At 53.0% G+C, this 229674-nt stretch carries 232 protein-coding genes and 4 tRNA genes (2 of these 236 cut by a window edge); 109 read left to right on the plus strand and 127 right to left on the minus strand.

Features of this window, described 5'->3' with window-relative positions:
- The 5 genes from fabD to yceD form a co-directional block, all read right to left on the minus strand.
- A protein-coding gene (gene fabD / locus V2154_RS12690; RefSeq protein WP_353502549.1) for an ACP S-malonyltransferase crosses the window boundary here: on the minus strand, positions 1-70 show its 5' portion. 863 nt of this gene lie to the left of the window's left edge; the window shows 70 of its 933 coding nt (coding positions 1-70); it begins with the start codon at positions 68-70; its stop codon lies off the left edge, out of view.
- Between the two features lie 18 nt (positions 71-88).
- A complete protein-coding gene (locus tag V2154_RS12695; protein ID WP_353502550.1) occupies positions 89-1042 on the minus strand; it encodes a beta-ketoacyl-ACP synthase III in 954 nt (317 codons plus the stop codon).
- 6 nt (positions 1043-1048) lie between these two features.
- Positions 1049-2083, minus strand: coding sequence for a phosphate acyltransferase PlsX (gene plsX, locus V2154_RS12700; RefSeq protein ID WP_353502551.1), 1035 nt, complete (start codon positions 2081-2083; stop codon positions 1049-1051).
- 62 nt (positions 2084-2145) lie between these two features.
- Complete coding sequence (gene rpmF / locus V2154_RS12705; RefSeq protein ID WP_013576249.1) at positions 2146-2313, minus strand: 50S ribosomal protein L32; 168 nt, start codon at positions 2311-2313, stop codon at positions 2146-2148.
- A 12-nt stretch (positions 2314-2325) separates the two neighbouring features.
- The gene (gene yceD / locus V2154_RS12710) at positions 2326-2850 is read right to left on the minus strand and encodes a 23S rRNA accumulation protein YceD (protein ID WP_034791386.1); all 525 of its coding nucleotides are present in this window, start codon (positions 2848-2850) and stop codon (positions 2326-2328) included.
- Positions 2851-2993: 143 nt separating this feature from the next.
- On the opposite strand from yceD, the gene V2154_RS12715 reads away from it, so the two are divergent.
- Positions 2994-3599 carry a Maf family protein gene (locus V2154_RS12715; protein ID WP_353502552.1) on the plus strand — a complete coding sequence of 202 codons (606 nt, stop codon included), beginning with the start codon at positions 2994-2996 and terminating at the stop codon, positions 3597-3599.
- A gap of 5 nt (positions 3600-3604) precedes the next feature.
- Here the strand turns inward: V2154_RS12715 and rluC are convergent, their stop codons facing one another.
- Positions 3605-4567 carry a 23S rRNA pseudouridine(955/2504/2580) synthase RluC gene (gene rluC / locus V2154_RS12720; RefSeq protein WP_353502553.1) on the minus strand — a complete coding sequence of 321 codons (963 nt, stop codon included), beginning with the start codon at positions 4565-4567 and terminating at the stop codon, positions 3605-3607.
- A gap of 590 nt (positions 4568-5157) precedes the next feature.
- On the opposite strand from rluC, the gene rne reads away from it, so the two are divergent.
- Positions 5158-8469 carry a ribonuclease E gene (gene rne, locus V2154_RS12725; protein ID WP_353502554.1) on the plus strand — a complete coding sequence of 1104 codons (3312 nt, stop codon included), beginning with the start codon at positions 5158-5160 and terminating at the stop codon, positions 8467-8469.
- Between the two features lie 75 nt (positions 8470-8544).
- On the opposite strand, the gene V2154_RS12730 is transcribed toward rne, so the two are convergent.
- Positions 8545-8832, minus strand: coding sequence for a putative quinol monooxygenase (locus tag V2154_RS12730; protein WP_353502555.1), 288 nt, complete (start codon positions 8830-8832; stop codon positions 8545-8547).
- 206 nt (positions 8833-9038) lie between these two features.
- Here V2154_RS12730 and pyrC point away from each other — a divergent pair, with 206 nt between their 5' ends.
- The 5 genes from pyrC (at position 9039) to V2154_RS12755 (ending at position 13190) form a co-directional block, all read left to right on the plus strand.
- Positions 9039-10088, plus strand: a complete 1050-nt coding sequence (gene pyrC, locus V2154_RS12735) for a dihydroorotase (protein ID WP_353502556.1) — start codon at positions 9039-9041, stop codon at positions 10086-10088.
- Between the two features lie 117 nt (positions 10089-10205).
- Positions 10206-10454: a DNA damage-inducible protein I gene (gene dinI, locus V2154_RS12740; RefSeq protein ID WP_353502557.1), complete on the plus strand. Its 249-nt coding sequence runs from the start codon at positions 10206-10208 to the stop codon at positions 10452-10454.
- A 335-nt stretch (positions 10455-10789) separates the two neighbouring features.
- On the plus strand, positions 10790-11044 hold the full coding sequence (bssS, locus tag V2154_RS12745) for a biofilm formation regulator BssS (RefSeq protein ID WP_353502558.1): 255 nt from the start codon (positions 10790-10792) through the stop codon (positions 11042-11044).
- Between the two features lie 181 nt (positions 11045-11225).
- Positions 11226-12344 (plus strand): N-methyl-L-tryptophan oxidase, encoded by a 1119-nt coding sequence (gene solA, locus V2154_RS12750; protein WP_353502559.1) that lies wholly within the window; start codon positions 11226-11228, stop codon positions 12342-12344.
- Positions 12345-12539: 195 nt separating this feature from the next.
- Complete coding sequence (locus tag V2154_RS12755) at positions 12540-13190, plus strand: LuxR C-terminal-related transcriptional regulator (RefSeq protein WP_353502560.1); 651 nt, start codon at positions 12540-12542, stop codon at positions 13188-13190.
- 58 nt (positions 13191-13248) lie between these two features.
- Here the strand turns inward: V2154_RS12755 and V2154_RS12760 are convergent, their stop codons facing one another.
- Complete coding sequence (locus V2154_RS12760; protein ID WP_353502561.1) at positions 13249-14286, minus strand: AI-2E family transporter; 1038 nt, start codon at positions 14284-14286, stop codon at positions 13249-13251.
- 410 nt (positions 14287-14696) lie between these two features.
- Between V2154_RS12760 and V2154_RS12765 the strand changes: the two genes are divergently transcribed.
- Positions 14697-15257, plus strand: a complete 561-nt coding sequence (locus tag V2154_RS12765; RefSeq protein WP_353502562.1) for a cytochrome b — start codon at positions 14697-14699, stop codon at positions 15255-15257.
- A gap of 24 nt (positions 15258-15281) precedes the next feature.
- On the plus strand, positions 15282-15860 hold the full coding sequence (locus tag V2154_RS12770; protein ID WP_353502563.1) for a YceI family protein: 579 nt from the start codon (positions 15282-15284) through the stop codon (positions 15858-15860).
- 71 nt (positions 15861-15931) lie between these two features.
- Here the strand turns inward: V2154_RS12770 and trhO are convergent, their stop codons facing one another.
- Positions 15932-16987: an oxygen-dependent tRNA uridine(34) hydroxylase TrhO gene (trhO, locus tag V2154_RS12775; RefSeq protein WP_353502564.1), complete on the minus strand. Its 1056-nt coding sequence runs from the start codon at positions 16985-16987 to the stop codon at positions 15932-15934.
- Between the two features lie 246 nt (positions 16988-17233).
- On the opposite strand from trhO, the gene V2154_RS12780 reads away from it, so the two are divergent.
- From V2154_RS12780 to mdtG, 3 genes are all read left to right on the plus strand, one after another.
- A complete protein-coding gene (locus V2154_RS12780) occupies positions 17234-18331 on the plus strand; it encodes an NADH:flavin oxidoreductase/NADH oxidase (RefSeq protein WP_353502565.1) in 1098 nt (365 codons plus the stop codon).
- 425 nt (positions 18332-18756) lie between these two features.
- The gene (locus tag V2154_RS12785) at positions 18757-19689 is read left to right on the plus strand and encodes a Kdo(2)-lipid IV(A) acyltransferase (protein ID WP_353502566.1); all 933 of its coding nucleotides are present in this window, start codon (positions 18757-18759) and stop codon (positions 19687-19689) included.
- A gap of 272 nt (positions 19690-19961) precedes the next feature.
- On the plus strand, positions 19962-21200 hold the full coding sequence (gene mdtG / locus V2154_RS12790) for a multidrug efflux MFS transporter MdtG (protein WP_353502567.1): 1239 nt from the start codon (positions 19962-19964) through the stop codon (positions 21198-21200).
- Position 21201: 1 nt separating this feature from the next.
- Here mdtG and V2154_RS12795 read toward each other — a convergent pair whose 3' ends face one another.
- Positions 21202-21393 (minus strand): hypothetical protein, encoded by a 192-nt coding sequence (locus V2154_RS12795; RefSeq protein WP_353502568.1) that lies wholly within the window; start codon positions 21391-21393, stop codon positions 21202-21204.
- A 221-nt stretch (positions 21394-21614) separates the two neighbouring features.
- On the opposite strand from V2154_RS12795, the gene V2154_RS12800 reads away from it, so the two are divergent.
- On the plus strand, positions 21615-22022 hold the full coding sequence (locus V2154_RS12800) for a MysB family protein (RefSeq protein WP_353502569.1): 408 nt from the start codon (positions 21615-21617) through the stop codon (positions 22020-22022).
- A gap of 16 nt (positions 22023-22038) precedes the next feature.
- Here the strand turns inward: V2154_RS12800 and V2154_RS12805 are convergent, their stop codons facing one another.
- The 3 genes from V2154_RS12805 to V2154_RS12815 all read right to left on the minus strand — a co-directional run bounded on the left by V2154_RS12805 (position 22039) and on the right by V2154_RS12815 (position 26507).
- Positions 22039-22269 (minus strand): YceK/YidQ family lipoprotein, encoded by a 231-nt coding sequence (locus tag V2154_RS12805; RefSeq protein WP_353503992.1) that lies wholly within the window; start codon positions 22267-22269, stop codon positions 22039-22041.
- 124 nt (positions 22270-22393) lie between these two features.
- Positions 22394-24979 (minus strand): glucans biosynthesis glucosyltransferase MdoH, encoded by a 2586-nt coding sequence (gene mdoH, locus V2154_RS12810; RefSeq protein ID WP_353502570.1) that lies wholly within the window; start codon positions 24977-24979, stop codon positions 22394-22396.
- Positions 24972-26507, minus strand: coding sequence for a glucan biosynthesis protein G (locus tag V2154_RS12815; RefSeq protein ID WP_353502571.1), 1536 nt, complete (start codon positions 26505-26507; stop codon positions 24972-24974). Before V2154_RS12815 ends, mdoH begins: the two co-directional genes overlap by 8 nt.
- Before the next feature lie 332 nt (positions 26508-26839).
- Here V2154_RS12815 and mdoC point away from each other — a divergent pair, with 332 nt between their 5' ends.
- Positions 26840-28024, plus strand: a complete 1185-nt coding sequence (gene mdoC / locus V2154_RS12820) for a glucans biosynthesis protein MdoC (protein ID WP_353502572.1) — start codon at positions 26840-26842, stop codon at positions 28022-28024.
- Between the two features lie 92 nt (positions 28025-28116).
- On the opposite strand, the gene V2154_RS12825 is transcribed toward mdoC, so the two are convergent.
- Together V2154_RS12825 and V2154_RS12830 are read right to left on the minus strand one after the other, a co-directional pair.
- Entirely contained in the window at positions 28117-29154 is a 1038-nt protein-coding gene (locus V2154_RS12825) for an HlyD family secretion protein (protein ID WP_353502573.1), read from the minus strand.
- Positions 29155-29215: 61 nt separating this feature from the next.
- On the minus strand, positions 29216-30838 hold the full coding sequence (locus tag V2154_RS12830) for an MFS transporter (RefSeq protein WP_353502574.1): 1623 nt from the start codon (positions 30836-30838) through the stop codon (positions 29216-29218).
- A 288-nt stretch (positions 30839-31126) separates the two neighbouring features.
- Between V2154_RS12830 and V2154_RS12835 the strand changes: the two genes are divergently transcribed.
- Both V2154_RS12835 and V2154_RS12840 read left to right on the plus strand, forming a co-directional pair.
- Entirely contained in the window at positions 31127-31891 is a 765-nt protein-coding gene (locus V2154_RS12835) for an IclR family transcriptional regulator (RefSeq protein WP_353502575.1), read from the plus strand.
- A 39-nt stretch (positions 31892-31930) separates the two neighbouring features.
- The gene (locus V2154_RS12840) at positions 31931-32383 is read left to right on the plus strand and encodes a universal stress protein (protein ID WP_353502576.1); all 453 of its coding nucleotides are present in this window, start codon (positions 31931-31933) and stop codon (positions 32381-32383) included.
- A 64-nt stretch (positions 32384-32447) separates the two neighbouring features.
- On the opposite strand, the gene V2154_RS12845 is transcribed toward V2154_RS12840, so the two are convergent.
- The 3 genes from V2154_RS12845 to V2154_RS12855 all read right to left on the minus strand — a co-directional run bounded on the left by V2154_RS12845 (position 32448) and on the right by V2154_RS12855 (position 33804).
- Positions 32448-32705, minus strand: coding sequence for a hypothetical protein (locus V2154_RS12845; protein WP_353502577.1), 258 nt, complete (start codon positions 32703-32705; stop codon positions 32448-32450).
- Positions 32706-33064: 359 nt separating this feature from the next.
- Positions 33065-33412 (minus strand): DUF2502 domain-containing protein, encoded by a 348-nt coding sequence (locus tag V2154_RS12850; RefSeq protein WP_353502578.1) that lies wholly within the window; start codon positions 33410-33412, stop codon positions 33065-33067.
- Between the two features lie 260 nt (positions 33413-33672).
- A complete protein-coding gene (locus tag V2154_RS12855) occupies positions 33673-33804 on the minus strand; it encodes a hypothetical protein (RefSeq protein WP_256594519.1) in 132 nt (43 codons plus the stop codon).
- Positions 33805-34032: 228 nt separating this feature from the next.
- Between V2154_RS12855 and V2154_RS12860 the strand changes: the two genes are divergently transcribed.
- Positions 34033-34245 carry a YccJ family protein gene (locus tag V2154_RS12860; RefSeq protein WP_034791438.1) on the plus strand — a complete coding sequence of 71 codons (213 nt, stop codon included), beginning with the start codon at positions 34033-34035 and terminating at the stop codon, positions 34243-34245.
- A gap of 61 nt (positions 34246-34306) precedes the next feature.
- Here V2154_RS12860 and V2154_RS12865 read toward each other — a convergent pair whose 3' ends face one another.
- Both V2154_RS12865 and V2154_RS12870 read right to left on the minus strand, forming a co-directional pair.
- Positions 34307-34570, minus strand: coding sequence for a hypothetical protein (locus V2154_RS12865; protein ID WP_353502579.1), 264 nt, complete (start codon positions 34568-34570; stop codon positions 34307-34309).
- Positions 34571-34798: 228 nt separating this feature from the next.
- The gene (locus tag V2154_RS12870; RefSeq protein WP_353502580.1) at positions 34799-35305 is read right to left on the minus strand and encodes a YlaC family protein; all 507 of its coding nucleotides are present in this window, start codon (positions 35303-35305) and stop codon (positions 34799-34801) included.
- 170 nt (positions 35306-35475) lie between these two features.
- Between V2154_RS12870 and V2154_RS12875 the strand changes: the two genes are divergently transcribed.
- Positions 35476-35952, plus strand: coding sequence for a GyrI-like domain-containing protein (locus V2154_RS12875; RefSeq protein WP_353502581.1), 477 nt, complete (start codon positions 35476-35478; stop codon positions 35950-35952).
- 6 nt (positions 35953-35958) lie between these two features.
- Here V2154_RS12875 and deoR read toward each other — a convergent pair whose 3' ends face one another.
- Together deoR and V2154_RS12885 are read right to left on the minus strand one after the other, a co-directional pair.
- The gene (deoR, locus tag V2154_RS12880) at positions 35959-36723 is read right to left on the minus strand and encodes a DNA-binding transcriptional repressor DeoR (protein WP_353502582.1); all 765 of its coding nucleotides are present in this window, start codon (positions 36721-36723) and stop codon (positions 35959-35961) included.
- Between the two features lie 95 nt (positions 36724-36818).
- The gene (locus V2154_RS12885; RefSeq protein WP_353503993.1) at positions 36819-37475 is read right to left on the minus strand and encodes a metallophosphoesterase; all 657 of its coding nucleotides are present in this window, start codon (positions 37473-37475) and stop codon (positions 36819-36821) included.
- Positions 37476-37758: 283 nt separating this feature from the next.
- Here V2154_RS12885 and V2154_RS12890 point away from each other — a divergent pair, with 283 nt between their 5' ends.
- The 3 genes from V2154_RS12890 to V2154_RS12900 all read left to right on the plus strand — a co-directional run bounded on the left by V2154_RS12890 (position 37759) and on the right by V2154_RS12900 (position 40099).
- On the plus strand, positions 37759-38025 hold the full coding sequence (locus V2154_RS12890; RefSeq protein WP_034791444.1) for a hypothetical protein: 267 nt from the start codon (positions 37759-37761) through the stop codon (positions 38023-38025).
- A 222-nt stretch (positions 38026-38247) separates the two neighbouring features.
- The gene (proP, locus tag V2154_RS12895) at positions 38248-39750 is read left to right on the plus strand and encodes a glycine betaine/L-proline transporter ProP (RefSeq protein ID WP_353502583.1); all 1503 of its coding nucleotides are present in this window, start codon (positions 38248-38250) and stop codon (positions 39748-39750) included.
- A gap of 169 nt (positions 39751-39919) precedes the next feature.
- Positions 39920-40099: a GDFGVC terminal motif YodC-like protein gene (locus V2154_RS12900; RefSeq protein ID WP_353502584.1), complete on the plus strand. Its 180-nt coding sequence runs from the start codon at positions 39920-39922 to the stop codon at positions 40097-40099.
- Positions 40100-40248: 149 nt separating this feature from the next.
- Here V2154_RS12900 and V2154_RS12905 read toward each other — a convergent pair.
- The 6 genes from V2154_RS12905 to uvrY form a co-directional block, all read right to left on the minus strand.
- Positions 40249-40334 (minus strand) — tRNA-Leu (locus V2154_RS12905).
- A gap of 11 nt (positions 40335-40345) precedes the next feature.
- Positions 40346-40419 (minus strand) — tRNA-Cys (locus tag V2154_RS12910).
- Between the two features lie 58 nt (positions 40420-40477).
- Positions 40478-40553 (minus strand) — tRNA-Gly (locus V2154_RS12915).
- A 147-nt stretch (positions 40554-40700) separates the two neighbouring features.
- The gene (pgsA, locus tag V2154_RS12920; RefSeq protein WP_353502585.1) at positions 40701-41249 is read right to left on the minus strand and encodes a CDP-diacylglycerol--glycerol-3-phosphate 3-phosphatidyltransferase; all 549 of its coding nucleotides are present in this window, start codon (positions 41247-41249) and stop codon (positions 40701-40703) included.
- Positions 41250-41305: 56 nt separating this feature from the next.
- Positions 41306-43141 (minus strand): excinuclease ABC subunit UvrC, encoded by a 1836-nt coding sequence (gene uvrC / locus V2154_RS12925; protein ID WP_353502586.1) that lies wholly within the window; start codon positions 43139-43141, stop codon positions 41306-41308.
- A complete protein-coding gene (uvrY, locus tag V2154_RS12930; protein WP_034791453.1) occupies positions 43134-43790 on the minus strand; it encodes a UvrY/SirA/GacA family response regulator transcription factor in 657 nt (218 codons plus the stop codon). Before uvrY ends, uvrC begins: the two co-directional genes overlap by 8 nt.
- Positions 43791-44540: 750 nt before the next feature.
- Here uvrY and V2154_RS12935 point away from each other — a divergent pair.
- From V2154_RS12935 to V2154_RS12945, 3 genes are all read left to right on the plus strand, one after another.
- On the plus strand, positions 44541-44765 hold the full coding sequence (locus V2154_RS12935; protein ID WP_034791456.1) for a DUF2594 family protein: 225 nt from the start codon (positions 44541-44543) through the stop codon (positions 44763-44765).
- Positions 44766-44918: 153 nt separating this feature from the next.
- A complete protein-coding gene (locus tag V2154_RS12940) occupies positions 44919-45089 on the plus strand; it encodes a hypothetical protein (protein WP_353502587.1) in 171 nt (56 codons plus the stop codon).
- 112 nt (positions 45090-45201) lie between these two features.
- Entirely contained in the window at positions 45202-45981 is a 780-nt protein-coding gene (locus V2154_RS12945; protein ID WP_353502588.1) for an AraC family transcriptional regulator, read from the plus strand.
- Here V2154_RS12945 and leuA read toward each other — a convergent pair.
- On the minus strand, positions 45978-47645 hold the full coding sequence (gene leuA / locus V2154_RS12950; protein ID WP_353502589.1) for a 2-isopropylmalate synthase: 1668 nt from the start codon (positions 47643-47645) through the stop codon (positions 45978-45980). The two genes, V2154_RS12945 and leuA, sit on opposite strands and share 4 nt — an antisense overlap.
- A gap of 184 nt (positions 47646-47829) precedes the next feature.
- Entirely contained in the window at positions 47830-48114 is a 285-nt protein-coding gene (gene iraP, locus V2154_RS12955; RefSeq protein WP_353502590.1) for an anti-adapter protein IraP, read from the minus strand.
- 215 nt (positions 48115-48329) lie between these two features.
- Between iraP and V2154_RS12960 the strand changes: the two genes are divergently transcribed.
- Together V2154_RS12960 and fabV are read left to right on the plus strand one after the other, a co-directional pair.
- Positions 48330-48533 carry a hypothetical protein gene (locus tag V2154_RS12960; RefSeq protein WP_353502591.1) on the plus strand — a complete coding sequence of 68 codons (204 nt, stop codon included), beginning with the start codon at positions 48330-48332 and terminating at the stop codon, positions 48531-48533.
- A 56-nt stretch (positions 48534-48589) separates the two neighbouring features.
- Positions 48590-49789: an enoyl-ACP reductase FabV gene (fabV, locus tag V2154_RS12965; RefSeq protein WP_353502592.1), complete on the plus strand. Its 1200-nt coding sequence runs from the start codon at positions 48590-48592 to the stop codon at positions 49787-49789.
- Positions 49790-49919: 130 nt separating this feature from the next.
- On the opposite strand, the gene V2154_RS12970 is transcribed toward fabV, so the two are convergent.
- A complete protein-coding gene (locus V2154_RS12970; protein WP_353502593.1) occupies positions 49920-50306 on the minus strand; it encodes a hypothetical protein in 387 nt (128 codons plus the stop codon).
- A gap of 1204 nt (positions 50307-51510) precedes the next feature.
- Here V2154_RS12970 and cycA point away from each other — a divergent pair.
- Positions 51511-52911 (plus strand): D-serine/D-alanine/glycine transporter, encoded by a 1401-nt coding sequence (gene cycA / locus V2154_RS12975; protein ID WP_353502594.1) that lies wholly within the window; start codon positions 51511-51513, stop codon positions 52909-52911.
- A gap of 121 nt (positions 52912-53032) precedes the next feature.
- Here the strand turns inward: cycA and rutR are convergent, their stop codons facing one another.
- Positions 53033-53704, minus strand: coding sequence for an HTH-type transcriptional regulator RutR (gene rutR, locus V2154_RS12980; protein WP_437342035.1), 672 nt, complete (start codon positions 53702-53704; stop codon positions 53033-53035).
- A 345-nt stretch (positions 53705-54049) separates the two neighbouring features.
- Between rutR and rutA the strand changes: the two genes are divergently transcribed.
- The 7 genes from rutA to rutG all read left to right on the plus strand — a co-directional run bounded on the left by rutA (position 54050) and on the right by rutG (position 59714).
- On the plus strand, positions 54050-55150 hold the full coding sequence (rutA, locus tag V2154_RS12985; RefSeq protein ID WP_353502596.1) for a pyrimidine utilization protein A: 1101 nt from the start codon (positions 54050-54052) through the stop codon (positions 55148-55150).
- On the plus strand, positions 55150-55914 hold the full coding sequence (rutB, locus tag V2154_RS12990) for a pyrimidine utilization protein B (RefSeq protein WP_353502597.1): 765 nt from the start codon (positions 55150-55152) through the stop codon (positions 55912-55914). Before rutA ends, rutB begins: the two co-directional genes overlap by 1 nt.
- Before the next feature lie 20 nt (positions 55915-55934).
- Positions 55935-56321 (plus strand): pyrimidine utilization protein C, encoded by a 387-nt coding sequence (gene rutC, locus V2154_RS12995; protein WP_353502598.1) that lies wholly within the window; start codon positions 55935-55937, stop codon positions 56319-56321.
- 29 nt (positions 56322-56350) lie between these two features.
- Positions 56351-57190: a pyrimidine utilization protein D gene (rutD, locus tag V2154_RS13000; protein WP_353502599.1), complete on the plus strand. Its 840-nt coding sequence runs from the start codon at positions 56351-56353 to the stop codon at positions 57188-57190.
- Positions 57175-57765, plus strand: a complete 591-nt coding sequence (locus tag V2154_RS13005) for a malonic semialdehyde reductase (RefSeq protein WP_353502600.1) — start codon at positions 57175-57177, stop codon at positions 57763-57765. The genes rutD and V2154_RS13005 overlap by 16 nt, the downstream gene beginning before the upstream one ends.
- Before the next feature lie 15 nt (positions 57766-57780).
- Positions 57781-58311 carry an NADH-dependent FMN reductase RutF gene (rutF, locus tag V2154_RS13010; RefSeq protein WP_353502601.1) on the plus strand — a complete coding sequence of 177 codons (531 nt, stop codon included), beginning with the start codon at positions 57781-57783 and terminating at the stop codon, positions 58309-58311.
- Between the two features lie 74 nt (positions 58312-58385).
- The gene (rutG, locus tag V2154_RS13015) at positions 58386-59714 is read left to right on the plus strand and encodes a pyrimidine utilization transport protein G (protein ID WP_353502602.1); all 1329 of its coding nucleotides are present in this window, start codon (positions 58386-58388) and stop codon (positions 59712-59714) included.
- Positions 59715-59808: 94 nt separating this feature from the next.
- Here the strand turns inward: rutG and V2154_RS13020 are convergent, their stop codons facing one another.
- Together V2154_RS13020 and V2154_RS13025 are read right to left on the minus strand one after the other, a co-directional pair.
- Positions 59809-60111, minus strand: a complete 303-nt coding sequence (locus V2154_RS13020) for a helix-turn-helix domain-containing protein (protein ID WP_034791537.1) — start codon at positions 60109-60111, stop codon at positions 59809-59811.
- Between the two features lie 11 nt (positions 60112-60122).
- Positions 60123-60464, minus strand: a complete 342-nt coding sequence (locus tag V2154_RS13025; RefSeq protein ID WP_353502603.1) for a type II toxin-antitoxin system RelE/ParE family toxin — start codon at positions 60462-60464, stop codon at positions 60123-60125.
- Positions 60465-60695: 231 nt separating this feature from the next.
- On the opposite strand from V2154_RS13025, the gene V2154_RS13030 reads away from it, so the two are divergent.
- The 5 genes from V2154_RS13030 to V2154_RS13050 all read left to right on the plus strand — a co-directional run bounded on the left by V2154_RS13030 (position 60696) and on the right by V2154_RS13050 (position 64196).
- Positions 60696-60771, plus strand: a tRNA-Asn gene (locus V2154_RS13030).
- A gap of 703 nt (positions 60772-61474) precedes the next feature.
- A complete protein-coding gene (locus tag V2154_RS13035) occupies positions 61475-61654 on the plus strand; it encodes a hypothetical protein (RefSeq protein WP_353502604.1) in 180 nt (59 codons plus the stop codon).
- 342 nt (positions 61655-61996) lie between these two features.
- Positions 61997-62068 carry an ectoine synthase gene (locus V2154_RS13040; RefSeq protein ID WP_353503994.1) on the plus strand — a complete coding sequence of 24 codons (72 nt, stop codon included), beginning with the start codon at positions 61997-61999 and terminating at the stop codon, positions 62066-62068.
- Positions 62069-62097: 29 nt separating this feature from the next.
- A complete protein-coding gene (locus V2154_RS13045; protein ID WP_353502605.1) occupies positions 62098-63342 on the plus strand; it encodes an MFS transporter in 1245 nt (414 codons plus the stop codon).
- Positions 63343-63497: 155 nt separating this feature from the next.
- A complete protein-coding gene (locus tag V2154_RS13050) occupies positions 63498-64196 on the plus strand; it encodes an RluA family pseudouridine synthase (RefSeq protein ID WP_353502606.1) in 699 nt (232 codons plus the stop codon).
- A gap of 27 nt (positions 64197-64223) precedes the next feature.
- Here V2154_RS13050 and V2154_RS13055 read toward each other — a convergent pair whose 3' ends face one another.
- Positions 64224-64763: a DUF2058 domain-containing protein gene (locus tag V2154_RS13055; protein WP_353502607.1), complete on the minus strand. Its 540-nt coding sequence runs from the start codon at positions 64761-64763 to the stop codon at positions 64224-64226.
- 130 nt (positions 64764-64893) lie between these two features.
- Here V2154_RS13055 and V2154_RS13060 point away from each other — a divergent pair, with 130 nt between their 5' ends.
- On the plus strand, positions 64894-67359 hold the full coding sequence (locus V2154_RS13060) for a type III effector HrpK domain-containing protein (RefSeq protein WP_353502608.1): 2466 nt from the start codon (positions 64894-64896) through the stop codon (positions 67357-67359).
- A gap of 63 nt (positions 67360-67422) precedes the next feature.
- Here the strand turns inward: V2154_RS13060 and V2154_RS13065 are convergent, their stop codons facing one another.
- Positions 67423-67896: a DUF805 domain-containing protein gene (locus V2154_RS13065; RefSeq protein ID WP_353502609.1), complete on the minus strand. Its 474-nt coding sequence runs from the start codon at positions 67894-67896 to the stop codon at positions 67423-67425.
- Between the two features lie 219 nt (positions 67897-68115).
- Between V2154_RS13065 and V2154_RS13070 the strand changes: the two genes are divergently transcribed.
- The 7 genes from V2154_RS13070 to fbpC all read left to right on the plus strand — a co-directional run bounded on the left by V2154_RS13070 (position 68116) and on the right by fbpC (position 77249).
- Entirely contained in the window at positions 68116-69084 is a 969-nt protein-coding gene (locus tag V2154_RS13070; RefSeq protein ID WP_353502610.1) for a D-2-hydroxyacid dehydrogenase family protein, read from the plus strand.
- Between the two features lie 133 nt (positions 69085-69217).
- A complete protein-coding gene (locus tag V2154_RS13075; protein ID WP_353503995.1) occupies positions 69218-69841 on the plus strand; it encodes a response regulator in 624 nt (207 codons plus the stop codon).
- On the plus strand, positions 69841-71370 hold the full coding sequence (locus V2154_RS13080) for an MASE1 domain-containing sensor histidine kinase (RefSeq protein WP_353502611.1): 1530 nt from the start codon (positions 69841-69843) through the stop codon (positions 71368-71370). Before V2154_RS13075 ends, V2154_RS13080 begins: the two co-directional genes overlap by 1 nt.
- A gap of 89 nt (positions 71371-71459) precedes the next feature.
- Positions 71460-72770 (plus strand): MFS transporter family glucose-6-phosphate receptor UhpC, encoded by a 1311-nt coding sequence (gene uhpC, locus V2154_RS13085; RefSeq protein ID WP_034791557.1) that lies wholly within the window; start codon positions 71460-71462, stop codon positions 72768-72770.
- Positions 72771-72812: 42 nt separating this feature from the next.
- The gene (locus V2154_RS13090; RefSeq protein WP_353502612.1) at positions 72813-73868 is read left to right on the plus strand and encodes an ABC transporter substrate-binding protein; all 1056 of its coding nucleotides are present in this window, start codon (positions 72813-72815) and stop codon (positions 73866-73868) included.
- Positions 73869-74073: 205 nt separating this feature from the next.
- On the plus strand, positions 74074-76152 hold the full coding sequence (locus V2154_RS13095; RefSeq protein ID WP_353502613.1) for an ABC transporter permease: 2079 nt from the start codon (positions 74074-74076) through the stop codon (positions 76150-76152).
- Positions 76153-76169: 17 nt separating this feature from the next.
- Positions 76170-77249 carry a ferric ABC transporter ATP-binding protein gene (gene fbpC, locus V2154_RS13100; RefSeq protein WP_353502614.1) on the plus strand — a complete coding sequence of 360 codons (1080 nt, stop codon included), beginning with the start codon at positions 76170-76172 and terminating at the stop codon, positions 77247-77249.
- A gap of 11 nt (positions 77250-77260) precedes the next feature.
- On the opposite strand, the gene V2154_RS13105 is transcribed toward fbpC, so the two are convergent.
- The 4 genes from V2154_RS13105 to V2154_RS13120 all read right to left on the minus strand — a co-directional run bounded on the left by V2154_RS13105 (position 77261) and on the right by V2154_RS13120 (position 82975).
- A complete protein-coding gene (locus tag V2154_RS13105; RefSeq protein WP_353502615.1) occupies positions 77261-77941 on the minus strand; it encodes an energy transducer TonB in 681 nt (226 codons plus the stop codon).
- Positions 77942-77966: 25 nt separating this feature from the next.
- Complete coding sequence (gene fhuB, locus V2154_RS13110) at positions 77967-79811, minus strand: Fe(3+)-hydroxamate ABC transporter permease FhuB (protein WP_353502616.1); 1845 nt, start codon at positions 79809-79811, stop codon at positions 77967-77969.
- Positions 79812-80009: 198 nt separating this feature from the next.
- Positions 80010-80894, minus strand: coding sequence for an ABC transporter substrate-binding protein (locus V2154_RS13115; RefSeq protein ID WP_353502617.1), 885 nt, complete (start codon positions 80892-80894; stop codon positions 80010-80012).
- Positions 80895-80896: 2 nt separating this feature from the next.
- On the minus strand, positions 80897-82975 hold the full coding sequence (locus V2154_RS13120) for a TonB-dependent siderophore receptor (protein ID WP_353502618.1): 2079 nt from the start codon (positions 82973-82975) through the stop codon (positions 80897-80899).
- A 221-nt stretch (positions 82976-83196) separates the two neighbouring features.
- Here V2154_RS13120 and V2154_RS13125 point away from each other — a divergent pair, with 221 nt between their 5' ends.
- Together V2154_RS13125 and V2154_RS13130 are read left to right on the plus strand one after the other, a co-directional pair.
- Positions 83197-83982 (plus strand): AraC family transcriptional regulator, encoded by a 786-nt coding sequence (locus tag V2154_RS13125; RefSeq protein ID WP_353503996.1) that lies wholly within the window; start codon positions 83197-83199, stop codon positions 83980-83982.
- A 198-nt stretch (positions 83983-84180) separates the two neighbouring features.
- A complete protein-coding gene (locus tag V2154_RS13130) occupies positions 84181-85446 on the plus strand; it encodes an MFS transporter (protein ID WP_353502619.1) in 1266 nt (421 codons plus the stop codon).
- Positions 85447-85521: 75 nt separating this feature from the next.
- On the opposite strand, the gene tmaR is transcribed toward V2154_RS13130, so the two are convergent.
- The 10 genes from tmaR to V2154_RS13180 form a co-directional block, all read right to left on the minus strand.
- A complete protein-coding gene (gene tmaR / locus V2154_RS13135) occupies positions 85522-85854 on the minus strand; it encodes a PTS system regulator TmaR (protein ID WP_034791570.1) in 333 nt (110 codons plus the stop codon).
- 144 nt (positions 85855-85998) lie between these two features.
- On the minus strand, positions 85999-87096 hold the full coding sequence (locus V2154_RS13140; protein ID WP_034791571.1) for an FUSC family protein: 1098 nt from the start codon (positions 87094-87096) through the stop codon (positions 85999-86001).
- Positions 87097-87456: 360 nt separating this feature from the next.
- Positions 87457-87729, minus strand: coding sequence for a hypothetical protein (locus tag V2154_RS13145; protein WP_353502620.1), 273 nt, complete (start codon positions 87727-87729; stop codon positions 87457-87459).
- Between the two features lie 113 nt (positions 87730-87842).
- The gene (locus V2154_RS13150; protein WP_353502621.1) at positions 87843-89012 is read right to left on the minus strand and encodes a tail fiber domain-containing protein; all 1170 of its coding nucleotides are present in this window, start codon (positions 89010-89012) and stop codon (positions 87843-87845) included.
- A 57-nt stretch (positions 89013-89069) separates the two neighbouring features.
- Complete coding sequence (locus V2154_RS13155; RefSeq protein ID WP_353502622.1) at positions 89070-89735, minus strand: hypothetical protein; 666 nt, start codon at positions 89733-89735, stop codon at positions 89070-89072.
- Between the two features lie 313 nt (positions 89736-90048).
- Positions 90049-93195, minus strand: coding sequence for a TipJ family phage tail tip protein (locus tag V2154_RS13160; RefSeq protein WP_353502623.1), 3147 nt, complete (start codon positions 93193-93195; stop codon positions 90049-90051).
- Positions 93196-93204: 9 nt separating this feature from the next.
- The gene (locus V2154_RS13165; RefSeq protein WP_353502624.1) at positions 93205-93732 is read right to left on the minus strand and encodes a tail assembly protein; all 528 of its coding nucleotides are present in this window, start codon (positions 93730-93732) and stop codon (positions 93205-93207) included.
- Positions 93681-94394 carry a C40 family peptidase gene (locus tag V2154_RS13170; RefSeq protein ID WP_353502625.1) on the minus strand — a complete coding sequence of 238 codons (714 nt, stop codon included), beginning with the start codon at positions 94392-94394 and terminating at the stop codon, positions 93681-93683. The genes V2154_RS13165 and V2154_RS13170 overlap by 52 nt, the downstream gene beginning before the upstream one ends.
- Positions 94394-95098 carry a phage minor tail protein L gene (locus V2154_RS13175; RefSeq protein ID WP_353502626.1) on the minus strand — a complete coding sequence of 235 codons (705 nt, stop codon included), beginning with the start codon at positions 95096-95098 and terminating at the stop codon, positions 94394-94396. Before V2154_RS13175 ends, V2154_RS13170 begins: the two co-directional genes overlap by 1 nt.
- 36 nt (positions 95099-95134) lie before the next feature.
- Positions 95135-95485, minus strand: coding sequence for a phage tail protein (locus V2154_RS13180; protein WP_353502627.1), 351 nt, complete (start codon positions 95483-95485; stop codon positions 95135-95137).
- Between the two features lie 59 nt (positions 95486-95544).
- Here V2154_RS13180 and V2154_RS13185 point away from each other — a divergent pair, with 59 nt between their 5' ends.
- Positions 95545-95772 (plus strand): hypothetical protein, encoded by a 228-nt coding sequence (locus V2154_RS13185; RefSeq protein WP_353502628.1) that lies wholly within the window; start codon positions 95545-95547, stop codon positions 95770-95772.
- A gap of 24 nt (positions 95773-95796) precedes the next feature.
- Here the strand turns inward: V2154_RS13185 and V2154_RS13190 are convergent, their stop codons facing one another.
- Entirely contained in the window at positions 95797-98421 is a 2625-nt protein-coding gene (locus tag V2154_RS13190; RefSeq protein WP_353502629.1) for a tape measure protein, read from the minus strand.
- A gap of 63 nt (positions 98422-98484) precedes the next feature.
- Complete coding sequence (locus V2154_RS13195) at positions 98485-98838, minus strand: hypothetical protein (protein WP_353502630.1); 354 nt, start codon at positions 98836-98838, stop codon at positions 98485-98487.
- 147 nt (positions 98839-98985) lie between these two features.
- On the opposite strand from V2154_RS13195, the gene V2154_RS13200 reads away from it, so the two are divergent.
- Positions 98986-99531, plus strand: a complete 546-nt coding sequence (locus V2154_RS13200) for a hypothetical protein (RefSeq protein WP_353502631.1) — start codon at positions 98986-98988, stop codon at positions 99529-99531.
- On the opposite strand, the gene V2154_RS13205 is transcribed toward V2154_RS13200, so the two are convergent.
- From V2154_RS13205 to V2154_RS13400, 41 genes are all read right to left on the minus strand, one after another.
- Complete coding sequence (locus V2154_RS13205) at positions 99532-100221, minus strand: DUF6246 family protein (RefSeq protein ID WP_353502632.1); 690 nt, start codon at positions 100219-100221, stop codon at positions 99532-99534. It abuts the gene before it with no gap.
- Positions 100222-100275: 54 nt separating this feature from the next.
- Entirely contained in the window at positions 100276-101016 is a 741-nt protein-coding gene (locus tag V2154_RS13210) for an Ig-like domain-containing protein (protein WP_353502633.1), read from the minus strand.
- A gap of 72 nt (positions 101017-101088) precedes the next feature.
- Positions 101089-101472 carry a phage tail termination protein gene (locus tag V2154_RS13215; RefSeq protein ID WP_353502634.1) on the minus strand — a complete coding sequence of 128 codons (384 nt, stop codon included), beginning with the start codon at positions 101470-101472 and terminating at the stop codon, positions 101089-101091.
- Positions 101469-101879 carry an HK97 gp10 family phage protein gene (locus V2154_RS13220; RefSeq protein ID WP_353502635.1) on the minus strand — a complete coding sequence of 137 codons (411 nt, stop codon included), beginning with the start codon at positions 101877-101879 and terminating at the stop codon, positions 101469-101471. The genes V2154_RS13215 and V2154_RS13220 overlap by 4 nt, the downstream gene beginning before the upstream one ends.
- Position 101880: 1 nt before the next feature.
- Positions 101881-102228: a hypothetical protein gene (locus V2154_RS13225; protein WP_353502636.1), complete on the minus strand. Its 348-nt coding sequence runs from the start codon at positions 102226-102228 to the stop codon at positions 101881-101883.
- A complete protein-coding gene (locus V2154_RS13230; protein WP_353502637.1) occupies positions 102225-102506 on the minus strand; it encodes a hypothetical protein in 282 nt (93 codons plus the stop codon). The genes V2154_RS13225 and V2154_RS13230 overlap by 4 nt, the downstream gene beginning before the upstream one ends.
- Complete coding sequence (locus tag V2154_RS13235; protein ID WP_353502638.1) at positions 102506-102904, minus strand: DUF7370 family protein; 399 nt, start codon at positions 102902-102904, stop codon at positions 102506-102508. The genes V2154_RS13230 and V2154_RS13235 overlap by 1 nt, the downstream gene beginning before the upstream one ends.
- A 62-nt stretch (positions 102905-102966) precedes the next feature.
- Complete coding sequence (locus tag V2154_RS13240; protein WP_353502639.1) at positions 102967-103260, minus strand: hypothetical protein; 294 nt, start codon at positions 103258-103260, stop codon at positions 102967-102969.
- Positions 103261-103269: 9 nt separating this feature from the next.
- The gene (locus tag V2154_RS13245) at positions 103270-104346 is read right to left on the minus strand and encodes a major capsid protein (protein WP_353502640.1); all 1077 of its coding nucleotides are present in this window, start codon (positions 104344-104346) and stop codon (positions 103270-103272) included.
- A gap of 12 nt (positions 104347-104358) precedes the next feature.
- Positions 104359-104814, minus strand: a complete 456-nt coding sequence (locus tag V2154_RS13250) for a gp53 minor capsid family protein (RefSeq protein WP_353502641.1) — start codon at positions 104812-104814, stop codon at positions 104359-104361.
- Between the two features lie 11 nt (positions 104815-104825).
- A complete protein-coding gene (locus tag V2154_RS13255) occupies positions 104826-106082 on the minus strand; it encodes a hypothetical protein (protein WP_353502642.1) in 1257 nt (418 codons plus the stop codon).
- A 12-nt stretch (positions 106083-106094) separates the two neighbouring features.
- Positions 106095-107045: a phage minor head protein gene (locus V2154_RS13260; RefSeq protein WP_353502643.1), complete on the minus strand. Its 951-nt coding sequence runs from the start codon at positions 107043-107045 to the stop codon at positions 106095-106097.
- Entirely contained in the window at positions 107008-108366 is a 1359-nt protein-coding gene (locus V2154_RS13265; RefSeq protein ID WP_353502644.1) for an anti-CBASS protein Acb1 family protein, read from the minus strand. The genes V2154_RS13260 and V2154_RS13265 overlap by 38 nt, the downstream gene beginning before the upstream one ends.
- 69 nt (positions 108367-108435) lie before the next feature.
- On the minus strand, positions 108436-108624 hold the full coding sequence (locus V2154_RS13270) for a hypothetical protein (protein ID WP_353502645.1): 189 nt from the start codon (positions 108622-108624) through the stop codon (positions 108436-108438).
- Between the two features lie 83 nt (positions 108625-108707).
- Positions 108708-109961, minus strand: a complete 1254-nt coding sequence (locus V2154_RS13275; RefSeq protein ID WP_353503997.1) for a PBSX family phage terminase large subunit — start codon at positions 109959-109961, stop codon at positions 108708-108710.
- On the minus strand, positions 109961-110377 hold the full coding sequence (locus tag V2154_RS13280; RefSeq protein WP_353502646.1) for a terminase small subunit: 417 nt from the start codon (positions 110375-110377) through the stop codon (positions 109961-109963). The genes V2154_RS13275 and V2154_RS13280 overlap by 1 nt, the downstream gene beginning before the upstream one ends.
- Before the next feature lie 3 nt (positions 110378-110380).
- Positions 110381-110575: a hypothetical protein gene (locus V2154_RS13285; RefSeq protein WP_353502647.1), complete on the minus strand. Its 195-nt coding sequence runs from the start codon at positions 110573-110575 to the stop codon at positions 110381-110383.
- A gap of 145 nt (positions 110576-110720) precedes the next feature.
- Positions 110721-111059, minus strand: a complete 339-nt coding sequence (locus V2154_RS13290) for a hypothetical protein (RefSeq protein WP_353502648.1) — start codon at positions 111057-111059, stop codon at positions 110721-110723.
- Positions 111060-111099: 40 nt separating this feature from the next.
- On the minus strand, positions 111100-111429 hold the full coding sequence (locus V2154_RS13295) for a hypothetical protein (RefSeq protein ID WP_353502649.1): 330 nt from the start codon (positions 111427-111429) through the stop codon (positions 111100-111102).
- A 101-nt stretch (positions 111430-111530) separates the two neighbouring features.
- Positions 111531-111947, minus strand: a complete 417-nt coding sequence (locus tag V2154_RS13300) for a lysis protein (protein ID WP_353502650.1) — start codon at positions 111945-111947, stop codon at positions 111531-111533.
- Between the two features lie 35 nt (positions 111948-111982).
- Complete coding sequence (locus V2154_RS13305; protein WP_353502651.1) at positions 111983-112468, minus strand: lysozyme; 486 nt, start codon at positions 112466-112468, stop codon at positions 111983-111985.
- On the minus strand, positions 112468-112671 hold the full coding sequence (locus V2154_RS13310) for a class II holin family protein (RefSeq protein ID WP_353502652.1): 204 nt from the start codon (positions 112669-112671) through the stop codon (positions 112468-112470). Before V2154_RS13310 ends, V2154_RS13305 begins: the two co-directional genes overlap by 1 nt.
- Positions 112672-113137: 466 nt before the next feature.
- Positions 113138-113971: an antitermination protein gene (locus V2154_RS13315; RefSeq protein WP_353502653.1), complete on the minus strand. Its 834-nt coding sequence runs from the start codon at positions 113969-113971 to the stop codon at positions 113138-113140.
- 119 nt (positions 113972-114090) lie between these two features.
- Positions 114091-114825, minus strand: a complete 735-nt coding sequence (locus V2154_RS13320) for a DNA cytosine methyltransferase (protein WP_353502654.1) — start codon at positions 114823-114825, stop codon at positions 114091-114093.
- A complete protein-coding gene (locus V2154_RS13325) occupies positions 114822-115427 on the minus strand; it encodes a recombination protein NinG (protein ID WP_353502655.1) in 606 nt (201 codons plus the stop codon). Before V2154_RS13325 ends, V2154_RS13320 begins: the two co-directional genes overlap by 4 nt.
- Complete coding sequence (locus tag V2154_RS13330; RefSeq protein WP_353502656.1) at positions 115399-115551, minus strand: protein NinF; 153 nt, start codon at positions 115549-115551, stop codon at positions 115399-115401. The genes V2154_RS13325 and V2154_RS13330 overlap by 29 nt, the downstream gene beginning before the upstream one ends.
- Entirely contained in the window at positions 115544-115828 is a 285-nt protein-coding gene (locus tag V2154_RS13335; protein ID WP_353502657.1) for a dATP/dGTP diphosphohydrolase domain-containing protein, read from the minus strand. The genes V2154_RS13330 and V2154_RS13335 overlap by 8 nt, the downstream gene beginning before the upstream one ends.
- Positions 115829-115830: 2 nt before the next feature.
- Positions 115831-116034: a hypothetical protein gene (locus V2154_RS13340; RefSeq protein WP_353502658.1), complete on the minus strand. Its 204-nt coding sequence runs from the start codon at positions 116032-116034 to the stop codon at positions 115831-115833.
- Complete coding sequence (locus tag V2154_RS13345; RefSeq protein ID WP_353502659.1) at positions 116027-116350, minus strand: phage protein NinX family protein; 324 nt, start codon at positions 116348-116350, stop codon at positions 116027-116029. The genes V2154_RS13340 and V2154_RS13345 overlap by 8 nt, the downstream gene beginning before the upstream one ends.
- A complete protein-coding gene (locus tag V2154_RS13350) occupies positions 116347-116766 on the minus strand; it encodes a hypothetical protein (RefSeq protein ID WP_100935338.1) in 420 nt (139 codons plus the stop codon). The genes V2154_RS13345 and V2154_RS13350 overlap by 4 nt, the downstream gene beginning before the upstream one ends.
- Positions 116766-117209, minus strand: a complete 444-nt coding sequence (locus V2154_RS13355; protein WP_353502660.1) for a recombination protein NinB — start codon at positions 117207-117209, stop codon at positions 116766-116768. Before V2154_RS13355 ends, V2154_RS13350 begins: the two co-directional genes overlap by 1 nt.
- Positions 117206-117415 carry a DUF7301 family protein gene (locus V2154_RS24915; RefSeq protein ID WP_437342004.1) on the minus strand — a complete coding sequence of 70 codons (210 nt, stop codon included), beginning with the start codon at positions 117413-117415 and terminating at the stop codon, positions 117206-117208. Before V2154_RS24915 ends, V2154_RS13355 begins: the two co-directional genes overlap by 4 nt.
- On the minus strand, positions 117416-117814 hold the full coding sequence (locus tag V2154_RS13360) for a hypothetical protein (protein ID WP_353502661.1): 399 nt from the start codon (positions 117812-117814) through the stop codon (positions 117416-117418). It abuts the gene before it with no gap.
- Positions 117811-118011 carry a hypothetical protein gene (locus V2154_RS13365; protein WP_353502662.1) on the minus strand — a complete coding sequence of 67 codons (201 nt, stop codon included), beginning with the start codon at positions 118009-118011 and terminating at the stop codon, positions 117811-117813. The genes V2154_RS13360 and V2154_RS13365 overlap by 4 nt, the downstream gene beginning before the upstream one ends.
- A complete protein-coding gene (locus V2154_RS13370; protein ID WP_353502663.1) occupies positions 118008-118256 on the minus strand; it encodes a phiTE_015 family protein in 249 nt (82 codons plus the stop codon). The genes V2154_RS13365 and V2154_RS13370 overlap by 4 nt, the downstream gene beginning before the upstream one ends.
- On the minus strand, positions 118253-118477 hold the full coding sequence (locus V2154_RS13375; protein ID WP_353502664.1) for a hypothetical protein: 225 nt from the start codon (positions 118475-118477) through the stop codon (positions 118253-118255). Before V2154_RS13375 ends, V2154_RS13370 begins: the two co-directional genes overlap by 4 nt.
- A 400-nt stretch (positions 118478-118877) precedes the next feature.
- Positions 118878-120227: a replicative DNA helicase gene (locus V2154_RS13380; RefSeq protein ID WP_353502665.1), complete on the minus strand. Its 1350-nt coding sequence runs from the start codon at positions 120225-120227 to the stop codon at positions 118878-118880.
- Entirely contained in the window at positions 120214-120732 is a 519-nt protein-coding gene (locus V2154_RS13385) for an HNH endonuclease signature motif containing protein (RefSeq protein WP_353502666.1), read from the minus strand. The genes V2154_RS13380 and V2154_RS13385 overlap by 14 nt, the downstream gene beginning before the upstream one ends.
- Position 120733: 1 nt before the next feature.
- Positions 120734-121591 carry a replication protein gene (locus tag V2154_RS13390; RefSeq protein ID WP_353502667.1) on the minus strand — a complete coding sequence of 286 codons (858 nt, stop codon included), beginning with the start codon at positions 121589-121591 and terminating at the stop codon, positions 120734-120736.
- Between the two features lie 180 nt (positions 121592-121771).
- On the minus strand, positions 121772-122101 hold the full coding sequence (locus tag V2154_RS13395) for a hypothetical protein (RefSeq protein ID WP_353502668.1): 330 nt from the start codon (positions 122099-122101) through the stop codon (positions 121772-121774).
- Positions 122102-122222: 121 nt separating this feature from the next.
- A complete protein-coding gene (locus tag V2154_RS13400; RefSeq protein ID WP_353502669.1) occupies positions 122223-122420 on the minus strand; it encodes a Cro/CI family transcriptional regulator in 198 nt (65 codons plus the stop codon).
- Between the two features lie 108 nt (positions 122421-122528).
- On the opposite strand from V2154_RS13400, the gene V2154_RS13405 reads away from it, so the two are divergent.
- Both V2154_RS13405 and V2154_RS13410 read left to right on the plus strand, forming a co-directional pair.
- Positions 122529-123245, plus strand: coding sequence for a LexA family protein (locus V2154_RS13405; protein ID WP_353503998.1), 717 nt, complete (start codon positions 122529-122531; stop codon positions 123243-123245).
- A 283-nt stretch (positions 123246-123528) separates the two neighbouring features.
- Complete coding sequence (locus tag V2154_RS13410) at positions 123529-123774, plus strand: hypothetical protein (RefSeq protein WP_353502670.1); 246 nt, start codon at positions 123529-123531, stop codon at positions 123772-123774.
- Between the two features lie 51 nt (positions 123775-123825).
- Here the strand turns inward: V2154_RS13410 and V2154_RS13415 are convergent, their stop codons facing one another.
- A complete protein-coding gene (locus V2154_RS13415) occupies positions 123826-124212 on the minus strand; it encodes a hypothetical protein (RefSeq protein WP_353502671.1) in 387 nt (128 codons plus the stop codon).
- Between the two features lie 450 nt (positions 124213-124662).
- Here V2154_RS13415 and V2154_RS24960 point away from each other — a divergent pair, with 450 nt between their 5' ends.
- The 19 genes from V2154_RS24960 (at position 124663) to V2154_RS13505 (ending at position 133111) form a co-directional block, all read left to right on the plus strand.
- Positions 124663-124920, plus strand: a complete 258-nt coding sequence (locus V2154_RS24960; RefSeq protein ID WP_496350367.1) for a transcriptional antitermination N peptide — start codon at positions 124663-124665, stop codon at positions 124918-124920.
- Positions 124921-124922: 2 nt separating this feature from the next.
- Entirely contained in the window at positions 124923-125105 is a 183-nt protein-coding gene (locus V2154_RS13420) for a hypothetical protein (RefSeq protein WP_353502672.1), read from the plus strand.
- 34 nt (positions 125106-125139) lie between these two features.
- A complete protein-coding gene (locus tag V2154_RS13425; RefSeq protein WP_353502673.1) occupies positions 125140-125352 on the plus strand; it encodes a DUF551 domain-containing protein in 213 nt (70 codons plus the stop codon).
- 189 nt (positions 125353-125541) lie between these two features.
- Entirely contained in the window at positions 125542-125775 is a 234-nt protein-coding gene (locus V2154_RS13430) for a hypothetical protein (protein WP_353502674.1), read from the plus strand.
- Between the two features lie 112 nt (positions 125776-125887).
- The gene (locus V2154_RS13435; RefSeq protein WP_353502675.1) at positions 125888-126196 is read left to right on the plus strand and encodes a superinfection exclusion protein; all 309 of its coding nucleotides are present in this window, start codon (positions 125888-125890) and stop codon (positions 126194-126196) included.
- Between the two features lie 79 nt (positions 126197-126275).
- Positions 126276-127310, plus strand: coding sequence for a hypothetical protein (locus V2154_RS13440; RefSeq protein WP_353502676.1), 1035 nt, complete (start codon positions 126276-126278; stop codon positions 127308-127310).
- Between the two features lie 240 nt (positions 127311-127550).
- The gene (locus V2154_RS13445) at positions 127551-127838 is read left to right on the plus strand and encodes a hypothetical protein (RefSeq protein ID WP_353502677.1); all 288 of its coding nucleotides are present in this window, start codon (positions 127551-127553) and stop codon (positions 127836-127838) included.
- The gene (locus V2154_RS13450; protein WP_353502678.1) at positions 127835-128764 is read left to right on the plus strand and encodes a recombinase RecT; all 930 of its coding nucleotides are present in this window, start codon (positions 127835-127837) and stop codon (positions 128762-128764) included. The genes V2154_RS13445 and V2154_RS13450 overlap by 4 nt, the downstream gene beginning before the upstream one ends.
- Positions 128761-129441, plus strand: coding sequence for a lambda exonuclease family protein (locus tag V2154_RS13455; protein ID WP_353502679.1), 681 nt, complete (start codon positions 128761-128763; stop codon positions 129439-129441). The genes V2154_RS13450 and V2154_RS13455 overlap by 4 nt, the downstream gene beginning before the upstream one ends.
- Positions 129442-129443: 2 nt before the next feature.
- Positions 129444-129872, plus strand: coding sequence for a single-stranded DNA-binding protein (locus V2154_RS13460; RefSeq protein WP_353502680.1), 429 nt, complete (start codon positions 129444-129446; stop codon positions 129870-129872).
- A 21-nt stretch (positions 129873-129893) separates the two neighbouring features.
- The gene (locus V2154_RS13465; RefSeq protein WP_353502681.1) at positions 129894-130355 is read left to right on the plus strand and encodes a hypothetical protein; all 462 of its coding nucleotides are present in this window, start codon (positions 129894-129896) and stop codon (positions 130353-130355) included.
- Positions 130352-130774: an HNH endonuclease gene (locus V2154_RS13470; protein WP_353502682.1), complete on the plus strand. Its 423-nt coding sequence runs from the start codon at positions 130352-130354 to the stop codon at positions 130772-130774. The genes V2154_RS13465 and V2154_RS13470 overlap by 4 nt, the downstream gene beginning before the upstream one ends.
- A complete protein-coding gene (locus V2154_RS13475) occupies positions 130767-130934 on the plus strand; it encodes a hypothetical protein (protein WP_353502683.1) in 168 nt (55 codons plus the stop codon). The genes V2154_RS13470 and V2154_RS13475 overlap by 8 nt, the downstream gene beginning before the upstream one ends.
- A complete protein-coding gene (locus V2154_RS13480) occupies positions 130927-131409 on the plus strand; it encodes a hypothetical protein (protein ID WP_353502684.1) in 483 nt (160 codons plus the stop codon). Before V2154_RS13475 ends, V2154_RS13480 begins: the two co-directional genes overlap by 8 nt.
- A gap of 82 nt (positions 131410-131491) precedes the next feature.
- Positions 131492-131746, plus strand: a complete 255-nt coding sequence (locus V2154_RS13485; protein ID WP_353502685.1) for a DUF3850 domain-containing protein — start codon at positions 131492-131494, stop codon at positions 131744-131746.
- Positions 131747-132040 (plus strand): DUF5405 family protein, encoded by a 294-nt coding sequence (locus V2154_RS13490; protein WP_353502686.1) that lies wholly within the window; start codon positions 131747-131749, stop codon positions 132038-132040. It begins immediately after the preceding gene.
- Positions 132040-132279: a DUF4060 family protein gene (locus tag V2154_RS13495; RefSeq protein ID WP_100935370.1), complete on the plus strand. Its 240-nt coding sequence runs from the start codon at positions 132040-132042 to the stop codon at positions 132277-132279. Before V2154_RS13490 ends, V2154_RS13495 begins: the two co-directional genes overlap by 1 nt.
- A complete protein-coding gene (locus tag V2154_RS13500; RefSeq protein WP_353502687.1) occupies positions 132276-132635 on the plus strand; it encodes a phage protein NinX family protein in 360 nt (119 codons plus the stop codon). Before V2154_RS13495 ends, V2154_RS13500 begins: the two co-directional genes overlap by 4 nt.
- Positions 132632-133111 carry a hypothetical protein gene (locus V2154_RS13505; protein ID WP_353502688.1) on the plus strand — a complete coding sequence of 160 codons (480 nt, stop codon included), beginning with the start codon at positions 132632-132634 and terminating at the stop codon, positions 133109-133111. Before V2154_RS13500 ends, V2154_RS13505 begins: the two co-directional genes overlap by 4 nt.
- 410 nt (positions 133112-133521) lie before the next feature.
- On the opposite strand, the gene V2154_RS13510 is transcribed toward V2154_RS13505, so the two are convergent.
- Positions 133522-134703, minus strand: a complete 1182-nt coding sequence (locus tag V2154_RS13510) for a tyrosine-type recombinase/integrase (protein ID WP_353502689.1) — start codon at positions 134701-134703, stop codon at positions 133522-133524.
- 180 nt (positions 134704-134883) lie between these two features.
- Between V2154_RS13510 and sbcB the strand changes: the two genes are divergently transcribed.
- Positions 134884-136314, plus strand: coding sequence for an exodeoxyribonuclease I (sbcB, locus tag V2154_RS13515; RefSeq protein ID WP_353502690.1), 1431 nt, complete (start codon positions 134884-134886; stop codon positions 136312-136314).
- Between the two features lie 708 nt (positions 136315-137022).
- On the opposite strand, the gene V2154_RS13520 is transcribed toward sbcB, so the two are convergent.
- Positions 137023-138402 carry an APC family permease gene (locus V2154_RS13520; RefSeq protein WP_353502691.1) on the minus strand — a complete coding sequence of 460 codons (1380 nt, stop codon included), beginning with the start codon at positions 138400-138402 and terminating at the stop codon, positions 137023-137025.
- Positions 138403-138886: 484 nt separating this feature from the next.
- Positions 138887-140320, minus strand: a complete 1434-nt coding sequence (locus tag V2154_RS13525; protein WP_353502692.1) for a glutamine synthetase family protein — start codon at positions 140318-140320, stop codon at positions 138887-138889.
- 338 nt (positions 140321-140658) lie between these two features.
- Here V2154_RS13525 and puuD point away from each other — a divergent pair, with 338 nt between their 5' ends.
- The 8 genes from puuD to V2154_RS13565 all read left to right on the plus strand — a co-directional run bounded on the left by puuD (position 140659) and on the right by V2154_RS13565 (position 150446).
- Positions 140659-141444 (plus strand): gamma-glutamyl-gamma-aminobutyrate hydrolase, encoded by a 786-nt coding sequence (gene puuD, locus V2154_RS13530; RefSeq protein ID WP_353502693.1) that lies wholly within the window; start codon positions 140659-140661, stop codon positions 141442-141444.
- Between the two features lie 825 nt (positions 141445-142269).
- Positions 142270-143910 (plus strand): TIGR04028 family ABC transporter substrate-binding protein, encoded by a 1641-nt coding sequence (locus V2154_RS13535; RefSeq protein WP_353502694.1) that lies wholly within the window; start codon positions 142270-142272, stop codon positions 143908-143910.
- 16 nt (positions 143911-143926) lie between these two features.
- Positions 143927-144871 (plus strand): ABC transporter permease, encoded by a 945-nt coding sequence (locus tag V2154_RS13540; RefSeq protein ID WP_353502695.1) that lies wholly within the window; start codon positions 143927-143929, stop codon positions 144869-144871.
- Complete coding sequence (locus tag V2154_RS13545; RefSeq protein WP_353502696.1) at positions 144868-145743, plus strand: ABC transporter permease; 876 nt, start codon at positions 144868-144870, stop codon at positions 145741-145743. Before V2154_RS13540 ends, V2154_RS13545 begins: the two co-directional genes overlap by 4 nt.
- Positions 145740-147392, plus strand: coding sequence for a dipeptide ABC transporter ATP-binding protein (locus V2154_RS13550; RefSeq protein WP_353502697.1), 1653 nt, complete (start codon positions 145740-145742; stop codon positions 147390-147392). Before V2154_RS13545 ends, V2154_RS13550 begins: the two co-directional genes overlap by 4 nt.
- A gap of 23 nt (positions 147393-147415) precedes the next feature.
- The gene (locus tag V2154_RS13555; protein ID WP_353502698.1) at positions 147416-148456 is read left to right on the plus strand and encodes a putative FMN-dependent luciferase-like monooxygenase; all 1041 of its coding nucleotides are present in this window, start codon (positions 147416-147418) and stop codon (positions 148454-148456) included.
- A 9-nt stretch (positions 148457-148465) separates the two neighbouring features.
- Positions 148466-149572, plus strand: a complete 1107-nt coding sequence (locus tag V2154_RS13560) for an alkylhydroperoxidase domain protein (protein WP_353502699.1) — start codon at positions 148466-148468, stop codon at positions 149570-149572.
- Entirely contained in the window at positions 149565-150446 is an 882-nt protein-coding gene (locus V2154_RS13565) for a VOC family protein (protein WP_353502700.1), read from the plus strand. Before V2154_RS13560 ends, V2154_RS13565 begins: the two co-directional genes overlap by 8 nt.
- Positions 150447-150848: 402 nt before the next feature.
- On the opposite strand, the gene V2154_RS13570 is transcribed toward V2154_RS13565, so the two are convergent.
- The 7 genes from V2154_RS13570 to yieE all read right to left on the minus strand — a co-directional run bounded on the left by V2154_RS13570 (position 150849) and on the right by yieE (position 159871).
- Positions 150849-151373 carry a P-loop NTPase family protein gene (locus V2154_RS13570; protein WP_353502701.1) on the minus strand — a complete coding sequence of 175 codons (525 nt, stop codon included), beginning with the start codon at positions 151371-151373 and terminating at the stop codon, positions 150849-150851.
- Between the two features lie 421 nt (positions 151374-151794).
- Entirely contained in the window at positions 151795-153768 is a 1974-nt protein-coding gene (gene cirA / locus V2154_RS13575) for a catecholate siderophore receptor CirA (protein WP_353502702.1), read from the minus strand.
- A 208-nt stretch (positions 153769-153976) separates the two neighbouring features.
- Positions 153977-154816: an ABC transporter ATP-binding protein gene (locus V2154_RS13580; protein WP_353502703.1), complete on the minus strand. Its 840-nt coding sequence runs from the start codon at positions 154814-154816 to the stop codon at positions 153977-153979.
- Complete coding sequence (locus V2154_RS13585; protein WP_034791619.1) at positions 154816-155898, minus strand: FecCD family ABC transporter permease; 1083 nt, start codon at positions 155896-155898, stop codon at positions 154816-154818. Before V2154_RS13585 ends, V2154_RS13580 begins: the two co-directional genes overlap by 1 nt.
- Before the next feature lie 46 nt (positions 155899-155944).
- Positions 155945-157105, minus strand: coding sequence for an ABC transporter substrate-binding protein (locus V2154_RS13590; protein ID WP_353502704.1), 1161 nt, complete (start codon positions 157103-157105; stop codon positions 155945-155947).
- Between the two features lie 227 nt (positions 157106-157332).
- The gene (locus V2154_RS13595; protein WP_353502705.1) at positions 157333-158811 is read right to left on the minus strand and encodes an amino acid permease; all 1479 of its coding nucleotides are present in this window, start codon (positions 158809-158811) and stop codon (positions 157333-157335) included.
- Between the two features lie 187 nt (positions 158812-158998).
- Entirely contained in the window at positions 158999-159871 is an 873-nt protein-coding gene (yieE, locus tag V2154_RS13600; protein ID WP_353502706.1) for a DNA-binding transcriptional regulator YeiE, read from the minus strand.
- Positions 159872-160153: 282 nt separating this feature from the next.
- Between yieE and V2154_RS13605 the strand changes: the two genes are divergently transcribed.
- Together V2154_RS13605 and nfo are read left to right on the plus strand one after the other, a co-directional pair.
- On the plus strand, positions 160154-161254 hold the full coding sequence (locus V2154_RS13605) for a YeiH family protein (protein WP_353502707.1): 1101 nt from the start codon (positions 160154-160156) through the stop codon (positions 161252-161254).
- Between the two features lie 100 nt (positions 161255-161354).
- Complete coding sequence (gene nfo, locus V2154_RS13610) at positions 161355-162206, plus strand: deoxyribonuclease IV (RefSeq protein ID WP_353502708.1); 852 nt, start codon at positions 161355-161357, stop codon at positions 162204-162206.
- A 73-nt stretch (positions 162207-162279) separates the two neighbouring features.
- Here nfo and fruA read toward each other — a convergent pair whose 3' ends face one another.
- From fruA to fruB, 3 genes are read right to left on the minus strand one after another with little or no spacing between them, the layout of a single operon-like run.
- Positions 162280-163983, minus strand: a complete 1704-nt coding sequence (gene fruA, locus V2154_RS13615) for a PTS fructose transporter subunit IIBC (RefSeq protein ID WP_353502709.1) — start codon at positions 163981-163983, stop codon at positions 162280-162282.
- Positions 163984-163997: 14 nt separating this feature from the next.
- The gene (gene fruK / locus V2154_RS13620) at positions 163998-164936 is read right to left on the minus strand and encodes a 1-phosphofructokinase (protein ID WP_353502710.1); all 939 of its coding nucleotides are present in this window, start codon (positions 164934-164936) and stop codon (positions 163998-164000) included.
- On the minus strand, positions 164933-166063 hold the full coding sequence (gene fruB / locus V2154_RS13625; protein WP_353502711.1) for a fused PTS fructose transporter subunit IIA/HPr protein: 1131 nt from the start codon (positions 166061-166063) through the stop codon (positions 164933-164935). The genes fruK and fruB overlap by 4 nt, the downstream gene beginning before the upstream one ends.
- Before the next feature lie 458 nt (positions 166064-166521).
- On the opposite strand from fruB, the gene V2154_RS13630 reads away from it, so the two are divergent.
- Positions 166522-167739, plus strand: a complete 1218-nt coding sequence (locus V2154_RS13630; RefSeq protein ID WP_353502712.1) for a sugar efflux transporter — start codon at positions 166522-166524, stop codon at positions 167737-167739.
- 21 nt (positions 167740-167760) lie between these two features.
- On the opposite strand, the gene V2154_RS13635 is transcribed toward V2154_RS13630, so the two are convergent.
- Positions 167761-168015, minus strand: coding sequence for a YkgJ family cysteine cluster protein (locus V2154_RS13635; protein ID WP_353502713.1), 255 nt, complete (start codon positions 168013-168015; stop codon positions 167761-167763).
- 231 nt (positions 168016-168246) lie between these two features.
- On the opposite strand from V2154_RS13635, the gene yeiP reads away from it, so the two are divergent.
- Positions 168247-168819, plus strand: coding sequence for an elongation factor P-like protein YeiP (gene yeiP / locus V2154_RS13640; protein WP_034791630.1), 573 nt, complete (start codon positions 168247-168249; stop codon positions 168817-168819).
- A gap of 279 nt (positions 168820-169098) precedes the next feature.
- On the plus strand, positions 169099-170568 hold the full coding sequence (locus V2154_RS13645) for a mannitol dehydrogenase family protein (protein ID WP_353502714.1): 1470 nt from the start codon (positions 169099-169101) through the stop codon (positions 170566-170568).
- A 41-nt stretch (positions 170569-170609) separates the two neighbouring features.
- Here V2154_RS13645 and V2154_RS13650 read toward each other — a convergent pair whose 3' ends face one another.
- On the minus strand, positions 170610-171350 hold the full coding sequence (locus V2154_RS13650; RefSeq protein ID WP_353502715.1) for an FCD domain-containing protein: 741 nt from the start codon (positions 171348-171350) through the stop codon (positions 170610-170612).
- 223 nt (positions 171351-171573) lie between these two features.
- The gene (locus tag V2154_RS13655; RefSeq protein WP_353502716.1) at positions 171574-171882 is read right to left on the minus strand and encodes a YmdA family protein; all 309 of its coding nucleotides are present in this window, start codon (positions 171880-171882) and stop codon (positions 171574-171576) included.
- Positions 171883-172151: 269 nt separating this feature from the next.
- On the opposite strand from V2154_RS13655, the gene V2154_RS13660 reads away from it, so the two are divergent.
- The 8 genes from V2154_RS13660 to yejF all read left to right on the plus strand — a co-directional run bounded on the left by V2154_RS13660 (position 172152) and on the right by yejF (position 182453).
- Positions 172152-173126 carry a CobW family GTP-binding protein gene (locus tag V2154_RS13660; RefSeq protein ID WP_353502717.1) on the plus strand — a complete coding sequence of 325 codons (975 nt, stop codon included), beginning with the start codon at positions 172152-172154 and terminating at the stop codon, positions 173124-173126.
- A 60-nt stretch (positions 173127-173186) separates the two neighbouring features.
- Positions 173187-173888 carry a phosphatase PAP2 family protein gene (locus V2154_RS13665; RefSeq protein ID WP_353502718.1) on the plus strand — a complete coding sequence of 234 codons (702 nt, stop codon included), beginning with the start codon at positions 173187-173189 and terminating at the stop codon, positions 173886-173888.
- Between the two features lie 449 nt (positions 173889-174337).
- Positions 174338-174922, plus strand: a complete 585-nt coding sequence (gene mepS / locus V2154_RS13670; protein WP_034791636.1) for a bifunctional murein DD-endopeptidase/murein LD-carboxypeptidase — start codon at positions 174338-174340, stop codon at positions 174920-174922.
- Positions 174923-175109: 187 nt separating this feature from the next.
- Entirely contained in the window at positions 175110-176693 is a 1584-nt protein-coding gene (gene pdeN / locus V2154_RS13675) for a cyclic di-3',5'-guanosine monophosphate phosphodiesterase PdeN (protein WP_353502719.1), read from the plus strand.
- A 204-nt stretch (positions 176694-176897) separates the two neighbouring features.
- The gene (locus V2154_RS13680; RefSeq protein ID WP_353502720.1) at positions 176898-178706 is read left to right on the plus strand and encodes an extracellular solute-binding protein; all 1809 of its coding nucleotides are present in this window, start codon (positions 176898-176900) and stop codon (positions 178704-178706) included.
- 9 nt (positions 178707-178715) lie between these two features.
- A complete protein-coding gene (locus V2154_RS13685; protein WP_353502721.1) occupies positions 178716-179810 on the plus strand; it encodes a microcin C ABC transporter permease YejB in 1095 nt (364 codons plus the stop codon).
- Entirely contained in the window at positions 179810-180856 is a 1047-nt protein-coding gene (locus tag V2154_RS13690) for an ABC transporter permease (RefSeq protein WP_437342005.1), read from the plus strand. The genes V2154_RS13685 and V2154_RS13690 overlap by 1 nt, the downstream gene beginning before the upstream one ends.
- Position 180857: 1 nt before the next feature.
- Positions 180858-182453, plus strand: coding sequence for a microcin C ABC transporter ATP-binding protein YejF (yejF, locus tag V2154_RS13695; RefSeq protein ID WP_353502722.1), 1596 nt, complete (start codon positions 180858-180860; stop codon positions 182451-182453).
- 11 nt (positions 182454-182464) lie between these two features.
- On the opposite strand, the gene V2154_RS13700 is transcribed toward yejF, so the two are convergent.
- A complete protein-coding gene (locus V2154_RS13700) occupies positions 182465-182809 on the minus strand; it encodes a YejG family protein (RefSeq protein WP_034791642.1) in 345 nt (114 codons plus the stop codon).
- Between the two features lie 438 nt (positions 182810-183247).
- Between V2154_RS13700 and V2154_RS13705 the strand changes: the two genes are divergently transcribed.
- From V2154_RS13705 to V2154_RS13715, 3 genes are read left to right on the plus strand one after another with little or no spacing between them, the layout of a single operon-like run.
- Entirely contained in the window at positions 183248-183865 is a 618-nt protein-coding gene (locus tag V2154_RS13705; RefSeq protein WP_353502723.1) for a sorbitol dehydrogenase family protein, read from the plus strand.
- On the plus strand, positions 183865-185520 hold the full coding sequence (locus V2154_RS13710) for a GMC family oxidoreductase (RefSeq protein WP_185689691.1): 1656 nt from the start codon (positions 183865-183867) through the stop codon (positions 185518-185520). Before V2154_RS13705 ends, V2154_RS13710 begins: the two co-directional genes overlap by 1 nt.
- Entirely contained in the window at positions 185517-186923 is a 1407-nt protein-coding gene (locus V2154_RS13715; RefSeq protein ID WP_353502724.1) for a c-type cytochrome, read from the plus strand. Before V2154_RS13710 ends, V2154_RS13715 begins: the two co-directional genes overlap by 4 nt.
- Positions 186924-186983: 60 nt before the next feature.
- Here the strand turns inward: V2154_RS13715 and V2154_RS13720 are convergent, their stop codons facing one another.
- Together V2154_RS13720 and idnO are read right to left on the minus strand one after the other, a co-directional pair.
- A complete protein-coding gene (locus V2154_RS13720; protein WP_353502725.1) occupies positions 186984-187727 on the minus strand; it encodes an SDR family oxidoreductase in 744 nt (247 codons plus the stop codon).
- Positions 187728-187737: 10 nt separating this feature from the next.
- Positions 187738-188502, minus strand: coding sequence for a gluconate 5-dehydrogenase (gene idnO / locus V2154_RS13725; RefSeq protein ID WP_353502726.1), 765 nt, complete (start codon positions 188500-188502; stop codon positions 187738-187740).
- A 201-nt stretch (positions 188503-188703) separates the two neighbouring features.
- Here idnO and V2154_RS13730 point away from each other — a divergent pair, with 201 nt between their 5' ends.
- The 3 genes from V2154_RS13730 to V2154_RS13740 all read left to right on the plus strand — a co-directional run bounded on the left by V2154_RS13730 (position 188704) and on the right by V2154_RS13740 (position 192279).
- Positions 188704-189687 carry a LacI family DNA-binding transcriptional regulator gene (locus V2154_RS13730; RefSeq protein WP_100935042.1) on the plus strand — a complete coding sequence of 328 codons (984 nt, stop codon included), beginning with the start codon at positions 188704-188706 and terminating at the stop codon, positions 189685-189687.
- A 183-nt stretch (positions 189688-189870) separates the two neighbouring features.
- Positions 189871-190794: a 2-hydroxyacid dehydrogenase gene (locus tag V2154_RS13735; protein ID WP_353502727.1), complete on the plus strand. Its 924-nt coding sequence runs from the start codon at positions 189871-189873 to the stop codon at positions 190792-190794.
- A 129-nt stretch (positions 190795-190923) separates the two neighbouring features.
- A complete protein-coding gene (locus V2154_RS13740) occupies positions 190924-192279 on the plus strand; it encodes an MFS transporter (RefSeq protein WP_185689685.1) in 1356 nt (451 codons plus the stop codon).
- Positions 192280-192331: 52 nt separating this feature from the next.
- Here V2154_RS13740 and V2154_RS13745 read toward each other — a convergent pair whose 3' ends face one another.
- Together V2154_RS13745 and rsuA are read right to left on the minus strand one after the other, a co-directional pair.
- Positions 192332-193540 (minus strand): Bcr/CflA family multidrug efflux MFS transporter, encoded by a 1209-nt coding sequence (locus tag V2154_RS13745; RefSeq protein ID WP_353502728.1) that lies wholly within the window; start codon positions 193538-193540, stop codon positions 192332-192334.
- Between the two features lie 171 nt (positions 193541-193711).
- Positions 193712-194419: a 16S rRNA pseudouridine(516) synthase RsuA gene (gene rsuA, locus V2154_RS13750; RefSeq protein ID WP_353502729.1), complete on the minus strand. Its 708-nt coding sequence runs from the start codon at positions 194417-194419 to the stop codon at positions 193712-193714.
- A gap of 331 nt (positions 194420-194750) precedes the next feature.
- Between rsuA and radD the strand changes: the two genes are divergently transcribed.
- Both radD and rplY read left to right on the plus strand, forming a co-directional pair.
- A complete protein-coding gene (gene radD / locus V2154_RS13755) occupies positions 194751-196514 on the plus strand; it encodes a DNA repair helicase RadD (protein ID WP_353502730.1) in 1764 nt (587 codons plus the stop codon).
- A 137-nt stretch (positions 196515-196651) separates the two neighbouring features.
- Positions 196652-196942 carry a 50S ribosomal protein L25 gene (gene rplY, locus V2154_RS13760; RefSeq protein WP_353502731.1) on the plus strand — a complete coding sequence of 97 codons (291 nt, stop codon included), beginning with the start codon at positions 196652-196654 and terminating at the stop codon, positions 196940-196942.
- Between the two features lie 220 nt (positions 196943-197162).
- Here rplY and yejK read toward each other — a convergent pair whose 3' ends face one another.
- On the minus strand, positions 197163-198167 hold the full coding sequence (gene yejK / locus V2154_RS13765; RefSeq protein ID WP_353502732.1) for a nucleoid-associated protein YejK: 1005 nt from the start codon (positions 198165-198167) through the stop codon (positions 197163-197165).
- A 262-nt stretch (positions 198168-198429) separates the two neighbouring features.
- On the opposite strand from yejK, the gene V2154_RS13770 reads away from it, so the two are divergent.
- Positions 198430-198657 (plus strand): YejL family protein, encoded by a 228-nt coding sequence (locus V2154_RS13770; protein ID WP_034791669.1) that lies wholly within the window; start codon positions 198430-198432, stop codon positions 198655-198657.
- Between the two features lie 24 nt (positions 198658-198681).
- Positions 198682-200466 (plus strand): LPS biosynthesis-modulating metalloenzyme YejM, encoded by a 1785-nt coding sequence (gene yejM / locus V2154_RS13775; RefSeq protein WP_353502733.1) that lies wholly within the window; start codon positions 198682-198684, stop codon positions 200464-200466.
- A gap of 19 nt (positions 200467-200485) precedes the next feature.
- Here the strand turns inward: yejM and V2154_RS13780 are convergent, their stop codons facing one another.
- Genes V2154_RS13780 through V2154_RS13795 form a run of 4 tightly spaced genes read right to left on the minus strand, consistent with a single transcriptional unit; the run spans position 200486 to position 204036 of the window.
- Entirely contained in the window at positions 200486-200986 is a 501-nt protein-coding gene (locus V2154_RS13780) for a protein disulfide oxidoreductase (RefSeq protein ID WP_353502734.1), read from the minus strand.
- Complete coding sequence (locus V2154_RS13785) at positions 200973-201575, minus strand: DsbA family protein (RefSeq protein ID WP_353502735.1); 603 nt, start codon at positions 201573-201575, stop codon at positions 200973-200975. Before V2154_RS13785 ends, V2154_RS13780 begins: the two co-directional genes overlap by 14 nt.
- Positions 201575-203614, minus strand: a complete 2040-nt coding sequence (locus V2154_RS13790) for a protein-disulfide reductase DsbD family protein (RefSeq protein ID WP_353502736.1) — start codon at positions 203612-203614, stop codon at positions 201575-201577. The genes V2154_RS13785 and V2154_RS13790 overlap by 1 nt, the downstream gene beginning before the upstream one ends.
- A 53-nt stretch (positions 203615-203667) precedes the next feature.
- Positions 203668-204036 (minus strand): copper resistance protein, encoded by a 369-nt coding sequence (locus tag V2154_RS13795; RefSeq protein ID WP_353502737.1) that lies wholly within the window; start codon positions 204034-204036, stop codon positions 203668-203670.
- A 190-nt stretch (positions 204037-204226) separates the two neighbouring features.
- On the opposite strand from V2154_RS13795, the gene V2154_RS13800 reads away from it, so the two are divergent.
- The 3 genes from V2154_RS13800 (at position 204227) to V2154_RS13810 (ending at position 207413) form a co-directional block, all read left to right on the plus strand.
- The gene (locus V2154_RS13800; RefSeq protein ID WP_034791675.1) at positions 204227-204469 is read left to right on the plus strand and encodes a DinI family protein; all 243 of its coding nucleotides are present in this window, start codon (positions 204227-204229) and stop codon (positions 204467-204469) included.
- Positions 204470-204733: 264 nt separating this feature from the next.
- Positions 204734-206509, plus strand: coding sequence for a penicillin-binding transpeptidase domain-containing protein (locus V2154_RS13805; protein WP_353502738.1), 1776 nt, complete (start codon positions 204734-204736; stop codon positions 206507-206509).
- 517 nt (positions 206510-207026) lie between these two features.
- Complete coding sequence (locus V2154_RS13810; protein ID WP_034791678.1) at positions 207027-207413, plus strand: helix-turn-helix domain-containing protein; 387 nt, start codon at positions 207027-207029, stop codon at positions 207411-207413.
- Between the two features lie 8 nt (positions 207414-207421).
- On the opposite strand, the gene V2154_RS13815 is transcribed toward V2154_RS13810, so the two are convergent.
- Positions 207422-207889 (minus strand): nuclear transport factor 2 family protein, encoded by a 468-nt coding sequence (locus V2154_RS13815; protein WP_353502739.1) that lies wholly within the window; start codon positions 207887-207889, stop codon positions 207422-207424.
- A 126-nt stretch (positions 207890-208015) separates the two neighbouring features.
- Here V2154_RS13815 and V2154_RS13820 point away from each other — a divergent pair, with 126 nt between their 5' ends.
- Positions 208016-208603 (plus strand): TetR/AcrR family transcriptional regulator, encoded by a 588-nt coding sequence (locus V2154_RS13820; RefSeq protein ID WP_353502740.1) that lies wholly within the window; start codon positions 208016-208018, stop codon positions 208601-208603.
- Between the two features lie 102 nt (positions 208604-208705).
- Here V2154_RS13820 and ompC read toward each other — a convergent pair whose 3' ends face one another.
- A complete protein-coding gene (gene ompC / locus V2154_RS13825; RefSeq protein WP_353502741.1) occupies positions 208706-209827 on the minus strand; it encodes a porin OmpC in 1122 nt (373 codons plus the stop codon).
- 861 nt (positions 209828-210688) lie between these two features.
- Here ompC and V2154_RS13830 point away from each other — a divergent pair.
- Positions 210689-212674 carry a DUF4034 domain-containing protein gene (locus V2154_RS13830; RefSeq protein ID WP_353502742.1) on the plus strand — a complete coding sequence of 662 codons (1986 nt, stop codon included), beginning with the start codon at positions 210689-210691 and terminating at the stop codon, positions 212672-212674.
- A gap of 42 nt (positions 212675-212716) precedes the next feature.
- Here the strand turns inward: V2154_RS13830 and V2154_RS13835 are convergent, their stop codons facing one another.
- The 5 genes from V2154_RS13835 to V2154_RS13855 all read right to left on the minus strand — a co-directional run.
- Positions 212717-213886 carry a beta-barrel domain-containing protein gene (locus tag V2154_RS13835; protein ID WP_353502743.1) on the minus strand — a complete coding sequence of 390 codons (1170 nt, stop codon included), beginning with the start codon at positions 213884-213886 and terminating at the stop codon, positions 212717-212719.
- Between the two features lie 17 nt (positions 213887-213903).
- Positions 213904-216120: a type I secretion system permease/ATPase gene (locus V2154_RS13840; RefSeq protein WP_353502744.1), complete on the minus strand. Its 2217-nt coding sequence runs from the start codon at positions 216118-216120 to the stop codon at positions 213904-213906.
- Positions 216121-216168: 48 nt separating this feature from the next.
- A complete protein-coding gene (locus tag V2154_RS13845; RefSeq protein WP_185689674.1) occupies positions 216169-217551 on the minus strand; it encodes a TolC family outer membrane protein in 1383 nt (460 codons plus the stop codon).
- A gap of 129 nt (positions 217552-217680) precedes the next feature.
- Complete coding sequence (locus V2154_RS13850) at positions 217681-221604, minus strand: beta strand repeat-containing protein (RefSeq protein WP_353502745.1); 3924 nt, start codon at positions 221602-221604, stop codon at positions 217681-217683.
- Positions 221601-229674, minus strand: the 3' portion of a protein-coding gene (locus tag V2154_RS13855; protein ID WP_353502746.1) for an Ig-like domain-containing protein. Its footprint extends 3179 nt past the window's final position; only the last 8074 of its 11253 coding nucleotides appear in the window; its start codon lies off the right edge, out of view; the stop codon is at positions 221601-221603. Before V2154_RS13855 ends, V2154_RS13850 begins: the two co-directional genes overlap by 4 nt.

Raw genomic sequence — 229674 nt, forward strand, 5'->3', positions numbered from 1 at the left:
CCGCTAAATCAGCCAACATCCCCAAGGCTTGAGAGCCCTGCCCAGGAAAAACAACTGCTATTTTTGTCATTTTGATTATCCTGTTAAATCAGAAACGTACCAGCGCCGAGCCCCAGGTAAAGCCACCGCCAAATGCTTCGAGAAGAACCAGTTGCCCGCGCTTGATACGGCCATCGCGAACGGCTTCATCGAATGCTGCAGGAACAGACGCTGCAGAGGTATTACCATGGCGATCGAGGGTCACGACGACTTTGTCCATGCCCATACCCAGTTTCTTAGCCGTTGCGCTGATGATGCGCAGGTTCGCCTGATGCGGAACCAGCCAATCAAGCTCTGAACGGTCAAGATTATTGGCCTCGAGAGTTTCTTCAACGATATGAGCCAATTCGGTCACGGCGACTTTAAAGACTTCATTGCCGGCCATCGTGACATAAGCTGGTTTTTCTGGCGCGGATTGATCTGGATAAGCCAGCGTCAACAAGTTGCCATAGTGACCATCGGCGTGCATGTGAGTGGAGATAATCCCCTGCTCTTCTGACGCGCCAAGCAGTACAGCACCCGCGCCGTCACCGAACAGAATCACGGTGCCGCGATCTTCCGGATCTAGCTTGCGCGACAAGGTGTCAGAGCCGATCACTAATGCATAGCGAACAGCACCGTTCTTGACGTATTGATCTGCAACGCTCAGCGCATAGGTGAAGCCTGCGCAAGCTGCTGCTAAGTCAAATGCCGCAGTATCTTTGATACCCAACATGTTTTGAATCTGACATGCCGAGCTTGGGAATGCGTGGGTAGATGAGGTTGTCGCAACAATGATCAGACCGACTTCGCTTGCGCTAACGCCTGCCATTTCAAGTGCCTTCTCTGCTGCATGCAGGCCCATTGTGGCCACAGACTCATCCGGTGCAGCGATACGACGTTCACGAATACCTGTACGGGTGACAATCCACTCGTCGGAGGTATCCACCATTTTTTCTAAGTCGGCATTAGTCCGAACTTGCACGGGTAAATAGCTCCCCGTACCGAGAATTTTTGTATACATGTACGATCAGTCACTCTTGGGTAATACAGCCTCAAGGCGCGCGGCTATCCGATGTGGAACTTGCCGCTGCACCGCCTGCACAGCCTGTTCGATAGCAACAGCGAACGCTCGCTGATTTGCTCCGCCGTGGCTTTTAATAACGATGCCCCGTAATCCTACTAAACATGCGCCATTATACTGGTCTGGATTGAGATGGCCGAAGCGCTTTGCTAATTTCTTCTGCAAAATACGGCCTAACCATTTCAGCCACCAAGCCTTCTTGCCACCCTCCCCAGAGGATTTTAACAGTGACAAAAACATCCTTATTACACCTTCCATGGTCTTGAGTGTGACATTCCCGACAAAGCCATCACACACCATCACATCAGTTTTACCGGTTAACAGCTCATTGCCTTCAAGATAGCCGATATAGTTGATAGCTGGCGTATTTTTTAAAATGGCTGCCGCGTCACGAATGTTATCCAGCCCTTTCGACTCTTCCTCGCCGATATTCAGCAAGGCTACGCGCGGGTTCTCAATGCCGATGACTTCTTCAGCCATCACAGAACCCATCACGGCAAACTGGACCAGCATCGTGCTGTCACATTCAACATTCGCCCCAAGATCCAACACCACCGTTTTACTACGCAGCTGATTCGGTAACACCGTCATCAGCGCCGGGCGTTCAATACCTTCCAGGGGCTTTATAACCATTTTTGCGAGTCCCATCAGTGCACCAGTATTACCAGCACTGACACAGGCCTGCGCGTCTCCACTCTTAATCAGCTCTAAGGCCACCCGCATTGAACTTCCTTTGCTGGCCCGGATAGCTTGCGATGCGCGAGCGTCGCTGGCTATAACTGATTCAGCAGGAATAATCCGAATTCGTTCTCTCAGAGAAGGATCGGCTTTAGCAAGGAAAGGCGTGATAGCGTCGGGATCGCCGACCAGAAGAAGATGGAGTTCAGAATTAGAGATCAGTGCCTGCAATGAAGCAGGCACTGTGACGGAAGGACCGAAGTCCCCGCCCATTACATCTAACGCAAGGGTTAGACGATTCAAGGTATCGCCTTGCTAGTACTTATCATGAGTGAGTTATCACGCAAATAAGTAGCAAGCAAATCTCAGCCGATTACCTTGCGACCGCGGTAGAAACCGTCGGCAGTGATATGGTGACGCAGGTGAGTTTCACCAGAAGTTTTGTCCACAGACAGAGTGGAAGTGGTCAGAGCATCGTGAGAGCGACGCATGCCACGTTTAGAACGGGTTGGTTTATTCTGTTGTACGGCCATGGACCTTACTCCTTAAGTACTTTTCTTTAAACTCGCTAATACGGCAAATGGATTTGGTTTCTCCGCCTCTTCAGGCAGTTTACCGAATACCATGTCCGCGTCGGACACTTCACAGTGTTCAGATTCATGTACCGGAACGACAGGCAAAGAAAGAATGATTTCATCTTCAATCATTGCCAGCAGATCAACTTCGCCAAAGTCGTCGACTTCGATCGGCTCGTACGCTTCCGGTAATGCCTCAGCCTGTTCATCATTGCGAACAGGGCTAAAACAATATGTTGTGTGAACCTGATGCTCAAACGTCTTACCACATCGCTGACATTCCAGAGTTACGAGAACTGCTGATTTGCCTTCGATAACGGCCAGCCGTTGATTGTCGATATTAAACGACAAAGATGTTTCCACATCAGAATCAACACTAACCACTGATGCCGCAACTCGTGTTACCTGATCAGGCGTGTAGACACCGGAGTAATCTAAACGCTTTTGGGCTGTACGAACCGCATCAACGGCCAAGGGTAATTTTACTTTTTGCATAGGGCGCGCATATTAACTTTGTAACGACATAGAGTCAAAGAAAAAGGCCTCAAAACCGCACCTTTCACCAATATTCGCTTCCACAGCGGCCAACAGTTTAAGATGTGCAAATAAATAACGCTACGCTTTGTGAAAAAATAATAATGCCAACTTTACCCCCTATTCTGCTCGCGTCGACATCAACCTACCGCCGCGCACTGCTGGAAAAGCTGAACCTTGAGTTTAGCTGTGCCGCGCCGAATATCGACGAGTCGCCCTATGCTAATGAATCGCCTGAAACTTTAGTCAAACGATTGGCCGAAGCCAAGGCGCGGGCTTTGATGCACTCGCATCCCAATCATTTGATCATCGGTTCAGACCAGGTCTGTGCAATCGAGGGAAAAATCACCGGCAAGCCACACAACTTTGAGAAGGCTAAACAGCAATTGCGCTTGGCTAGCGGCAAGGTTGTTACCTTCTATACTGGGCTGTCACTGCTCGATAGCCGCACTCAGCAAGCCGTTACCTTATGCGAACCCTTTGAGGTTTCCTTCCGGGCGTTAAGCGATGAAGAGATAAGCAACTATTTAGAGATGGAACAGCCTTACGATTGCGCGGGGAGTTTTAAGTGCGAGGGGTTGGGGATCAGTTTATTTAGCCAACTCAACGGCAGAGATCCCAATACGCTGATTGGTCTGCCGTTGATTGCACTGCTGGAACTGTTGCGCGCTAAGGGCGTGAACCCCCTGCTGCGCCAACAGTCAGTATAAAAGCATTAACCTTTGGCGGGTTTGAGACGCAGCTTCTTCAAGCAGTTGCGCAGTTTGGCATCCATTGGAGCCTCAATGCGCAACGTCTCGCCGGTACCAGGGTGCTCAAAACGCAAAGCAGCGGCATGCAGGAATAGGCGATTCAAACCCGTTCCGGCTAATTGTCCGTCAAAATCGCGATCGCCATATCTGTCGTCAAAAGCAATCGGGTGCCCCGCATACTGGGCGTGCACACGGATCTGGTGCGTTCTTCCAGTTACCGGGCTGGCTTTAATCAGCGTGGCGAACTCGTAGCGCTCTTCAATTTTAAAGCGGGTTTCAGAAGGCTTGCCTTCCGCACTCACCCTGACGATACGCTCACCGCTCTGTAAAATGTTTTTCAGCAAGGGGGCCTGTACCACTTTGCAGTGGGATTGCCATTCGCCCTGAACCAGCGCGAGGTAATCTTTCTGCATGCTTTTTAAACGCAGTTGCTCATGCAGCGAACGCAATGCCGAACGCTTTTTGGCCACCAGCAGAACGCCTGAGGTGTCTCTGTCAAGACGGTGCACTAACTCAAGGAAACGCGCGTCGGGGCGCAAAGCTCTTAAGCCTTCGATAACGCCAAAGCTCAACCCACTCCCGCCATGCACCGCGGTGCCGGAAGGTTTGTTGAGGATCAGCAGATGATCGTCTTCATAAAGGATGCAGTCAGCTAACGCGGCAACTTTATCGAGTTTGGCAGAGACCGGCGCTTCATCTCGCTCGGCAACGCGAACCGGAGGTACGCGCACTTCGTCGCCAGCCAACAGCTTGTATTCAGGTTTAATACGCTTTTTGTTTACCCGCACTTCACCCTTGCGCACGATGCGATAAATCATGCTCTTAGGTACGCCTTTAAGGATGTTGCGCAGGAAGTTATCTATGCGCTGTCCGGCTTCGTCTTCGGAAATGGGGATTAATTGTACAGATGGATTCTCAGTTTTCATGGGTCGCGATTCTAAATATCCGGCACGGTTCGCGCCACTGGTTTTTATGAGCTTAGCGTTTAGTTTATCAGCAACTGGGCTGGAAAACCCGACGAGCAGTAAGAATGAAGGGATAATCAATGCGGGTTACATCGCATAAGGATAAGAATCTTTACTGCAACTACTAAAGTCACCTTGCTATCACTGTGCATGCAATGGAATAATGAGGTCACTTTCCGCGTTCTTTTCCTTAAGTTAGGGAAAACGCAGGAATTATAGATTTGTCTGATCGAACAAAAGCGCAGCAATGGCGTAAGACGTAATGTGAAATCAAGCAATTAGCGGGCTGCGGATTGCAGCTTGGCCGGCAAATGGAATGAGATCTGTTAACCTAAATTCAGAAGCTATTCCCCTACTAAAAGTACTGCTTTCATAACGCTGGTATGGTTAATACGGCAAAAGCAGGCTTACCGAAATAATGCGCCCCTATGCAAGCGACAACCGTGAGGTTGACGACTTTGCGAGAAGACTCGGGGCCAACGGTTTATCCGGCCATGAGGTTATTTTGCCCGCAGCTCTGTCAATAATGCAAAAATAACGAGTAAGTTAAGATGAAAAGAATGTTGATAAACGCAACTCAGCAAGAAGAGTTGCGCGTTGCCCTTGTGGATGGACAGCGGCTCTATGATTTGGATATCGAAAGTCCGGGTCATGAACAGAAAAAAGCCAATATTTACAAGGGTAAAATCACCCGCATTGAACCAAGTCTGGAAGCGGCATTCGTTGATTATGGCGCTGAGCGACATGGTTTCCTCCCCCTCAAAGAAATTTCTCGCGAATACTTCCCTAGCAATTACTCCTCGCATGGCCGCCCAAACATCAAAGATGTTCTGCGCGAAGGTCAGGAAGTTATTGTTCAGGTAGATAAAGAAGAGCGTGGTAATAAAGGTGCAGCACTGACGACCTTCATCAGTCTGGCCGGTAGCTATTTAGTGTTAATGCCTAACAATCCTCGCGCTGGGGGTATTTCCCGCCGGATTGAAGGTGATGACCGAACTGAACTGAAAGAAGCGTTATCTTCGCTGCAACTGCCGGACGGCATGGGCCTCATCGTGCGTACCGCCGGTGTAGGTAAATCCGCTGAAGCACTCCAGTGGGATTTGACCTTCCGTCTGAAGCACTGGGACGCCATCAAAAAAGCCGCCGAAGGCCGCCCTGCTCCCTTCCTGATCCATCAGGAAAGCAACGTCATCGTGCGCGCATTCCGCGATTACCTGCGCCCAGACATTGGCGAAATCCTGATCGACAACCCTAAAATTCTCGATTTGGCTAAAGAGCATATCGCAGCCTTGGGTCGTCCAGATTTCAGCAGCAAAATTAAGCCTTACATCGGTGAAATCCCGCTGTTTAGCCATTACCAGATTGAATCTCAGATTGAATCTGCGTTCCAGCGTGAAGTGCGTCTCCCTTCCGGTGGTTCCATTGTTATCGACAGCACCGAAGCCCTAACCGCTATCGACATCAACTCCGCACGTGCAACGCGCGGCGGCGATATCGAAGAAACCGCATTCAACACCAACCTTGAAGCAGCAGACGAAATTGCTCGCCAATTGCGCCTGCGCGACTTGGGTGGCCTGATTGTTATCGACTTCATCGACATGACGCCAGTGCGCCATCAGCGTGAAGTTGAAAACCGTCTGCGTGATGCCGTTCGTCAAGACCGTGCTCGCATTCAGATTGGCCGTATCTCTCGCTTTGGTTTGCTGGAGATGTCGCGTCAGCGTCTCAGCCCTTCTCTGGGTGAGTCTACGCACCACATCTGCCCACGCTGTGCCGGTACCGGGACCATTCGTGATAACGAATCCCTGTCACTATCGATTCTTCGTTTAATCGAAGAAGAAGCGTTGAAAGAAAACACCAAAGAAGTTCACGCCATTGTTCCAGTGCCGATTGCTTCGTATCTGTTGAACGAAAAACGTGAATCAGTCAATGCGATTGAAAAACGTCAAGGCGGCGTGCGCGCAGTGATCGTGCCTAACGATCAGATGCAAACACCTCACTATTCCGTACTTCGCGTACGTAAAGGTGAAGAGTCTTCGGTACTGAGCTACTTGCTGCCGCAGATTCATGAAGCAGAGATGCTGCAACCTTCTGAAGATATGCCTGCTGAGCGTAAACGCCCAGAGCAGCCTGCACTTGCCGCATTTGCTCTGCAAAGCGAAGCGCCGCCAAGCTCTTTCGACCGTCCTGAAGCCGTTGAGCAGCCAGCAGCACCGACTCGCCCAGCCGCTGTAGCAGCGCCTGCTGCCGCTAAGCCGGGTCTGGTCAGCCGCTTCTTTAGCGGGTTGAAAGGTCTGTTCGCCTCTGAGCCGCAGGCTGAAGCTAAGCCAGTTGAAGTAGCGAAAGTTGAACCTGAAACCACAGAGAACGAAAATCGCCGTAACGGTGATCGTCGTAACCAGCGCCGTCAGGGCAATGGTCGTCGCGATCGCAACGGTGAGCGCGGTGAGCGCGGTGAGCGTGGCAATCGTGATAATCGCAGCGAAGGTCGCGAAAACAATCGTGATAACCGTGGCGAAGGCCGTGATAACCGCGAGAACAATCGCGAGCCGCGTGAAGATCAGCGTCGTAACCGTCGCAATCAAGAACCTGTCGTCGCCGCTGAAACCCGTAACGAAGAAGAAAACACCTCTTCTCGCGACGAGCAGCAGCAAGCTCCGCGCCGTGAGCGTGGCGATCGTTCACGTCGTCGTTCCGATGACAAACGCAAAAATACCCCAGAAGATAAAGTCCAAGAAGTTGTTGCTCAGGAAGTTGTCGCTAACGTTGTTGAAGAAACGGCTCAGGAAGATCGTCAGCCAACTCAACGTCGCCAGCGTCGTCAGCTTTCCCAGAAAGTACGCTTCGAGTCTGAAATCGATCATGAAGCTGAAGCAGCTGCCCAGCAGTTGATCACCGGCGTCATGCCAACGGTAACGCCAGCCGCGCAAGAAACACGCGCTGAGCCAGAAGTTGAGCAAACTGCCGCAGTCGAGACAGATGACAGTCAGAACGAAGGCGGCCGCGAAGGTGGTATGCCACGTCGCTCGCGTCGTTCACCTCGCCACCTGCGCGTCAGCGGTCAGCGTCGTCGCCGTTACCGTGATGAGCGTTATCCATCACAGTCACCGATGCCATTAGTGGGTGCGTTCGCTTCGCCAGAAATGGCATCTGGCAAAGTGTGGATCAGCTACCCAGTGGCTCAGGCCGCTGAACAGCAAGATGAACATGCAGCCGTGGTTGAGAAGGCCGAGACACTGACTAATCAGGTTGAAATTGCTCAGGAAAATACCCCTGCACCTGTCGTCACTGAAGTGGTTGAAGCGCAGAAACAACCTGCTGTTGAAACGCCAGTAGCAGAAGCACCAGCAGAAACTCAAGCTCCGGCAGTTGAAGAACCCGCGCCAGCAGTGGCTCCGGTTGAAGAAGTTGCTAAGCCTGAAGTCACAGAATCAGTGAATGCAGAACCAGAGGTTGTAGAGCAGCCTGTTGCTGACGAGCCAGTATTGGTTGAAGCAGAAACTGCTGAGCCAGTCGAGCCGACGCCAGTGGTTGAAGTTAAACCTGAAGCTCAGCAGCCTGTTGTTGTTGAACCAGTGGCTGTAGCGAGTGAGCCAAAAGTTGAAGCCGTCCAGCCAGCAGAAGTTAAAGCTCCAGCTCCGGCTGAGGCAGTCACTGCCGATGTGGTTGCTCCGCGCTTCAAACATCACGCTACCGCGCCAATGACCAAAGCGCCTGCTCCGGCTTATGTTCCAGAGCCTGCTCGTCAGAGTGACTGGGTGCGTCCAGAGTTCAACTTTGATGGTAAAGGTTCAGCGGGTGGCCATGCTGCAGCGACTACTGCAACAGCTCCGGCAACCAAGCCAGCAATGCCAACTGAGTAATAGGGCATTCTGGTCATGAAAAAACCCGCTTCGGCGGGTTTTTTATTGGTCATGATTCACGAGCTAAGAAGTGAATTAGCCGATTTTTTTCAGACGCTTGATGTCCAAACGAGAAACCTTTTTCTCGATAAAGCGCGCAAAACCTACCAAGTGTTCAGTTTCATTGTGCTGGGACAGAGCTTCTTGCGTGGCCCAGCGTTCATAGAAAATAAAAGTCTCGGGATGGTCGATATCCTGGTGTAAATCATACTGAAGGCAGCCTAACTCCTGGCGGCTATGCTCGATCAACTGGTGCATAGCGTCCGTGACTTCTTTCAGAAATTCAGGCTTAGCGACGACGGTAGCAACGACTCTGACTTCCATAACTTCTCCTTTAGCAGTAGCCTTTAAATATGGATGAAGATGAGGATTAGTGAAACCCTGCCCCTACTATGGCCCTCTGTTTGCCTCAATTTCAATGTTAACTTTATTAAACAGATGCAACTGAACAGTTTTCAGCTTATCCTTGTTCCCCGCCGTTAATGCATCTGAAATTCACGTATTGCTTTTCAACGCCGGAGCCCTGCCTGATGACCGCAACACCGCAAGTTTTGAAAATTCGCCGCCCAGACGATTGGCATATTCATCTGCGCGATGATGAAATGCTCGCTACCGTTTTGCCTTATACCAGTGAAGTTTTTGCCCGCGCCATCGTTATGCCTAATCTGACACCGCCGGTCACCAGCGTTGCAGCCGCAGTGGCTTATCGCGATCGCATCAACGCGGCTATCCCTGCTGGTCACAACTTCACCCCCCTGATGACCTGCTATTTGACGGACTCTCTCGACCCGGAAGAAGTTGCTCGTGGTTTTCTGGAAGGCGTGTTTACTGCCGCCAAACTTTACCCGGCTAATGCGACCACCAACTCACAACACGGCGTGTCCAACGTTAAAGCGATTTACCCTATTTTCGAGCGCATGCAATCGATTGGCATGCCGCTGCTGATCCACGGTGAAGTAACGCATAGCGACGTAGACATTTTCGACCGCGAAGCGCGCTTTATCGATGAAGTGATGGACCCTATCCGCACCCACTTCCCTGAACTGAAGATTGTTTTTGAACACATCACCACTAAAGAAGCGGCTCAGTACGTGCTCAGTGGCAATGAGTATATTGGCGCGACTATCACCCCACAGCATCTAATGTTTAACCGCAATCACATGCTGGTTGGCGGCATCCGCCCTCACCTGTTCTGCTTGCCGATTTTGAAGCGTAACGTGCATCAGCAGGCCCTGCGCGACGTTATCGCCAGCGGCTCTAATCGCTTCTTCCTCGGCACCGACTCAGCACCTCATACCAAAGGCCGCAAAGAGTCGAGCTGTGGTTGCGCGGGCTGCTTTAACGCCCCTCTGGCAATCCCTGCCTATGCCACCGTGTTTGAAGAGATGAATGCCCTGCAGCATTTCGAAGCTTTCTGCTCTTTGAACGGCCCGCGTTTCTACGGCCTGCCAGTGAATGAAGATTTCATCGAAATCACAAAAGTCGCCGTGACCCAGCCGGAAGAAATTGCCTTGGGTGATGAGACGGTGGTTCCTTTCCTCGCCGGGCAGACCTTGCAGTGGAAAGTCACTTCTTATTAAGTGAAAGTGCCGCCAGATGGCAGTTTCTCGTCTGGCGGTGACATAAATCCATGTACCCCTTGCTTACTGCATAATATGACTGTATAAATATACAGTCATATCAATTCAGGGGGTCATATGCGTGTTGAAGTCACAATCGATAAAACCAAACCTCTTCCAGCCGGTGCTCTAGAAGCGCTGTCAGGTGAATTTAGTAAACGAATAAACCAACAATTTTCTGACACCGACAACAAAGTTCAGGTTCGCTACGCCGGCTCTAATAACCTCTCCGTTATGGGTGCGCCGAAGACAGACCGCGATCGTATAGAAGAAATTCTGCAAGAAACCTGGGAAAGCGCCGACGAATGGTTTTCCACAGATGAATAACGTCATTGTCGCGATCCTGATTGGTCGCTCAATCTTAATTGCGGTATTAAAGGATAAATAATAATTAGGTTGATATATAACCAGGCTCTCAAGAGCAGTTTTCACCGGGCGTCGCTGTCCGGTTTTTTTCATTTGCCTTATTTCTAAGATTATTCCCTGTTTTAATTGTTTTCGTCCTCTTTATTCATCTTTCATCACACTTTTTTTACTGTTAAAAACATTTATAGCCCCCAAAAGCCTCCTTAAGTGTTTATACTTGAATTGCTCACCAGATAATGAGCCGCATTGATCCTCGTTAGTTACTCATGCTAGTCACTACAAATTAAGGGGTCTATATGGACAGAAATGATGAAGTTATTCAAACACACCCACTTGTGGGCTGGGATATCAGTACCGTCGACTCTTACGATGCAATGATGATACGTCTTCATTACCTGTCTTCAAAAGACCAACCGGCAGAAGATGCCAAAGTAGACAGAACATTGTGGTTAACGACAGACGTAGCGCGACAACTGATTAACATTCTCGAAGCTGGTATAGAAAAGATTGAATCGAACGAGTACGAGTACATTGACCATCGCAAACACTAGTTTTCACCTACCACTCTAAAAGCACCCTCACATTGATGTCAGGGTGCTTTTTTTTATGGCTCTCACCGCAACATCCGCACACTTAACCACACTGCATGGCCGGAGTTAACTTGCCTTTCGGTGAGCTATCTCTCTATTATGCCCAACAATATTTTCTTAAAAATCATCAGAGGAAGCTGAAATGCAATACGACCTCATTATTGTCGGCAGCGGTTCTGTCGGTTCAGCGGCAGGGTACTATGCAACGCGCGCCGGTCTAAAAGTATTGATGATAGACAGCGCCATGCCGCCCCATCAGGAAGGCAGCCACCACGGCGAGACGCGAATTATCCGTCACGCCTATGGCGAAGGTGCGCGCTACGTGCCGATAGTGCTGCGCGCCCAGCAGCTGTGGGATGAGCTGGCAACGCTAAGTGGCGAGAAGATTTTTCATCGCAGCGGCGTAATTAACATAGGGCCGCTGGACTCAGAATTCATCAACAATGTAAAAAGCACCGCCGTTGATTATCAACTGAATACCCAGTCGATGAGCGCCGAGGAGATCAGGGCTAAATGGCCTCTGATTGCTATCTCCGACGAATACTGCGGTGTGTTTGAAAAGGATTCGGGCTATCTGCAAAGCGAGCTGGCCGTTGCCGCTTATATTCGCCTTGCGCGCGAGGCAGGCTGTGCACAACTGTTTAAATGCCCGGTGGAATCGATAAGCTACAATGAGGATGGCGGCGTTACGGTCACTACTCATGAAGGCAGCTATCGTGCGCCGCGCATTGCTTTAACGGCAGGCACCTGGATTAAAACCCTGCTGCCAGAGCTGCCTGTTAGCCCGGTGCGCAAGGTGTTTGCGTGGCACCACGCCGATGGCCGCTACAGCGAAGAGAATCACTTCCCGGCGTTTACTTTCCAGACCCTCAACGGTGACCAATACTATGGTTTCCCGGCGGTAAAAGATGCCCTGAAGCTGGGCAAACACAATGGCGGTCAGCCGATCGCTGGCCCTGAAGGGCGTAAACCCTTCGGCAGCATCGCCGCAGACGGCACAGAAGTGTTCAATTTCCTGCGCCACCACCTGCCAGGCGTCGGCGTTTGCCTTCACGGCGCTGCTTGCACCTATGACGTGACTGCCGATGAAGATTTCATTATTGATACCCTGCCTGAGCATGACAATACGCTTATCATCACCGGTTTGAGTGGCCATGGTTTTAAATTCGCCAGCGTATTAGGTGAAATCGTTGCCCAATTTGGTGCAAACCAAAAAACCGAGTTTGACTTTACGCCTTTCTCGCTTTCGCGTTTTAACTAAAATCACTCAACTATTTTTCGGTTTTAATAACCAGAAAATATCGTCAAAAGGCCATTCAGCTAGCAAGAATGGCCGTTAATCTTATTCCCAAGCGTTTTCGAATTGACACATTTGCCATTATGAATCTATCCTTCCAATAGCTATCACAGGAGTGGTGGTTGTCGCGCAACGATTGCGCATGGACAAGGACGTTTTATGAAAATATTAATTATTGAACCCTGCGGCTTTACCCGTCTCGGAATACACTCTTTCTTATTCAATAACAATCAGATAGAAATTCTCGACTTTGTTAGCATAGCCGATGCTATTCCTCACATGACGCAATTTAACCCTGAGCTGGTGCTGATTAATATCACCCAGCTTTGCCAAAACTCGAAATTCTCGACAGAAATAAAAACCTTCCTCGATCTTCTGCAAGATACGGCAATGTTTTGTTATCTGGATTCGCAATATCCTGTCACTAACCATCCGGTACACATCACTAACGATGTTTATATTCTTAATAAACAGCTTGTGACGACCTTGTTGAAAACCATCGCTGAAGGTAGCACCTATTATCCGCCTTATAACACTCGCTGTATCTTTAGCGAGCAAGAAATACTGGTGATGAATTACTGGATGTCGGAAATGCCCAATCACAAGATTGCGCGCAAGCTTGAGATCAGTAATAGAACGGTATATGTGCATAAACGCCATCTGGCGCAGAAAATTAAAGTGAGAAACAGGCTCGAGTTCTGTTTTGTGTATAACTTTATCAAATACCTTTTTTGGCCGATCAACGAATCAGCTCGCGCGCCTATCAGTCGGCAGATAAAAGACGAAATCCTGACGCTCTACAAACAATAAAACACATAAAAAACAAAGAGAAAGACCTTTCTTTCTCTTTGTTTAGATCTCTTCAATTTTACTTGGCCGGCTTGCCATCCCCGAGCAGTACAGCAATCTTATGCCCCGCTACCGTAGGTTCAAATGCTATCTTGAGCACAATGGTTAGCGGCACCGAAAGCAGCATTCCTACCGGTCCCATCAGCCATCCCCAGAATATTAATGAAATGAATACAACTAAAGTGGATAACCCCAATCCTTTTCCTAATATTCTCGGCTCAACAATATTGCCAATAATAAGATTTATCGCCAAATAACCGGCAATTAAGGTTATCCCCTCACTGACACCATTAAATAAAAAAGCCTGAATGATCGGCGGAATGGCGGCAATTATCGAACCAATGTTAGGGATATAATTTAATGCAAAGGCTAATAAGCCCCAGAGAAAAGCAAAACGTACTCCGAGCAAAGCCAGCAATGCCCAAATCGTTAACCCGGTGGCTATGCTAATTAACGTTTTGATCACCAGATAGCGCGTCACGCTGTCTAAAGCGCGTTGAATACTTCCCGCTCCCTGTTCTCTGTTTTCGGATAACTGATTTAACTTGTAGGGCAACTGCGGCACTTCAAGCAGCATAAATACGACGGTCATGACCAACAGGAAAACGCCCGCCATGGCATTGGAAAGATGAGTGATAAGGCCACTAATCAGGTTGATGGCATAGCCAGGATCAAAATACCCGGCCAGCGTTTCAGAGGAAAACCCCAGCCCATTAATCTGTAAAAGGCTCTGCAAATCTTCGAACTTCTGCGAAATCAGGCCGCGGTATTGTGGCAGCGTGCGGCCAAAGTCATTGAGCGTCACAATCAGCATACTGGTAAGGAAAACCATCATCATGACGACAATGGCCGCGACTAACAGAACGGCCAGAGGGCGTGGAAAGCGAATTCGCTCCAGGCGAACAATCAGCGGGTTGAACACGAAAGCCAAAAACAGTGCCAGAATAAAAGGCACGATAATATCCGCCGCCGATTTGATCCCTGCGAAGATGATCACCAGCATGCCCATCATAATGGCGATCTTCAAACCCTTTACCGTCACCACGGACTTGGCCATTCATCTCTCCCTTTATTGCTTATATTGAGTCTCGTCACGCGATTAGCTGCTGATTTAATTAGTATGACTTATTTTCTTATGCCACTCCGGAATTTACATTTCAAAGAGTAGCATATCGCCAAATTAGCTATGCAAAACTAAAAAAAGAGGAAAAATTAGCGAAGAATGTGTTTTTTTATATCAAATATATTGATATATAAATAATTTTACCAAGCCTTGCAAAACCTGACAAAAAGCCAACCTTATCTGAATACCTATATTTAACACTGCGCCATTGAATAAAAACCATGAATCTTATTCAAATATAAAGAACAAGTTTAAATAAGTTAAATAGATTGGGATTTATTATTGATTAAATGTTTCCACATGTTTATTTTCATTTAAAGATGCTGCTTAATTAAGGAATTGCCGTGCAGTGGAAAAACACACCCGTTCAATTTGGCCATCTTTCCGTGCTGATGCATTGGCTGGTTGCTGTGGCTTTTTACGCCATGTTTGCCTTGGGGCTATGGATGGTCGGGCTGGGGTATTACGATGGTTGGTATCACCGTGCGCCCGAGCTGCATAAAAGCATCGGCGTCTGCGTTTTCGCGGTGATGGTCTTGCGTCTGGTTTGGCGTTTTCTCTCTCCGCCCCCTTCCCCGTTAAAAAGCTACAGCAAGGCAACACGCCTTGGTGCCTGGCTGGCCCACGTGGTGCTGTTTATTGGCTTGTTTACCATTTTGATCAGTGGCTATCTCATTTCCACTGCCGAAGGTCAGCCCATTAGCGTCTTTGGCTGGTTTGAGATCCCCGCCACCCTGTTTGGTTTGAACCAGCAGGCAGACATCGCGGGCGTGATTCATCTCTGGGTGGCTTGGGGCATCGTCATTGTTTCTGTACTTCACGGCCTTGCGGCGCTTAAACATCATTTTATTGACCGGGACATCACCCTAACCCGCATGCTGGGGCAACGGCCGCGTTCCGATTAACTTGTTGGATAATGGAGGATCATCATGTTCAAAAAAACCACTCTGGGCTTAACGCTGGCGTCTTTGTTACTCGCTGCTGGTAGCGCAACGGCGGCTAACTATAAGATTGATAAAGAGTGGCAGCACGCCTTTATCGAGTTTCGTATCAAGCACTTGGGTTACAGCTGGCTGTACGGCAGCTTTAATGATTTCGACGGCGGTTTTACCTTCGATGAGAAAGACCCATCGGCTGACAAGGTGAATGTCACCATTAATACCACCAGCGTCTTCACCAACCATGCCGAGCGCGACAAGCATTTGCGCAGTGACGAATTCCTTAATGTCACCAAGCACCCGCAGGCGACCTTCACCTCAACGTCGGTGACAAAAGAGGGTGATGGTCTTGCTGTCACTGGCGATTTAACGCTAAACGGCGTCACCAAGCCTGTAACTCTGCAAGCTAAGTTGCTCGGCCAAGGTAAAGATCCGTGGGGCGGCTACCGTGCAGGCTTTGAAGCGGCAGGGAACATCAAGCTGAAAGATTACGGCATCACGACCGATTTGGGACCGGCCTCGCAAGAAGTGGAGCTGATCATCTCGGTGGAAGGGGTTCAGGAGAAGTAATTTCGCCTGACAATCTCGCTAAAAAAAGGGCCTGTATCTGATACAGGCCCTTTTCACTTCATACTGGCAAATTACTGTTTTTCAGGTGCGGGAATGTGCATGGTGGTCTGCAACAGTCCTTTGGACTTATTGAAGACTTTGATGCCATTTTCCCGCCCGGCTCGCAGTGCGCGCTGCTCTTCTAGCGGCAATTTCAGCTCGGTCTGGCACATTTCGCTACAGCATCCCTCAAACTTGGCCGCGCAGCTCGGGCACTGGATGAACAGTAGATGGCAGCCGTCGTTAAGGCAGTTGGTGTGGCTGTCGCACTCGGCGCCGCACTGGTGGCAGTGGGCAATGACGTCGTCTGAAATGCGCTCGCCCATGCGTTCGTCAAACACAAAGTTCTTACCTTTGAATTTGACCGGCAGGCCCTGCTCTTTGGCACGACGGGCGTACTCAATGATGCCACCTTCAACGTGATAAACATTTTTAAAACCGTTATGCATCATATAAGCACTGGCTTTTTCGCAGCGAATGCCGCCGGTGCAGTACATGACGATTTTCTTCTCTTTATCTTCTTTCAGCATGTCCACCGCCATCGGCAGTTGGTCGCGGAAAGTGTCTGAAGGTACTTCAATCGCCTTGTCAAAATGGCCCACTTCATACTCGTAGTGGTTACGCATGTCGACAAACAGCGCGTCGGGGTCGTCAATCATCGCGTTGACTTCTTCGGCTTTGAGATATTGCCCGACGTTCGACGGGTCAAAGGTATCGTCATCAATGCCGTCAGCCACGATGCGATCGCGCACTTTAAGACGCAGAACCCAGAAGGATTTGCCATCGTCTTCCAAAGCGATATTCAAACGAATCTGGTCCAATGCGGGATGGCTAGCGAAAAGCGCGGTTTTGAACGCTTCGAACTGATTGTTTGGCACGCTGATTTGCGCGTTGATCCCTTCGTGTGCCACATAGATTCGACCAAATACATTCAGTTTGGTCAGGCAGACGTAGAGCATGTCGCGGAAGGCTTTTGGGTCTTCGAGATGGAAGTATTTATAAAAAGAAACCGTGGTACGCGGCTCAGTTTCAGCCAACATGCGCGCCTTCAGTTCCTCGTTAGAAATTCGGTTATGTAACACTGGCATGGTGTACTTTCCTGTCTTTCGAGGTTAATGCTTAGTTAATCAGCGGGGCTGGTAATGGACCACAGCACCACTTTTCGAGCGGCAACATCATACATTAAACCAACATTTTCGACATCTTCCGTTGCAAAATTTCGGTTAAAAGATTGAGGAAAGGCGGCAAGTGCTAAGGCAAAGCGCGGGAAATGGGATAACCTCAAATGAGTTAGGGTGAATTCTCAGCCATTAAACCAAGATAATGAGGAAACTATGAGTAAGCTTTTCCAACCCATCTCGCTAGGTAATCTGACATTAGCTAACCGCATTATCATTGCCCCGATGTGCCAATACTCTTCTGATAACGGCAAGGCAACAACCTGGCATCATGCTCATCTTGGGCAGCTCTCTTTCTCCGGCGCGGGGTTGCTTATCCTCGAAGCCACCGCGGTAGAAGCCATTGGCGGCATCTCGCCCCAAGATTTAGGTTTGTGGGATGACGAAACCGAAGCCGCCATGAAAGATCTGGTCGCTTCCCTTCGCGATAACAGCGACATTCCTCTCGGCTTACAGCTGGGCCACGCCGGACGCAAGGCCTCCTGCCACGTGCCGTGGAAAGGTGGCAAGCAGCTGACGAGGGAAGAAGGCGGCTGGCAGACCATCGCTCCTTCTGCCATACCCTTCGCAGATACCGATGCCACGCCAGAAGCCATTTCGTTAGAACGCATTGCCCAACTGAAAGCGGCTTATGTGGAATCCGCTAAAAGAGCTGACAGCCTGGGCTTTGACCTGCTGGAGCTGCACGGCGCGCATGGCTATCTGCTGCACCAGTTCCTGTCGCCACTCTCCAACCAGCGCACCGATAACTACGGCGGCTCGCTGGAAAACCGTATGCGCCTGCTGCTTGAAATCTATCAGGAAATTCGTCAGGCCTTTTCTGCCGACAAGCCTATCGGCGTGCGTATTTCCGCCACGGACTGGGTTGAAGGTGGCTGGGACTTAGAGCAGTCGGTGGTGCTGGCGAAAGAGCTAGAAAAGCTGGGTTGCAGCTATATTCACGTCTCCAGCGGCGGCCTGAGCCCGCAGCAGAAAATCACCATTGGCCCGAATTACCAAGTGCCCTTTGCCGAACGCATCAAGCAGGAAGTCAGCATGCCGGTGATCGCCGTAGGGCTGATAACGGAGCCAGATCAGGCCGAAGCTATTGTTGGCACAGGTCAGGCGGATATGGTGGCTCTGGCACGCGGAATTCTCTATAACCCGCGCTGGCCGTGGCACGCCGCGGCTAAACTTGGCGCAAAAGTTTCAGCACCGAAGCAATATTGGCGCAGCGAGCCGCACAATGTTAAAGGGTTATTCTGGTCAGAATAATCAGAGTTTAAGCGCATTATTATTAATAAGAGGGGCAACGCAAGTTGCCCTTTTTTATTGTAAAAACCAGCACACCTTCAATTTGTGTTAATTCAGCCTTTTTAAATCAAATTTTATGACGTGGAAAATTGACAAAATAGCGATGTCTGCCGATATTCAAACGATCTTAACCGCACGATGATTCTGGGGCTTGCTCACAAAAGCGGCACCCTTTGCGCTATTGATAGGCAGATAGCTAACAAATGAACTATTCATGCCGTTAATTTTCACCTGAAACCTAAAAAATGCCACAATACTTCACTTCGCTTAAGGGAATGACTCGCAGCGGCTATGAAAGCCGGGTTGTGGTGTGTTTTCTGTGGCTGGCTACTGCATATAGACAGAGCTTATATCTTCTTACTTCGACACATTGACGCAGAGATTTTATGACTCAGGTACCGACCTTTACACGTTCACTACTGCATCCACGTTATTGGATAACATGGCTAGGATTAGGCCTGCTTTACCTGCTGGTGCTTCTGCCGTACCCGGTTATTTATCGCCTGGGTACTGGGCTAGGCCGTTTTTCTATGCGTTTTTTAAGACGCCGCTTTAATATTGCTCAACGCAATCTCGAACTCTGCTTCCCAGAAATGAGCCCTGAACAGCGCGACCATATGGTGCTGAAGAATTTTGAATCCGTGGGGATGGGGCTGTTTGAAACGGGCATGGCGTGGTTCTGGCCAGACCGGCGTATTGAACGCTGGTTCAAAGTCAGCGGGCTTGAGCACATCCAGAAAGCGCGAGACAACCAGCAAGGCGTATTGCTGATCGGCGTCCACTTCCTGACGCTGGAACTCGGCGCGCGCATCTTCGGCATCCATAATCCGGGGGTTGGGGTCTATCGCCCGCACGATAACAAACTGATGGATTGGATCCAGACTAAAGGCCGCATGCGCTCCAATAAAGCGATGATCGACCGCAAAGACCTGAAAGGCATGATCCGCAGCCTGAAACAGGGTGACATCATCTGGTACGCGCCGGACCACGACTACGGCCCGCGCAGCAGCGTCTTCGTGCCCTTCTTCGCCGTGGACAAAGCCGCGACCACTACCGGGACTTACCTGCTGGCTCGCATGGGTAAACCGGCGATCATTCCGTTCACGCCGCGCCGTTTGGAAAACGGTAAGGGCTATGAGTTACTTCTTCATCCGGCAGTTGAAAACTTCCCGCTGGAAGATGAAGTGGTCGCTGCGGCTTATATGAATAAAGTGGTTGAGGATGAGATTCGCCTCGCGCCTGAGCAGTACATGTGGCTGCACCGTCGCTTTAAAACCCGTCCAGAGGGTGAACCTTCTTTATATCAAGCTCTCGAATAATGCCTGCGTTTTGCCGCCCAAGGTGCACTGCCTTGGGCTTTCCCAGCCCTGCCTCCTGCCCTCTGCGTAATACTTATCTCGCTAATCATTGATCTTTTGCAATGCAGCAAAATTCTTAAACCGGTATTTTATTTTCTGCGTTAACTTTTCCGTAACATCATTGATGTGACTGATTAATAGGCGCATAATTATCACACTAACGCATGATAGTTAATCCGCTCTGGCACTCGCCCGACAGCTCAGAGCCAATGGACCTTTCATATCGGTAATTTATGACATCGGAACCCGCAGCAGAAACGGCACCAGACCCTATAAATTGGAAGCGAAATCTCTTCGTTGCTTGGATAGGATGTTTCCTGACTGGCGCAGCATTCAGTCTGATCATGCCCTTCCTGCCCCTGTACGTTGAAACCCTCGGTGTAACCGGCCATGAATCCCTGAACATGTGGTCCGGCCTGGTGTTCAGCATTACGTTCCTGTTCTCCGCCATCGCCTCACCCTTCTGGGGCAGCCTGGCTGACCGTAAAGGTCGTAAAATCATGCTGTTGCGCTCTGCCCTCGGCATGGCGATTGTGATGGCCTTGATGGGTCTGGCAACCAATATTTGGCAGTTTCTGGTGTTACGTGCTCTGCTCGGCCTGCTCGGCGGCTTTGTGCCCAACGCCAACGCGCTGATTGCTACTCAAATCCCCCGCAATAAAAGTGGCTGGGCGCTAGGGACTTTATCCACGGGCGCGGTTAGCGGCGCTTTGATTGGCCCACTGGTCGGCGGGCTGCTGGCCGACAGCTACGGGCTTCGCCCGGTGTTCTTCATCACCGCCTTCGTGCTTTTCCTGTGCTTTATCATGACGTTATACTTCATTCGCGAACAGTTTATGCCGGTTAACAAGAAGGATATGCTGAATCGCAAACAGGTTTTCGCCTCGCTGAAAAATCCCAAGTTAGTGCTGTGCCTATTCATTACCACCATGATTATTCAGGTGGCGACGGGGTCGATTGCGCCAATCTTGACGCTGTACGTCCGCGAACTGGCGGGGAACACGCAGAACCTGGCCTTTATCAGCGGCATGATCGCCTCGGTGCCGGGCGTGGCGGCGCTGATGAGTGCGCCAAGGCTAGGTAAGCTGGGGGATAGGATTGGCCCGGAGAAAATTCTGGTGGCCATGCTGGGCGTGTCGGTGCTGCTTCTCATTCCGATGGCCTTTGTGCAGAGCCCGCTGCAACTGGGGATCCTGCGCTTTATGCTTGGCGCGGCAGACGGGGCGCTGCTGCCTGCGGTGCAAACTTTGCTTATCTATAACTGTACTAATCAGGTCGCCGGGCGAGTGTTCAGCTATAACCAGTCGTTCCGCGACGTGGGTAACGTGACCGGCCCGCTACTAGGTGCCGCCGTCTCCGCAAGCTACGGCTTCCGCACGGTGTTTTGCGTCACTGCCGTGGTGGTGCTTTTTAACGCCGTTTACTCCTACTGGAGCCTGCAACGCCGCCAACGCGAAGTGACGGCGGAGTAAATCAGACCGTCCAGTCGCGCCGCGCCAAGACCACGCGATAACCGTCAGCATCTACAAAGGTGCTGCCGGTTTCATCCCAATTTTCAAACTGTCCTAACAGCTCAAACCCCAACCCCTGCTGATACATCTGCGCGATGATCCGAATATTGTCGGTGGGGCGAGCAATGCGCAAAACGGCCTGCCTTGAAATCATGAGCGCCAATCTCCTTGTGGGTGAAGTGGTCTGAAAAAAGCAAAAAAACGGTTAATTTCTGCGTTATTAGCCGGTGAAAACTTGCAACCTCAGCCGTAGCGTCAACAATTAGTGAGTTAGAAAAACACACACAGAATTTTTATAACTCAGCCGTTAGCACCTAATAACTAACGCATTAAACATTATCCACTATCCTCGTCAAAGCAACTCAGGAGAAAAAGATGAGCATGTATGCAACCTTAGAAGAAGCCGTTGATGCCGCCCGGGAAGTGTTTCTTGAGGCTGCGCGAGACGCCACCGATAACGATGAAGAGGCAATCCCTGAACAGTTCAACCTGCAAAAGTATGTGATGCAGGACGGCGATATCATGTGGGAAGCTGAGTTCTTTACCCGCGATGGCGATGCCGTTGAGAGCACCAATTTCCGCAGCGGCGAGGCGGCTCAGGCTATTTTTGATGGCGACTACGACGCGCAAGAGCTGGAGGAGGAGTGGCTGGACGAAGGTACGCTCTACGAATGGGACGAAGGTGAATATCAGTATGAGCCGCCCTTAGATACCGAAGAGGGCAAAGCCGCGGCCGATGAGTGGGATGATGAGGATGATTACCCGGGCAAGGATATAGACTAACGCCCGAAGCAATCCCTCACTCATAAGGCCCGTGGCGGGCGTCAATCGGCAGCATGAATGTGTCGACAATCATCGACAGCGGAACGTCGATAATAGTGACATAGCGCCACGGGCCGTCTCGCACGTCCCACTGCACGCCCGGGTAGTATTGATTACCGTGCCCCTGCCCCGGAACGGTTCGGCTGATAATGCTGCCGCAGCCTGTCAGGGTAATGACCAGCGCCCCGAGGGCGACAGCGCGTAGCATTGAATGTCTTGTCACACCCTTCCCCGCTGATAAAAAACCACTCATAAAAAAGGCAGGATGCTGATGCATCCTGCCTTTTATCTCTCTCACCGTTGTGCTTTACAACAGCGTTAACTCAAGGCATTTAGACCGGCTTGGCTTCCAGAGTCTGTGTCTCAGGGAAAGCCTGAACGTTACGCGGCAGCTCGCTGTAGTAGGCGCTCCACGCGTGTTGATCAGGTTGAGTCCAGACCGCAGAGTGCAGACGTGCCATGATCACCGGGTCACTCAGCAGGACCAGGCGGTCTGCTTTGCTCAAGGCTTTCGGCCCGGTGTTGAATGCCTGCTCCAGACGATACTGACGGCCATTCTCAATGCTTGGGCGCAGCAGGTGACGCGAGGTCGCCATGGCCGTTGCCAGTGCATTGAAGCTTGGGTCAAATACCGCGTGCATGAAGCCGTTTTTCAGCGAACGAGAACGGTTCAACATCAGATATTCATCAGTCGCCACCAGCTCGCGCGGCGGGTTGTACTCTTCAGGGATCAAGAACAGTTTGGCTTTCTTGCTCTTAATACCCAGCGTTGCACGGCTCGACAGCACGGAAACGAACGGCGACAGAATCAGGGAGAAGACGATTGGCGCCAACCACCACAGGAAGCGCAGGTCCAGCCACGCCATCCCGCCAGCCCACACGGCACCCAACAGCAGTTGCGAACCGTGGCGCTTGAAGGCTTCGCCCCAAGGAGTGTCGTCATCATCACGCTGTGGAGAGTTCCACACCACTTCCCAACCCAAGAACGCGCTCACCACGAAGACGGTGTGGAACAGCATGCGCACTGGAGCCAGCAAGACGGAGAACAGCATCTCAAGCAGCATAGAGAAGAACAGACGAATGCCGCCGCCATACTCTTTCGCGCCCTTGGCCCAAATCAGCACAATACTCAGCAATTTAGGTAAGAACAGCAGCACCAACGTGGTAGAGAACAGGGCTATCGCCAGCTCAGGACGCCATTGCGGCCAAACCGGGAACAGCTGCCTTGGCTGCAGGAAGTATTGCGGCTCCATCAGTGTATGCACCACTTGCAGCGCGGTAGAGAGCGCCAGGAACATAAACCACAGCGGAGCAGACAGGTAGGACATCACGCCCGTCAGGAACACCGCGCGGTGCACCGGGTGCATGCCTTTAACTAAGAACAGACGGAAGTTCATCAGGTTACCGTGACACCAGCGGCGGTCGCGTTTCAGCTCGTCCAGCAGGTTCGGTGGCAACTCTTCATAACTGCCCGGCAGGTCATAAGCAATCCACACGCCCCAACCCGCGCGACGCATCAAGGCAGCTTCGACGAAGTCATGGGACATGATAGAACCCGCGAAGGAACCTTCACCCGGCAGCGGCGCAAGGGCGCAGTGCTCAATGAAAGGTTTCACGCGGATAATGGCGTTGTGGCCCCAGTAGTGAGACTCACCCAACTGCCAGAAATGCAGGCCGGCGGTGAACAGCGGGCCGTAAACGCGCGTCGCAAACTGCTGACAGCGCGCGTACAGCGTATCCATGCCAGACGCCTTAGGCGCAGACTGGATAATACCGGCGTTCGGGTTGGCGTCCATCAGACGCGCCAGGCCCGTCAGACATTCACCACTCATGACGCTGTCGGCATCGAGAATAACCATGTAGGCATATTCCCCGCCCCAGCGGCGGCACCAGTCATCAATGTTGCCGCTTTTACGTTTTACACGGCGGCGACGGCGACGATAGAAGATGCGGCCATGGCCATCAACGTCGCGACACACTTCCATCCACGCCTTTTGCTCGGCCACGCAGATATCCGGGTCGTAACTGTCACTCAGGACGTAGATGTCGAACTGGTCGAGATCGCCGGTGGCTTTCACGGATTCATAAGTCGCACGTAAGCCCGCGAATACGCGTTCAACGTCTTCATTACAAATCGGCATGATAAGCGCGGTGCGATTGTTCGGGTTCAGCGGCTCATTACCGGTCGTCGAGGCGGTAATACTGTATTTATCGCGCCCGATCAGCAGCTGTAAGAAGCCCATCAGCGCGGTCCAGAAGCCCGCCGAAACCCAACAGAACAGGATGGCGAACAGCACCAGAATCCCGGTCTGCAAGACATAAGGCAGTAACTGCAAGACGGATTGCAACCAGTCTTGATTCAACATATCTGCGGGGTCGATGAGCGCCCAGCCCTGATATGGCAAGATGGTTTTCATGTACCAGGTGGCGATGGCGGTTTGCACCAGCATCAACACCAGCAGAATGTAGCGACGCACTGAACCGGCGTGACGCCATCTTTTTTCCGACTCTGGCATTTCAGATGAGCCGTCGCGACGGGAAACGGTGCTGCGCCCCCGCAGACTGTCCCAAAAACGCCCTACCGGGTTGGTACGCCAAACATCAGGGAACATGCTGGAACGCTTCACCGGCGGCATGGCATTCAAAATGGTGCGGCCTTCGTTGTCTACTTCAGACAAGCTGCCGTTTTCCATGGCGTCTGGCCAGCTTCCTGCCACACGCGTCTTAACGGAAAGCAGAGGGGCATCAGCGTCGGAAACGTCAGTAGTCATCGTTGATTCACCGCCGATTTGGCGGTGAACGGTCGCAAAGGCTTCTCCCTCGGACTGAGGGAGTTGCTGAATTAGCGCCGCTTTCTGCTCTTCAGAGAGCGGCAAAGCCTTTACGTAATCTTGAGTAGAATGCGTTGACTTATTCATTGGCAGGCAGCTGATAGCTCCAAGTTTCACTCAGTGTTTTCTCGCCATTAACCAGAGAAGCGCGCATTTCGATTGGCTTCTTAGGATCTTTCACTTTCAGGCGCAGCGTTAAACGCCAGCCTTTAGTTACTGGATTATAGCGGACATTATTTTCTACCAGATCACCGTTGTCACCGACACTCACCTGCGAAGCGACCGGGGTGTCATCTTTCAGCGCTTTCAGGTTAGGGCCGACGAAGTCCACCAGGAACGCCACGCTACCGTCTGCATCACGCGTCAGGTTGGACTGCTTAACGTCCCCCGTTGAGCGCATGGTGCGCTGTACCCACGCCAGATCAGGAGAGTGCAATTTCTCTTCTTCACGGCTGAAGTGCAGGCGATAGTTCAGATCTAAAGGTTTACCCACTTCTGGCAACTGATCCGGAGTCCAGAAAGCCACGATGTTGTCATTGGTTTCATCAGCAGTTGGAATTTCCACCAGCTCGACTTTGCCTTTGCCCCAATCGCCTTTAGTTTCAACCCAGCCACTTGGACGCAGATCGTAACGATCGTCTAAATCCTCGAAGTTGGAGAAGTCACGGCCGCGTTGCAGCAGACCAAAGCCTTTTGGATTTTCCATGGTGAACTGACTCACGGACAGGTGTTTTGGATTATTCAGCGGACGCCAAATCCATTCACCATTGCCAGCCTGAATAGAAAGACCGTTGGAATCGTGCAGTGCCGGACGGTAATTCATCACCGGCGAAGGCTGGTTAGCACCAAACAAGTACATGCTGGTCAGCGGAGCAATACCCAGTTTGCCGACTTTGTCGCGCAGGTAAACTTTGGATTGCACGTCAACGGTCGCTTCTTTACCCGGGTAAACGTCGAGGCGATAAGCACCGGTTGCACGAGGAGAGTCGAGCAAGGCGTAAATGACTAAGTGCTTTTCATCTGGATTTGGGCGCTCAATCCAGAACTCACGGAAGCGAGGGAATTCTTCACCAGAGGCCAGCGCGGTGTCGATAGCCAAGCCGCGGGCAGACAGGCCATACACCTGACCTTTACCAATAACGCGGAAATAGCTGGCACCCAGCACGCTCATGATTTCATCATCTTTATCCGCTTTATTAATTGGATAAAGTACTTTGAAACCGGCAAAGCCGAGGTTTTTGACCGTGTCAGCATCATGCTTCACATTGCCAAAATTGAAATAGTCGGGATTGTATTTAATCTCTTTAACGGTATTGGCCGTCACTTCATTGATTTTCACCGGAGTGTCGAAGTACATCCCCTGATGATAGAACTCAAGCTTGAAAGGCGTGTTCTGGTTTTTCCAGTACGCTTTATCATGATTGAATTGAATTTGTTGATAATCCGCAAATTTCAAATCACGGAATTGAGACGGCAGGTTGCTTTTGGGAGCTTCATAGCCCTTGTCAGCTAACGCTTTTGCTTGTTTAGCTACATCATCAATAGAAAAAGCCCATGCAGATGAAGAAATCATGGACATCAACACTGCGGCACTCAGCAAACGGACTTTAGTCATACGTGGCCCTTTGGAAAAATTTTTACCCGGCACATCCCCTCCTTTACGTGCGCTTAACTCATTCAGTCTATTTTAATTGAACTGTCAGGTTTCCGACAACATGAGAGATTGATGGTTCATCCCATTGATGAACCGTTTAAGCACACAACGGCACAAGGATATCAATTCGTTGAAACTCCGGCTATGGAAACTTGTCCGATAACATAGTAGGTTCTTCCTTTGACGAATATTAAGCTAATGTAAGGATCGAAAACTTTTTCTTACCAGTCTCTAATTACCTGTTCGCGATTTAAGCACTAAAATCAGGATAAGCTTCATACAACGGATACGTAATGAAACCACAAACTCAACAGCGCGAGTTCTTTTTGGACTCTATCCGAGCCTATTTGATGCTGCTCGGCATTCCATTCCATATATCATTGATTTACTCCAGCCACATCTGGGCAGTAAACAGTGCTGTGCCGTCGGATGGACTGACCATATTTAATGACTTTATTCACGCCTTCCGGATGCAGGTGTTCTTTGTCATTTCGGGCTATTTCTCCTACATGCTCTACGAGCGCTATGACTCGCAGAAGTGGCTGAAGGTCCGCCTTGAGCGCGTGGCAATCCCGCTGGCCGCGGCTTTCCCGCTGATCACCCTGCCGCAGCTCTACTTCCTGATGAAGTTTACCGACAAGTTCTCGAACTGGGATCAGTTGGGCCTGTACCAGAAAATCAATATCACCGTGTGGGAAATGGTCTCACATTTGTGGTTCTTATTGACCTTGGTAATACTGACCAGCATCTGCTTTTACTTATTTAAATCGATTAAACAAATTAAGAATAATCGTATTTCCGCTATTAAGAATAAAACAAATAGCCTAGGAAAACTCTCAATTATATTTTTAATTATTGGCTTTATTTACGCAGCCTTTAATCGCGCGATTTATATTTTCGCCCCGGATTTACTCTCCAATGGCGCATTTAATTTCATCGTAATGCAGACGCTGTTTTACCTGCCATTTTTCGTGATCGGCGCCTTTGCCTACAAGTTTACCTGGCTAAAAGAGTTGTTCATCAAGCCGTCGGGATGGGCTGGCGTGGTCAGCCTGTTCCTGTTTGTGGCCTACATGTTTAACCAACACGTCAACACGCCGCAGCTTTACTCGATGGAGCTTGATGCCATTATCACCTCACTGCTGGGCATTTTGATGGTCAACGTGGTGTTCTCCTTCAGCCACTATGTCCTGAACTTCCAGTCGCCGTGGATAACCTATTTGGTGAACTCTTCCCTGTTCATCTATCTGGTTCACCACCCGCTGACGCTGATTTATGGCGCATTTATCACGCCGAAAATCAATAACGACTGGGTAGGCTTCCTGCTGGGGCTGGTGTTTGTCTTCGGTATCGCCTTTATGCTGTATGAGATCCACAAACGCATTCCGATCCTGCGTTTCTTGTTCTCCGGCAAGCCGCAGACCATGCATGAGAAAAGTGGCCATGGTCCCACCCCGCCGCAGAAACAGCATTCGTAATCACTCAGTTGACTGAGTGACACCACAAAAAAGGCGGCAGTGAAATGAATTCGCTGCCGCCTTTTTCTGAGGGATCCTTAAGATAAAACCTGTTAGCCCTTTGCCGCCGTATTGATGGTTGGTATCACTGACATACCGACTTTAAGCCGCTCTAAATCCTTTTGGCCCTGATCTAACAGGATTTTCACCGCCACCCGCTGAACCACTTTGGTGTAATTTCCCGTGGCGTTATCTGGCGCTATCGGCGAGAAAGTCACGCCGGTGGCCGGAGAGATGCTATCAACCTTGCCGGAAAACTCCACGCCCGGCAGTGCATCCACCTTGATGCTGACCCTCTGATTTGGCGTGACGTCCGCTAACTGCGTTTCAAGGTAGTTGGCAATAACAAAGGCCTGATGCAGCGGGACCACCGCCAGCACGCGCGTCCCGGCACTGACATAGCCACCCACCCGCACTGAACGCTGGCCGACGGTGCCGTCTATCGGCGCTTTAATTTGGGTATAGCTTAGATTCAACTTGGCCTGCGCCAACTGGCTTTTGGCGGAATCAATCGCGGCCTGAGCCTGCGCCTGTCCGGCCTTTAATACGTCAATCTGCTTTTCCGCCGCCTGAGACGCCGCTACGTCGCTCTGCTGCTGGGCGACTTTAGCGCGATAATTGGCATCCGACTGGTCACGCTGATCGGCCGTGCCTGAGCCATTTTGCAGCAATCGCTGGTAGCGCTCAGCGCTTTGGCGGGCATACACCAGATTGGCGTTATCCGCATTCACCTGCGCCTTGGTTTGCAGGATGGTTTGCTGCTGCTGGGCCAGTTGCGCGGTAAAACTCAGCAACTGGGCGCTGGCCGTTTCTAGATTAGCCTGAGCACTGAGCACAGCATTGCGATAGTCGCCGTCGTCAATCACCGCCAGCACCTGTCCGGCTTTCACCTGCTGGTTATCCGCCACCAGCACCTGCGAAATGGTGCCAGAGATGCGCGGCGCGACCAGCGTGGAGTCTGCCGAGACAAAGGCGTCATCGGTTTCTGGCTCGCCCTGACGGCTCAATACCCAGAATGCGGCGATCACCACCAGCACGATGATGGCGAAGGCCAGCAGCCAAACGGGGCGAATTGCAGATTTCTTGATCATTTTAATTTCTCTCGCGCATAATTTTTTGCAATAAATCAGTTATTTAATAATTTCTTCGGCCTTACGTCTGCTTCATCACTGACTGTGGCGGATAAGTTCGCTTAGCAACCACAAACGTCAGCAGTGCTAGCCCTACGGCAACCGCAATAAAGGCCAGATAGGTATCAGACAAGGCCAGCACTTGGGTTTGGTGCCTGACCTGCACGGCAAACTGCTGCATGAGTTCAGGTGACACCGCCGAACCGTCTTGATTCAGCGGCGCGAGGTGGCTGCCCGCCCCGTCATAAGGCTGGGAGAGTAAATAGCTATTGCTGCCGACGTGGTTGAGCAAAATATTGGAGTGCAGTTGTTGGCGATGGCTGAGGAAGGTTTCCATCATGGCGCCGGCAAAAATACTGCCCATGGCGCGGGTGACGTTGAACATCGCCGAGGCAAATGGCCCTTCCATCGGCTGCACCACGCTGGTCGCCCCCATCAGGATCGGCATGACCGCCATCGGCTGACCAAAGGCCTGCATCGCCTGAATGAGATAGAAGTTGTCGCGCGACCAGTCCGACGTCAGTTGGCTTCCCCAGTAGCAAGAAACCGCGAGCAGCGTCAGGCCGGCGGCCAAAATCCAGCGGCTATCAACCCAGCGCATGTTCAAAACGGCGGCGACAAGAGGGGCAAGTAACAGCTGGGGCAGGCCCACGCTGAGAGCCAAAGGCCCAAACTGCACTGCGCGGAAACCCTCAACCTGCGCCATATAGCCAGACGGAATAGCCGAGCCGGACAAAAACAGCAGCATCAGGCCAAACAGCGTCAGCAGACCGTGGGAAAGATTGTGGCGACGCAGCATCTGCAGTTTGAATAGTGGCAGCGGGTGATACCACTCGTTAGCCGCGAACAGCGTCAACAGGACCACTGCTGAGAAAAACATCAGGGTAATCAAGGGGGAATTGAACCAGTCCAGCCGCTCTCCCTGTTGCAGAGTTAGTACTAGCAAGGCCAGCCCGCTGCATCCGGTTAGCATGCCGATGGCATCAATCTGCTTGAATCTTTCCAGACGGATCGGGTCCTGCGGCAGTCCATAGCCAATCATAAAAATACCCACCACGCAGGGTGGAACGATCTGCCAGAAAACAAATTGCCAACCCACGGAGTCCGTCCACAGCGCCGCTAACGACGTGGCGACATTCGGCCCGAAGGTGGCGGTCAGGGCATAGGCGCTCAGGCCATATAATTTAAAGTGTGGCGGCAGAAAACGCAGTGCGACGGTCATCAGCAAAGGCGGCAAAGCCCCGCCAAAGGCGCCTTGGACCACGCGCAGTGCAATGAAAATCGGCAAATTCGGGGCAAAAGGGATGATAATCGCGATCAGCACAAAGCCCGCGGTGGTCGCCATTGCAAAGCGGCGAATGGAAAAGGTCATCGCCAGCCAGGGGGCTACCAGCATGGCCGCGACCTCGGCCGCCTGATAGCTGCCAATCAGCCACGAGCCCTGATCGCTGCTGATGCTCAATGCGCCGCGCACGTCTGCCAGCGCGATATCCGTCACGCGATCGTTCAATCCTGAACATAGTGACGCAATCAGCACGCCTACCATTCCAATGATCAGACGCAGGGTAAAAGGTTGGGCAACGGGAGGCGCAGGTGGCGGCGACACGCCGGGCGCAGGCCCGTTCATTAACATCGTCTGACTCATGTTTACGCGTTTACTCCGCGATGTGATCCATCGGTAAGGGATTAATTTTTCTGTAAAATACCCTGACTGATGGGAAGCGTTGGCAGGTGAAAAGTTATATTTATCACAGCGCGTTATAGGTGCTGCGCTTTTTAATGATGCACTGCATCGCAATGTGATACAGCGAGAAAATACTATAATACGGGACACTGTATTGCAATGTGATTAACGTTGTTTTCTCCGCGCCCAGCCATTACATTGGCAAAACTCGGCACGGCAAAAATTCGCCATGGATGAAAAGGACAAGTTATGAGTGATGACCATTCGGTCGATGAAGAGCGCAGTGGCGGTATTCAGGTCATTTCGCGCGCAGCAAAAATCCTTAATGCCTTAGGCAAGAACCCGCAGGGAATGAGCCTCGGCACCATCGCCAACGAAGTGCAGCTCCCCCGCTCGACGGTGCAACGCATCGTAGCGGCGCTGGCCGAAGAAGGTCTGGTGCGCTCAGAGGGCATGGCCGGTGTACGATTAGGCCCGACCCTGTTGCGGCTGGTGTCCACCGTGCATACGGATGTCATAGCTATCGCCTCCCCTTACCTCAAGCAGCTTAGCGACGATATTAATGAAACCGTCGCCCTGAGCCGCACCAGCGGCACCAAAATTGCCAATATTTACAACGTGGTGGCAGAGCGAGAACTGCGCGTGTCGCCGCGCGTAGGGCTGAACTTGCCTATCTACGGCACCTCGGCGGGCCGCGCCCTGCTGGCTTTGAAGACCGATGAGGAAATTCATAGCCTGCTCGGCGACACCTTTGAACCCGCCACTGAAAATACCGTACGCGACATTATAAGCTTGTTAGCCAAGGTGGCCCGAGTGCGGGAAACCGGCGTTTCGACCGAAACCGGCGAAACGGTCGAGGGGATTTCCACCATGGCGGTTTCACTCGACACCATCCTTGGCCGCTACGCGGTATCCGTTATCTTGCCCACCGCGCGGTTGAGCAGCAAAGAAGACGAAATGCGCCAAGCCCTGCTGAATTGCAAAGCCGCGCTGCTCTGTGAAATCGGCAAGTAATTAGGCTATTTGGAAGGCAGTAGCAGAAGGAGAAATCAAATGTTTGACACCATTTTGCTGGCCATAGATGGCTCGAGGCAGACGGAGTATCTGGTGGAATTAGCCTGCACATTGGCGACGGGCACGGCGTCCACGGTGTATGTCACCTGCTGTGTTGATGAGGCCTACGCGCTAAATAATCATCCAGTGGCTGACCAACTGGCCGCCGACTACGCCCCGGCGAACTATGAAGAAGGCAGCGCGCAGGCGTTGGTCCAACACACCTTAGCCAAACTTCGGGCGCGGTCGATCGACGCGGTGAGTAATATCATTGTCGGCACGCCGGAGGTGGCTCTGGTGGAAGAAGCGCGGATTAAAAATGCCTCAGTTATCTTGATGGGCCATCGCCATCAGTCGCTGTTTGGTCGATTACTCACGGGTTCGGTGAGTGCCGAAGTGATAGCCCATTCCCCCTGTCCGGTATTGGTGGAAGTTCGCGGCAATAAAGACTAACGCCAAAACTAAAAAAGCGCTCGGATGAGCGCTTTAGCGTGGTAATCAATAGGTTAATCTGTTCTCAACACTTCAACACGCCCATCTCTCTGGCCCATAGGCTGATCTGCTCCCGGTAGATATAGGAAATTTCATTCTCTAATAGCTGAGTGCTAGAAGGAGTGATCATCGCCAGACACGGGTAGGCTACCGGTTTGCTCTCAAACAAGAAATCTTCCAGTTCTTCATCGGTCAACAGGCTTTCGCCATGTATGCCATCAAGACGGAAATAGGTTTTCATCATCCAGTTGCGGTATTCAAAATCGCTTTTAATCATAAACATGAGGATGTTCTCAATGTTGGGAATATCACCTACATGCCTCTTTCATTAGAGCAAATCATGAGGTGAGAAATAATCGAGCCATCCGTTGCTGATCTGTGCAACAGAAAATTAACAATATAGCGACCAACTAGCAAGCAACATTTACGCCCGAAATGAAAAATAAATTCTTTATATAACAAAGAATTATGCACACACATCAATTGATAAACAGCATGAATTATTGAAAGAGAAACATATCGATTATGTTGCAAAGTAGATCTAAAGCGCCAAAAGAAGAAGAACAGAATTGACGTTACAAATGCCGCAGCATTCCCACCGCCAACCCTGTTCTCAAATTCTTGAATGGCAAAGAGATAATATTACCAGCGTCCCGGAGGCGGCCCTTCATGCCAGTAACCTGGAGGAGGCCCACGGTGCCAATAGCCAGGAGGAGGCCCCTCACGCCAATAGTGATCGTGATGCCAATAACGCGGCGGAGGCGGCGGTGCTGGCTCGTAGTACACCCAGTGACCATAGCCATTGTCGCGATAGTGGTGGTCCCACCAGCCTGGATCACGCCAGCCTCCGCCGTCCCAGTAATAACCCCGGTTATCACGATCGCCAATGTGCAAAGAGACGCCTGGAACATTTATGCCTATCTCAACGTTGGCATGAGCGAGAGCCGGTAAACTCAGCATGACAGCGAGAACTAACACTATTTTTTTCATTCGAAACCTCACGACCTGCTTATCAGGTAGGTTCAAATTACTGCCAGCTATCTTACTGTTCTATAGGAATTTATCCCATTTACTCAGCCCTCACACTCTCCTTACATTTGCATCAAAAACGACATAAAAAGCCTTTTCGCAAGGCTATAACACGCAAGGGATATTTCACTTTATGCTGTAAATTTCAGCCATAAAAAAAACCGCCGAGGCGGTTCTTTTATTGATATGTAAAGCAGATGTTTTGCGGCTTGGGGCTGAAATTAAATCTTGCAGCCTTCGCAGTCACTTTCATCCTGAACCACTTCAGGCACGGCAGAGGCCTTTTCGGCTGCTTTCTCTTCCGCTTTTTCTAATGCTGCATCAATGTCAAAATCAAAAATATCGTCGCTCATTCTCTTCACCTTAAATTATCCAAAGCCCGTTGAGTATAAACCACGGCCATAAATGACGCTCCTCTTTCTCAGCTCGCGGGCACATTTTGTCACCACATATAGTGCCTACCGACGGCAAAAACACCATGATGGACGTTTTGTGAGCGAACAGGTTTGCTTACCCCGCCATCGCCTACCATAGTTAAAGGGAGAGCTATTTTTAGTTTAAGCAAACCACGGGAGTGACAAATGACCACATCAAATATCAAAGCCTGGGCCAATACGCGTGAAACGTCACATGAGATTGCTGAAGCCATTTTCGAGCTAGCGGACAACGATGAAGTGCTGGCACAGAAGATTTGGGAAGAAGGTAATGATGAAGTTCTGCCAATCGCTTTCGCAAAAACTAAGGAAGATCACTTGTTCTGGGGAGAGGAGAAGATTGATCGTAAAAACGTCTAACTGGCGTTGAAAAGCTGGATATATCACCCCTGAGCTTCGCGCTCAGGGGTGAAAGCATTGCTTAGCTGTCGAAGCCAAACCCCATCTGGTGCGCCCACTCAAACACCTGCTCCTTATAGACGAAGCGAGGCTCACAAACGCCCGGCTGGCCCGGCGTTTGAATCATGACGGCGATACAGGGATAAGCCACCGGGCGCGCGTCGAAGATAAAATCATCAACTTCTTGATCAGCGAATTCAGAGGCTTCGCTCACCGCACTGACCTGAAAGATTTCTTCGATGATCCAGTTACGATATTCAAATTCATTGTTGATAAACGTCATCATACGCCCCCTTAAATGTCGATCTCTGCTTATTCTACCCGTGATCTCGCCATAACTCACCCCGGTGAGGCGATCAGGGCACATTTGGACACGCCATTCGGGCGTAAAAAGCAGCGCGCCAGACAGCAAAAAGCTGAGCTAACCTGCCTGAAAACCCAGAGGGTAATTATCTAAGACAGGTAAAACTCAGCTTATCAGAACCGCAGCAATGAGGTCAGAAGCAGTAAAAATTTAATGTGCGGCCTGCGCCGTGGTCGTGCCAGCAAACTGTAACTTGTCCTGACGCGCCAGGTCGTAAACGTCGTAGAAATCTATTGCCCCTTTATTACGCACGATAGCTTCGATCCGGTTTTTAATTCGCGCACTCACCTCGTTAGACGCCAGCAGCTGCTGAACCGCATCCTCTGAAATTTCGCGGCTGAAATACCATTCACCGTTATAGCAAACCCGCAGGTCAAGCACGCCGATATCTTCGTAACGATAAGTGGGTTTGATTTCCATCAGCAGCATTGCTGACATAAAGAGTAAAAATGCAGTGAAACCGATAAACCAACCGAGGCCCATATAGGGTGAAACGTACATCACCACCCCTACCAGAATATAACCAGCGAGCATAGCAAGGCACAGCCACGGGTGGTTGACGAAGAACTCGCTGTTGATTCTCGGCTTGCCGTCGCGACCTTCCAGACGGTTGATGCGCTCGATTTCACTATTTAATACATTTTTGATCACGTCCATCTCATAACCTCACGACAGGTACGACTATAATGCAAACTGATGACCTGATTTTATCATGGTCACTGTTATAGCACGTAGAGCAGTTATCTTCTGTTCCGGTTGAAACTGTTATACCCCAACCCCCTTCTAAAAGGACTCAACTCACTGGCATGTAACACAAGGAGTCAATCATGGCATTTATGATAGTCGAAAGACCGGCTAAAAAATTGGTTAGTTATCGGGTTATTGGCCCGTACGAAAAGTCTATTAAGGAAGGGTTTCGCCACTTAATGGACTGGACGGAACGCCATCATCAGAAGCATCTTGAGTGGTTAACCCTGTTCCATGACGACCCGGAGAAGACGCCGGCAGAGCAGCTTCGCGCAGACCCTTCCGTCTGCGTGGCGGATAATTTTATTCTTGATGATGCCGAAGGGCTTTGCCTGCAAACCTTGCCGGGCGGCACTTACGCGGCTTATCACACCACCATTGTGGACGGCAATTTCGCCAAAGCGTGGCAGGACTTCTATTACCACCACATTGCCGAAAGCGGCTACCGCGCCGATGGTAAAGCCTGTTTTGAGCACTACTTAAACGACGGCACGGCAAACGGAATTTGGGAGGTGGTATTTTACCAGCACGTCGAGAAGATCCCGACCATTCGCTGATATCCCTTAAACCACCAGCTCAACGTCTGCGTCATGGCAAAAATCGATGAAAGCCTGGGAAGGCAGAGCATCGGTAATTAACATATTGAATCGAGCTAAAGGTGCGATCGCCGCAGGTCGCACCCGATCAAACTTACTGCTATCCGCTACCAGAATGTTCTGTTCGGACTTCTCCATCGCCTGATGTTTCATCAGCAACTCATCGAAGTTAAAACAGCTCACACCATGTTGAATGCTGACCCCTGCCGCCGAGATAAAGGCCTTGTTCGGGCGAATATAGTCCAGCTCGTTGCTGCGGCCAATAGGCGTATAAATGCTGTTGCTGGCTTTAAACACTCCGCCGCATAAAATCACTTCGCAATGGGGCTTCTCCTGCAATGCCAAAAAGGTATTGAGAGAGTAACAAACGGCGGTAAAAACGCGCTCTTCGGGAATACTTTCAATGATATAGGGCGTGGTGGTGCCACAATCAAAAAACACCGTATCGTCGTTCTCCACCAAGGCCGCCGCCAGCGCGCCCAAACGACGCTTCTCCTCAACCTGACGCATCTTTTGTTCACTAACGAAGTAGTGCGTCGCCGGGCTATTCTTCGGATCAATCACGATATAGCCGCCCAACAGGATGACTGGCGAAGGCGCGGAGTTCAGGTCGCGGCGGATAGTCATTTCTGACACATCCAGCAACCGTGCGGCCTCTTTCAGATGAATTTTGTCGGCTTTTTTTAACGCCAGCAATAGGCGGTGGATACGGTCTTCGCGCTTATTTTCCATGATGTTATTTTATTTTTTCCCCTGCTCAGGCTGGCAGCCACTATACCGTTGCCCCGTGTTCACGGCAAACCACCGCCCCGCGCGGCGCCTGATTGCTATTGGATTTGTTGCAGCGTGAGGTATCCGCCGAAGACCGCGCCCGTATCGATATAATGCTGGTTGGCATATACCATAGGGTGCTCCACCGGCGTGTGGCCGAAATAGAACGCCTTGGCGCCCGTGATTTCAGTAAAACGCCCGGCAAGGGCGTGGTTTATGCGATCGCGATTCCAGATAACCTCGTAACCATCCATCGGCTTGCCAAATTCATAGCGATCGGAAAGATAATCCGCGTGGGCCACAACGATATTGCCTGACTCCGTATTCACTTCCAGCACATGAGGCAGCTCATCGGTCAGCTTGATGAGACGCCGCGCCTCCTGCTCTTGCGCACCTTCCAGCGCGTAAAACCACTCACCGCCGTTTCTCAACCAGCGCTCTATATTGGTTTCATTCAGAGCATCAATGGCCATTTGCTCATGATTGCCGCGCACGCAGGCAAACCAAGGCTCTTCAATCAGTTTTAAGCACCCCATAATGTCAGGACCGCGATCCACCAGATCCCCCACGGAAAGCAGCAGATCGCTGGCAGCGTCAAAGCGCACGCGGGCAAGCTGATCCTCCAACATTGAGAGACAGCCATGCAGATCGCCCACCACATAAATGTGGCGATACTCGGCACCTTCAATGCGTTGATAAATAATCGGGGTCATAGTTTTCAAGGCCAATCCATTATTATGGGTAATCTTTGAGTGTAACTGATCGGCATGTAACTGATGAATAGCCCAGCGATAGGAAATATTTTCACGCGTTTATTGGCCTTTTTTAACAACGCTGGAAACAGCCAAATGGCGCTGTATCAAGGCATACGGCTGAAACTCAGAATTGCCCTACACGTTGTCGCGCCGAAAATCCACTAATAAAAAAATTTCCGTGAAGTAATTGACGCCTTTTCGCGCTATACTGTGGCCCGCTCGGAGTAAAACCGGAGGTTTTATGAGTTCCACAGAAGCAAACACTCGTGATGAGTGCCCTTTGTGCCAAAGCACCAATAAGACGTCGGTTAACCTGTCGGCGAAAATCGTTACCGTGACCTGCACCTCTTGTGGCCGCTACAGTATTTTCCGCAAGACCATGGAAGAGATCTCGATAGACCGTAAGAAACGCGTAGCGTTACAGGCTTTCTTTACCAGCCAGCCTAACTACCATCTGCCTTTGTCCATCAGAGCGCTGAGCAATACTGATACATCGGGTGAAATCTAACCCTAAAAACGCCCCTCGGGGCTGTTTTGACCCTCTTCTGCTGCCCTTCCCCTGCAATACTTAACTCAAATTCATTTTGTGCTGCGACTGTTCACAAAATAGTCGCTCTTTGCACAAGCTTACAAAAGCGTCCTATAATGATTTGAAAAATCTAAAAAGTAGTTAGCAGCTCAATATCTCACGCTTTGCACCGTGGAGTTATTTGAACAAAGGACGTAATAAATGAGATTAAGAAAAAAACGCGTTAAACCGATGCAAATCAATGATATTACTATCATTGACGATACAAAATTGAAAAAAGCCATCACCGCCGCTGCGTTGGGTAACGCGATGGAATGGTTCGATTTCGGTGTTTATGGCTTTGTTGCTTTCGCATTAGGACAGGTGTTCTTCCCTGGTGCAGATCCCGGCATTCAGATGATCGCGGCATTGGCCACGTTCTCGGTTCCTTTCCTTGTTAGACCTCTGGGCGGTCTTTTCTTTGGGGCTTTAGGTGATAAGTTTGGTCGCCAGAAAGTCCTGTCGATCACCATTATCATTATGTCGGTCAGTACCTTCTGTATCGGCTTAATACCGGGCTACGCCACTATTGGTATCTGGGCGCCGATTCTGCTGCTATTAGCGAAACTGGCACAGGGCTTCTCGGTGGGTGGTGAATACACCGGCGCAGCTATCTTTGTTTCCGAATACTCTCCAGACAGAAAGCGTGGCTTCCTGGGCAGCTGGCTGGACTTCGGTTCCATCGCCGGTTTCGTCTTAGGTGCCGGTGTCGTTATCCTGATTTCCAGCATCGTCGGCGAGCAGAACTTCCTCGACTGGGGCTGGCGTATTCCGTTCTTCATCGCCGCGCCGCTGGGCCTGATTGGTATCTACTTGCGCCACGCTTTGGAAGAAACCCCAACTTTCCAGCAGCACGTTGATAAGATGGATACCGACTCGCGCAACAACATTGCCGAGCCGCCGAAGGTCTCTTTCCGTGAAATCTTCACCAAGCAGTGGAAAAGCCTGATTGTCTGCGTAGGTATCGTTATTACCACCAACGTGACCTACTACATGCTGTTGACCTACATGCCGAGCTATCTGTCACACAGCCTGCACTACTCTGAAGACCACGGCGTGTTGATCATCATCGCTATCATGGTCGGGATGCTGTTTGTGCAGCCGTTCATCGGTATGCTGAGTGATAAAATTGGTCGTAAACCCTTTATCATCACCGGTAGTATTGGCCTGTTCATTCTGGCGATCCCAAGCTTCATTTTGATTAACAGTGGCGTGATTGGCCTGATTTTCTGTGGTTTGCTGATGTTGGCGGTGCTGCTGAACTGTTTCATCGGCGTCATGGCGTCCACACTGCCAGCGATGTTCCCAACCAATATTCGCTATAGCGCACTGGCCATCGCCTTTAATATTTCCATTATGGTAGCGGGTATCACTCCAACCTTCGCAGCATGGCTGGTAGAGTCCACTCAGAACCTCTATATGCCTGCCTACTACCTGATGACGGTGTCGGTGATTGGTCTGGTTACGGGCGTGTTCATGAAGGAAACGGCTAACCGCCCACTAAAAGGGGCAACGCCTGCGGCGTCTGACAAAGCAGAGGCTAAAGAGATCCTACAAGAACACCACGACAATATTGAGCAGAAAATCGAAGATATTGATGCTCAGATTGCCGAACTCGAGACTAAGCGTAAAAATCTTATCGCCCAGCACCCTGAGATTAATTAATCCCACGACGGGTTGATGTGTACTCCAAGCCGGTCAGTGCAAGCTGACCGGCTTTTCTATGGCTGCTCCCCTTCCCCACTTCATCTCACTTAAAGATTCAGTGCTGGTAGGCATGGATTGTCCTATGATAAATCCTGATATTGTGAAGAGTTAAAACCAAGGAGACACCATGTTTAAGCCACAAGACGTTGTGCAATCAAAGACCGGCGGGCCAAAAATGATCGTGACCGCGGTAGAGGGAAATACGCTGCTTTGCGTGCGGGCAGACGACAGCGCCAAGAAAGAGATCAGCGTGCAGGCTGACTCCGTCAACCTGTACCACGAAGACGGCGATTTTGGCGTGTGCTGATTGCCCATAAAGAAGCGCATTGGATCTCTTGTCGATTCAATGCGTTATTTGCAGATGATTAGGTGAATTTTAGGCATAAAAAAACCACCCGAAGGTGGCTATAACGACATTACTACATATTGCTTTTGATTATTCAGCTAATTTTCCCATGGTACCCGGGACGAGACTTGAACTCGTACAGCCTAAGGCCGAGGGATTTTAAATCCCTTGTGTCTACCGATTCCACCACCCGGGCTCCGGGAAAATTGGAGGCGCGTTCCGGAGTCGAACCGGACTAGACGGATTTGCAATCCGCTACATAACCGCTTTGTTAACGCGCCTTTAATTCTTACTACTAATCTTGCACTTAAACAGATATCTGAACCTGTTTAATAAATTTGGAGCGGGAAACGAGACTCGAACTCGCGACCCCGACCTTGGCAAGGTCGTGCTCTACCAACTGAGCTATTCCCGCAATAATCAGAACTTGCTGATTTTTTTAACTATCTTCAGGCTTGCGCTTGGCTGCCGTCTGATGCGATGCATTCTACTTACCTGACGCAATGAGTCAATAAAATTATCCACACATAACGATCGTTTGACGGTTTTTAACTCAGTTTGATCAGGGTTCCAGCAAATCGTGACGCGCAGCGTTCAAATATTGGAACATTGACCAGAAAGTCAGCACCGCAGCAATGTATAAAGCACCGACGCCAACCCAAATAACGATGGCATCAGGACGCCAAAGCAGCGCCACCAGCGATAACATCTGCGCAGTAGTTTTCACTTTGCCAATCCAAGAAACCGCCACGCTGCTGCGTTTACCAATTTCAGCCATCCACTCGCGCAGGGCTGAAATAATGATCTCACGAGCAATCATGGTTGCCGCAGGCAGGGTTATCCACCAGGCGTGGAAGTATTCGGCCACCAGCACCAGCGCCATCGCCACCATGACTTTATCAGCCACAGGGTCGAGGAAGGCGCCAAAACGCGTGGTTTGCTTCCAGCGGCGAGCCAGATAACCATCAAACCAGTCGGTGATGGCCGCAAAAACGAAGATCAGCGCGCAGGCCATAGGTGCCCAGACATAGGGCAAATAGAACGCCAGCACGAAAAACGGGATAAGTACAACGCGAAACAGGGTGAGGCACGTCGGTATATTAAATTGCATGGCGTAGGTAACTGTCTGTCTTGTGTGGTTATTATGAGTATGTTGCTACATCGCTCTTAGGGTTTCAACGCATTATGGATCTTTTCTGCCAATGCGTGAGAAATACCCGGCACCTGTGCAATTTCCTCAATACTGGCATTCAACAATGGCTGAATGCCCCCCATGTATTTCAGTAAAACTTGCCGACGTTTCGGGCCGACGCCTTCTATCTCTTCTAATGCACTGGTATTGCGGACTTTAGCCCGTTTCTGCCGGTGGCCGGTGATCGCATGATTATGAGAATCATCACGAATATGTTGAATAAGGTGCAGCGCCGGCGAGTCAGAAGGCAGTGAAATCCCCTCGCCTTCTGGCACAAAGAACAGCGTCTCTAGGCCCGCTTTACGGTCAGCGCCTTTGGCGATACCAATCAGCAGCGGCTTGGATTTATCCCAGTCCACGTCGAGAGAAGCAAAAACGTCTTTTGCCATGCCCAACTGGCCTTTACCGCCATCGATAAAGATCACGTCAGGAATTTTTTTCTCTTCGAGCGATTTGCCATAACGTCGGCTCAGTACCTGCGCCATCGCCGCGTAATCATCGCCCGGCGTGATGCCGGTAATGTTATAGCGGCGATATTCGGAGCGTAATGGGCCATTAGCATCGAAAACAACGCAAGACGCCACGGTCTGCTCGCCCATAGTATGGCTGATATCGAAGCATTCCATACGGTTAATTTCCGACAAATGCAGCGTTTTGGCCAATTCAGCCATGCGCTGATGGATAGTCGACTGTTGGGCTAATTTGGTGGTGAGCGCGGTCGAAGCGTTGGTACGGGCCAATTTCAAATAGCGCGCGCGGTCGCCGCGCGGTTTGCTCTGAATCTGCACCTTGCGGCCAGCAAGCTCGCTGAGCGACTCCGCCAACAAATCTTTTTCCGGCAGAGTGAAGTCGAGCAGGATTTCCCCCGGCAGAGTGCGCGACTGGCTGCCCTGCAGATAGAACTGGCCGACGAAGGTTTGCACCACTTCGGCTAAATCGGTGCCGCCCGGCACTTTCGGGTAGTAACTGCGGCTACCCAATACTTTGCCTTGGCGAATAAACAGCACGTGCAGACAGGCCATGCCGGACTCGAAGGAGACGCCGATGACGTCCAAATCTTCGCTGTTACCCGACACAAATTGCCGTTCGGTGACGCGACGCACTGCCTGAATCTGGTCGCGAATGCGCCCAGCTTCTTCAAAATGTAATGCCTTGCTGGCCTCTTCCATTCTGGCAATCAGCTGAGTTAACACTTGCTGATCTTTGCCGGCCAAGAATAAACGCACGTATTCGACCTGTGCTTTGTACTCTTCCTCGCTGACCAAGCCTTTGACGCAAGGGCCAAGGCAGCGGCCAATTTGATATTGCAAACAGGGGCGCGAACGGTTGCGATAAACGCTGTTTTCACATTGGCGAATTGGGAAAAGTTTTTGTAGCAGTGCCAGAGACTCGCGCACGGCGTAGGAGTTGGGGAAAGGACCAAAATACTCGCCCTTGGCGTGCTTAGCTCCGCGATGAATGGAGAGGCGCGGATGATTATCAGCACTTAAGAAAATTAGCGGATAAGATTTATCATCGCGCAGCAGCACGTTGTAGCGAGGCTGATAGAGCTTGATGTAGTTATGCTCGAGCAGCAGCGCTTCGGTTTCGGTATGGGTGACGGTGACGTCAATTTGGGCGATATTTTTGACCAGAGTTTCGGTTTTGCGACTGGAAACCTGGACGCGGAAGTAGCTGGAAAGACGTTTTTTCAGGTCTTTTGCTTTGCCGACATAAATAACGGTGCCGCTGGCGTCGTACATCCTGTAGACGCCCGGTTGGCTGGTGACCGTTTTTAGAAAGGCTTTTGGGTCGAATCGCTCATCACTCACTGCCAGACAAAGTCTCCGCGTTAAACAAACCGTGCCGGATAGCAAGGTGGGTCAATTCAACATCACCGCTGATATTCAATTTACTAAACATCCGATAACGATAACTGTTAACGGTCTTCGGACTCAAGCTAAGTTGCTCCGAAATCTCATTCACCTTCTGACCCTTGGTGATCATCAACATAATCTGCAACTCACGCTCGGAAAGGCTGTCGAACGGCGTTTCTGACTGAGGTTCAATCTGGCTAAGGGCCATCTGCTGGGCGATATCAGAGGCGATGTAACGCTGGCCGGAATCAACTAAGCGAATCGCATTCACCACTTCTTGTGGCGCAGCGCCTTTGCTCAGATAGCCGGAAGCCCCCGCCTGCATCACTTTGGCTGGCAGTGGATTCTCAGTGTAGATAGTCAACATGATTATCTTAATATCTGGAGAAAAGCGGACGATTTTTTTGGTCGCTTCCAACCCGCCGATCCCCGGCATATTCATATCCATCAAAACAATATCAACATCATTGCTGCGACACCACTTCACGGCGTCCTCGCCACACTGGGCTTCACCCACAACTTTGATGCCTTTGATGTCTTCCAGAATGCGTCGAATCCCTGCGCGCACCAATTCGTGGTCATCAACAAGAAGAACGCTAATCAAAGAGAATTCTCCAAAAATAAAGGCGACACACAGTCATGTTTCATGGCTTGTCGGCAGGCGATATTACGTTATGCACGTCAATAAAGAACTTTGGACAGCTTGTAAACCAAGAGAGTGCAGCATTAACAGGTCTAATATGGGGCTGCTGACCTGGCTGTCAGACATTGACAGCGGATATAAATAAAACCTCAGAAATGTATGCTAATTTAATTAACAGCGACATTTTACTCCATACACCTGCGCTTGACCACGGAATGTCTGTAAAAAAATGCGAGATAGCATGTAAAAACAAGATGCCATCTTCACCAGCAACATTTCAACTAAAAATCTATAAAAATCAACAAGAAAAAATCCACTCTCACCATTAAAACAATAAGGTGTAAAACATTAACCAGCCATAGACAGTGAATCTAAGTGCGGTAAAAATTAACGCTCAATTAAACAACGGGGCTTACTGCTTCTATATCTATCATATGAAGATTTATTATTATTTTCCTCAGTAAATTCTTATGAATGCTAAATGAATAAAAATCCGTTTAGACATGAAAAATACTCAATCTCAAAATCAGTTCGAGTCTCTTTACCATCCTCACCCACCCTTGCCTGCACGTTTCTGCTGCCCTGCTCCAAAACACGCCCGTAACGAGCGGGGAATGAATGTGGTAGAATGGCCGCACTTTCTTTCAGGCTGCTGAAAACTGTCTGAAATATCATTATCTGATTGAGCTGGAAAACAGCTTTGGAGCCCAAATGAGTCAATGTGATTTTACCACTGAAGCCAACGTCGAAACTCTGGCCACGGAAGTTGCCTGTTTAAAAGCCACTTTAACGTTGATCCTCAAAGCCATTGGCCAGGCAGACGCGGGCAAAGTGATGCTCAACATGGAAAGATTTGCCGCTCAAATGGAAGATGAAAAACAGGCTGAGATCTTCAGAAACTCCCTGCAACAGATTAAGTTCGCTTACCGCCAGTAAGCCGTGACTGTCAGGCCCGCCGCGCTGCGGGCCTTCGCGGCTTCTAGCACACTTCCCTCCCTCACCTTCCCCCGCTTTCTGCTAAAATCTAACTTCAACTTTCTCTACCAGACCGTTTCTCCCGAGAGATGTCTTACAAATAGGATAAAAACGATGAGCGAGAATAAGAGCGAAAATAAAACCAAGGCTGATGAAGTTCATATCAGCGACGGATTGGCGAAATTGCACGAAGTTGCCGAGCAAATGACCGAAGAAGAGCTTCAGCAAAAAGCCGAAGAGGCCAAACAAGCTGTTGAAGAAGCGAAGAAAAACCGCCATAAATAAGTCCTTCAGTCACGGATAAAGCGCGATGCTATCGTTGGGCAGGGAGAGCGTCCCTGCCATTTCAGCCTGTTTAGCCCCAACGCGCTTTATTTTTAGCCCGGATAATCGACCGATGCAGCACACTTCCCCACTTTCACCTTTTCAATCCCTTGCTTCACGCGCGGTAGAATATCAACACGGCGAGTGCGAAGCCCCTCATAGCCACAGCTGCTCGCAGCTCATTCACACTTTGAACGGCGTGGTGGAAGTCAGTACCGAAATGGGGATTTGGATGGTACCGCCGGGGCGCGGGGTGTGGCTTCCGGCCCATGTCCGCCACGGGTTGCGCTTTATCGGCGGCGTCAAAGCCAGAACGGTGTTTGTTGACTCTCTGGCCCGCGCGGACCTTCCTTCGCAATGTCAGGTAGTTCAAATATCGCCTTTGCTGCGCGAGCTGATCTCCTCTTCTTTGGCAATTCCCGCAGACTACCTGATTGGCGGGCGCGAGGAGCGTGTGATGGAGTTGCTGCTCGATGAGCTGCGGCTGCTGCCGGTGCTGCCTTTACACCTGCCGGAGCCAAGAGATGCCGCACTGTTGGCGATTTGCCGTGAAATTCAGCAGGCTCTCTCTTACCCGTGGGAGTTAGAAGATGTGGCTGCACAACTGCAAATCAGCGGGCGCACCCTGTCGCGCCGATTTCAGCGTGAAACCGGCCTGCGGTTTAGTGATTGGGTTAGGCGAGCAAGGCTACTGGCGGGAATTAACGCCTTGGCGGCGGGAACCTCAGTCTTGGACGTGGCGCTAGAGCTGGGCTATGACAGCCCCAGCGCCTTTAGTGCGATGTTTAAACGCGCGCTGGGCGTATCGCCCAGCGACTATTTCTCTCTCGATTTCCCTCTGCCCGTCGCTTAATTCAAAAATTGAGCGACGGCGTTAAACAGGGCCTGCAACGAGGCGCTGGACACATCGCTATCAATCCCTACGCCGTAGAAGGTTTCCCCCTGCCTGCGCTGGCAACTGACGTACGCCACCGCGCGGCTGTGGCTCTGATGCCCCAGCGTGTGCTCGTGGTAATCGCCGATGTCGAGCTGCAAGTCAAAGTGCCCGCTCAGAGCATCCACCGCGCCGGACAACAGGCCGTTGCCGCTGCCTGACAATGTCAGATCCTGCCCCTGATATTTCACTCGGGCGCTGAAGTGGTACTGGTTTCGCTCATCGCTGCGGATGTCATAACCCAGCAGTTGCAGCACCGGCTGATCCACCAAGCCATAGCGCTGGCGGAACAGACGCCATATATCGCTGGTGCTCATCTCTTTGCCGGTGGTATCGGTTTCGCGCTGGACGGCTTTACTGAAGGCTATCTGCAAGCCGCGTGGCAATTTCAGACCATGATTTTGCTCGAGCAGCCATGCCGCGCCGCTTTTCCCTGACTGGCTGTTGACGCGGATCACCGCCTCATAGCTGCAGCCCACGTCGGCAGGGTCCAGCGGCAAGTAAGGGACTTGCCAGTAAGCATCGCCACGGCTGGCCTGAGCTGCGAAGCCTTTTTTGATTGCATCTTGATGAGAACCGGAGAAAGCGGTAAACACCAGCTCACCCGCATACGGGTGGCGCGGATGTACCGGCAGCTGGTTGCACTGCTCGACAATCTCCACCAGGCTCTGCAAGTTGCTGAAATCTAAGCCAGGCGAAATACCCTGCGTGTAGAAATTCAGCGCCAGGGTGACCAAATCCACATTGCCCGTGCGCTCGCCGTTGCCAAACAGGCAACCTTCTACCCGGTCGGCCCCTGCCAGCATTGCCAGTTCGGCACAGGCTACGCCAGTTCCACGGTCATTGTGCGGATGCACACTGATCGACACCCGATCGCGACGGCTAAAGTGACGACAGAACCACTCAATCTGATCGGCATAGATGTTCGGCGTGCTGACCTCGACGGTGGCGGGCAAGTTGATGATCATCGGGCGCTGGGCGTTGGGTTGCCACACTTCAGCCACGGCTTCGCAAATCTCTAAAGAGAATTCCAGCTCGGTAAAACAGAAGGTTTCCGGCGAATATTCGAAGGTCCACTGGGTTTGCGGATACTGTTCGCACAGTTGGCGAATCTGCTTAGCGCCGCGCACCGCCAGTTCGCGCGTTGCCGCTTTATCCTGATTGAAAACCACGTCGCGGAAAATCGGCGCCGTGGCGTTATAAAGGTGGACGATAGCGCGCGGCACGTCCTTTAACGCTTCAAAAGTACGCTCGATCAGGTCCGGGCGTGATGGCGTAAGCACCTGAATATAGACATCTTCCGGGATCGCGTTGTCTTCAATCAGCCCACGCACGAAATCAAAATCGGTTTGCGACGCCGAGGGAAAAGCCACTTCTATCTGCTTGAAACCACAGCGCACCAACACATCAAAGAACTGGCGTTTACGCTCGTTATCCATCGGTTCGGCGAGTGACTGGTTGCCATCGCGTAGATCGCTTGAACACCACTGCGGCACCTTATTCAGCACTTTTCCCGGCCATTGACGATCGGCCAGATTGACTGGCGGAAAGGAACGATATTTCTGAGAAGGGTCGACTAACATGGTAATTCTCCATTCAACACTGCTGGCCTCATGCCGCAGCCTGAAAAGAGTATGCCGCAAGCCGCCAGACGGCGCGCCTCGCTAACTGACAGTGACCCGTGAGAAACGGACAACCGGAAAAAGGGAGAGATGGGAGGGGTTGGGCAAACGAAATGGGCTACAGAATTCTGTAGCCCAAAGCGATTTACTCTTCTGCGTTTTCAGCCACAAAGCGTGTGACTTTTAATAAGCGATCAAAGTGGGAAAGAATGAGTTCCACGTCTGATTGTAGAATCTCATCCGACGATTTCGCCGCCGCTAAAACCGCATTGTGGATATTGGTTGAAATATCGTCCTTTGATTCTTTACTCACCGAAAGAACCAGAGCAGCAATAAGCAAGGATTGCGCTTCAACCTGAGCCACCAGCTCTTTAGCCTCTACTTCGACTTTGGACAGTTTGATCAGCACATCGATCATTAAATTTTTCATTTGGGCACCCTTGGTTAATTCTGCACAATCGAAATTAGCACCGAATCTTGCACAGCGGAAGTTAGCACTATCACACCCTGATGATATAACTTTTTCCTGCGCTATTTATGCCAGAAGCCTTCTAAATTCGCCACATTCTCCCCCGCTCACTTTGCGCTATGCTAAGTTGGAATTATGCTGGCATGAAACATCGCGGTCGTGCTAAGGGAGGCGGTATGATTTTCCAGAAAGGCAGCATCGTTAAGCATCAATCCGGCGAAATTAAGGGTGTTGTCACCAACATCTTTGAACCGCTATCGGGGGATGTTTCTTACTACATTGCGTGGGGCGATGGCACCATCAGCCTGCACCCTGAGAGTGAAATACGCTGGGCCAGCGTGGACACGCCAAAGGCCTTCAGAAATTTCTACGAGAAATAAGAGCCAATATTAAGTAATATTGTCTTCCTTTTATAAGCAACCAAGATAAACCATTCATGATAATCAAACCTAAAATTCGCGGCTTTATCTGTACGACCACTCATCCGGTAGGCTGTGAAGCCAACGTGCGTGAGCAAATTGCCTACGTGAAAGCGCAAGGCAAACTGAAAGACGGACCAAAACGCGTCCTGGTCATCGGTGCCTCTACGGGTTATGGGCTTGCCTCAAGAATTAATGCTGCTTTCGGTTCAGACGCAGCCACCATCGGCGTGTTCTTCGAAAAACCGGGTAGCGAAGCGAAAACCGGTTCTGCTGGCTGGTACAACGCCGCGGCCTTCGATAAAGCAGCCAAAGAAGAAGGTCTGTACTCTAAAAGCGTCAACGGCGATGCATTCTCTAACGAATGCCGCGACACCGTGATCAAGCTGATTAAAGAAGATCTCGGCCAAATCGATCTGGTCGTTTACTCACTGGCTTCTCCAGTGCGCAAAATGCCTGACAGCGGCGAGCTGGTGCGTTCAGCCCTGAAACCTATCGGCGAACCGTATCAATCTACCGCGCTGGACACCAACAAAGACAAGCTGGTTTCTGCCGTGGTTGAGCCTGCAAACGAGCAAGAAATCGCTGATACCATCAAAGTGATGGGCGGCCAGGACTGGGAGCTGTGGATCAACGCTCTGGCAGACGCTGGCGTGTTGGCGGACAACGCCAAGTCCGTGGCTTACTCCTACATCGGTACTGAGCTGACCTGGCCAATCTACTGGCACGGTACGTTGGGCAAGGCGAAAGAAGACTTGGATCGCGCAGCCCAGGCTATCGATACCAAACTGAAAGCCAAAGGCGGCTCGGCTAACGTTGCAGTACTGAAATCTGTCGTGACTCAGGCTTCTGCTGCGATTCCGGTTATGCCTCTGTACATCTCTATCGTGTTCAAAATCATGAAAGAGCAAGGTATCCACGAAGGCTGTATCGAGCAGATCCAACGCCTGTTTGCGACCAAAATGTACAATGACCAGACTCCATCCACCGACGACAAAAACCGTCTGCGCCTTGATGACTGGGAACTGCGTGACGAAGTGCAGAAAACCTGTGGCGAGATCTGGAAGCAACTGAACGATGACAATATCTATCAGCTGACTGATTACCAGAGCTATAAAGAAGAGTTCCTGCGCCTGTTCGGCTTCGGCCTGAAAGGCGTGGATTACGACGCTGACGTCAGCGCCGAAGTGAACTTCGACGTCATCGAATTAGTTTAAACGTTAATCGTTTAAACATTGAAAATGAATAAGCCTGCTTAATTGCAGGCTTTTTTTTGGCTGTTACAAAAAAAACCTCGCAATGGCGAGGTTTATTTTTCACTTTTATTCTATTTATATATCAAAAACGTTAAATCTTATGTTCTTTTTTATCAACGTCGATCATTAAATAGCTTAAAAGACCTCTGTCGGCATTTTTTCTAGCCATATCGTTATTGGCGATTAGATAAAATGACGTTGCGACATCATAAGGCGATTTTTCTGCTGGGTAGACGACAAACTGAAGAGGCTCCCCACCCTTAATTGGCGAGCATTGAATTTGCCATGAACCGTCTTTTTCAGCAGCAGGCAGGCATTTACTCATTCCAAAGCTATATGACATTTTAGAACTTACAGAGGCAACTGCGTCCTTTACATAAATTGGGGTTTTAGCACTTCCATAATTCCCGTATGCAAATGAAGCAACTAGTGCAAGTGGAATCACGCACAAAAACAATGGCTTAATTTTCATCATCATGATACCTGTAGAAAACACAAATAAGTGAGAGCGCGTACAGAATAATCCTAAATTTTTATGATTTCCACCACTATCATACAAAAAAGTTCAAGATTTATAACCATTGGGTGAAAGTGGAAATTTTAGAAGCTACTTAGGTTACAAAGCTGTCTATTGATAGTTTTTCTTACTAAATCTTTTTATAAAAGGGTTAACTTGAAGCGTAATCATCTAATAAATATTATAAAAATGATAACTTACATTTGCTTACAGGCACTCAACCCATAGACTCATCTCAACCTAGACCTGGCTTCACTGGTGATTTTTTCGTCACACAAAGTTCACATACATTCAAATCACTTCACATTGCAACTCCTGTGGGGTTGATCTCTGCGAAACACCGATCACAAGACTTTCACCACTAACCTGATATATGATTTTTTTGATTCAGCTTCGTTAATATTGGTATTCTTCGGTATAATGATGAATAATAAATACAGCCACTCAACTCAACTATTTAAATATAAATTAAATAAACATTTATCTGAAAAACCCAACAAATGAAATAAATCTCATACATCATGGAAATAACAAATCCTTAATATAATAAACGTTCACACTAGCTTTTTATTGCTTAATATTTACCCATTAAAGTTTCTTATAAAATAATAATAAACCAGCCCCTAACCTTCCCTTTAAGTAGTGCTTTTCTTCATAGTGTTATCTACCAAGCTCATTTCTTATGCCCCTGTTACAAGATCAAAAATATCAAAAATCTTATGCAATTGGCCTGTATCTATCCGGCATTCGAACAAATTTTTATAGAAAAATCAGTCGTCGCACCTGTCGCACCAGCATCATTGTGATGAATAATTACTCTGCCTCTAGGCCTACCTCGCGTTTTTCAATTATCTTGCAGTCATTCTCATAAACATTTGTGATTCCCATCACGTGTAAAACGCGTATTATTCGCGCCTGATGGATCGTGGGTTGTTTAATTAACAGACATTCATCATTTATGTAAAAAATACTATACGTTAGTTTCATCCTTAATTTTCACGTTGGTTATAATAAGCTACGTTTTAACATTAGTATTACAGCACTTATCGGTATTCATGACTGAGAAGTACGAAAAAGAGCCATTCAGAGCTCAATAGATGAGAAAAAGCGCGATATGGTGCAGCGTTCAGCGCTATTAGGGCGAAAAAACAGGAATCAATACAACATGCAAGACGAGTCTAAAATCCTCAGCAAGCCGGAAGAGGAAGGCGCAGATAACCTGCGGCGCAACCTCAGTAACCGGCATATCCAGCTTATTGCTATCGGTGGCGCTATTGGTACCGGCCTGTTCATGGGATCGGGGAAAACCATCAGCCTGGCGGGTCCATCCATCATCTTCGTTTATATGATCATCGGCTTTATGCTGTTTTTCGTAATGCGTGCGATGGGTGAACTGCTGCTTTCTAACCTTGAATATAAATCCTTCAGCGACTTCGCCGCTGACCTGCTGGGTCCGTGGGCGGGCTACTTTACGGGCTGGACCTACTGGTTCTGCTGGGTAGTCACCGGCATCGCCGACGTGGTGGCCATTACTGCTTATGCACAATTCTGGTTCCCCGGCTTGTCGCAGTGGATAGCCTCTTTACTCTGCGTTTTACTCTTGCTGAGCCTGAACCTCGCCACCGTTAAAATGTTTGGTGAGATGGAGTTCTGGTTCGCGATGATTAAAATCGTCGCCATCGTCGGCTTAATTATCACCGGCCTGGTGATGGTATTGACTCACTTTGAGACGCCAACCGGCTCGGTTGCCTCGTTCAGTAACTTGTGGAATGACGGCGGCTTCTTCCCCCACGGCATTAGCGGCTTCTTTGCTGGCTTCCAGATAGCGATTTTCGCCTTTGTCGGCATTGAATTAGTCGGAACGACCGCAGCCGAAACCAAAGATCCGGAGAAGTCTCTGCCGCGCGCCATCAACGCCATCCCGCTGCGCATCATCATGTTCTACGTTTTCTCGTTGATTATGATTATGTCAGTCACGCCGTGGAACTCCGTAGTGCCGGATAAGAGCCCGTTCGTCGAGCTGTTCGTGATTGCCGGCTTGCCCGCTGCCGCCAGCATTATTAACTTCGTGGTGCTGACCTCGGCGGCCTCTTCCGCCAACAGCGGCGTGTTCTCCACCAGCCGCATGTTGTTTGGTCTGGCACAGGAAGGCAATGCGCCGAAAGCCTTTGGTAAATTGTCCTCCCGCGCGGTGCCGTCAAACGGCCTGACCTTCTCCTGTATCTGCCTGCTGGGTGGCGTGGTACTGATTTATCTGATCCCCGACGTGGTGACAGTATTCACGCTGGTGACAACGGTTTCGGCCATTTTGTTTATGTTCGTTTGGACCATCATCCTCTGCTCGTATCTGGTATATCGCCGCCAGCGCCCGCAGTTGCATGAAAAATCCATCTACAAAATGCCGTTAGGCAAGTTGATGTGCTGGGTCTGTATGGCGTTCTTCGCCTGCGTGCTGGTGCTGTTAACCTTGCAGGATGATACCCGCCAGGCCCTGATGGTGACGCCGCTGTGGTTTGTGGTGTTGGCGGTGGGATATTGGATCCGGACAAGAAATCGAAAGGTCTGAATTATTTAACTCAACACTTTGTCTTTTAGATGTTTTGGTTTTGCTCCTTCCCCTTTCAGGAGGGGGAGGAGCAAGAAAAAACCACAAAATGATCTGGTCTAGTAAAAGTTTCAAAGGGTTTTCAAACCCGAATCCCCCCTATGATGATTCTTTGAATCCCCTGAACTGTTTGTTCAAAGAACGCCTCATCGTTGAGGGTTTTGCCGCTGATGGCTTCGACTTGCACGCTGAAATCCGCGTAATGCTGGGTGGTCGCCCAGAGCATGAATATCAAATGCAGAGGCTCGATGGGGGCTATCAACTCCTGCTTTATCCAGCCGCGAATGACGTCGGACTTATCCTCCACCAGCGTCTTGAGACTGCCGCCCAACTCCTGTTTCAACAACGGCGCGCCCTGCACCATCTCCAGACAGAACAGCCGCGAGGCTTGCGGGTGGTCGCGGGAGACGCAAAGCTTGAGGCGGATATACTCGCTGATGGCAGATAGCGGATGCTGCTCGGCGCGCAGGGCAATCAGCGGCGCGACCCACACGTCCAACAGCCCGCGCAGCACGGCGATATACAAATCCTCTTTTGATGGGAAGTAATACAGCAGGTTGGTTTTGGACACATCGGCGCGCTCGGCGACCTGATCCAGACTGGTACCGTGGATGCCGTACAACGAGAAAAACTCCAGCGCGGCAGCCATAATGGTGCTGCGCTTTGCCGCGACGGCTTTTGAACGCCGGGTCGGCGCTTTCTTCTGCTGCTCAATCTGCTGACTCACAACCTCTCCCGCCCCGCTTTCTGCAATATTCCGAGCATAACAAATGACTTTCACTGCGACTATCGTCAATCCCTTACCCCGTGAGCATTTCTGCAATTAACCACAAAGAGGTAACTTTTTAACAAAACCGCACCATTTTTGCCCACCTCTGCCTGTTTTGCGTGCAGTTAATTTTTACCAAATGGTCCGAATTAGACCAATTACTCCAGAAAACATGCTGCGTATTTTTCAACCGACTGAAAAATAAGCCGATTTAAAAACTGGCATTGGCTTTGCAATAGCTTCCTCGTCAATACGTTTTCACACAGCGCTGTCTGCCGTCCAAATGACTCAGGCAAGCCATTGTTAAGATTAACGAAATTGAGGTGAGCTATGAAAATCGGTGTCTTTATTCCCATCGGCAACAACGGCTGGTTAATTTCCTCTACTGCGCCGCAGTACCAGCCTACTTTTGAGCTGAATAAAACCATTGTGCAAAAAGCCGAACACTACAACTTCGACTTCGCGCTATCGATGATCAAGCTGCGCGGCTTCGGCGGCAAAACCGAGTTCTGGGAACACAATATGGAGTCGTTCACCCTGATGGCGGGCCTCGCCGCGGTGACTTCCCGCATTAAACTCTATGCCACCGCCGCCACATTAGTGATGCCACCGGCCATAGTGGCCCGCATGGCCGCGACCATTGACTCCATCTCCAACGGCCGGTTTGGCGTCAACGTGGTCACCGGCTGGCAGAAACCGGAATATGAGCAAATGGGCATGTGGCCGGGCGACGACTACTTCAGCCGCCGCTACGACTACCTGACCGAATACGTCACCGTGCTGCGCGACCTGTGGGGCACCGGCCACTGTGACTTAGACGGCGAGTTCTTCAAGATGGATGACTGCCGCGTCAGCCCACGCCCGCAGGCCGAGATGAAAGTGATCTGCGCCGGGCAGAGTGACGCGGGCATGGCCTTTTCCGCCAAACATGCCGATTTCAACTTCTGCTTCGGCAAAGGCGTCAACACGCCCACCGCCTTCGCCCCGACCGCCGCGCGGATGAAAACCGCAGCAGACGCCGAGCAGCGCGACGTCGCCTCTTATGTCTTATTCATGATCATCGCCGATGAAACCGACGCCGCCGCCCGCGCCAAGTGGGAACTGTACAAATCCGGGGCCGACGCCGACGCGCTGGCGTGGCTCACCGACCAGAGCAGCAAAGACACCAAGTCAGGCAGCGACACCAATGTGCGCCAGATGGCCGACCCAACCTCGGCGGTGAATATCAACATGGGCACGCTGGTCGGCTCCTATGCCAACGTCGCCAAAATGCTGGATGAAATCGCGACCGTCCCCGGCACTGAGGGCATCCTGCTGACATTCGACGACTTCGTAAACGGCATTGAAAACTTCGGCCAGTACATCCAACCGCTGATGAAAACCCGTCAAGACGTGCTGACTCACAACATTGAACAGAAAGAGGTGGCCTGATGACCGTGTTTGATCAATCGAAAGCTGACAACGTTGTTCGCCGCGATACCCAAAGCAGCGGCCAAGAAACACTATTAAAAGCTCGCCCGGAAACTATTGCGTTTACCCCGCAGCAGGCCGCGCTGATCGTGGTGGATATGCAAAACGCCTACGCCTCGCAGGGCGGCTATCTGGATTTGGCGGGCTTTGACGTGTCGGCCACCGGCCCGGTGATTAAAAACATCCAGCGGGCGATTGCCGCGGCGCGCTCGGCGGGCATCAAAGTCATTTTCTTCCAAAACGGCTGGGACAATCAGTATGTCGAAGCGGGCGGCAGCGGCTCGCCAAATTATCACAAGTCCAATGCACTCAAGACCATGCGAAAACGTCCGGAATTGATGGGAAAACTGCTGGCAAAAGGCGACTGGGACTACGACTTAGTGGACCAACTTCAGCCACAGCCGGGTGACATCGTGCTGCCGAAACCGCGCTACAGCGGCTTCTTCAACACCCAGCTCGACAGCCTGTTGCGCAGCTACGGCATTCATCATCTGGTGTTTACCGGCATTGCCACTAACGTTTGCGTGGAATCCACCCTGCGCGACGGCTTCTTCCTAGAATATTTCGGCGTAGTGCTGGAAGACGCGACTCATCAGGCCGGGCCGGACTTCGCGCAAAAAGCCGCGATTTACAACATTGAAACCTTCTTCGGCTGGGTGTCCAACGTCAATAGCTTCTGCGATGCCGTGGGTTATAGCGAGCAGCCGCTGAGTAAATCAGCCTGATAATAAATTGAGGAAAAATAATGCCTAAAAGCGCGATTATTCCAGCAGGCAGCGGCGTTCCGCTGGCTCCATTTGTTCCGGGCACTTTGGCCGATGGCGTGGTTTACGTCTCGGGAACCCTGCCCTTTGATAAAGACAACAATGTGGTGCATATCGGCGATGCCGCTGCGCAAACTCGCCACGTGCTGGAAATCATCAAAAAGGTGATTGAAACGGCGGGCGGCACCATGGATGACGTCACCATGAACTCCATTTTCATTACCGACTGGGCCAATTATGGCGCCGTGAATCAGGTGTATGCCGAATACTTCCCCGGCGAAAAACCCGCGCGCTTCTGCATTCAGTGTGGACTGGTTAAGCCGGACGCCCTGATAGAAATCGCCTCAATCGCCCATATCGGCAAGTGATAAACCCAAGTTCACCTAGGAGATTAACCATGTATTACAAAGTATTGGGTAAAGACTCTCCGTCGGTGGATACCGTTGTGCTGTCATCGGGGCTGGGCGGCGTGCACGGCTTTTGGCAGCCACAGCTGGCGATGTTAGCAGAGCAGTTTCGCGTGGTGCTGTATGACCAGCAGGGCACCGGCGTTAGTCAGGGCGAGGTGCCTGCGGGTTACAGAATGGAAGATATGGCCGACGAGCTGGCGGGGCTGCTGAATGAACTGCACATCGACCGTTGTCATATCGTCGGCCACGCGCTGGGGGGAATTATTGGGCTGCATTTGGCTCTGCGCTACCCTTCCCTGCTGCAAAGTCTGGTGGTGGTTAACGGCTGGGCCAGGCTTGATTCGCAAACCCGCCGCTGCTTCGAAGTGCGCCAAAACCTGTTATTAAACAGCGGGGTTGATGCCTATGTGCAGGCCCAGCCGCTGTTTCTTTATCCTGCCGACTGGCTTTCTGCTCATCGCGATTTGCTTGAGCAGGAGAGGCAGCATCAGGTTGCGCATTTTCAGGGGATGGAAAACCTGCTGCGGCGGTTAGAAGCGCTGATGACCTCTGACCTGACCGATTCGCTCAGTCAGGTGATTGCGCCGGTGCTGGCTCTAAGCAGTAAAGACGACCTGCTAGTGCCTTGGCATCAGTCGGTTTCGCTGGCGCAGGCCCTGCCCCACGGCGAGCATCAGCAGATGAATTACGGCGGTCATGCCATGAGCGTGACCGACAGTGACACCTTTAACCCCCTTTTATTGGCATGGTTGCAGACCCACGGCCTGCAAAACCAGAACCCCATTTCAAGCCTTAACCCGACGGAGATCCCATGGCCGAAGCATTAACCGCCAGCGCGCTGGCAACCCTATTCACCGAAGCCCGCACCCATAACGGCTGGCTGGAAAAGCCGGTTAGCGATGAACTGCTCCAGCAGGTTTACGAGCTGGCGCGCATGGGGCCAACCTCGGCCAACTGTAGCCCGGCGCGCATGGTGTTTGTGCGCAGTCAAGAGGCTAAGGAGAAGCTGGCTCCGGCGCTTTCCAGCGGCAATCTGGCTAAAACTATGTCCGCGCCGGTGACCGCCATTGTCGGCTGGGACCCCGAGTTTTACGAGGCGCTTCCCGAGCTATTTCCTCACGGCGACGCCCGTTCGTGGTTTACCTCCAGCCCGGAACTGGCCCATGAGACGGCATTTCGTAACAGCAGCTTGCAGGCGGCTTACCTGATCATGGCCTGCCGTTCGCTGGGTTTAGACACCGGGCCGATGTCCGGCTTTGACCCTACTAAGGTGGATGCCGAATTTCTGTCAGAGCTGGGCTGGAAGTCCAACTTCCTGATAAACATCGGCTATGGCGACAGCAGCAAAGTCTACGCCCGTCTGCCGCGCCTTGACTTTGACCGCGCCTGTAGGCTGGTCTGAAAAGGGAGAAACCTGATGCAAACGGCAACCCCACATCACCCGACCCTGCCGGTGGAAAAGCAGGATTTTCGCGATGCTATGGCGCGGCTCGGCACGGCGGTGAACATCATCACGACAGATGGCCCGGCGGGACGCGCCGGATTTACCGCCTCGGCGGTGTGCAGCGTGACCGACACCCCACCGACCCTGCTGGTGTGCCTGAATCGCTCGGCCTCGGTCTACCCGATGTTCAAACAGAACCACGTGCTGTGCGTCAACACGCTGGCCCATAACCATGAGTCGCTATCCAACCTGTTTGGCGGCAAAACGCCGATGGAACAGCGATTCGAGGCCGCCGAGTGGTCAACGCTGGCAACCGGCTCGCCCATTTTGAGCGGCGCGCTGGTCTCTTTCGACTGCAACATCACCCAAATCACCAGCGTCGGCACTCACGACATTCTGATATGCGAAGCCGTGGCGCTGGTGCGCAACGATGAAAGCCACGGACTTGCCTATTTCGACCGCCGCTATCACTCCTTAATGCGTGCGGCAAATTCAGGTTCTTAATGGTCCCTAACGCGCCTGTCAAAGCAGGCTCTTTTCACCTTTACTCGTGATGTTTTCTCACTGCGGAGCACAATATGGCGAATTCCTGGTTTCCAAAATGGCGTTTACGGCAGGGCAATCTGGATGGCGCCGTTGTCGCGCCGGATGAGCGTCTGCCCTTAGGGCAGACGATGGTGATGGGCATACAGCACACGGTAGCCATGTTTGGCGCGACGGTGCTCATGCCGCTGCTGATGGGCTTTGACGCCAACATGGCCATCCTAATGTCAGGGATTGGCACCCTGCTATTCTTCCTGGTAGTTGGTGGGCGAGTGCCTAGCTACCTTGGCTCCAGCGCCTCTTTTGTCGGGCTGGTGATTGCCGTGACGGGCTACAGCGGGCAAGGCGCCAACCCGAATATCGCCTTAGCCCTCGGCGGCATTATCGCCTGTGGCGCTGTGTATATGCTGATAGGCTTTGTGGTGATGGCAGTCGGGACGCGCTGGATTGAAAAGCTGATGCCGCCGGTGGTAACGGGCGCCGTGGTCATGGCGATCGGCCTGAATCTGGCACCCATCGCCATTCACAGCGTGTCCGCCTCTTCATTCGACAGCTGGATGGCGGTGGTCACCGTGCTGTGCATCGGCGCCGTGGCGGTATTTACGCGCGGGCTGGTGCAAAAGCTGTTGCTCTTGCTGGGGCTGGTCGCCGCCTACGCTATTTACGTAGTCGTCACTAACGGCCTGGGGTTAGGCAAACCGGTCGATTTCAGCATCATCTCGCAAGCCGCGTGGTTTGGCCTGCCGACCATGACTACCCCAACGTTTAGCACTCACGCCATGCTGCTGATCGCGCCGGTCGCGGTGATCCTGGTGGCCGAGAACCTCGGGCACATCAAGGCCGTGGCGGGCATGACCGGAAAAAATCTCGACCCTTATATGGGCCGCGCCTTTGTTGGCGACGGATTGGCAACCATGCTCTCCGGCGCGGTCGGCAGCAGCGGCGTGACCACTTATGCAGAAAACATTGGCGTCATGGCGGTCACCAAAATCTATTCCACGCTTATTTTTGTTGCCGCCGCCGCCGTTGCCATCGTTTTGGGCTTCTCTCCCAAATTTGGTGCAGTGATCCACACCATTCCCGGCCCGGTACTCGGCGGGGCATCCATCGTGGTCTTTGGTTTAATTGCGGTTTCAGGGGCGCGCATCTGGTTGCAGAACAAGGTTGATCTCAATGAAAACGGTAACCTGATAATGGTCGCAGTGACGCTGGTGCTAGGCGCGGGCAACTTCTCCCTGACGCTCGGCGGCTTCACGCTGGGCGGTATCGGCACGGCAACCTTCGGCGCTATCTTGCTCAATGCATTACTTAAAAATCGTCGACTCACAAAAACTGGCACAGAAGCTGCATTAAAAGGTAACTGACGACCTCAGTTTCTCCTTAGCTCATCAATTTTGATGATCACCGGCTGTTATTCGGTCCACCCGTCCGATTTAGCAGCCGGTTTTTTCTTTCTGCTCACACCACAAAGCTTGTATGTTTGCCGTCAGGCAGCTCGACATCAATGCGCAGTTTCCCGCCCATCGCTTCAACATAACGTTTCATGGTCGACAGCTTGATATCATTGCCGCGCTGCTCAATCGCCACCACCGAAGGCTGGCTAATTCCCATCGCCTTGGCTACCGCCGCCTGCGACATCGCCAACTGCTCGCGCAGGGCGTAGAGCTTCACCTCAAGCAGCATTTCATCAGCCGCCTCGGAGATGCGCTTTTGGCTTTCACTGCTGCGTGCAGCCAGTAAGTCTTGTAAATTTTTCGCCATTTTAATGCTCCTTATTCTTCCCGTAGATGCCTCAGATACGCCTGATCGGCAATGTGAAGCATCCGTTTGTAGAACTGCTTTTCCTTGCCCTTTTTGCTCCCCGCGCACAGTACAATGGCCTGGCGGAAAGGATCAAAAGCAAAGAAAGCACGAAGTGGCTCCCCTTTGTGCTGTATCCGCAACTCCTTCAAGTGCGGGTAACCCGAGCCACAAACAGTATCGACCAACGGCCTTCCGAGCTGCGGCCCTCCTCGACGAAGAGCTAATAAACCCGCAAGAACTTTCTCCTGAGTTCCATCATTTTGCTGATCAAACCATTGATCAAACAAATCCGTGGTTAGTACCGTCCACATGGCGCCACCTTTTATAGACTGTAATCTATATTCAGAGATTAACAAAGCACTAAAATAAGCCAAAGGAGGGGATGAGAAAGGGTTTGTTTTCACGCCATGCGAGGCGTATTCCAAATTACCACGCTATAAAAATCAACAACCTGACCAAAGACTCACCAAACAACATCTATTTTTCGTTAACCCTTTGACATGCCTGCGGGCAGTCGCTATTATTCGCCCCGTTCCAACGATTCCTCTGTAGTTCAGTCGGTAGAACGGCGGACTGTTAATCCGTATGTCACTGGTTCGAGTCCAGTCAGAGGAGCCATATTAGAGACGCCCGCTTAAGGAAACTTAAGCGGGCGTTTTGCTTTGGGATTTTTATGCCTATTTATGAATCACTTTTTAATTCAAAAAACTAGTGTGAAAATCTTTCCCATACGTTTTCAGTCTCCCTACACCGGAAAAATTCGCAGCCAGATTTTGTGTCACTTCAGATCGACTAGAAATGACCACCTGTAGCGCGTTCCTTATCAATACTGAAAGCTAGAATTTAAATACCCTTCAAAAATCGTCAAGATATCTGGTTATGAGGTTTATACCTATTAGGCGAATTCAGCTTCTCAGTGCTTCTCAATTTCAAATACAATATTAGTAGAAATAACCGCCCGCATTCTTTTATAGGTTAAATAGGTAAGTAAGGGATCCAATCTGATAGCAATTATATCAAGCTGATGTTTACCATATAAAGCCTTAAAAAATATCAACTAATTGTATATAAGCACACAAATTCCATTGATGAATCCCGGCAAGATAATCATACCGCGGATAATCCATCACCGATAATAATTCTTCTCCTAAAATTCAGCAAGTTAAGAGCCTACTCCCAAAATCAAGAAAATAAAACCCTATATTTAGATAAGGAATTGAGGGTAGTAATTTTGACAGAGGCTGAAAATCACATTAATTTTATTACATATCGAGTGAATAAAAAGCCAAATTAAATATTTAATCTTAAGCTAGGAGTTATCATGAGCGAAGTACAGGAGTCACCAATTAACTACATAGCGACGTATGAATCCAAAGTAAGGACATATCCACATAGCTTCCCTGAAATTTTTCATCATGTGAAAGGATCAATAGTATTTTCTGAGAGTGGTGATGAATATACGGATTTTTTTAGTGGAGTTGGCGCACTAAATTATGGTTAGAACAATTATTTAATTAAGAAAAATTTAATTGAATATATAACCTCTGATGGAATCACCGACTCTATCGATATGATGACATCAGCTAAAGAAATGTTTATAAAAACCTTACAAAAAACATCTTATCCCCAAGACACCTAGATTATAAAATATAGCATTAGTGGTTACGGACTTCTACCATTCTTAATTTTGATTAAGGAGAAATATGATACCTAGTCCCCAGGAGAACATAATGAGATATTAAGAGGAAATAACGATGCCTTTATCACTGCACACTCAGCAGTTGAAAAGTATTGGAAAGATAATCCGTTCATTAAGGAAATTGAAAATTCTTTATCAAGATATCTGTGCGTGTTTAATCCCCCAGTCACAGGCAATGAAGACCATGATGAAGATGGTTCATACAAACTATCTTGATTTTTTAATAAAATTTAAAAGAGGAAAATATGAAATTATCTGACACTTCAAAGCTAAAATTGATTGTAGTTATTGCATCTTTAACTATCTTTACAGCGGGTTCGTTTTCCACTCTTTCAGGATTACTAATCTCTCAGTTTCAGAGCAGTTTTGGATGGCCTCTAACTTACACAAGCTTTGGAGTGTCATTAAATATGATTCTGTATGGGTTAGTCGCCCCGTTCTCTATTTTCCTGATGGACCGATATGGAATTAAGAATATAACATATTTGGCACTTTTTTTGTTGGCAGCGGGAGCTTCAATCGCGCTCATCCCTAATCCGATTGTGTTTAACTTTGCATGGGGTGTTTTAGTTGGAAGCGGCACGGGTATGCTAACTATGGCTTATGGTGCGTATATTGCTCAAAGATACTTTAGAGAAAATCAAGGATTACCCGTCGGTATCATGACGGCCTCAGCAGTAGTTGGGCAGTTTGCACTACTCCCTCTATGGTCCCACCTTGCAGAATCAAAAGCATGGTTTTATCCATTAGCCGGTTGTGCCATCATTTCTTTTTTAGCAATAATAATGAATATCTTTAGCCCTATAACTACAAATGAAAAGGAAAAAAAATTAAAACAAAAAAATTCCATATCTGAAGTGTATTTCAACCTTGTCTATGGTTTAAAGTCTCCAACATTCTGGGTGATATCGCTGTTCTTTATGATATGTGGAGCAACAACAAATGGTTTGATGTGGAGCAACTTCATTCCCGCAGCACATGATCATGGTATGCATGCTACAGTTGCATCCACCATACTTCTTATTATAGGGTTCTCCAATATCATTGGTACGCTTTTGACTGGTTGGCTGACCGATAAAATAAACCCAAAACATATCCTGGCGGCAGTCTTCTTATTTAGGGCGGCGGTTTTATTTTGGCTTCCATTTATCTTAAATTCCAACCTAGACGTTAACCTGATCACTTTTGCAATTCTTTTTGGGATTTTAGATGTTGCCACCGTTCCGCCCGTGATTACTTTATGCAACAAAGTTTTCTCTGACAGAGGCCCAGCACTTTTTTCATGGACAAATGCTTTTCATCAGATTGGCGCCGGAGCAATGGCCTTTTTAGCGAGTTATCTAAGAATACGACTGGGCGATTACTTCGTAGTATGGATCCTCGCAGCAAGTATGTGCGTACTGGCTATTTTAATTGTTTATCTCTCTAAATATGATGGTTATCAACCTGAGCACACCGACAATAAAAATACAACCGAGACAAGTCCATAGCTGGGAACATCACACTTGTTAATCCTTATAAAATAGCAAAACGCCCGCTTAAGGAAACTTAAGCGGGCGTTTTGCTTTGGTGTTTTCGCCGACTGATTCGTCAGTTGGCTCAAAATTGGTTATCATCCGCCCCCCCTCTTCCTGCGGAAAGCCTGATGTCTACGATTATCGATACCTTTATCGCCCCGCCGTGCCACGACGAGATCGAGACGCTCTATCAGGACGAGCATCTGCTGCTGATCAATAAGCCTGCCGGGCTGCTGAGCCTGTCGGGTAAAAATCCGCTCAATCTCGATTCGGTCCATCATCGGCTGGTGCAGACATTCCCCGGCTGCACTCTGGTTCATCGCCTCGATTTCGGTACTTCTGGCCTGATGGTGATTGCCCGCAATAAGCCAATCAATGCCGCACTTTGCCAGCAGTTCAGTCAGCGCAGCGTGAGGAAAATCTACAGCGCCCTGCTCTGCGGGCATCTGGATGAAGATGAAGGGGTGATTGATGCGCCCATTGCCAAAGACCCGGCGCTGTTCCCGCTGATGTCAATTTGCGCCATTCACGGCAAGCCCGCGCGCTCCGGCTATCGGGTGATTGAACGCTTCTACCGTGAGTTAGAAAACGGCGCATTGCTGCCCTTGACGCGGGTAGAGCTGACGCCAGAAACCGGGCGCACGCACCAGTTGCGCATTCACTGTCAGCTACTGGGCCACCCCATTTTAGGCTGTGATTTGTATGGCGGCCTGCTGCTGCCGGGGACTGAACAGACACCTCGCCTGATGCTGCACGCCAGCGAGCTGCATTTTGTGCATCCCATCAGTGGAGAGAAAATCGAAGCCCGTCATGCCAGTCCTTTCTAAGCCACAACCTCCATACGCAACCCTTGATCACCACATCAAATCGTCGGGCACTTTAAAGTCAGCATACGGATCTTCTTCATCCTGCTCTTCCTGACTGAGCGCGCTGTTTAAAGCAATGCTGCCGGCGTCTCGCTGGGCAATTTTATCAGCGACGCTTGCAGGAATAATGGCGTACTGACTCTCACTCGGGTTATCGGTAACCCAACGAGCAATGGCGAGACGCCCGCTAATCAACTGGGCCTGAGTGACCTTATCAACCATTATTTTTTTGATAAGATTATTATCGGTGAAGTTAAAACCAATATCGCCTTTTGCAATATCAATTCTATTCATTTCAATCAGTTGTTTAACCTGAGCTTTATGTTCTTTAGATAACACAGCCTGTTTGTGTTGTTCATTTAACTGTTTATCACGCTCAAGCTGCGTTTTTTTATTTTCTTCCACCGCTTCTCTTGCCTCACGCGCCTGAACCCGTGACTTTTTAGCCGTTCTCTGAACTTTAGCCACCTTTTTGCTGGTCACTAATCCGGCTTTTAGCAGTTGCTCTTGTAAGGTCAGTTTTGTCATTTTCGTTTCTAAACTCGTTAAATAATTTCTGCGATTATAGCGGTAATTTTTGAGGCAGTGCTAGGTGGCGGAACTCCTCCGCCATTTTCACCACTCACTTAGCTTAGGAAGCTATTTGAGGTGAGTTAAAATGCGCGTATTGCCTTCCCAATCTGGTCCGACCTTCAATGGCTCAATTTCTTCGTCGGCTGATGAAACCTCTTTTGGAACCCAGCCGCCTGCCAGCACCTTGAACCGGGCAAGTTCGGGTTCAAATCTGTCAATTCAGTACGGTCAGACCAATAATCAGGCCAACAGCGCGGCGGCCGCCAATGATCCGGGCGATATTATCAACGAGCTGGCGTCGATGATTGCCGGTTTATTACGAAAAATGAGTGACGCGCAAAACGGCGCGGCTTCAGGCACTCCATCTGCACCGACTGGCACCCCAGCGCCCGCCAGCTCGGGTGTGAATGCGTCGCAGAGCGCAAGCCCGACTTCGGCTACTTCGGCAACTTCAGCCACCTCCGCCAGTTCGGCTAGCGCTGCAGCCAGTTCTACTGCCTCTTCGGCCGACGCTAACTTTATCGATAACTCGAAATACTCTTCTCCCGAGGAGTTAAAAAAGTATGCCCCGCTGGTGGCGAACCTGCCGCCAGACCAGCAGTTGCAAGCTGAAAAAGAGATGAATCGCCCAGCGGCGGCGGCCAAGATGGCGGCGGCCGGTGGCCCTGACGCCGCTCATGCCAAAGCCTTTATCGACGCCAACCCGGCGCTGAAAACCGCCACTGACGTCGGCAAGCACGGCGGCAAGCCTGATGGCAAAACCACCAACGGTGACTATGCCGCCTTCGCCAATAATATGGACAAAGCCCGCGACGCGGCGGTCAAAGACGTCACGGATTACCAGAAGGCTCACCCTAATGCCGATCCGCAGTCCTTGCAGATGGTAACCTCGGCGGCAACGCTGCGCGCCAGCGAACCTCTGGTGAAATGCGCCTCGCTAGACTCCAACGGCAAGGTTGATTCCTACATCACCGCCGACTCGCTGAAGGCCATTCAGCAAAATAATCCGGGCTTGTCCCCTGCTCTGCAGCAAGCGGCCAAAACCTTCTCCCAGCCCGGCTTCTTATACATGCTGGATCAGGGCGGGTTAGAAGGTAAAGATTTGGCGCTGCACAACCCGGATCAGAAAATCAGCGGCAGCAATATCGACAACTGGATCGCCAAGCAGGCGCCGACCAACAGCGGCGAGTTCGCCAGCATGATGAATGACGCGGCGACCCGCAACGCCGTGGCAAACGTGGATATCAGCAATCTCGGGGCCGACGTGTTCCAGAACCCGCAAAACTACAGCGGTGCGCAGAAAGCGGCGGTGTTGGTCAAACTGCAACAAACGCAGGGCCAAGTAGATGGCGGCAGCTCGCTGCGTAAAACCGACAAAACCTCGCAGGCGCTGCAAGATGATATCGCGCAATTGCAGAGCGACCCGGACGTGCAGAAGTTTATGGCGCAGGCCGTGCCTGGACAGGAAAAGATGATGATTGGCAATGACCCCGGTCTAAGCAAAGCGGTGAATCAATGCTATCAGGATCTGATTTCAGGCAAAACCATGGACCAAGATATGCAGGCCGCGCGCGACGCCGCCGCCAAGGCCAATGCCGGTAAGAAGCCGGAAGACCAGCAGCCGGTGGATTACAGCGACGCCATTAACAGCCTCAATTCAGAGCTGCAATTGCAGGGCGACCTTCAGGGCAAAGGGGCGAACCTGCCCACCACCGCGCAGGTGATCAACAGCCGCCCTGACCTCAAACAGCAAATTCAGACTTCCTACGAGCAGAACTTTACCCAAGGTCAGGCGGTAGAAAGTGGTCTGAAAAATAACAGCAAGGCCGATGCCAAAGACGTACTGGCGAGTGTCGATCAGAAGAAAGCCGCCTATGAAGATGCTATCCCAGACAGCGTGACGGCGGCCTCGGAAGATGGCTACGCCGAAGCCACCATGAAAGCCCTAAGCACCACCAGCAAAGGCATGAGCTTCCTCAACACGCTGAAGGACGCCGGCACCCTGCCTAAAGATAGCGATTTGACCAAGATGACCGGCAAAGAGATGTACTCGCAGCTGCGCGAAGGGGTGGAGAAGCAAACCAGCGAGATGGGGCTGAGCATGGCGAAAAGAGCCTCACTCAGTGGCAGCGGGATCATGAGCGTCGCGGGTCTGGCGTCGGTGTCTGAGCAGTTGAAATCGGGCGATAAAGCGGGCGCGGCGAAAACCATTTATGACGGCATCAAAGGCAGCTCGGAGCTGGGCAAACTCGGCTTTAACACCGCCGCCGAAGCCTTGGGCAAAGATGCTTCCGTGGGGCTGGGCCGTATCGCAGGCAGCGTGGCCGGTCGCGTGGCTGGCACGGTCGCAGGTGAAGCAGCCGGTGCTGCCGCTGCCGAGGCGCTGGGTGCAGCCGCCGGGCCGGTCGGCTGGATCGTCGACGCGGCGATGGGCTTAGGTTTCGGGATCAAAGCCATTATTGACGCGGTGAAAAAGCACAAAGATCAGAAAACCTTCGACCACAACGTTGACCCCACCCTCAAACAGTTTGGTATTCCCACGCCAAGCTAATGGAGGCAATCAGCACATAAAAAGGGGCCAAATCTGGCCCCTTCGCTTTTGCAAAAATGCGATTTATGGCGTGACCAACGCGGGTTCCGCCAGCGGCGCTGCCGTTTTCTTGCAGCACAAATACAGGACATAAATCAGTGGGATCCACGCCAGCGTGCCCAGCGTCAGCTTGGCGTAGACATACACCTGCGGCGAGGCGAAGTGCTGCAAGATAGTATTAATCAGCCGCAGTGCCAGTTGGATCAGATAAAGCATACCGAACCACCAGCCGGAACGATTGATGTCATGCATGCGACGGATGCCCACGGCCATAATCGGCACAATCACCGCCAGCAAAAATATCCACTGCGCCAGGCTGCCGTAGAAGATGGCGTTCGTCACCCCCACCAGCGTGGTGATGATGGCAACCGAGAAGCCCAACAGCACGGAAATCAGCATGCTGCCGAGCAAGAATACCCAAAACTCTTTTCTGGTTGAGCGACCACTAAAATCAACGTAGCGCTTCCAACCCTGTAAATAACATTGCCAGACCGTCATTCCTGACTCCTCTCCCCATTAATTATTACTATTATTTATTGATATAAGTGTTAACTCTGTTTTCGCTTCATTCTTTACCGCAACTTCCTCTCTGAGGGAAGCATTGCCTGTAATAACCGGCATTTTTGTGCCCATCCTTAGATGTTGGCTGGAATTATTTAGGTGGGGTGTTATATATCCTTTACTCGCTAATGAATCTTTTCCGCTAAGGATCGTCCGATGTCCGCCAAAATTCGCTGTGCCATTCTTGATGATTACCAAAACGTTGCCCTCACCTACGCCGATTGGTCTTCGCTGGACGATAAAGTCGATACCCAAGTGATTAACCAGCACATTGCTGATGAAGAAATGCTGGTGAAAACCCTCGCCGACGCCGAAATTGTGGTCATCATGCGCGAACGCACGCCTTTTACCGCCGCGCTGTTTGCCCGCCTGCCTAAGCTCAAATTGCTGATCACCTCAGGGATGCGTAATGCCTCCGTTGATCTTGAGGCGGCGAAACTGCACGGCGTCACGGTATGCGGCACTGGCAGCGGCGGCAGCGCACCGACGGAGCTGACCTGGGGGCTGATCCTCGGTTTGGCCCGCCATCTGGTCACCGAAAATAACGCCCTGCGCGACAACGGCACGTGGCAGAGCACCGTCGGACTAGGCCTAAGCGGCAAGCGTCTGGGCCTAATTGGACTGGGTAAAATTGGCCAGCAGATGGCCAAGATAGGCCACGCCTTTGGCATGAAAGTGGTGGCCTGGAGCCAAAACCTCACCGCCGAGCACGCGGCTAAACACAGCGTGGAGCTGGCGGCCAGCAAAGAAGCCCTATTGGCCACCAGCGACGTGGTATCGATTCATCTGGTGCTCAGCGATCGCAGCCGGGGACTGGTGGATGCCGCCGATCTGGCGCTGATGAAACCTTCCGCCCTGCTGATCAACACCTCGCGCGCCGCCATTGTTGACCAACCGGCGCTGATTGCCGCACTGCAACAGGGCAAAATCGGCGGCGCGGGACTGGACGTGTTTGACGTCGAGCCGCTCCCCGCCGAGCACCCTTTCCGCTCGCTGCCTAACGTGCTGGCGACGCCGCATATTGGCTATGTCTCAGACGACAATTACCGCATCTATTTCAGCGAAGCGGTCGAAAATATCGAATCATTCTTAGCGGGAAACCCAGTCAGAGTGCTGTCGATTTAACGATTACTCAGGATGGGTGAGCGAATTCTTAAATCAAATTCCGTTACCCACCCTGCATTTCCACATCTGCCAGTTGCCAGCGGCAAGCATTCATGACCATTATGTAAATTCCATTTACATTCAGTTACTCCAGATGATTAACGTTGCCCTAATTGATGACCACGTGGTAGTCCGCTCCGGCTTTGCTCAGTTGCTGGGGCTGGAATCTGACATCAAAATTGTCGGTCAGTACGCGTCGGCGGCTAACGCCTGGTCGTCGCTGCTGAAGATGAACATTGACGTGGCGGTGATGGATATCGCAATGCCAGATGAAAGTGGGCTAAGCCTGCTGAGCCGCCTGCGCCAGCAGCGGCCCAATTTCCGCGCCATTATTTTGAGCATTTACGACACCACCGCCTTCGTGCAAAGCGCGCTGGACGCCGGGGCCAGTGGCTATCTGACCAAGCGCTGCGGGCCAGAGGAGCTGGTGCAGGCCGTGCGCACCGTCCACGCCGGTGGCCGCTATCTCTGCTCCGACGCCCTGCTGGCGCTGCGCCAAAGTCAGCAAACGCCCAAGGCGCTGCAATCCCTCACGCCCCGCGAGCGCGAGATTTTCGACCTGCTGGTTAACGGGCTGAGCGTCAAGGCGATAGCCGAACAGCTGGAGCTAAGCCACAAAACCGTGCACGTTCACCGCGCCAACATCCTCGGCAAACTCCAGTGCGACACCACCATCGAACTGGTGCATTTTGCCATTCAGCACAGCCTGCTTGCCTAATGAGAAAGCTCGGTCTCACCCTTTTTCTGGCGATTTTCTACAGCCTCTGCTGGCTGGCGCTCTGGTCGATCAGCTTCTATCTGACCCAAAACGGCCAGCAGGCGATGTTGTTGCTGCCGCAGGGCTTGCGACTGGCGCTGATGACGCTACTGTCGCGGCGCTACTGGCCCGCCATGCTGCTCTCAGAGGCGGCAATTGGCGTCTGGCTGCACAGCGAACAGCTGCAAACCCACTGGATCATGCTGCTGTCGCCCCTGCTCAGCTTAATCCCCGCCGCGCTGGTGCAGCATCTGTGGCGGCGCTTTACCCTCTATTGGCAGCGGCTGTTGCTGCTACTCGGGGCAGTGGCGGGCAATAGCCTGTTGCAGATGGCGGTGCCGGGTTTATGGCTGAGCGCGACGCTGAGCCAAACCCTGCTGGCCTCCTTCACCGGCGGGATTTTGCTGACGCCTTTTATCTATCTGATTTACGAATATCTTAAACAGCAGCATCTGCAAAACCTGCTGGCGCAGGAGATCCCCGACCCGCCGCTGCGCACCTCGCTGCTGATTTGGTGCTCGTTGTTCTTCGCCCTCGCCGTTTGCCTGCAAATGAGTCTGGCCCCGGAGGTCGAGCGGCTGCTGATCATTTTGGTGTTTCTGCCCAACGTGGTGATGGCCTACGCCTTCGGCTGGCAGGGGGGCGTGCTGGCGGCGGTGCTTGGCAGCCTGATGATCACCGTCACCCGGCAGATGAGCGGCGCGTTTCACGATTTGCTCGAGCTGGAGCTGTTCCTCTCCACCCAGGCGCTGCTCGGCATTGGCTTGGGAATAGCCATCAGCCGCCAGCAGCAGCTGGCGTCGCATCTTAATCGCTACCGTTTGCAGCTAGAACAGGAGCTGGACACCCGCCGCCAGCTCACCGAGCGGCTGGTGCATACCGAAGAGGCGGTGCGCAAAGAGATTGCCCGCGAACTGCATGATGAGATCGGCCAGAACATCACTGCCATTCAGATTCAGGCCATGCTGGTGGACAGGAGCCCGCACGGCCCGGCCACCCACAGCGCGGCGAAGCAGATTGGCGAGCTGTCGCAGCGCATTCACCACACCACCCGCCAGCTGCTGCGCCAGCTGCGCCCGCCGGTGCTAGACGAGATGTCGCTGGATAAAGCCCTGCATCATCTGGCCAACGAGTTCGCCTTCTCCGAACAGGGTATCGACTTTCACCTCGACTATCGGCTGCCGGAGCTGCCTCGCGACGAAACCCTAACCTTCACGCTCTATCGGCTGGTGCAGGAGCTGCTCAACAACATCAGCAAACACGCCGAGGCCACGCAGGTGCGCATCTGCCTGACCGAGCAGCACCCAATGCTGGTGCTGGAAGTCAGCGACAACGGCAAGGGCTTTGCTCATCCCGTCAAAGAAGGGTTTGGCCTGCGCGGTATTGAGGAGCGAGTGCGCGCCTTGGGCGGCGAATGGCTGCTCGAACAGCGCAACGGCACCCACATAATTGTTAAGTTGCCCACAGATTTGCAAAGAACTCCCCCCTGACTAGGAATAATTCCTAGTCATCTAAAACCTTGTCTCATCCGCTGCAAAAATCACCTGCCTACACTCGGCGCATAAGGTTGGAGTAAACGATGTCCCAGATGTCAGCCTCACTTGTCGACAAAAACTATCGCTATTGGCGAGTTCACCTGCTGCTGTCGATGGTGATTGGCTACGCCGCGTTCTACCTGACGCGCAAAAGCGTCAATTTCGCGATGCCGGTGATGCAACTGGAACTTGGCCTGACCAAAGGCGACATCGGCCTGCTCGGCACGCTGTTTTATCTGGCTTATGGCAGCTCGAAATTTGTTTCGGGGATTTATAGCGATAAGACCGGCGCGCGCTGGTTTATGGGTGTCGGCCTGCTGATGACCGGGGTGCTGAATATCCTGTTCGCCTTCTGCCATTCGCTGACCGCGCTGCTGGTGGTCTGGACGCTAAACGGGTTCTTTCAAGGCTGGGGCTGGCCACCGTGCGCCCGATTGCTGACCCACTGGTATTCGCGCAATGAGCGCGGTTTCTGGTGGGGATGCTGGAACACCTCGATCAATATCGGCGGCGCGGCGGTGCCCCTGCTGTCCGGGCTTTTGGCCTCGATGTGGGGCTGGCAGGCGGCGCTGCTAGTGCCTGGCGTGGTGGCAATAGTGATTGGATTATGGCTGTGCCGCCAGCTGTGCGGCACGCCGCAACAGCAAGGTTTGCCGACGGTGGGCGCGTGGCGACGCGACCCGCTGGAGCTGCGGCAGGAGCAGCAAAGTCCGCCGATGAGCATGACGCAAATTCTGCGCCAGACCATTTTGCAGAACCGCACCATCTGGCTGCTCGGCGTCTCTTACGTGCTGGTCTACCTGATCCGCATCGCGCTAAATGACTGGGGCAATATCTGGCTGGCGGAGAATCACGGCGTCAATCTGCTGAGCGCCAACGCCACGCTGTCGCTGTTCGAGCTGGGCGGACTGCTCGGCGCGTTGTTCGCCGGATGGGGTTCCGACCTGCTGTTTCGCGGCCAGCGCGCCCCAATGATTTTGCTGTTTTCGCTCGGGCTGTTCGTCACGGTCACCGCCCTGTGGCTGGCGCCGGTCCACCACTTCGGCCTGTTGGCCCTGAGCTTTTTCAGTATCGGATTTTTTGTTTTCGGCCCGCAGATGCTGATCGGGCTGGCAGCAACGGAGTATTCACACAAAGACGCTGCGGGCACGGTGACCGGCTTTCTCGGGCTGTTTGCCTACCTCGGTGCCGCACTGGCGGGTTGGCCGCTGGCGGTGGTGATGCAGCATTACGGTTGGTCCGGCTTCTTCGCCGTGCTGACGCTGGCTTCGGCCTGCGTTGGGTTACTGCTGATGCCGATGATGATGGCGGGTATCAGTAAGCGCGAACTGAGCGCCGCGCCGCCGGACATATAACAAGGTTCTGTCCCACAACATAAGAAGAAAAGGTAAAACACCATGAAAAAACATCCCTCTCCTACCCTCTACAAATACTCGCTTTTGGCCGCCGCCGTGGCCCTCACCGCCTTCACCGGCGCGGCTCAAGCCAAGGGCCGCCTGGTGGTGTATTGCAGCGCCACCAACGCCATGTGTGAAGAAGAAACCAAAGCCTTCGGCGAGAAGTACGACGTGAAGACCTCGTTTATCCGCAACGGCTCCGGCAGCACGCTGGCAAAAGTCGAAGCGGAGAAAAAGAACCCGCAGGCTGACGTCTGGTACGGCGGCACGCTGGATCCGCAATCTCAGGCCGGTGAAATGGACCTGCTGCAAGCCTACAAGTCGCCGAACCTCGAGCAGATCATGCCGAACTTCCGCGACCCGGCGAAGCGCAAAGGCAACTACTCTTCTGCGGTGTACATCGGCATTCTGGGCATAGGGGTGAACACCAATCGCCTGAAAGAGAAAAACCTGCCAGAGCCAAAGTGCTGGAAGGACCTGACCAACCCGATTTATAAAAACGAAATCCAAATCGCCGACCCACAAAGCTCCGGCACGGCCTACACCGCGCTGGCGACCTTCTCCCAGCTGTGGGGCGAGGATCAGGCTTTCGACTACCTGAAACAGCTCAACGGCAACATCTCCCAATACACCAAGTCGGGCATCGCCCCGGCCCGCAATGCCGCCCGTGGTGAAACCGCGATTGGTATCGGCTTCTTGCACGACTACGCGCAGGAGAAAGAGAGCGGCGCGCCGCTGAAGCTGATCTCCCCGTGTGAAGGTTCCGGCTATGAGATTGGCGGTGTCAGCATCCTGAAAGGCGCGCGCAACCTGGACAACGCCAAGCTGTTCGTCGACTGGGCGCTGTCCAAAGACGCGCAGGAGCTGGCGTGGAAGAAAGGTCAGTCCTACCAAATTCTCACCAACACCACGGCTGAAACCTCGCCAAACTCGCTGAAAATGAGTGACCTTAAATTGATCAACTACGACATGGACAAGTACGGCGCGTCCGATATGCGTAAGGCGTTGATCACTAAATGGGTTAACGAAGTGAAGATGGGCAAAGCGACACAATAAGGCCCACGCGATTTATTGAGTGCCTAAAGCGCCTTCTCTTCAGGGGGAAGGCTGGGATGAGGCAGGCAACGCCAGAGATGCCATTTATACCCCAACCCAGCCCTTCCCTTACCAGGGGAGGGAGCAAAACTGCTCTTCTTTTAGAACGAGCAGAGTGGTTCTAACTCAGTTTTTTCTTTCAACACCTAAAATGTGAGGGGACAACATGTCTCATACACTCAGCCTGCCTGATATCCAGCGCCGCGACCCGATTTTCGCGTGGCTGGGGCTTATCCTGCTGGCCTTTGCACTGCTGCCAGCCTGGAGCCTCGACTATGGCTTGCTGGAATCCACCGCGGACGAAATTCTGGCGGCTTACGGCTGGTCGGGGCTGAACGTCAGCCTGCTGTGGCTGCTGTTGCCGATGGTTCTGCTGTTCCGCCCGCGCCACGCGCAGCGGCTGGAAGCTCGCCGTCGCCACCAGTTCGACGCCGCATGGTCAGTGTTCTGCGCGCTGTTTATGATTGTCAGCGCCACCTTAGTCGGGCGCGGCCTTGGCTACGGCAGCATCGGGATTTTCATCGCCCTCGGAGCGGTCTGCACGCTGGCACTGTCACGCCTTGAGTGGCTGGGCGGCGACCGTTTTGTGCTCGGCTCGCTGATTTGCATCATCGCCATGATTGGCGTGTTTATCATCTTCCCGAGCATTGCGATTTTCATCCCAATGTTCACCAACGACGCCGGAGAATTTGCGCCGCTGGCCTTTATGGCCGTGCTCGGCCAGTCGCACATCTTGCAGGTGATTTGGAACTCCTTCCTGCTATCCGTGGCGGTAGGAATTGGCTGTACCTTCTTCGGCTTAGTGCTGGCGATTTACACCACGCGCATTGCCAAGCGTTCGGCGATCATTGGCCGAGTGTTCTCGATTCTGCCGATTGTCACCCCGCCGTTTATCGTCGGACTGGGCGTCACGCTGATGATGGGCCGCTCGGGCTATGTCACTGAATTTATGGCTAACTGGTTTGGGCTGACCAACACTAACTGGCTGTACGGCTTTACCGGGATTTGGCTGGCGCAGGTGTTAGCATTTACGCCGATGGCCTTTATGATCCTCGACGGCGCGATTAAAACCATTCACCCCTCGCTGGAAGAAGCCTCATACACCCTGCGCGCCAGCCGCTGGCAGACCTTCCACCGCGTCTTCCTGCCGCTGCTGAAACCGGCGCTGGCTAACGCCTTCCTGATTGTTATCGTGCAGTCGCTGGCGGACTTCAGTAACCCACTGGTGCTGGGCGGCAACTTCGACGTGCTGGCCACGCAAATCTACTTCTACATTACCGGCGCGCAGCTCGACTATCAGGCCGCCAGCACCCTCGGGGTGATTCTGCTGGTGTTCTCGCTGCTGGTGTTCTGCGTGCAGTACATGTGGATTGGCAAACGCTCCTACGTCACCATTTCTGGCAAAACCTCCCGTGGCGACGTGCAGCCGCTGCCGGTGACGCTGGTGTGGGGCGTGACGCTGCTGCTGGCCATCTGGGTCGCCTTCAATGCCCTACTCTACGGCAGCATTTTCTACGGCAGCTTCACCGTCAACTGGGGCGTGGATTACACCCTGACCTTCGCTAACTTCACCAAGCTGTTTGGTCAAGGCTTTAGCGACGGGGCCTGGCCTTCGCTGCTCGACACCCTGCTCTACGCCGGTATCGCCGCGCCAATTACCGCGCTGTTCGGCCTGCTCATCGCCTACATCGTGGTGCGCCAGCAGTTCCGCGGCAAAAAGACCATCGAGTTCAGCACCATGCTGTGCTTCGCGGTGCCGGGCACCGTGGCGGGTATCTCCTACATTCTGGCCTTTAACAGCGCGCCGGTTTACCTCACCGGAACCGCCGCCATCGTGATCATTTCGATGGTGATGCGTAACGTGCCGGTGGGTATCCGCGCCGGTATCGCCGGGCTGGGCCAGTTGGACAAATCCCTCGACGAAGCCTCGCTCAGCCTGCGCGCTGGCTCGATGCGCACCGTGATGTACATCCTGCTGCCGCTGCTGCGCCCGGCGATTCTGTCGGCGCTGATTTACAGCTTCGTGCGCGCCATTACTACCGTCAGCGCCATTGTTTTCCTCGTGACGCCGGACACCCGCGTCGCCACGGCCTATATCCTTAACCGGGTGGAAGATGGCGAGTACGGGGTGGCTATCGCCTACGGCTCGATTCTTATCGTGGTGATGCTGGCGATCATTTTCATCTTTGACTATCTGGTTGGCGAAGCGCGCATTTCCCGCTCCAAAGCCAAAACCGGCCAATAATTCTGGAGTGAGCTGTTATGACAACGATTCTACAAACCGAGCGCCGCGCGCCGGTTGAAACCACCAAAAGCTTTGTTGAACTGAAAGGTGTCGCCAAGCGTTTTGGAAATAATACCGTGCTGGAAGGCCTGGATCTGGCGATCCCCAAAGGCAAAATGGTTACCCTGCTCGGCCCGTCCGGCTGCGGCAAGACCACCGTGCTGCGTATGGTCGCCGGGCTGGAGAAGCCAACCGAGGGCCGGATTTTCATTGATGGCGAAGACGTGACCGACCGATCCATCCAGCAGCGTGATATCTGCATGGTGTTCCAGTCTTATGCCCTGTTCCCGCACATGTCGCTGGGCGAGAACATTGGCTATGGCCTGAAAATGCTGGGAAGACCTAAGGCGGAAATTCGCGAGCGAGTGCGCGAGGCGCTCTCTCTGGTGGATTTAGAAGGTTTCGAAGATCGCTACGTGGACCAGATTTCCGGCGGCCAGCAGCAGCGCGTGGCGCTGGCCCGCGCCCTGATCCTCAAACCGAAAGTGCTGCTTTTCGATGAGCCGCTGAGTAACCTCGACGCCAACCTGCGCCGCAGCATGCGCGAGAAAATCCGCGAGTTGCAGCAGCAGTTCAACATCACCTCGCTGTACGTCACCCACGATCAGAGCGAGGCGTTTGCCGTATCCGATACCGTGCTGGTGATGAATAAAGGCAAAATTATGCAGATTGGCGCGCCGCAGGAGCTGTATCGCCAGCCCGCGTCGCGCTTTATGGCCAGTTTTATGGGCGACGCCAACGTCTTCCCGGCCGATCTGCATCGCGAAACCGTGGAGATCTTTGGCTACCACATCCCGAAACCGGCGGGCTTTGCCGACGGGCTGCAACAATGCACGGTGGGAGTTCGCCCGGAGGCCATCACGCTGGGCTTGCAGGGCGATGACAGCCAGCGCTGCTTCATCACGCACGTCGCCTACATGGGGCCGCAGTATGAAGTGACGGTGGAGTGGAACGGCCAATCGCTGCTGTTGCAGGTCAACGCTACCCAGCTCCAGCCGAGCGCCGGGGACCAGTTCTACCTGCAAATCCACCCTTACGGCATGTTCGTTTTAGTCTAAGAAAGCCGCCGTTAGCCCTCCAGCGCGAAAACTAACGGTACAATCACTTGGGCGGCCACCGGCTGGTCGCCCTGCTTCGCCGCAATAAACTTCCAACGCTTCACTGCCGCCACGGCAGCCTCGTCGAGGCGCGGATAGCCACTCGACTGGCTGACCGCCACCGACGCCGCCAGCCCGTTGGCGCTGACTTCCACCCGTAATCTCACCGTACCCTGCTCGTGCAGCTTTTTCGACAAACGGGGGTAGTCCGGCGCGGGGTTATTTAAGTAAGCCGCACTGAACTGCGGCGGCGTCACTACTTTGCTGGCCGCCGGGGCTTTGCTGAGGGCCGGAGCCTTGGGCGCAGTGGCGGGTTGCGCCTCGTGCTGCGGTTGGGGTTTTGGCGGGTGTTTCGGCTTCTCGTCATGCACCGGGCGCGGCTTGGGCTTTTCCGCCTTCGGCAGGCTTATGGCCGCCTTCTCCACCACCGGCGGCGGCGTTTTTTCTACCGGTTTAACCGGCTCTGGCGGCGTGGGGATAGGCTCTGGCTCATGCTGAGGCTCTGGGGCCAGTTGCACCATTTCGACCGCCATCAGCGGCGCGTTAATCTCAGCAACTTGCGGCGGGTTCATACGCAGAAACAGCAGCAGCCCGAGATGCAACAGCAGGACCACCGCTGCAATAATCAGCATTTTCAGGCCGCGTTTCGGCATGGGAGAATCTCCGGAAAAGGCGGATTCAGCTAACATGCTGCCGCCGATAAAGCAGGACGGCCAGCCACGGGCCGCCGAGTAGCGTTGCCATTAACCCGGCGGGTAACTGGCGTGGATAGAGGAGATTGCGGCTCAGCCAGTCAGCAAAAATCATCAACAGCGCCGCAATCATCACCGCTAGCAGCAGCTGGGCCAGCGGGCGTCGCGCCCCAAGCTGACGGGCGATGTGCGGGCCGAGCAGGCCAATAAACGACAGCGGCCCGACAATCAGCGTCGCAACGCCGGTCATCAGCGCCGCCAGCGCCATGACCGTCAGGCGGGCGCGCTGGGTGCGTAAACCCAGCGAGTGCGGCACCGACTCCAGCGGCAACAGCAGCAGGTAGCGCCGCACCAGCGGTGTAAACAGCAATAGAAGCAGCGCCAGAGCCAGCGCGGCGACGGCCATCGGCGTGGTGACGTAGTAGGTCGAGCCGGTCATCAGTTGGCGCAGCATGTTGGCCGCCATGCCGTTGTTGGTCATCACCACTCCCGCTACTGACTGGAAAATCGCGGTGATCGCCAAACCACTGAGCAGCACGCGCTGTGGGGTAAATCGCCCCTGTCGCGCCGTCCACAGAGTCAGTAAAAGTGTGATAAACGCGCCGACCGCGCTGCTCAGCATCATGCCCGCAATCCCGGCTGTTGGGATAATCAGCAGCATCAGCGTAATACCCAGCGACGCCCCCGCGCCAATCCCCAGCAGCTCAGGGCTAGCCATCGGGTTGGCGGTCACTCGCTGAATAATCACCCCGGCCGCCGCCAGCAGCACCCCGGCTGACATCGCGGCAATCATCCGTGGCAGACGGAATGGCAGCAGCGCCAGCACGTCGTGCCACGCGTCCCAGTGCCAGCCGTGCAGCGTGCGCCCCACCGCCAGCGACAGCACAATGCTCGCCACCAGCAGCAACAGCACCAGACCAAAGCGCGGCTTGAGAATACGTGCCTGACTTTGCGCCACCGTCTCCTTAATAGCTTGCAGCGAAATACTGCGGATGCGCGGCAGATACCACAGCAGTAGCGGGCCTCCGGCCAGCGCGGTCATCATGCCGGTCGGCAGCAGCATGCCGTTAATCCCCGTCAGTCGACTGACGCCCTGATCGGTCAGCCACAGCAAGCCTCCGCCAATCAGCGGCGACCAAAGCAGCCGTTGGCGCAGCTTGTGCGCTCCTGCCAGCGCCGCCAGATGCGGAGCCGCCAGCCCGATAAAGCCAATCACCCCGACGGCGCTGATAACCAAGCTGCTGATCGCCAGTGCGCAGAGGATAACCACGCTGCGCACCGCCACCGGCGACATGCCGAGGGAGCGCGTGACCTGCTCATTCAGCGCCATCAGGCCGAGCGGCCGCAACATCAGTAGCACCGGCACCACGCAAATCGCCAGACGCGGCAGCAGCCAGAACAGCGTCTGGCTGTTCTCCTGCACCAGCGAACCGCCGCCCCAGATGAAAATCGCCGCCAGCGACTGGTCGTAAATAATCGATAAAAGCAGAGAAACTGAGCCGCAATAGAGATTCACCAGCATCCCGGCGAGGATCAGCGCCAGTGGCGAAAACGCCTGCCGCGACGCGAGTACAAACACCAGTAGCATGGCCACCAGCGAGCCGCCCATGGCAAACCATTCGCGGCCCCACGCCAGCCACGCCGGAGCCGCCAAGCTGACCATAGTCAGGGCCAACGTTGCGCCGGACGCCACGCCGAGAGTCATGGGTTCTGCCAGCGGGTTGCGCAGCGCCTGCTGCATCACCACGCCGGTAAAGGCCAAGGCCATGCCGCAAAGAACCGCCATCCACTGGCGCGGTAGCCATCCACTGGCGCGGTAGCCACATGTCATGGGCAATAATCGGCTTGGCCCCCGCCAACAGGCTATCGGCGTGCCAAAGCTGGCTCCACTGGGCCACCGGCAACAGCTGTGAAAGCTGCTGCACGCTGAGCAGCAGCGCAGCGAGATAGAGCAAAATACACAGCCACAGCGGCGAATTTTTTAGTAAAGAGGTGGCGGGATGCGCCGGGCTTGTCAGCGGGATTTGGCTCATGCGCGACCTCGCTGTTGCAGGCCTAGCGCCAGAGATTCAGCAAAGCGCACGGCGGTGATCAGTGCGCCATTTTGCGGCAAGCCGTCAGGCAAGGTGATGCAGTTTTCCGGCTGCAAAAGCGGCAGGCTGCGCCACAGCGCCGAGCCGGTAATGTCGCTGATATCAGGCTGCGGATAGGAAGGCAGCAGCACCACGCGGCCACGGCCTCCGGCGGCGAGCAGGTCCACAGAGGTCATGGCGAGACCCTGCGCGCTGGTCGCCAACTGGCTGGCATTTTTCAGGCCGAGGCGTGTCAGCACGTCATCAAACAGGCTGCCTTTGCCAAACAGGTACAGATGCAAAATCTCCAGCGGATGGGCCAGATAGAGCGGCGTGTCGGCGAAAGGCTGAACCGCCAGCCGCGCTTTGTCCATCCGCGCATTCACGGCGGCGATGATCTGCTCGGCTCGCTCAGGTTGCCCCAGCGCGCCCGCCATTTGGCGCAAATTAGCCTGCGCCTGCTCGAGCGGAGAACTGCTGTAAGTGTTGAGCACCAACAGCGGCGCAATCTGCTCCAGTTGGGCTTTCGCCATCAGATGGCCGGGCGTCACCAGCAGCAGCGTCGGACGCAGTTCGCGCAGGGTTTCAAAATTGGGTTGGAATAGCAGGCCCACGTCAGCGACGTCGGCAGGCAGCGCGGGTTCGCCATACAGGCGGCGATACCACTGTGGCGCGGCCACGCCGACCGGCACCACGCCGAGCGCCAGCGCCATTTCGGTCAGGCCCCAGTCGAGGATCACCCAGCGCGGCGCGGGTCCTCCGGCGGCCAAGCTACAGAGAGGGGAAAGCCCCGAGCTTGCGCTCAGGGCCAGTGCGAGTTGCAGAAACTGACGACGATTCATGCTTACCACTGATAGCTCAGGGTCGCCAGATATTGGCGGCGCAGGCCGAAGTGACAGCCATTGTCCTGACAGTAGTTCAGGTACTGCTTGTCGGTCAGGTTTTGCACATTAAGCGCCAGTTGCCACGACTGCCAGCGGTAGCGCGCAACGGCGTCGAACACAGTGACCGCCGGGACTTTCAGGCTGTTTTGGCTGGTGGCATAACTGGTGCCGACATAGCGCGCGCCGCCGCCAAGGGTGACACCATCAAGCATGCCCGGCAGCGCGTATTCGGTCCATACCGCCGCCGTCTGGCGCGGAATGCCCACCGGATCCTTGCCCTGATTGCCAGTATTCGACGCCGTGACTTCCGGGTCGGTATAGGCATAGGAGCTGCTCACCAGCCATCGCGAGGTGATATTGGCTTTGGCTTCCAGCTCAAGGCCGCGCGAACGAATTTCGCCAGTCTGCACCGAGAAGTTCGGGTGATCCAAGTCCGCCGTCAGTACGTTTTGCTGGGTCAGGTCATACAGCGCCGCGGTGAATAAGGCGTCGAAGCTTTTCGGCTGGTATTTGATCCCCACTTCCGACTGCTTGCCCTTAGTTGGGCGGAAAACATCGCCGCTGAAGGTGGTTCCGGCCTGCGGCTGGAATGAGGTGGCGTAGCTGACATAAGGCGCGATGCCGCTGTCGAACAGATACATCAGCCCGGCGCGGCCGGTGGTGGCGTAGTCGGTTTGCTCTTTACGCGTGTCGTTATCCAGATCGTTGCTGTGGCTTTCAGCCTTGTCGTAGCGCCCGCCGAGGTTCAGCAGCCACTGATTCCACTTCATCTGGTCTTGGGTATAGAAGCCGGTTTGCGACATATACAGCCGCGAATGGTCTGTCAGCGCCGGGGTCTGCACCGGCGTGCTGTAATCCGGGTTGAGGTAGTTAAGGTCAGAGGCATCTCCGTAGCCGCTGTTTTGCGTCAAGTCGTCATGCACGTAATCCACGCCGAACAGCATGTCGTGATCCACCGGGCCGGTGTCGAACTTGGCCTGCAAATGGGTATCAACGTCGAAGTCTTTTAACTTCTCATTAATGTGCATGCTGTAGCGATGCACCTCCGGCGCGTTGGCAACCACGCCAAACGGATAAACCATGGTGTAGTCGCTGCGGGTCTGCATGTAGCGCAGGTTCTGGTGCAGGGTCCAGACATCATCGAAATGGTGCATGAACTCATAACCCACGCTCTCCTGCGAACGGCTATAGCTGTCGAAGCCCGGCTGACCACCGTAGAAGTTGTCAGAGATTTTGCCATTCGGGTTATTCACCAGCGTGCCTTGGACCGGCAATTGGTTGAAGAAACCGGCGTCCGGGTCTTTGCGGAACTGGCTGAGGAAGGTCAGGCTGGTGTTGTCATCGGGCTGCCACGTCAGGGCTGGAGCGATGTCGTAATGTTTATACTTGGTGTAATCCACCTGCGTGTCAGTCTTCGACGCGGTGCCGGTCAAACGCCCGAGCCAGTGCTGATCGTTGTCCAGCGAGCCGGACAGATCCAGCCCGCCTTCGGTCAGATTGTTGTTGCCGGTGGTGACATAGATTTCATGCAGCGGGTCCGCCGTCGGCCTTTTGCTGACCAGATTCACCACCCCGCCCGGACTGGCTTGACCATAAAGCACCGAGTTCGGCCCTTTGATCACTTCAATCTTATCCAGCAGGTAGGCGTCGTAGTTCGGGCGCGACCAGTAGGTCACGGTGGGCAAACGCAGCCCGTCGAGGTATTCATCGGCGTTGAAACCGCGAATGATGATGGTGTCGAAGCGGGTATCAGCCCCGCCCGCTTCCGACTGCACGCCACCCAGATAGCGCAATGCCTGCGACACGTTCTGCGCACCCTGCGCGGCGATCTGCGCCTGCGTCACCACTGACACGCTCTGCGACGTTTCAATCAGTGGCCGGTCAATTTTGGTCGCGCCGCTGGCTTTCTTGGCGACAAAATTGGTGCTTTCGTCACTGTCCGCCGTCGAGGAAACCGTCACTGAAGGCAGCACCGTGGTCGCGGCAGCGCTGGTCTGATTTTGTGCTGCGGCCTGCACTTGTCCTGCAATCAATGTCATCAACAGCGCCGCGCTGAGCGGTTTAAGCCTAAACCCGAATTTACCCTGCATGTGTGTCCCCGAAAATAAAACAATGACTCAATAATGAGGATACAAATGATAATCATTAAGTTTTAATTGAACAGAGGACGGGATAGAATGCTTGCGATGTTTGTTCGGGAAATAGCGCGAAACAGACAGAATTCGGCGAATTTAACGCAATTGATGAGCGATTGTTGGAAATGGACAAAATCTGGCGCAAAGGTTACGGGGTGGAGATACCACCAGCGGCCCCGCAGTTAGTGGCCCGCAGTCATTTTTACAGCAATCAGTCTCGCGAGAACTGGCATTCTCACTCCGCCGCGCAGCTGCTGTTTTGCACCCAAGGCGTGATACGCGTCCTGACCCCGCAAGCCTCGTGGACCCTCGGCCCGATGCGCGCTATCTGGCTGCCGTCGGACTGCCAGCACGAGCTGCACGCCCTTGGCGACATCACCACTTTCAGCCTTTATCTCGACCCGCATACCGCAAGCTCATTGTGGTTAAAATGCCGCACTTTGCAAGTTAGCCCTCTGCTCAACGAGCTGGTGCAGGCACTGCTGGTCGGGCAGTCTGCCACGCCGCCGAATGTCGCCCGCATTGCTCTTATCTCCCCGCTATTGCTCGACGAGTTGCGTCAGGCGCAGAACAGCACGGTGTGTAATTTGCCGCTGCCGACCGACCGCCGCCTGCGCAATATCTGCGAACTGATGCTGGCGACGCCGGAAAACAATGACACGCTGGAGCTGTGGGGTAACAAGGTGGGAGCCAGTTCGCGCACCCTCGCCCGGCTGTTCCGCGAGCAGACCGGGCTGACTTTCGCCCAGTGGCGCCAGCAACTAAGGCTGGCTGAAGCCGTAGGCCAGCTGGCTCAGGGCCAGACGGTGATGGCTATCGCCAACCAGTTGGGCTATCACAGCCCCAGCGCCTTTATCTCGATGTTCAAGAAGTCGCTGGGAGACACGCCGCAGCGCTACCTGCGCGCGTGAGCCTTCAGAACCTTTTATCCGTCACTCAGTAAAAATGAGTATTAAGCGTTTTTAACCGTTCGTGATATTTAACTATTCGTGATAAAAATATTCATTCGAATAGTTACCCCGCTATTAATACCAATAATTATTGTCTGGTCATCGGCAGGATTTTCCCTTTGCCGCTGTCAGCAAAATAGTGATTTTCAGGAACTGATCATGCCCCCACACCCCGAAAACTCGGCGTCGTTACTGCAACACCGCTCTTTTGTCGCCTTCTGGATAGCCCGCGCGGGTTCCAGCTTTGGGTTCCAAATCTTATCAATCGTGGTCAGTTGGCAGATCTATTCGATCACTGGCCGCGCCTTAGATCTCGGCCTCATCGGCCTCGCGCAGTTCTTGCCGTCGGTGACGCTGGCACTGGTGGCGGGCCACGTCGCGGATCAGTTTGACCGTCGGCGCATTGTGCTGCTGGGGCAAATTGTCGAATGGCTGGCAATTGCCACGCTGGCCGGGCTGGCCATTACCCAGAACATCAATGAAATCAGTATTCTTGGGCTAATTTTTCTTATTTCGACCGCGCGCGCCATGGAAGCGCCTTCGATGCAGTCCATGTTGCCCGCGCTGGTGCCGCCATCCATGCTGGCACGCGCCATGGCTGCCAACGCGGTGGCTGGGCAAGCGGCGGCCATGGTTGGCCCGGCAATTGGCGGTTTTTTGTATATTGCCGGTTCGGGTGCCGCCTACGCGGTATGCGCCGCGCTGTATCTGCTGTCGATTGTGATGGTCAGCCGCTTACAGTATGAGCAGGCACAGCCGAAGCGCGTTCCAGCCACCTTCGCCACGCTGTTTGCCGGTATTCGCTTTATTCGCAATCGCAAAGACGTGCTGGGCGTGATTTCCCTCGACCTGTTCGCCGTACTGCTCGGCGGCGCCACCGCGCTGTTGCCAATCTTCGCCAAAGATATTCTGCACACCGGCCCTTGGGGGCTTGGCCTGCTGCGCGGCGCGCCGGCGGTGGGTGGGCTGCTGGTCGGCTTCTGGCTTAGCCGCCGGGCGATGACCCGCAACGTCGGCATGATTATGTTTATGTCAGTGGCCGGTTTTGGTGTGGCAACCCTGATATTTGCCCTGTCGAGCACCCTGTGGCTGTCAATTATTGCCCTGTTCTTCCTCGGCGGATTCGACATGGTGAGCATGGTTATTCGCGGCGCACTGGTGCAGCTCGATACGCCGGACGACATGCGCGGGCGCGTCAGCGCGGTAAACTCGATATTTATCAACACCTCAAATCAGCTGGGCGAATTTGAATCCGGGCTGTTGGCCGCCTGGCTGGGGGCCGTTCCCGCCGCCGCGCTCGGCGGCGTGGGTACTATTATCGTGGTCGGCCTGTGGATGGCATGGTTCCCCAGCCTGCGTAAAAGGCAAAAGCTGGAGAATGAGAAGCCAGAAGAAAGCTCGGTAGCCCAGCCTGCTTCGGTCTGATTCAGCCTTCAATACAAAGCAAAAGGCCCTGTCATTAATGACAGGGCCTTGTTTATTTGGCGCTTTTACAGCGGCTTATTTGCTTTCGTTGGCTTTGATTTCGCCCATCGCTTTCAGCTTTTTAGACATCTCGCGGCGTTCTTTTGACAGGTCAGCATTACGGATGATGTAGTCATCAACGCGATCTTCATAGTCGCCGCGCATGCTGGCAATAATCGCCTGAATTTCGTCGATGCTCATACCCTGTTTGATGTAATCGCTCAGGTTGTCGAGCAGCAACACACGTTTCTGGTTATCACGGATTTTCTTTTCGTTATCAGCAATTTCGCGTTGCAGTTTGTTCTTGCGGCGGAAAATTCGTACGAACTCCAGTACGTCATGGAAACTCGGCTTGTTGATATTGTCCATTTTAACACCTTCGATTAAGTTACACAGATTCAGTGACTGACTGCCCGGAACGTAGGTTACAGCGTAGCAGGAAAAGCCTGCGCGTTCAGAACGAAAGTCCAATTGCTTTATCTTACCCGTTTTCATGGGCAGACAAAAATGCCATCACGCTTTCTCCAGCGGATTGGCGGGAATTTGCACCTCTTCCTTGCGCATGGTCATGGTTATCAGATCCCCCAACGCCTGCAATTGCTCGGCAACCTGCATGCTCAGCCACACATAGCCGTAGATTGGCGCTTCCAAGTGCTGGCTGGCGTTCATCTCTTGCATAAGCTGTTTCAGCTCTTCCACTGACTCATTCAACTGATGATTCAGCGCGCCTTCATCACCTTTCGTGCCATTGAGCAGCATATCACTGAGCTTTTCCAGCGAGTCGAGCATCAGCAACTGCGCGCTGCGCAAGCTGCGGGCATTGAGCATCAGGTAGTGGCTTTCGCGGGAACTCCAGTAGGCATCTGCCAGTAATTCCAGCGTACACAACAGGTTGCGGCTCAGGGTCTGAATGGCGTCAAAGACTTCGCGCGGGATATGCGACTCTTTACTGGCTGGCGCAAACAGGGCGCGCATCTTCACCATCTGGTTCATGGATTTTTTCAGCTTGCCTTCCAGATGGGGCCTTTCCAGCATGTTCGGCGACAGCCAGGCGCTGTAAAGCTTATTCAGCGAGGTCAGGTAATCCGCCATCTGCATGCGCCAGTGAATAAAGGCGCGCTGCGGGTAGATACTGGCGAAGAACAGCGCCAGCAAGGAGCCGAACACCACGTCCCCCGAACGCCACAGCGCGGTGTGCATGTCCCCCGGCCCCGCGCCGCAGACCACCGCCAGCGTTACGCCGATCAGCAACGCCATGTAGGGCCGCTTGCCGAGGGTCAGATAGCCACTGACGAACATCACCACGCCGCACCACATCAGCATTAAAGGCAGAGAATAAAGTTCGAGCCAAAGCGCAATCAGCCCGGACGCCGAGCCAAAAACCGTGCCCGCAATGCGCTCCGCCACGCGCTGTAACACATTGCCCCAGAAGGAGATCGGCCCCATCACCACCACTAAGGTGATCAACGGCCAGGTGCCTTCGGGGATCTCCGTCAGGCGCACAATCAGGAACGTCAGAATGAACGCCAGCGCGATCCGCAGTGCGTGCGTGATGCGGTAATTGCTATAAATCACGTTATCCAGCGGCGAGATTTTCTTGTCCAGACGCATGCGGTGCCCATTCAAAAAGCGGAAGAATCAATGGCGGGTAGTTTAGCCGAGTTGTGGTGGGGGATCACTGCGGTTTTACTGGGGTTGAATCAAACTTTAGTCGAATATCCAGCACATGCCGAAGCTTGACAGATTTCCCCATGACATCTGGCCGTCGAATGGTATCCTTAACGGCTGTTTGCTATGCCGCAACATCACTTTTCGCCGCGATTAAGGGTCAATTCCGCAATGTCAGACAAGCCGCAAAAAACCTTCTATTTTCATGATTACAGACATTGCCACTTAACTTGATGATTTATATTGGGTGTTGGAGCGCCAACTTCCATGTATGTACGCATTTATGTACGCAGACCGTAATTCTCACCCACTCACTAGCTTGAAATCATCAAGGCTATCGTCAAACACATCCCTGCCCTCCATGGCCCGCCGAATCGAAAACCAATACTCAATCCCCTGGCCAAGCGACACCGGATGCTCCAGCGCGAACTGAAAGAAGCCGTCCATAACCACGCCGAACCAGAAACCTCCCCCGTATCGCTTTTCACGCTGAAAGAATACGTACTGGCCCGGCGCGATGTATGCCTCATACTGCCCGCGACAGACGACGATGTAGTGATCTACTTTTCCACCCATGGTAAGCCTCAAGAAAATACTGATTATGCATACAGTATAATCATGCATTTTTTGTGTTGGGAAGTCTGATTTTGAATGATTGCGTTATGATGCTGATCGCTAAAGGAAGAAAACTATGAGGTCTGTTCAGAACTGTTAGTTAGATCGCCGACCTGTTTCTGTAGTGCTTCAATCATTGCCTGCTGAGCATGAATAGCACCAGTTAGCTTGGCTATCATAGCCACCTGATCTAATCCGTAAGCGCCTTCAGGATTAAACATATCAAATCCCTCCTGTAATCCTTTACCTGTAACGCAGTCTGGAGACACTTTAACAAGGTCGTTTGCTATAAAGCCAAGCATCTCATTTGATTCTTTGATAACACCTCTTGCGATGTACTTGAACTTTGCAGGAATCCACTCCATGACCTCCTGTAAGTAACCGGATGTTTCTTGATATCCAATGTCTTTTTTTAGGAACTTATCTGAAACTTTTCTTAGTGATATTGAGCCTAAATTTGATGAATCAACATATACCTGTACGTCGCCATCATAGAAAAAGTTCCAGAAATTAACGCCTGTTGCGCCCCCCGTCCCCCGTCTGGATCTGAATGAACCTTGTGAGTCAATCGGGTTTACTGAGAAAATGCCGGTTGAAGAAATTGAGGCTATATCTGTTGCGCCATTACTGAAAATTATATTTTTACCGTTAGCTTTTATTGTCGAATCAGCCGACAACGCAACCACCTCAGCGGTGAGAGTACCTTTAAATGTAGGGTTGTTAGTGGGCTGAACGCCTAAATTTTTTCGCGCATCGCCTTCATTCGTCGCTCCAGTTCCGCCCTGATTAATCGGTACAGCGCCGCTGACAAGTGATGCTTTATTCGACATATCATCAGTAAGTTTTTTAAGGCTACTGATGGTTACGGTCTGGCCGTTTGGCGTTGTTAGAGTGACACTCCCCGCACCAGTCATAATCTGTTGCCAACCATCCATTTGACTCTGGTAATAGCTGAGCTGAGCAGATAATCGCCGAGCGAAATCAGGTACCGAATCCGTGTAGAAAGAAGGAATTGCGTATACGGACGCTGATGCGGTCGTGCCAACAAAGTTATCCTTCAGCGTTAACTGGGTGTTGCTGTCTACTCGCAGAATCTCATAAACCTGAACTGTGCCAGCGGCAGGAACAAGTAGCATCTGCCCCGGGCCAATTCCCTGCTTATTGTCACCCCACAAAGTTCCAGTGCCGGTTACTGTCGCGCTGCCATTTGTAACTCTTACCGTTCCGTCTCTATACCAAGCCATATATTCTCCGGGAAATAAAAAACCCGCACTTGGCGGGTTTGATGAAATATTTATAATTCAGAATTTTGACACGTCTATAGCAAATATCTGATCTCTAGAGTTTGCGAAAGATATATTGCTCGCGCCTGTCAGGCTTGACCGCTGCATTGCTCTTATTCGTGTAGTAGACCCGTCAAAATAAGCACAAGTATCTATCGGGGATGATACAGGCCTAGGTAATCCGCCTGTGTTTACTATTCCAGTAATAACACCCATCACTTTAGGCATAACTGCCCACTTGCCGGATACTGTTACGTCGACCAGATAGCCGATATTTGTTCCGCCTATATCGCCGTAACTAGCGGGCGCAGGCATTACCTTCGTTTCGTTTGTCAGTATACACTGCTGGTTGCTGTTCCATATGGCGATCCCGTAAGAAGGTAGTGGCTGAGGTATCACGTAACCGAATATGTATATAGTCACATTCCCAACAGCACCTATGCCTTGAGAAGTCGCATAGCTTAAAACATACCCTCCGTTAATTTTTGACAACCAAAAAATAGTGTTAGTAACACTACCGTGTGCAGCTATCAAAAAAGGACTTGATGCGTTTACAGATAAATTGACAGATCCAGGTGATGAAGGGTTTATGTCTATTTTCTGCACTAAAGATATCGGTGTTGTTTGCGGTGTGGACCATACATTACCGTACTGGTCTACCAATGTTGCCCCAAATTCAGCCATTACGCCCTCACCATGTATACGACTAGCCACGCCTCGTCTGCCGTCATGGTGTTAGCTGAGAAGTCATTGACGGCGTTAGATATGGTCAAAGTGTTTCCGTTGAAGTTTAATTTTCTTCTTTGATCAGAGTAAGCATCGCCTGTTACGGGTGATTGTACAGCCTGCACTCTGAAACCGGGCGGCACGGTGTAGGCCCATGAACCGGACACTTGACCTGCGGATAGATAAACATGACCAAGTGTCATAACCTGTACGATACCTGTGTTGTTAGGGACGCCATTGGCGTCCCATGTCTGTATCCCGTACACTGCCACTAGAACACTCCTGTCAATCTTCCTATTTGCACCCTAAGAACACCATTACCGTCCTTAACACTTTGTGTTGAGTTGCTTATTTTCATGGCCCCCTCCCCGGCAGTTGATCCATTTAATTCAAATGACCCATCTGCACGCATAATCGTTCCTGATTGCCCCGCAACATAATTTGCAGAATACCAAGAGCCAACCTTTGCAAGAGTGAATGACGCGTAGTCAATGAATGCCTCTTTGATATACGTCTGACCATTTTTAATAACGAATGCTAAATCAAATGAACCATTATTTGGGTTATAAACACCGAAGGTGTCAGCGCTGAATAATGCATATGACTGAATTGCGCCACCACTTCCCTCTACGCCAAGCTGCATTCCCGCGCCATATTTAACGCCGTTGCTGTCAACCTGAACTTTTATACCCCACTGTGCAGATAGCTTCCCGTTCAAATCAGCAACAGCGGTAGAAACCTGCTGAACAGCAGCTGAGTTCTGGCCTGATATTGCCGTTAGCTGCTCAAATTTCTGCGCATATGCTGAATCATTGGTTGCTATTAGGGTAGTAATGCTGAGGAATTCGGCGGTGTTCTGCCCATCAACTACCCGCCTGCGCTGGATGTCAGCATCGTTGGCGATTGCTGTTTCGATGATTGCATCTGTGTTGGTGTCGATTTGGCTTGTGAGATTTTTGAATGCCTCCGAGCCTTTAATTCCCTCGTCAATGTAGTCAATAATTCCGGGGATATCAGATGATGCCTGCCCAGAAACTTCCACGAAGGTAGATACCCCAAAGGCGTTTCTTGTTCTGACATACACGTAGTAGGTTTTATCGGTTTTAAGGTTGTGAAGACTCCACTGATTCCCCCTTCCGAGGAACTGAGCCTGTGTTTCTATCAACGCAGGATTAGTTATCCTCACTTCACCAGAAAACCAAAACTCAAACGTGGTATCAGAGCTTGCCGTAATGCGCATTACCGGAACTATGCCAGCAGAGAGGAATCCCGGCGTCCAGATAACGCTGGATGGCGGCAGAGGTGCGCCAATAACAAGATTGACTTGCGTCTCAGCGCCCTTCATCCCGTTGTCGTTTCTTCCGCGAACCCCAAGGAAATAAACCCCTGCATTCAGACCGTAAAAGTCATAACGGAACTGGTCTGTTTCATACTGAGCAACAACCTTCCCATCTTCAGTGTAAACGTTAAGCTCAAACATCAACTTTCTGGTCGCCGTGGCGGTTTCCCAAGTTGCAGTTACCTGCACGGTTTCAGAATTGGTGTTGATGATCTTAAGGTTCTCAACGTTCGGAACTCGGTAGCCATTCAGAGTGTCAGTTGGTATTTCGAAAACTGCTCCGTTATCAACAACATCCTGTTTGTTTGGATCATGGAAGCCAACGGTAATTGAGTAAACAGAGTTGTTTTCAGTTTCTGAAATGCCAAGAACGCGCCACAATTGGGACTTTACGGCAGAGTTTGAAATGACAAATACGGTTCCATCGCGCACCCATGGCGGAACTGTTTTAAGGGTGATCACCTTCCCGGATACGCTAGCGATTTGATATTTAACCAGCTTGCCAGTACTGCCCATGATGGACATGGTGTCATTCGCTGTCGCAAGTGTGGAAACGTCAGCATCAACCGTTATAACCGCACCTGAGTGCGACATGATTCGTCCACCCAATCTTGCAGCGGTGTAGTTGTTGTCGATGATTTCGACTATATCGCCCGGAGTGAAACCAATTGCGTCGCGAGCCATCTGGAACGTCTGCTGCTTACCCTCTCTTTTGGCAGTTTCAAGCAACCACTTACCTGCCCGCCAAGCTTGTCCCCGAGTGGTACAACCAAACGCCTCAATCGTGGTTTCGTTATACTTTCCACTTGCAACAATCAGTTCATCATCTGCCACATATTCTTTAGCCTGCTGCCAACCATTATTTGGATCGGTCCATGAGACAACCACGGCATTAAAGCGCTCTGATTGCTGAGTGGAGCTACGGGTGAATTTTCCATCAACTACATTGGCATTTGTGATTGCGGCAATCGGGTCCTGCGGTGCGTCAATCATGACGGTAAGGCGCAAGCCATCCCAAAGCGCAATGCCACGGAACATGCCTGCAATCTTATCCAGAAGCTCCCTAGCGCTGGTTTGCTCAGTGATATAAGCGTTTAGGGTTAGGCGTGGCTCTTGCCCACCGTAGCCGTCATCTACAAACTGATCGCAATAGCGCGAAAGAACATAAAGAGAGCCATCATCGACATCGACATAACCAGCAACCTTAGCAAGACCAAAACGGTTATTCTTAACAAGCGCTCTGAAAAGCCATGCCGGATTATTCGTCCAAGCCTGCTTAAATCCGCCAGTCCAAATGCCAGTGTATGTTCGATTGATTGGGTCATAGTTATCAGGAACATCAACTATCAGCCCGCGAAGGTGATAAGTACGGCTTGGGGTATCCGTATACTGGTCGCGGTCGATTACTGCTCCAGCCATCGCTGAGAATGGGTATGAAAGGTTATCGTCTGTAATCTCAACGTAGCTATTCCAGACTGTGCCATTGCTTAACAGGTCGCTGGTGCTATCTGGCGTGATGCGACGAACCCTAACATCAAAAGGTTTGATATCCGGCGCGTCAATAACATGCGCTTCCAGATATGGCCCAGATATCTTGTTTGGCCCGATCGTTACCGTCTTAACGGTCTGGAATGGGCCATTCTGAGTCCTGACATCGATAGCCATGGTCACAGATGTGTTGCTTTGATTGCCCTTGGTGTCCTGCTGGACTAGCGAACTAACACCAATATTCAAGCGAACGCGGGTTACATCCCTGTCAGAAATAGTTCTGACCAATGGCGTGTTGAAGGTCACATCATTATTTACGATAGTCGTGGCTTCAATCGCAGAAAACCCGTTGATAGGGCTTTGAAACTCAGAGCCGGGACGCCACGCCACGCTCACGCCATTCAGGCTTATATCGCCATTGGCATTAGTCACCGGAGTATTGTTGAGCATGAACGATGAAAGGTGATTTTGGTCTACCGGCCCGTAAATTGGCCCCTCACTGATGAGGTCTAAAACTTTGAGGAATTGTTTTGATTTGAGGTTATCATCGATGAGGGTTGGTGTTGAGGCCTTTCCGCCGCCTGAAGACATAATTCACCTTTAGCTAATTGATTCTGACCAGTCTTGGTTGTTACTCGTGTCGATACCTAAAGAGGCAACGTTAGAGCCAACCACCATCTCGCCAAGAAGGATGGGAATAGGCCTACCTTGACCGACGCGGTTCTCTGCGCTGGTAAACGAGTTGTTGGTGATGCTATTGCTTTGTGCGGCGTCAGCTGAGTTTTTGGACTTCATGTTGCGCGCCATATAAATGGAGTAAGCAACTGACGCGGCGGCCACAATCAAAGTGGCAACAAGAACAGCCGTACCGGTGATAGCCCCTTCAACAACTGGAACAAATATGACTACTGAACCGTCTGGCAACTCTCTGTCCATCTGCCAGTTAATCGATTCCTCAAGAACATCTTCGCCCGCTACACGCATTCGTATTTTTGAACTCATGAAGTCCTTCTTAAGCTCATGGTTCTGCGCCAGAAGCAATCTCAACCCCTGAGCTGGCGTGGCTACGTTCATCTCTATAGAGCGGATATGTCTTCGAAGATGCCCTGCAAATTTAAAGATGAGCACTTTTCATGCCTCCAGATGGAATGGGTCTGCTTAACGTAAGCGAGCCGATATGGCTCTCTGCGGCTTATATGTCCTTGGCAGTCGTGATGGAGGACTGTGTCTTCTCCGAGATAGACCATGGCGTGGCACGGGTCTGTGCCCGCAAATGGTTGACGGATAATCACATCGCCCGGCTGGATTTCCGCGCCTGAAACCTCATGGAAACCATTCACCACCATGTTTTTTAGATAAAGATTCTCGCCTCTTAGCCACCAACCATTGGTTCGCTCAAAATCAGGGAGGTCTATTCCGCACAGGTGATAGGCATCGCGGAAAATCGTGTAGCAGTCCATAACGCCATGCTCGAACTTGCGCCCCAGAAGGCGTGGCACTGGCCTGAACTTCTTCAACTCACCATCAGAAGCAAGCCACCAATCCAGCCTTGTATCCAGTTGCGACTTTCTGTCAGCGCCGGATAGCACTGTCCTAGGCTTAGGGTGTGAGTGAAATACGGCTGTAACCTCACCAATCTCTTCAGCAGCAAGCCAGTCGTCATCGCTGATGCGAAAGTTTGTAGCAGGTGTTGGATGAACGTTCTTGCAAGGGTGAAAAATGGATTCGTTGATGATCAGCGCGCACACCTCATCCTGCGACGATGCCGCATAATCTAAGCACTCTTGCATTAGGTAACCTTCTGAGAGCCGGGGAAGCTACTGATTGGCATGGGTGCCGGGCGTGGGTATCTGAATCTGCAACCTGACTTTCTATGGGAGCACTTATCTTTTGACGGGTCGTTTGTTGGGTTGTCTCGCTCATCAGCCACAGGAGGGCCGCTATACCGGCAACCTTCCCCGCGATAAATCCACTGGCAAACATCGGCCAGTATTGTTCTCGCTGGCATTACAGCGTTGTCACAATCAACCGGCGTAGCCAACTCATAAGTGACCTGCTCGAACGTTTCCTCTGTCATGCGTGTAATAACGTAACGAGAAACGCCTTCTTTGGTTGGGTCAGCGTCTGGGTTTCCATTGGGGAAGTTAACCGCGTCGAGGAACTTAACCGGCACCTGTCTGCGCGTTATTACAACGCCGATCATGTCTGCAAAGTCATGATTCACGCCGGTTATCAGCCCTGATACGTTCGCTACAGCCATTGAAGGGCGAGAGTAAGTCCCCTCGTTCTTCATCTCGAACCCTTCCACCGCGATCGGATAGGCTGGATATGCTCGGCCTTTCCATATCACGTCAGTGTAGAAGCCATTGGTTCCTGAGTGAAATCGAAGAACGTCACCGCCCATCGGTTGTAAATCAGCTTCGAACAGGTCTAAGAATGCGCCGACACCTGCGTCCACGCTTTCAATAATTAGTTCTGCGGGTATGTCGCGCACAAATATCTCCCATTAAAAAAGCCACCCGTAGGTGGCTTATCGTGGCACTTGCTCAAATGTTGCTGTTAGTTCGTAGAATGACCCCGTAGGTGTGACCGACCATGACCGACATACATAGAGCGCCCTAACCCCAGTATCTGACGGCGTCCAGAAGAACGCTTCAACAGCCATTCTTGCCTTCAGGAAAGACCTGACAGCCTTGACTACATTCGGCCTGCCGCACTTGTCATCAATACCGCGAAAGGTAAGAGAATAAGTATCCATGAGTGTGTTAATGCCCTTCGCTTGACGCTGCTCATAGCCGTCACCCAACTTAACAACTGCAACGTTTGGCTGCTGAGTTACCGTATAGCCTTTCTGCGGTGACCAGATGAATGTTTCGGGCATTTTAACTCCGTAGTATATTCTTATTGGGTTTATAGATAGTTAAATTGGAGGATAAAATAATGGAAAACGTAAGCACTTCCCTAAAAGAGATCATGGCGATTAAAATAGTAGTGCAGAATATGATCGCCATAATGAGCGATGAGAATCAGGAAATATTGAAGAATTTAACTGACTCAATGACAGACGCCATGATTTCCTCAGATGCGAAACTTTCAAACCATTTTATAGACATAAAAAATTCGGCGATGGGAATGATCAACGTTGCCACAACTAAGCCAGAAAATTGATAAAAGCGGCAGCAATGCCGCTCACTATTTTCTAGGTGCAATCATCCCATTTGGTCTGGTGCTCTGGTCCTTAATCAGCGCAAGGGTGTCACTTCTCCAAGCATTCCTTAGCTGCTTGATGGTGGCATCATCAACGCCACCAGTGGTGTTAATGGTTAAATTCATAACCTGACTCAAAGATGGAGCGCCTGATCCACCTCCTTGCATATCCTTGTTGCTAATCACTCGCCCATTGTCACCAGGAATCATGTACTGACTCCCGTTACTCGCCTGATAGATTTCAGGCTTACCCTTTTCGCCGACTCTATACATCGAGTTGGCGCTGACTGGCCCGCCGTTATAACGAGCCCCGGCTATAGCCATCCCCTTGGCTGCAAGTAGAGAGCCTGCATATGCAGTCTGACCAACAGCAGCGGCTGAGCCAAAGGTGGCAATGGATGCGCTAATTGCAGCAGGTGCCCAAGCAGAAGCTGCGGCGGTGGCTTGCCCGATAGTTGCTGCAAGAGCCGCAGTAGCAGCCGCTTGACCCATCACCTGAGCCTTGACCCACTCGATACCCATCTGAACGAAGCTACTTACAACGCTGTTCAGAATAGTGGTGCCAATGTTGGCGAAGGATTCCTGCAAGCTCTGGGTGCCATTGAGCAGGCCGGTTATTGCGCTTGATGCTCCGCCTTGCAATGCATCCAGAGATGATGCGAGCATTTCATTGGCCTGACTCTGATTGCGGAATATTTCCCACTGAGCCTCCATGCGCTGCTTCTCATACTGAGTATTGGCGTCGCTTCTAAGAGCTATCGCCTGTTGCTCGGTGATGGTCTTGTTGGCTTCAAACTGCTGGATGAGCGCAAGCTTTTTGGCGTTTTCGTTGGCGAGTTGCTGAACTGGGTCAACAAGACCTGCCGCTTCCTGTTGCGGGCTAACCACTGAATCTGAGCGTATCTTGGCGAGATTTGTTTGGTGCTCTCGTTCGGATTTCTCTGCGGCTTTATTGTATTGGTCTTGAGTGATCTTCTTGGCTGACAGGGCTGTGTTTAAATCCTTAGTTTCCTGCTCATACCTTGAAGACTCCCCTTTCTCAGCAATAAGCTTCTCAGCTGCTGCCTGCGCTCTTATGGCATTGCCAGTATCCCATTTGGCGGCAGCATACTCTCCAGCTAGTTTTATATCTTCTTCGGTGGCGGCGCTACCTAATGATTGCTGGGCTGTTAATATTGCTTGCTGCCTGCTTAGTTCCCTTGTGGAGTCACCAGTTAGCTCTGACTGCTGCTTTAGGTCTGCCAGCTTTTCTGCAATAGCTTGGGCCTGAGATGCGGATTTTTTACCTTCCGAATTATTGGCCTTTCTGGCTGCGGTGTTTCTCTCTGTCTCTGCGTATTGATCTTGCAATCGCTTAACAATAGGGTCGTCTTTGGCTATTCCCGCATCTTCCGCATCATACTGCGCCTGAAGTCTTGCCCTTTCCTCCCCCTCCAGCTTTGATAGCTCTATTCTTCGCTGAGAGCGCTTAACTAACACATCTTCTTTTGGGTTTTTTTGAGCACCCAAATCGATCTTTCCGACCTTAACCCCTGCCTTGGAAACGGAGTCAAGGTCACCAACTAGCGTGGCAGCCCTATTGCTTAGCCCTGCAATTGCTTTGTCCTGCGCTGACCATCCGTCAAGCCCAATCCAAGCCCAAGTCCTAGCTCTTCTTTGATACATTTCTGCGGTTGAAGTTAGATCAGCAATTTTCTGCGATGCGGTATCTGTCTTACCGCTCAACCTATCAATCGCTGAGCTTACAGAGTCAATGATCTTAACCATGGCTGTGCTTGCGCCCATGGCATCGTTCATTTTTCCTATAAGGTTTTGCAGCGAGATAGTTAATGAGTTGCTGGCCTGATCCATGGTTCTTGGCAGCTTTCCGAACTCTTCGTTTACCACTCCAGATTGCTTTGCAATTGCGTTAAGTGCGGCCTCCGCTGTGATCTTCCCTTCAAGCATCGCCTGCCGAAGCTGCCCCATTGACATGCCCAATCCAGCGGCCATTTGCCTAGCCAGCTCGGGCATACTCTCAACTACAGAGTTGAACTCTTGCGCTCTAACCACGCCACCATCTATGGATTGACCGAATTGGCGCAGTGCATTTGCCATTTCTTCAGCAGAAGACCCACCAACGCGTCCGATTTTTTGTAGGGTATCTGTTAAAAATAGAATCTGGTCGTTTGTTGTTCCAGTACCCTTTAATGATGAGGTGAGCTTCTCCCAAAGCTTTTGCGTGTCCTGTAAGCTCGCGCCAGATACTGAAGCTATCTGTGAAAGCGCTTGAAATGTTGCAGAAGCTTGGCTGACATCGGCTGTTAGTCGTGAAATTCTCGACTGAAGCTGAGTTATATTGTCTGCAACAGTGAGAAACGCCTTGGCATAGTCAACCACCAACGCCACGGTGATTGCACTGGCAACACCACTTAGCGCAGACTTCAAATAACCCATTTCTCCGGCAGCTTTATTACCCTTCCTGCCCATATTATCCAGACCGGAACCAGCTGCTTCTGCATCTTTCCTCATTTGTTCAATTACTACCGAGGCCTTTCTACTGCCAGTAATAAGCTTTGCTGTTTCGATATCTATTTCGTACTGAAGCTTCCCACCATCGACAGTAGACATTTGTTTCTCCGAAAATAAAAAACCCGCACGAGGCGGGTTGGATTGCATGATTTGGTGAAAAAATTATTTGCACATAAGTATCGCCGTGGTGTCATCTTCATCTGGAAGTATTTTGTCATCCAAGGCATAACTCTTAGCCCCATTTAAAGCACCAAACTCAACCTTATACATTACAACGAATGGCTTGTAGCCCTTGTATTGTCCAGGAGAAGAAACCACGCCGCAAACGACGCCCTTACTCGTGCCATTAGAAAACTTTACGACTCGTATGACTTTCATCTCATCAAATTTTAGTGGTTCGCTGTTTTTCATTTCATTAGAAATTACTTTCTCTGCAAACTTAAATGTCTCTTCGTCATCTTTTTGACACCCAGTGAGGATTAGCGTCACCAAAAATAGCCCTATAACCTTCTTCACATCCATATCCCCATTCGTAACAAGTGGAAATATTTTAGCAGATGATGACCGCAACCTAACGCAAAACTATGCACTGATCATTTGTCAGCATTTCACAACCATCGTCCACGAGGTAACCTGATAAATCCCAAGCTAGAGGTTAAGCACATGGAAAAGGCCAAGATAAACGACCACTTCACAAGATTTCCTTATAGGAAGGAGGTTAGAGAAGATGGAGGAGTCAATAATGGAGGCATTGACTTAATTTTAGAACCCAACAGGATTGAAGAAATACACGAGATTTCAGACTGGCCATGGCTTAAGAGATTTGTATCCGAGGTAAATAATTCAGATGGCCACTTCATGACCTTCGGTTGCGATTTTGGCCCTGATGAAGAATTTTACGCGGGATACGTTGAGTTTTCTTTCCGCCCTTCAATGCGGAAACGAACTACCGAAGATCTTCGCATATTGGATGAGCACTTTTATAAATGGATTAGCGAATTATACTTGGATGATAAATCGGAACCCCATCCATTGGCTTATTCGCAAAGCTGTCTTGCGTGGGAATACACCCCTCTAGAGTATCAGGGAACCTATGAGAAAGTCTCCGTTTGGTTTCGCTCGAGAGAGGTCGGTGGCGCGGAGTGGCTAATGAATCATGTTCGTCATTTTTTGGTTGATATTTACCCTTCACTTTCTCACCTCAAATAGTTATCTCAAGGCGGATTGCTCCGCATTTTCCATTCGCATTTTCTTCTTCGCAAGATACTCATCTGCAACGGATTCATACTCTTCGGCAGTGAATCCTTTTTGGTCTGGATACTTGGCTGAAATCATCAACTGGAACTCGGTCATGCTCAGCTGTTCAGCCTCAATGCGTGGCATATTGAAGTGATTTCGAGCAGCGCTGATGTATTCGAAAGCGTTAAACTCGTTAACGAATGCGCCTGATTCGTGGCGCTGAAGCCTGCGAACCTTGGCCTTGCCGATAATGCCGTGAGTTATCAGGGAGCGAGCTATGACTATCATGTCACTAAGCGGCATCGAGCCAGCCAGATAGGTGAATGCCTTCTTGCCGCGCTTGCTGGGTCGAAGCTCGCCGATAATTGGAGACAGGTCAGCATCACAGCAGGCCTGCATCACATTCATCGCAGCGCTGATGGCATTCTTGCTGAATTCTGGCTTCAGGACGATTTCAGATAGCCAGGCCGGCACATGACCATAGGCCTCAACCGCCCTTGATAGCGTGTCGATAACCTCATCGCTGTGCAGCTCTGCAAATGCCTCAACAATCTCTTTCGGCTCGCCAATCTTCGCCATATTGACGAATGAAGGTCGGAAGAAGTAATCGGTTTTCGCGTCTGATACAACCAGCTCGCCTATCTCTTTAAGTGGGGTCATATCACGCCTCAAATAGTTATCATCGTGGGCATTCGAAAATACCCACTGTGATAATTACGCTGTGATGGTGATAGCGCTGCTGCCAGTTTTAGCGCCGTCGTTGGTGGTGTATGTCATCGTCGCAGAACCCACCGCAACACGAGTCACCAGACCTGACTGCGTGATTGTTGCCTTCGTAGTGTCAGATGAAGACCACGCGCCAGTCTTGTTAGTGGCATCCGCCGGAAGAACGTTCGCGGTTAGTTGCACGGTTGAGCCGACTGCACCGGTAGATGTTGCCGGAGTAACGTTAACGCTGGCTACTGGGACTGGCGCTGTGGTGTCGGTAACGTCAACAGTGTCAGCATCCGCCACTTTGAACTCTGTGGTGAACGTAACGATGTCGTTAGTGCCGCCGTCAGAGCTCAGCGCGGTGATTACCATGTAGCCAACGAAGGTCACAGGGCCATACTCCATGCGCACCCATAATGTAGGCTGGCGAGCCGCTTTGATTTCAGAGTTGTAATACTTGATGAAGTTACCGATGCCGTACTGGTCAAGCTTGTCGTTCTTGCGAACCTCGCCCTCAAAGCTGACGGTGAAGTCAGAGTTGGTGACGATGTTCTCGACATAGCCCTTGGTGTCATCGGCGTCACTGGTTACGGTGTTAGGGCTGAAGTCGAAGCCCTTGCTCGTACCGGCCGCCAATGCTTTCCACTGGGCCTCAGTTGGAACCGTATCAGCACAGCCATCTGCCACCTCTAAAACGATGGCGCGGCCAAATAGCTTGGAATTATCAGTCTGGCAGATAGCCATATTCAAACCTCTTGATGGTTTTTAGGTATAAAAAAAGGCCGCCATCTGGCGACCTGAGAACTTTGTCGGCTGTTATTCGCCGTAGGTGACTGAGAACTGAATCCTGAAAACCATTCGGCCTTCAGTCGTTAAGACAGGTGATGGGAAGCCGCCCATATTTTGGACATGACCGATGCAATCATTAGGCATGGGGTTGGATTGGATGAAGTCGATAATGGCACTCGCCACATCCTCAGCTTGCCCGTTCCTACCCTTCGCGCCAATCACATCAATCAGCACGTAATGGTCAGCGCCAAGGCCTTGCTGGATGGCTGTGCCATTGTTGGGCCGGAACACGACAAAGGCGTCACTTAGCTTCCCGCTATCCGTCCACACCAAAGTCTGTACGGTGAAACCAGTCGTCAGGCCAGAATCAACGAGCCAATCCCTGACGCGGCGATACATCGGAGGATTCATAACTGCATTTCCTTTTTGATGAAGGCATCAACCGATGGTTTTCCACGCTCCGCACCCTTCTCAAGGAACTGAGGTTCACCGCCCGTATCCCAGTAATTACCCTGAGCCACGCCATTCTTTTTGGGTCTTGGCCTCCCTTTGAGTTTGCCGCTCGCCTCGTGCACGTATACCGCATAATTTGCAGAGTAACCTATGCGTCCGGTTATTCTTGTTCCGGTTACTGATAGCTCCCTGAATTGGGAATTGACCAGTGTAGATGTGGCAACTGGCGTTATCGCATCAGCCTCTGAGCCGATGATTATCAAAGCTCCTGTCATCGCCCTTACAGCCTTGCGCCCGGTGATGTCACCAACTACAGCATTAAGCTTCTCTTGGGCCTCTCTTACTCCTTTAACCTTGATTCCCATATCAGACTCCAGTGATGATCCCGTAGTCGTCTGCCGTGCGGTCAAAGGTGTCAGCCCATCTCACGACGTGCATAACCTCATCTGCGCCAGCTTCAACAGGGTCAGGGTTATCCGATGGGCCAATGAGAATGTAATCACCCTTCTCAGCCTCAGCGAACTCAGTCCAGAAAGTGTTCTTGATGTTGATTTCAACACCAATAGAACCAAGCCGCGCCGTAGCATCACCTCCGTAGTCGCAGAGTATTTGCACTGGTGCCGCATAACCTATCGGGTCGCTATTCTCGCCAATCCCTAACTGCTTCCAATAAGTGGCTACAGCTGTGCAGCTCCACCTCATTAAGGCGCTCACAACTGATACTCGCTAAATTGATCTGGGCAGTCACCCTCTGCGCACTTCTTGAACCTGCGAATGGTTACCCTCTTCACATACAACGACCTGATGAAGTCGCCATCAGCTAGAACGACGAATTCAGGTGGCGTCTGGTTGCTGAATCCAAGCCAATCAAAGAAGCGAAATTTATGCTCATCAGGCCTTAGCGTTTCCGCATAAACCTGATTCCCTTCTCCGATGTCGTAGGTCACTTCAACCTCAAGCTTCGAATAGGGGTAACCGATGCAATTTGCCATTACTTTCCTCCACACATGCATCCACCCTTGCCAATCCAGATGCCAGCAAATGAATTCTGCGTTGGGTCTGGCGGTATCAGGGAAGTGGCGCAGCCTTTCTTATCCAGCCCACGAAGCAATGAGAGAGAGCTTTTCCATCTATCGCCAAACGACTGGTATCTGAATGACTGCGAGGCACCTGACGGGGCTGTCTGAGAGCTGATATATTTATCGCCCTGCCCCAGCCCCATCAATCCAAGTAGGTAAAGCTGAATGAGAAGTGCTGTAGATGCCGGATAATTAGCTTCCAAGCACTCCTGAATGCTATTGGCCTGATCAACCAGTGCCTGAAGAACGAAATCGGGAATTGTAATACCAACGGACTGAAGATATTCCTTCGCCTGCTCTATGGTTAACATGACTGACTCCAGAATAAAGCCCTCCGAAAAGGGCATTAAAAAAGCCGCTCAAACTTGGCGGCTTATTCTTCAGGGAAGAGCTTTTCTAGCTCACCTTCCGGCAGTAGCTCGGCTAACTTGTCGGCGCCGAGATTGCCTTTAAACTCAATGCCCAACTCGGTGAGTCGTTCCTGAATTTTTGCTTTCCGATCTTTTGCGGCACTGGATGAATCAGGTGTTGCTGGTTTTAATTCACCGCCAGCCTCTCCAGTCATCAGTCTGACATTTGACGCCAGCGCCGGGTGCAAGGCTTTAAGCTCAATAACATCACCCTGTTTCACGCCGTTCCATGGTCGAATAACTTCATACTTAGCCATGCTAACCCCTTATGCCAATACGGCGCCGTAGACAACACCAGACAGGCCTTGGCTATCTGCGGTGATTTGCAGGCCTTCAGCAGACATGATCTGGAAGTTGTAGTTAACGTTTGGTAGCGGGCGAGGCAATGGCACAACGCCAACCGCCATGCCGACTAGAGGTGAGACCACATCCTGACGGCGCTGATAAGCGAGGAACTCGTTACCTGTCAGTGCAAACGTTGGACGGATTTCTTTGACTGGGGCGAATGGCAGAACAGCTTGAAGCAAGTTTCCACTAATAACGCCGTTGACCACGTATGGCTGTGCCAAGTTTGCCCAGATTTCTGGAGACACCCACATGATGTCGTACTGTGCAATTTTGTTGGTACGTGCCAGAGAGCCGAAAGCGCCTTTACCGAAGAACTCAATCAACTGAGTAGGGGTAGCGCTGGTCAAGTCAATACTTGCACCACCTGCGCCTGAACCAAGATTCAGCTTCTTAGTGTTGCGGTGGTTTTTCAGGCCTTGAGCCTTATAGCCCTGCACTGAAATATTGCCGTCACCATTCAGATAGTAGTTAACGCGTTTCAGGTTGAACTTGCGCATTTTTGCCATCTGGGAGTCGAGAACCAAATCAATCCCAACTGTGCTCATACCGGCTGCGTGACGCCAATTAACGCCATAACCAGCGGTGAACACAGGAATTGGATCACCATCGCTCGCGTACTCTGTGTGGTCGAACGAGAACGGCGCCTGACCATCAATACTGATTGAAACATCATCAGCAATATCGCCGATCACGTTGTACAGTTTGGCTGTTTTACCGACAGGCAGAATCGTTTGGACTGACATGAGGTCATTGACGATTTCCATGCCAACTTCCTGATCGCGCAACTGGATAATCTGACGGTCAATTTCAGCCCAGAAGTCACGACTTAGGCCGTCAACTGCGTTTGCAGCAAGCATATCAGCCGTGAGGTGCGCTCGGTTCGCTGCAATCATCGCGTTGTTTTGCGAGTTCCAGATGTTACGGTGCGCCCACAGCTCATTCCAGTGACCGCCAAGACGACTGTTTGCAGCCAGTGTTTCTTTAGAGAAATACATATATTTTCCTTATTAGGCAGCCGGAGCGGCAGCAACAGTGCCAACGCGCATGCGTACGCGAATGAAGTCGGTAGAGCTTGCTGCAATGGTGGCCTCATCTTGGCTGTAGCCGATCACCGAATCGGTGTCCGCAGTTGCCAAGGTGAACTGACCATTCGCGCCAAGCTTAATCGGAGAGTCTTTTTTGTAGGCGCCCGGCATGCAGAGCAGAGCCAGTTCACGCCCCTCTTCTACGTAGTTGCCCACGGCAGAGTCACCAACAGGAACAGCCTCTCGGATGTTAAGACCTTGGTGGTAAGCGCTGTCGATAATGTAGATTCGGCCTTTTAAAGCGGTTGCCTGAGCGAACGCCTCATTGGCATTAATTACTGCGGCGGTGCCGGGCAAAAGAGCAGCGGCGGTGATGCGGGTTTCAGTCTTGTATAAGGACTGCCCGTCGATGTTAACGCGACGATAGCGAGAAGCCATTATCATTCCCCTTAGAAATATTTAGTTGCGTCAGGCGCGCCAGTTTCTGTTTGAGCCTGGCCGCTGTTGGTGCCCAGAGGCGCTGGCTCGCCAAGTTCTTTAAACATGGTTTCCAGTGCTTCACCTGACAGGGAGTTAGCGACAACCTCGCCAAACTTTGCGGCCACTGCGTCGCGCTTAACTTTCTCTTCAGCGCGGCTGTTAGCTGTCAGAGATTCGGACAGTTTATTTTGGTTAGCCTGTAAGGCTTCGACCTTATCAGTGATCGGCTTCAACGCTTCTGCAAAGTTAGCGGCGAGGCCTTTACCGATTTCAGTCACCAGTTCTTGTTTCTCTTCTGTGGTTAAAGGCATATCGCCCTCCGAGTTGGTTGCAGGTTTCTCCTGCGGTTTAAAAATTGATAGGAATTTGTTCGTTACTACGGCTACCCAAGACTCCTGACGGGCAACTTCTGTCCCAGCGTCATCGAAGGTTATTTTTCCGCCTTCGCTCTTGTATCCGTAAATCTGGGCGGCGCCGCCGTTGGTGATAATGACCACTTGCGTGTCGGTAAAATCAGCTACCCATGCATAGTCGTCGCTACCAATTGCGAATCGTTCTTTAGCAGCACGGTCTAATCGACTTTCACGTTCACGATATGACTCACCAATCAGGGCGCCAGTATTGGCTTTAATTGGTGTCGCAAGGTCAGCGTTAACCATGAGACCAACACCCTGCTCTGGTGTTGCCGCCCCAACTTCATTAAGTAGGATGGCGTCGTGGTCCATCTTCACAATGTCTGCAACCCATTTAGCGCCGGTGGCTGCCTGCTCATCGGTTGGCTCGTCTTCGTTCAGGAATGCGGCCATGCTGGTATGAATTGGCGGAACATCTTCACCACGCTCAATGGCTTCAACGCGCTCTAAGAACTCACGCCCCTTTTCAGACTGCTTGGCAACTTCGATATCCACCCACTTTTCTAAATAGACTCGGTTGCCAGCCTTCTTGACGTTGCGGTTCCATGCGCCGATATGGCCCTGATTGATACCCTCTGGAGAGAAGGCTGATACGAATTCGCCATTCAGCGTTGGGTGGCCCAATGGCGCTAACGTCCCCTCTAGGCCCGTATAGTGAGCGTCGATTTGCTCTGCGGTATAAAGACCACCGTTCATCACAACGTTGGCGGGTAGCGTGTAGCTAGGCAGAACCCAGTGCTCTTTGTTGTTGTAAACCTCTCGGCGAATAGACTTGCTATTCACCTTGGTGGTGATGTTGACTTGCATTGTCATTGAGGGACCTCATCACGCCGCAAGAGAGCAGCATTGACATGTTGAACTGTTGGCAGCCATCTTCTTCCATTGGCTATCAAACTCATTTTTGGCTTTTTCGATAATGCTTGAGTTGAGCGGTACGCCCTTGTCATCGACAAGAACCTCAACCTGAGTGCACTTGCAGTTAATGGCATTCGCGCCGGTTGCATACCACTCTCTAATTTCATCAGTGGTGTAGAGATGTCCATGCCTGATTGCGTGTGACTGCCGAGTGGTTGGACTAAGCGCTGAAAAATGCAGAAGCATCACCTTCAGGCCAAGGCTTGATTTGGCATCGTCTGCTTCATCCCATCTGGCGCGGCGAAGAGCTGTAGTTATCTCAGTGCGGGCAATTGTGTTTGCACGGCGGGTTTCTACGCCAACCTGATCGCGAAGATTTCTAGCAACCTCTTTCGGGTTTAGCCCTCGCCCAATGCCATCTGTAAGAACCCTTGCCATGTCGCGCTTAACGTCAGCAGCAAAGCCTTTCATTTCTTCGAATACTCGTGCATATACCAATGCCATTCGGCGCTGATATGGTGAGCTGAGGAGTATGGTCTGAAGGGATTCTTTGGCAGCCAAGTAAACTGCCGATTGCTGGCTGAGGTTCACGTATGCCTGCGCAGTTCCTCTTATCGAAGCAGGATCAATGTAGTCATCGTTAAACCAGAGATTATTTTGCCCACCATCTAGCAAGACCGAATCCACCAGAAGGCTGGAATCATCCAGAACCATCGAAAGAAGATATGGGTCAAGTTGGTAGGTGTATTTGGCATTTACTGAGAGTGTTGCGGGGATTCTTTCTACTGCTGATGCGTATGCTTTACCGATTTGCTTTAATCGCCTGGCGAAGTCTTTCATCGCCTTTCTTTCTAGCGGGTCGAGTCCGGTCGGGTCGCCGTTATCACGCGGCAGTATTGCCGGCTTCTGCTTCCTCATCATCTTCATCCTCTTCTAATTCACCAAGAGGCTTGTCAGCATCGTTTTCGAAACCTGCGGCTGTCCGTATCTCTTCCACGCTGAACACTTCGACACCAGAAGCCAAAGACGTCTGATTAATGGTGCTCATCTTCGCTGCACTATCAAGCTTGTCGGAAGAAGACTGCTCGTTGAGGTCATCCCAAATAACCGCCTTCTCTGGCACTGGGTTGATGATCTGCAAATCAGTTAACTTTTGCGCGAAGTCTTCAATGTCGAATGACAGCTCATTGTTGCGGCGAGACTGGCATCGAGAGTTCATATACTTCTGGTCTTCAGTGCTGGCCCGCTCACCCGTCTGCATTCCTACAAGAACCTTGGCGGGAATGTCCACGCCTGCCGATGCGGTCTGAAGGTTCACGTCGTAGGTTGGTGATGGGTCTGCAACGGCAGTAACCAGAGGCGTGACGCTGGCGCCCTGAGTGGTCAGGAGGACATCGTTACCACGGTTAACCTCTACAGCGGCCTCGTTGAACTTCTCTTGTAAATCAGTGACCGATACGCCATATATCGACGCAAGGTTGTTGAAGTCGATACCGGAGTCAAAGTTGATATTTAGCTGTCTTGCTGCGTTCTTGAGGAATGATTCGCCCGAGCCGCCTTCTACCTTCTCTAAACTCACAAATGCGTTATACGAAGGCTCAAGGAACCCGATAGCATCTTCTGAGTAGTCACCAAGAATGAACACGCGGTCTGGGTGAATCTGGACGCGTCGGCTTGCGCCATTAGGCAGGCTCTCGGTGTATTCCCACATTTTAGGCTGGCCATAAGCCGTGGAGTTGATGTCAGTATCAATCTCGTATGGCTTAAGGGCGCCAGCCCACACGGCTGAAATCTTTGCCAGCCCCTTACCCTTAACAACTGGCAGGTTCCACGCCTTATTGTCACGAACGTGAAGCAAGATTCCAGACCATCGACCAACCAAGCGACGCCCATCGGCCTGACTAAATACTTTCCACAACCGGCTATTGAAAACCTGCTTGATTGATGATTCCCATGGCGTTAAAGGCTTAGACTTATCCTTCTTGTCGCCTTGGATTATTTCGGGGTTAGTCTTCCAGCAGTGAGAGATGATCTTAGTCACGGCGCCATATGCAATGCCGCCGCGTCGATAAAGCTTGTACAGGTCTTCAAAGGTCAACTCTTCCTTGAATCCATACTCACACCATGCGGCACTGCGCTTTGCATCAAGCCCCATGGATGGGTTAACCATTGCCATGCGGGCACGAGCAAGCCGTGCATCACTGATAGCGTGATTCACTGCGAGTTGTAGTTTGTTGTTCATGCTGTGTCCGTTTGGTGGGGTTCAGGCAATAAAAAAGGCCGCCTTGGCGACCTTGATGTATTTTGTAAATTATAGGCGATTGAATGAAATCATAACTGCCCCGTCCGGATCGCATCCTCTGTCTTTTGCTATCTGCGTGAGGATTCTTTTAGCCAAATTCTCAATCGATTCGTCAGGATTTCTTTGAAAGAAACCATGACCCTTGCCTCGCTGCCCATCACGAGTCAAAACTTCATATGAAGCAAACCAGCTTTCCATTTCCTCTCCTTTTTTTTGAAAACTAGATTTAATTTCGGCGGAAAATCTATTTTCTTTAATTTAAAGGAGAATTTAATTTCAACTCACTTACCTTGTAGCCTCTTAGGAATCATCATTCCGACCATTTGAGCTTTGCGCTTAATGTGCCCGTCAAGGCCATATCGAATGCCATCCCAGCAGTGTTCAAACCCATCAGCAAGCTTTGGCAGTACTTCGCCAGTTATGCGGTCAGTTTTGTATGACCACATGCGAGCCTCTAAGGCTACGTTCTTGCAGCGCGGGTGAATGATTATCTCGTCAAACCCACGCAGATGAGCAACGCCGTCTTCAACGCTGCCGGGCCACTTATCGGCGGCGGATATGTCAAAGCCTTGGCGCTTTAGATAGCTAATAGTTTCTGGTCGCGCAGAATCCGCCTTGATGGGCCAGTTACGAACTTCTGGAATGGTGTCATATAGGTCAGCCATATGGTCAAGCTCTGTTTGCTTACCGTACGCCTCGTATTCGATATAGAGACGGTTATGGAGGATGAATGAGCGAACAAGTGTGTTCGGGTCTTTGGCGAAGCCGAAGTCGGCACCAAAGTGAAGTCGATCAGCTTCTTTCCACAGATTTTCCGAGAACTCTGAAATTCGATATTTACCTGCAAGAACCTGCTTATCCGAGTTTTCCAGATATGCGCCTTCCCAAACCCATGCATAGGTCGATGGGTCGAGCCTGCGCATGTCGTTAAGACGATCACCATCGAGAACATCAGGAAACCAAGGGTTATCCGTGTAGTTCATCTCAACGGTTATGCAGTCCTCGCCAGCCTCTTTCCTGAATCTCTTGTCTGTGGCGCTGCCGTCTCGTTCTGGGTTCCATGTCACCCAAACCTCAGAACCTTCTTCACGGACGGTAGGTGTTAGCTTCTGCCATGCAATTTCACTTACAGACTCAGCCTCATCAACCCAGCACAGCAGGATTCGAGCCTTAGACTTGATGCTGTCCAAGTTATGTCGCAAGCCTGCGAAGACATAGCTAACGCTCTTATCTTTTGTGCGAATGTACTTTTCACCAATATCAAAGTGGGATGCCAGCCAAGGAACGCCGAGTATCGCCTGCTTAACTTCCTGCATGCTTGACTCTTCAAGCGAGTTCATGAACTCACGAGCGCAGAGTATTACCCCGGATTGACCATTCATCATTGCCTGATACGCCTTAACGGCCGTCATCATGGCGAAGGTGCGGGTCTTAGCGGAGCCACGACCACCGTGTGAGCAGCGATAACGCTTATTTATGGCAGTGAATAGCGGAGCAAGTTTTGCAGGGATTGGCAGCTGAACGGCGTCACTCATCATTTTGGCTCAACAGGGAGAAGTTGGATAACGGTAGGCTTGGTGGTCATGGTGCCATCTGAAGAGGTGTGGTCAATAATCTGCTTGTCCAAACCTACCAACTTAGCCTTGCCCATTGTTGCGGCCACTGCTGCTGATGACTGAGGGGTTTCAGCACTCAATGCCTTCTGTCTCGACTCTTCAAGCTCGGCCAGGAGTGAGTCAACCGTTACATTGTGCCTCTGCTTAATATCTCCCTGTAATTCAGCCACCCTTGCCGCAATCTTGCCGTTATCCAAAAGTTCTTTGGCCTTACGGTTCACGCTCTCAGGTTTCATCTTGTCAGCAGCATACGCCGTCCGATAAGCCTCTGAAGCATTACCCGTTTCGATGTATGCCTGACAGAAAGCCTCTTGCTTAATTGTCAGACCTGCCATTGTCTATTCCTTCAGGTTTTTTGTTAGCTCTAGAATCAGGAGCGTCATTGCAGTCACTCCCTCTTCGTGATCTTCTTTAATGATGCTGGCTATCTTCTTATGAAGGCTTTCAATCTTTTTTCTTTGCTCGCCTGGAAGCTCAGAAATGACACCCTTCATCATGAAGTAAGTTGCCTGCTGCTCTTTACTTAGTGCCATTTAGAACATTCCTCTATTTCGCGAAGTATCATCCCGTGATTAGGTGACACGCTAGCATTACAAAACCTATATAAAATTCTGTGTATCGCCATTATGGTTGCGCTTGACAGAGCTTTATAAAATCACATATTCGCCAGTTACTACTTCATGGGTGAAGCATTTGCCCGCCAGCCAGTTCCAGTGAAGCACCGCCGCCAGAAATAGAACCCACTTCATCTTTGGCTTCAGGCTTACTTTGTAGGTCAGTGTCGATGTCTTCATTATCTCTCCCTTCCTCTGGTGTTGGCGCGACTTCTACAGGCTTATCAACCACTGGCGCGAAGTGCATGCGAGTCACGGTGTCAGGCTTCAGGTAATTCCATTCACCGCTCTCTGTGGCTATAGCTACGAATCCATTCACTATTTCAGGTTGCTGGCGCGTCATTGCTCCAGTGTAGATTTCGCCTGATTGTGTCTCGACTGTGATATTCCACTTCTGAGTCATTAATGGCTCCAAATAATAAAACCGCCCGAGGGCGGCTTGCTTATAGGCACTCGTTAAGCCTATCTATCAACATTTTCACGTCTTCTTTTTCCCAGACAGCGAACAATTGGTCTTTATCAAAAAACCCATCTCGGTACTCACAATGCAAGTCCATTCTGAAGGAAGATCCTGATTTTTCAGCCTCTATAAGGATGTCGAATCTATCTTCACTTGAATCATCAATAGCATCTGCTATTTGCTGGCTTAGAAAATCTATACCAACGGCGGTATCGCCTTTGATCTCAATGGGCCCGAATGAGCATTCCTCGTATTTGCTAAAGAGCGTATTGGCTGGAAGGTCTAGAAATTCTTTTCTATTGATGATTTTCATTTGCATACCATCGGATTTATTTTTTGTGATTATGCGTTTTATTTTCACCGATTGCAGGTGCCTTGTCATTATCAAGCGCCCGACATGCAGACGCTTTGTAATCACTTCAGGCAGATGTTGGTGATGTAATCTTGCAGCCCGGCTATTTGCTTTGTGGCTGTTCCGATTCGCTCTCTGAGATTGAGATAATCCCGCTGAGCGGAGTCATTAAGTCTGGGGCTGGTTGCATCATCCACGCTGGAGGTGGCGGAGGCGTTTGGCGCTTTGCAGGTAGCGTTGATCCGCAGGCGCTTAGCGCCAGACTCGACATCAGCACGAAGCCTGTCATTTTCAGATTTGGCATCTGCTAGCTCCTTTGCGTATTTGATGTCGAGTTCAGCGGCCAGCTTGTTTCTGGCCGTCATCAGGTCGATGGTGGCTTGGTGCTCTTTTGCCACCTGAGATATTTCGGCAACATCATGCTTGAGCTTTGCGACTTGGCCTTGGTAATAGCTGACGCCAAAGAGCAAGCATGCCATGATAATTATCAGTATGGGGGTTAGTCTAATCCTGCTCACTTCTGCCCCCACTCACAGACTTCCTGCTCAATGGCTCGGCGATTCATCAGGCCCTTCCACTTCTTTTTGCCAGCATAAATCCATACCTTCAGCCCTTCACAGGCTTGGGAGTAATTGCCGGCATTAAGGTTGCGCAGCAGAGATGAGTTTTCGAATGCCCGTGAGCCTACGTTGTAACTGAAGCTGATGAGTGCTGCTTTCTGGTATTCGGTAGCAGGAACCTTTACAGAACGCTCAACAGATTTGGCGAATGGGAGCAAGTCACGGTCTAGCATCCTTTTGCATTCATCAGGCGTGTATCGCTTGCCTTGAATGATGTCTGGTCCGGTATGCCCATAACAAACGGTAGTTATGCCAGCCACGTCCTGATAAGGCTCGTAGCGAACGCCCTCTAAGTCAGATACCAGAATGGTGGCTATCGCAATTGCACCGCCGCCTGACGCAGCAAGTAAGCTTTTGCGCAGTGATGGTGACATTGCCATTACTCACCTCTCAGTTCTTTGCGGCGATCTTCTTTGATTTTGAAATACAGGTTCGTCATGTAGGTGAGTATCGCAACGCTGATACCCGCCAGAACGCCGATAGCATTCCACTGATCCGGACTAAATGTGTTTAACAGGCCGTTCAGGACGCTACCCGCCGATGCTCCGTATGCAACGCCAGTAGTTAGTTTGTCCATTCTCATAGTCTCCCCCTCTCGTTATTCGAGCTGGGCGTGTGGTCATAGGGAATAGAGCCGCCGCCACATGGAGAAAGGGTTTAAGGGTCGCTGATTGGCGTGGCTCTAAATTGAAAAAGCCCCGCAAGTGCGAGGCTAAAGTCGCGTTGTTGCCGTCCCCATATAACCCGGCTCAAGGGTTCTGATGTCCCCGATTCATTAGCACTGTCATCTTGTACTTCACCACAACGGAAAGAGCACTTAGCGGCGGTGGGCAACGACGCCACTAATGGGTTGGGATATGACCCCGTCATTAGTCAATGCTCTTACCTGTTGCGCAGAAACTAAAAAGCCCTCACATCTCTGCAAGGGCTTTCATTATGCTTTTCACTCACCGTAACAGATTCACGGATTTCTAGTGTTAGGAAACAATAACACAGGTTCGGGAAAAGTAAATAGTTATCGATAAATTAATGCACAATATTTTCACTCGCTATGCAGTAACCTTCCTTAGGGCGCTATCTGCCCATGCCTCTTCAACCTCCAGCTTAGTGATAAGGGCGTCATAAAATGGCTTAACGGACTTCTTCCATGTGTCGAGACTGATAGCAGCGGTAACTTCGCAAACCGCTCGGTGAGCATCAGTCGATGGGATTCTTTCAAACCCTCGACTCCCGCACCTCTTACAATCATGCTTAACCGGAACGCCCTGCCTCTTAGTTTCTTCCCGATTAATCGCCTGACCACGTCCATTACAATCACTACAGGCTGTAGACACCACGCACTTGCCTTTGCACTCCTGGCACAAAACCCTGACGGTTTCTCTAACTTCGCGATGGGCCTCATATGCCGATGGGATAAAGCCTTCTACTCCCATTTTCACCGAAGCTTTCACAAACTCACGTGATCGCATTGGCATGTGGGATTTATTGCTGAATACATCAGCCTCAATGAACCCCTCTCCCTTACAACATTCGCATGGCTTTTTGCTGGATGCTGCCCGGCAATAATCCATGTACGCATAAGTTGCGAGAGTTTGCGCCACCAGTGGTTTAACATCCGTATCGAGTTTGCGTAAGGCTGCAACCTTGTCGCAAGTTTGTAATGCATAATCTGTTAATAGCGATACGGCGCGTTCTGCGTCGTAGTTGCTAACTCCAACCTTCCCCATGAAAGCGCTGAACCCCATCGGGGCCATAGACTGAACCATTCCCATTGCCGCCATCTGATCTGTGCCAGTAAGAGCATCTGAGCGAGTCGCAGGAGGCATGCCGGTAAAGTTAGCTGTCTTTGCAAAGTGATACTTCACTGAAGATTCTAGGCTCATGACTTTCTCCTTCTAGGATTGGCATCCCATGACTGGATGCCTTTAACTGGCGCTATTTCAGGATTGATAGGGGTGAATAGAGATAGGAGTTTGGTGATTAATTCCTTCATGCTGCCTCCTTATTTTTTACCAAGCATGCTGAATGCTGCTGCCGCCACTCTTGGAACTTGTCCATTGCCAAGGGCTTTAATTCTGTCCACCCGATGGGCCACCCCATGAACCACTCGACCCAGTCCGGATTCAGCTGTCCATTCTGGCAAGGATCCGACCCATCCGGTAATGGGCGCATCTTTATCGCGCTGGGTAAGTCCGGGGTTCTTCGTGACCTTTCTGCTGGACAGTCCCCTCGGATCGTTGCCTTTGCTGTAGGCCACAATCCACATCCTGTCTCTTTCATGGGGCGCTCCGCAGTTTGATGCTGATAGACGGAACCATTCACAGTCATACCCCATTTCGGCAAGGTCACTAACGACCACGGCAAGCCCTTTTCTTCTAAGTCGAGGTGAGTTTTCCACGCACACGAACCTAGGTCGTACTTCACCGACGATTCTTGCCATTTCACTCCACAATCCTGATCGCCTTCCTTCGATGCCGGCACCAATTCCATTTGCACTGATGTCTTGGCATGGAAAGCCGCCAGAAATGACATCAACAATTCCTCTCCATGGCTTTCCGTCAAAACTGCACACGTCAGACCAAATCGGGAAAGGCTTGAGAATTCTATCGTTTTGTCGTTGCGCCAAAACTTGTGCGGCGTAGGCATCACGTTCAACTGCGCATACTGTGTTCCATCCGAGCAGGTGGCCGCCGAGTATTCCTCCGCCAGCGCCTGCGAAAAGAGCCAACTCATTCACATCTCCTCCATCCCGCTTTTTCGCAGGTCTTTAAGTTTCTGTTGATACTCGGCCTTGATGGATTTGCACTCTTCAATCGTCCATCTGTGCCGGTCGTGGTTTCCTTCAATGTTTTCCACTTCAGCTATCCCAATGCGCAGAATTAACTCTGCTCGATATGGAACTAGATTCCCGCTTTTGTGCTGATTGCAAACGCTGCACTGCTTCCATATTTGTCGAGGGTCGAACCTTAGCTGTGGGGCCGCTGCCGTAGTTCGATAATGGCCGGCATCCCATTGAGCAGCGCTCAACGTTCCACATGAAACGCAGGGGAGGTGCTTGTCTCTTTCACGGATGTAGGCATTAACGGCTTGCTGGGCTTGCTTGATGAAGTAACTGCGGGGCTGTACTGCGAGCTTTCTAATCTTGAGGTTTCGGCGTTCCTGCTGGGTGGTTTCCTTTCGCTGTCGCTCCTGTTGCTGTATGCGCTTCTGGCGAGCTTCATTTGCTAGGGCTACTGCGTAATCGGCTTTATGTTCATCGTTGCACCACCACTCGTACAGAGTGTTTGGCTTGAATCTTTCGCCGCACACCTTACACTTTCGGCTTCTGGGTAGTTTCATCACCCTTCTCCTTCTCAATATCCAGACCATTCATAGCCCACCAATCGCTACAGTCAGCACAGGCGTAAACTTCATCTGGGCTTAGTGGGATGCCGCATCCGGCGCATGTTGGTTCGTCACTCATCGCCGCCACCATCAATCCATAAAAGAAACAGCAGGCAGCAGATGGCATGTGCCAAGTGATGCTCACCACTCTCTTCATCTAGCCGTTCTCCATCCCACCAAGCTGTGATGTGGCGAATTGATGCGTCAAAATACCTTTTCCGCGCATCAGGAACGGTTTTCCAGTTGTCAGGCGCGTACTTGGTAGCCCCAAACTCCAGTACCGATATAACGCTTCTCAGTGCGCTGAATGGGATGAGGCTAAATCTCCATTTCCCTGCATCATGTTTTGTGGTCACGTTTATCTCCACATAGGGTTCTGCCACGTCCAGCTTTGTCGTGGTTCATTGTTGAATTCAGGTAACAAAGCAGAGACATACCAGCCTTTGTAATCAGCGGATAATTGCTTTGAGGTTTGGATGTTTCGGAGGGTGTAGCTGTTGATGAGGTCTTCGGCTTGCTGGGTGGTCATTACTTCGTGAGTAAACCACGTTGATTTAGCCATGGCCTTTCTCCGCGTCTTTCATTATGAGGTAGCAAATCATTGCGGAGCGGAGTGGATTTTCATCTTGATATTCGCACGGGCTTAGCATTCCTTGGCTTGCTGGGTATGCTTTCCGCTTTCCTCTGCGGTACATCAGCAAGCTTATCCCCTGCTCAGCAATAATCGGCCCAGCATCTGCCCATGATGATGTTGGCTCGAATTTTTTCTCCTCTTCGGTATCCCAAATATAATCTGCATAATAGAGATACTTGCCCGGCAAGGACTCTGCCACATGCTGGTCAATCAGGTAGTCGCTCATTGCTGAATAATCTTTCATGCCACTCTCCTTGCTGCCATTGTGCGAAGAACTGGAAGAAGCATTGCGCTGTTCTGCTTGCACTCTTCGAATATTGTGTTGGTGCCTGATGGGCGTTTCTTGCTGAGGAATATCAGGGTGTCCATGTCGGTTACTTTGAATGCTGGCTTTCTCTTCCGATTAGCCTGACGCTGCATTTCCTTCTCAAGTCCGTACTTAATGAATTTATCCTCATTAAGCCAAAGTGAACTTCCTCGGCCGCTGCCTGAGCGGTAGATGTCGCCCAAGTTGATGCAGCGATTAACGAGGTTCTTAGCTGATGTTCTGGAAATATTTAACAGCCGCTCAACATCACTGGCGCTAAAGCTATTGTTTTTGGTTGCGTAATCGCGAACCATTGCGCGGTGACTTTCGAATCTTTCTTTCTCACAATTCATTATGCTGCCCTCTTGCTGTCGCCATATCTGGCTGACCATTCAATTGCTAATCTGGATTCGTCAGACCACCTGACGCCATGCTCGGTGCCGAAAGCACTCATCAACTCAATAAGCTCACTCATCTCACCAACGGTCATACGACTGGTTGATTGCCCCAGCACAACGAAGCCGCCATTGATGCCCGGCGCGGAACGCTGGCCTTTCAGTGATGCTGTCAGCATGTGCTTCCAGTCTTCTGTGTTGAGCTTCTGCCCATACCAAACAACCTGCTCGCTGATGTCAGACAGGCAAGCCCAAAGCTTCGCATTCTGTGATAGAGAGCGAGTGGCTTCCTGTATGGTCACAAAGTAGGGTTTATCTGGATTAAGCGGAGTGTTGCGGAGGTGGTTTATTGCGTTATTGAGGATTTGTTGGTTTCGTAGTTGGTAGGTTTGTTTGGTCACTGCCTTCCCCCTATTCTTGCAACTGCTGCGTCGAGGTTCATCTGGATTATTCGCCTGAGAACCCTGTCGCGGCGATAAGGCTTACCGACCGGCTGAAGCTTCATCTTCTCAATGTACGGTAGTGATGATGCTTGCCTGAATCGGAGTCGCCGGTGGTAGCCCTCAGTTAAGGCTGAGCTGAGAAGTTGCGCTGTAGTTCTCATCATTCACATCTCCGGTTTAGGGGCGGCGCGCAGCATGGCTTTCCATTGGCTATCCGGGCATTCGCCTACACAGTTTTCAAAATCTTCATAAGACTCATGAAACGCTTCGCGCATTTCTACGGTAGGCTCAATCGGAACAAGCTTCCATCCGTCAGGAGCCTCCATGTGCTGCTCGGTATGGTTAAGTGGTGGTGCGTCGTAAAGTGGCTCAGGGTCGCCAACGTAGATACTGGCCTCTTCCTTGGTGTGGCAGAAAATACCTTTAACTTCCCAAGCGACTATCTGAGCCTGCTTAGCTGCCAGCGCTATTTTGGCTAGTGCGGCCACATCGCCAGTCTGTGCATGGTCATGCTCAATCATTAATTCCAGCCGCTCTACGGTAAATTCTTTAAGCTCTTTCATACTCGCCACCCTTCTTTTACGACTTCAAAAGACGAATTGCCAACCAGTTGTGGAATGCCTTCTTGGCAATAGATGATGCTGTTATAGCCATCAGTCGCACCAAGCTCGCACTGGTAGCTTTGTGATTTTGAACGGTCGGTAAAGCGTATTGTTATTTTCTTTCCGATAAGATGGCTTACATGATTCATTTTTTTCATTCTTCATTCCCCTTTACTCGAATGCCGAGAGATGTGATGGCCTCTTCTGCGGCCTCGGTGGCAATGCGGTAGCCGTCTTTAAAGTAGTCATCGCTGTGGCAAGCATCACCGTTTAGCTCAACCTCAATCGCCTGACGGGATTGATTCCAAAAGTACTCAGCAATGTGTTTTATGTATGGCCCCGTTTTTCCCGGATGCCATCCCTTAAATGCCGCTTCAAACGTCTCTCGGTTTTTGCCCATCATGATTTCACCTTCTGCTGGCGGGATTTAATCAACTCGTAAAGCTTGCAGGTTGCAGCAAATGCAAAAGCAAGAACCCACACGCCAGCTACATAGCGAATCAAGCCCCAACTAATGTCGGCAAAAAAGTTTTGCCATGAGGCAAATGAAAGTAGCGCGACCATAATTACCGCGCCGGCAGTGAAAACCAGGCAACCCAGTAGGGCGTTTTTAAAGCTGAACATATTCTTCTCCTAAAGAAAGGCTTCGTAGCCTTCGTCTCTTGTTAGTGATGCGAAATAAATCTCACCTTCGCTGTAGTAAACGCCGTTGTAGACAGCACCAGCCCATACCGGATGACATTCGTCATAGATGGCCTTAAAGGTGTTAGCTGGGAGTTTGCACAGGAGGGTATATCTTCGGTCGGATGCTTCGCGTTCTGATTTGAATACTTGGTCTTTTATCCATTCACCTAGCATTTTTAATCTCCAAATCTGAGGCATATGCATACTGAAAATGCGAAAACTAGTGATACTGATGACAGGAAGGCCATGATGATTCTGAACCATTCAAGGTTTACAAACATCCACCCAATACCACTACCAAACAATCCAGAAACAATGATTAAAAGCAGTCCGTTTAACATCACTCTCCTCCGCGCCATGCATTGTTGTTAGCAACTGGCTTGCTGGTATTCTCTGCATATTTCTTTGCCGCCTCGCCTTGGTCTATGTTCACAAAGTGACCGTTCTTCCAGCCCATGTAGAACGTGCCGGACTTTCCTGACCGATACTTGCCAACGATGATTTCAGCGATGCCTTTCATGTCGCTTTGCTCGTCGTAAACTTCGTCTCGATAAGGGAAGATAATCACATCTGCATCCTGCTCGATTGAGCTGGAGTCCTTCAGGTCTCCAAGGCCCGGTCGCTTATCTATGCGAGATTCAACGCCGCGGTTAAGCTGGGAAAGGAGAATTACAGGGACTTTGTTACGAAGGCAGAACTGCTTCAGCTTGCTGGTGATTTCACCGATGGCGATGTCGTTACGCTCCGCTTTGGATTTCTTCATCAGGCCGAGGTAGTCGATGGTTAGGAAGCTAAGGCCGCCGTCCATATTCATACGCTCTGCATGGCTAATGATTTCGTCCACAGTGAAAGAGCCGTCGATAACGTAGTTGTCCTCTTCGATCAACATGCCGGTAGCCGCGGTGAGTCGCGTGTATTGCTCATCAATCATGTTCAGTGGGTTACGCAGCGCGCCTACTGACAGGCCGGCTCGGTCAGCAACATGACGCTCTACAACCTGCATGTCAGACATTTCCATCGATACCAGAAGCCCTTTGCCCTTCTGCCGCCCGATTGAGTTTGCGATGTTGATTGCCAGCTCTGTCTTACCCATTCCCGGGCGTCCAGCGATGATGATCAGGTCTGTGCGGTCGAACCCACCATACTCATCGTCCATGGCGTCAATGCCTGTTTTCAGGTACATGCCTGACTCTGCGCCTTTCATGCGCTTCTCCAGAACTTCCATGTAGTCATCCAGCATGTCGCCAATTCTTCGCGGTAAGCGGTCATTGGTTTCAAACTGAAGCTTGGAAAGCATTCCTGAAACTTCTGCCAGTCGTTCGCCTAAGTCATGCGTAGATGCGCCGCGGAGTAACTCAGCTGCTTTGAGTAATTCAGACACACCCTGTCGCAGCATCCAACACTGACGAACTCGCTTGGCCCATGCCTTGATGTTTGCCGCGGAACGACAGCGGGTGGCGACCTCAAGCACGAAGTTCTTTGTTTCTTCCGGCACGCTGTTCTGCACGGTGAACATGTCGGTAGGCTCGGCTTTGCTCAGGAGAGCTACGATGACGGTGTACATTCGGCGCAGGTGGAAGTTTTCAAACGCCTCAGCAGGAAGCTTCCCGGCAATGTCTCTTGCATCGATATGATCACCCTTAATCATTAATGACCCAACAAGTAGCTCTTCAAACTCATAAGATTCCATTCTTAACCTCCATTGCTAGTTGTTCATGGTAGAAATTGGGGATATTCCCGTGCTTAAGAACCTTTGCTTTTAGATAAGCTATTCGCGCTTCTCTTTCGTTGTCGAAATACCCAAGAAATAACTGCTTTTCCCCATCCCTGATGCTTGCCATCCATTTTTTATGGGTGGCATGCCAGCAATAACCCTTCACCCAGCGCATATTCCTCTGGTTTTCCTGAACGGTTGCTTCTCTTAAATTTTCGATCTTGTTGTTGCCTGGGTTTCCGTCGATGTGGTCAATAAATTTATCAGGCCATTTCTTGTGTGTTAAAAGCCAAATGATTCGATGAACCTTATGAGATTTCCCACCAAATTTTACTCTGTAATGCCCAGACATAAGCAGGCCTCCCGCCTCTTGCCCGGCCCTAACATTTCTGGATGGAGCGATAATCCAACGCAACCCCGTACTGGATGATTCATCTACAGAAAAGAATCTCGAAAACTCCTCGAATTCATAACTCTCCATGTCAAACCTCCTGGCTGATGATTTTGTCGATAATCCGCTGAGTCAGCGCGGTGTCTATCCCGTACTTTTTCCCCTCAGGGTTATCGCCCATGGCATACGGAGATGGCGTGTAACCAAACTCGATGTAGCCGTTGATGAACGTGTCGATGTCTACAGGGCTGCGCTTCGTTTGCTTGCAGTGCAACAGATGGGATTCGTAAAGGCGCTTAATACCTTTCTCGGTGGAGATGCTGATGCTTGTGATGCGTGGAAGTCCGTGCTTTTTGGCTTTGCAGTTCCAAGTATCTTGGAGTCGTTCACGGTCGAATGTGAATTTCGATGCTGCCGGTTTTTTTGGTTTGGTTTCATCCTGCTCAACCAAACTCCCCTCTGGGGATTTAGGGGTAGTTTCTTTTTTCTTTTGAATAGTTTCTTTTGTGTTTAGCTGAGTTGGCGAATACCCATTAGCTACTTCGGCTAACCTTTTATTAGCTGACTTGGCTAATGTTTCGCTACCTTGGCTAATGTCGAAATTCCAATCAGAAACTACCTTGTTAATTCCGATTTGAGAGCCAGAAGTGATGATGATTTTCATGGCAATCATTTCGTTCTTGGCAGTGCAAACATGCGTGTGGTGAATGCCTGTCATGCCTGCAATCTGCGTGTTAGTGATTCGGTCAAACTTCTTGCCGAACCCATAGGTTTTGCGCACAACAGCTAACGCAACCTTAAGCTGTCGTGCCGTTAAATCAGCGCACATAACCGCTTCTAGGAGTTCGTTAGCTATTCGCGTGTAACCATCATCGGTATCTGCCACGCGCCGCTCCAGAACCTCTGGTGAGGTTTCTACCAGCTGTAAATGTCTAGCTGCGTTGCCCATTCTTCACCCCTGCTTTCGCCAGTCTGAAACAACCAATAAACCGCTCAGCGAACGGCTTGTTTGTGGCGGCTGCCATTAAGATTGGATCAGGTGAATCCGGGTAACGCCGCTCCTCTTCTTGCTTGAGTTTTCTGCTCTTTCGCATATAATTACTCCTGTGAATTGATCCAGTTAATTCGCTCAGGCCTCAAAGCTTTCGTCGAGCTTTGGGGCCGTTTCATTTGTGGTGTACTCAAGCCATGCACGAGTGCAATCAGCCATGAACTTGAAGTGCTCAAAGCTAATCTTCTTCTCCCCTTCCATGACGAAATCCTTAACCCCACTTGCGGCTAAGTTATCCATCAGTTCTGGGTACTTCTCAGTGCGACGTAGAACGGTTGAATCAGCGATGTTAAGCAACTTAGCCACTACCGTTTGACGGGTAGAGCTAAGCGCTTGGTGAGCCGATGAGAGCAAGTGTCGGCTGATGAATTCAACCGCTCCGTTTTTGCGTGGTTTTGCTAATTCCATTTGTAATACTTCCAGTGTTGAATAATTAGTTGGGTACGTGGCTTATCCGTGGGATTGACCACTGTTGTTTGTTCCCCACATTGCGGCAGGGAGGCTAAGGCTGTTAAAGAGCGGGTGGTGATTAAGCTGCGTGTTTCTTAGTGCTTGGGAATGGGCGGACTTCTTCAGCCTGTACATTCCCATTCGGCAGAACAGTAACTACGATGTTCCGCCCTGCACGAATTGCCTTACTGATTGCGCACTGAATAACGCCAAAATCGTCTGCTGCCTTTGCTTGCCCATGGATTTTTGCGTAATCAGCTAATGTCATGCGGTTCATAGGTACACTCCATTTAGTTACCATGGGCAAAGAATACTACAGGTATTTATCATATTCAATATGGTGGGTATTTTTAATATAAGTAGTGGTGGTATTAAAATGAAGGTTATGGAAACCAATAACTCCCTGACGACAGAACAGCTTGAAGATGCGAAGCGTCTAAAGGCTTTGTATGAGTCAAAGAAAAAAGAACTAAAAGTGACTCAGTACACCATTGCAGATGAGCTTGGGATATCTCAGGGCGCTGTAGGCCATTACCTTAATGGAAGGAATGCGCTCAATGCGAAGATTGCAGCTTCTTTTGCAAAGGTTCTTGAGATTAGCATTGCTGACTTCAGTCCGAAGCTCGCTAAAGAGGCTTCTAGCCTATCTATAAATGCCGGATCTGTCTCAAATGTATCTTACGTCGGAAAGCATGTGCCAGGTTCTAAGTATCCGGTTCTCAGCAAGGTGCAAGCTGGGGTGTGGAGCGAAGCTGTAGAGGCCTACACCCTGAAGGATATTGATTTATGGCTTGAGTCTGATGCTCACATTCAGGGTGATGCTTTCTGGCTTGAGGTCGATGGTGATTCAATGACTGCCCCAGTGGGATTAAGCATTCCGGAAGGAACGTTTGTGCTTTTCGATACTGGGCGCGAGGCAGCTAATGGCAATTTAGTGATCGCTAAGCTCACTGATTCCAATGAGGCAACATTCAAAAAATTTATTATTGATGGCGGTCAGAGATACCTCAAAGGCCTAAACCCTGCTTGGCCGCTGGTTCCTATCAACGGTAACTGTCGAATCATTGGGGTGGCCGTGGAGACAAAACTCAGACTGCTATAGCCCAGTGGCCTGAAGAGACGTTCGGGTGAGGTAGTAAAGTAGAAAGACTTAGTCACTAGATCCTAACATGATCTTTTTATTGAGGATTTTTACAGCATGGATATAATCACAGCTTATGTTGATTAAAACTTGATCGGCATAAAAGGGAAAGCTCCGAAGGGTAGGACCAACGGAGCTTGAAAAAACAGTCTGTGCATGAATGTTTTCTTGAGAACTCGAGTTTGAGATTATCTCAAGCCCGATCTCGTGTAAAGCATTCAGCGCCTAATTTTTAAGGTGCTCAATGAATAATATCTGTAATAAGAACCACCGTTACAACCCGATGTTCAGCGTTCTGCCGGAAAGTCAGGCGAACACAGGAAGACATAAATGTCCCGGCTGCGCATTCGAGCTTGCAATGTTGAATAAAGCTAAGGGCATACCAGCATCCAATGATGATGCGGTTCTCGCAGAGCTTCCAGACAGCCAAGCTGGATATGTTAGACATAAAGATGCATTTGAAGCTTATAAAATGGCTTACCAGTACTAACAGCAAAGAATAATTAAAAGCCCAGCCACAGAGCTGGGTTTTTTGTGCCTGTCATCTGGCCCATCCCTCCTCACTCCTCTGAACTTCTAGTGTTGCGGCTTCTTCTGGTTTCTTTTGCTTTTTTAGAATCACGCATAGTTGGCGATAACCATGATGTGATGGCGCATAAAATTCCGGCATGACAGTCTGACGAACCACCGCCCCACTCACCTCACTAACCGCCTTCCAATCTGCGAGATGCTTCTCCCTCATGGCTTTCATTACCATCGGCGACATTGCTATCTGTTGTTCGCAAAGACTGATAGCTTTTTTCAGGTTATTACCCACATCCCGCAACTTGTAATGCTTCTTGATCTGCTCCTGCAAACCAAAATGCGCCTGAATCATCTGCTCGTTAGACATCCATGCCAGCTTATCCCGCCATTCCTGCAAATCCATATCAACCTCCGTTTGAATTTTGCTCAATTTTACGCCGCCAACCTGCTTTTGACTAGGTTCGATAAGTAACGACTGAAGAAGATCAAAAAATAAATACTCTAGGTAATCATAAGCTTGTAGAAAAACGCTAAAAATAAATACTGCGGGTATTTACTTAATAAAATACCTGCCGTATTCTTCACTCATCGAAACGAAACGACCCGCTCGATATGCTCTTTAACAATCAGATGGTATGCCGAAAGGTGTACACCAAAGTGCAGTTGGCTTTGGGATGTGGTGGCGGTGTCCTCAAGCGAGGTGCAACGCTGGCAGTGTGATAAGACCTGAAAACCGGCTGGGCAGATTGTTTTTTTGCCAATACAGAAAAAAGGGCGTCAGGAAGTAAGCGAGAGTGGCGTCTCGGTGCCGAATCCACCACATCACCAAAGCTAACTAACTGGAGTAATCCACATGAATGCAAAAGAACGCTGCAAGATGCGCAGAAAGCTTCGTAGAGCTTCTGAGCGTGAAGAATCACAGAAGGACATGAAGTTAGGCAAGAGCATCGCTACGAGACTCTCAGGGTGTTCCAGTCGAGTTCTCAAGGCAACTATCTCACTCCCATTGAGATGTAAAGAACAGGCCAGCGCTGACAATATTTGCCTCGCAGATGTGGCAATTTTCAACGCTGGGTATCGTAAATCAGCTGAAACAGTAACGGCGAGGTAGTTATGGCACTTTGTTTCACAGTTCTTGCTGGGAAGCCGGATAGCGACGACGGCGCGTATTACGAGAACATCAAGTTCTGCGACGACGCTGACAGCATGGAAGCTGCGCAGAGGATAATTCAGGACAACAAGCTTTACACCTATCCGATTTGTCGCGTTGAGGTGTCAGGTTTCGAGGCTGCTTAGGTGGCCTTTTTTATTGCCCATTAGAGAGGTAGGTATGAATGAGTGGATTAAGTGTAGCGAGCTGCTACCACAGATAGGGAAAGAAGTTCTTATGCGAATCTCATGCAACGGTCATTTCAACATAGAGAGTGGGCAATACAAAGGCAGTGGAATATGGGTTGGAGCTTGGTGTGACACTTATGGAAAAACAGGTAGTGCTTATCAGGTTCCTCACTGGATGCCCCTGCCAGAACCTCCAACTTCCTAGCTAACCGGAACCATCCCACATGCGATTAACAAACACTTTAACCGGTGAGACCTTTCTCGTATCGAGGATGGCTAACCAGTACGAGTATCAGATTAGCGAAGTAGGAACAAGAAACAGAGTCCGCATGAACCATGAGCAGTATGCGGCTTATTTGCGTAAACCTGAGATTGAGAGAGTTGAGGAAAAAACATGAGTAAAGAAAGCGACTTCCCAGCGTTTGCAGCAAGCGGGCATCCGGGGCAGCAGCACATTCATCAAGAAGGGATATCCGCGCGGGATTACTTTGCGGTCAAGGCCATGCAAGGGGTCATGGCGTCGGGCACGGCCATGCATATCGGAACAAATCACAAGGAAGAGATGCTTGATATGGCATTGGCATTTTACTCGATGGCAGACGCAATGCTCGAGGCTCGTAATAAGTAGACCCTTCCCTATGCGCATTCACTGAGTGCGCATCGTGATAAGCGCCCCTTATCTCCCTCAACTTGTAATTATTAGGCTCACTTAGGTGGGTCATTTTTTTAACGGAGTAAATATGAAATTGCGCGTGTGGCACATCCCTCAAGTACCAATGGAACCGTTTTACGTTGAGGTTTCATCGGTAGAAGAAGGCGCGAGAATGATAAATGCCTTGGCTGACTACGACCTGTTTCAGTTCGAGAAAAACATCAAGCCTGATTACTGCAATATGAATGGCCTAGAGATGTGGGACGAGAACTTGTCGGAAGAGGACATGCGCGACATGGAACTCTCCGACAAGTGGGTTGAGTGGTTCGACGATGAGCACGAAGACATTCGAGAGTACGTTAACAATTTCAACCAGAATGCTGAGACAGCCGCCTAGTGCGGCTTTTTTAATGGATGTAAAAGCCAGTTCAAGAGCTGGCTCCTACATCAATTAACCAACCAATAGGAGTAACGCCGTGAGCGAAACAACCGATTTAACCGTTATCGAAATTAAGCCGGAACAGGCTCCGGCTTTGTACGTGCCGAATGGTTTGGATAAGTATCTGGATCAAATTCGTGAGTACGCCAAAGAAGCGCCTGATGTGACCACGCAGAAAGGTCGTGACCGTATCGGCTCTCTGGCTCGAGCAGTTGGCTCAAGTAAGAAGACCATCGAAGAGCCCGGACGAGCTTACCTGCGACACTTGAAAGAAGCCGTGAAACCAGCTGAGGAGGAGTTGCGAAGGTTCACCCGCGAGTGCGATGCAATCCGTGATGCAATCTTACTTCCCCGCGCAGAATGGGATGCGGAGCAGGAGCGCCTACGAGTCGAGGCTGAAGAAGCTGCGGCTCAGGTTGCTTACGACAAGATGCGAGATGAAGCCAATGACATGAACGAGTTGTTTGATCGGGATAAGGCAGCGGAACTTGCGAGACGAGTTGAATCTGACCACGAAGTCGCGCTCCTGATGAATGACAAATTCGACCGTGACGCTGCCGACGCAAAAGCTGAAGCAGAGCGCCTGAAGAAGGAGCGCGAAGAGCGCATCGCCAAGGAGGCGGTGGAGAAGGCTCGACTCGAAGCAGAAGCAACTGCGCAGCGTGAACGCGAAGCGGCATTGCAGCGCGAAGCTGACCTGAAAGCTCAAGCCGCACTGGCTGAAGCCAACCGCATTGCAGCTGAGAAGAAAGCTGAGCAAGACCGCATTGACGCGGCAGCCAAGGCTGAAGCAGACCGGTTAGCGGCGGCACAACAAGCAGAACGCCAAAAGCAGGAAGCTATCGCAGCCGAGCAACTCAAGGCTAAGCAAAAAGAGGATGCGCGACTAGCAGAAGAAAAGCGCATCGCTGATGAAGCCGCCGCCCGCGCTGCAAACGTCGAACACAAACGAGCCATCAATCAACAAGCCGTGGCTGACTTAGTCGCCGCGGGCATCTCTGAAGAGTGCGCCGTGCAATGCGTTAAAGCCATTGCCAAAGGCCAAGTCTCAGCAATTCAAATAACTTACTAATTAAACCGGAGTATCCCATGCAACAAGCGCTTGCAGGGTGGCCTTGCGTGGGCTGCTCTGACCAACCACCTCGCAATCCTCTCATCGATTTCTTCATCAAGATTGATCGAATCCTCAACCAGCGCGGAGAGCCGTAATGAATGTGATCAGAGCGGTTCAACTCATGGCGCTTTTAGCCCAAGAGAAGCACGACGAAGTTTTATTTCAACTGGCACATAGCCTGTTTTATCGGAGGCAGTCATGAATTACTGGACACTTTCTTCAGCTATTTACAAGGCGCTTCAAGAGCTTGATCACAGGGATGATGATGTGATTTGCGCAAGGATTGATGAGTTGGACTCGATGGTTAAAACAGAAAAAATAAAGGCTCTTTTCTCAGGTCTGGGCATTGACGATAAGACGCTGGAAATAGCCAGCGAGTCACCAGATTTTCAAGTTATTGCTGCTAATGCTGTTCGTGATTTAGTCCAGCAAATTGCTAGGCATGAACGGGCGCGGGAAATTGTAGAGCACAGGGAGGCGGCATGAATCAGCAGTTGGTTAATCAGGTTCACGAAATTATCAATCCGCTTAAGATTGAATTCGAGCAAGTCTGCTCAGAGCCCAGCCTGACATTTAAGCGAGAATCAGAGTTTGCGATGCAGATATTCGCGAACAATGACTATTTGGCTGGGGTGGCGGCAAAGAATGGCGTGTCGACTCGTAGCGCGATAATGAACGTTGCAGCGATTGGCATTTCTCTCAACCCAGCTCAGAAACTCGCTTATTTAGTGCCACGGAAAGGCGCTATATGTCTGGACATTAGCTACATGGGCTTGATGCATATTGCCCAGCAGTCAGGGGCCATTAAATGGTGCCAGTCGGCGATTGTCAGGAAGAACGACCGATTCATGCGTACCAGCAATTACCGACCGCCGACACATGAATTCAACGAGTTCGACACTATTGAGCAGCGCGGTGAAGTGGTCGGCGCTTATACGGTAGTCAAGACGGACGAAGGAGACTACCTGACGCACACCATGCGAGCCGAGGATATCTTCTCAATTCGTGATCGGTCAGAAGCATGGAAGAAATACCTAACCGACAACACCAAGCGCTGCCCTTGGGTCACCGACGAAGAGCAGATGATCCTCAAGACGGTAGTAAAGCAGGCCACCAAGTACTGGCCTCGCCGTGATCGGCTGGACGCTGCTGTTGATTACGTGAACACCGAGGGCGGAGAAGGCATTAACTTTTCTCAGGAACGCGGACAAGAAAAGGATATATCCCCTGCCAGCACGGAAACCATCGAAGTGATAACCGACCTTCTCGTTCAGATGAACAAGACGTGGGACGACGACCTCCTGCCAATCTGTACGCAGATATTTAAGCGCTCAATCACCTCTCCGGGCCAACTCACAGAGCCAGAAGCTCTCAAGACTGTGGACTTCCTCAAGAAGAAGGCGGCGGCATGACACCTGAAATTATCTTGCAGCGCACAGGGATTGATGTGCGAAACACGCAGCAGGGAAGCATTGACTGGCTGAAGTTGAGACTGGGAGTTATCACGGCATCGGAAGCCGGAAAAGTCATCTCAAAGCCACGCAGTGGCACTAAATGGACGGATACCAAGCTCACCTACTTCTACACCTTACTCGGAGAGGTTTGCACAGGGAATGTGGTTGAAGTGAATGCTCGCCCTCTGGCGTGGGGAAAGGAATACGAAGCATCAGCAAGAACGCTGTTTGAGTTCACAACGGACGTTAAGGTCACAGATGTGCCGATTATCTTCAAGGACGACTCTCTCCGCTGCGCATGTTCACCTGATGGCGATTGCAGTGACGGGAAAGGCTTAGAGCTTAAAAGCCCATATACCAGCGCAGTGTTCATGAAGTTCAGACTGGGTGGCTTTGACGCCATCAAGGCTGAGTACATGGCGCAGGTTCAGTACAGCATGTGGGTAACTGGTAGGGATGCTTGGTACTTCGCCAACTATGACCCGCGCATGAAGCGCGAAGGTCTGCATCACGTTGTTGTTGAACGTGACCAAAAGTTCATGGATGAGTTTGATGAGATGGTGCCGGAGTTCATTTCCAAGATGGATGGGGCTCTGGCAGAGATTGGTTTTGAATTCGGCGAGCAGTGGAGATAGGAATGACCATCAACATATTCATAGCAAGCGGCAATCTTGGAAAGGATTGCGAAACGCGAAGCACTCCAAACGGGAAGCTAATTGCTTCCTTTTCTTTGCCCGTAAAACAGGGATTCGGGGAGCATGAAAAGACTTCTTGGGTTGTCTGCCGGCTGTTTGGCGCTAAGGCTGAAACCCTCCCGCAATATCTCAAAAAGGGAATGAAGGTGACGGTCGAAGGGAAGTTCGTCACAGAAGAATGGACTGACAAAGACGGGAATAAACGCCAAACGCCAACCATCATCGTTGATGACATCGACCTTCCTCCGCGCCAATCGGATGCGCCAAAGCAAGCGCCTCAGAGTGCTCAGCAACCGCAGTCAGGATGGGGCCAGCCAGCGCCACAGCAATCATCCAATGAAATGGACTTCGACGATTCGATTCCGTTCTAACCCTCTTTCAAGGAACACATTATGAGTGAAGTAACTTTTGGACAAGGCCAGCTTGAAGAACTGGCTAAATTCACTGATCCACAGAACGAAATTATCGCCAATCTTGCAAAAGCATTGCTCAGCACAACCAAGCAGAGAAACGAGTTCGCCCAGCAACTATCCGAGCTTCAACTCTCACAGCAAAACATCATCAACTCTCTCGGCATTAAAGGTGATGGCCCATGGAGTAAGTTGGTTATTGAGTATGTGATGGGGTTGGTGGCGGAGCGGGATGGATTGGCTGAAAAGCTTGCCTTGGCAGAAAATATAGCCATTTCATCTGCCAACGATATTGCCTACGCAATATTCAATCTCTCTAACAAAAAGCTCAGCCAACTCAAGAACGGCATTATCGAAAGCACATGTCCGACTGATTCGGCTTTGATTGCCGAACGTAACTTGCGAGACTTCGCCGCCAATCTGTGCGCTGGGAGGAAGGGATGAAACTCAGTAAGGCTCAACGGCAAGCGTTGCGAATGAGATTCGGCGGTAAATGTGCGTATTGCGGATGCGAACTGCCGGAGAAAGGCTGGCACGCCGACCACGTTCAGGCTGTTCTCAGGAAGCTGGATTTTGGGGATAGGCAACCCAATGGAATGCGGAAGATTGTAGCCACCGGCGAGCACTGGAAGCCAGAGAATGACACGAAGGAAAACCTCTTCCCAGCCTGCGCACCATGCAATCTTTTCAAAGCATCGTTCGGCCTTGAAGGATTCAGGGAGCAAATAACTCAGCAGGCAGAAAGAGCGCGTTTGTACAGCGTCAATTTCCGCACGGCTGAAAGATTTGGGCAGGTGCAGGTGACGGAATCACCGATAGTTTTCTGGTTCGAAAAATACCGTGAAGGAATGAGTCATGAGTAACGCACCCACAGCAACACTGTTTTGCAGCAACAAAAAATCAGAGCGAGCAAAGATTGCCGAGTACGAAGCGAAGGGATACGTAGTCGATGAGTCCATCCTTGTTAATCGGAAAGCTGGTGATGGCGTCGTGGTGAAATTGAAGGAGCAACCTCATGACTGAGACAGCCAAAACCCACAGTGAGCTTTGTGTAATTGCGGAGCGCATTAAGGCAGCAATGGCGTCATGTGTGGAAAGCTTCTGCATGGAAGTCGCAGATTCGATCGAAAACGAAATTGGTAGGGGGCTGACTGAACAGGAGCGCCAGCAAATCAGCGAGACTGCTTCTGGCCTTCTGGTTGCACAAGACCAGCTCGAAGCAGAACGCCAGCGGGCTGACAAAGCAGAAAGCTATGCGCGTGAGCGTGATTCTGAAAACGAATCAATAGCATTAACGGTTGGCAGGCTGAGGCTAGACCTCGCCAAACTTCGTGGCAAGCTTGATACCCCTATAGTTATTCCGCCACGAAAAACGGCGAAAGACTATGTTGACGATGAATTTTCTAATGCTGACCTCGCCGCGATTTACAACGCTGCCAGGCTTGAACTCAAAGCGAGAATCAAAAGCGCTGGATTTACGGCCAAGGATGGTGAGTGACACCCAGTAATAACCATCAACTCCGAATAACCCAATAGCCGCGCAACGCGGTTTTTTTACGCCTTAATCCGAGGTATACACCATGAAAACCCACGATTTGAAAATAGCTCCCCAGCATTTCGCGCCGGTATATGCAGGCGTTAAAACCGCTGAACTCCGCAAGAATGACCGTGACTACCAAGTTGGTGACTTACTCAAGCTGCGTGAGTTTTCAGATGGTGAGTACACCGGAAGCTTTGTTATTCGCGAGGTAACGCACATAACTGATGTCGGATTTGTGGCTGAGGGTTATGTGTTGCTGAGCATGGTCCCAATGAAACTTTTAGAGGCTGCATAAATGAAAATTGAAATCGGCGAGAAATGGCTTATCACCAGCGACAAGTATCAGTTCATTCTTCAGGAGAAAGGCATTGCCAAAGAAGGCAAGAACGCGGGCCAAGCGGTGCTGAAGAACACCACATTCTACCCTAAGATTGAGCAGTTAATCTCCTCGCTAATCCTGAAAGAAGTTCGCGCATCTGACGTGCAATCACTCGAAGAAATGCGAAGTGAAATCGAGCGCGTAAGCCAGCAATGCCAGAAAGCTTTCTCGGAGTTAACGTCTGAAGACCTCAATGCAGAGCCAGCCTGATGAAGCCACTCATCAAAGGTGACACCGAGCCAGCGCACTTAGTTGCAGCCCATAAAGCTATAGATGCTCACAGGGAAAAGTACGGAACTGGCAATAAGCATCACCGAAGAATCTACAGCATCAAATACCGCAACAAGAGCTATCAAATCGAAGTCACCAATACCAACAAACATCATCTGGCCCATGTCATTACGGGCCATAGACAGCTAACGAAAGTTCATTATGGAGAAGTGGCATGAAAGATTATTCAGCTATGAGTGACTTTGAAATCAATAAATTGGTGGCAAAGCTCATGGGGCATCAGTGTTATTACGATAATAATTCGTACACCAACGACGGTCTAAATGTAACCGTCACCGGGAACGGTTGGCGAGGTTGGTATAACCCAACAAGAGACATCGATGCCGCATGGAGGATTATCGTCGCTAACAAAATCAACATTGACCATCGAGAGTCTATCAAGTCAGGCGCGATGGCCAGTCAGAGTGGCAGAAAAGAGATTTACGCTGTTGATAAAAACCCGCTCCGCGCTGCAATGATTGTGTTCCTCATGATGAAAGATGAAGCAGTAAAAACTCAGGGAGAAAAGTCATGAAATGGGAAATATTGAAAGGTAGTGAGGATGACTTCGAGGGGTACCATGAAGAAGTCACTCATATTTACTCAACTCGTCGTGGTCGCGCTGTTTCTAATGGTGTCGCACCTAGCCTTGACGGGCATTTGGTTGCCGAGCGACGCCCAATCACCGAGCCAGATGTAAGCCAGCAGGTGACTACTGAGTGGTCTGGCGATGGGCTGCCTCCTGTTGGTGCCAAAGTTATGTCCCCATCCGGCGCGGCGATTATAGATTTTGTTGGTAAGGATGTAATCGTCTACACAAATTCCGATGGTCAGTGGTCTGTAAGGTGTGACGGTGTTCATGGAAGACTATCGCCACTACAACCTGAAAATGTGGCAAGGGAAGAGGCGATTAGTGAAATGTTGATGGTAGAAGGCGGGATGCCTGACTCATATCAGCCTTATGAATTCGTAGCGGCACTCTACGACGCAGGATATCGCAAAGTGGAGTAACCCATGACGCAACTCGATAGCGCTCGGCGCAATGCCCTGCGCTCCGCTGCGCGAAGATGTAGCGACTAACTCCACGCAGCAATAGCAGATAACCCCAAAGCACCGTTCGACACCCTATCCGGTCCCATCATTAAAAAACACCATGCGCCAATAGCTCCCGCATACAGTCTTCCTCTGTTCATGTGGCAGATTGGCGTTCTCAATGGTCAGTTTGAGGAGAGGCAAATTATGAATGTCATGACCAAGCAAGAAGTGATGCAGTTCCTTCAAGTTAAATCACGCGACACGCTTTACCGATACGAGCGAGACAGTGGCTTCCCGCATCCCATCAAGACGCATCCTACGCTCTACTTGAAATCAGCGGTAGAGGCGTGGGTTGTTCGTAGGTCTGAGCCTAATGCTGCGTGAGCCTACTTGACGTTCTTGATATGCCAAAAAAGCTTATCGGCAAACAGTTCATATCCCCTTCTCTGCTCATCCAGCCAGTCATGCTTGTTGTATACAGCCATCACCCCACCTAGGTCATGCCCCATCATTTTCTCTGTAACGTGAGGGGCAATACCTTCTTCTGAAAGTCGCGTAACCACGGTCCTTCTGAAGTCGTGTGCACGCCAATATCCTATGCCATCCATCTCGTCACGAATTCTTCCGATGTATCTGTTTGCTGCTGCTATGCTGATTGGCTCGTTAATGTCATAGCCCGGAAACATAACGTTGTCATATGCATCCATTAGTCTTTCTATAATGGGCTGGGCCTGAGTAAATATCGGCCTGCGTATGGTGTTACCCATCTTGCTATGCTCTTTTGGTACGGTCCAAATCAGCTCCTTCATGTCGAACTCTGGCTTTAGAGATAGCCTCAATTCGGACAGGCGGCAGCCCCACATCATGACCAGTTGATGCAACATCTTGTTAGCCGGGGAAGCTCGCGTCCTTTCGATAGCGATCCAGATTTGAGCTAGTTCATTAAAGGTGAGGACTCGCTCGCCCGTTTCTGAGCGCTGGCCCACGTCCTTGGGGTCAATGCGCATTATTTCGCAACGGTCTATCAACTGGCGGCGAAGGCACCAACTGAATGCAGATTTAGCCTGAATGAACATCATACGGGCGCGCTTCTGCCCTTCCTTTTCTTGCTTGCTGAAAAAGCTGATCCAGTCTTTAACTGATATCGAACTTGCAGGCCTGCCTTTAAAGGCATCTGTCATGTGCTTTACTACAATCGCCTCGTACAGATTGATGGTGTTTGTACGCAACTGAGTGCGTACATAATCATTCATCCATAGCTCCAAGCATTCCTTAACGGTTAGCTCGGACGAAACATGTTTTGATTCGAAGTGAGTGCGTGGATTTATTCCCCTGTCATAGAGAAGGCGGAGTTCGCCAACTAGGGCTCTGGCATCTTTTAGCCCCATTGCGGGATACTTGCCTAGAGATATGCGCTGCGCCTTTCCATCCCAGCGGTAACGAAACTGGAAGGCCATTGCGCCAAGAGGTGATATTCTTACACCAAGTCCATCACCATCAGAAAGCTCTGGGCTCCCTGTGTAAGGCTTGCCGTAAAGTGAACGAAGTTTTGTATCGCTAAGGGCCATGATAATATTCTGTACACAGGGAAAATTGCATTTTGTACCCAATGTGTACCATTGATCAACTGGACTAGCTTGGATTTATTTTGTGATTTGCGGACAAGATACGACAACTTAAGGCGTTTAATTGATTTAAAGCATTGGTTTGAATAGACAAATACATACTAAATTGGACTTGATAAAACAATGTCAGACAAACCAATACAACCTACTTTCTACTTTCATGACTATGAAACCTTCGGTAAGAATCCGGCGCTGGACCGCCCTGCGCAGTTCGCCGGTGTGCGTACCGATGAGGATTTCAACATCATTGAAGAGCCGCTCGTGATTTACTGCCGCCCGTCTGATGACTATTTGCCTGAGCCTGAAGCCGTGATGATAACCGGCATTACGCCGCAATTGGCGCTGGAGAAAGGGTTGAGCGAGGCAGAGTTCAGCGCGCAGATCCACCAAGCCTTTAGCGTGCCGGGCACCTGCATTGTGGGCTATAACAACATCCGTTTTGATGATGAAGTCAGCCGCAACATCTTCTACCGTAACTTCTACGACCCTTATGCCTACAGCTGGCAATATGGCAATTCTCGCTGGGATCTGCTCGACGTGATGCGCGCCTGCTACGCCCTGCGCCCGGATGGCATCAACTGGCCGGAAAACGACGACGGTTTCCCGAGTTTCCGCCTTGAACATTTGACTAAAGCTAACGGCATTGAGCATGAAAATGCCCACGACGCGATGGCTGACGTTTACGCCACCATTGCCATGGCTAAGTTAGTGAAACAGGCCCAGCCGCGCCTGTTCGCTTTCCTGCTTGAGCATCGTAATAAGCATAAAATCAATGCGTTAATCGATATTCCGGCCATGACGCCGTTGGTTCACGTTTCCGGCATGTTCGGCGCGGCCCGTGGCAACACGGCGTGGATTGCGCCGCTAGCGTGGCATCCGGAGAATAAAAACGCGGTGATTGTCTGTGATTTGGGTGGCGATATGACCCCACTTCTCGAGCTGGACGCCGATGCAATGCGCGAACGGCTATACACCCGCCGCGAAGCCCTCGAGCCGGGCCAATCGCCGCTGCCGATCAAGCTATTGCACATTAATAAGTGCCCAGTAGTAGCTCCAGCTAAAACGCTATTGCCCGAAAATGCTGAGCGTTTGGGCATTGATCGCGAGCGTTGCCTGCAAAATCTGCAACTTTTGCGCCAGAACACCCAAGTCCGCGAAAAAGTGGTGGCCTTGTTCGCCGAAGCCGAGCCGTTTAAAGGCTCCGACGACGTCGATGCCCGCCTGTACGACGGTTTCTTCAGCGACGCCGACCGCGCCGCGATGCGCATTATTCTGGAAACCAAACCGGAAAATCTGCCAGCCCTAGATTTAACTTTTAACGATTCACGCATCGAAACGCTGCTATTTCGCTATCGCGCCCGCAATTTCCCCACCACCCTCACCGACGCCGAGCAGCGCCGCTGGCGTGAGCATCGTCAGGAAAAACTCAACGCCGAACGCGTGCAAGATTACGTGTTGCAGTTAGAGTCGCTGTACAACTTGTACGAGGATGATGCCGAGAAAACCGCCCTGCTGAAGGCGCTGTTTGATTATGGGAAGGGGTTGGTGGCGTAACGGTAGGGTTACGCTTTCAACGTCAACTTCAACTTCAACTTCAACTTCAACTTCAACTTCAAAACCGTGGGCTCGCCGCCCACACTGGCCCAAAGGGTTTTAAACGAAACCCTTTGGAATCCTGCGTTTTTTTGCTGCTGAAAGATCGAGGCTGCGCAGGGTTGGAATGGACGTGTTTCAGCGGCCACGGTGATCGTCGCGAAGTGCCGCCGCTTAGGCGGTCCCCTCAGTTCGGGCTTCGAGCCTTTGGTCTCGAACCACTCCCTCGGCGTCACTTCTGAACGCGACCTACTGGCACTTACTCCGAGCCGTTTCATTCACATAAAATCTGAAAATTACTGAAAAGGCACGATTGAAATGCCTCAAAACCGCAGTCAAAAATGGCGCTGAGCGAGAGGTTCGAGACCTATGGCTCGAATCCCGTGGCGAAGGCACCGCCTAAGCGGCGACATTCTTTATTGATAGGGAGGGCGGTGGATAACGGAAGTCCCTGAAACACGTCCGCCTCACGAGCGAAGCGCGCAGTAAAGAGCCGGGGAGTCTTGAGGGGCGCGGCGATAGGCGCCCCTTAAGGCCGGTGTGGCGGCAGCACACGACCTTGACCTTAAAAAACAGTTTGCGTGACAACGCAAAGTTTTGACCTTAAAAGAAAGTTTCCTGCCCTTTCCAAAGGGCAAAAAAAAGGACCCTTGCGGGTCCCTTTTAAACTTATGCTTCTGGAGCGATTTCGCCACTCATCTGCGGTGGCTGCTGGCGGAAGAAATTGGTGATAAAGGCTAAATAACCTAAACCAATTGCGCCCCAAACCAGACCCAGCGTCATTGAGCTGGCTTCAAGGTTCAACCACAGCGCGCCGACGGTCAGGGCACCAATCACAGGCAGAATCAGATAATGCAGGTGATCTTTGAAGGTCTTGTTCTTCTGCTCACGAATGTAGAACTGCGAAATAACCGACAAGTTCACAAAGGTGAAGGCCACCAGCGCCCCGAAGTTGATCAACGCCGTTGCAGTCACCAGGTCAAAGGTTACAGCGGACATTGCCACTACGCCGACCAACATCACGTTGAAGGTCGGGGTACGCCATTTTGGATGCACGTAGCCGAACAGTTTTTCCGGGAATACGCCATCACGGCCCATCACGTACAGCAGACGTGAAACACCTGCGTGTGCCGCCATGCCTGACGCCAATACCGTCACGCAGCTAAAGCACAGAATCACTGACTGGAAGAACTTGCCTGCCACATACAGCATGATTTCAGGCTGTGATGCGTCCGGATCGTGGAAACGCGAGATATCCGGGAAGTACAATTGCAGGAAGTAAGACACCACGACGAAGATAATGCCGCCAATCAGCGCAGTCAGGAAAATCGCTTTCGGAATAACTTTACCGGCGTTCGGCGTCTCTTCAGACAGGGAACTGATGCCGTCAAAGCCCAAGAACGAGAAGCACAGAATCGTTGCCCCGGTGATCATCGGCACCACGTGTGCGTTCTCACTGAAGAAAGGTTTCGTACTTGCCAGCGTCCCTGCGCCCTCACCCATGTAAACGCCACGGATAAGCAGACCCATGAACACCACCATAATGGCGACCTGAACCACAACGATGATGCTGTTGAGGTTAGCAACGACCTTGATGCCACGCAGGTTAAAGGCCGTCATCATCGCCACCAGCGCGGTCACGAAAATCCACGACGGTACGCCCGGGAAGATAGCTTCCAGGTAAATTTTCGCCAACAGGATGTTGATCATCGGCATGAACAGGTAGTCCAGCAGGGATGACCAACCAACCATAAAGCCGACGTGCGGGCTGATGGCTTTCTGTGCGTAAGTATATGCAGAACCCGCAGACGGGAAGCGGCGAACCAGCTTGCCGTAACTTACCGCAGTAAAGAGTACCGCGATCAGCGCGAAGATATACGCCGTTGCCACGTGGCCGTCAGTCAGACCGGACACAATGCCAAAGGTATCGAAAATGGTCATGGGTTGCAGATAGGCCAAACCCATCATCACAACCTGAACCAAAGTCAGGGTTTTACGCAGCTGTACGCGATTGGTTGCCGGAGCGGCAGAAGAGACATTAGCAGACATGGCTCAGCCCTCCCTGATTTGCATGCATAGGACGTGTAAACGTCTCCGTGCGCAAAGTACAGGGAAAACTTCGTGTTGAATAACCAGAGAACGGAGGATTGAGCTTCACATCGTTGTGCACGCAAGTGAAGGCTGAGCGTTGTTGGCCGCAGCTGACAAAGAGACCGGCGGGTACCGGTACTGGTTTAAAGTATTGCCCCATCATGCATTTCCTCATAGTGGCGACCGTTTATTGATTTGGGGTCGCACACGAACCTGGTTATCTATCCGGATCTGGGTCCGGCCTCTGTTGAATTTAGTTTGTGTAACTCACAATGCAAAAAAAATAACCGGCGCCTTTAAGCGTCGGTTATTCTGCATGTGGCGTATTTTGCACTAAATCGAGGGCCGATGACAAGATTTTGAAGCCCTCAAATGCAATTTCTTTCTATGCCTTGAGTCTGGTCAATAAATAAACGATAGGGGTTCCAGCCTCATCAGCACCTTAGGCATTGCGCAGCATCCAATCAATTTCTGTTTCAGTCACTCGACGCTCGAACTGTAACAGTTCATCAGATTTACACGCGTGATAGACCTGCGAGAAACGCTCCCCAAGATATTTCTTCAGCGCGCCCTGCTCGTCAAAGGCTGCCAAGGCATCACTCTGACGAATAGGTAACGGAATACCTTCCTGCTCCAGACCATTACCCGTGACGGGTTCCGGCAGAGGCAGTTCATTGTCAAAGCCGTGCAACATCCCGGCAAGCACGGTTGCCACCACTAAATATGGATTGGCATCGGCACCGGCAACGCGATACTCCACGCGGTGGTCAACAGCACCGCTACACGGCACGCGCAGCGCCACGGTACGGTTGTTATGCCCCCACGACGCCTGCGTTGGCACATACATGCCGGGCTGGAATCGGCGGAAAGCATTGACGTTCGGCGCTAAAATCGCCATCGACGCAGGCATCAGCTCAATCAAACCAGCCAACGCGCGTTTCATCAGCGCCGAGTCTTCCGACTCCGTGCCAGCAAACAGGTTCTTGCCGTTATCATCCAGCACGCTGATATGAATATGCATACCGCTACCGGCGTAATCATCGTAAGGTTTCGCCATGAAGGTGGCTTCCATACCATGATTTTCGGCCACCAGACGCACTAAACGCTTGAGCGCCAGCGCGTGGTCACAGGCCCGCAGGATGTTGTCGCTGTGGTGCAAGTTGATTTCGAACTGGCCGGGAGATGACTCCGCCACCGCGCCATCGGCGGGCAGACCTTGCATTAGAGCAAGGCGATCAATATCGTTGAGAACGTCGGCGAAATGGTCGAGATTATCTACCGAATAGACCTGAGTATGAATACTTCGCTCAGTGGTCCCCGGGTTACAAGGCGGCTGAATAAACCCTTCCGCATCTCGCTGCTTATCGAGCAGATAGAACTCCAACTCTACCGCTACCACCGGGAATAATCCTCGCTGGCGCAATGTTTGCCATAGGTGATTCAGCACATTGCGGGGTTCAACGTCAAAGGGAGTGCCATCTTCGTCAAGCATGGTCAGCAACAGCTGAGCAATATGCTCTGGGTCCGAAGCGGAGGGGGTTAATGTTCCGGGGATAGGGAGACAAATGCGATCCGGCTCGCCTAGCTCTTGGCCAAGGCCCGCCTCTTCCACCACGTTGCCAAGAATATCCATAGCAAACACGGAGGCAGGGAAGTAACAGCCTTTTTCGACTTTAAGCAGAGTAGAGACGGGAATGCGTTTTCCGCGGAAGGTACCATTTAAATCGGTAAGAAGAACATCGACATGCAGAGTAAGTGGGTGACGTTCCAGGTATTGGTTAACTTCATCCTGGAACGCGCTGCTTCGCTTTTCTTCGCCGTGTGCTGCGAAGTCTTCAACTTCGGAACTATTCGATTCAAGAATTAAGGTTTGCATAAAATTTCCACCGTTTGCCTCAAGTTTGAGGCGGATATTGAGGCGACCACGACACCACCATGATGCCCCGCCTTTACTACATCACTGCGAACTTCTTAATGCAACGGCACTCTCAGATCATATAAGGGGCACACCTCATTCCTCGAAGACATATTTGTCTCAATATTAACCCTAGACCCATCAGAATTGTTTTGCAACAGCAACAATTCCTTTACATATAGGTTTGAAAAAGCAACTCCCCGCTGCTAATTTTAATGGAATAACAGCCAAAAAATAGGCAACAAAACGCGATAAGGCGCGGATTTCTTTCCCTTTCGACCACTCAACGAGGCGGTAAAATGAGCACCATATTTTCCCAGGCACCAGCCAGAAAAGAAGAGAGCTACAGACCGATCATTGGGGTCGTCATGTGTGCCAATAGCATTGATGAGAACCCGGCACTGACCGTACACGAGAAGTATCTCGACGCGATTTTCAACGCCAACGCCATCCCCGTCTGTCTGCCACACGAATTGGCCTCACGGGAAGGCGCTATCGAGGAAGTGTTAGCACGTCTCGACGGCATTTTCCTCACCGGCAGCCCGAGCAATGTCGAGCCGCACTGGTATAACGAAGACGGTATCGAGGAGCTGGCCGATCCGGGGCGCGACAAGCTAAGTATTGCGCTGATCCGCGCGACCTTAGCCCAAGGCATCCCCCTGCTTGCCGCCTGCCGTGGTATGCAGGAGTTGGTGGTCGCCACCGGCGGCAGCCTGTATCGCAAAGTGCAGGAAGAGCCGGGCTATATGGATCACCGCGAGGACACCTCCCTCTCCCACGACGAGCAATTCGCGCTGGTTCACCCTGTTAACATCGAGCCGGGCGGCCTGCTGGCAGAGCTTCTGCCCGATTATCAGTCTTTTCAGGTGAACTCACTGCACGGCCAAGGCGCGAAGCGTCTGGGCGCAGAGCTCAGCGTCGAGGCCCGCGCACCGGACAATCTGGTGGAAGCCGTCAGCGTGCGTAGCCACCCCTTCGCCCTCGGCGTACAGTGGCACCCCGAGTGGCACAGCTTGACCGACGCCGTGTCTCGTCAGCTGTTCGAATCCTTCGTCGCTGCATGTCGGAAGTATCATAGGGGGTAGAGATATCCCCGGGTTGGGCCCTGCTTAAGTCAACTTCAACTTCAACTTCAAAACCGTGGGCGTCGGCCCACACCGTTTAAGGTCAAAACTGTGCGCTGCCGCCACACCGGCCTTGAGGGGCGCCTATCGCCGCGCCCCTCAAGACTCCCCGGCTCTTTACTGCGCGCTCCGCTCGTTGGGCGGACGTGTTTCAGGGGCTTCAGTTCTCCACCGCAAAATGTCGCCGCTTAGGCGGTGCCTTCGCCACGGGATTCGAGCCATAGGTCTCGAACCTCTCGCTCAGCGCCATTTTTGACTGCGGTTTTGAGGCATTTCAACCGTACCTTTTCAGTAAATTTCAGATTTTTTGTGAATGAAACGGCTCGAAGTAAGTGCCAGTAGGTCGCGTTCAGAAGTGACGCCGAGGGAGTGGTTCGAGACCAAAGGCTCGAAGCCCGAACTGAGGGAACCGCCTAAGCGGCGGCACTTCGCGACGAACACAGTGGCCGCTGAAACACGTCCATTCCAACCCTGCGCAGCCTCGATCTTTCAGCAGCAAAAAAACGCAGGATTCCAAAGGGTTTCGTTTAAAACCCTTTGGGCCAGTGTGGGCGGCGAGCCCACGACCTTGACCTTAAGAGCGGGTTTGGGCAGCCAGCCCCAAAGCCCCCCAATATGGCTAAATGTTCAATACATTCCTATTGCCACTTTCTCGCTATTGATAGCTAAATTCCTTCGTTTATATCCATTTTAAAAAGGTTTGTTATAGAACCACTACTTTAGTTCTAAAGCCGTCACGGCGGACTTTGGTGGTGCTCACTTACCAATAATAAAAAGGGTATATCCATGCAAAATATTCGCCGTTTGAACGCGGTTTCCCGCGCTCTGGCTTTAGGGCTTTTATTAACTACCACCAGCGCGGCTATGGCCGCTGACGGAACGCCAGTTCAGGGCGGAACCCTGATTTATCTTGAACAGCAGGCTCACACCAACTTATATCCACCGGCGGGCGGCTTCTATCCGAACGGCGGTATTCTTAACCAAATTACCGATAAGCTGACTTACCAGAATCCGGAAACGCTGGCGATTGAGCCGTGGATCGCCGAGTCATGGTCTTTCAATGCGGATAAAACCGAGTACACCTTTAAAATTCGTCCGGGCGTCACCTTCTCTGACGGCACGCCGCTGGATGCCAACGCCGTGGCGAAGAACTTCGACACTTACGGCTTAGGCAATAAAGAGCATCACCTGCCGGTGTCCGAAGTGATCAACAACTATGACCATAGCGAAGTGGTTGACCCACTGACGGTGAAATTCTTCTTCAAGAAATCCTCGCCGGGCTTCCTGCAAGGTACCGCCACCATTGGCTCCGGCTTAGTGTCGCTGAGCACGTTAAACCGCGATTTCGACTCGCTGGGCGATGCCACCCACATCATCGGCTCTGGCCCCTTTGTGGTCAGCAAAGAGACGCTGGGGCGCGAAGTCGATTTAACTGCGCGTAAAGACTACAACTGGGGGCCGAAAAACCTCAAACAGCAGGGCCGCGCTAACCTTGATGGCATCAAAGTGATTGTCACTAATGAAGACAGCGTGCGCATTGGCGCGCTGCTGGCGGGTCAGGCTGATTTTATTCGTCAGGTACAAGCTTATGACGAGAAACAGGCCAAAGACCAAAACTTCCCGATTTACGCTGCTCCGACTAAAGGCGTCAACGACGGCATCGCCTTCCGCCCTGATAACGCCTTGGTTTCTGACCTGCGCGTGCGTCAGGCGCTGCTGCACGCCACCAACTCTAAACAAGTGGTCGACACCCTGTTCTCCCCTAACTATCCGCAAGCCACTTCGGTGGTGGCCAAAACCGCCGCGGGTTATGTGGATTTGAGCAACAAACTGACCTATGACCCGGCGCAGGCCAAAAAGCTGTTAGACGAAGCAGGCTGGAAAGCCGGCCCGAACGGCGTTCGCCAGAAAGAGGGCAAAACTCTCGCGCTGACCGTGTATGAATCCCTGCCGCAGCCGCAGAACAAAGAGGTGCTGCAGCTGGTTTCCCAGCAGTGGGGTCAGGTCGGCGTGAAGCTGAATATCTTGGCGGGTGACGCCGGTAGCCGCGTGGCGGACAACCTCGACCCAGAGAAAACTGCCGCCTACGTGGTGGAAGTGGGTCGCGCCGATCCGGACGTGATTAAAAGCGCCTTCTACCCGACCAACCGCGACGTGCTGCTGCAAAAAGGCGGTTCAAGCAGCAAGGTGAAAAGCTTCCGTGATGACAAACTCAACGACCTGTTGATTGCCGTTTCTGCCGAAGTGGACCCGAAAAAGCGTCTGGCGCTGACCGGCGACGTGCAGAACTACCTGTTGGATCAGGCCTACGTCATTCCAATTTTCGAAGAACCGCAGGTGTTTGCCGGTGCTCCCTACCTCAAAGGCGTGAACTTTGAAGCCGTGGGCCGCCCAAGCTTCTACGGCGCATGGTTGGAAAAGCATTAACAGGCAGGAGTAGACAATGAGCCGATACTTTAGTGGTCGCATCGGGCAGGCAGTGCTGGTGCTGTGGGCGGCGTTTACCGTCTCCTTCATCCTGCTGCAAGTGCTGCCGGGTGATGCCATCCTTATCAAATTCCAGAATCCCGATATGGGACTCAGCCCGGCGCAAATCGCGGATATGCGCGCGGTTTACGGAGCAGATGTGCCCATCTGGCAGCAATATCTGCATACGCTGGGCAATTTCCTGCGCGGTGATCTGGGCTATTCGATTCAGGCGGGCGTGCCGGTGACGGAGCTGCTGAGCAGCAACTTCCCGCCGACGCTGCGACTGGCGGTACTCGGCTTTATCTTGGCGGCGGTGGTGGCGGTGGCCATCGCCTTCCTCTCCAGCCTGCTGCACTTCGGCTGGCTGAAGTCGGCACTCCAGTCATTGCCGTCGCTGTTTATTTCGATCCCAACCTTCTGGCTCGGCATTGCGCTGATCCAGTTCTTCTCTTTCCACTTACGCTGGATCCCGGTGATTAACCCGGGTGAATGGGTCGGGCTGATTCTGCCGATCGTTACGCTGGCGGTGCCGATTTCAGCCCCGCTGGCGCAGATTTTGATCCGCAGTATCGATCAGGTGCAAACCCAGCCCTTCGTGGCTGTCGCCCGTGCCAAAGGTGCGTCGCGCAGCGGCGTGTTGTGGCGCCACGTTGCGCGTAATGCCCTGCTCCCTGCCCTGACCATTGCCGGATTGCTGTTTGGCGAGCTGATTGCCGGGGCACTGATCACCGAAACCGTCTTCGGCCTTAACGGGCTGGGGCAACTGACCCAGCAGGCGGTCAACAATCAGGATGTGGCGGTATTACAGGCGATTGTGGTTATCTCCGCCGCCGCCTTTGTTGGCATCAACTTGCTGGTCGACTTGGTTTATCCGTTACTGGATCCGCGTCTTAAATCCACTGCCGGAGCGCACGCATGAGTAGCTTACCCATTGAGCAGTTAGGTCAGGAGAAGACACGCCTCGCGCCTCGCCCGAAAACCCGCAGCGCCCTGTTCACCCGCGTTAAGCCGGGGCTGATTCTGGCCTGGGCGGTGATGATCGTGGTGATTTTATGGGCCATCGCGCCGGGGCTGTTCACCTCTTATAGCGGCACGGAAGGCATTGCCGGGGCGCAGCGTCTGGCACCTCAGGCCGGACACTGGCTGGGCACCGACCAGCTGGGCCGCGATGTCTACGCGCGCATTGTTTACGGCGCGTCGCACTCGCTGTCCGGTGCGCTGGTTGCCGTGGCGCTGGGGCTGGTACTCGGCACCGCACTCGGGCTATTCGCCGGCGCAGTTGGCGGCTTTGCCGATACTCTGGTGATGCGCATCGTTGACGTACTGCTGTCGATCCCCGGCCTGCTGCTGTCGCTTTCGGTGATTATTCTGCTCGGCTTCGGTACGGTTCACGCGGCAATCGCCGTCGGCGTCACCTCGATTGCCAACTTCGCTCGCCTCGCGCGTTCAGAAGTGGTGCTGGTGCGCCACAGCGATTATGTCGAAGCGGCCTATGGCAGCGGCGGTACCTTCTTCGCGGTGCTGTGGCGGCATATTTTGCCCAACTCGCTGACTGCCGTGCTGGCCTTTTCCGCCCTGCAATTTGGCAGTGCGATTTTGGCAATTTCCACCCTGAGCTTCTTGGGTTACGGCACCCCGCCGCCAACCCCGGAGTGGGGCCTGCTGATTGCCGAAGGGCGTAACTACATTTCCACGGCATGGTGGTTAACCACCTTCCCCGGCATCGTGGTGGTGTTGGTGGTGCTTTCCGCCAACCGTATTAGCCAATCTTTCCGCAGGAGCCGTCGATGAGCCTGAATGTCAGCTTTAACCGCACCGCCGCCGAGCAGCGCACGCCGGTGCTGGCGCTGGAAGACGTCTCCATTGCTTACAGCAGCGGTACGCAGAGCCAGCGCGTGGTGCACAACGTCTCCTTCTCGATTTATCCGGGTGAAGTGGTGGCGCTAGTCGGCGAGTCCGGCTCCGGCAAAACCACCACCGCGCAGGCGATTATTGGCCTGTTGGCGGAAAACGGCCATTTGCAGGAAGGGGCGATTCGCCTTAATGGCACCGACATCAGCCAGTGGTCGCAGCGCCGCCTGGACGCGCTGCGCGGCGCGCGCATTAGCCTGATCCCGCAGGACCCGACCAGCTCGCTCAATCCGGTGAAGACCATCGGCGCGCAGGTGGCGGAAATTTTGAACATTCACCGTCGCCTGCCGCGCAAGCAGCGCGACGAGCGCGTGGTAGAACTGCTGGCTCGCGTCGGCCTTTCCCACCCTGAGCTGCGCGCCAAGCAGTATCCGCACGAGCTGTCCGGCGGCATGAAGCAGCGCGTGCTGATTGCCATCGCCATTGCGCTGCAACCGGCTTTAATCATTGCCGATGAACCAACCAGCGCGCTGGACGTCACGGTGCAAAAACGCATTCTGGACCTGATTGACGAGCTGCGTCAGGAGTTCGGCACCGCCGTGCTGTTCGTCACCCACGACCTCGCGGTGGCCGCCGAGCGCGCCGACCGCCTGCTGGTGTTCCGTAATGGCAAAGTGCAGGAACAGGGCATTACCGCCGAGGTGCTTAGCGCGCCGAAAAGCGAATACACCCGCCAGCTGTTCGCAGATGTCCCTGCCCTCTCCGGCAGGCATCGCGCATCACTGCGCGCTACTGGCGGCGAAGCGATTTTGCGGGTTGAAAATCTGGTGAAGGACTTCTCACTGGGCGGCAAAGGCAAACCGGCTTTCCGCGCCGTGGATAATGTCTCCTTCACTATCGCACGCGGCACCACCCACTCGCTGGTTGGGGAGTCAGGCTCTGGCAAGACCACGCTGGCGCGTATTCTGCTCGGTTTCCAGCGTCCGGATTCAGGCAGCGTGCTAATTGACGGGCAGGACATTACCCAGTTGAAAGGCGAAGCGCTGCGCCAGCTGCGTAAACAGATTCAACTGGTATATCAGAACCCGTTTGCCTCACTCGACCCTTCGCAAACCCTGTTTAGCGTCATCGAAGAGCCGCTGCTGAATTATGAACCTATTGCCGCCGACGAGCGTCGCCGCCGGGTGCATAGCATCGCCCAGCGCGTGGCCCTGCCGCTGGAACTGCTCAGCCGCAAGCCGCGCGAACTCTCCGGCGGCCAGCGTCAGCGCGTGGCTCTCGCCCGTGCGCTGATCCTCGAACCGAAGATTCTGGTGCTGGATGAAGCCACCTCGGCGCTGGACGTCACGGTGCAGGCGCAGATCCTCAGCCTATTGCAGGAGTTGCAGGACTCCCTCGGCCTGACCTACCTGTTTATCTCTCACGACCTCGCCACCGTCAGGCAGATTTCGCACAGCGTGTCGGTGCTCAATCGCGGCCAGCAAGTGGACTCCGGCGACGTCGAATCGGTGTTTGCTCATCCGGGCAGTGATTACACCAAAGAACTGATTAATGCGATCCCGGGCAATGGCCGTCATCGCGCTGCATAACTGAACAGCGTTAAGGAATTGAAATGAGTACAAAACGTCTTGGCTTTTTTACCCGTTTATTGGATGACGCCAGCCCGCAAGAGCGCTATCGCTTAGCCACTGAGCAGATCGTTTTTGCCGAACAGCAGGGGTTTGACGCGGCATGGGTGGCGCAGCACCACTTCCACGAAGCCGAGGGCGGCCTGCCCGCGCCGCTGGTGTTTCTGGCACAGGTTGCGGCGCACACCCGTTTCATCCGTCTGGGCACCGGGGTAATCACGCTGGCGATGGAAAATGCACTGCGCGTGGCCGAAGACACCTCGGTGCTGGATTTGCTCTCCGGCGGGCGTCTGGAAATTGGCTTAGGATCGGGCGGCACGCCGACCTCATTCCCGCCATTTGGCTTGGAAAGCAGCCAGCGCGGCGCGGTATTTAGCCACAACCTCAACACATTGTTACAGGCGTGGCGCGGCGAGCCGCTGGCTGGAACCGATAACCGTTTATACCCGGCTGCGCCTCAGCTGGTGAACCGCGTCTGGCAAGCCACGTTTTCCGTTGAAGGCGGCACGCGCGCAGGCTTGGCCGGTGATGGTCTGATGCTGTCACGCACCCAGCCGCGCCCGGCGGATGCGCCTAACCTGACGCTGGCCGAGATTCAAAACCCCATTATTGATGCCTACCTTGCCGCCCTGCCTGCGGGCGTCGAGCCGCGCATCATGGGCTCGCGCACCGCCTTTGTGACCGAAGACGGAGCCGAAGCGCGCCGACTGGCTGAGAAAGGCCTGCGCCGTCAGGCGGAGAACCATCGCGCCAATGGTCAGACGGTTCACGGCGACACCTTGGATGACCATATTCGCGCCTTTGACGCGCACATTGGCTCGCCGGATCAGGTGACGGCTTCCCTGAAACTGGACAGCGCGCTGGCGCGGGTGACCGACCTGTCATTCCAGGTTCACTCGATTGACCCGCCACACCCATACATTCTGCGCTCCATCGAACTGCTGGCCCGCCACGTCGCGCCAGAGCTGGGCTGGACGCGCCGCACGCCAAAATCCGTGACTTCACCTCTGCACGAACTTGTTTAAGGAAACGCCATGACTACCGCTCAAGATTTGCTCGACCAACTGGCTGTGATTGACGCTGGTTCAGAACTGGCGCAGGCGCGTGAAACTCGCGATGCCGCCACTCGTCACGCCCAAGGGAGCTACGAAACCATTTTTAGCGCCGACGACGGCGTGGATTTCACCTTGGCCGAACGTCTGTTGCTGGCTGAAAACGTCGCCCGCTGGCATGGCGACAGCCAGCTGGCTTCCCACTATGCCGAGCGCCTGAACGCCCTGCCCGATGAAGGCAACACGGCGCGTTTGGAGTCTGCACTCGACCACGGCGAACGCCTGAGCTTTAAACCGGCCAGCGCCACCGCCGCCCACTTACAGGCTTTGCAGCAGGCGGGCTGGTCATTAGACGCCATCGTCACCCTGTCGCAGCTGATTGCTTTTGTCAGTTTCCAGACGCGCCAACTGCGCAGCTATCGCCTGATTGGCGGCCATTCTGTGGAAAACGCCAGCGACAGGAAAATCGCCGCAGGCTACTGGCGTCACGATGGCAAAACCCACAGCGGGCGCTCTGCGCCGAAGGTGTTTACGCAGGCCGAACTGGGCTGGGAGCCGTGGATCCCGTCGAAGAAGCTGGAAGAGTTTGATGCCGAGCAGCAGGCGATTCTGGCGCGCTTCGGCCATACCGACTCCGACTATTTCCGCCTGTTAGGCCGCAACCTGCCGGTCCTTGAGCAACGCACCCTGACCGACAAAGGCATTTTCTACACCAGTGGCGGCCTGCCGCGCAAAGAGCGCGAAATCGCCGCCACCGTTGCCAGCAAAATCAACGGCTGTATCTACTGCGCCTCGGTGCATTCGCGCAAAGCCAGCCAGTTGTCCAAGCAGACCGAAGACGTGCAGCGTCTGATCGACACCGCGCCGGGCGGCATTCTCAGCGAGGGGCAGTCCCCGCGCTGGCAGGTGCAGATCGACTTCGCCGCTGCGCTCTCCGCCACGCCGCCAACCGCCAGCAGCGCCCATATCGCCCGGCTGCGCGAAGAGGGGCTGAGCACGCTGGAAATCGTCGACTTAGCGCAATCCACCGCCTTCTTCGCTTGGGCCAATCGCCTGATGTTAACGCTGGGAGAACCTTTTGATGACTGAGATTTCAACGCCGGAACAGGCAGTAGAAACGAAAACTGAGATAACGCCGCACCTCGACCACGCGGTGATTAACGTGGCCGGATTGCTGGATCACGCCCAGCAGCAATTCCGCCGCTTGGGCTTCCAGCTCACGCCGCGCGGGCATCATTCGCTGGGTTCGAGCAATCATCTGGCGATTTTCGGCGAGAACTATCTTGAACTTTTAGGTTATGAAGCCGCCAACGAGCACACCCGCAAAGACCTGTGGCTCGCGCCGCTCGGCCTGACCGGGCTGGTTTGGAAAACGCAGGACGCCTCGGCGGTATTCCAGCATTTGCAGCAGCAAGACATTGCAGGCTCAGCGCCCGCCGATTTTTTCCGTCCGGTGCAGCTTAACGACGGCTCCGAGCCGAATGCGCGTTTTCGCACCGTGCCGCTCTCCGCCGAGCGCGTGGCCAATGGCCGTAGCTTCTTCTGCCAGCACATCACGCCGGAGCTGGTGTGGCGCATCGAATGGCAGCGCCACCCGAACGGGGTGAGCAATATCACCGGTTTCGTTATCGCGACCTCCGCGCCGCAGGAGACCGCCAGCGTTTATGCCGAATTGTTCGGCGAGTCGGCGCTGAGCCACGGCTCGCAAGGTGAAGTGGAGATCAAAGCCGGGCGCGCCACGGTGCGTTTCATCCCCCCAGAGCGCGCCACCGCCCTGTTCGGCAAGATCCCCGAAGGGGAAAACGGCACGGCGCGCATGGTCGCGCTGGAGTTTGCCACCGCGTCGCTGGACTTGGTGAGACAAAGTTTGAAAGTCGGCGAAATTGCGTTTTCGGATACGCCGGAAGGCGTTGTGGTCAGAGCTGAAGATGCACTTGGGGTGGCATTACGTTTTACTGACTAGGCGAGTCGAGGGCGCTTTTAAATTCAACGTCAAAATCGTGCGCTGCTGCCACACCGGTCTTAAGGTCAACACCTTGCGTTGCCACGCAAACTGGCCCAGAAGGCGCGTAAGCGCGCGCCCTCTGGACTCCCGCGCTTTTTATTGCTGGAAGATCGTGGCTGCGCAGGGTTGGAATGGACGTGTTTCAGCAGCCACTGTGTTCGCCGCGAAGTGCCGCCGCTTAGGCGGTTCCCGAATTTCAGGCTTCGAGCCTTGGGTCTCGAACCATTCATTCGGCGTCACTTCTGAACGCGGCCTACTGGCATTTACACCATACCGTTTCAGTGGATTTTGACTTGCTCCCTTCCCCTTTTTCAGGGGGCGGAGCAGAACGTCGTTCTGACCTTCAAATTGATGAAAAGTCTAAACTAACTCCCACTCGCGCATCTGTTTTTTGATTTCTCTTGCCGAGGCCAGCCGGATTTTTGGCACTGTCCATTGTGCAAACTGCTTGGTATTGCGTTTGCGGCTTTTGGGCGTGACGAAAATGATGTGGTGGAACATATCCCAGTTCAGGCTGTCTTTGCCCCCTTCCAGAGCGCCGTAGCGATGTTTTTCGAACAATGTCCGATTGAGATAACGCACAACGCTTAATGCCGTGGAGACATCCAGCACAATAATACCTGTTGCTCTGGCGAGGCGCTGTGGCTGCAACTTCGAATAATTGCCGTCAATAACCCATCTTTCGCCTTTTATCTCTTCATCGTGAAGCGCGATGAATTCCTCCTTTGGCCGAGGCTGCCACTGAGTGTTAGGTAGATGATACAGCCGGTCGAGATGAACAATCTTCAAATCCAACTTCTTGCCGATGGCATCAGCAAGCGTTGATTTACCACTATTAGAAGGACCCAAAATACAGATTCGATGACCAAGATCAGACAGTTTCATGAGTACCTCAAAGAGCAACTGCTAAGCAAAAAGGGGCGGCATTATAAGCAACCCATTGCCAGCTTTCTACTTTGAAATAGAGAAGAGATAACACCAACCTAAACAGTGGCTGTCTGAAACGGCACGACTGAAAAGCCCCTAGACCGCAGTCAAAAATGACGCCGAGGGAGAGGTGAGAAACAACGAGCGGGGGTATACGAGTTGGTCCGAACCCGAACTGAGGGCACCGCCTAAGCGGCGGCATTTTGCGGTGAACACCGAGGTTTCTGAAACATGTCCGCCCAACCAGCGAAGCGCGCAGTGAAAGAGCCCGGGGGTCCAGGGGGCGGTGGCGATAAGCCGCCCCCTGGTCGGTGTGGGCCGAAGCCCACGGTTTTGACGTTGAAGTTAAAACTTCACGGCAGGTCTGGGCAGCCGCCCATCAAAACTTATAATCAACCGCCACAAAGTATCGACGACCATCCTCGTTATAGCTGTAAGCATCGCGATTCAAGTCTTTATCCAGCAGGTTCAGCACGCCGGCGCGGATCTTCACGGCTTTGTTTACTTTGTATGAACCGCCGGTGTCCCACATGGTGTAACCGCCCGGCGTCGCGCCGTTGTCGGTCACGGTGCGGGTCTGGCCTTTCATGTTGGCAGTCAGATAAAGATTCCAGTCGTCCTGCGGGTTCCAGTCAAGGGTGGCGTTGGCGGTGTGGAACGGCAGCGTGTTGAGTGGCTTATTGCCGCCATTGCTCAAGTCGCGCCCGTCGTTGTAGGTGTAGTTAAGCTTCAGGCCAAAGGCTTCGCTTAACGGCAGCTTCAACTCCGTTTCCAGCCCGCGAATACGCGCTTTGTTGACATTGTAATATTTGAAAATCGGATTGCCCGATTTATCAAAACCCACAAAGTTACTGTAGCTCGGTGCCTCCGCGCGGTCGCGGGTGCGGTTGATACCAATCATGTCGTCAACGTCGTTCTGGAACACCGTGGCGCTGGCGGTGACATCTTCCAGCAGGCCCTCTTCGCCCGCATAGTACAGGCCAAGCTCGACGCTTTCGCTGGTTTCTGGCTTGAGGTCCGGGTTACCGACGATTTGACAGGCACCGCGACAGGAAGCGCTGGTCCAGTCGGAACTGAGTTGCAGCAGTGACGGGGCTTTGAACGCCGTGGCCCAGCCGCCTTTTACCGTCACGGTGTCGGTAGCGTTATAGACCAAATAAGCACGCGGCGACCAGTTCACGCCGTAGTTTTCGTGGTCGTCCATGCGCACGCCGCCGGTGAAGGCCAGATTTTCAAACATCCGCCATTCATCTTCGACAAAGATCGCATACTGGTTGGCCTGAGTGCTGCCGCTGCCGGACAGATTGATATTATCTTCCAGCTTGTCGTTGCGATACTCACCGCCGAGGGTGAATAACTGATTGATTTCACCCAGAGGCACGACAATTTTGCCGTCCAGCGAGTTGTTTTTCGAGGTGATAGTGTCGCTGTTTTTATTCTCAAGATTTTCACCGTAGAAGCGCAATTCGGTATTCGCCCAGCCCCAGCGGCCATTGTGGCCTAGCGAGTAGTTTTCGCGCTCGAGACGGTTTTTATCCAGCGTGTCAGAATCGCGATCCTGACGGTTGAAACCGTAACCGAAGGTCAGATCCTGATTATCTTCCGGGGTCAGCGTGAATTCAGCATTGGCGTTGCGCATGGTGTAACCTTCAATGCGCGGCAAACCGGCTGAACCACTGGAGGAATCCGTCTGATCTTTCTCACGTTTTCCCAATGCGCCGTAGACTTTCACCCCGAGCATGTCGTCAATTAACGGGCCGCTGGTGAAGAAATTACTGTTATAGCTATCGCCGCGATCGCGGTGCTCCTGCACGGTGGTATCCGCACTTAAGGTGCCGTGCCAGGCTTTGCCGACTTTGCGGGTGATGATGTTGACCACGCCACCCAGCGCGTCGGAGCCGTAGAGCGAGGACATCGGCCCGCGCACCACTTCGATGCGTTCGATGGACTCTGTGGGGATCCAGCTGAGATCAAAATCGTTATGGCGGAATACGGCGTTGCGCGAGTTAACGCGTTTGCCGTCGACCAAAATCAGCGTATAGCTACTGCTCAGCCCGCGAATACTGACGCCTTGACGGTTGTCGCCTTCGCTGGTGAGCTGCACGCCCGGCACGTCTTTCAGGACATCTTTCAGGTTTTGTACCGGCTTTTTATTTAAATCATCGTGGGTGATGACGCTAATACTGGCGGGAGCATCTTTGAGGTTTTGCTGCACCGAAGAGGCGGTAACGACTATCTGATCCTCGTTATCCTTTGCCTCTTTAGCGTCGTCGGCAAACACCGGAAACGCTGCGGTGAACAGCTGTGCGCATAATCCGGCCTTCATTGCCGGTGTCCATGTAACCTTGACCATGTTGCATTCTCTCCATGAGATAAAATAACAAGCAAACTTGTTAAATAGCCAATATCACCGGATGACAGGCGTGGGTGTGCCGCCCGGGATAAAGGATTGTTATTTGGTTTAGGCTCACTAATTGAAGGTTGAAGCATCAGGCCACTACTTTGGCGGCCTGATTATTTATAAAAAATACTGCGCATATGTCCGAAACAAGACGAGCATTTTAGATGGAGGGGGCGCTAACTAACCCATCAATCAAGATTTGCGGCGTTCCCTGCGAGCAGCGCTCGATACGTCCGCGCACGCCATAGACGCGTGCCAGACTGTCCGGCGTGATCACCTCTTCCGGCTCTCCATCGGCAATCAGATTGCCGTCTTTCAGCATCAATACGCGATCGCCGTGGCGCAGCGCGATATTGATGTCATGCACCACCACCACGGTGACGATATTGCGTTTTTGCGTCTCTTTGCGCACTAAGTCCATCACGTGGAATTGATAGTTCAAGTCCAGTGCTGACAGTGGCTCGTCAAGCAGCAGCAGCGACGGTTGGCGAATCAGCGACTGCGCCAAGCCCACCAGCTGCTTCTGACCACCAGAAAGCTGGTCGAGATAGCTCAGGGCCAGATGTTCAATCCCCAGCTGCTGCAACAGCGTCATCACCTGCTCGGTGGTTTCCGCCTGTTTGCCATTACTGCCCGAGGCGCGTTGAGCCACAATGATCGACTCCAGCACGTGCAGATGCACACCCGCCGGCAGCGACTGAGGCAGATAGACCACCTGCTCGGCGCGGCGGGCGAAAGGCATGGGCATCAGGTCGTGGCCGTCGAGGATCAGCTGCCCTTCGGCGCGATTCAGCCCGGCCAGCGAGCGTAGAAGCGTGGATTTCCCACTGCCGTTCGGCCCCAGCAGCACGGTAATTTTACCCCGTGGCAGCATCGGCACGTTGAGGTCACTGATCACCAAACGTTTCGGGTAGCCCGCTTTAAAACCGCGGATTTGCAGCCCTTGGGTGGCCGAGTTCAAGTCAGTTTTTGCAGTAAATTCTAAAGTGGTATCAGACATCAGACGTTCCCCCGATGACGCAGAATAATACTCAGGAAGAACGGCACGCCAACCAAAGAAGTCACAATACCCACCGGAATAATGACGCCCGGCACCAGATTTTTCGAGGCAACGGAAGCCATCGACAGCACCAGAGCACCAATCAGCGCACTGGCTGGCAGGTAGAAGCGGTGATCCTCACCGAACATCAGGCGGGCAATGTGGGGCGCAACCAGACCGATAAAGCCGATTGGGCCGACAAACGCCACCGCCAGCGCGGAAAGAATACTGATTCGCAGCAGAGTGCCGAGGCGCAGACGGCGCACGTCGATACCAAAACTGATGGCGCGGTCTTCGCCGAGGCGCAGCGCGGTCAGCTTCCACGCGCTCATCATCGACCAAGGCAGCAGCACAAAGAAGGCCAGCAGCATCACGCCCAGTTTGACCCAAGAGGCACGCGCCAGACTGCCCATGGTCCAGAACACCAGACCTTGCAGCGTATCCTCAGTGGCAATGAACTGCATCAGCGAGACTAAGGCGTTGAAAGTAAAGACCAGCGCGATACCGAACAGCACCACGCCGGAGCTGGCAACTCGCGTCCAGCGCGTGATGCCGTCGAGCATTAATGCGGCGAGTAAGGCGAAAATGAAGGCGTTAGCCGAGATAAACCACTGATCCGGCACGCCCGGAATACCAATTCCCAGCACAATCGCCAGCGCAGCACCGAAGGCCGCCGCCGATGAGACGCCGAGGGTAAACGGCGACGCCAGCGGGTTGTTGAGGATAGTCTGCATCTCTGCCCCGGCGAGGCCGAGCGACATGCCCACCGCGATAGCCATCAGGGCATAAGGCAGGCGGATATCCCAAACAATAACGCGTGTCCCGGCATCCGCAGAGGCGGAATCAAACAGCGTTTGCCAGAGTGTACCGAGCGACAACCCCGATGGCCCCATCACAAAGTCGATCAGCAGCGAGGCGACAATAGCCAGCACCAGCACCAACATGATTAATAGACGGCGACGGACAATATTTTGATAGCGTCCCATCACGCTGCCATCAGCCTGCGGGCTGGTATTCAGCAAGGGATCGGTAGTTGCGCTCATGTTTCTAGACATCTCAGTGATTTATAAATCTCAAACGTGCAGCAGCTTACTGCCCGCTTTCCTGTTTTTTGGCTTCAGTCCAGTAGGTGCCGGAAGGCTCTACCGCCAAAAACTGTTGGTACATCTGTTTCATGGTCTGCTCAGGATCTAAATCAGCAAACTTCTGCGGATAGAACCACTTAGCAAACGCCTGCACCGCCAACACGTTATACGGTGAGTTGTAATAATTGTGCCAAATACCGAAACTGTGCCCCTCTTCCACCGCCTTCAGGGTAGAAATCCCCTTGCGCTGAAGCAGCGGCGTGAAGCTCGCCTGAGCCTGCTGTGGCGTCACCTGCGCGCCCAGAATCAGACTGGTCGGCAGTGAGGTATCTCCGGCTTTCTTCGGCGCACCGCCACCGCTGGCGATGTAAATATCCGGCTGGGAAGCGATCACTTTTTCCAGATTGACCAGTCCCAGCGGACCCGGCAGCAGCGGCTTGGAAATGTTAACGCCACCGGCCAAATCGATGAAGTCGCCCATATTGCCATTTCCCGCTGAGCGGCAGCATTCATCCGTGGTTGATGCACGCAGTTCAATAAACACTTTCGGTTTATTTTCTTCGCTCACCTTGCTGGTGACATCCGTTACGCGCTTGATATTGTTGCGATAAAACTGGATGTAATCCTGCGCCTGCTTTTCACGGTTGAGCACTTTACCCAGTAATTCCATACTTGGCAGAGTATTTTTCAGCGGCGAGGTGCGGAAATCGATAAACACCACCGGCACGCCCGCTTTCTCAAGCTGGCCGACTAACTCGCTGCTGCGGCCGGGGCCGTGCCCTGCAAGGCCAAAGATGGCGATATCAGGTCGCAGCGTCAGCACCTTCTCCGGGCTGATGCTGTCAGCCGTCGTGGTGCCAATCAGCGGTATTTTATCAATTTGCGGAAACTTCTCGCGATACACCGCATAGGTTTGAGGGTCCAGTTTACGGAAATCCCCCTGCCAGCCGACAATGCGGTCAAAGGGCTTCTGCCCTTCCAACAAAGAAACCGCGTAAAACAGTCGGCCTTCGCCCAAAACAATGCGCTGTACATTATCCGGTACGGTCACGGTTCGCCCGGCGATATCCGTTACGGTAACCGCTAATGCCTGCGTGCTGCAAAGCCCCAGAATCAGGCTGATTGCCGCGCCCTTCACTCCTGTAAAACGGTATTTATCCTGCATTATCATCTTCTTGCAATTCCTTTACGTTTCCCTGAAGAGGGCATAACAATAATGGAAACGATAATAATTATCAATGCGATATGCAGAAGCTATTAAGACTACAGGATGTTTTGGCCGGAACAAATCAATGGCAGGTAACAAAGCGTTAACCTGTACTACTAAAAACTTCTCAATAAAAAAAGGCAGAGCTTTAGCCCTGCCTTTTCCATATCTTGTTGTTTTATCGGTTATTTATCTTGATGCTCAGGAAATTCCATTTCGCTGTACTTCACGACTTTGGTTCCGCGAGTCCACTTGTAACCGAACCAGATGATCAGGAACAGCGGCAGGCCAATATAAGTCGCCGCCACACCATACCAATCGATAGTGTCTTTCAGGAACGCCTGATAGTTCTGCCCTAAGGTGATAATCAGGCACAGCACAAAGGCGAAAATCGGGCCGAACGGGAAAAAGCCGGACAGATAAGGCAGGTCCTTCAGGTCACGCCCCTGCGACACATAGCCGCGACGGAAGCGATAGTGGCTGATCGCAATCCCCAACCAGGCGATGAAGCCGGTCATGCCCGAGGTGTTCAGCAGCCACAGGTAAACCGTTTGGTTGCCGAACATGGAGCTGAGGAAGCACAGAGCCGCCACCACGGTAGTGGCATAGAGCGCGTTGCGCGGTACGCCGCCTTTGGACAGCTTGGCAAAAATACGCGGCGCTTTACCTTCGGAAGCCAGAGTAAACAGCATGCGCGTTGAGGCGTACATGCCTGAGTTACCGGCTGATAGCACGGCAGTCAGGATCACGGCGTTCATTACCGCAGCCGCTGACAGCAGGCCCGCATTGCGGAATACCAGCGTGAACGGGCTGACGCTGATATCACCCACTTCGTTGCGCAGCAGATTCGGGTCGGTGTAAGGGATGATCAGGCTGATCACCAAAATCGCCAGAATATAGAACAGCAGGATACGCCAGAACACCTGACGAACGGCGCGTGGGATGTTTTTGCCTGGATTTTCAGACTCTCCGGCGGCAACGCCAATCAGCTCGGTTCCCTGGAAGGAGAAGCCGACTATCATCGCCACGCCAATCATCGAGGCAAAACCCCCCGCAAACGGCGCATCGCCAATCGCCCAGTTATGCCAGCCCGCGCTTTCGCCACCGCGCATAATGCCGGTGATCATCAGCACGCCGACGATGATGAAAATGATCACCGTGACCACTTTGATCAGCGAGAACCAATATTCCGCTTCACCAAAACCGCGCACGGAGATGTAGTTCAGCAGGAAGATCAGGCCAAGGAATAAGGCGCTCCAAATCCAGCCCGGCGTGTCGGGGAACCAGTAGTTCATCACCAGCTGAGAAGCCACGAGGTCAACGGCGATGGTCACTGCCCAGTTATACCAGTAGTTCCAGCCGAGGGCGAAACCAAAGCCCTCTTCGACATATTTCGAACCATAGGTTGAGAAGGAGCCGGAAACCGGCATAAAGGCCGCCAGCTCGCCAAGGCTGGTCATCAGGAAGTACACCATGATGCCGATTAACGCGTAGGAGAGCAGCGCGCCGCCCGGCCCTGCCTGAGAAACCGTCGCCCCAGAGGCAACAAATAAACCAGTACCGATTGAACCGCCAATGGCGATCATAGTTAAGTGGCGGGCTTTAAGCTCGCGACGCAGGCCAGACGGTACCGGCTGCGAATTTTTAGTCGATGGTTGAGCCATTTTTGCCCTGTTTAAGCTGTTATTTGAAATTTTACGCGCGGATTGTAGCAAAACGTGACTGTCTGAATAGCAGGAACGACCTGTTATAAGACACCTTCATAATAGGCTAGGGATCATTAGCAAAACCTTGGGGGTAATACGTCAAGTTGCAGGGTTATTCGCCCTGCAACTCACAGTATCTCACTCTTTATAAGGGGTCTTTACAGTAATCGAGGAAACGCGATAAGGCGTTGGAAATATGTTTCTGACGATGATGAATCAGGTACAGCTTGCGCACCAGCGGCGGGATCGGCAGGTGAATTTCCACCAGCGTGCCGCTGGTTAATTGTTCGGCGACCACCCGGCGAGATAAACAACTGATACCGATACCATGGCGAACCGCGTGTTTGATTGCCTCGGAGTTGCCAAGCTCCATCACCAGATTGAAATCTGGCATTTGCGGGAGAAGCAGGTGATCCAGCACTTCTCGCGTACCTGAGCCGCGCTCGCGCAGGATCCAAGGCTCCTGAGCCAGCCTCTCCATGGTGACGTTTTTCCCCGCCAACGGGTTGGCCGGGGCGCAAAACACCACCAATTGATCATCCAGCCAAGGCTGGGTGAGCAGCTCGGGCATGGTGCATGGCCCTTCAATCAGGCCGAGGTCAACGCGAAATTCCGCCACCGCGTTAATCACATCATCGGTATTGCCGACATTCAATTCCAGCGGCGTCGCGGGAAAATCCAGCCGGTAATTGGCAATCATTCCCGGCAGCATATAGTTACCGATGGTACTACTGGCGCCGATGCGCAATGAACCATTGTCTTTACTGAACAATCGCTCGATTTCTGCCGCCTGCTCCAATAAAGCCAGAGCTTTAGGATAGAGCAGACGACCATGCTCGTTAATGACCAGCCGTTTCCCCACACGGTCAAACAACTGGACGCCGAGCTGACCTTCGATATCAGCCAGTGCTGCACTAACCGCAGATTGCGATAGCGACAGAACAACTGATGCCTGCGTCGTCGATCCGCTTTTCAACACCTCGGCAAAAACTTCAAGTTGTCGCAATGTAATGTGCATAAATGGTTATCCGTCACGCAAGCCACTTCGCTCGCGTTTTGTGTTGCTCATCAGAGGTTTTTTTAGTTTCAAAAGTGCGAATCGCAGAATGAACCATCCAAATCCGGCCTCATTCCTTTGGTTTCGTTTAAGTATAGCCGCAATGCACCTGTCAATCATGCTGAGCAACAGTTGTCATATTCTATACCGCTTTTTACGATAGGTTATAAAGTTATAATCAATTTCTTTTTTATATAAGCCGCAGTTAGTCTTATCTCAGGAATCACTGAGAAGGCCAACACCATGAATCATGCAACCCACCCACTCAACGAAAAACAGGCGCATCGCTTCTTCCCACAGCCATTGTGGTTTGGACGCGTTTTGCCCGGTTTAGTTCTCACCGGCGCTGTCACTCTCGTCTCCTTGTGGTTGAGCAACTTCCCGCAGCTGAACCATCTGGGGCTGAGCGCCCTGACGCTGGCGATTTTGATAGGTATGGTTATCGGCAACACGCTCTATCCGTCGATTCGCCCTGTTTGCCACGACGGCGTGAATCTCGCCAAGCAGCGCCTGCTGCGCCTTGGGATCATCCTTTACGGGCTGCGCCTGACCTTCGCGCAAATCGCCGACGTCGGCGCGACCGGCATTCTGATTGACGCCCTCATGCTCTGCTCCACCTTCGCCCTCGCCTGCTGGCTGGGCAAAAAGGTCTTCGGGCTGGATAGCGAAACCTCCATGCTGATAGGCGCCGGCAGCAGTATCTGCGGGGCCGCCGCGGTGATGGCGACCGAGCCGGTGCTGAACGCCAAGAGTGAGAAAGTCACGGTGGCCGTCGCCACGGTGGTGATTTTCGGTACCGCCGCCATCTTCATCTATCCGTGGCTGTGGCAGCTAAACCTGCAACATCACTGGATTGATTTCAGCGCGGCGCAGTTCGGTATTTACACCGGTTCGAGCGTGCATGAAGTGGCGCAAGTGGTGGCAGCGGGTCAGGGCGTTAGCCCGGATGCTGAAAACGCCGCGGTGATCGCCAAGATGATCCGCGTGATGATGCTGGCCCCCTTCCTGCTGCTGCTTTCAGGCTGGAAAAGCCGGGGCAAGGTGCAGGCTTCGCCAAACAGCGGCCGCATGAGCAACATCACCATTCCATGGTTCGCCCTGCTGTTTATCGCGGTCGCCGCCTTTAACTCGCTGGATATCTTGCCGCACAGCTGGATTGCGCCGCTGATCACCCTCGACACCGTGCTGCTGGCCATGGCGATGGCGGCGCTGGGCCTGACCACTCACGTCAGCGCGCTGCGTCAGGCGGGTTTGAAGCCGATTCTGCTGGCCGCCGTGCTGTTCATCTGGCTGATTGTCGGCGGTGCGGGAATCAACGGTTTGGTGCAGCATTTCTTCGGCTGATAACAAACTCCTGAAGAGTTTTTAACACTTCTCTGCTGCATGCCAACCGCCAAGGCGCTATGATCCGAGCATAACAAGCATGAATCGCAGAGGAGTGAACATGAAGTTTATTGGTGCACATGTCAGTGCCGCGGGTGGCGTCGATCAGGCGGTCATCCGCGCGCACGAGCTGGAAGCCACGGCGTTCGCGCTGTTTACCAAGAATCAGCGCCAGTGGAAAGCCGCACCTCTGCCAGAGGATGTGATTGAGAAGTTTAAGGTCGCTTGCGAAAAATATGGCTACAGCAGCAATCAAATTCTGCCCCACGACAGCTACCTGATTAACCTCGGCCACCCGGTGGACGAAGCGTTAGAAAAATCCCGCGAAGCCTTCTTTGATGAGATGCAGCGCTGCGAGCAGCTCGGCCTGTCGCTGCTGAATTTCCATCCGGGTAGCCACCTGATGCAAATCGACGAAGATAAGTGTCTGGAAAAGATCTCTGAGTCGCTGAACATTGTGCTCAGCCAAACCGAAGGCGTGACGGCCGTCATCGAAAACACCGCCGGTCAGGGCAGCAACTTGGGTTTTCGCTTTGAGCATTTGGCGAAAATCATCGACGGCGTAGAAGACAAAAGTCGGGTCGGCGTCTGTATCGATACCTGCCACGCCTTCGCCGCAGGCTACGATTTACGTACTGAAGAAGAGTGCATCCAAACCTTCAAACACTTCGAAGACGTGGTGGGCTTCAAGTATCTGCGCGGTATGCACCTAAATGATGCCAAGAGTGCCTTTAACAGCCGCGTTGACCGCCACCACAGCCTTGGTGAAGGCAACATTGGCAAAACCGTCTTTAGCTGGATGATGCGCGATCCGCGCTTCGACGGCATTCCGATGATTCTCGAAACCGTCAATCCTGATATCTGGAAAGACGAAATTGCCTGGTTGAAGTCCGAGCAGAAAGCTCAGAGCTAATCAGCTAAATCTGCAATAAACTCCAATAAAAAAGGGCGCCTGGGCGCCCTTTTCTTCTCCTGCTAACTCGCTATTACTGAGCAACCACTTTTGCCGCCAGCGCAGCATCGGAACGGCGCAGCAAGGCGTAAGACACACCTGCCAGCAGCGTACCGGCGATAATCGCCACCAGATAGCCGAGGATTGGCGTGATTGCGCCTGGGATAAGCAGCACGAACAGACCACCGTGCGGTGCCATCAGTTTAGCGCCGAATGCCATGGAGAGCGCACCAGTCAAGGCACCACCCGCGATACAGCAAGGCAGGACACGCATTGGGTCACGCGCCGCAAACGGGATCGCACCTTCAGTAATGAAGCACAGCCCCAGCACCATCGCCGCTTTGCCGCCTTCGCGCTCACCCTGTTCAAACTTCTTACGCGCCAGAATGGTCGCCAGACCCATCGCCAGCGGTGGCACCATACCTGCCGCCATAATCGCCGCCATTGGGGCATAAACCGAGGAACTGAGCAGCGTCACGCCGAAGGCATAAGACGCTTTGTTCACCGGGCCGCCCATGTCGGTACACATCATCGCACCAAGGATTGCGCCGAGCAGAACCGCGTTCGCCGTCCCCATGGATTGCAGCCAGTTAGTCAGGCCAACCAGAATTTTAGAAACTGGCGTACCCACCACGTAAATCATCACCAAGCCAGTAACCAAGCTCGCCAACAAGGGAATGATTAGGATAGGTTTCAGTGCTTCCATACTTTGCGGCAGACGCAGCTTGCTACCAATAAATCTGGCGACATAGCCCGCAAGGAAACCGGCAATAATCCCGCCGAGGAAGCCAGCGCCGGTGCTCACGGCCAGCATGCCGCCAATCAGGCCCGGCGTCAGGCCCGGACGGTCAGCGATGGAGAAAGCAATAAAGCCAGCCAGTACCGGCACCATCAAAGCAAAGGCGGAAGCCCCACCGATTTGCATCAAGGCTGCGGCCAGCGTGCCTTTTACTTCAAAAGCTTTAATCCCGAAGGCGAAGGAGAGCGCAATACACAGGCCCCCCGCCACCACCATTGGCAGCATGTAGGACACGCCGGTCAACAGGTGGCGATACGGACCCGCGCCCGTCTCTTTCTTCTTACCCGCAGCCGCCTGAGAACCCTGCTGTTTCGGCTCGAAGACTTCGGCTTCAACCAAGGCTTTGTCCAACTCCTGCTTGGTCTTTTTCAAGGCCAAGCCGGTGGAAGTGCGATACATCGGCTTACCGGCAAACTTCTCCAGATCCACTTCAATATCAGCCGCCACGATAACCAAATCGGCTTCAGCCACTTCTTCTGGCGTGATGGCGTTACCCGCGCCAACGGAACCGCGCGTTTCGACTTTCACCCACCAACCGCGTTTTTTAGCTTCGGTTTCAATGGCTTCAGCCGCCATAAAGGTGTGAGCCACGCCGGTCGGGCATGCGGTGATCGCCACAATGCGTTTCGGGCCATTGCCTGCCGCCGCTTTAGCCGGAGCCACTGCTGGTGCGACATAAGCTTTGGCTTCCACCGAGGCGCGTTGCAGGAAGATTTCCGGCTCGCGAATAGCCAGCGCGACATCGCCAACAAACACATTTTTGCCGACCAGCTGGGCATCAGCCGGTGCGTTGTCACCCGCCACCACCACCAGCTCGGCGTCAGCGACGCTTTCAACCAGAGTGTGGCCTGTTTTCGCCGCAGCAGCAGCGAGCATTTTTTTCGCCAGTTGGCTGCGAGCTTGTCCCAGCGAACTGTCTAACATCAGCAGCGTTTTCATTCTGCCTCCTGCGGTCAATTAAAAGGTTTCAGATCAACACGGGCCATCATCGCTGCCAACTGCGGGCGATCGGTGACGCCGACGTTACTCTGGCTTACTGCCAAAGCAGCCACGGCGGTGGCGAGTCGTAAGGTATGTTCACTTGATTCACGCATCAGCAGGCCGTAAATCAGGCCGCCCACCATGGAGTCGCCGGCACCCACGGTGCTGACCACTTCACAAGCCGGCGGTTTGGCAATCCATGCGCCAGACGCGTTAACCCACAGCGCCCCTTCGGCACCCAGCGAAATCACCACGTGGGCGATCCCCTGGTCGCGCAAGGCGTGCGCGGCTTCAACCACGTCGCTCAATTCAGGCAACTTGCGTCCGGCCCAAATTTCTAATTCGCGGCGATTAGGCTTCACCAGCCAAGGTGCGGCTTTCAAACCGGCAACCAGCGCTTCGCGGCTGCTATCGAAGATGATGCACGGGCACTGGCTGCGCAGGCGCGTCATCCAGTAAGTAAAGGCTTCTGGATCTACGCCGGTCGGCAGGCTGCCACAGACGGCCACCATGTCGAACTGGCCGAGCCATGAGAGGGAATCGGTGACGAAACGCTCCCAGTCCTGCGCCGTGACGTTAAAACCGGAGAAGTTAAAGTCGCTGACTTCGCCATCTTTCTCGGTCAGTTTGACGTTGATGCGGGTACGGCCGGAGACCACCTGAAAACGGTTGGCAATGCCAAGGTCGCTGAACAGGTGCTGAAAGCCGTCCTGATTTTCTTTGCCGAGGAAACCGCCCACGGTGACATCAATGCCTAAGTCTTTCAGAACCTTGGCAACGTTAATGCCTTTACCGGCAGCGTGCAGCCCGGCGGTTTGCACCAGATTCACTTCACCCCGTTCAATTTCAGGGCAGTAGCCGACTAAATCGTAAGCCGGATTTAAGGTAATTGTGGCAACTCTGCGACTCATGCTCCCTCCCCAAGACCCGCGGCAATAGCCTCGCCGATGGTTTTCAGTGCCAGTTCTGCATCTTCGCCCTTAGCGGTGAAGCGCAGGTGATGTCCTTTTTTCACGCCCAGCGCCACGACTTTCATCAGGCTGCGGCCGTTGGCAGGTTTACCGCTGCCATCGAGATTGGTCACGGTGATTTCACTGGTGAACTGCTTGATTACGTTAACCAGCGCGGTGCCCGGCCGGGCGTGTAAACCGTGTTCATTTCGCACCACGAACTCTGCCGTCAGCAGGTTGGTTTGCTCTTCCACCTCGCTGGTCAGCAAGGCCAGCACGCCCACGGCGTCCGCCGTCAGCAAGCGTTCAGCTTTTTGGCTGATCAACAGGTCACTGAGGTAGTTAAGGACGGTTAACGGCTGGTCGTCGGCCACGGCGATGGTCAACAGCGCGGCCACGGTTTCGCCTTCATGCTCAAAGGCTTTGGCGGCCCGGCTGAAGGTCGCGGCGCTTTGCAGATTGCCTTCGGTGCTGTCACTCAGCCAGATGCCTTGGCCGAGATAGAGCGGCTTGCGGCTGATAACGTCGCTGACGAACGCGGTGTCCGCCGCGCCAATCTGCTGCAAACGACCGGCATTCAGTGCCTGAAGGGTCATCAGGTTGTCGGCGGCGACGTCGAGGGCGATAAGCTGGGTGTCGAAGTGGAATTCAGCGGCGTTTTTCTCGCCCATCAGCAGGCTGCGCAGCTCTTCAGCAGAGTCGGTTTTCGCCATGCGTTCGGCCACGCTGTCATCACTTAATACGTGAGTCAGCTGGCGCAACAGGCTGAGGTGCTCGTCAGAGCGGGCCGCGATGCCAATCACCACAAAGGCGGTCTGCCCCTCTCCCCACGCAATACCCTGCGGGAACTGGTAAACCTGAACGCCGGTGTTGAGCACCAAGTCGCGGGTATCGGTGGTGCCGTGCGGGATAGCAATGCCGTTACCCAGATAGGTAGAGGTCTGCAACTCGCGCTGCAACATGCCATCGACGTAGCCTTCGCTGACGCGCCCGGCCTGGGTCAGCGCAGCGGCAACCTGGCGGATCGCCTCTTGCTTATCGCTGGCTGACGCCCCGAGATGAATATCTTGCTGTGACAACTGGAACATAATTCTCCTCTCCTGCTGAATTTGAATCGTTTCAGCTTCATTGAGAAAAAAGGAGCGCTGCCAGATGAAACAGGTAATCGGACAACGCTGAAACGTTTCAAGCAGTCTCATTCTGGGCGATTTTTAAAGCAAGCATTCCCTGAATTGGCGTAACATTTTTTTGATGCCACGCACATTTTGCCCGTCAGAGGCCCATTTTCTACCCACGAAAAGCTAAAAGCTGAAGCTGTGCTGAAGTGCTCCTGAAGTGGCTGTAAGCTGACCTTAACGGCCAAGAGAGAGGCGAAAACCGATTCCACGGCGCGGCGTTTTTTACCACAAAGTGCGGTTTTATTATTCAGTATGGCAAATACACTGCTGTTTACCTTTTTACTGATTAAAACCGGTTTTTGTTTTTTTTAAACAGGCGTAACATTCGCGCGAATTTATTACTCTCCTAGACGGGTTTTCCCCTAAAAATGTCGACATCTACCGCTACAGCTCGCCGCCTCCCCGACATCACGTCAACGGCCTTTTTGATCGTTGCCTTCTTAACCGGGATCGCGGGCGCACTGCAAACTCCGACGCTCAGTCTCTTTCTGACCAGCGAAGTGCATGTCAGCCCCTTTATGGTGGGGATCTTCTTTACCGGCAGCGCGGTGATTGGCATTTTCGTCAGCCAGCTTTTAGCCAGTTGGTCAGACAAACGCGGGGACCGCAAAACGCTGATCCTCTATTGCTGCATTTTGGGCGCACTGGGTTGCGTGCTTTTTGCCTTTAACCGCAGCTACTTTGTGCTGCTGTTGGTGGGGGTGCTGTTGTCCAGCTTTGGCTCAACCGCCAACCCACAGTTATTTGCGCTAGCGCGCGAACACGCCGAAAAAACTGGCCGAGAAGCGATGATGTTTAGCTCGATTTTGCGCGCACAGGTTTCACTGGCGTGGGTAGTCGGCCCGCCGCTGGCCTTCGCGTTAGCCATGGGCTTTGGCTTTACCTTTATGTACAGCGCGGCGATGCTGGCCTTTCTGGTCTGCGGCCTGATGGTCTGGATGTTCCTCCCGTCCATGCCGAAAGCGCGGGTCAAAACCACCGCCACCATTGAAGCACCTCGCCGCAACCGTCGCGACACCCTGCTGCTTTTTATCGCCTGCACATTAATGTGGGCCGCTAACAGTATTTACCTGATCAACATGCCGCTTTACGTGGTGAACGAGCTGCACCTGCCGGAAAAACTGGCGGGAATTTTGATGGGAACCGCCGCTTGTTTGGAAATTCCCACCATGCTGATCGCCGGCTATCTGGCGCGCCAGTTGGGTAAACAGTTCCTGATGCGCTGCGCGGTGATTGCGGGGGTGGTGTTCTACGCCAGCGTGCTGTTCAGCACCAGCCCAATGGCGCTGATTGTTTCACAGTTGCTGAACGCCATTTTCATCGGCATTTTGGCGGGAATTGGCATGCTCTACTTTCAGGATTTAATGCCGGGTCAGGCGGGCGCGGCCACCACGCTGTTCACCAATTCAACCCGCGCAGGCTGGATTTTGGCCGGGTCGCTGGCGGGCGTCATTGCCCAGTTCTGGAGCTATCACGCCGTGTTTTATGCCGCTTTCGCGATGGTGGTCGGCTCGGTGTTTTGTATCTGGCGGGTGAAAAATGTCGATGAAACACCGGTAGAAGCGACAATCACGATCAATGAATGACGGTGCATTTATTACCGTCAATCAAGGCGCGGTATCCGCTTCCAGACGAGTGAGGTAGATCAAGGCGTCGTCGCGATGGGTATGACACATTTCGCGGCTGGCTTGCAGACTGGCACAGACCTTGGGGCGCAGCGGCGAAGTGAAAATGCCGCAGAGGAAATTGTCCGCCAGATGGATGCAGCGCGTGTTGGCCGGTTTGCCGTTTGGCATCCCCGGTATCGGGCTGGAAATCGAGGGCGCAATACAGCAAGCGCCACAATTGGTACGGCAATCCATTAGCGCCTCCGTTTGGCGGGTTAATTGAGGCGCGACAATAACAGTCGCCCTTATCACTCTCCAGCGAAATCTTTCTTCCGCGACCACTTTCTGACTAGACTTTATGATGCGACAAATGGCGCTAAATCGGCGGCAAAGTGCGGGATAACGAGTAATCTGCTTGCCTGAAATCGGCGGCGCGAGTAACGTGTCGCCAAATATTTTTAACTCCCCTTATGACAGGTTATTTATATGGCACGTGCTAACGAAATTAAACGCGGCTTCGTTGTTAACTACGACGGTAAATTGCTGCTGGTAAAAGACATCGATGTTCAAAGCCCAAGCGCGCGCGGTGCCAGCACCCTGTACAAAATGCGCTTCTCCGACGTGCGCACCGGCGGCAAGGTTGAAGAGCGTTTTAAAGGCGACGACATTCTCGATACCGTCACCCTGACCCGCCGTAAAGTGAACTTCTCTTACGTCGATGGCGACGAATACATCTTTATGGATGATGAAGATTTCACGCCTTACACCTTCAACAAGGCGCAGATCGAAGACGAACTGCTGTTTATCCCGGAAGAAGGTTTGCAGGGCATGCAGGTCTTGACGCTGGACAGCCAACTGCTGGCGCTGGAATTGCCACAAACCGTGGATCTGGAAATCATCGAAACCGCGCCAGGCATTAAAGGCGCGTCAGCCAGCGCACGCAACAAACCGGCGGTCATGAGCACAGGTTTAAGCATTCAGGTCCCCGAGTATCTGAGCCAGGGCGACAAAATCCGCATTCATATCGCAGAGCGTCGTTATATGGGCCGTGCTGATTAATCAGCGGCGAATATGACTGTACATCAAGAGCGCCTCGGCGCTCTTTTTTATGCCTGAAAAACTCGAGTTTCATTCCGCACTCATTCCACTTTCGATCTACTTCACAGATTCTATCTGAATCTGGACTAACCAATTTTCATTTCTGTCGTATGACTTTACACTCGAAGTCCTGATTTATGGCCCCATTGTCATCTGCATCACCGCTCCTGGCAGGCCATTAAAGAAAAAGACCTATTTTGGCCTGACCAATTAATCTAATTCTTATCATTGGAGTGATGCATGAAAACAATCGCCACGGAACACCTCCCTTCGCAAGTCCAGCTTCCCCAATACGATCGCGACCAGCTGAAAAGCCGCATCGTGCATATTGGCTTTGGGGCTTTCCATCGCGCCCATCAGGCTTTGATGACTGACCGCGTGCTGAATAAGCAAGGTGGTGATTGGGGGATTTGTGAAGTCAGCCTGTTTGGCCGCGACAATCTGATTAAAGCGCTGCGCCAGCAGGACAACTTATTCACCGTGCTGGAAAAAGGGGCCGAAGGTAATCAGGCCATCGTGATCGGCGCGGTGTGTGAAACCCTGCATGGCCGGATCGAAGGCATTAACGCCGTGGTGGAGAAACTGGCTGAACCTCAGGTGGCCATTGTCTCACTGACGATCACGGAGAAGGGCTACTGCATTGAGCCGGGCAGCGGCAAGCTGGATCTCGACAACCCGCAGATTCAGCAAGACCTGACTGGCGAACAGACGCCGTCAACCGCGCCGGGCATTCTGGTCGAAGCCCTGCGGCTGCGCCACCAGCACGGTTTGCCGGGCTTTAGCGTGCTGTCTTGCGACAACATCCCGGAAAATGGTCACGTGGTGAAAAATGCCGTGCTGGGGCTGGCTCAGGCGCGCTCCGCCGAGCTAGCCGCGTGGATTGAAAGCCATGTCACCTTCCCAAGCACCATGGTGGACCGCATTGTTCCTGCCGCCACGGAAAACGCCCTCGACGAAATCACCGAGGCGCTGGGCGGCGTGGCTGACCCTTGCGGTATCGCCTGTGAGCCATTCATCCAGTGGGTGGTAGAAGATAACTTTGTGGCGGGCCGCCCGGCGTGGGAAGAGGTCGGCGCGCAGCTGGTCAGCGACGTGCTGCCCTTCGAGCAGATGAAACTGCGCATGCTGAACGGCAGCCACTCCTTCCTTGCCTATCTTGGCTATTTGGCGGGTTATCAGTACATCAATGAATGTATGGAAGACCCTAACTATAAGCGCGCAGCGCGCAATTTGATGCTGAAAGAACAGGCGCCGACGCTAAGCGTCAAAGGCATTGATCTGGAAGCTTATGCCGACAGCCTGATTGCCCGTTACAGCAACCCGTCGCTGAAACACCGGACATGGCAGATTGCGATGGACGGCACCATGAAGCTGCCGCAGCGCATGCTCGACTCCGTGCGTTGGCATCTGCAAAACGGCGGCGACTTCAGCCTGTTATCCTTAGGAGTTGCGGGTTGGATGCGTTACGTCGGCGGCGTGGATGACGCCGGCGCGGCGATTGAAATCAAAGACCCAATGGCAGACAAACTGGCAAAAATTGTCAGCGAGAGTGAAGACGGCGAAGCGCGAGTCAGCGCCCTGCTGGCCCTCCACTCCGTGTTTGGCGACGCGCTGGCGAAAAACGCACAGGCCGTGGAGGCCATTCAGCAGGCTTACGCCAGCTTGCAGCGGCATGGCGCGAAGCAGAGTGTCGCCAATTACGTGGGTTAAGATGCAGAATTGATGCTGACACGGCTGCTTTCGGGCAGCCGTTAATCATTTAGCAGAGAGGGCGTGGATTCAAACAGATAACCATCGAAAGCCGGATCTTCAGCGTCCGACACCGCCAGCAGCAGCGTTTTGACATTTTCCAGATGCTGCCACATCGCCTGTTTTGCCGCTTTGGCATCGCGCCGCAGCACTGCTTGTAGGATTGTTTGGTGATCTTGCAGCCATTGATGGTGATCGTTTTTCCCCACGTGCTGCTGGATGCCGTGCCACATAGGGCTGCGATGGCGCACCTGCCACAGCTCCGCTACCATATTGGCTAACACGCTGTTTTGAGACGCCTGTGCCAGCAGGTTGTGAAACAGCTCATCGGCAGTTTCATCCACCACGCCCTGCTCGATAAATTGCCGCTCCATCTCAATAGCATCGCGCATTTTTAAGATGTCAGCCTTGGTGGCCTGGGTGGCGGCAAAGGCGGCGACTTCGCTTTCCACCAGCTGTCGCGCCTGAAGCAGCTCAAAAGGTCCAAATCCGCTATCCCCCTGAAAAGTACTCCACTTCCCCGACGGCTCCGGCTGCTGGGTCAGCACATAGACGCCGGAGCCTTTACGCACTTCAACCACCCCTTCTAGCTCAAGCATGATCAGGGCTTCGCGCACCACGCTCCTGCTAACGGCAAAGCTTTCGGCAATTTCTCTTTCTGGGGGCAGCCTGTCGCCCGCCATAAAATCCCCTGCCGCAATGGCGCTACGCAGTTTGCCGCCGATGTCCTGATAAAGCCGCATTGAATGACTCCAAGGGAGAATTGGTCTGGCAGATTAAACGAGGATTATTCGTTTAGCGCCATAGAATAGGGAAAAGTATATCACCGGGTTATTAGTGCAACGAGTATCAAGGGCGGGAAGTGCTGACGAGGTCAAAATTGGGCTGACCAAAAGCTGGATAGGTCAGGCCGAAAAGGAGGCAAGCAGGTCGCTTTCCTCCTTGGTCGACATGAGTATTAGCCCGCTAGTTGTAACTAACGGTCATGATAGCCAGATGAGGATTGTTATTAACATTACGGGTAGAAACCTGCCCGATAGAGTGCGGCAGTGAAAAATTAGGAAGATTTTTAGTATCGATAGTGTTGGTCTGCTGGATGGTTTTACCGCCCCTGTAGCATTCACTGACCACTTTATTGGCGGACGTATTCAACATACATCCATCTTCAACGATGGCGCCATAAAAACGGATGGTGCCCCCTGAAGAACTTACTGCTGCCTGTGTCATCCCTGAGGTACAAAATCCAAAAAACAAGATCGCAATGATTTTGTTCATGGGTGCCTCAATTACAGTTAGTTTACTTGCGTGAAACATTAATTTAACCAATATAAAATACAGACTTATCTGACAAATAAGTAGGGTTTTGCCTACAAGTTTTTCTTATGCACAATGTGCTCTACACCTCTATTTCATCGGCGGAATACTGGATTTTCTTGATAGCTGGCGGCATCTTATTACTCCAAATAATGACCCATGACATGTAACGCCAATAAAGTCGTTTATTTTCATATGGTTAATGCAACGCCTTTAATAAGGGATTTTTGATGACCAAAACCAATCTGATCACCGGCTTTTTGGGTAGCGGAAAGACCACTACCATTCGCCATTTGCTGGCTCAGAAACCTGAGGGGGAAAAGTGGGCAGTATTGGTTAACGAATTTGGTGAAATTGGCATCGACGGCGGCCTGTTGGCAGACAGCGGCGCGGTGCTGAAAGAGATCCCCGGCGGCTGCATGTGTTGTGTCAACGGACTGCCGATGCAGGTAGGCCTGAACATGCTATTGCAGCAGGCAAAACCGGACCGGTTGCTGATCGAACCCACGGGCTTGGGCCATCCGAAGCAGATTTTGTCGCTGCTAGGTTCCGAGGTGTACAAAAGCTGGCTGACCCTCAACGCTTCACTCTGCCTGCTTGATGCGCGCAATCTCAGCGACCAACGCACGGTGGAAAACGAGAATTTCCGCGATCAGCTGGCGGCAGCGGACATCATCGTGGCAAACAAGTCCGACGTTTATAGCGAGCACGACCAACAAGCGCTTAGCGCGTGGCAGGGCCAGTGGGCCGCAGGCCGTGAAGTGGTGATTGCTGCTCAGGGGGAGATTGATATTAGCCTGCTGGACAAGCCGCGTTTAAACCAAGTACAACTACCCGACGGCGCGCACCACCACTCTCACCCTGCACAAAAAGGGTTGGCGGCGCTCAGCCTGCCAGGCCATCAGCGCTGGCGGCGGGCGTTAAATCAGGCTGACGGCTATGCAAGCTGCGGCTGGATTTTCGACCAAGAGACGGTTTTCGACACTACAGGTTTGCTCGACTGGGTGCGCCTAGCGCCGGTAGACCGAGTGAAAGGCGTCATGCGTATTAAGGAAGGCACCTTGGTGGTCAACCGTCAGGGAGAAGATTTGCATATTGAAACTCGCCCGATGGCGCCCTTAGACAGCAGAGTTGAGCTAATTACTCGCAATGAAACCCAGTGGAATGAACTACAATCTTCTTTGTTGAAGATTCGTTTAAGTTAAGCGGCTTACCGTATCGCCCACAATATTACTTAACATTCGCTAATTAACAGGTCCCTACTTATGTGGCGTCGCAATATCCCCTCTATCCTGATACTGAATGTATTGGGTATTGCTTTGTTTTTATCTTATTACCTGCCCGCGAACCACGGCTTCTGGTTCCCTATCGACTCGTCGATTTTCTTCTATTTCAACCAACATTTGGCGACTAACCAGACCTTCCTGCACGTGGTAGCCATCACCAACAACCGGGCTTTTGATGGTATTTCACTGCTGGCAATGGGCCTGTTGTACTTTTCTTACTATATAAAGAGGGATACCGCCGGACGCCGCCAGATGATTTTGATTGGTTTCGTCATGCTGCTGACCGCCGTAGTGCTTAATCAGCTGGGGCATTTACTGCCCGTCAGTCATAAAAGCCCATCGCTGAGCTTCCCAGATGTGAACCGCGTGAGCGAATTGACCGGCATTCCGACCAAAGACTCTTCGGGCGACAGTTTCCCCGGCGACCACGGGATGATGCTACTGGTGTTCACCTGCTTTATGCTGCGCTACTTGGGTAAAACGGCCTTTGGCGTTGCGCTGCTGATCACCGTCATCTTCTCCCTGCCGCGCCTGATGATCGGCGCACACTGGTTTACCGACATTGCAGTAGGGTCATTGTCCGTGGTGTTGGTGGGAGCAAGTTGGTGGTTGATGACCCCGGCAAGCGACAAATTGGTAGGTTGGTTAGACAGAACATTACCCAAGTTGCGTTCAAAATAAGCCATTTTTAGACCAAGCATATTTTTTAACATCTATTCATAAATATTATGGTTCGGCAGGTTAATCTCACACTGCCGAACTTTTCGTTTAGAGATTATCTGGCATAGCTTTATTGAATTTTTATTACACAGCCCGCTTGTGCTGTGCTTTTGAGCCAAAGCCGTACAAATAACGCTCATCTCTTTTTACATTAACGCTAACATCACTTTACATCACAATTTCATATAAAAAATCCCGCAAAACCTCTCGCAATCCCTTATTCATTACGGTACTCTCCAAAACGCTTGCACAGAAATGTGGCATAAATGGCTTGATCCAAGAAAAAGTGTGTCGTAACGCACATTTCCCTCGTCAGGCGTTTGCTGCTCCTGTTTGCGGCAGGTAGTCTCGCTTCGTTTGGCAATTTATAACGATTAAATCGTTAAGGACTTCAAGGGATAACAACAACAATGGTCAAGTCTCAACCGTTTATGAGATATGTTCTGCGGCTGATACCCGCAATTGGCGCGGCAATTCTTCTCTCCGCGTGTAGTGGCACACATTCTTCGAATACAGAAAACGCGCAAACTGATATGCGTGCAGTAAATGACAAAGATGGTCTTCTACTGCAAGCCTCTCAGGATGAATTCGAAGCAATGGTTCGCAGCGTCAACGTAAAATCCAAAATCATGGATCAGTACGCTGACTGGAAAGGCGTTCGTTATCGGTTAGGTGGTGACAGCAAGCGTGGTATCGATTGCTCAGCCTTCGTTCAGGTAACCTTCCGCGAACAATTCGGCATGGACTTACCTCGTTCAACGTATGAACAAGAGGAAAAGGGCAAGAAAATCCAGCGCACGAAATTACGTGCCGGTGATCTGGTTCTGTTCCGTGCAGGCTCTACGGGTCGCCATGTAGGCATTTATTTAGGTAACGATCAGTTTGTTCACGCTTCCACCAGCAACGGTGTGATGATTTCAAACTTAAACGAAACTTACTGGAATAAACGTTTCCGTGAAGCAAGACGAGTTTTAGTTAGTGGTGAACATAGCTAACGTATAAATAAACTCTTGTTGTCCCAAGCCAAGCGAACTATAAAAAACGTCATCTCCGGATGGCGTTTTTTTTTGTTAATTTTATTAGGCTTCGTTATAAAAATATTTGAAGTTTATTTAATGACAGTTAATCATTTCTCTACGTTATACTTTAAATTCCGCAACATACTGAGTGAAGGTTGAAAAAATGGGGTTGAATTCGGCTCTCACCCATAGTGTTTTACCCAGACGTACTTATCTTATTCGAAGCCTATTTGCCGCCACCCTGCTCTTTTTCATTTTCTCTGCCGCAACGCTCTACACCATTGCGATAAAAAATAAACAGCAACAACAGCAAGTCAGCGATCGCACCGTAGAGTACAGCAAAGCGTATTTGCAAAATCTCACCGCAACCATGAAACGCCTTAGTCAGTTGCCAGAGAAAAACTGTGACATGGCAACCGATCAGCTAAGCCGCGACGCGGCCCTTACCCTTGGGGTTCGCGATTTCCTGCTGGTCCGTGAAGGCAGGGTCTACTGCTCGTCGGCGACCGGCGAAATGTCTCTGTCTGTGCAAGACTTTTTCTCCGGACTCGACTGGCGCAAGCCGCTGGATATTCAGCTTGAGCAAGGCACCAGTTTCATTCCAAACCGGCCGGTGATTGCCGTCTGGTATCGCAACCCTGACGTCAGCGACAGCGGCATTTTGGCCACCATTGAGCTGACGCTTTCTCCTTATATGCTGTTTGCCCAAACCGACGAAGGCTACCACGGCTTTGCACTGATAGTCGGCGACCGGGCGCTGACCTCCATCGGCAGCTCGCTGATGGCGGTAAAAGATCTGCCCCATAGCCACTATTCTGAAATCAAAATCGATGACTATCCTTTCACTCTGCGCCTCTACGCGCCGCAGCTGACGGGTGAAAACATCCGCTTTACCCTGCTTGCCAGCCTGCTGCTGAGTTTGATGGTCGGCGCACTGATCTATTTCACCCTGATAAGCCGCCACAGCCCGGAGCGCGAAGTGCTGCTTGGCCTGAAGCACAACCAATTCTTTGTGGAATATCAGCCGGTGATGGAGACCCAAACCTTGAAAGTGGCGGGTATTGAAGCCCTGATGCGCTGGCAGCACCCGGTGGAGGGGCGCATTCCGCCGGACATCTTTATCAATTTTGCCGAGTCTCAGGGATTGATCGAGGCGTTGACCCGTCGCGTGATGCAGCTGGCAGCCGCCGATGCCCATCGCCTGATGCAGGTCATGCCGCCAAAAGCCAAATTCGGCATCAATATTTCACCGCATCACATGAAAAAAAGCAGCTTCCGCGATGACGTGATGGACTTCCTGTTCGCCATGCCAAAAGACTATTTTCAGGTGGTGTTTGAAATTACTGAACGCGGCATGGTGGATAACGAAAGCGCCATGCGGGAATTCAACTGGCTGCGTCAGCAAGGCATTGAAATCGCGATTGATGACTTCGGAACCGGCCACAGCGCGTTGATCTATCTGGAGAAATTCACGCTGGATTACCTGAAAATCGATCGCGGCTTTGTGATGTCTATCGACCAAAACACCCTGATCGCCCCGGTGCTGGACACCGTGCTGAAACTGACCGAAGAGTTAAACCTGAAAACTATCGCTGAAGGGGTAGAAACGGTTCAACAGGCCAAATACCTGCGTAAACACGGCGTCAGCCTGCTTCAAGGCTACCTCTACAGCAAGCCGCTGCCGGTGGATGAAATCATCGATTACACTCGCCAAGTGAACGGCGGATTGCTCTCCCCTGAAAAGTAAAAGGTTCTTAAGGTTGAGGATTTCTCTCCATGGTACATTTTGTCTTAGACTCTGTTTGATACTGTGGTAAAACAGCAGGAATATGATAAAAAGACGCTATTGGTAGCATTTTCAACCAGTTTGCCATCAGCAAATTTAGCGGCAGACATCCCGAGCACCTGAGGTGCCGGGAGCGCCCCCCTTTTAGTAGGAGCGACGTGCAGGATGTTTTCGCGACTCATCACAGCAGCTTTATTTTCCGCGCTGAGCCTTTGCGCTCAGGCCGAAGTCATTCAGGACAGCTACGCCTTCTCCGTTCTGGGTGAACCTAAATATTTTTCCAACTTCAGCAACTTCGATTACGTCAATCCGGCTGCGCCGAAAGGCGGCACTATTCGCCTGGCGGCCATTGGCACCTATGACAATTTCAACCGCTACGCCTCGCGCGGCAACCCGGCGGTGCGCAGCGACACCCTTTACGACAGCCTGTTTACCACCTCTAGCGACGAAATCGGCAGCTATTATCCGCTGGTTGCCGACTCCGCGCGCTATGACAGTAACTTCCGCTGGGTCGAAGTCGATATTAACCCACGCGCCCGTTTCCACGACGGCAGCGCCATCACCGCCAGCGACGTGGCGTTCACCTTCAGCAAATTTATGACCGAGGGCGTGCCGCAGTTCCGCGTGGTGTACAAAGGCGCCGAGGTGAAAGCCATTTCACGCCTGACGGTGCGGATCGTCCTGCCGCGCCCGGACAAAGATATGATGCTCGGCCTGCTCGGCTTGCCTATCCTGCCGCAGAAGTTTTGGGAAAAGCATAAGTTTAACGAGCCGCTTTCTACTCCGCCGTTGAGCAGCGGCCCTTATCGCATCAGTGATTACAAACTGGGACAGTTCGTCACCTACTCCCGCGTGCCGGACTACTGGGCGGCCAATTTGCCGGTCAACCGCGGGCGCTATAATTTCGACACTATTCGCTACGACTACTACCTCGACGACAGCATTGCGCTGGAAGCTTTTAAATCCGGCGCTTTCGACTTCCGAATGGAGGCTTCGCCAAAGAACTGGGCGACGCAATATAAAGGCGCCAACTTCAGCAAAAACTACATTGTGAAGCAGGATGACCAGAATCAGGCCGCGCAGGACACCCGCTGGCTGGCCTTCAATATTCAGCGCCCGCAGTTTAGCGATCGTCGGGTGCGCGAGGCGCTAACCCTGGCCTTTGATTTCGAATGGATGAATAAGGCGCTCTACTTCGGCTCGTGGCAGCGCGCTAACAGCTATTTCCAAAATACCGAGTACAGCGCCAGCAACTACCCTAACTCCGCCGAGCTGGCGTGGCTGGCTCCGCTGAAGGGGCAGATTCCCAACGAGGTCTTTAGCAAGCTTTATCACCCACCTAGCTCCGACGGCAGTGGTAATGACCGCAGCAACCTGCTGAAAGCCACTGAGCTGTTAAAACAGGCGGGCTGGGAAGTCAGAAACCAGCAGTTGGTTAACGCCAAGACCGGCAAGCCATTCACCTTTGAATTGCTGCTGCCGGGCGGCGCGAATACCCAGTATGCCCTGCCCTTCCAGCACAATTTGGCGCGTTTAGGTATCAAAATGACCCTGCGCGAAGTCGATAATTCACAGTTTATTCGCCGTATTCGCCAACGGGATTTCGACATGGTGCCGAGCGTTTACAGCGCGATGCCCTACCCCAGCCCTGACCTGCAAATTATCTGGAACAGCAAATACATTGATTCAAGTTATAACCGCCCCGGCGTGAAAGACCCGGCGGTCGATAAGCTGACAGACGAGATAGCCGCCAACCAAGGCAAGCAGGACGCCCTGCTGGCTCTGGGACACGCGCTGGACCGCGTACTGACGTGGAACATGTATATGATCCCCATGTGGTACAACAACCACCAGCGCTACGCCTACTGGGACAAATTCTCCATGCCATCCATTCAGCCGATGAATGGGCTGGAGATGGACACTTGGTGGTATGACTTTAACCGCGCTAACCGTTTACCGGCAGAGCGGCGCTAAGGTGGGCCTGTGACATCCTACATCCTGCGCCGCCTGCTGCTGATCATTCCCACCCTGTGGGCGATCATCACCATCAACTTCTTCATTGTGCAAATCGCCCCCGGCGGCCCGGTCGATCAGGCTATTGCCGCCATTCAAATGGGTAAAAGCAGTGGCATCCCCGGCAGCGGCGGTGGCAGCGATCTCGGCAAAGCCTCGCCTGGCGTGGGCCAAGTAGGCGACAGCCAGTATCGCGGCGCGCGCGGGCTGGACCCGGAAGTCATCGCCGAAATTACTCACCGTTTTGGCTTCGACAAGCCGCTGCATGAGCGCTATTTCGACATGCTGTGGAGCTATGTGCGCTTTGATTTCGGCGACAGTCTGTTTCGCGGTTCCAGCGTCATGCAGTTGGTCAGGGACAGCCTGCCGGTGTCGGTCAGCCTTGGCCTGTGGAGTACGCTGATCATCTATCTGGTGTCGATTCCGCTGGGCATTCGCAAAGCGGTGAAAAACGGCACGGCTTTTGATAATTGGAGCAGTTCGCTGATCATCATTGGCTACGCCGTGCCCTCTTTCCTGTTCGCCATTCTGCTGATCGTGCTGTTTACCGGCGGCAGCTACCTCGACTGGTTCCCGCTGCGCGGCCTGACCTCGCCCAATTTCGACCTGCTTCCGTGGTATGGCAAAGTGACCGACTACCTCTGGCACATCACGCTGCCGGTGCTGGCGACGGTGATTGGCGGTTTCGCCACCCTCACCATGCTGACTAAAAACTCCTTTATGGATGAGATCCGCAAGCAGTACGTGGTGACGGCGCGGGCCAAGGGGCTGAGTGAGAAGAAAATTCTTTACCGCCACGTGTTCCGCAACGCCATGCTGCTGGTGATCGCCGGGTTCCCGGCCACCTTTATCAGCATGTTTTTTACCGGCTCACTGCTGATTGAAGTGATGTTCTCCCTGCAAGGGCTGGGGCTGCTGGGTTATGACGCTATTGTCTCCCGCGACTTCCCGGTGATGTTCGGCACCCTGTACATCTTCACCCTCATCGGCCTGTTGCTGAACATTATTAGCGATATCACTTACACGCTGGTTGACCCCCGCATCGACTTTGAGGCCCGCCAATAATGACGCTAAGCCCTCTGAATCAGGCGAGATGGGCGCGTTTTCGCGCCAATAAACGCGGCTACTGGTCGCTGTGGATTTTCCTCACGCTGTTTATCCTTTCGCTACTTTCTAACATTCTTGCCAATGATAAACCCCTGCTGGCGAGCTATCAGGGCCAGCTGACGGTGCCGTTTTTGTTTGATTACAGCGAAACCACTTTTGGCGGCGAGCTGCAAACCCCGACCGACTACCAAGACCCCTTTGTGGTTGGGCAAATCGAGAAACACGGCTGGGCAATCTGGGCGCCTATTCGCCGCAGCTTTAACTCGATTAATTTCGCCACCGATCAAACTTTCCCTTCGCCGCCTTCTGCCGACAACTGGCTGGGTACCGACGGCGACGGCCATGACGTGTTGGCGCAACTACTGTACGGCCTGCGTATTTCGCTGTTTTTCGGTATCACGCTGACTGTACTTTCCTCGCTGATTGGCGTGCTGGTTGGCGCGACCCAGGGCTACTACGGCGGGCGCATTGACCTGCTCGGCCAGCGGCTGATTGAAGTCTGGTCGGGGATGCCGACGCTATTTTTAATCATCATGCTGTCGAGCGTGGTGCAGCCGAACTTCTGGTGGCTGCTGCTGATTAGCGTGCTCTCCGGCTGGATGATTCTGGTTGGCGTGGTGCGCGCCGAGTTTTTACGCACTCGCAACTTCGACTATATCCGCGCCGCGCAGGCGATGGGGGTCAGTGACCGGATGATCATGCTGCGCCACATGCTGCCGAACGCCATGGTGGCGACGCTGACCTATATGCCCTTTATCCTCTGCGGCTCGATAACGACCCTCACTTCGCTGGATTTCCTCGGCTTTGGCCTGCCGCCGGGGTCGCCGTCGCTGGGTAATTTGCTGCTGGCCGGGAAGAATAATTTGCAGGCCCCGTGGCTCGGCATCAGCGCCTTTGTCGCTCTGGCCCTGCTGCTTTCACTGCTGATCTTTATCGGCGAAGCCGTGCGCGATGCCTTTGACCCGTCGTCAAAGCCGCAGCCAGTCTCTACTAAGGGCCGCTGATATGAGTCATTCTGCTTTATTAGATATTCAAAACCTCAGCGCGGCCTTCGAGCTAGGCGACACCTCGCGTCAGGTGATAAGCCAAGTTTCGCTGAAGGTTGATCAAGGGGAAACGCTGGCGCTGGTTGGCGAGTCCGGCTCTGGGAAAAGCGTCACCGCGCTGTCGGTGCTGCGCCTGCTGCCTAACGTGACCTATCCCGAGGGAGACATTCTGTTTGCCGGCCAGTCGCTGCTCAATGCCAGTGAAAGCACCCTGCGCAAAGTGCGCGGCAACCAGATTGCGATGATTTTTCAGGAGCCGATGGTTTCACTGAACCCTCTGCACAATATTGAAAAGCAGCTGGCGGAAGTGCTCTCTTTGCACCGGGGAATGGGCCGCGAAGCCGCGCGCGGCGAGATAATCAGCTGTCTCGACCGCGTGGGGATCCGCCAGGCGAAATCTCGCTTAGGGGATTTCCCCCACCAGCTTTCCGGCGGCGAACGCCAGAGGGTGATGATTGCCATGGCGGTGCTCACCCAGCCCAAGCTGCTGATCGCCGATGAGCCGACCACCGCGCTGGACGTCTCGGTGCAGGCGCAGATCCTCAAACTGCTCAACGAACTGAAGCAAGAGCTGAATATGGGGATGCTGTTTATCACCCATAACCTGAACATTGTGCGCCAGCTGGCAGATAACGTGGCGGTGATGCAGCACGGCAAGGTGGTGGAAACCCAGCCGCGCGCCCTGCTCTTCAGCCAGCCGCACCACCCTTACACCCAGCGCCTGCTGCAAGCGGAGCCGCAGGGTCGCCCACGGCCGCTGGATAGCACCCAACCGGTTCTGTTGGAAGTCAAAGACCTTAGCGTGACCTTTTCCCGTAAACGCGGCTTACTGCGCCGCACCGTTAGCAGCAAGCAGGCGGTGAATAAACTGAGTTTCAGCCTGCGTCGCGGGGAAAGTATTGGCGTGGTGGGGGAATCTGGCTCAGGGAAAAGCACCACCGGGCTGGCCCTGCTGCGCCTCATTAGCTCGCAAGGGGAGATCCTGCTCGGCGGCAAGCCGCTGCATCAGTTCACTCGCCGCCAGATGCTGCCTTTTAGAAGCCGGATGCAGGTGGTGTTTCAGGACCCCTTCTCGGCGCTGAACCCGCGCTTTACCGTGGAGCAGATTATCGCCGAAGGATTATTAGTTCACGGCAAGCTCGACGCCAATCAGCGCCAACAGCGGGTGATTAAGGTGATGCAAGAGGTGGGGCTGGACGCCGAAACGCGTCATCGCTATCCGGCAGAGTTCTCCGGCGGGCAGCGCCAGCGCATTGCTATCGCCCGCGCGCTGGTGCTCGAGCCGGAAATCTTAATTCTTGATGAGCCAACGTCGTCGCTGGATAAATCGGTACAGGCGCAAATTCTGGCCATTCTCAGCGAGCTGCAACTGCGCCTCGGCCTGTCTTATCTGTTTATCAGCCACGACCTGCGGGTGGTGCGCTCGCTGTGCCACCAACTGATCGTGCTGCGGGACGGGGAAGTCGTGGAACAAGGAGATTGCGAGGCGATTTTCCGTGCGCCAGCACACCCCTATACGCAGGAGTTGCTGTCACTGTCGACCTTAGAAGATTGAAGCGCGGAAAGTCAGAAAGGGTAAAGCGCGGAGACAGTTTCAGCGATAGCCGCGCCGGTATTTTTCAGTCGGCAGAGGGTGGCGCTTTCATCGTCGCGTTTTACAAACAGGCAGGGCTGGCCGTCGCACTCGACGACAGAGCTTTCCACCTGAATCTCCTGCAAGCATTCGGTCAGATGGTGCATAACCTGCCACGCCACCTCGCCTTCGTGGCTCAGTAGCTTCAGTCCAATCAGGTTGCTGCCCTCTTCGCTACCCGGTAGCGGAATCGGTTCAACCTTGATGCCGTCAAAACCCGTTAACCAACGGTAACTTTGCGGCAAACGATGTACTACCGAAAGTTGGATATTATTCACGAGGATCCCCAGATGATTCACTCATTACTTCATTCACGCAAACGCTGCGTGTATAGCAAGTTATAGCCTTTGAACTCAAAGTGCGCTCGCCGATTCAACAAAATAATTAACATTATTGTAACGTCACGAACACAAAATGTTGGCTAATTGATGATTTTATGTCCAGCTCGTGGTCGTTCTGCGAGCCAGATCTCGTTTTGACCTCTTTGTAACCTTTTTCACCCCATATCTCAACCAATTTAATTCATCGGCGTTACTTTCTTGACTCTATTTTTTTACAATTTAAAAACATCTTTTGTTAAAGAATATCGCACGATTTGTTTTCACCCTTTTTAATTTTAGGATTATTATCCGCACCGTTTTTACTGCTTTATGTTTTAACTGCTTTCCCTTTCCTGAGCCCGCTTGGCTCATATTCCAATACCAGCGAGAATTGAAATGGATAATGATCCGTCAATGATTGATAACAATGCGCCCGAAAATGGTACCGGTTTCAGTCGCCGTGACCTGATTAAAGGGCTCACCTCTGCGATGGTGGCCACCACCTTACTCGGTTTTCCGTTCCTGACTCAGGCGGAAAAAGCCACGGCAGAAGCCTCCCCGGTAATTTTTGGTCAGTTCTACCTTGTCTCTCAAGCCGTCACTGAGCATAAGAATCTCAGCGAAGGGGCCTCAGCCCAAATTTTCAACGCGCTGTTCCGCGGACAGCCCGACTTCCCTTTGCAGGTCAGTAAGCTACATGCTCTGGTTAACAGCAATCAGACAGCAAAAGAGCTGCAAGCGTTAGCCAAACAGCAAGGTCTGGGCGATCTGGTGACTAACATCGTCACCGCGTGGTACACAGGTTCGGTCGGACATGGTACCGATTCCATCTTAATCTCTTATAAAGACGCGCTGATGTACCGCCCGGTGAGTGATGGCCTGATTGTGCCAACTTACTGCGGCAACGGTCCGCTGTGGTTCACCGCCGCGCCGCCAGCCGCCGCCATGCCCGAGGCGATGAGTGCCGACCGTTTCGGCCCGGCTACAGATACCAACCAAGTGAGTAAATCCTGATGAAAAAACCTGAATTTATGGCGAACGGCGATGCGTCCGCTGATGTGATTGTGGTCGGTTCTGGCGTAGTTGGCGGCATGATTGCCGATCAGCTGGTCAGTCAGGGTTACTCGGTGCTGGTGCTGGAAGCCGGTTTGCGCATTGAGCGCGCTCAGGCGGTAGAAAACTGGCGCAACATGCCGTTTGAAAACCGCGCTGGCTCTGACTATCAGGGGCTTTACCCGCAGTCGGAAAACGCCCCGGCCCCACTCTACTTCCCAGAAAACAACTATGTGCATCTGACCGGCCCGAGCGCCAGCAGCTTTAAACAGGGCTATCTGCGCACCGTCGGCGGCACCACCTGGCACTGGGCGGCCTCCTGCTGGAGACACGTCCCGAACGATTTCAAAATGAAAACGCTGTACGGCGTTGGCCGCGACTGGCCGATCTCCTATGACGAGTTGGAGCCTTACTACTGCCGCGCGGAAGAAGAGATTGGCGTTGCCGGGCCAAACGACCCCGAGCTGCAATCCCCTTCCGAGCGCAGCAAGCCCTACCCGATGGAGCAGGTGCCTTACGGCTATGGCGACACCCGTTTTGCCGAAGTGGTGAACCCGCACGGTTATCGCTCAGTGCCCATCCCCCAGGGCCGCAGCACCCGTCCGTGGAATGGCCGCCCAACCTGCTGTGGCAACAATAACTGCCAGCCAATCTGCCCAATCGGCGCCATGTATAACGGCATCGCCCACGTCGAACGCGCCGAAAACAAAGGTGCCGTGGTACTAGCCGAGGCGGTGGTTTACAAAATCGACACCGACGAAAACAACAATGTCACCGCCGTTCACTGGCTGGACAACAAAAAGCAGTCGCATAAAGCCACCGGCAAAGTGTTCGCGCTGGCCTGTAACGGCATTGAAACCCCGCGCCTGCTGCTGATGGCGGCGAACGAGAAGAACCCGAACGGCATCGCCAACTCGTCCGATCACGTCGGCCGTAACATGATGGACCACTCGGGCTTCCACTGTACTTTCATTGCCCAAGAGCCGCTGTGGATTGGTCGCGGCCCGGCGCAGAGCAGCTGCCTGGTTGGCCCGCGCGACGGCGAGTTCCGCAAGGAATACTCCGCCAACAAGATGATCCTCAACAACATCAACCGCGTGATCCCGGCGACCTCCAAAGCCCTGCAAATGGGTCTGGTGGGTAAAGAGCTGGACGAAGAGATCCGCCGCCGCGCCATCTATGGCGTGGACCTGTCCATCAGCCTCGAGCCGCTGCCAGACCCGAATAACCGCCTGACGCTGAGCAAAACCCGTAAAGACCCCCACGGCCTGCCGTGCCCGGATATTCATTACGACGTCGGCGATTATGTGCGTAAAGGCGCAGAGGCCGCGCACAAGCAGCTGGAGCACATTGGTCAGCTGTTTATGGCTGACGAGTTCAACATCACCACCAGCCTTAATGCCAACAACCACATCATGGGCGGCACCATTATGGGCAGCGACCCGAAAGATTCCGTGGTCGACGGCAACTGCCGCACTCACGACCACGCCAACCTGTGGTTGCCGGGCGGCGGCGCGATCCCCTCTTCCAGCGTGGTCAACAGTACCCTGACCATGGCGGCACTGGGCCTAAAAGCGGCAGATGATATGGCGAAGAAACTGGCAGGTGCGGCATGAAAATAACGCTTCTGAAGGGCATCAGCCTCGCGCTGTTCGGCCTTGCTTTGAATGGCGCGGCACAGGCCGAGCTGTCACAGGCTGAATGGGCACAGCAGGGTAAAATGGTCGCCAGCGCGGCTGACTGTCAGGCTTGCCACACCAATCCGGGCGGCCAGCCTTTCGCCGGGGGATATCCGATCCACTCGCCGATGGGCACCATTTTCACCACCAACATCACGCCGTCCAAGCAGTTTGGTATCGGCAATTACACTGAGGAGCAGTTTGCTCGCGCGGTGCGCCAAGGGGTACGCCCGGATGGCAAAAACCTGTACCCGGCCATGCCTTACACCTCTTACAGCCACATGAGCGATGAAGACATCAAAGCCATGTATGTCTACTTCCAGACGCAGGTCAAACCGGTCGAAAGCCCGACGCAGGAGACGGCGCTACCCTTCCCATTCAATATGCGGATTGCCATGGCAGGCTGGAACTTGATGTACCTCGACAGTACGCCGTTTAAACCGGATGCCAGCAAAAGCGCCGAGTGGAATCGCGGCGCTTATCTGGTCAACGGTGCCGGGCACTGCGACACCTGCCACACCCCGCGTAACCTGATGATGGGTTCGGTGACCGATAAGCCATTGGCTGGCGGCATGGTCGGGCCTTGGTATGCGCCAAATATCAGTTCAGATCCGGTGAGCGGAATTGGTAACTGGACCCAGGCTGAGCTGGTGGAATACATGAAAACCGGCCGCGCTAATGGCAAGAATCAGGCCGCTGGCCCGATGGCAGAAGCCGTCGAAAATAGCCTGCAATACCTGCCTGACTCCGACCTGAACGCCATTGCCTTCTACCTCAAGAACAGCACGCCGGTGCGTGACCCTGAGGATAAGCAGTCTGCCGATACCTTTGGTAAAGCCTTTAACGTCGAGGAAGGTTTGCGCGGCGCGCATCCGGCCAACGCCAATGGCACCATTGATAGCGGCGCGGCGCTGTTCAGCGGCTACTGCGCCAGCTGCCACCAGCCGGACGGCTCAGGCAGCAAAAATCAGGCTTATCCATCGCTGTATAACAATACCGCGACCGGGCTGGGCAATGCGTCTAACCTGATTTCAGCCATTCTGTACGGTGTCGATCGCAACGTCGGCGGCCACCACGTGCTGATGCCAAAATTTGGCGAAGGCTCTTATGTCGGTCAGCTTAACGACCAGCAAATCGCGGATATCTCCAACTATGTGCTGACCCACTACGGCAACGCGGCGATTCAGGTGAATGCCCATGACGTCGCGGTGTTACGCGCTGGTGGGCCAATCACCCTTCTCGCCAAGTTGCAGCCTTATATGGCTCCGGCGATGGTGGCTGGCGTGGTTATCTTATTAGTGCTGATTTTCTGGCTGGGAAGACGGCGTACTAACGCCTGATTGAGAGGAAATCAACACCCGGCGCTCTGCCGGGTGTTTTCATTTTAAGCTTGGTGCAGACTAGCCGCGCCCGACCAGCGGCATGGCCGACGCCATAATGGTCATGGTGAGCACGTTGGTGTCCAGCGGCAGTCCGGCCATAAAGGCCACGGCTTCCCCCACTCTCTCTACCGGAATTACCGGCTCTTCGGCAATCTCGCCGTTGGCCTGCATCCTGCCCGCCAGCGCCAAATTCCCCATATCCGTCGAAGCATTACCAATGTCGATTTGCCCACAGGTAATGTTGAAAGCGCGGCCGTCCAGCGCCGTCGATTTGGTCAAGCCGGTGATGGCGTGCTTGCTGGCGGTATAAGGGGCTGAGTTCGGTCGCGGCGACTGGGCCGAAATCGAACCATTATTAATGATTCTACCCCCCATCGGGCTTTGCTGTTTCATCAATCCCACCGCGGCGCGGGTGCATAAGAACGCGCCGGTCAGGTTGGTGTTGATCACCGACAACCACTCCTGCACCGGCAACTGCTCGATGGGCAGGTCTTTGGCATTGGTACCCGCGTTGTTAAACAGCAGGTCCAGTCGGCCAAAAGTGGCGTGAATATCGGCAAACAGCGCGTCGACAGACTCCGGGCTGGTGACGTCCAGCTGGCGCGCAATCGCCTTCCCCGACGGCAGCTCCACCAGCGCCTGTTCCAGCTTCTGCGGGTTGCGCCCGGTGATGATCACCGTGAAGCCCACATTGGTCAGCGCTTTTGCCGTGTTCAACCCGATACCACTGCCACCACCGGTCACTAAGGCTATTTTGGTCATCCTCAATCTCCTATACGGCTGCGAGCATGCCGCCATCAATAAAGAGTAGATGCCCATTGACGAAATCGGAGGCCTTGGAGGACAGATATACCGCGCCGCCGATCAGCTCTTCCGGGTTGCCCCAGCGAGCGGCCGGCGTGCGTTTGCACAGCCAGTCGGAAAACTCTTTGTTATCCACCAGCGCCTGGGTCATATCGGTTTTGAAGTAGCCCGGCGCGATGCCGTTGACCTGAATATTGTAGCGGGCCAGCTCGACGCACATGCCGCGGGTCAACATCTTCACCGCCCCTTTCGACGCGGCGTAAGGAGTGATGGTGTCGCGGCCAAGTTCACTCTGCATTGAGCCAATGTTGATGATTTTGCCGCGTTCGCGTTTCACCATGTAACGCGCCACGGCCTGTGACACCAGAAACACGGATTTTTGGTTAACCGCCACGATGTCGTCCCAATCTTTCTCAGGGAATTCGGTAAATTTGTGGCGGCGCTGGATACCGGCGTTGTTAACCAAAACGTCAATCGGGCCGATTTCACTTTCAATCTGGTCAATGGCGGCGTTCACCGCTTTGCTGTTGGTGACGTCAAACGAGACGGCGTGAGCAATAAAACCTTCGCCGCACAGCGCCTCGGCCGCCTTTTCGGTGGTGTCTTGCGAGGTGCCGTTGACGATAATTTCTGCGCCGTGCTGCGCCAGCCCTTTCGCCAGCAGGAAGCCAATACCGCGCGTTGAGCCGGTGACCAGAATTCTTTTATTATCGAGGGAGAACAGGTTTGTCATGATGGCGTCCGTCTAAAAATAAGCTGTAAAAGTGAGGAATTCGATATGTCACACTTAAACGGTTTATCGGCGGGCAAACTGTGACGCAGATCACTCTGCTCCGTGTTAACAAACTCTGTTACCACAAGCGTGATCGCTATCATTTTGCTAACATGTTTCCTGCATAATCATGCTTCTTTCTTCTTACAGGACCCTGCACGGATGAGAAACCAGCGCGTCACCTTGCAAGATATCGCGTTACTCGCCGATGTAACCAAAATGACCGTCAGCCGTTTTTTGCGTACCCCTGAGAAGGTGTCGCCCGAGACGCGCGATCGCATTGCTAAAGTCATGGAAGAGGTGGGCTACCCGCTGGAAGATGTCGAACGACCGCAAAAAACGCCACGCATTGGCATTCTGGTACCCTCTTTTAATAATCAGATTTTCTCCGATTTGCTGGCAGGCATCGAATCTGTCACTTCGCAGCAGGGCTATCAGACGCTGGTAGTGAACTATGAGTACAGCAAAGAACGGGAAGAAGAGCATATTATCAACCTGCTGACCTACCAGCTGGCGGGGCTGATTCTGACTGACTCCGTTCACACCCTGAAAGCTGACAAATATCTGAATGCCGCCGCCATTCCTATCGCGCAGGTGATGGACCTTGATGATACTCATGGCCGTATCGCAGTGGGTTTCGACAACTTTAAGGCCGGGTATGATATGGCTAACACCCTGCTGGCGAGCGGCAAGCAGCAGGTGGTCTATTTCGGCTCGATGTCCGACGCGCGTGATAAAAAGCGCTATCAGGGTTACAGCTTGGCGATGCAAGAACACGGGCTGGAGCCAATGCACATCACGCCGAACCGGGTGTCATCGGTGTCAATTGGCGCGGGCATGTTAGCGCTGGCGCAGCAGCTCTACCCTGAGGTTAACGCGGTGTTATGCACCAACGATGATATCGCGGTGGGCGTGTTACAAGAGTGTCTGAAACAAGGGATCAAAATCCCCGAGCAGATGGCAATTTCCGGCTTCCACGGTCTGGATATTGGCCTCGCCACCACCCCGCTGCTGGCGAGTGTGATCACCCCGCGTTTTGAAATGGGCAAAGTGGCAGCGGAGATATTACTGAAAAAAATCAAAAACCTGCCGACTATTGAACGCGTCGACCTGCATTACCGCATCTCCCTCGGCGGCACCATTTAACTCCCCTTTATCCTCCCCTCGCCGGGGAGGAACCCAGATCACGTTACCAGTAACATCCTTTTTTAACATGATCCAACGTGACCTCAGTCACAAAATAGTTTCCTGAAAATGCTTTTATTAGGGCATCAACTGAGAAGTGCAGTGTCACTTTAAAGATAATCCGAATAGCAGCAGGTAACTGACATGACTTCACTGAATAAAGCGCGGGTATTAATTCTGGCTCCGGTAATGGACAGCTTGACTGAAAAACTGGAACAACAGTTTTCAGTTGAGAAATATTTTGAACAGGATGACCCGCACTCATTTCTGGCCAATAAAGGGAAAGGCATTGTCGGCTTAGTCACGCGCGGGGATTTCGGCGCAAAAAATAGCGTGCTGGAATTACTGCCGGACTTAAAGGTTATTTCGGTATTTGGCGTCGGCACCGATGCCATTGATTTAGACTACACCGCCGATAAAAATATCCACGTCGAAATTACCGAAGGGGTATTAACCGACGACGTCGCCGATATGGCTTTGGCATTATTACTCGCCACTTCGCGCAATATTTGTCAGGCCGACCAATTTGTCCGCGAGGGTAAATGGCAAAACGGCGGTTTCCCATTATCCAGCAAAGTCAGCGGCAAACGGGTGGGGATTTTCGGTATGGGTCAGATTGGTCAAGCCATTGCCCGCCGCGCGCTGGGCTTCGACATGACCGTGGCTTACGCCAGCAACCACAAAAAGCCCGAGTTACCTTACACCTTCTACCCGGACGTTAAGCAGCTGGCAGCCGAAAGCGATGTGTTAATTATCGCCGTCTCCGGTGGCCCGAAATCAGCCGGAATTATCGATAAATCGGTATTTAACGCCCTGCCAAACAGCGCGCTGGTGATCAATATTTCTCGCGGCAGCGTGATTAACCAAGGCGATTTAATTCAGGCATTAACAGATAAACAAATCGCTGGGGCGGGTTTGGACGTATTTGCCGAAGAACCTCAAGTTCCACAGGAATTAATTGCCATGACCAATGTGGTATTACAGCCACACTTGGGCAGCGCAACCCATGAAACACGTCAGGCAATGAGTGAGAAAGTCCTGAGCAACTTACATAAACATCTGGATTAGAAATATTGCTCCCACCCCATGACCTTAAAAAAAGGCGTTAATAAAAGCGCTTTATATAAGAACTGATGGACCCTTTGCCGGTGATGTAAATCACCGGTAGAGATTCCCTGTATAACCGAGGTGTTAACGATGGATAATAAAATCCCTAAAGCCCGTTGGTTACGCGTCATCACACCAATATTAATCGCCTGTATTATCTCCTTTATGGACCGGGTGAATATTAGTTTTGCGATGCCCGGCGGCATGGATGCTGAATTAGGTATTACCGCCTCGATGGCCGGTCTTGCGGCAGGTATTTTCTTCATTGGTTATCTGTTCTTACAGGTGCCCGGCGGCAGCATTGCGGTTCACGGCAGCGGCCGTAAATTTATTGCCTGGTCACTGGTGGCCTGGGCGGTAATTTCTGTGCTGACCGGCATGGTCACCAACCAATATCAACTGCTGTTCCTGCGCTTCGCGCTGGGTGTCTCCGAAGGTGGGATGCTGCCGGTGGTCCTGACCATGGTCAGCAACTGGTTCCCGGACAAAGAGCGCGGGCGCGCAAACGCCTATGTGCTGATGTTCGCCCCGCTCGGCGGCATGATCACCGCCCCGCTCTCCGGCCTGATTATTGACGCCCTCGACTGGCGCTGGTTGTTTATCATCGAAGGTGGTCTGTCGCTGGCGGTAATGCTGTTCTGGTGGTTCACCATCAGTGACCGCCCGGAAGAAGCCAAATGGCTGTCCGAGCGCGAACGCGATTATCTGGTGACAGAACTCAATCGCGAGCGCGAAGCCCTGCGCGCCTTGGCCCCGGTGCAGCGCGCACCGCTGAAAGAGGTGTTCCTGAACGGCTCGATTCGCAAACTGATCATCATTAACTTCTTCTACCAGAGCGGGATTTACGGCTACACCCTGTGGTTGCCAACCATCTTGAAAAACCTGACCGGCGGCGACATGAGCTCGGTGGGCATGCTGGCAATCATCCCTTACGTCTGCACCATGCTGGGTATTTTGACCATGTCGGTATTCTCCGACAAAACCGGCAAACGCCGCCTGTTTATTGTGTTGCCGCTGTGTGGCTTCGCCGCCTGTCTGGCCGCGTCGGTGATGGCGAGCGGCAATATCTGGGTTTCCTACGGGTTCTTGGTCGGCAGCGGGTTCTTCCTGCAGGCCGCCACCAGCGCCTTCTGGACCATCCCGAGCAAGGTCACCACGCCAGAAGTGGCGGGCAGCGCGCGCGGCGTGATCAACGGTCTGGGTAATCTCGGCGGCTTCTGCGGCCCTTATCTGGTGGGCGTGCTGGTGGGCCTGTATGGTCAAAGCACGGCGATTTACGCGCTGGTTGCCTCACTGCTGATTGCGGCGCTGGTGACCATGACGCTGCCGAAAGAGTGCGATATGGCGCTGGTTCCCGGCGCTCGCGCCAAGGCGATGGCGGATGACTATGCACGGGCCAAAGCGTCGCGTAAAAGCCAGAGCGTGAATGCGCAGATTGCAGGATAAAACGAGGAGTTGGCTCCCTGCCCTAGATTGGTAGGGAGCCAGAGGAAGTGACTTAAGACTCTTTCGCCACGGCCGCTTTTAGCGGCCGACTTGCATATAAGTAGAGCATCATGGCGATAGCCACGCAGAACGCCATACTGATGGTCATCGGCCAGGCGCTGTGCGCAGGCACCATCGCCAGCAGCGCGGTGATTAACGCCCCGGTGCCGAAACGCAGGGTTCCCGCCAGAGAGGCCGCCGTGCCCGCCATGTGAGGGAAATCATCCATAATGACCGCCATCGCATTTGACGTGACCATGGCGATAACCCCGACATACCCCGCCACGCCGATAACCAGCGTCCAGAATGGCAGATTGAAGATGCACACAATAACCAGCCACAGCCCCATCACGAATTGCACCATCAGCCCAAAGCGGAACATCCACTCCGCCCCTTTGCGGCGAACATAGCGGCCGTTGATCACCGTCAGGATCACCAGCGCCACCACGTTTAAGGCGAAGTAGAAGCCAAAGTTCTGTGGAGAAACGCCGTTCAGCTCGATATAGACAAAAGGCCCGGCGCTAAGGAAGGAGAACATCCCGGCGAAGGAGAAGCCGCTCGCCAGCATATAGCTCAGCACGCGCTTGTGGCGGAACAGAGAGGCGAAGTTGCCGAGGCTGGTGCGCAGGCGGAATTTCTGCCGACGCTCAACCGGCAGCGTCTCTTTGATATAGACCCCCACCAGCGTCGCGGCGATCAGCGCGGCAATCGCCATCGCCCAGAAAATCGCGTGCCAGCTAAACACCACCATCAGCAAGCCACCCAGCATAGGCGCCAGCAGCGGAGCGACAGTCATCACCAGCACCACGAAAGACATCATTCGGGAGAACTCGTCTTTGGTGAACATGTCGCGCATCAGAGCGTTGATCACCACGCTCGCCGCCGCAGCCGACAGGCCGTGCAGGAAACGCATGTGGACCAGTTGCTCAATCGACTGCGCCATTGCGCAGGCCGCTGCCGCTAACGCGAAGACCAGCACGCCCCAGAAGATAACCGGCTTACGACCAAGGCTGTCTGCCATCGGACCGTAGAAAAGCTGCCCAACGGCAAAGCCCAGCGTGTAGGCGCTGAGGGTCATTTGCACACTGCCCGCGGGCACGCCAAACTCTTTGGCAATGACAGGCATACTTGGCAAATACATGTCGATAGCCAGCGGCATCAACATCGACAGCAATCCCAAAATGAAGATCAAACCCACATGGGATACCCGTTTCTCTTCCACGTTCACCTGCTCCTTTTCACGACATAAAAATCATTAATTATCAGAGCCAAACCCTAAATCATTCGTGTTGCAACAAGGCGGCAACCGAGTGAATCCCCGGGAGCTTACATCAGTAAGTGACCGGGGTGAGCAAGGGCAGCCAACGCCGTTGCAGCGCGAAGGATGACGGGTTTATCGGCCAGGAACGTCTACGCTGGCTATCTCTGCTTCTGTTAATGGACGGTATTCGCCCGGCTCCAGATCTTCATCCAACACGATGTCGCCGATACGTTCGCGGTGCAGCTCCACCACGCGGTTACCCACGGCGGCAAACATGCGTTTTACCTGATGATAGCGGCCTTCGCTGATGGTCAGGCGCACGACGCACTCTTCCAATTGCTCCAGCACGGCTGGCTTGGTCAGCGAATCTTCATTGTGCAATTGCACACCGGCGGTGAACTGCGCGGCGGTATCCTCGGCCAGCGGCTGTTCGAGGGTCACCAGATAGGTTTTCTCGCAATGATGTTTCGGAGAGGTAATGCGGTGCGACCACTGGCCGTCGTCGGTCATTAAGACCAGACCTGTGGTATCAATATCCAGACGCCCTGCGGCATGCAGCTTGTAGGCCACCGGCTCTTCGAGGAAGTAGAGCACCGTCGGGTGATCGGGGTCATCGGTTGAGCACACATAGCCCTGCGGCTTGTTGAGCATAAAGTAGCGAGGACCAGTGATCTGCTCGAGCACGTTGCCGTCGAATTCGACGCGCTGCTGGGGGTCCAGCTTTAGCGAGCCGGTTTTGACGATCTCGCCGTCCACGGTCACGCGTTTGTTACGAAGTTCGCGCAGCGCGATTGCGCGGCTTACACCCAGCTGCTGGGCTAAAAATTTATCGAGACGCATTGAATCTGCCTAACCTTTCTTGGCGACCTCGCGGGCCGCTCTACTGATAAAATACAACACCCCGCCGCTACCAAAAGGCCGCTGACAGGGTTGAGAGTTATTCGGTACGTATCTTTGCAAAGCGTTAGTCATCGCAGAGCGTGACCAGAATTACGCGGGGGCAGCCGGGCTGCCGATGTGAACATTCAGTATAGCCGTGCTTGCCGCATCATCATAGAACCTTATCAATGAGAAAAAAAAAGACGGCACGCAGAGATAATCGCCATCAATGCCAAAAGTTGGCATACTCCATAACTGGCTTTATTTACAGTACTAACCTGTGTGGATTAACGTGACTGCTTTTACACTTCGCCCCTACCAACAAGATGCCGTTGACGCCACGCTGCGTCATTTTCGCCAACATGACGAACCGGCGGTGATTGTCTTACCCACCGGCGCGGGAAAAAGTCTGGTGATCGCCGAGTTGGCGCGGGTTGCGCGCGGTCGCGTGTTGGTGCTGGCGCACGTCAAAGAGCTGGTGGCGCAAAACCACGCAAAATATCTCTCCTACGGGATGGAAGCGGACATTTTCGCCGCCGGGCTGAATATCAAACAGAGCAGCGGCAAAGTGGTGTTTGGCAGCGTGCAGTCGGTAGCGCCCAATCTGGCGGCCTTCGGCGGCGAATTTTCCCTGTTGATCATCGACGAATGCCACCGAATTTCTGACGATGAAAACAGCCAGTATCAGCAAATTATTCATCATTTGCGCAGCAATAACCCGCGCCTGCGCCTGCTGGGCCTGACCGCCACGCCTTATCGGCTGGGTAAAGGCTGGATTTACCAGTATCACCATCAGGGCATGGTGCGCGGCGACGCCGACAGCCTGTTCCGCGACTGCATTTATGAATTGCCGCTGCGCTACATGATTAAGAACGGCTTTCTGGTGCCGCCGGAGCGGCTGGACATGCCGGTGGTCAGCTACGATTTCAGCCGCCTGCAAGCCAACAGTAACGGCCTGTTTAGCGAGGCGGACCTCAATGACGAGCTGCGCCAACAGAAACGCATTACGCCGCATATCATCAGCCAAATTGTCGAGTTCGCCGCCGAACGTAAAGGCGTGATGATTTTTGCCTCGACGGTCGAACACGCGGGCGAAATCTACGGCCTGCTGCCCGCCGGGCAAGCCGCGCTGATCAGCGCCCAGACGCCCGCCATAGAGCGCGACCGGCTGATCAACCAATTCAAACAGCAGCAGCTGCGTTTTTTGGTCAACGTTTCGGTGCTGACCACCGGCTTCGACGCGCCGCACGTGGACCTTATTGCCATTCTGCGCCCCACAGAGTCTGTCAGTTTGTATCAGCAGATTGTCGGCCGCGGCCTGCGACTCTCTCCGGGCAAAACCGACTGCCTGATTTTGGATTACGCCGGAAACCCGCACGACATTTTCACCCCTGAAGTGGGCAGCCATAAGCCGGGCAGCGACAACAAGCCGGTGCAGGTCTTCTGCCCTGCCTGCGGTTTCGCCAACATTTTCTGGGGGAAAACTACCGAGGACGGCACGGTTATCGAGCACTTTGGCCGCCGCTGTCAGGGCGTGTTAGAAGATGACGAGGGGGAGCGAGAACAGTGCGATTTCCGCTTCCGCTTCAAAAGTTGCCCGCACTGCGGCGCAGAAAATGACATCGCGGCGCGCCGCTGTCACCAGTGTCAGGAGATTCTGGTCGACCCGGACGACATGCTGAAAGCCGCACTGCGCCTGAAAGATGCGTTGGTGCTGCGCTGCGGCGGCATGAATCTGGAAAACGGTCGCGATGAGAAAGGCGAATGGCTGAAAATCACCTATTACGATGAAGACGGTGCCGACGTCTCCGAGCGTTTTCGTTTAAGCACACCCGCCCAGCGCATGGCGTTTTTGCACAATTTTCTGCGACCACATCAGCGTGCGCCGGGAGTGCCGCTTGAGTGGCAAACCGCCGCAGACGTGGTGGCCCAGCAGGTATTACTGCGTCATCCCGACTTTGTGGTAGCGCGGATGAAAGGTCAGTTCTGGCAAATTCGCGAAAAAGTCTTCGATTATCAGGGGCGCTATCGGCGGGCCAATGAGCTGCGCGGATAACATCCAGATAGGCCTTTTAGTCCTAATGACAATCCGGTATAATGCCGCCCGCTTTCGCCTCGCGTGGAAGCTGTAATACTCAACTCGTCACTCGGTCGCAGGTGGCGGGGCAAACATTCTTATATAGAGAAACATACATGTTCACTATCAATGTAGAAGTACGTCCAGAAGCAGAGCAGGGCAAAGGTGCGAGCCGCCGCCTGCGTACAGAAAACAAATTCCCAGCTATCGTTTACGGTGGCTCAGCTGCTCCAGTTTCCATCAAACTGGACCATGATTCTGTTAAGAACATGGAAGTTAAAGCGGAGTTCTACTCTGAAGCTATTACTCTGGTTATCGACGGTAAAGAAACCAAAGTTAAAGTTCAGGCTGTACAGCGTCACCCGTTCAAGCCAAAACTGGCTCACATCGACTTCGTTCGCGTTTAATCGCTAACTAAGTTGTAACGCATCGGGACGCCGTGCGAGAACAAATAAAAAACGCCGCTCAATGCGGCGTTTTTTATATCCTTCATACTTGAAGCTGCCGCTGCGTTGGCCGCTCTCGCCAACCCGAATCACTGACCAACGTCAGCTCATCGGGATTGACTCCCTTGCAGCCTTGCTGCAACTCCAATTATTTCGGCTATACCTGTGTTCGTATTACTTTTTACTTACTCGACGATCGACGTTGCAACTGGTCGCGCAGATTCGGCGGTGTGCCTTTAATAGTCAAAGTATCCGTGGCTGGGTCCCAGAAAATGCGCTCGCCCATCAACATGGCGTCGAAATTGATGCTCACCCCGCCGCCGCTACCGGCAAACTTGGTTAACTGGCGCAGCGTGCCGCGATCGGCCGGGAAAGTCTCTTCCAGCTGATAACCCTGCTCTTGGGAAAACTCTTTAAATTTCTTGTCGTCCCAGGGTGGCAGCTCGTCGGACAGCGCGTCGAGGGAGATCTCCTCCCCTGCCTGAAGCTGTTCGTTGCAGTAGCTATAAACCTGCTGGCGCACATTTTGGCGTTCGTTCTTATCCAACTGGGCTTCTGCACAGAAGTCATCCACCGCCTGCAATAAGCCACGGTTTTGCGCTTTAGTGTCCAAGCCTTCTGCCGCAGCGAGGAAATCCATAAAGAAGTCGGAAACTTTACGACCCACGCGGCCTTTCAGGAAGGTCAAATAGCGGGTGGATTCTGGATTGGTTTCCCACTCGGTTAAATCAATTCGCGCGACAATGTCGGCATGGTTGATGTCGAGATAGTGAATGCTGCTGACGTCCAGCTGCTCGTTAACACGCATACTGCTGCGGCTGTTGAGCACGGCAATCAGTAAATACTCAACCGCCAGGAAGCGATAATGGCAGAACAGCACCACGCCACCTTCGGCAAAAGGATATTTCGCCAGTTCATCGCGCAAACGGCCGGTGGCCGCGCGGCTAAAGCCAAGGAAATCCTCATCGCCTTTGCGGCAGGCGCGCAAAGACTCGGCCAGTTCGCTATCCTGATTAAACAGCCCATAAGCTTTGCTTTTCGCGCTGTACACGCGATGCAGTTCGGCCATCATCTCTTCAACCGCGGCATTCGGGGTTAACAGCGTATCGCGCAGCACAACGTCCAGCGTTTGCTCGTCACGCTTGTTCAACTGGTGTAGAGCAATCTGCTCGATATCCAGACTCATGGCTTCTCCTAAAATGAGTGTCTTTATATAAATGCTGTAGAAATATCTGAAAAGGGGGCGGCTTGGTGGAATGATTTTTTCGCCGAGGCGGGTATTCAAACACTTAATATAGAGGGCTTGCAACCGCAAAGCCTTGAAGTTGGAAACACAAATAAATACATCTCATCAATACCCCAACGTTCAACACATTATAAAAATGCGGAAACTGATGCCACGATACGTTAAGATATTGCACTTTGTCAGGCTTTGAGCACATTAATCCATGCCACAATCATCTCGTTACAGTGACGAACACGTTGAACAGATCCTTTCGGAGCTGGCCACCGTACTGGAAAAACACCGCGCGCCCACCGACCTCTCGTTGATGGTGTTGGGCAATATGGTGACCAACTTAATTAATACCAGTGTTGCGCCAACCCAGCGCAAAGCTATCGCAGGCTCTTTTGCTGGCGCGCTTCAGGCGTCAATAAGAGAAGATAAAGCCCATTAATCAACTATTTGCCCAAAACCTCTTATGGTGACAAATCGTCAGCGCTATCGCGAAAAAGTATCCCAGATGATCAGCTGGGGGCACTGGTTCGCCCTATTTAACATTCTGCTCGGTCTTGGACTCGGCAGCCGCTACCTCTTTGTCTCCGACTGGCCCTCTTCTCTCGAAGGACGCATTTACGCGTTGGTAAGTTGGCTTGGGCATTTCAGTTTTATTGGCTTCTCCGCCTACCTGCTGATCATCTTCCCCCTGACCTTTGTGGTGATGTCGCAGCGGCTGATGCGTTTCTTATCCGCCATTTTAGCCACCGCAGGTCTGACGCTGTTACTGGTCGACACCGAAGTCTTTACCCGCTTCCACCTGCACATCAATCCTGTGGTGTGGGAACTGGTGGTCAACCCCGGTCAAGGCGAGCTGGCCCGCGACTGGCAGCTAATGTTTATTGCCGTGCCGGTGCTGTTCCTGATCGAAATGCTGTTTGGCACTTGGGCATGGCAGAAGCTGCGCAGCCTGAACCGTCGCAATTTCGCTAAGCCGATTGTGGCGCTGTTTATCGTCAGCTTCTTTGCCTCGCACCTGATGTATATCTGGGCCGATGCCAACTTCTATCGCCCAATCACCATGCAGCGTTCAAACCTGCCGCTCTCCTACCCAATGACCGCGCGTAAGTTCCTCGAGAAGCACGGCTTGCTGGACGCACAGGCTTATCAGCAGCGTCTGATTGAACAAGGTAACCCAGAGGCGCTGTCGGTAGAGTACCCACTCAATGACATTAGCTTCCGCGACACCGGCCCTAAATATAATTTATTGATGATTGTGGTGGACGGCATTCACGCCTCGACCACGGTCAAAGACATGCCAGCGCTGACCGATTTCGCGCGGCAAAATGTTAGCTTCAACCAGCATTACAGCTCGGGTAATCGCGTGGATAGCGGCCTGTTTGGCCTGTTCTACGGGATTTCGCCAACCTATATGGAAGGCATTATTGCCGCGCGTAAGCCTTCTGCGCTGATGTCCTCGCTGGCGAAACAGGGCTACGAGTTTGGCCTGTTCTCCTCCGACGGCTTCAACAGCCCGCTCTACCGTCAGGCTTTGCTGACCGACTTCACCTTGCCGACCCCGGCGGCGCAGGGCGATACCCTGACGGCTCAGCAGTGGCAGCAGTGGTTAGCCGCACGCGGTAGCCGCCCGTGGTTCTCTTACGTGAATCTGAACGGCGTCTCGACGGCGCTGCGTCAAGGCAGCAATGCCGCCGTGCCGACCGGCAATGTCTTTATGCAGCGTTATCAGCAAGGCGCGAAAGAGGTGGATCAGCGCATTGGCGAGATTCTGCAAGAACTGCAAAAGCGCGGCGAGCTGGATAAAACCGTGGTGATGATCACCGCGTCGCACGGCATTGAATTTAATGAAAATGGCACCTGGGGTTCGGGCAATACTATGAACCGCGACCAGATGCGTGTGCCATTAGTGGTTCACTGGCCGGGTACGCCTGCCCAGTCCATTAATAAGCTGACTGATCATGAAGATGTGATGACCACCCTGATGCAGCGCCTGCTGCACGTCACCACGTCGCCAGCGGATTATTCGCAAGGTGAAGATCTATTTGCCGCCAAACGCCGCCATGACTGGATCTCCACCAGTGATAACGGCACGCTGGTGATCACCACGCCAACCCAGACGCTACTGCTGGAGCGCAACGGTGATTTCACGGCTTATGACGAACAAGGCAAACGCATCAAAGATCAGAAACCTGAACTCGGCCTGCTGTTACAGGTTCTGACCAATGAGAAGCGCTTTATTGCGGATTAACTTCAAGAAGATAGCCTTTTTAAAACGCGGCCCACCAAAGCCGCAGCTTCATCCCCCAATATGACGTCCAGCCCGTCGTAGTACTCACTACCCTGCCCTTATCGATAATCACAAACGTTGGCGTGACGCCAATGTCCCACGAGGCGGAAATATCGCCGCGCGGGTCATTCACCACCGGCATGCTGATATTCTTGCCCTGTAAATAGCGCTCGATTTTATCTTTATCCCCTGAACGCAGCGCCACGCTCAACACATTGCCGCCGTTGGCCGACAGCTTGCCGACGTCCGGCGTGGTGAACTTACAGACGCTGCACCAGCTGGCCCAGAAGTAAACCAGCAGCGGCTGCTGCTGGCTTTTCTCATTGAGCGTCAGGGTTTGGCCATCGAGGGTCTGCAAGGTCTGATTGCCGAAATCGACCGGAGCCTGCGGCGCGCGCATGAAGTCCATGCCGAACAGCACCGCCATCAGCAGTACCGCGCCAACCAAGATCTCTTTAGCCCAACGCTTAACTTTTCCCATCTTTCACCTTCTTCAACTGGGCATTCACCAGCTCTTCTAAGTCCTGATAAGAGATAGCGCCGGGGATGATCTGGTCGCCAATAATGGTCGCTGGCGTGCCTTGAATACCCAGCACTTCGGCAATTTCCACGTTAGTTTTCAAGGTAGTGTAGCTTTCCGGTGTGACTTTTACTGGCGGCAGGCCAACTTTAGCGATTGCCGCGTCGATGCTCTCCTCGTCATGCGGGCCTTTTTTCGACATCAGGCGCTGGTGCAGCGCCATAAATTTGTCCGGCTGCTGCTCCCACACGGTCATGGCAGCGCGAGCAGAGCTGATGGAACTGGCACCACGGAACGGCAGCAGTTTGAGCACCACCGCGACGTCCGGATGCTCCTTCACCACTCTCTCCAGCAGAGGATCAAACTGCTTGCAGTAAGGGCAGTTGTAGTCGGTGAAGGAGACCAGCACCAGCTTGGCGTCTTTAGCACCAAAGCGCGGCGTGGCCGGGTCGCGGAATAGCATATCCTCCGGCGTCGGGTTTTGTGGCGCAGTCTGCGCTAAAGCCATCGGTGAAAGGGCCATCATTAAAATCAGCATTAAGGTTTTCATTATTTATCTCCACGGGCGTCTTGCAGCCCTTTTAAAACGGCGTCGCGAGTCAGCAGTGGCGATAAAATCTCACCCGTTGGCAGGCCCGGACCATAAATTTGGTTGAAAGGAACGGCAACGCTGCCGCGCTTTTGCAGGAATTCATTAATCGGTTTGGAAGGACGGCTCCAGTCACCGCGCAGGGCCACCAGGTTGTCGGCGGTCAGCGCTTTCTGCACGTCTTCGCGCAGTAATACGTTAAATTTGTTGGCTTTGCAGGTGACACACCAGTCTGCCGTGACATCCACGAACACCACTTTGTTGTCCGCCACCGCCTGAGCAATCGCCTGCTCGGTTAGCGGCTGCCACTTCACGGCATCCTGTAATGGCTTGGCGCCGTTGGTATAGGAGAGCGCCGCCGCTAGCATCACCAGCCCTGCCACCAGCAGGCTGACACATAGGGCAATGGCGGTATTACGCGCCCCATAGCGGCGCAGCGAACCCACCACCAGCGCCAGCAGGAACACCGCCGCGACAATCAGCACGCTTTGCAGACTGAAGTGGTTAAGCATCAGGCTGAGCAGCCACAGCGACGCGGCGAGCATCAGCAGGCCGAGCGCCACCCGCAGGCGCAGCATCCAGCGCCCCGGACGCGGCAGGCGCAGCGCCAGTCCCGGCCAGGTTGCGATCATCAGCCACGGCAGGCTCATGCCGATGCCCAGCATCAGGAATAATCCCCACAGCACGGGCAGAGGCGCGGCCAGCGCGAAGGCCACGGCGGTGCCCAAGAAAGGCGCAGAGCACGGCGTGGCTAGCAGCGTCGCGAAAGCGCCCTCGGCGAAATTGCCCTTCAAACCGCCACGTTTTTGCGTCGCCAGACGGGTGGTCATGGCAGAAGGCAGGTTGATTTCGAACAGACCCAGCAGGTTGGCGGTGAACAGCGCGGTCACAATCACCATAAAGCCGATAAACCACGGGTTCTGGAACTGAATTCCCCAGCCTAGGGTCTGGTTGCTGTAGCGCAGCACGGTCATCAGCAGCGCCAGCGCGAGGAAAGAGCTGATAATGCCCGCCGAAGAGGCCAGGAACTGCACCCGAACGCTTTTACGGTCGCGCTGCTCCACCTGCAAAATCGAGCCGAGTTTCATACCCAGTACCGGCAGCACGCACGGCATCAGGTTAAGAATAAAACCACCGGCCAGCGCCATCAGTGCCACTTGCCACAGGGCAATGCTGCTCTGCGTAGCGGGTGCCAGAGGCTCCATCTTGAGGTCGAGCTGCTGGGCGATACCGCGATCCGCCAGCACCGCGCTGACCGGCTTGCCCGTCAAGTCTCCGGCTTTATCTCCCCACTCGTCGGTGACCGGCACGGTGATCTGCGCAAGCATGCCGTCCACCCTGACCGTCGGCTTGCCGAATGAGCTGCCTTCGAGGGAATCGATAAACAGCTCCGGCTGCTGCCAGCCTTGAGCGCGCTCGGCTGAAATCACCAAAGTGCCCTGCCGATAACCCGCCGACACCTTATCGGCCAGCCCCTGCGCAATCGGGATTTGCCCCATGGCGCTGGCAAAACGGCTGACGAAATCGCCTTGGTCGCCGCCTGCGCGCAGGTCCAGATTGAAGTCATAATCGGTGAGGATACAGACATTGCTACAGGTCGGCAGGGTCAGGGTTCCCGCCAGTTTCTCAGGCACTTTGCCTTTGATAACAATCGGCAACGTCACATTGTCGTGATAGCCCTGCGTGGTTATTCCGGCGACGTCGAAACGCGCGGGAGTCGGCCAAGACCAGTCGGCCTTGGTTGATGAGTCTTGCCAGGCGATAACCGGCGCTACGCCGCCCTCACCCGGCGATCGCCAGTAGGTTTTCCAGCCTTTTTCGAGGCTGACAGACAGTAAAAGATGGGTTTCATCCGCCGCGCCGTCGGCAGGCTCAGCCTGAAAACGCACTTTGGCATGGCTGTTTTGCGGGCTTGCTAACCAGCCGGAATCCGCCGCATGAATGGCAGGTAGCCACAGCAGCAACAGGCTGGCAATCGCCGCCCTGAAGGCATAACGCATAAATTTTCTCCAAAAATAAAAGACAACATCCGAATCAAAAGGCGGACGTGTTTTTATTCCCGGAAGACGCAGAGCCGCAGATGCACCCGTAGTATCGGCACCGGAACGACTTCAGGCAGGCGAGTACGAAGAAGGGCCACGTTGCCCGGCGAGAGAAACGCCAGCAGCAAGCTAAAGACCAACAGCGCGAAATCAAGAATGACAGGAGGAACGGAAAGCAGTGATTTGCTGCTCAACTCGCAAGGAGTGGGAGTTTCAGTCAGATCGGACGTCGGCTGGGATGAGACCGTTTGGGACACCGCGTCCTGACGCAGAGAGGCAGACAACGCGTTCAGCCCGGCGATGCGCTGCGTCATACAGGTAAGTATGACCAGACAAGCCAGGCAGAAAAAGAGCAGTGCTGAACGCCGTTTTTTATCCATTAATCCCTCATGAAAGTACGCCAGTATTCTAGCCCCCGACCAAACATTCACAAGGATTATGTATCCGCCATTACAGGACTTTACGTTCAAGGTGCTGAAATGACACCCAATCCGTCGCCTAAAACATTGGAATCGGCCAAGCGATACTGTATATTTAGCCAGTTAATTACCTATTAAGGATTGAGACTAAATGTTAGTAGAGCTGGTGTATGACAAACGCAATGTTTCCGGCATTCCTGATGCCAACGACAAAATCCATGCCGAATTAACCAAACGCGTTCATCGCCTGTTCCCGGATGCGGCGGTGAAGGTCAAACCGATGCAGGCCAACGGCTTGAACACCTCGGGCGCCAGCAAGCAGGACCGTTCGCAGTTGAACCAAATGCTCGAAGAGATGTTTGAAGAAGCGGATGAATGGCTATCCGTTGAATGAGACAGAGAAAGGTTCGCCATTAAGGCAAATAACGGGTAAAAGCTGCTCAGCAAGTCGTATTTACTTACAAAGGGCAATTGAATTAAACATAACCCAGCAACGGCTTATTATAATATGTCTATGATACTAAAAATCATATCAATCAGAATGATGAGTCCTGTTATTTCCGCTGGGTTTTTAACCATTTCTGGGTCCATAACCCCCTTCGCGACGGCAGGCTTGTCATTTTTGGCACTATCACGCCCATGACTTTGCGAAGTAAACATGCCTCCAAAAAAACCGACTAAGCCGGCTGCACAACCCCACTTTTACTCGAAGCGTTTTGCCCTTATTTGTGTTGGCATTTTGGGTTGTATGGCATTTTTACTGGCCCGCGTAGGCTATTTACAGCTGCTGAACCGCCCGATGCTTGAGCGTCAGGCCGACCAGCGCTCTTTGCGCTCCACGGTGATCCCAGCCGATCGCGGCACCATTGCTGACCGCAGCGGGCATCCGCTGGCACTGAGCGTGGCTTCCAAAGATATTATTGCTGATCCCTTCCGCGTCCTTCAGCTGCATAGCGATCTAAATAGCCCGAAATGGCAGTATCTGGCGCAGGCGCTGAACATGCCGCTGCCCCAGTTACAGCAAATTATTACCAGCGATCCTAACCGGCGCTTTGTCTACCTTGGGCGTAAAATCGAGCAAGGCATTGCCAATGATATTGCTCAGTTGCATCTGGGCGGCATTACCAGCCAGCACGATGACAGCCGCTACTACCCGATGAGCGACGCCGCCGCCAATCTGGTGGGGATTGTCGGCACGGATAACGAAGGTCTGACCGGCATTGAGAAAGGCTTTAATACCCTGCTCGAAGGCAAGCCGGGCATGCGCGAATACCGCCAAGACGGCCACGGCAACGTGATTGGCGTGTTGAAGGAAGTCCCGCCGCAGCAGCCGCCAACGGTCAATCTAAGTATCGACAGCTTTATGCAGTACGTGATGTATTCACGCTTGCGCGCCGGCGTGATGCTCAACCAGGCGGACTCGGGTGCCGCCGTGCTGGTGGATGTGAATACCGGGGAAATTCTCGGGATGGCCTCCTACCCTTCTTATAACCCAAATAACTACGCCGGCGTTCAGCCAAAAGACATGCGTAACGTGGCGATAAGCGACAGCTTCGAGCCGGGTTCTACGGTAAAACCTCTGGTTGTGATGGTGTCGCTGGCGCGCAAAATGATCCGCCCGGACTCGGTGCTAGACACCCACCCGTACACCGTCAACGGCCACTTAATCAAAGACGTCGGCCACTGGCCTGCGCTGACCATCACCGGCGTGTTGCAGAAATCCAGTGACATCGCGGTATCGCACATGGCGCTGGCGATGCCCGCACAGGTGCTGGTTGACCTCTACCACTCCTTTGGCTTGGGTAAACCGACCGACTTGGGCATCGGCGGCGAGAGCAGCGGCTACTTCCCGCTGCATCGCGATCGCTGGGCTGACATCGAGCGCGCGACCTTCGCTTTCGGCTACGGCCTGCGCGTGACGCCGCTGCAAATCGCCCGCGAATACGCCACTATTGGCGCGTTGGGCATTTATCGCCCACTGTCGATCACCAAGGTGACACCCCCGGTGATGGGAAAGCGCGTGATGGCGGCGGACGTGGTGCAAACCGTGATCCATATGATGGAAAGCGACGCCCTGCCCGGCGGCTCTGGCCTGAGCGCGGCGGTGCCGGGCTATCGTCTGGCAATCAAAACCGGTACGGCGGAAAAGCTGGGGACCAGCGGCAAGTACGATGGCGGCTACGTCAACTACACGGCGGGCGTGGCTCCGGCCAGTAATCCGCGAGTGGCTCTGGTGGTGATGGTCAACAACCCACAGGCGGGTAAACACTTTGGTGGTTCAGTGGCCGGGCCGATTTTCGGCCAAATCATGGGGCAGGTGTTGAATCATATGAACATTGCTCCTGACGCACTGGTGCCTGAGACGCCGCCGGAAACCATTATCAACGGCGGCCAAAAAACCAACTTAGTGCGCCGTAGCGCCAGCTCAGAGTGATTTTTTACCCGCGCAGACTGGATTTCTGCGACTAATATGGGTAACTTCCCGCTTGTCTCGCCCAGCAAGGGTAAGCTAAGAGGAAGAGTGAAAACTCTGAGAAGTAAAACGATGAAACGGCTTTTTATGGTTTTAGTGGTCTTTGTCGCAGTGTGTGTCGCCGTCATTGCATTAAATATGCACGGCACCGGCCCTTGGTAATAGGTACCAGCCACTTTCCAGAGAGGGGTGATTTTGCCAACAGGTAAGCGATTTATCCTACTGATTATTGCGATTTTGGTTGGCATCGTCGTGCTCGACGATATTATCGCGCGGGTTATCCACTGGATCTTACTGCACTAATCAATGGCCCGTTGGGTCGGAGCGAGTCCTCTCCGTCATCGGGTCATTTTTTTGCCTTACCCCTGAATTTATAAGGGTTTTCTTTCTCAACAACACCTCTCTGCTACTTAAGGCTCCTGCGCCATCACGGCGAAGTTGTGTATAATAGCTTATCGAACATTAAGAAAGACGGGTTATGGCTCAGGACATTCATCTCACAATCGTCTGCGCACTCAGCAAATGGATCGAAGGCCATCTTGGGCGCGTTATCCACCTTGAAGAATTGGCTGAATACTCGGGCTATTCGCTGTGGCACATGCAAAAACTGTTTAAAGAATCTACCGGCATTTCGCTTGGTAAGTACATCCGTGAGCGCCGTTTGGCGAGCGCGGTCTATCAGTTAAGCAGCAGTGACACGCCGATTTTCGATATCGCGATGGATTTTGGCTTTGGCTCACAGTCGCATTTCACTTACATGTTCCGTAAGCGTTTTAACATCACGCCTTATGAGTTCCGCCAAAATCCCGATATCAAGCTAGAAGTCGCCCCGCCGCTGCATATCATTCATCAAAAAACGGCCTAAATTCGGTATCAGAATCCAAAGTCGCTCAGTGAAGGATAATCATCCGGGCGACGCCCTAACGGCCATTCGAACTTGCGTTCACTCTCTTTGATGGGCAAATCATTGATGCAGGCGTAACGGGCAAACATCTGACCTTCCTCATTAAATTCCCAATTTTCATTGCCGAAGCTGCGATACCAGTTGCCGGAATCATCACGCCATTCATAAGCAAAACGCACCGCGATGCGCGCGCCGTCGAAGGCCCACAGCTCTTTAATCAGGCGATATTCCAACTCTTTGGCCCACTTGCGCTCCAGAAAGGCCACCACGGCGTCCTGCCCTTCGGCGAACTCACTGCGATTGCGCCAGCGAGTGTCTTCTGAGTAAACCTGACGCACGCGCTGCGGGTCGCGGCTGTTCCAGGCGTCTTCGGCTAAACGAACTTTTTCAATCGCGCTTTCACGGGTAAAGGGCGGCAATGGCGGTTTAATTGGCATAAGTACCTCATGAGATGAATTTCATGTAGACAACTCTGTCTACACGATTAAACTAGCTCAAGTAGACAGAGTTGTCTACACTGGCCATCGCCGAAAAATGAAATCAATCGCTGACTGGAAATCCTCATGCCCCTGACACCCTCCTCCGATATCAGTACGCTAGCTGCCCGCGACCGCATCCTGCTGACGGCTCATCAGCTGTTTTACCGCGACGGCATTCGCGCCACGGGCATTGATCTGATCATCAAACAAGCTGGCGTGACCAAAGTGACCTTTTACCGCCATTTTCCCAGCAAGAATGCCTTGGTTTTGGCTTTTCTGAAGTATCGCCATCAACGCTGGATGAGTTGGTTCACCAAGAGTTTGCAAAAGAACATGGCGCAGCCGAACGCCCGTCTTGCCGTGGCGCTGCCAAAAACGCTGGAAGAGTGGTTCAGTGATGAGGATTTTCGCGGCTGTGCTTTTATCAATAGCGCGCTGGAATTTGCCGAAGCCCTGCCTGAAGTCACCACCCACGCGGCGCAGCATAAGCAGCAAATGGCTGAGGAGATTGCGCGTTACCTGCCTGAATCAGCACCCAATTTTATGGCACAGGCCATTGCTCTGCTGGTGGATGGCGCGATTGTCAACGCGCAGATTGGCGGAGAGAATAAGCAGGAGACGGCCCTGCTCTGCTCGGCGCTGGAGCTCTGGCTTGTCCCGCGAGCAGCCTAGGCGACGGGCACAAAAAACGCGGCACGGGCCGCGTCTTCTGTTACTGCATCATTCTGTGTCTGAGAATGCCTGTCTCTGGTGGCAATGGTCCACGTGAACAGGTTAGAACTGGTACACCAAGCCAACCGCCGTGACGTTATCCGTGTTGATACCGGCATTTTGGGTGAACTGGTTGTCATCAAGCAGGTTGATTTTGTAGTCGACGTAAGTGGACATATTTTTGTTGAAGTAATACGTCGCACCCAGGTCTACGAATTTGACCAAGTCCTGATCGTCGTAGTTGTTACCCACGCGGTCAGTACCCAAATCAGAGCCGCGAGTCTGGTTATAAGCCACGAACGGACGCAGACCGAAGTCGAACTGGTAGCTGGCGTAGGCTTCTACAGACTGAGCTTTGTTGGCATAACCGTAAGCTTCTGAATCCGTCGAACCGAAGCGTGACGCGTTATAGGACTGAGTAAACATCGCTGCCAGATAGACATTGTTGGCGTCATATTTCAGGCCGCCGCTGTAACCTTCGGCTTTCTTACCTTGACCCATAATGCCCGGCGCAGAGTTTTGCTCGTCGGTACGGTCTGAGTTGAAGAAGGCACCGGCCACGCTGACGCCAGCGCCAATGTCGTAGCTCAGAGACGCACCGTAGCCGTCGCCGTTCTGCGTCAGGACGTCACGCGTACCCGGCTCGCCGCCGCCGCTGTCGTTTTTACCTTGATATTGCAGAGCAAAGTTCAGGCCATCGACTAAACCGAAGAAGTTGTTGTTACGGTAAGTGGCTACGCCGTTGGTACGCTGGAACAGGAACTGGTCCGCGCCATAGGTGGAACCATCGAACTCTGGCTGTAAGTCGGTCCATGCCGCGACGTCGTATAGCACGCCGTTGTTACGACCGTAGTCGAATGAACCGTAATCGCCGAATTTCAGACCTGCAAAACCGTAACGGGTAAAGGAGCGGTTATCTTCACTTTCCGCCTGATTGGCTTGCACCTGATACTCCCACTGGCCGTAACCGGTCAGTTGGTCAGTGATCTGAGTTTCGCCTTTGAAACCAAGACGGATGTAGCTCTGATCGCCATCAGAACCTTTATCGCTCGAGAAATAATGTAAACCATCGACCAAACCGTAAAGGTCGAGTTTATTGCCATCTTTATTATAAACTTCTGCCGCACTTGCTGATCCTGCGACTAATAAAGCCGGGATCATAAGAGAAAGAATACGACGTTTCATTTTGAGCTATCCTCGTAGGGTGTCGAGCCTGCCACTGATTGATAAATGCAAGGTGAAGGTAAAACGTTTCGAATTATATGCTCGACATGGCAAATCCATTCTCTGGATATAAAGAGAATTAATCCAGAAAGAAAATGATACCAAATTAATGATAATGTTTCTGAACAATTATTAGATGTAAGAAAATATTAATAGAAGGGAACTTTTCGCTAGCTTTACACATGTTAAAATAAAGCACTAATCGCTAAAATACTGAAAAAACCTTACAAAACAACAAACTAAAATACATAACAGAGCACTAAGTGATAAAGCAAAAAAAGTGGGAATCTATATACTTTATCTCGCTATCATCATTATTGTTAATTATTACCCTCATTACCAGATTATCTGGAAACAACAACCGGTCTTATGACCGGTTTTTTTTTGCCAAAAATGCGGTAGTTTCCCAATGTGACATTCCCATGAAAATGTTATTTCCTCGCGGTAGTATAATAATGACAATTCGCAAATAATTTACTTTTGACATATTAACTCCTTATTTCCTACATACTCCTTCCGTATTTCTTATCGCTATTTACTTACTGCCTTCACATTTCCGACAGCATTTTATTAATATCCGCTAGAAAAATAACCAGTAATAATGGCCATAAAACAGTCAGTTAATTAATCTTGCGGGTTTGCTCTCCACAAAGATCTCATTATTTGTACAGTATTAGTCACGCGGCGGGCGGATCCGGTACTATAAGAGCAATCTCGCTGATGTGATGATTTGCAACCGATACACTGTCGCCTATCTAAGGCACGTCGCGCGTTAAATTGATGACATCGCCACCCCTATACGTCCCGGATTGAAGGAATCTCATGCCACAAGAGAATCAGCACGACAACCTCTCCAAAGCCAGAATGCTTCTGGCAACCCGCCGTTTTGTTAAACTCGACGAGTGGCTGTTGTCGCTGATGCGCGGTTGGCAGAACCAAACTGATACCCACAGCGATTACGGTCTGGTGTTGCATCCGGGTACGCTGATCGCCGGGGCCGAAAATCATACTGTCGATCCGCTGGATATCCTCAGTGACTGGGCGCAGCAGTGCCCGCAGAGCTACCACGCCCACGTGCTGCTGGGGATGTTTTGGCACGAACAGGCTTGGATTATCCGCAATGCCAACGGCGAGCATATAGAAGATAGCCAGTGGCTCGGCGCCCAGCTGTGCTGTGACTATGCCGTATTGGCTTTCCTGCGCGCCATCGAGTTGCACCCTCGCCCAACCCACGCTTTCCGCCACCTGATGAACCTGACCGGCGGCTTTGGCGAACCTTACTGGCTGCGCGACCTGTTCGCGGGCAAAGCCCCACTGCCGCTGCATGAGAAATTCAACATTGCCGGCAGTCAGGTATGGCAAACCGGCGTGGGCTATCTGCACGCCATTGGCGTCGAACCTGCTACTCACTGGCCGCAAAGCCTGCCCGCCGCGCTGCAGCAGACGCGCAAGGCAGAGGAAGAGGCGCTGGATTATTGGCTGCGCATGGCAATGTCGGTGCGCCACAGCGATGTCGGCACCATGGAGTCCTACCTGATATTCCACTCCGCCGCCTGGGGCGGTGACGATAGCCAGCAAATGGCGATAATCGACGGCCCGCTGTGCGCCGAGTTTGATGAAGACGAGCGCAACCATTTCCGCGCCAACGCCCTGATTGACGCCCTCTCCGGTGAGATTGCCGATAAAGACTCCGAGCGCGCGCAGTACCTGCAAGCCCAGTTGCACCACCTGCTGGCTCAGCCACTGCCCGACGCCACCCGCATTCGCTTATTAGATTTGTACGGCACCTGCGCCGCCTATTGGCAGGATGACGATCAGGCCGGGCTGGAGATTTACGACCAGCTGCTTGCCGTCTCCCCGCAGGCCATGCCGGGCCATTTCGCCGCAATGTTTATCTCCAGAGCCGTGCTGGCAAATGAGCAACAGCAGGGGCTGCCGACGCTGACCAGCCTGCTGATTCGTGCTATTAATCAGCCTGACAATCCGGTGCTGGTGGCCTATGCCGCCACGGCGGTGCAGTACGGCCTGTATGGGTTGCCGCAGCAGCCCGAACTGAGCGATGACTTGCTTGACCACGCCATTCGCCTGATCCAGCTGTCTGGCAGTGACAGCGCGGCCAAAGATTTGATCACCATCGCTCACGATATGGCGATCAACGATGACTTCGACGCCGCCCACTTCCTGATGACCGAAATGGCCCGGCGCGGCAATGCGCTGCACACCTACGAGCTCTATTTCTTCTACCGTAACGGCTGGCATCAGGAGGTTCCCGAAGCTTTCCACAGCGACAGCAATGCGCTGGAATGCGTGCTCAGCGCCGCCCGTTCGGGGCTGGTTCCGGCCATGTTTGCCTGTGCCAACGCCCTGCGCGAAGGCATTGGCGGCGAAGTGGATTACCAGCAAGCGATGCAGTGGTATCAGCGGGCAATGGACGCCGGACACGCCTCGTCCGCCTACTGGCGCGCCAGCTGCGCGTTGGATCTCGGCCAGGAGCAGGACAAGCGCCTCGCGGCCGAGCAGTGGTTGCCGGAGATCTTAATGAATCCGTCCCACCCTGAGCGCAGCGAAGCGGCCTATACCCTTGGCATGGCGTGGCTGACGGGCAGCGGCGTGAAGAAAAACCGCCACATCGCCGGCCAGTTTATGGAGTTTGTGTTGGAGTTAGATCCAGGCTCCGACGCCGCGCGTCAGGTTCTGGAAGAGCTGAACGGCTCGCTGCGCGGCCGCATGAATCTGTGGCAGGACAAGCGTAAATCCGACGAAGCCGACGTGATAGCTAAGTACCGGGTTCAGCCGGAGATTGAGTAAATCTTTCTTGCTCCTCCCCCTTCTCAGGGCGAGGAGCTTAACTCATCTTTCCCGCAGCGACTCTTTCACCTTATTCAGCGGCTTAATCAGATAATCCAGCACGGTTTTCTGGCCGGTTTTGATCTCTACGCTGGCCACCATTCCCGGCACTATTGGGAACTGGCGACCGGCTTTATTGGTTAACACGGCTTTGTCGGTACGGACGTACACGCGGTAATAGAACTGGTCACGCTTGACCTCATCCTGCAAGGTGTCTGGCGACACGCTCTCCACCTGCCCTTTCAAATCGCCATAGATCGAAGAGTCGTAGGCGCTGATTTTCACCGTGGCTTCAAGGCCCGGGCGGATATAGGCGATATCGCGCGGGTTGATGCGGGTTTCAATCAGCAGCTGATCTTCAATCGGCACGATTTCCATCAGCTTGCCGCCTGGTTGCAGGACGCCGCCGACGGTGCTGACCTGAATATCTTTGACGATGCCGTGAACCGGCGAAAACAGCTCGGAACGCGTCACCTGATCCTCTTTACCGGCCATCACTTGCAGCTCGGCGTCGAGGTCGGCGTTGTTCTTTACCTGCTCCTCACGGGCGCGAACCGCGTACTGGTTGATAGCATCATCGATTTTGCCGCGCAGCTCGCTGGACTGGCGTTGAAGGCGAATCACCTCTACCTGCCCCGCCGCGCCTTTCGCCACCAGCGGCTGGGTCATGCTGATCTCCTGATTGACCAGCTTTAGCGACTGTTGCAGGTTGCTGACGGTTTCGTCACGGTTCTGTTTTCGCGATAAATAGAGCTGGCGCTCGCGGGCCACCAGCTCCGGCGATTTCATAGTTTCCGGGCTGAATTTCAGCGGCGCGCCGGTCAACTCGGCGCTTAAACGCTCTGAAGAGGCGCGCAGCGTGCGCACTCGGGAAGCCGCCTCGCCGTAGTTGGACTGCGAACGGGTTGGGTCGAGCTGAGCCAGCAACTGACCGCGATTAACGATGGAGCCTTCCTGCACCAGCAGCTTCAAAATCACCCCGCCGTCGAGGGAATCAATCTGCTGCGCCTTGCTTGATGGCGTGACCTTGCCCGTGCCGACCGTCACCTCGTCGAGGGTAGCGAAGTAGGCCCAGACAAAAAACAGCACCAGCCCAATCAGGGAAACCCAGACAATTCCCGACACCTTTTTCTGTTGAGCGTCCAGCTCATCGTGCAATGTTAAATGTGCCATATTCAGTCCTTATGCGCTCAGGCTGCGCCCTGTTGGTTACCGGAAGCAGCCGCGACGGCCGGCGTGGCGGCGGTGTTAGCGACCGCGTTACCCAGAATTTGATCGCGCGGGCCGTCGGCGATAACCCGGCCGTTGTCCATCACCACGATGCGATCCACCAGCTTGAGTAGCGCCGGACGATGGGTGACCACCACCAGCGTGCGGCCCGTCAGCCAAGTGTTCATCTGGCGAATAACATAGTCTTCCAGCTGTTCGTCCATCGAGGCGGTTGGCTCATCTAAAAGCACCACCTGCGGGTCACGCAGGATCAGGCGACTCAGCAGCACCATCTGGCGCTGGCCGCCGGACAAGCCGCGCCCGCCCTCATTAATAATCTTATCCAGACTCGAGGCATCGGCCTGCACCATGGAGAGTGCGCCGCTGATCCTCAGGGCTTGCAGCATCTCCTGATCGGTGGCGTGCGGATAACCCAGCATCAGGTTTTGGCGCAGCGTGCCGAAGAACAGCCGCGAATCCTGCGACAGATAGCCAAGCTGGCGGCGCACGTCGGCGGGTTCGATGCGTTTCATGTCCACGCCGTCGATGATCACCTTGCCCTGCGACGCCTCGGCCTGGCCGGAAAGCAGCTTCAGCAGGGTCGATTTCCCGGCACCCACCTTGCCCAAAATCGCTACGCGCTCGCCCGGTTTAATCTCCAGTTGGCCAATCCCCAGCACGTTCGGCGAGTTCTCTTTGTCATAGGTATATTGCAGATTGCGCAGTTGATAGTGGCCGCTCAGGGTCGGGCAGTGCGACAGCTCGGCGTCTTCCGGGCGGTCGATAGGCTTTTTCAGCAGATCGTCCAGCCCTTTCATGGCGCTTTTGGCGTGCTGCCAGCGTGAGAACACCATAGTCAGCTGCATCAGTGGCGCGATGGTGCGGGAAGAAAGCATGCTGCTCGCCACCAGCGTACCGGTAGTGATGTCGCCGCTGAGCACCAGATAGACCCCCGCCACCAGCATGCCAGCGTAGGTCAATTGCTGGACCGTCGAGGCCCAGCCGGTCAGCCGCGCGCCCCACAGACGCTGCTTCATGCCGACCGAGGCGCTGACTTCGTGAGTCTGCTCCCACTGGCGCTGGAAGTAGGCTTCGGCCTGTAAGGCTTTAATATCTTCAATGCCTTCAATGGTTTCCACCAGCACCGCGTTGCGCAGCGCCCCTTCGCGCATCCCCTCTTTCGCCAGCTTCGCCATCGGCCACTGGATCAGAATGCCGGGAATGACAATCAGCGGAATAGCCAGCAGCGGAATGATCACCAGCGGCCCGCCGATAAAGAACATGATGCCGAGGAACAGCAGCACGAAAGGCATATCGGCGGCGGCGCTGACGGTGGTGGAGGTCAGCAGTTCGCGCACCTGATCGATTTCACGCAGCTGGGAGATAAAGGAGCCGGTGGACTTCGGCCGATCATCGTTTTTAATGTTCATGGCGCGCACAAAGAACAGCGACGAAACCTTGAGGTCGATGCGTTTGCCCATCAAATCTGACACCAGCGTGCGCATCAGGCGAATAACGTATTCCAGCGCGGCGGCCAGCACCACGCCGAAGAACAGCACCCACAGGGTGGGCAGTGACTGGGCCGGGATCACCCGGTCGTAAATCTGCATTGAGAACAGAATACCGGCCAGCGCCAGCACGTTGCCAATCACCGACGCCAGCGAAATCTCTGCGATTTTACGCCCCGCGCCGCGAAAGTTATCCCAGAACCAGTGCTTCTTATAGGGTTGAACGAACTCGTCAATGCGCTGGTCGCGACCGCGCGCCGCCACGCCGACTAAAAACACCGGGCCAGAGCCTTGTTGAAGTAAGGTGGAAAGCTCGGTGGAGCGCAGCAGGTCGCCGCCGTCGGTCAGCCAGTAGTCGGCCTGACCGTCATCGTGCAGCCGCTCAATGACCGCGATGCCGCCCTGCTCGAGCTGGATAATGGCTGGCAGCACTTCCGGCCGCCAACGGACCTTAGTCCAGCTGACCATGCCAACCTGTAGCCCAATCAACCCACTGAGGCGGTCAAGCTGGCGGCCCAGCGACTGATTTTCAAACCAGCGCATTTGCTGGCGCAGATAGAGCGGGTCAGAAGGTTTACCAAAAATTTCAGCCACGCGCACCATGGCGCTGATCCAGACATCAATCGACGGCGGTGGAACCTTGGCCGTGGCGTTAGAGCGGGTTTCTTCACTGTTCGTTTCGGTACTCATATCGCCTCTTTACGCATTCTGTGCGGACAATCGTTTTATAAGGAGTGGTCAGAGAGAGGGAATGGTGTCACCGGTCTCTTTTTGTCGGTCGATGCCCAACATATCCACCAGATTGTCTACGGCTGCGGCATAGCGCACTGTGGCATCCCAGCCGTCGTACAGCGCGCCGATGCGCATGGTGTCAGCCTGAAAAACGTCCTGCTCGACGCTGAGTAAATCATTCAGGCTGCGTTTGCTCAGTTTGTACTCGTCCTGATAGACGCTGCGGGTGTGCGTCGCGCTGGCGTATTGGTCCTCGCCCGCCACTTGCCGCTGTTGACCGCCAATCATGTCGGCATAGGCCGTGGAGGCTTTCTGGTTGATGTCCAGCTTGGCTTTTTCCACATCGGCCTGCGCCGCCTGACGCTCACCCTCTGCGGCACGGGTTTTGGCGCTGACCGCGCCGCCCTGATAGACCGGCGCATCCACCGCCAGCTGGAGCTGGTCGTCCCAGTAAGAGCCGCCGCTGCCTGCGGCATTCTGGTAGCGGGTGCGCCCCGCCTGCACTTTGATGGTCGGCCAATGTTGCGATTCCGCCTGATTCACCCGCTCAATCGCCGCCTGCTGCTTGGCCTGAGCGGCGCGAACCAGCGCGCTGTTTTCATAGGGGATTTTGTTCAGTGTGACTTTTTGGTTGAGCAGGCTTTGCGGTAAATCCGGCAGATTGTCGGAGACCACGCCGGTCAGCACGGTGAGCTGGGCCTGTGCCGAACGCTGTTGGGCACGGTATTGTTCGACGGTGGCGCGCATCCCGGCGATGCGGGTTTCGGCCTGTAACACGTCAGATTGCGAGCTTAACCCCGCGTCGGCGCGCAGTTTGGCAGTGTCCGCCACGCGTTGCAGTGATTCAATATTATCGCGAGCCGCCACGCTCAGCGCCTGATAGCGCTTCACTTGCAGATAGGCTTGCAGCGTACTCAGCGCCACGTCGGTCATGGTGCCGTAAAGGGCGTAACGGTAGGAGTCGGAGAGGCGTTCTTGCTCGTCGATACTGCCGCCGGTGCGCCCAAAGTCATACAGCAGCTGGCTGAGCTGAATGCCGCCAGACGCGTTGTTATCCAGCGTGCCGGAGGAGTCGGTTTGGCGCGACTTACCTGCGGTCCCCTGCAAAGAAATTTGTGGATACCAGGCACTTTTCGCCACATCAAGGTTGCCCGCGCCCACGCGAATTTGCGCAGCCGCCTCGGCTATCTGTGGGTTGCGAGCAAAGGCGCGCAGTATGGCATCTCGTAAAGTCAGGCTAGATCTCATCTCCTCGGTAGGTGCTGCTTGCCAATCAAACTCTGGCTGTTTCTCAGCCGCGAATACTTTCCCACTGTTTGCACCAGCAACAACTATCCATATCGTCCCCAGTACCACGGCAAATTGCCGCGATGATTGTTTCTTTTTCATGAGCGACACCACTTTTCTCGCCGGATTATTATTATTTTTCAGCCTTTTCTGGCCTTACCCATTCGTTTACTGCCTAACGCTCATTGCAAAAAAATGCCCCCGGCGCTTACACGCTCGGGGGCTTGACTCTTAGCTTTGCTGTTGTACGTGCAGACCGTGCTGAACCAATACGTCTCCCAACGTGTTGGTGCTCGCCAGCGAGGCGTTGTGGTAGACGTCAAACGTCAGGCCATCCACGGTACGCTGTCCGGTTTCAGTCCAAGCACCATCACTTCCTGTGACCAGATTCACCAGACTTCCCTCGCCGCCTTTGATGATCACTTCATCATTGGCCGAGTCTTTAACCGACTGTGCTTCGAGCAGGTTCAGCGTGATGCTGTTCGTGCCAGAGTTACCGAGGTCAAAGATGTCGATATGCTCGACTTTGAAGCCCAACAGGGTCAGATCCAGATGCTGGTTGGTACCGCCAAGTTGCAGGGTATCCACGCCAGTGCCACCGTCGATATGACCGAAGTCCAGCGTATCCACGATGATGATGTCGTTACCTGCCGTACCCACAACATCCTGCTGGGTATGGTCAACTTCAATCGTCACGCCGCCGATGGAGAACGCCGTTTCAGCATGGGCCGTGGTGCTGGTGTCGGTAGACGCCACCTGCGCTCCGGCATCCGCCGTGACCAGTGGGTCGGTCAGGGTGCTGGTGGCGTGATGCACGGTGTCAGTGGTTGAGCTATCGCTGCTGGTGGTATGCAGCGCCGCCACCGCGTGGGTGTCGTCCGTGGCCTGCACATCCAGCGATTGCGCTTGCAGCGAGATCAGTGGGCTACCCGTCGCCAGCCCCACGTGGAGGTTGATGCCGTTACCCGCCAGATCCGTCGCCTGAAGTCCAACCACGTTACCGGTCAGCGCGCCCAACAGAGTGAAGAGGTTATAAGCCGCAAACACCTCACTGCCGAACTTCGCCTGCCACGAACCGTCTGCCTGCACTACCGCGCCAAGAGTGGTACCCAGCAAGGTGACGCTGATAATGCCGCCCTGCCCGATGTTGGCGCTGCTGCCTTTCAGCGTCAGGCCCGCACCGAGGATGCCACCAATCAAGCCAGTCAGAGAGCCAAGGCCGTCGAGGGAAACCAGCGGCAGGGCGTGTGTTTTGATGACCAGCGGGCTGGTTTGGGTGGTGATGTTACCCACCGCATCGGTGATGGTGACTTTGACCGTGGTTGCGCCATCGGCAAGCGCCTTCAGCTCAGCCGCGGTAAAGGTGACATTCCACGCGCCGTTAGTGATGGTGCCAGTATGAACCACCCCACCTACGTTGACCGACACCGAACCATTCTGCACGTTAGTCGTGCCGGTCAGCGTGGTGTTGCTGCTGGCTTCGGCCAGATTGAGGAAGCCGTCACCGCCAAACAGCGTGCCCAGATTGAGCGTTGGCAGAGTATGGATACCCACGGTGACATTGGCGCTGGTATCCACGGTGTGGTTCGCGGCGTTGGTGACAGACACACCTACCCCAACCGTACCGTCAATCAAGCTGGAAAGCAGGCTTGGCAGCACGTTGACGGAGAAGGTGCCGTCTGCTTTCACCACCGCCGACAGGCTGGCCCCGCCGATAGTCACCGTCACGGTAGAACCTTCGGCGTTGGTGGTTTTACCACTGATAGTCTGCGTAACCAGCGCCTGCACCGCATTCAGCAAGCCATTGTTGAACAATGGATCCAGCGTGATGGTCGGCAAAGCGTTGGCAATCACATTCACCGCGTTGGTGATAGTACCGACGTTACCTACCGCATCGGTGAAGGTCGCGGTGACGTTCTGCAAGCCGTCGGTAAGAATGCCTTTCAGATCCAACGGCGGTACTGTGACGCTAAATGCCCCGCCCACGCCGACGGTCGCCAGATAGGTTTTCCCGTTGAGGGAAATCTGCACCTGAGAACCGACAGCGACGTTGGTCGCCACGCCGCTGATGGTTTGACCGGTCAGCAGGTCAACCACGCTCAGCACGCCGTCACCAAAGATTGGGTTAAGTACAATCGATGGCAGGTTGTGAATACCGACGTTCAGGCCCGCGTTGACGCCGTTGGTGTTGCCCGCCGCATCCGTGACCGTCACACCGACGTTGAGGTTGCCATCCAGCAACTGGCTCAGCTGCAGTGGCGTCACTTGCACGTTGAAGTGACCGGTGCCATCGACTGTGCCGGTGAGCACCAATGGCCCCAGCGTAACTTTGACCGACGAGCCGGCCGTGGCGTTCAGCACGGTGCCGCTGATGGTTTGGGTCAGCAGCGCTTCGGCCGCGTTGAGCACCCCGTTGCCACCAAACAGTGGGTCCAGCACCACTTTCGGCAGGCTATTGATGATGACGTTGGCATTCACGTTGGTCGAACCAACGTTACCCGCGTCGCTCACTACCGACACGCCGATAGCCAAGGTGCCGTCAGCCAGCGCTTTCAGGTCGCCCGGTTGCAGCGTAACGGCAAATTTGCCGCCCGCGTCTGTTACGCCAAGGAAGGTTTTGCCGCCCAGCGTCACTTTCACCGTAGTCCCCGCCGTAACGCCGGTCACCACGCCGCCAATGACCTGCGACGTCAGTGCATCCACCGCGCCCAGCACGCCATTGTGCAGAACGTCAGTCAGACTGATGGTTGGCAAGGTGACGTTAATCGCCGCCTGCGCGCCCACGCTGGTGGAGTTACCGTTGGCATCGGTCAGCGAGACATTGACGCCGAGGTTGCCGTTGGTCAGGCCGCTCAACAGGTTAGATGGCACAGTGACACTGAAGTGCCCAGTGGCATCAACCTGCGCGGTCAGAGGCGTACCCCCGCCGACTTGCACCGAGAGTGTGGTACCCGCCGCGACGTTTTTCACCACGCCGGTAATGGTCTGGTTCAGCAGGATATCCGCCGCGTTCAGCAAGCCATCGCCAAACAGCGGATCCAGCACGATTTGCGGCAGATTGTGCAGTGCCACGGTCAGCGGGTTCAACGCCTGAGTCAGCACGTTGCCCGCGGCATCAGTGGCGGTCAGAATAACCGGCACCACACCGTCGGCCAGACTTGCCAGAGCACCCGCAGGGATAGGGATGCTGAAAGCGTTATTGAGCACGGTTCCGGTAAAGGTCAGCGCACCGACCGCAATCTTAACAACGGTGCCGTCGGCCGCGGTCAAAGCACCGCTGACAGTCTGCTCAGCGCCAGATACCACGGTATTGAGGATGTGATCCACATTGCCCAAACCGGAGGTCAGGTCGCCCAGCACTGGCAGGATTTTCGCCACGTTGAGGTCGATAACCTGCACTTTGGTGTTACCCGCGGCATCGGTCAGCACGACGTTCAACGCCAGTGGACCGTTTGGCAGATTAGCCAACAGCGTCGGAGGAATGCTCAGGTTAAATTGACCATTCACACCGACATCGGCCGTGATCGTTTGTCCGCCGATTTCCACCGCCACCTTGGCACCAACGCCCGCACTGGTGGCGACGCCGCCAATGGTTTGGGTCAGCAACAGGGAAGCCGCGTTGAGCACTCCGCCCACCAGCCCGCTGGTGATATCCAGATCCAACAGGCTGTTGAACAGCACGTTAATGCCCACATCGACGCTGGTGGTATTCCCGGCCTTATCGGTGACCGACGCGGTGAGGACGTTTGGCCCATCCAGCAGACCTGACAGGCCCGTTGGCAGGATTTGAGCACTCCAAGCCCCTCCCGGTTGAATCACTGCGGAACCCACGGTGACGCCAGCAATCTTGATAGTGACGGTCTGCCCTGCTTCGGCGCTGGAAGTACCGGTCAGCAACTGCGTAACCAACCCTTCCGCGAGATTCAGCACGTTGTCGCCCGCCAGCACGCCCACGCTCAGCAGAGGTGCTGCGGTGTTGGTGGTGAAGGTATGAGGCGTGGTAGTGACGTTACCCGCCGCGTCACTCAAACTGGCACTGATGGTGTTTGTACCCGGTGGCAACCCTTGCAGATCCGCCGCCGGAACCGTGGTGCTCCATGCGCCACCCGCACCGACCAGCGCGGTATAGGTTTTGCCGTTCAGGGTCACAGTCACCGTACGGCCAGCTTCCGAGGTCGAGCCGTGCCGCTGATGGTCTGGTTAGCCGCAGCTTCAGTTCCGTTAAGCACGTCATCACCGGCGAAGGCATTGACGGTCAAGGTTGGTGGAGTACGGTCAACCACGATGGTTTGTGTCACTGTCGCCGTCGTGCCATTAAGGCCAGTCATCGACACTGTAACGGTATAGTTACCATCCGTTGGGAAGGTGACTAATTGCGACAGCCCGACAATAGTCCAGGTACCGCTAGCGCTTGGCAGTGCTGGGAAGGTGCCCACGACTGGAACACCGTTAACAAACACGGTAATTAACTGCGGAGTCAGTACAGTTTGGTTATTCAGATACTGACCGGTAAAGGTCATGATCAAGCCGCCATCATCCGTTGAGTTGATGATGTTATCGACACTGATTGGGTTAAGTGTCAGGAACGCCGCAGGAGGCGTCACGCTGACTGTAATGTCATGAATATCTGGCGTTGCAGCATTACCCGCAAGGTCAGACACGTTCGCCGTGATGTTGGTCGCACCATTACTTAGCGTCTGCAACTGAGCAGGAGACAGCGTTAGGCTCCAGCTACCGTCAGCCTGAACAATGGCGCTTAATCCGGTGATTGAACCCACAGTAACATTAACAGTTCGCCCAGCCTCGACGTGAGCCGTGGTACCGCTAATCGTTTGCGGTGTGCGGCTTTCAGCGAAGTCCAGAATGTTATCACCTGCAAAAGTACCCACGGTCACGGTTGGCGCGGCAGCAGCGTCTGTCGCAATACCCACGTGGGAAATCGCCGTGTTGGTGTTACCCGACGCATCTGTCGCAGTGACGGTAATGGTCTGGCTGCCCTGTGGCAGAGTCGCTATCTGCGCCGGGGTTAAGTCCAACACCCAGGTTCCGTCAGTGACGGCGGCGGTGAAGACTTGGCCACCGATATTGACGCTAACGCTGGTGCCGTCCGTGATGCCGCTTATCTGTGTTCCCGCTGCCGCTTCGGCCAAATTAATGTAGCCGTCGGTGGAAACGTTGTTCACGGTAACCACTGGCGGTGTGAAATCAGTGGTGAACGCAAATGGCACAGTATTGGTGTTGCCGCTGGCGTCGGTTGCCGTGATGTTGATGGTGTGATCGGTGCCAGTCAGGCCGCTCAGGGTGCCAGCTGGCAGGTTAAGTGTCCAAGAACCGTCAGCCGCGACGGTGGCGTTATAGCTGGTGCCGTTGACATCAATCACCACTTTCACCGCTTGGCCCACGCCAGAAATGCCGGTGTTCCCCTCAATGACGAGAGGCCCCGCCGCTTCGGCGATATTCAGCACATTATCCGCACCAAACGGCTGGTTGGTGATGCTTGGGTTAGGGATGTTCAGGTCAACCGTAAACACTTCTGGCGAGCTGATATTGCTATTGCCGTACTGGTCGGTGCTGGTCACGGTGATGGAGTGCGTCGGCAGCCCGGCGATATCCGCCAGTTCAGAAGTGGTTAGCTCCAGGGTCCATTTGCCGTCTGCACCTACGGTAGCGGTCAGCGGCGAAGGATTACCCGCAATGGTAACCGTCACCGTTTGGCCTGGGCCAGTGATGCCCGTTGAGCCGCTGATAGTCTGGCCTGCGGCCAATTCAGCAGCGTTGAGCACGCCGTCACCAAACACCAAGTCTATGGTTGGAACTGGAGGTGGTGTCAGCTGAACCGAAATGTTCTCGGCTTGGGTGCTGGAGTTGCCCGCAACGTCGGTCACCGTTACGGTGGCCGTCCAGGTGCCATTCGGCAAGCCTTGCAGGGTCGCGGCATCTAACGGCAGAACCCAAGTGCCGGTCGCTGAATTTACGTCGGCGGTATAGTCCTTACCGTTAAGGTTCACCGTCACTTTCTGACCATCAGAAGTGATCCCGGTAGTACCGCTGATGGAGCCACCCAGCGCCGCTTTATCAATGTTAATCGCGCCGCCAAAGCTGTCAGTGATAGTCGCCACCGGCAAGGTATTAATGTAGGAAACAAATGGCACATCGCTCGACACGCTGTTGCCCGCGGCATCGGTCACCGCCACGGTAAGGGTGTTTTGGCCGTCGGTCAGGCCCACCAGCGTGGCTGTTGGGGTAGTCGCCGTCCAGGTACCATCCGGACCCACTACCGCCGTCACCGGTTTACCATCCAGCGTTAATACCACGCTGTCGCCCGCTGCAACTTTACCGGTCACAATCTGGTCGACGCCTGACTCCAGCTTGTTCAACGCGCCATCGCCAAACAGTGGGTCGACAACGGCAGCTACAGGAGGTGTCAGATCGACCGTCACGCTGTGCGAAGCCGAGGCTGGGTTGCCCGCCGCATCGGTGTAGCTCACGGTGACGGTGCCCACGCCTTCAGTAATATTTTGTGGTGTGATAAGACCCGGTGCCACGGTGGCGGTCCATACGTTATCCGTCACTGTGCCGGTCACTTGTACACCCGCGACACTCACCTGCACCACCGTGCCGTTTGGCAGATTGGTGCTGGTACCGGTGATAGTGAAACCATCGGCAGCCGCGGTGATATTAACGAAATCGAGTGCCTCTAGCGTCAGGACTGGCAAGTTGTTGATTGCCAGCTCAATTGCCGGATTAACCGTAATGTCTGCCACATTGCCTTGAGCATCGGTCACGGTGGCGGTGATCACCAGTGGGCCATCGGTGGTGATGGCTTTCAGGTCAGCCGCTGGGATAGTCAGCGTCCAGTTGCCGTCTTCAGGCACCAGTACCGGGTAAAGCTTGCCGTCGACGGTCACGGTGACCGTCAGGCCCGCCGGAGCCGTACCGGTAATTGGCAGGCCGAGTGCTGCTTCCACGGCATTAACAATGCCATCGGCACCAGCATCCACCACGATAGTCAGCAGCGGAGGCGTGGTATCTACCGTCACCTGATGGGTGCCGGTCGCCACGTTTTCAGCAACGTCATTACCGGTCGCGGTAATGGTGTATTCTTGATTTTGCAGCGCCTGCACGTCGGCGACAGGAACGGTGGTGCTCCATTTTCCGTCATCCCCAACGATCGCCGTGTAAGGCTTACCGTTGAGCGTGATGTTAATGGTTTCGCCCGCCACCAGGTGGTTGGAGGTCCCGCTGATCACCAGAGGCTGGTTGTGCTCGGTGCTGTTGATGACGTCGTCACCAGCAACTTTATCAATGGTAATGGTTGGCAAGTTAGCTTCGCTCGCCAGCACATTGACCTCGTGACTCGCCGATGCCGGGTTACCCGCCAGACTGGTGGCGTTAGCCGTGATCGTGGCCTGACCATCACTCAGCCCGGCCAGATCGGCAGCCAGCACCGTGGTGGTCCAGTTACCCTCTCCATCAACCACAGCGGTGTAAGTCTTGCCATTGAAGGTCAAGGTAACTTCACGCCCCTCTTCAAGCTTGGTCGAGGTGCCGCTGAGCACCAGATCTTGGCCTTTCTCAGTGGCGTTGATGTAGTCATCATTAGAAATCGTATTGATGGTCAGCGTCGGGGTGTAAGCCGCGCCAGCCTCAATGGTGAATTCATGGTTGATGGTGGTGGTGTTGCCCGCAGTGTCAGTCAGGGTCGCCGTAATGGTGTGAGGACCATCGCCCAGAGCTTGCAGCGCGTCGTTAGGCAGTGGGATTGACCATTTGCCATCCGTGTCGACGGTGCCTTCATAGGTCACGCCGCCCAGAACCAGACTCACTTTGACGTTTTGACCACTGTCGCTGACTGATGCAGTCCCGGTCAGGGTGATAGGTTGCAGCAGTTCAGCGGTGTTGATGATGTCGTCACCCGCCACCAGATCAACGGTCAGCGTTGGTGCTACTGTGTCGACGGTGGCCTCAATGGTGCTGCTGCCGGTAGCACCGGACGCGCTGGTCGCGGTGACTTCAATGCTCAGCGCCCCTTGTGGCAGGCTCGCCAAGGCGTTGGCCGGCACGTCCAGCGTCCATTGACCATTGGCGTCCACGGTGGCATCAAAGCTGATCCCACCGATGTTCACCTTCACGGTTTGTCCCGCGCCGGTCGCGCCGGTGGTCCCGGTCAGCGTCTGCACTTCAGCCAGCTCGCTACCGTTGAGGATGGTGTCGCCGAATGGTGCGTCGATAGATGGGAACAGCGGGCTAGGCACGCCAGTGACATTGACGGTGCCGTCAACCAGGGTTTGGTTGCCCGCCGCGTCAGTGACGGAAACGCTGTATGGATGGTCGCCGACCGCCAAATCGCCAAGGGCATTTGGTGGCACCAGCACAGACCAAGAACCGTCGGCCTGGACCACGCCGGTGTAGGTATGGCCGTCAATAGACACGGTGACCGGACGACCTGCATCGCCGATGTCGCTGGTCCCTTGGATCAGGAAGCCCGTCGCCACTTCGTCGGTGTTCAGCTTGTCATCGCCGGTCAGCGGCTCAACGCTCAAGGTTGGAGCCGTCAAGTCTATGGTCACATTGGTAGTGGTTGTGCCCGTGTTACCCGCTGGGTCTGTGACAGTAACCTGCAGAGGCGAGGAGCCATCAGTCAGGCCATTGAGCGCGTTAGCCGGGATTGTGACCGACCAGGTGCCGTCATTGTTAACCGTGCCGGTGTAATCTACCCCGCCAATGTTCACGGTGACTTTCTGGTCTGGGCCGACAGCGCCGGTGTTACCGGTCAGAATCTGATCGGCCGCCGCTTCAGGCTTGCTCAGCACGCCGTCGCCAAATGGCGTATTCAGCACTGGAACTGGCAGTTGGGTGAAGACACCCAATGACTCAGTCACCGTGGTGCTGTTGCCCGCCGCGTCTGACAGGGTGGCGGTTAATGTGTATTGACCATTTGCTAAGCCCAAGAGCGCGTTAGCTGGGATCTCCGTGGTCCACTTGCCGTCCCCCCCAACTTCAGCCAGATAGGTTTGGCCATTGATGGTCAAGGTAACATTGCGCCCCGCGTCAGCAGGATCTGCGGAACCACTCAGCGTTACGGCGGCAGCGGCTTCAGCTGCGTCAATGTAGCCGTCGCCCGAAATTGGGTCGATGGTCAACGTTGGCGCGGTGAAGTCGACCGTCACGTTAGACGTGATAGGCGTGCTGTTGCCCGCCGCATCGGTGGCAGTCACGGTGATTAGGGTATTATCCTGCGGCAGCGCCTGCAAATCAGCCGCTGGAATAGTCACTGTCCACTGACCGTTGCCGCCGACGGTGGCGGTGTAATCTTTACCACCGAGTGTCACGGTCACGGTTTGACCATCGCCCACTATGCCGGTAGAACCACTCAGCGTCTGGCTGGTGGCGGCTTCCGCCGTACTCAGCAGGCCGTCGCCAAAAGGTTGATTGATAGTTGGTGCGGGTAGTTGGTGGGTGTAGACATCCAGCGTGACGGTGCTGCTGACCGCGTTGCCTGCGGCATCGGTTGCGGTCACTTTCACCGCCAGCGGCCCGTCGCCGAGCAGCGCAAGATCGGCTGCCCCAACCGGCACGGTCCAAGTGCCGTCCGCGCCAACGGCGGCGGTGTAGGCTTTACCGTTCAGAGTGACAGTGACGTTAGCACCCTCGGCCACGTTGTGCGATGTCCCGCTGATGTTGATGCCTGCGCCCGCTTCCTGCGCGCTCAGTTTGTTGTCACCGGTGATTGGGTCAATCGCCAGACCACTCAACTCGGTGTTGATGGTCAGTGGCAGAGAACCTTGCGCCGGGTTACCTGCTTTATCAGCCACTTCGGCGGTCAAGGTGATTGAACCGTCGTTCAAAGCAGTCAGGTCAGCCGCTGGAATTTGCACGCTCCATGCGCCGCTGGCTCCCACGGTGGCGGTGTAAGTTTTGCCATTCAACGTGATGGTCACTTGCTGTCCGGCTTCTACATTGGTGGTAGTACCACTCAATGTTTGGTCGGCCAGGCGCTCGGCCCCGTCGATTACGTTGTTACCCGCAAAGGCATTCAGCGTCAGGGTTGGCTGAGAATCGACGCCGGTTGCCAATGTAACATTGGAGGTCTGGGTGGTGGTGTTGCCCGCTTCGTCAGTCAACGACACGCTCAGCGGATACTGCCCGCTGGCCACGCCGTTCAGCACGCCAGCCGGAATATTTACCGTCCAACTGCCGTCACCGCCCACAACGCCGGTATAGGTAGCGCCGTTGAGGGTCACGGTGATGGTTTTACCTGCTTCGCTGACGGAAGCCGTACCTGTCAGTTCAATCGCCGCCGCTGCTTCCGCGCTGCTGACAATGCCGTCGCCGGCCAGAGGATTCACGGTCAGCGTTGGCGCGCTGAGGTCAACGGTCACATTGCTGTTAATAGTAGTGCTGTTGCCTGCGTTATCGGACGCCACCACCACGATCGGGTTGCTACCTTCCGGCAGAGCTTGCAGATCGGCCGATGGAATGCTGATCGTCCAGCTACCATTGGCTGCGACGGTGGCGGTGTAGTCATGGCCGCCAAGGGTGACGGTGACGGTTTGGCCGTCGCCCGCTTTGCCGGTAGAGCCAGTCAGCGTTTGCGCCGTGCCTGCTTCGGTAATGTTCAGGAAGCCGTCGCCGAATGGCGTATTGATGGTTGGTTCTGGAGCCACATTGTCAACGCCGACGGAAACGCTATTAGTCAGCGTATTGCCGTTAGCATCTTTAGTGACTGCGCTGACCGTGGTGGTGCCTGGGTCAATTCCCGCCAGTTCAGGGCTGGTGAAGTTCACTAACCAGCGGCCATTGGCCAGCACTTTTACGGTATGTGACACAGTACCGAAGGTTACTACCACGTCGGTGCCCACCGGCACGCCGTAAGTCGTACCCGTAACCTGAATACCGTTTTCCGTTTCCACCGCGTTGATGACGTTATCGCCCGTTACCGGGTCGATTGCCACGCCGTTCTCAGTAATATTTACCGTGAAGTTATCGGTGCCAGAGGCTGAGTTACCGGCCTTGTCCGCCACTTCTACCGAGATAGTTTGAGTGCCGTTAGTCAGCACCTGCATATCGGTAACCGGGATGATGACGCTCCAGCTGCCGCTCTGCTGAACTTCAGCCGTGTAGGTGTGGCCGTTCAGGGTGATTTTAACGATCTGGCCCGCTTCCACGTTGGCCGTGGTGCCGTTCAGCACTTGCGCCGTTTGGACTTCCGCACCGTCTACCGCGTTATCGCCACCAAATGGATTGATGGTGATAGTCGGTTGGATACTTGGGTCGGAAACCACGTGGATAGTATTGGTGGTGCTGGTGCTGTTGCCCGCCGCATCGCTCAACGTAGCATTGATAACAAAATCACCATTGAGATTGTTCAAGGCACCGGCTGGCAGAGCAACGCTCCATACGCCGTTCGGCCCAACCGTCGCGGTATAGCTTTCATTGTTCAGCGTGATGGTGACTTCGCGTCCAGCCTCAGAGACAGAAGCCGTCCCCGACAGGGTTAACGACCCTGCGGCTTCGGCCAGGCTGATTTGCCCATCGCCCGCCAGCGGATTGATAGTCAGGGTTGGCGCCAGGGTATCTACCGGCACAGTAGCACTGATAGTCTGGCTGTTACCGGCGACGTCGGTCGCAATCACCTGAACCGGCGCCGTGCCGTTCGGCAAGTTGCTCAATACGCTGGACGGAATGCTGACGCTGAAAGTGCCGTCATTGGCGACCGTGGCGGCAAATTGCTGGCCGCCGATGATAACTGTTACATTCTGGCCTGCGCCTGTTACGCCGGTGGTGCCGGTAATGGTCTGCCCAGCGGCGGCTTCGCTGCCATTCAAGGTGCCATCGCCAAACAGCGTATCCAGCACTGGGGCTGGCAGGTTGTGCACGTAAACGTTAACGCTGCCGGTGGTCGAGATAGGGTTCCCGCCGCCATCGGTGGCGCTCACCTCGATATTCTGCACGCCATCGGTCAGTGCCTGAATAGCAGCCGCTGACAGTTGAATGCTCCAGGTGCCGTTTGCGGCAACATCCGCCTGATAATTCACGCCGCCGATGTTAACGGTGATCGCGCCCACGCCAGCAGGGACGTTGAAGGTGGTCCCGCTGATGGTCACGCCTGCCGCAGCTTCAATGGCATTGATGTTGCCATCCACGGAAATAGGATCGATGGCGATACCGCCTAACAGATCGTTAATCTCAAACGGACGGTTTCCAATCGCTTGGTTGCCGGAA

The sequence above is a fragment of the Ewingella sp. CoE-038-23 genome, assembly GCF_040419245.1.
In the GTDB taxonomy this organism is placed as follows: Bacteria; Pseudomonadota; Gammaproteobacteria; order Enterobacterales; family Enterobacteriaceae; genus Ewingella; species Ewingella allii.

Bases quoted from the DNA above. Each gene is read 5' to 3' on its own strand.
- V2154_RS13215 (WP_353502634.1), bottom strand. From the start codon at position 101,472: ATGAATCCTCCGATGTATCGCCGCGTCAGGGATTGGCTCGTTGATTCT.
- V2154_RS13495 (WP_100935370.1), top strand. From the start codon at position 132,040: ATGAAGCCACTCATCAAAGGTGACACCGAGCCAGCGCACTTAGTTGCA.
- V2154_RS12845 (WP_353502577.1), bottom strand. From the start codon at position 32,705: ATGTTTATGATTAAAAGCGATTTTGAATACCGCAACTGGATGATGAAA.
- V2154_RS13590 (WP_353502704.1), bottom strand. From the start codon at position 157,105: ATGCAGGATAAATACCGTTTTACAGGAGTGAAGGGCGCGGCAATCAGC.
- V2154_RS13035 (WP_353502604.1), top strand. From the start codon at position 61,475: ATGAGCGAAGTACAGGAGTCACCAATTAACTACATAGCGACGTATGAA.
- V2154_RS12695 (WP_353502550.1), bottom strand. From the start codon at position 1,042: ATGTATACAAAAATTCTCGGTACGGGGAGCTATTTACCCGTGCAAGTT.
- V2154_RS13490 (WP_353502686.1), top strand. From the start codon at position 131,747: ATGAAAATTGAAATCGGCGAGAAATGGCTTATCACCAGCGACAAGTAT.
- V2154_RS13535 (WP_353502694.1), top strand. From the start codon at position 142,270: ATGCAAAATATTCGCCGTTTGAACGCGGTTTCCCGCGCTCTGGCTTTA.
- V2154_RS13565 (WP_353502700.1), top strand. From the start codon at position 149,565: ATGACTGAGATTTCAACGCCGGAACAGGCAGTAGAAACGAAAACTGAG.
- V2154_RS13425 (WP_353502673.1), top strand. From the start codon at position 125,140: ATGAATGAGTGGATTAAGTGTAGCGAGCTGCTACCACAGATAGGGAAA.
- V2154_RS13510 (WP_353502689.1), bottom strand. From the start codon at position 134,703: ATGGCCCTTAGCGATACAAAACTTCGTTCACTTTACGGCAAGCCTTAC.
- V2154_RS12715 (WP_353502552.1), top strand. From the start codon at position 2,994: ATGCCAACTTTACCCCCTATTCTGCTCGCGTCGACATCAACCTACCGC.
- V2154_RS13125 (WP_353503996.1), top strand. From the start codon at position 83,197: ATGGACAAAATCTGGCGCAAAGGTTACGGGGTGGAGATACCACCAGCG.
- V2154_RS13780 (WP_353502734.1), bottom strand. From the start codon at position 200,986: ATGGGAAAAGTTAAGCGTTGGGCTAAAGAGATCTTGGTTGGCGCGGTA.
- V2154_RS13630 (WP_353502712.1), top strand. From the start codon at position 166,522: ATGTCGACATCTACCGCTACAGCTCGCCGCCTCCCCGACATCACGTCA.
- V2154_RS13395 (WP_353502668.1), bottom strand. From the start codon at position 122,101: ATGGAATTAGCAAAACCACGCAAAAACGGAGCGGTTGAATTCATCAGC.
- V2154_RS13470 (WP_353502682.1), top strand. From the start codon at position 130,352: ATGAAACTCAGTAAGGCTCAACGGCAAGCGTTGCGAATGAGATTCGGC.
- V2154_RS13090 (WP_353502612.1), top strand. From the start codon at position 72,813: ATGAAAAAACATCCCTCTCCTACCCTCTACAAATACTCGCTTTTGGCC.
- dinI (WP_353502557.1), top strand. From the start codon at position 10,206: ATGCGTGTTGAAGTCACAATCGATAAAACCAAACCTCTTCCAGCCGGT.
- V2154_RS13095 (WP_353502613.1), top strand. From the start codon at position 74,074: ATGTCTCATACACTCAGCCTGCCTGATATCCAGCGCCGCGACCCGATT.
- V2154_RS13210 (WP_353502633.1), bottom strand. From the start codon at position 101,016: ATGGCTATCTGCCAGACTGATAATTCCAAGCTATTTGGCCGCGCCATC.
- V2154_RS13770 (WP_034791669.1), top strand. From the start codon at position 198,430: ATGCCACAATCATCTCGTTACAGTGACGAACACGTTGAACAGATCCTT.
- V2154_RS13420 (WP_353502672.1), top strand. From the start codon at position 124,923: ATGGCACTTTGTTTCACAGTTCTTGCTGGGAAGCCGGATAGCGACGAC.
- cycA (WP_353502594.1), top strand. From the start codon at position 51,511: ATGCAAGACGAGTCTAAAATCCTCAGCAAGCCGGAAGAGGAAGGCGCA.
- V2154_RS12730 (WP_353502555.1), bottom strand. From the start codon at position 8,832: ATGGAAGTCAGAGTCGTTGCTACCGTCGTCGCTAAGCCTGAATTTCTG.
- cirA (WP_353502702.1), bottom strand. From the start codon at position 153,768: ATGGTCAAGGTTACATGGACACCGGCAATGAAGGCCGGATTATGCGCA.
- V2154_RS13820 (WP_353502740.1), top strand. From the start codon at position 208,016: ATGCCCCTGACACCCTCCTCCGATATCAGTACGCTAGCTGCCCGCGAC.
- V2154_RS13050 (WP_353502606.1), top strand. From the start codon at position 63,498: ATGTCTACGATTATCGATACCTTTATCGCCCCGCCGTGCCACGACGAG.
- rne (WP_353502554.1), top strand. From the start codon at position 5,158: ATGAAAAGAATGTTGATAAACGCAACTCAGCAAGAAGAGTTGCGCGTT.
- V2154_RS13735 (WP_353502727.1), top strand. From the start codon at position 189,871: ATGACTTCACTGAATAAAGCGCGGGTATTAATTCTGGCTCCGGTAATG.
- V2154_RS12890 (WP_034791444.1), top strand. From the start codon at position 37,759: ATGAGTTCCACAGAAGCAAACACTCGTGATGAGTGCCCTTTGTGCCAA.
- yejM (WP_353502733.1), top strand. From the start codon at position 198,682: ATGGTGACAAATCGTCAGCGCTATCGCGAAAAAGTATCCCAGATGATC.
- V2154_RS13055 (WP_353502607.1), bottom strand. From the start codon at position 64,763: ATGACAAAACTGACCTTACAAGAGCAACTGCTAAAAGCCGGATTAGTG.
- V2154_RS12825 (WP_353502573.1), bottom strand. From the start codon at position 29,154: ATGATCAAGAAATCTGCAATTCGCCCCGTTTGGCTGCTGGCCTTCGCC.
- V2154_RS13835 (WP_353502743.1), bottom strand. From the start codon at position 213,886: ATGGCACATTTAACATTGCACGATGAGCTGGACGCTCAACAGAAAAAG.
- deoR (WP_353502582.1), bottom strand. From the start codon at position 36,723: ATGGAAAATAAGCGCGAAGACCGTATCCACCGCCTATTGCTGGCGTTA.
- V2154_RS13290 (WP_353502648.1), bottom strand. From the start codon at position 111,059: ATGACTCAGAAGTGGAATATCACAGTCGAGACACAATCAGGCGAAATC.
- rsuA (WP_353502729.1), bottom strand. From the start codon at position 194,419: ATGCGTCTCGATAAATTTTTAGCCCAGCAGCTGGGTGTAAGCCGCGCA.
- V2154_RS13155 (WP_353502622.1), bottom strand. From the start codon at position 89,735: ATGGCTGAATTTGGGGCAACATTGGTAGACCAGTACGGTAATGTATGG.
- V2154_RS12840 (WP_353502576.1), top strand. From the start codon at position 31,931: ATGTTTGACACCATTTTGCTGGCCATAGATGGCTCGAGGCAGACGGAG.
- V2154_RS12770 (WP_353502563.1), top strand. From the start codon at position 15,282: ATGTTCAAAAAAACCACTCTGGGCTTAACGCTGGCGTCTTTGTTACTC.
- V2154_RS13505 (WP_353502688.1), top strand. From the start codon at position 132,632: ATGAAATGGGAAATATTGAAAGGTAGTGAGGATGACTTCGAGGGGTAC.
- V2154_RS13065 (WP_353502609.1), bottom strand. From the start codon at position 67,896: ATGACGGTCTGGCAATGTTATTTACAGGGTTGGAAGCGCTACGTTGAT.
- V2154_RS13805 (WP_353502738.1), top strand. From the start codon at position 204,734: ATGCCTCCAAAAAAACCGACTAAGCCGGCTGCACAACCCCACTTTTAC.
- fruB (WP_353502711.1), bottom strand. From the start codon at position 166,063: ATGTTCCAGTTGTCACAGCAAGATATTCATCTCGGGGCGTCAGCCAGC.
- V2154_RS13315 (WP_353502653.1), bottom strand. From the start codon at position 113,971: ATGAGCCTAGAATCTTCAGTGAAGTATCACTTTGCAAAGACAGCTAAC.
- V2154_RS13385 (WP_353502666.1), bottom strand. From the start codon at position 120,732: ATGGAGAGTTATGAATTCGAGGAGTTTTCGAGATTCTTTTCTGTAGAT.
- V2154_RS13020 (WP_034791537.1), bottom strand. From the start codon at position 60,111: ATGGCGAAAAATTTACAAGACTTACTGGCTGCACGCAGCAGTGAAAGC.
- V2154_RS13115 (WP_353502617.1), bottom strand. From the start codon at position 80,894: ATGAATCGTCGTCAGTTTCTGCAACTCGCACTGGCCCTGAGCGCAAGC.
- V2154_RS13310 (WP_353502652.1), bottom strand. From the start codon at position 112,671: ATGAGAATGGACAAACTAACTACTGGCGTTGCATACGGAGCATCGGCG.
- idnO (WP_353502726.1), bottom strand. From the start codon at position 188,502: ATGACAAACCTGTTCTCCCTCGATAATAAAAGAATTCTGGTCACCGGC.
- V2154_RS13690 (WP_437342005.1), top strand. From the start codon at position 179,810: ATGACGCTAAGCCCTCTGAATCAGGCGAGATGGGCGCGTTTTCGCGCC.
- V2154_RS24915 (WP_437342004.1), bottom strand. From the start codon at position 117,415: ATGATGAGAACTACAGCGCAACTTCTCAGCTCAGCCTTAACTGAGGGC.
- rutB (WP_353502597.1), top strand. From the start codon at position 55,150: ATGACCGTGTTTGATCAATCGAAAGCTGACAACGTTGTTCGCCGCGAT.
- rutC (WP_353502598.1), top strand. From the start codon at position 55,935: ATGCCTAAAAGCGCGATTATTCCAGCAGGCAGCGGCGTTCCGCTGGCT.
- V2154_RS13415 (WP_353502671.1), bottom strand. From the start codon at position 124,212: ATGGATTTGCAGGAATGGCGGGATAAGCTGGCATGGATGTCTAACGAG.
- rutA (WP_353502596.1), top strand. From the start codon at position 54,050: ATGAAAATCGGTGTCTTTATTCCCATCGGCAACAACGGCTGGTTAATT.
- yejK (WP_353502732.1), bottom strand. From the start codon at position 198,167: ATGAGTCTGGATATCGAGCAGATTGCTCTACACCAGTTGAACAAGCGT.
- yeiP (WP_034791630.1), top strand. From the start codon at position 168,247: ATGGCACGTGCTAACGAAATTAAACGCGGCTTCGTTGTTAACTACGAC.
- V2154_RS12940 (WP_353502587.1), top strand. From the start codon at position 44,919: ATGAGCGAGAATAAGAGCGAAAATAAAACCAAGGCTGATGAAGTTCAT.
- V2154_RS13430 (WP_353502674.1), top strand. From the start codon at position 125,542: ATGAGTAAAGAAAGCGACTTCCCAGCGTTTGCAGCAAGCGGGCATCCG.
- rutF (WP_353502601.1), top strand. From the start codon at position 57,781: ATGCAAACGGCAACCCCACATCACCCGACCCTGCCGGTGGAAAAGCAG.
- V2154_RS13205 (WP_353502632.1), bottom strand. From the start codon at position 100,221: ATGACCCCACTTAAAGAGATAGGCGAGCTGGTTGTATCAGACGCGAAA.
- V2154_RS13285 (WP_353502647.1), bottom strand. From the start codon at position 110,575: ATGGCACTAAGTAAAGAGCAGCAGGCAACTTACTTCATGATGAAGGGT.
- fruA (WP_353502709.1), bottom strand. From the start codon at position 163,983: ATGAAAACGCTGCTGATGTTAGACAGTTCGCTGGGACAAGCTCGCAGC.
- V2154_RS13340 (WP_353502658.1), bottom strand. From the start codon at position 116,034: ATGGCTAAATCAACGTGGTTTACTCACGAAGTAATGACCACCCAGCAA.
- fhuB (WP_353502616.1), bottom strand. From the start codon at position 79,811: ATGACATGTGGCTACCGCGCCAGTGGATGGCTACCGCGCCAGTGGATG.
- V2154_RS13445 (WP_353502677.1), top strand. From the start codon at position 127,551: ATGAATTACTGGACACTTTCTTCAGCTATTTACAAGGCGCTTCAAGAG.
- V2154_RS13130 (WP_353502619.1), top strand. From the start codon at position 84,181: ATGCCCCCACACCCCGAAAACTCGGCGTCGTTACTGCAACACCGCTCT.
- yieE (WP_353502706.1), bottom strand. From the start codon at position 159,871: ATGCACATTACATTGCGACAACTTGAAGTTTTTGCCGAGGTGTTGAAA.
- mepS (WP_034791636.1), top strand. From the start codon at position 174,338: ATGGTCAAGTCTCAACCGTTTATGAGATATGTTCTGCGGCTGATACCC.
- V2154_RS13550 (WP_353502697.1), top strand. From the start codon at position 145,740: ATGAGCCTGAATGTCAGCTTTAACCGCACCGCCGCCGAGCAGCGCACG.
- V2154_RS13715 (WP_353502724.1), top strand. From the start codon at position 185,517: ATGAAAATAACGCTTCTGAAGGGCATCAGCCTCGCGCTGTTCGGCCTT.
- V2154_RS13270 (WP_353502645.1), bottom strand. From the start codon at position 108,624: ATGGAAAGCTGGTTTGCTTCATATGAAGTTTTGACTCGTGATGGGCAG.
- V2154_RS13075 (WP_353503995.1), top strand. From the start codon at position 69,218: ATGATTAACGTTGCCCTAATTGATGACCACGTGGTAGTCCGCTCCGGC.
- V2154_RS13060 (WP_353502608.1), top strand. From the start codon at position 64,894: ATGCGCGTATTGCCTTCCCAATCTGGTCCGACCTTCAATGGCTCAATT.
- V2154_RS13555 (WP_353502698.1), top strand. From the start codon at position 147,416: ATGAGTACAAAACGTCTTGGCTTTTTTACCCGTTTATTGGATGACGCC.
- V2154_RS13265 (WP_353502644.1), bottom strand. From the start codon at position 108,366: ATGAACAACAAACTACAACTCGCAGTGAATCACGCTATCAGTGATGCA.
- bssS (WP_353502558.1), top strand. From the start codon at position 10,790: ATGGACAGAAATGATGAAGTTATTCAAACACACCCACTTGTGGGCTGG.
- V2154_RS13025 (WP_353502603.1), bottom strand. From the start codon at position 60,464: ATGTGGACGGTACTAACCACGGATTTGTTTGATCAATGGTTTGATCAG.
- V2154_RS12970 (WP_353502593.1), bottom strand. From the start codon at position 50,306: ATGATGATGAAAATTAAGCCATTGTTTTTGTGCGTGATTCCACTTGCA.
- V2154_RS12785 (WP_353502566.1), top strand. From the start codon at position 18,757: ATGACTCAGGTACCGACCTTTACACGTTCACTACTGCATCCACGTTAT.
- V2154_RS13785 (WP_353502735.1), bottom strand. From the start codon at position 201,575: ATGAAAACCTTAATGCTGATTTTAATGATGGCCCTTTCACCGATGGCT.
- V2154_RS13005 (WP_353502600.1), top strand. From the start codon at position 57,175: ATGGCCGAAGCATTAACCGCCAGCGCGCTGGCAACCCTATTCACCGAA.
- V2154_RS13585 (WP_034791619.1), bottom strand. From the start codon at position 155,898: ATGAGCGCAACTACCGATCCCTTGCTGAATACCAGCCCGCAGGCTGAT.
- V2154_RS12800 (WP_353502569.1), top strand. From the start codon at position 21,615: ATGAGCATGTATGCAACCTTAGAAGAAGCCGTTGATGCCGCCCGGGAA.
- V2154_RS12780 (WP_353502565.1), top strand. From the start codon at position 17,234: ATGAGTAAGCTTTTCCAACCCATCTCGCTAGGTAATCTGACATTAGCT.
- tmaR (WP_034791570.1), bottom strand. From the start codon at position 85,854: ATGGACAATATCAACAAGCCGAGTTTCCATGACGTACTGGAGTTCGTA.
- V2154_RS13525 (WP_353502692.1), bottom strand. From the start codon at position 140,320: ATGCAAACCTTAATTCTTGAATCGAATAGTTCCGAAGTTGAAGACTTC.
- V2154_RS13520 (WP_353502691.1), bottom strand. From the start codon at position 138,402: ATGTCTGCTAATGTCTCTTCTGCCGCTCCGGCAACCAATCGCGTACAG.
- V2154_RS13045 (WP_353502605.1), top strand. From the start codon at position 62,098: ATGAAATTATCTGACACTTCAAAGCTAAAATTGATTGTAGTTATTGCA.
- V2154_RS12855 (WP_256594519.1), bottom strand. From the start codon at position 33,804: ATGAGCGACGATATTTTTGATTTTGACATTGATGCAGCATTAGAAAAA.
- V2154_RS13235 (WP_353502638.1), bottom strand. From the start codon at position 102,904: ATGTTAACCATAGAGCAGGCGAAGGAATATCTTCAGTCCGTTGGTATT.
- solA (WP_353502559.1), top strand. From the start codon at position 11,226: ATGCAATACGACCTCATTATTGTCGGCAGCGGTTCTGTCGGTTCAGCG.
- V2154_RS13170 (WP_353502625.1), bottom strand. From the start codon at position 94,394: ATGCAAGAGTGCTTAGATTATGCGGCATCGTCGCAGGATGAGGTGTGC.
- V2154_RS13295 (WP_353502649.1), bottom strand. From the start codon at position 111,429: ATGAAAATCATCAATAGAAAAGAATTTCTAGACCTTCCAGCCAATACG.
- V2154_RS13240 (WP_353502639.1), bottom strand. From the start codon at position 103,260: ATGGCTAAGTATGAAGTTATTCGACCATGGAACGGCGTGAAACAGGGT.
- nfo (WP_353502708.1), top strand. From the start codon at position 161,355: ATGAAGTTTATTGGTGCACATGTCAGTGCCGCGGGTGGCGTCGATCAG.
- V2154_RS12875 (WP_353502581.1), top strand. From the start codon at position 35,476: ATGGCATTTATGATAGTCGAAAGACCGGCTAAAAAATTGGTTAGTTAT.
- V2154_RS12815 (WP_353502571.1), bottom strand. From the start codon at position 26,507: ATGACTAAAGTCCGTTTGCTGAGTGCCGCAGTGTTGATGTCCATGATT.
- V2154_RS13710 (WP_185689691.1), top strand. From the start codon at position 183,865: ATGAAAAAACCTGAATTTATGGCGAACGGCGATGCGTCCGCTGATGTG.
- V2154_RS13655 (WP_353502716.1), bottom strand. From the start codon at position 171,882: ATGAACAAAATCATTGCGATCTTGTTTTTTGGATTTTGTACCTCAGGG.
- V2154_RS12805 (WP_353503992.1), bottom strand. From the start codon at position 22,269: ATGCTACGCGCTGTCGCCCTCGGGGCGCTGGTCATTACCCTGACAGGC.
- trhO (WP_353502564.1), bottom strand. From the start codon at position 16,987: ATGCCAGTGTTACATAACCGAATTTCTAACGAGGAACTGAAGGCGCGC.
- V2154_RS13370 (WP_353502663.1), bottom strand. From the start codon at position 118,256: ATGATGGGCAAAAACCGAGAGACGTTTGAAGCGGCATTTAAGGGATGG.
- V2154_RS13680 (WP_353502720.1), top strand. From the start codon at position 176,898: ATGTTTTCGCGACTCATCACAGCAGCTTTATTTTCCGCGCTGAGCCTT.
- rluC (WP_353502553.1), bottom strand. From the start codon at position 4,567: ATGAAAACTGAGAATCCATCTGTACAATTAATCCCCATTTCCGAAGAC.
- mdoH (WP_353502570.1), bottom strand. From the start codon at position 24,979: ATGAATAAGTCAACGCATTCTACTCAAGATTACGTAAAGGCTTTGCCG.
- V2154_RS12885 (WP_353503993.1), bottom strand. From the start codon at position 37,475: ATGACCCCGATTATTTATCAACGCATTGAAGGTGCCGAGTATCGCCAC.
- V2154_RS13200 (WP_353502631.1), top strand. From the start codon at position 98,986: ATGGAAAAGGCCAAGATAAACGACCACTTCACAAGATTTCCTTATAGG.
- V2154_RS12870 (WP_353502580.1), bottom strand. From the start codon at position 35,305: ATGGACGTGATCAAAAATGTATTAAATAGTGAAATCGAGCGCATCAAC.
- V2154_RS13720 (WP_353502725.1), bottom strand. From the start codon at position 187,727: ATGACCAAAATAGCCTTAGTGACCGGTGGTGGCAGTGGTATCGGGTTG.
- V2154_RS13705 (WP_353502723.1), top strand. From the start codon at position 183,248: ATGGATAATGATCCGTCAATGATTGATAACAATGCGCCCGAAAATGGT.
- V2154_RS13405 (WP_353503998.1), top strand. From the start codon at position 122,529: ATGGAAACCAATAACTCCCTGACGACAGAACAGCTTGAAGATGCGAAG.
- V2154_RS13180 (WP_353502627.1), bottom strand. From the start codon at position 95,485: ATGCCCGAAACATTCATCTGGTCACCGCAGAAAGGCTATACGGTAACT.
- V2154_RS12835 (WP_353502575.1), top strand. From the start codon at position 31,127: ATGAGTGATGACCATTCGGTCGATGAAGAGCGCAGTGGCGGTATTCAG.
- V2154_RS12935 (WP_034791456.1), top strand. From the start codon at position 44,541: ATGAGTCAATGTGATTTTACCACTGAAGCCAACGTCGAAACTCTGGCC.
- V2154_RS13545 (WP_353502696.1), top strand. From the start codon at position 144,868: ATGAGTAGCTTACCCATTGAGCAGTTAGGTCAGGAGAAGACACGCCTC.
- V2154_RS13570 (WP_353502701.1), bottom strand. From the start codon at position 151,373: ATGAAACTGTCTGATCTTGGTCATCGAATCTGTATTTTGGGTCCTTCT.
- V2154_RS13345 (WP_353502659.1), bottom strand. From the start codon at position 116,350: ATGAAAGATTATTCAGCAATGAGCGACTACCTGATTGACCAGCATGTG.
- V2154_RS13830 (WP_353502742.1), top strand. From the start codon at position 210,689: ATGCCACAAGAGAATCAGCACGACAACCTCTCCAAAGCCAGAATGCTT.
- V2154_RS13375 (WP_353502664.1), bottom strand. From the start codon at position 118,477: ATGTTCAGCTTTAAAAACGCCCTACTGGGTTGCCTGGTTTTCACTGCC.
- V2154_RS13380 (WP_353502665.1), bottom strand. From the start codon at position 120,227: ATGGAATCTTATGAGTTTGAAGAGCTACTTGTTGGGTCATTAATGATT.
- V2154_RS12945 (WP_353502588.1), top strand. From the start codon at position 45,202: ATGCAGCACACTTCCCCACTTTCACCTTTTCAATCCCTTGCTTCACGC.
- V2154_RS13250 (WP_353502641.1), bottom strand. From the start codon at position 104,814: ATGGCTTCTCGCTATCGTCGCGTTAACATCGACGGGCAGTCCTTATAC.
- iraP (WP_353502590.1), bottom strand. From the start codon at position 48,114: ATGAAAAATTTAATGATCGATGTGCTGATCAAACTGTCCAAAGTCGAA.
- rutG (WP_353502602.1), top strand. From the start codon at position 58,386: ATGGCGAATTCCTGGTTTCCAAAATGGCGTTTACGGCAGGGCAATCTG.
- V2154_RS13460 (WP_353502680.1), top strand. From the start codon at position 129,444: ATGACCATCAACATATTCATAGCAAGCGGCAATCTTGGAAAGGATTGC.
- V2154_RS13275 (WP_353503997.1), bottom strand. From the start codon at position 109,961: ATGAGTGACGCCGTTCAGCTGCCAATCCCTGCAAAACTTGCTCCGCTA.
- pyrC (WP_353502556.1), top strand. From the start codon at position 9,039: ATGACCGCAACACCGCAAGTTTTGAAAATTCGCCGCCCAGACGATTGG.
- V2154_RS12760 (WP_353502561.1), bottom strand. From the start codon at position 14,286: ATGGCCAAGTCCGTGGTGACGGTAAAGGGTTTGAAGATCGCCATTATG.
- V2154_RS24960 (WP_496350367.1), top strand. From the start codon at position 124,663: ATGAATGCAAAAGAACGCTGCAAGATGCGCAGAAAGCTTCGTAGAGCT.
- V2154_RS13540 (WP_353502695.1), top strand. From the start codon at position 143,927: ATGAGCCGATACTTTAGTGGTCGCATCGGGCAGGCAGTGCTGGTGCTG.
- V2154_RS13730 (WP_100935042.1), top strand. From the start codon at position 188,704: ATGAGAAACCAGCGCGTCACCTTGCAAGATATCGCGTTACTCGCCGAT.
- V2154_RS12865 (WP_353502579.1), bottom strand. From the start codon at position 34,570: ATGATGACGTTTATCAACAATGAATTTGAATATCGTAACTGGATCATC.
- V2154_RS13435 (WP_353502675.1), top strand. From the start codon at position 125,888: ATGAAATTGCGCGTGTGGCACATCCCTCAAGTACCAATGGAACCGTTT.
- V2154_RS13450 (WP_353502678.1), top strand. From the start codon at position 127,835: ATGAATCAGCAGTTGGTTAATCAGGTTCACGAAATTATCAATCCGCTT.
- V2154_RS13330 (WP_353502656.1), bottom strand. From the start codon at position 115,551: ATGAGTGACGAACCAACATGCGCCGGATGCGGCATCCCACTAAGCCCA.
- V2154_RS13410 (WP_353502670.1), top strand. From the start codon at position 123,529: ATGAATAATATCTGTAATAAGAACCACCGTTACAACCCGATGTTCAGC.
- sbcB (WP_353502690.1), top strand. From the start codon at position 134,884: ATGTCAGACAAACCAATACAACCTACTTTCTACTTTCATGACTATGAA.
- V2154_RS13160 (WP_353502623.1), bottom strand. From the start codon at position 93,195: ATGTCTTCAGGCGGCGGAAAGGCCTCAACACCAACCCTCATCGATGAT.
- V2154_RS13740 (WP_185689685.1), top strand. From the start codon at position 190,924: ATGGATAATAAAATCCCTAAAGCCCGTTGGTTACGCGTCATCACACCA.
- yceD (WP_034791386.1), bottom strand. From the start codon at position 2,850: ATGCAAAAAGTAAAATTACCCTTGGCCGTTGATGCGGTTCGTACAGCC.
- pgsA (WP_353502585.1), bottom strand. From the start codon at position 41,249: ATGCAATTTAATATACCGACGTGCCTCACCCTGTTTCGCGTTGTACTT.
- V2154_RS13300 (WP_353502650.1), bottom strand. From the start codon at position 111,947: ATGGCATGCTTGCTCTTTGGCGTCAGCTATTACCAAGGCCAAGTCGCA.
- V2154_RS12960 (WP_353502591.1), top strand. From the start codon at position 48,330: ATGATTTTCCAGAAAGGCAGCATCGTTAAGCATCAATCCGGCGAAATT.
- V2154_RS13150 (WP_353502621.1), bottom strand. From the start codon at position 89,012: ATGGCTTGGTATAGAGACGGAACGGTAAGAGTTACAAATGGCAGCGCG.
- V2154_RS12830 (WP_353502574.1), bottom strand. From the start codon at position 30,838: ATGAGTCAGACGATGTTAATGAACGGGCCTGCGCCCGGCGTGTCGCCG.
- V2154_RS12795 (WP_353502568.1), bottom strand. From the start codon at position 21,393: ATGATTTCAAGGCAGGCCGTTTTGCGCATTGCTCGCCCCACCGACAAT.
- mdtG (WP_353502567.1), top strand. From the start codon at position 19,962: ATGACATCGGAACCCGCAGCAGAAACGGCACCAGACCCTATAAATTGG.
- V2154_RS13480 (WP_353502684.1), top strand. From the start codon at position 130,927: ATGACTGAGACAGCCAAAACCCACAGTGAGCTTTGTGTAATTGCGGAG.
- V2154_RS13795 (WP_353502737.1), bottom strand. From the start codon at position 204,036: ATGGATAAAAAACGGCGTTCAGCACTGCTCTTTTTCTGCCTGGCTTGT.
- mdoC (WP_353502572.1), top strand. From the start codon at position 26,840: ATGAAACCACAAACTCAACAGCGCGAGTTCTTTTTGGACTCTATCCGA.
- V2154_RS13145 (WP_353502620.1), bottom strand. From the start codon at position 87,729: ATGGGTGGAAAAGTAGATCACTACATCGTCGTCTGTCGCGGGCAGTAT.
- yejF (WP_353502722.1), top strand. From the start codon at position 180,858: ATGAGTCATTCTGCTTTATTAGATATTCAAAACCTCAGCGCGGCCTTC.
- V2154_RS13645 (WP_353502714.1), top strand. From the start codon at position 169,099: ATGAAAACAATCGCCACGGAACACCTCCCTTCGCAAGTCCAGCTTCCC.
- V2154_RS13650 (WP_353502715.1), bottom strand. From the start codon at position 171,350: ATGCGGCTTTATCAGGACATCGGCGGCAAACTGCGTAGCGCCATTGCG.
- puuD (WP_353502693.1), top strand. From the start codon at position 140,659: ATGAGCACCATATTTTCCCAGGCACCAGCCAGAAAAGAAGAGAGCTAC.
- V2154_RS12850 (WP_353502578.1), bottom strand. From the start codon at position 33,412: ATGAAAAAAATAGTGTTAGTTCTCGCTGTCATGCTGAGTTTACCGGCT.
- V2154_RS13475 (WP_353502683.1), top strand. From the start codon at position 130,767: ATGAGTAACGCACCCACAGCAACACTGTTTTGCAGCAACAAAAAATCA.
- V2154_RS13790 (WP_353502736.1), bottom strand. From the start codon at position 203,614: ATGCGTTATGCCTTCAGGGCGGCGATTGCCAGCCTGTTGCTGCTGTGG.
- V2154_RS13810 (WP_034791678.1), top strand. From the start codon at position 207,027: ATGGCTCAGGACATTCATCTCACAATCGTCTGCGCACTCAGCAAATGG.
- V2154_RS13845 (WP_185689674.1), bottom strand. From the start codon at position 217,551: ATGAAAAAGAAACAATCATCGCGGCAATTTGCCGTGGTACTGGGGACG.
- V2154_RS13800 (WP_034791675.1), top strand. From the start codon at position 204,227: ATGTTAGTAGAGCTGGTGTATGACAAACGCAATGTTTCCGGCATTCCT.
- V2154_RS13230 (WP_353502637.1), bottom strand. From the start codon at position 102,506: ATGGCAAATTGCATCGGTTACCCCTATTCGAAGCTTGAGGTTGAAGTG.
- rutD (WP_353502599.1), top strand. From the start codon at position 56,351: ATGTATTACAAAGTATTGGGTAAAGACTCTCCGTCGGTGGATACCGTT.
- fruK (WP_353502710.1), bottom strand. From the start codon at position 164,936: ATGAGTCGCAGAGTTGCCACAATTACCTTAAATCCGGCTTACGATTTA.
- V2154_RS13140 (WP_034791571.1), bottom strand. From the start codon at position 87,096: ATGCGTCTGGACAAGAAAATCTCGCCGCTGGATAACGTGATTTATAGC.
- V2154_RS13455 (WP_353502679.1), top strand. From the start codon at position 128,761: ATGACACCTGAAATTATCTTGCAGCGCACAGGGATTGATGTGCGAAAC.
- V2154_RS13280 (WP_353502646.1), bottom strand. From the start codon at position 110,377: ATGGCAGGTCTGACAATTAAGCAAGAGGCTTTCTGTCAGGCATACATC.
- V2154_RS13185 (WP_353502628.1), top strand. From the start codon at position 95,545: ATGGAAAACGTAAGCACTTCCCTAAAAGAGATCATGGCGATTAAAATA.
- uhpC (WP_034791557.1), top strand. From the start codon at position 71,460: ATGTCCCAGATGTCAGCCTCACTTGTCGACAAAAACTATCGCTATTGG.
- V2154_RS13605 (WP_353502707.1), top strand. From the start codon at position 160,154: ATGAATCATGCAACCCACCCACTCAACGAAAAACAGGCGCATCGCTTC.
- V2154_RS13560 (WP_353502699.1), top strand. From the start codon at position 148,466: ATGACTACCGCTCAAGATTTGCTCGACCAACTGGCTGTGATTGACGCT.
- V2154_RS13325 (WP_353502655.1), bottom strand. From the start codon at position 115,427: ATGAAACTACCCAGAAGCCGAAAGTGTAAGGTGTGCGGCGAAAGATTC.
- V2154_RS13500 (WP_353502687.1), top strand. From the start codon at position 132,276: ATGAAAGATTATTCAGCTATGAGTGACTTTGAAATCAATAAATTGGTG.
- V2154_RS13485 (WP_353502685.1), top strand. From the start codon at position 131,492: ATGAAAACCCACGATTTGAAAATAGCTCCCCAGCATTTCGCGCCGGTA.
- V2154_RS13220 (WP_353502635.1), bottom strand. From the start codon at position 101,879: ATGGGAATCAAGGTTAAAGGAGTAAGAGAGGCCCAAGAGAAGCTTAAT.
- V2154_RS13660 (WP_353502717.1), top strand. From the start codon at position 172,152: ATGACCAAAACCAATCTGATCACCGGCTTTTTGGGTAGCGGAAAGACC.
- V2154_RS12755 (WP_353502560.1), top strand. From the start codon at position 12,540: ATGAAAATATTAATTATTGAACCCTGCGGCTTTACCCGTCTCGGAATA.
- V2154_RS13815 (WP_353502739.1), bottom strand. From the start codon at position 207,889: ATGCCAATTAAACCGCCATTGCCGCCCTTTACCCGTGAAAGCGCGATT.
- V2154_RS13350 (WP_100935338.1), bottom strand. From the start codon at position 116,766: ATGAATTGTGAGAAAGAAAGATTCGAAAGTCACCGCGCAATGGTTCGC.
- V2154_RS13190 (WP_353502629.1), bottom strand. From the start codon at position 98,421: ATGTCTACTGTCGATGGTGGGAAGCTTCAGTACGAAATAGATATCGAA.
- V2154_RS13365 (WP_353502662.1), bottom strand. From the start codon at position 118,011: ATGAAAAAAATGAATCATGTAAGCCATCTTATCGGAAAGAAAATAACA.
- fbpC (WP_353502614.1), top strand. From the start codon at position 76,170: ATGACAACGATTCTACAAACCGAGCGCCGCGCGCCGGTTGAAACCACC.
- V2154_RS13105 (WP_353502615.1), bottom strand. From the start codon at position 77,941: ATGCCGAAACGCGGCCTGAAAATGCTGATTATTGCAGCGGTGGTCCTG.
- V2154_RS13255 (WP_353502642.1), bottom strand. From the start codon at position 106,082: ATGACAATGCAAGTCAACATCACCACCAAGGTGAATAGCAAGTCTATT.
- V2154_RS12900 (WP_353502584.1), top strand. From the start codon at position 39,920: ATGTTTAAGCCACAAGACGTTGTGCAATCAAAGACCGGCGGGCCAAAA.
- fabV (WP_353502592.1), top strand. From the start codon at position 48,590: ATGATAATCAAACCTAAAATTCGCGGCTTTATCTGTACGACCACTCAT.
- V2154_RS13305 (WP_353502651.1), bottom strand. From the start codon at position 112,468: ATGGCAATGTCACCATCACTGCGCAAAAGCTTACTTGCTGCGTCAGGC.
- rplY (WP_353502731.1), top strand. From the start codon at position 196,652: ATGTTCACTATCAATGTAGAAGTACGTCCAGAAGCAGAGCAGGGCAAA.
- pdeN (WP_353502719.1), top strand. From the start codon at position 175,110: ATGGGGTTGAATTCGGCTCTCACCCATAGTGTTTTACCCAGACGTACT.
- V2154_RS13580 (WP_353502703.1), bottom strand. From the start codon at position 154,816: ATGTCTGATACCACTTTAGAATTTACTGCAAAAACTGACTTGAACTCG.
- V2154_RS13360 (WP_353502661.1), bottom strand. From the start codon at position 117,814: ATGAAAGAGCTTAAAGAATTTACCGTAGAGCGGCTGGAATTAATGATT.
- rpmF (WP_013576249.1), bottom strand. From the start codon at position 2,313: ATGGCCGTACAACAGAATAAACCAACCCGTTCTAAACGTGGCATGCGT.
- V2154_RS13390 (WP_353502667.1), bottom strand. From the start codon at position 121,591: ATGGGCAACGCAGCTAGACATTTACAGCTGGTAGAAACCTCACCAGAG.
- V2154_RS13665 (WP_353502718.1), top strand. From the start codon at position 173,187: ATGTGGCGTCGCAATATCCCCTCTATCCTGATACTGAATGTATTGGGT.
- V2154_RS12860 (WP_034791438.1), top strand. From the start codon at position 34,033: ATGACCACATCAAATATCAAAGCCTGGGCCAATACGCGTGAAACGTCA.
- proP (WP_353502583.1), top strand. From the start codon at position 38,248: ATGAGATTAAGAAAAAAACGCGTTAAACCGATGCAAATCAATGATATT.
- V2154_RS13080 (WP_353502611.1), top strand. From the start codon at position 69,841: ATGAGAAAGCTCGGTCTCACCCTTTTTCTGGCGATTTTCTACAGCCTC.
- V2154_RS13260 (WP_353502643.1), bottom strand. From the start codon at position 107,045: ATGATGAGGAAGCAGAAGCCGGCAATACTGCCGCGTGATAACGGCGAC.
- V2154_RS13120 (WP_353502618.1), bottom strand. From the start codon at position 82,975: ATGACATTGATTGCAGGACAAGTGCAGGCCGCAGCACAAAATCAGACC.
- V2154_RS13245 (WP_353502640.1), bottom strand. From the start codon at position 104,346: ATGTATTTCTCTAAAGAAACACTGGCTGCAAACAGTCGTCTTGGCGGT.
- ompC (WP_353502741.1), bottom strand. From the start codon at position 209,827: ATGAAACGTCGTATTCTTTCTCTTATGATCCCGGCTTTATTAGTCGCA.
- leuA (WP_353502589.1), bottom strand. From the start codon at position 47,645: ATGTTAGTCGACCCTTCTCAGAAATATCGTTCCTTTCCGCCAGTCAAT.
- V2154_RS13400 (WP_353502669.1), bottom strand. From the start codon at position 122,420: ATGAACCGCATGACATTAGCTGATTACGCAAAAATCCATGGGCAAGCA.
- V2154_RS13070 (WP_353502610.1), top strand. From the start codon at position 68,116: ATGTCCGCCAAAATTCGCTGTGCCATTCTTGATGATTACCAAAACGTT.
- V2154_RS13595 (WP_353502705.1), bottom strand. From the start codon at position 158,811: ATGGCTCAACCATCGACTAAAAATTCGCAGCCGGTACCGTCTGGCCTG.
- V2154_RS13465 (WP_353502681.1), top strand. From the start codon at position 129,894: ATGAGTGAAGTAACTTTTGGACAAGGCCAGCTTGAAGAACTGGCTAAA.
- V2154_RS13635 (WP_353502713.1), bottom strand. From the start codon at position 168,015: ATGGATTGCCGTACCAATTGTGGCGCTTGCTGTATTGCGCCCTCGATT.
- V2154_RS13840 (WP_353502744.1), bottom strand. From the start codon at position 216,120: ATGAGTACCGAAACGAACAGTGAAGAAACCCGCTCTAACGCCACGGCC.